179 protein-coding genes and 7 tRNA genes (1 of these 186 only partly in view) are annotated in these 200,132 nt (G+C 42.6%); 88 read left to right on the top strand and 98 right to left on the bottom strand.

Features of this window, described 5'->3' with window-relative positions:
* Nucleotides 1-405 precede the first annotated feature (405 nt).
* From FTU92_RS09295 to FTU92_RS09285, 3 genes are read right to left on the bottom strand one after another with little or no spacing between them, the layout of a single operon-like run.
* Nucleotides 406-1,488, bottom strand: coding sequence for a DUF6670 family protein (locus FTU92_RS09295; RefSeq protein ID WP_180096135.1), 1,083 nt, complete (start codon nucleotides 1,486-1,488; stop codon nucleotides 406-408).
* 40 nt (nucleotides 1,489-1,528) lie between these two features.
* Nucleotides 1,529-2,353 carry a CDP-diacylglycerol--serine O-phosphatidyltransferase gene (gene pssA / locus FTU92_RS09290; RefSeq protein WP_004976213.1) on the bottom strand — a complete coding sequence of 275 codons (825 nt, stop codon included), beginning with the start codon at nucleotides 2,351-2,353 and terminating at the stop codon, nucleotides 1,529-1,531.
* Between the two features lie 43 nt (nucleotides 2,354-2,396).
* Nucleotides 2,397-3,254: a 23S rRNA (adenine(2030)-N(6))-methyltransferase RlmJ gene (locus FTU92_RS09285; protein ID WP_026438537.1), complete on the bottom strand. Its 858-nt coding sequence runs from the start codon at nucleotides 3,252-3,254 to the stop codon at nucleotides 2,397-2,399.
* 116 nt (nucleotides 3,255-3,370) lie between these two features.
* Between FTU92_RS09285 and FTU92_RS09280 the strand changes: the two genes are divergently transcribed.
* A complete protein-coding gene (locus FTU92_RS09280; protein ID WP_104853047.1) occupies nucleotides 3,371-3,973 on the top strand; it encodes a 2OG-Fe(II) oxygenase in 603 nt (200 codons plus the stop codon).
* Nucleotides 3,974-4,058: 85 nt separating this feature from the next.
* A complete protein-coding gene (locus FTU92_RS09275; protein WP_019836939.1) occupies nucleotides 4,059-4,586 on the top strand; it encodes a hypothetical protein in 528 nt (175 codons plus the stop codon).
* Nucleotides 4,587-4,648: 62 nt separating this feature from the next.
* On the opposite strand, the gene FTU92_RS09270 is transcribed toward FTU92_RS09275, so the two are convergent.
* The 6 genes from FTU92_RS09270 to FTU92_RS09245 form a co-directional block, all read right to left on the bottom strand.
* A complete protein-coding gene (locus tag FTU92_RS09270; RefSeq protein ID WP_026438086.1) occupies nucleotides 4,649-4,906 on the bottom strand; it encodes a DUF2789 family protein in 258 nt (85 codons plus the stop codon).
* 179 nt (nucleotides 4,907-5,085) lie between these two features.
* Nucleotides 5,086-5,334, bottom strand: coding sequence for a DUF2789 family protein (locus FTU92_RS09265; protein ID WP_096901745.1), 249 nt, complete (start codon nucleotides 5,332-5,334; stop codon nucleotides 5,086-5,088).
* Between the two features lie 205 nt (nucleotides 5,335-5,539).
* The gene (locus FTU92_RS09260) at nucleotides 5,540-6,751 is read right to left on the bottom strand and encodes a YeeE/YedE family protein (RefSeq protein ID WP_131261021.1); all 1,212 of its coding nucleotides are present in this window, start codon (nucleotides 6,749-6,751) and stop codon (nucleotides 5,540-5,542) included.
* A 241-nt stretch (nucleotides 6,752-6,992) separates the two neighbouring features.
* Nucleotides 6,993-7,979, bottom strand: a complete 987-nt coding sequence (locus tag FTU92_RS09255; RefSeq protein ID WP_019836931.1) for a malate dehydrogenase — start codon at nucleotides 7,977-7,979, stop codon at nucleotides 6,993-6,995.
* Between the two features lie 204 nt (nucleotides 7,980-8,183).
* Nucleotides 8,184-8,831 carry a ribonuclease I gene (locus FTU92_RS09250; protein WP_179993550.1) on the bottom strand — a complete coding sequence of 216 codons (648 nt, stop codon included), beginning with the start codon at nucleotides 8,829-8,831 and terminating at the stop codon, nucleotides 8,184-8,186.
* Nucleotides 8,832-8,937: 106 nt separating this feature from the next.
* A complete protein-coding gene (locus FTU92_RS09245; RefSeq protein ID WP_179988513.1) occupies nucleotides 8,938-10,824 on the bottom strand; it encodes a lytic transglycosylase domain-containing protein in 1,887 nt (628 codons plus the stop codon).
* Nucleotides 10,825-11,182: 358 nt separating this feature from the next.
* Here FTU92_RS09245 and miaB point away from each other — a divergent pair, with 358 nt between their 5' ends.
* Genes miaB through ybeY form a run of 3 tightly spaced genes read left to right on the top strand, consistent with a single transcriptional unit; the run spans nucleotide 11,183 to nucleotide 14,276 of the window.
* Complete coding sequence (miaB, locus tag FTU92_RS09240) at nucleotides 11,183-12,637, top strand: tRNA (N6-isopentenyl adenosine(37)-C2)-methylthiotransferase MiaB (protein WP_179988454.1); 1,455 nt, start codon at nucleotides 11,183-11,185, stop codon at nucleotides 12,635-12,637.
* A gap of 39 nt (nucleotides 12,638-12,676) precedes the next feature.
* Entirely contained in the window at nucleotides 12,677-13,750 is a 1,074-nt protein-coding gene (locus FTU92_RS09235) for a PhoH family protein (protein WP_004976193.1), read from the top strand.
* 43 nt (nucleotides 13,751-13,793) lie between these two features.
* Nucleotides 13,794-14,276, top strand: a complete 483-nt coding sequence (gene ybeY / locus FTU92_RS09230; protein WP_004976192.1) for an rRNA maturation RNase YbeY — start codon at nucleotides 13,794-13,796, stop codon at nucleotides 14,274-14,276.
* A 212-nt stretch (nucleotides 14,277-14,488) separates the two neighbouring features.
* Here the strand turns inward: ybeY and FTU92_RS09225 are convergent, their stop codons facing one another.
* Entirely contained in the window at nucleotides 14,489-15,346 is an 858-nt protein-coding gene (locus tag FTU92_RS09225) for an energy transducer TonB (protein ID WP_171062604.1), read from the bottom strand.
* 275 nt (nucleotides 15,347-15,621) lie between these two features.
* Here FTU92_RS09225 and FTU92_RS09220 point away from each other — a divergent pair, with 275 nt between their 5' ends.
* The 4 genes from FTU92_RS09220 (at nucleotide 15,622) to FTU92_RS09205 (ending at nucleotide 18,523) form a co-directional block, all read left to right on the top strand.
* A complete protein-coding gene (locus FTU92_RS09220) occupies nucleotides 15,622-16,296 on the top strand; it encodes a hypothetical protein (RefSeq protein ID WP_004976182.1) in 675 nt (224 codons plus the stop codon).
* A 145-nt stretch (nucleotides 16,297-16,441) separates the two neighbouring features.
* Nucleotides 16,442-17,155: a DUF3108 domain-containing protein gene (locus tag FTU92_RS09215; protein WP_004976176.1), complete on the top strand. Its 714-nt coding sequence runs from the start codon at nucleotides 16,442-16,444 to the stop codon at nucleotides 17,153-17,155.
* Between the two features lie 128 nt (nucleotides 17,156-17,283).
* Complete coding sequence (locus tag FTU92_RS09210) at nucleotides 17,284-17,859, top strand: xanthine phosphoribosyltransferase (protein WP_004976172.1); 576 nt, start codon at nucleotides 17,284-17,286, stop codon at nucleotides 17,857-17,859.
* A 262-nt stretch (nucleotides 17,860-18,121) separates the two neighbouring features.
* Nucleotides 18,122-18,523 (top strand): hypothetical protein, encoded by a 402-nt coding sequence (locus FTU92_RS09205; RefSeq protein WP_179989430.1) that lies wholly within the window; start codon nucleotides 18,122-18,124, stop codon nucleotides 18,521-18,523.
* 58 nt (nucleotides 18,524-18,581) lie between these two features.
* Here the strand turns inward: FTU92_RS09205 and FTU92_RS09200 are convergent, their stop codons facing one another.
* Entirely contained in the window at nucleotides 18,582-18,773 is a 192-nt protein-coding gene (locus FTU92_RS09200) for a hypothetical protein (RefSeq protein WP_179989432.1), read from the bottom strand.
* A 568-nt stretch (nucleotides 18,774-19,341) separates the two neighbouring features.
* The gene (wrbA, locus tag FTU92_RS09195; protein ID WP_026438329.1) at nucleotides 19,342-19,938 is read right to left on the bottom strand and encodes an NAD(P)H:quinone oxidoreductase; all 597 of its coding nucleotides are present in this window, start codon (nucleotides 19,936-19,938) and stop codon (nucleotides 19,342-19,344) included.
* Nucleotides 19,939-20,052: 114 nt separating this feature from the next.
* Between wrbA and FTU92_RS09190 the strand changes: the two genes are divergently transcribed.
* Nucleotides 20,053-21,300: a YihY family inner membrane protein gene (locus FTU92_RS09190; RefSeq protein WP_179989434.1), complete on the top strand. Its 1,248-nt coding sequence runs from the start codon at nucleotides 20,053-20,055 to the stop codon at nucleotides 21,298-21,300.
* 146 nt (nucleotides 21,301-21,446) lie between these two features.
* Here the strand turns inward: FTU92_RS09190 and FTU92_RS09185 are convergent, their stop codons facing one another.
* From FTU92_RS09185 to FTU92_RS09160, 6 genes are all read right to left on the bottom strand, one after another.
* Nucleotides 21,447-22,385 (bottom strand): DMT family transporter, encoded by a 939-nt coding sequence (locus FTU92_RS09185; protein WP_136144062.1) that lies wholly within the window; start codon nucleotides 22,383-22,385, stop codon nucleotides 21,447-21,449.
* Nucleotides 22,386-22,551: 166 nt separating this feature from the next.
* Complete coding sequence (locus FTU92_RS09180) at nucleotides 22,552-22,956, bottom strand: biopolymer transporter ExbD (protein WP_004976158.1); 405 nt, start codon at nucleotides 22,954-22,956, stop codon at nucleotides 22,552-22,554.
* Entirely contained in the window at nucleotides 22,956-23,579 is a 624-nt protein-coding gene (locus FTU92_RS09175; RefSeq protein ID WP_096901723.1) for a MotA/TolQ/ExbB proton channel family protein, read from the bottom strand. Before FTU92_RS09175 ends, FTU92_RS09180 begins: the two co-directional genes overlap by 1 nt.
* Nucleotides 23,580-23,599: 20 nt before the next feature.
* Nucleotides 23,600-24,391 carry an energy transducer TonB gene (locus FTU92_RS09170; RefSeq protein ID WP_104853035.1) on the bottom strand — a complete coding sequence of 264 codons (792 nt, stop codon included), beginning with the start codon at nucleotides 24,389-24,391 and terminating at the stop codon, nucleotides 23,600-23,602.
* 261 nt (nucleotides 24,392-24,652) lie between these two features.
* Nucleotides 24,653-25,519: a formyltetrahydrofolate deformylase gene (gene purU / locus FTU92_RS09165; RefSeq protein ID WP_004976151.1), complete on the bottom strand. Its 867-nt coding sequence runs from the start codon at nucleotides 25,517-25,519 to the stop codon at nucleotides 24,653-24,655.
* Between the two features lie 91 nt (nucleotides 25,520-25,610).
* Nucleotides 25,611-26,312 carry a TetR/AcrR family transcriptional regulator gene (locus FTU92_RS09160; protein WP_004976150.1) on the bottom strand — a complete coding sequence of 234 codons (702 nt, stop codon included), beginning with the start codon at nucleotides 26,310-26,312 and terminating at the stop codon, nucleotides 25,611-25,613.
* A gap of 117 nt (nucleotides 26,313-26,429) precedes the next feature.
* Here FTU92_RS09160 and FTU92_RS09155 point away from each other — a divergent pair, with 117 nt between their 5' ends.
* From FTU92_RS09155 to FTU92_RS09140, 4 genes are all read left to right on the top strand, one after another.
* Nucleotides 26,430-27,878 carry a coniferyl aldehyde dehydrogenase gene (locus FTU92_RS09155; protein WP_180096132.1) on the top strand — a complete coding sequence of 483 codons (1,449 nt, stop codon included), beginning with the start codon at nucleotides 26,430-26,432 and terminating at the stop codon, nucleotides 27,876-27,878.
* Nucleotides 27,879-28,041: 163 nt separating this feature from the next.
* The gene (gene rpmB, locus FTU92_RS09150; protein ID WP_004976147.1) at nucleotides 28,042-28,278 is read left to right on the top strand and encodes a 50S ribosomal protein L28; all 237 of its coding nucleotides are present in this window, start codon (nucleotides 28,042-28,044) and stop codon (nucleotides 28,276-28,278) included.
* A gap of 16 nt (nucleotides 28,279-28,294) precedes the next feature.
* Nucleotides 28,295-28,450: a 50S ribosomal protein L33 gene (gene rpmG, locus FTU92_RS09145; protein ID WP_004976146.1), complete on the top strand. Its 156-nt coding sequence runs from the start codon at nucleotides 28,295-28,297 to the stop codon at nucleotides 28,448-28,450.
* Nucleotides 28,451-28,608: 158 nt separating this feature from the next.
* Nucleotides 28,609-30,324 carry a cation:proton antiporter gene (locus FTU92_RS09140; RefSeq protein ID WP_180096130.1) on the top strand — a complete coding sequence of 572 codons (1,716 nt, stop codon included), beginning with the start codon at nucleotides 28,609-28,611 and terminating at the stop codon, nucleotides 30,322-30,324.
* Nucleotides 30,325-30,515: 191 nt separating this feature from the next.
* Here the strand turns inward: FTU92_RS09140 and FTU92_RS09135 are convergent, their stop codons facing one another.
* The 10 genes from FTU92_RS09135 to FTU92_RS09090 form a co-directional block, all read right to left on the bottom strand.
* Nucleotides 30,516-30,794, bottom strand: a complete 279-nt coding sequence (locus tag FTU92_RS09135) for a hypothetical protein (protein ID WP_131261040.1) — start codon at nucleotides 30,792-30,794, stop codon at nucleotides 30,516-30,518.
* Between the two features lie 103 nt (nucleotides 30,795-30,897).
* A complete protein-coding gene (locus FTU92_RS09130) occupies nucleotides 30,898-31,401 on the bottom strand; it encodes a DUF6586 family protein (protein WP_004976141.1) in 504 nt (167 codons plus the stop codon).
* 175 nt (nucleotides 31,402-31,576) lie between these two features.
* The gene (locus tag FTU92_RS09125; RefSeq protein WP_004976139.1) at nucleotides 31,577-31,831 is read right to left on the bottom strand and encodes an RNA-binding protein; all 255 of its coding nucleotides are present in this window, start codon (nucleotides 31,829-31,831) and stop codon (nucleotides 31,577-31,579) included.
* A 78-nt stretch (nucleotides 31,832-31,909) separates the two neighbouring features.
* Nucleotides 31,910-33,898, bottom strand: a complete 1,989-nt coding sequence (locus FTU92_RS09120) for an ATP-dependent helicase (protein ID WP_180096128.1) — start codon at nucleotides 33,896-33,898, stop codon at nucleotides 31,910-31,912.
* A gap of 158 nt (nucleotides 33,899-34,056) precedes the next feature.
* Complete coding sequence (locus tag FTU92_RS09115) at nucleotides 34,057-34,812, bottom strand: hypothetical protein (RefSeq protein ID WP_180096126.1); 756 nt, start codon at nucleotides 34,810-34,812, stop codon at nucleotides 34,057-34,059.
* 14 nt (nucleotides 34,813-34,826) lie between these two features.
* Nucleotides 34,827-35,795: an NYN domain-containing protein gene (locus FTU92_RS09110; RefSeq protein WP_154321061.1), complete on the bottom strand. Its 969-nt coding sequence runs from the start codon at nucleotides 35,793-35,795 to the stop codon at nucleotides 34,827-34,829.
* An 11-nt stretch (nucleotides 35,796-35,806) separates the two neighbouring features.
* Nucleotides 35,807-38,446 carry a type I DNA topoisomerase gene (topA, locus tag FTU92_RS09105; protein WP_179991458.1) on the bottom strand — a complete coding sequence of 880 codons (2,640 nt, stop codon included), beginning with the start codon at nucleotides 38,444-38,446 and terminating at the stop codon, nucleotides 35,807-35,809.
* 34 nt (nucleotides 38,447-38,480) lie between these two features.
* Nucleotides 38,481-38,930, bottom strand: coding sequence for an ammonium transporter (locus FTU92_RS09100; RefSeq protein WP_004976129.1), 450 nt, complete (start codon nucleotides 38,928-38,930; stop codon nucleotides 38,481-38,483).
* 261 nt (nucleotides 38,931-39,191) lie between these two features.
* The gene (locus tag FTU92_RS09095; protein WP_180096124.1) at nucleotides 39,192-40,157 is read right to left on the bottom strand and encodes a hypothetical protein; all 966 of its coding nucleotides are present in this window, start codon (nucleotides 40,155-40,157) and stop codon (nucleotides 39,192-39,194) included.
* Between the two features lie 127 nt (nucleotides 40,158-40,284).
* The gene (locus tag FTU92_RS09090) at nucleotides 40,285-40,527 is read right to left on the bottom strand and encodes a SlyX family protein (RefSeq protein ID WP_004976120.1); all 243 of its coding nucleotides are present in this window, start codon (nucleotides 40,525-40,527) and stop codon (nucleotides 40,285-40,287) included.
* 35 nt (nucleotides 40,528-40,562) lie between these two features.
* Here FTU92_RS09090 and FTU92_RS09085 point away from each other — a divergent pair, with 35 nt between their 5' ends.
* The 3 genes from FTU92_RS09085 to FTU92_RS09075 all read left to right on the top strand — a co-directional run bounded on the left by FTU92_RS09085 (nucleotide 40,563) and on the right by FTU92_RS09075 (nucleotide 44,710).
* Nucleotides 40,563-42,470 (top strand): ATP-binding cassette domain-containing protein, encoded by a 1,908-nt coding sequence (locus FTU92_RS09085; RefSeq protein ID WP_179990480.1) that lies wholly within the window; start codon nucleotides 40,563-40,565, stop codon nucleotides 42,468-42,470.
* Nucleotides 42,471-42,637: 167 nt separating this feature from the next.
* Nucleotides 42,638-43,573, top strand: a complete 936-nt coding sequence (locus FTU92_RS09080; protein WP_180096122.1) for a lauroyl acyltransferase — start codon at nucleotides 42,638-42,640, stop codon at nucleotides 43,571-43,573.
* 24 nt (nucleotides 43,574-43,597) lie between these two features.
* Nucleotides 43,598-44,710, top strand: a complete 1,113-nt coding sequence (locus tag FTU92_RS09075; protein ID WP_180096120.1) for a glycosyltransferase family 4 protein — start codon at nucleotides 43,598-43,600, stop codon at nucleotides 44,708-44,710.
* A gap of 345 nt (nucleotides 44,711-45,055) precedes the next feature.
* On the opposite strand, the gene FTU92_RS09070 is transcribed toward FTU92_RS09075, so the two are convergent.
* Complete coding sequence (locus FTU92_RS09070) at nucleotides 45,056-46,183, bottom strand: endonuclease/exonuclease/phosphatase family protein (protein ID WP_096901696.1); 1,128 nt, start codon at nucleotides 46,181-46,183, stop codon at nucleotides 45,056-45,058.
* A 189-nt stretch (nucleotides 46,184-46,372) separates the two neighbouring features.
* Here FTU92_RS09070 and asd point away from each other — a divergent pair, with 189 nt between their 5' ends.
* The 5 genes from asd (at nucleotide 46,373) to truA (ending at nucleotide 52,332) form a co-directional block, all read left to right on the top strand.
* Nucleotides 46,373-47,491 carry an aspartate-semialdehyde dehydrogenase gene (gene asd, locus FTU92_RS09065; protein WP_004976115.1) on the top strand — a complete coding sequence of 373 codons (1,119 nt, stop codon included), beginning with the start codon at nucleotides 46,373-46,375 and terminating at the stop codon, nucleotides 47,489-47,491.
* A gap of 169 nt (nucleotides 47,492-47,660) precedes the next feature.
* Nucleotides 47,661-49,079: a FimV family protein gene (locus FTU92_RS09060; RefSeq protein ID WP_228153767.1), complete on the top strand. Its 1,419-nt coding sequence runs from the start codon at nucleotides 47,661-47,663 to the stop codon at nucleotides 49,077-49,079.
* A gap of 66 nt (nucleotides 49,080-49,145) precedes the next feature.
* The gene (locus FTU92_RS09055; RefSeq protein WP_180096118.1) at nucleotides 49,146-50,495 is read left to right on the top strand and encodes a fimbrial protein FimV; all 1,350 of its coding nucleotides are present in this window, start codon (nucleotides 49,146-49,148) and stop codon (nucleotides 50,493-50,495) included.
* Between the two features lie 46 nt (nucleotides 50,496-50,541).
* Entirely contained in the window at nucleotides 50,542-51,522 is a 981-nt protein-coding gene (locus FTU92_RS09050; RefSeq protein ID WP_180096116.1) for an asparaginase, read from the top strand.
* Between the two features lie 12 nt (nucleotides 51,523-51,534).
* Nucleotides 51,535-52,332 (top strand): tRNA pseudouridine(38-40) synthase TruA, encoded by a 798-nt coding sequence (gene truA, locus FTU92_RS09045; RefSeq protein ID WP_004976106.1) that lies wholly within the window; start codon nucleotides 51,535-51,537, stop codon nucleotides 52,330-52,332.
* Nucleotides 52,333-52,460: 128 nt separating this feature from the next.
* Here the strand turns inward: truA and FTU92_RS09040 are convergent, their stop codons facing one another.
* Nucleotides 52,461-53,468 carry an AraC family transcriptional regulator gene (locus FTU92_RS09040; protein WP_004976104.1) on the bottom strand — a complete coding sequence of 336 codons (1,008 nt, stop codon included), beginning with the start codon at nucleotides 53,466-53,468 and terminating at the stop codon, nucleotides 52,461-52,463.
* Nucleotides 53,469-53,698: 230 nt separating this feature from the next.
* On the opposite strand from FTU92_RS09040, the gene infA reads away from it, so the two are divergent.
* Together infA and FTU92_RS09030 are read left to right on the top strand one after the other, a co-directional pair.
* Nucleotides 53,699-53,920: a translation initiation factor IF-1 gene (infA, locus tag FTU92_RS09035; RefSeq protein WP_001284370.1), complete on the top strand. Its 222-nt coding sequence runs from the start codon at nucleotides 53,699-53,701 to the stop codon at nucleotides 53,918-53,920.
* A gap of 158 nt (nucleotides 53,921-54,078) precedes the next feature.
* Nucleotides 54,079-54,486 carry a hypothetical protein gene (locus tag FTU92_RS09030; protein WP_004976100.1) on the top strand — a complete coding sequence of 136 codons (408 nt, stop codon included), beginning with the start codon at nucleotides 54,079-54,081 and terminating at the stop codon, nucleotides 54,484-54,486.
* Nucleotides 54,487-54,600: 114 nt separating this feature from the next.
* On the opposite strand, the gene leuB is transcribed toward FTU92_RS09030, so the two are convergent.
* From leuB to leuC, 4 genes are all read right to left on the bottom strand, one after another.
* On the bottom strand, nucleotides 54,601-55,680 hold the full coding sequence (leuB, locus tag FTU92_RS09025) for a 3-isopropylmalate dehydrogenase (protein WP_004976098.1): 1,080 nt from the start codon (nucleotides 55,678-55,680) through the stop codon (nucleotides 54,601-54,603).
* Nucleotides 55,681-55,719: 39 nt separating this feature from the next.
* Nucleotides 55,720-56,283 (bottom strand): hypothetical protein, encoded by a 564-nt coding sequence (locus FTU92_RS09020; RefSeq protein WP_179993537.1) that lies wholly within the window; start codon nucleotides 56,281-56,283, stop codon nucleotides 55,720-55,722.
* A gap of 102 nt (nucleotides 56,284-56,385) precedes the next feature.
* On the bottom strand, nucleotides 56,386-57,036 hold the full coding sequence (gene leuD, locus FTU92_RS09015) for a 3-isopropylmalate dehydratase small subunit (RefSeq protein ID WP_004976094.1): 651 nt from the start codon (nucleotides 57,034-57,036) through the stop codon (nucleotides 56,386-56,388).
* A gap of 97 nt (nucleotides 57,037-57,133) precedes the next feature.
* Nucleotides 57,134-58,582 carry a 3-isopropylmalate dehydratase large subunit gene (gene leuC, locus FTU92_RS09010; protein ID WP_004976092.1) on the bottom strand — a complete coding sequence of 483 codons (1,449 nt, stop codon included), beginning with the start codon at nucleotides 58,580-58,582 and terminating at the stop codon, nucleotides 57,134-57,136.
* Nucleotides 58,583-58,901: 319 nt separating this feature from the next.
* On the opposite strand from leuC, the gene FTU92_RS09005 reads away from it, so the two are divergent.
* Both FTU92_RS09005 and FTU92_RS09000 read left to right on the top strand, forming a co-directional pair.
* Complete coding sequence (locus FTU92_RS09005) at nucleotides 58,902-59,138, top strand: DUF2061 domain-containing protein (RefSeq protein ID WP_004976091.1); 237 nt, start codon at nucleotides 58,902-58,904, stop codon at nucleotides 59,136-59,138.
* 208 nt (nucleotides 59,139-59,346) lie between these two features.
* Nucleotides 59,347-60,207 carry a LysR family transcriptional regulator gene (locus tag FTU92_RS09000; RefSeq protein ID WP_136144730.1) on the top strand — a complete coding sequence of 287 codons (861 nt, stop codon included), beginning with the start codon at nucleotides 59,347-59,349 and terminating at the stop codon, nucleotides 60,205-60,207.
* 94 nt (nucleotides 60,208-60,301) lie between these two features.
* On the opposite strand, the gene FTU92_RS08995 is transcribed toward FTU92_RS09000, so the two are convergent.
* Both FTU92_RS08995 and FTU92_RS08990 read right to left on the bottom strand, forming a co-directional pair.
* On the bottom strand, nucleotides 60,302-60,547 hold the full coding sequence (locus tag FTU92_RS08995; RefSeq protein WP_004976087.1) for a DUF2789 family protein: 246 nt from the start codon (nucleotides 60,545-60,547) through the stop codon (nucleotides 60,302-60,304).
* A gap of 153 nt (nucleotides 60,548-60,700) precedes the next feature.
* Complete coding sequence (locus FTU92_RS08990) at nucleotides 60,701-61,351, bottom strand: HAD family phosphatase (RefSeq protein WP_070155338.1); 651 nt, start codon at nucleotides 61,349-61,351, stop codon at nucleotides 60,701-60,703.
* Nucleotides 61,352-61,534: 183 nt separating this feature from the next.
* On the opposite strand from FTU92_RS08990, the gene FTU92_RS08985 reads away from it, so the two are divergent.
* Both FTU92_RS08985 and ptsP read left to right on the top strand, forming a co-directional pair.
* Nucleotides 61,535-62,017, top strand: coding sequence for an RNA pyrophosphohydrolase (locus FTU92_RS08985; protein ID WP_004976084.1), 483 nt, complete (start codon nucleotides 61,535-61,537; stop codon nucleotides 62,015-62,017).
* Nucleotides 62,018-62,116: 99 nt separating this feature from the next.
* Nucleotides 62,117-64,414 carry a phosphoenolpyruvate--protein phosphotransferase gene (gene ptsP, locus FTU92_RS08980; RefSeq protein WP_167845752.1) on the top strand — a complete coding sequence of 766 codons (2,298 nt, stop codon included), beginning with the start codon at nucleotides 62,117-62,119 and terminating at the stop codon, nucleotides 64,412-64,414.
* Nucleotides 64,415-64,429: 15 nt separating this feature from the next.
* Here the strand turns inward: ptsP and FTU92_RS08975 are convergent, their stop codons facing one another.
* Nucleotides 64,430-64,621: a hypothetical protein gene (locus tag FTU92_RS08975; protein WP_004976081.1), complete on the bottom strand. Its 192-nt coding sequence runs from the start codon at nucleotides 64,619-64,621 to the stop codon at nucleotides 64,430-64,432.
* 442 nt (nucleotides 64,622-65,063) lie between these two features.
* Between FTU92_RS08975 and FTU92_RS08970 the strand changes: the two genes are divergently transcribed.
* Entirely contained in the window at nucleotides 65,064-65,555 is a 492-nt protein-coding gene (locus FTU92_RS08970) for a macro domain-containing protein (RefSeq protein ID WP_004976080.1), read from the top strand.
* Nucleotides 65,556-65,690: 135 nt separating this feature from the next.
* Here FTU92_RS08970 and FTU92_RS08965 read toward each other — a convergent pair whose 3' ends face one another.
* A complete protein-coding gene (locus tag FTU92_RS08965) occupies nucleotides 65,691-67,343 on the bottom strand; it encodes an acyl-CoA dehydrogenase family protein (protein WP_131261059.1) in 1,653 nt (550 codons plus the stop codon).
* Between the two features lie 81 nt (nucleotides 67,344-67,424).
* Here FTU92_RS08965 and FTU92_RS08960 point away from each other — a divergent pair, with 81 nt between their 5' ends.
* Entirely contained in the window at nucleotides 67,425-68,057 is a 633-nt protein-coding gene (locus FTU92_RS08960; protein ID WP_180051342.1) for a TetR/AcrR family transcriptional regulator, read from the top strand.
* 537 nt (nucleotides 68,058-68,594) lie between these two features.
* Nucleotides 68,595-70,115, top strand: a complete 1,521-nt coding sequence (locus FTU92_RS08955; RefSeq protein WP_096902685.1) for a catalase — start codon at nucleotides 68,595-68,597, stop codon at nucleotides 70,113-70,115.
* Nucleotides 70,116-70,278: 163 nt separating this feature from the next.
* Here FTU92_RS08955 and FTU92_RS08950 read toward each other — a convergent pair whose 3' ends face one another.
* The 8 genes from FTU92_RS08950 to hcaE all read right to left on the bottom strand — a co-directional run bounded on the left by FTU92_RS08950 (nucleotide 70,279) and on the right by hcaE (nucleotide 77,870).
* On the bottom strand, nucleotides 70,279-71,331 hold the full coding sequence (locus FTU92_RS08950; RefSeq protein WP_180096114.1) for an MBL fold metallo-hydrolase: 1,053 nt from the start codon (nucleotides 71,329-71,331) through the stop codon (nucleotides 70,279-70,281).
* A 247-nt stretch (nucleotides 71,332-71,578) separates the two neighbouring features.
* A complete protein-coding gene (locus FTU92_RS08945) occupies nucleotides 71,579-72,487 on the bottom strand; it encodes a DMT family transporter (protein ID WP_004976074.1) in 909 nt (302 codons plus the stop codon).
* An 88-nt stretch (nucleotides 72,488-72,575) separates the two neighbouring features.
* On the bottom strand, nucleotides 72,576-73,802 hold the full coding sequence (hcaD, locus tag FTU92_RS08940; protein WP_180096112.1) for a 3-phenylpropionate/cinnamic acid dioxygenase ferredoxin--NAD(+) reductase subunit: 1,227 nt from the start codon (nucleotides 73,800-73,802) through the stop codon (nucleotides 72,576-72,578).
* A 4-nt stretch (nucleotides 73,803-73,806) separates the two neighbouring features.
* On the bottom strand, nucleotides 73,807-74,772 hold the full coding sequence (locus tag FTU92_RS08935; RefSeq protein ID WP_167845747.1) for a 3-carboxyethylcatechol 2,3-dioxygenase: 966 nt from the start codon (nucleotides 74,770-74,772) through the stop codon (nucleotides 73,807-73,809).
* A 71-nt stretch (nucleotides 74,773-74,843) separates the two neighbouring features.
* Complete coding sequence (gene hcaB / locus FTU92_RS08930; protein ID WP_004976058.1) at nucleotides 74,844-75,659, bottom strand: 3-phenylpropionate-dihydrodiol/cinnamic acid-dihydrodiol dehydrogenase; 816 nt, start codon at nucleotides 75,657-75,659, stop codon at nucleotides 74,844-74,846.
* 2 nt (nucleotides 75,660-75,661) lie between these two features.
* Complete coding sequence (hcaC, locus tag FTU92_RS08925; RefSeq protein ID WP_004976057.1) at nucleotides 75,662-75,988, bottom strand: 3-phenylpropionate/cinnamic acid dioxygenase ferredoxin subunit; 327 nt, start codon at nucleotides 75,986-75,988, stop codon at nucleotides 75,662-75,664.
* Nucleotides 75,988-76,506: a 3-phenylpropionate/cinnamic acid dioxygenase subunit beta gene (gene hcaF / locus FTU92_RS08920; RefSeq protein ID WP_104853007.1), complete on the bottom strand. Its 519-nt coding sequence runs from the start codon at nucleotides 76,504-76,506 to the stop codon at nucleotides 75,988-75,990. The genes hcaC and hcaF overlap by 1 nt, the downstream gene beginning before the upstream one ends.
* Nucleotides 76,503-77,870 carry a 3-phenylpropionate/cinnamic acid dioxygenase subunit alpha gene (gene hcaE / locus FTU92_RS08915; protein ID WP_004976053.1) on the bottom strand — a complete coding sequence of 456 codons (1,368 nt, stop codon included), beginning with the start codon at nucleotides 77,868-77,870 and terminating at the stop codon, nucleotides 76,503-76,505. Before hcaE ends, hcaF begins: the two co-directional genes overlap by 4 nt.
* 281 nt (nucleotides 77,871-78,151) lie before the next feature.
* On the opposite strand from hcaE, the gene hcaR reads away from it, so the two are divergent.
* Together hcaR and FTU92_RS08905 are read left to right on the top strand one after the other, a co-directional pair.
* Nucleotides 78,152-79,054 (top strand): DNA-binding transcriptional regulator HcaR, encoded by a 903-nt coding sequence (gene hcaR / locus FTU92_RS08910; RefSeq protein WP_004976051.1) that lies wholly within the window; start codon nucleotides 78,152-78,154, stop codon nucleotides 79,052-79,054.
* 330 nt (nucleotides 79,055-79,384) lie between these two features.
* Nucleotides 79,385-80,062: a DUF1345 domain-containing protein gene (locus FTU92_RS08905; protein WP_180096110.1), complete on the top strand. Its 678-nt coding sequence runs from the start codon at nucleotides 79,385-79,387 to the stop codon at nucleotides 80,060-80,062.
* A 65-nt stretch (nucleotides 80,063-80,127) separates the two neighbouring features.
* Here FTU92_RS08905 and FTU92_RS08900 read toward each other — a convergent pair whose 3' ends face one another.
* The 7 genes from FTU92_RS08900 to FTU92_RS08870 form a co-directional block, all read right to left on the bottom strand.
* Entirely contained in the window at nucleotides 80,128-80,988 is an 861-nt protein-coding gene (locus FTU92_RS08900) for an alpha/beta fold hydrolase (protein ID WP_004976044.1), read from the bottom strand.
* Nucleotides 80,989-81,266: 278 nt separating this feature from the next.
* The gene (locus tag FTU92_RS08895; protein WP_154321082.1) at nucleotides 81,267-82,538 is read right to left on the bottom strand and encodes an OprD family outer membrane porin; all 1,272 of its coding nucleotides are present in this window, start codon (nucleotides 82,536-82,538) and stop codon (nucleotides 81,267-81,269) included.
* 426 nt (nucleotides 82,539-82,964) lie between these two features.
* Complete coding sequence (gene dmpG, locus FTU92_RS08890) at nucleotides 82,965-83,984, bottom strand: 4-hydroxy-2-oxovalerate aldolase (RefSeq protein ID WP_131261066.1); 1,020 nt, start codon at nucleotides 83,982-83,984, stop codon at nucleotides 82,965-82,967.
* An 11-nt stretch (nucleotides 83,985-83,995) separates the two neighbouring features.
* Nucleotides 83,996-84,892 carry an acetaldehyde dehydrogenase (acetylating) gene (locus FTU92_RS08885; RefSeq protein WP_004976037.1) on the bottom strand — a complete coding sequence of 299 codons (897 nt, stop codon included), beginning with the start codon at nucleotides 84,890-84,892 and terminating at the stop codon, nucleotides 83,996-83,998.
* A 25-nt stretch (nucleotides 84,893-84,917) separates the two neighbouring features.
* Nucleotides 84,918-85,715: a 2-keto-4-pentenoate hydratase gene (locus FTU92_RS08880; protein ID WP_004976036.1), complete on the bottom strand. Its 798-nt coding sequence runs from the start codon at nucleotides 85,713-85,715 to the stop codon at nucleotides 84,918-84,920.
* A 429-nt stretch (nucleotides 85,716-86,144) separates the two neighbouring features.
* Nucleotides 86,145-86,813 (bottom strand): HAD-IA family hydrolase, encoded by a 669-nt coding sequence (locus FTU92_RS08875; RefSeq protein WP_154321084.1) that lies wholly within the window; start codon nucleotides 86,811-86,813, stop codon nucleotides 86,145-86,147.
* A gap of 353 nt (nucleotides 86,814-87,166) precedes the next feature.
* Nucleotides 87,167-88,129, bottom strand: coding sequence for an RluA family pseudouridine synthase (locus FTU92_RS08870; protein ID WP_154321085.1), 963 nt, complete (start codon nucleotides 88,127-88,129; stop codon nucleotides 87,167-87,169).
* A gap of 762 nt (nucleotides 88,130-88,891) precedes the next feature.
* On the opposite strand from FTU92_RS08870, the gene FTU92_RS08865 reads away from it, so the two are divergent.
* From FTU92_RS08865 to FTU92_RS08845, 5 genes are all read left to right on the top strand, one after another.
* A complete protein-coding gene (locus tag FTU92_RS08865; protein ID WP_180096107.1) occupies nucleotides 88,892-92,320 on the top strand; it encodes an Rne/Rng family ribonuclease in 3,429 nt (1,142 codons plus the stop codon).
* A gap of 258 nt (nucleotides 92,321-92,578) precedes the next feature.
* Nucleotides 92,579-94,420 carry a long-chain-acyl-CoA synthetase gene (locus FTU92_RS08860; RefSeq protein ID WP_131261071.1) on the top strand — a complete coding sequence of 614 codons (1,842 nt, stop codon included), beginning with the start codon at nucleotides 92,579-92,581 and terminating at the stop codon, nucleotides 94,418-94,420.
* A 194-nt stretch (nucleotides 94,421-94,614) separates the two neighbouring features.
* A tRNA-Lys gene (locus tag FTU92_RS08855) sits at nucleotides 94,615-94,690 on the top strand.
* A gap of 52 nt (nucleotides 94,691-94,742) precedes the next feature.
* Nucleotides 94,743-94,818, top strand: a tRNA-Lys gene (locus tag FTU92_RS08850).
* A 21-nt stretch (nucleotides 94,819-94,839) separates the two neighbouring features.
* A tRNA-Lys gene (locus tag FTU92_RS08845) sits at nucleotides 94,840-94,915 on the top strand.
* A gap of 261 nt (nucleotides 94,916-95,176) precedes the next feature.
* Here the strand turns inward: FTU92_RS08845 and FTU92_RS08840 are convergent.
* Complete coding sequence (locus tag FTU92_RS08840) at nucleotides 95,177-95,749, bottom strand: hypothetical protein (protein ID WP_180096105.1); 573 nt, start codon at nucleotides 95,747-95,749, stop codon at nucleotides 95,177-95,179.
* Between the two features lie 318 nt (nucleotides 95,750-96,067).
* On the opposite strand from FTU92_RS08840, the gene FTU92_RS08835 reads away from it, so the two are divergent.
* Nucleotides 96,068-96,334: a PspC domain-containing protein gene (locus tag FTU92_RS08835; RefSeq protein ID WP_131261073.1), complete on the top strand. Its 267-nt coding sequence runs from the start codon at nucleotides 96,068-96,070 to the stop codon at nucleotides 96,332-96,334.
* Nucleotides 96,335-96,562: 228 nt separating this feature from the next.
* Here FTU92_RS08835 and FTU92_RS08830 read toward each other — a convergent pair whose 3' ends face one another.
* Complete coding sequence (locus FTU92_RS08830) at nucleotides 96,563-97,666, bottom strand: HPP family protein (protein WP_131261074.1); 1,104 nt, start codon at nucleotides 97,664-97,666, stop codon at nucleotides 96,563-96,565.
* Nucleotides 97,667-97,867: 201 nt separating this feature from the next.
* Between FTU92_RS08830 and glyQ the strand changes: the two genes are divergently transcribed.
* The 5 genes from glyQ to FTU92_RS08805 all read left to right on the top strand — a co-directional run bounded on the left by glyQ (nucleotide 97,868) and on the right by FTU92_RS08805 (nucleotide 103,436).
* Nucleotides 97,868-98,854 carry a glycine--tRNA ligase subunit alpha gene (glyQ, locus tag FTU92_RS08825; RefSeq protein ID WP_004976017.1) on the top strand — a complete coding sequence of 329 codons (987 nt, stop codon included), beginning with the start codon at nucleotides 97,868-97,870 and terminating at the stop codon, nucleotides 98,852-98,854.
* Complete coding sequence (gene glyS, locus FTU92_RS08820; protein WP_179996344.1) at nucleotides 98,854-100,923, top strand: glycine--tRNA ligase subunit beta; 2,070 nt, start codon at nucleotides 98,854-98,856, stop codon at nucleotides 100,921-100,923. Before glyQ ends, glyS begins: the two co-directional genes overlap by 1 nt.
* Nucleotides 100,924-100,993: 70 nt before the next feature.
* Nucleotides 100,994-102,079, top strand: coding sequence for a YaaC family protein (locus tag FTU92_RS08815; RefSeq protein WP_179997395.1), 1,086 nt, complete (start codon nucleotides 100,994-100,996; stop codon nucleotides 102,077-102,079).
* A 92-nt stretch (nucleotides 102,080-102,171) separates the two neighbouring features.
* Nucleotides 102,172-102,561, top strand: coding sequence for a hypothetical protein (locus FTU92_RS08810; protein WP_004976007.1), 390 nt, complete (start codon nucleotides 102,172-102,174; stop codon nucleotides 102,559-102,561).
* 359 nt (nucleotides 102,562-102,920) lie between these two features.
* Complete coding sequence (locus tag FTU92_RS08805; RefSeq protein ID WP_154321091.1) at nucleotides 102,921-103,436, top strand: hypothetical protein; 516 nt, start codon at nucleotides 102,921-102,923, stop codon at nucleotides 103,434-103,436.
* Nucleotides 103,437-103,502: 66 nt separating this feature from the next.
* On the opposite strand, the gene FTU92_RS08800 is transcribed toward FTU92_RS08805, so the two are convergent.
* Together FTU92_RS08800 and FTU92_RS08795 are read right to left on the bottom strand one after the other, a co-directional pair.
* A complete protein-coding gene (locus FTU92_RS08800; RefSeq protein WP_131261079.1) occupies nucleotides 103,503-103,703 on the bottom strand; it encodes a hypothetical protein in 201 nt (66 codons plus the stop codon).
* Between the two features lie 118 nt (nucleotides 103,704-103,821).
* A complete protein-coding gene (locus FTU92_RS08795; RefSeq protein WP_131261080.1) occupies nucleotides 103,822-105,090 on the bottom strand; it encodes a hypothetical protein in 1,269 nt (422 codons plus the stop codon).
* Nucleotides 105,091-105,210: 120 nt separating this feature from the next.
* On the opposite strand from FTU92_RS08795, the gene FTU92_RS08790 reads away from it, so the two are divergent.
* On the top strand, nucleotides 105,211-105,987 hold the full coding sequence (locus FTU92_RS08790) for a class I SAM-dependent methyltransferase (protein WP_167845740.1): 777 nt from the start codon (nucleotides 105,211-105,213) through the stop codon (nucleotides 105,985-105,987).
* Nucleotides 105,988-106,001: 14 nt separating this feature from the next.
* Nucleotides 106,002-106,556 (top strand): hypothetical protein, encoded by a 555-nt coding sequence (locus FTU92_RS08785; RefSeq protein WP_096901318.1) that lies wholly within the window; start codon nucleotides 106,002-106,004, stop codon nucleotides 106,554-106,556.
* A gap of 6 nt (nucleotides 106,557-106,562) precedes the next feature.
* Here FTU92_RS08785 and FTU92_RS08780 read toward each other — a convergent pair whose 3' ends face one another.
* Both FTU92_RS08780 and FTU92_RS08775 read right to left on the bottom strand, forming a co-directional pair.
* Nucleotides 106,563-107,765: a TIGR03862 family flavoprotein gene (locus tag FTU92_RS08780; protein ID WP_180096103.1), complete on the bottom strand. Its 1,203-nt coding sequence runs from the start codon at nucleotides 107,763-107,765 to the stop codon at nucleotides 106,563-106,565.
* 6 nt (nucleotides 107,766-107,771) lie between these two features.
* Nucleotides 107,772-108,464: a tRNA (guanine-N(7)-)-methyltransferase gene (locus FTU92_RS08775; RefSeq protein WP_225543524.1), complete on the bottom strand. Its 693-nt coding sequence runs from the start codon at nucleotides 108,462-108,464 to the stop codon at nucleotides 107,772-107,774.
* A gap of 86 nt (nucleotides 108,465-108,550) precedes the next feature.
* On the opposite strand from FTU92_RS08775, the gene FTU92_RS08770 reads away from it, so the two are divergent.
* Both FTU92_RS08770 and FTU92_RS08765 read left to right on the top strand, forming a co-directional pair.
* Entirely contained in the window at nucleotides 108,551-108,724 is a 174-nt protein-coding gene (locus tag FTU92_RS08770) for a DNA gyrase inhibitor YacG (RefSeq protein ID WP_154321096.1), read from the top strand.
* 204 nt (nucleotides 108,725-108,928) lie between these two features.
* Nucleotides 108,929-109,108, top strand: coding sequence for a hypothetical protein (locus FTU92_RS08765; RefSeq protein ID WP_004975984.1), 180 nt, complete (start codon nucleotides 108,929-108,931; stop codon nucleotides 109,106-109,108).
* A gap of 50 nt (nucleotides 109,109-109,158) precedes the next feature.
* On the opposite strand, the gene FTU92_RS08760 is transcribed toward FTU92_RS08765, so the two are convergent.
* From FTU92_RS08760 to FTU92_RS08740, 5 genes are all read right to left on the bottom strand, one after another.
* Nucleotides 109,159-109,803: an MBL fold metallo-hydrolase gene (locus FTU92_RS08760; protein ID WP_131261085.1), complete on the bottom strand. Its 645-nt coding sequence runs from the start codon at nucleotides 109,801-109,803 to the stop codon at nucleotides 109,159-109,161.
* Nucleotides 109,804-109,821: 18 nt separating this feature from the next.
* On the bottom strand, nucleotides 109,822-110,835 hold the full coding sequence (gene hemH, locus FTU92_RS08755) for a ferrochelatase (protein ID WP_104852985.1): 1,014 nt from the start codon (nucleotides 110,833-110,835) through the stop codon (nucleotides 109,822-109,824).
* 65 nt (nucleotides 110,836-110,900) lie between these two features.
* Nucleotides 110,901-111,929 carry a DUF4062 domain-containing protein gene (locus tag FTU92_RS08750; RefSeq protein ID WP_096901324.1) on the bottom strand — a complete coding sequence of 343 codons (1,029 nt, stop codon included), beginning with the start codon at nucleotides 111,927-111,929 and terminating at the stop codon, nucleotides 110,901-110,903.
* 86 nt (nucleotides 111,930-112,015) lie between these two features.
* Nucleotides 112,016-112,891, bottom strand: coding sequence for a glutamate racemase (gene murI, locus FTU92_RS08745; protein ID WP_004975969.1), 876 nt, complete (start codon nucleotides 112,889-112,891; stop codon nucleotides 112,016-112,018).
* Between the two features lie 46 nt (nucleotides 112,892-112,937).
* A complete protein-coding gene (locus FTU92_RS08740) occupies nucleotides 112,938-113,549 on the bottom strand; it encodes a DUF1285 domain-containing protein (protein WP_004975967.1) in 612 nt (203 codons plus the stop codon).
* 195 nt (nucleotides 113,550-113,744) lie between these two features.
* On the opposite strand from FTU92_RS08740, the gene FTU92_RS08735 reads away from it, so the two are divergent.
* Together FTU92_RS08735 and FTU92_RS08730 are read left to right on the top strand one after the other, a co-directional pair.
* Nucleotides 113,745-115,457, top strand: coding sequence for an electron transfer flavoprotein-ubiquinone oxidoreductase (locus FTU92_RS08735; protein ID WP_004975965.1), 1,713 nt, complete (start codon nucleotides 113,745-113,747; stop codon nucleotides 115,455-115,457).
* Between the two features lie 408 nt (nucleotides 115,458-115,865).
* Complete coding sequence (locus FTU92_RS08730; protein ID WP_104852982.1) at nucleotides 115,866-116,999, top strand: hypothetical protein; 1,134 nt, start codon at nucleotides 115,866-115,868, stop codon at nucleotides 116,997-116,999.
* 137 nt (nucleotides 117,000-117,136) lie between these two features.
* Here the strand turns inward: FTU92_RS08730 and FTU92_RS08725 are convergent, their stop codons facing one another.
* The 3 genes from FTU92_RS08725 to tusA all read right to left on the bottom strand — a co-directional run bounded on the left by FTU92_RS08725 (nucleotide 117,137) and on the right by tusA (nucleotide 120,258).
* Complete coding sequence (locus tag FTU92_RS08725) at nucleotides 117,137-118,597, bottom strand: autotransporter outer membrane beta-barrel domain-containing protein (protein ID WP_180096101.1); 1,461 nt, start codon at nucleotides 118,595-118,597, stop codon at nucleotides 117,137-117,139.
* Nucleotides 118,598-118,617: 20 nt separating this feature from the next.
* Entirely contained in the window at nucleotides 118,618-119,274 is a 657-nt protein-coding gene (locus FTU92_RS08720) for a hypothetical protein (protein ID WP_131261088.1), read from the bottom strand.
* Nucleotides 119,275-120,000: 726 nt separating this feature from the next.
* A complete protein-coding gene (gene tusA / locus FTU92_RS08715; RefSeq protein WP_004975955.1) occupies nucleotides 120,001-120,258 on the bottom strand; it encodes a sulfurtransferase TusA in 258 nt (85 codons plus the stop codon).
* A gap of 197 nt (nucleotides 120,259-120,455) precedes the next feature.
* Here tusA and FTU92_RS08710 point away from each other — a divergent pair, with 197 nt between their 5' ends.
* Both FTU92_RS08710 and lnt read left to right on the top strand, forming a co-directional pair.
* Nucleotides 120,456-121,295 carry a CBS domain-containing protein gene (locus tag FTU92_RS08710; protein ID WP_004975954.1) on the top strand — a complete coding sequence of 280 codons (840 nt, stop codon included), beginning with the start codon at nucleotides 120,456-120,458 and terminating at the stop codon, nucleotides 121,293-121,295.
* Entirely contained in the window at nucleotides 121,292-122,848 is a 1,557-nt protein-coding gene (lnt, locus tag FTU92_RS08705) for an apolipoprotein N-acyltransferase (protein ID WP_180096099.1), read from the top strand. The genes FTU92_RS08710 and lnt overlap by 4 nt, the downstream gene beginning before the upstream one ends.
* A 111-nt stretch (nucleotides 122,849-122,959) precedes the next feature.
* Here lnt and gspG read toward each other — a convergent pair whose 3' ends face one another.
* Nucleotides 122,960-123,394: a type II secretion system major pseudopilin GspG gene (gspG, locus tag FTU92_RS08700; RefSeq protein WP_004975950.1), complete on the bottom strand. Its 435-nt coding sequence runs from the start codon at nucleotides 123,392-123,394 to the stop codon at nucleotides 122,960-122,962.
* A gap of 76 nt (nucleotides 123,395-123,470) precedes the next feature.
* Nucleotides 123,471-124,676 carry a type II secretion system inner membrane protein GspF gene (gene gspF, locus FTU92_RS08695; RefSeq protein WP_004975948.1) on the bottom strand — a complete coding sequence of 402 codons (1,206 nt, stop codon included), beginning with the start codon at nucleotides 124,674-124,676 and terminating at the stop codon, nucleotides 123,471-123,473.
* Between the two features lie 152 nt (nucleotides 124,677-124,828).
* Between gspF and FTU92_RS08690 the strand changes: the two genes are divergently transcribed.
* The 7 genes from FTU92_RS08690 to FTU92_RS08660 all read left to right on the top strand — a co-directional run bounded on the left by FTU92_RS08690 (nucleotide 124,829) and on the right by FTU92_RS08660 (nucleotide 132,357).
* Nucleotides 124,829-127,051: a primosomal protein N' gene (locus tag FTU92_RS08690; protein ID WP_004975947.1), complete on the top strand. Its 2,223-nt coding sequence runs from the start codon at nucleotides 124,829-124,831 to the stop codon at nucleotides 127,049-127,051.
* A 72-nt stretch (nucleotides 127,052-127,123) separates the two neighbouring features.
* Nucleotides 127,124-128,965, top strand: coding sequence for a monovalent cation:proton antiporter-2 (CPA2) family protein (locus FTU92_RS08685; RefSeq protein ID WP_180096097.1), 1,842 nt, complete (start codon nucleotides 127,124-127,126; stop codon nucleotides 128,963-128,965).
* Between the two features lie 50 nt (nucleotides 128,966-129,015).
* Entirely contained in the window at nucleotides 129,016-129,891 is an 876-nt protein-coding gene (hslO, locus tag FTU92_RS08680) for an Hsp33 family molecular chaperone HslO (RefSeq protein WP_180043898.1), read from the top strand.
* A 258-nt stretch (nucleotides 129,892-130,149) separates the two neighbouring features.
* A complete protein-coding gene (locus FTU92_RS08675; protein ID WP_004975938.1) occupies nucleotides 130,150-130,614 on the top strand; it encodes a DUF2147 domain-containing protein in 465 nt (154 codons plus the stop codon).
* A 209-nt stretch (nucleotides 130,615-130,823) separates the two neighbouring features.
* On the top strand, nucleotides 130,824-131,285 hold the full coding sequence (locus FTU92_RS08670) for a DUF2147 domain-containing protein (protein ID WP_004975935.1): 462 nt from the start codon (nucleotides 130,824-130,826) through the stop codon (nucleotides 131,283-131,285).
* A gap of 382 nt (nucleotides 131,286-131,667) precedes the next feature.
* A complete protein-coding gene (locus FTU92_RS08665; protein ID WP_096901332.1) occupies nucleotides 131,668-132,003 on the top strand; it encodes a chaperone modulator CbpM in 336 nt (111 codons plus the stop codon).
* 90 nt (nucleotides 132,004-132,093) lie between these two features.
* Nucleotides 132,094-132,357, top strand: a complete 264-nt coding sequence (locus FTU92_RS08660) for a YdcH family protein (protein WP_131261090.1) — start codon at nucleotides 132,094-132,096, stop codon at nucleotides 132,355-132,357.
* A 289-nt stretch (nucleotides 132,358-132,646) separates the two neighbouring features.
* On the opposite strand, the gene FTU92_RS08655 is transcribed toward FTU92_RS08660, so the two are convergent.
* The 6 genes from FTU92_RS08655 to FTU92_RS08630 form a co-directional block, all read right to left on the bottom strand.
* Nucleotides 132,647-133,885: a magnesium transporter CorA family protein gene (locus FTU92_RS08655; RefSeq protein WP_180008399.1), complete on the bottom strand. Its 1,239-nt coding sequence runs from the start codon at nucleotides 133,883-133,885 to the stop codon at nucleotides 132,647-132,649.
* A 223-nt stretch (nucleotides 133,886-134,108) separates the two neighbouring features.
* Nucleotides 134,109-136,196, bottom strand: coding sequence for a polyribonucleotide nucleotidyltransferase (gene pnp, locus FTU92_RS08650; protein WP_171257431.1), 2,088 nt, complete (start codon nucleotides 136,194-136,196; stop codon nucleotides 134,109-134,111).
* A 261-nt stretch (nucleotides 136,197-136,457) separates the two neighbouring features.
* Nucleotides 136,458-136,727, bottom strand: a complete 270-nt coding sequence (gene rpsO, locus FTU92_RS08645) for a 30S ribosomal protein S15 (protein WP_004975922.1) — start codon at nucleotides 136,725-136,727, stop codon at nucleotides 136,458-136,460.
* An 820-nt stretch (nucleotides 136,728-137,547) separates the two neighbouring features.
* Nucleotides 137,548-139,290: an exodeoxyribonuclease V subunit alpha gene (recD, locus tag FTU92_RS08640; RefSeq protein WP_218944552.1), complete on the bottom strand. Its 1,743-nt coding sequence runs from the start codon at nucleotides 139,288-139,290 to the stop codon at nucleotides 137,548-137,550.
* A 109-nt stretch (nucleotides 139,291-139,399) separates the two neighbouring features.
* Entirely contained in the window at nucleotides 139,400-143,167 is a 3,768-nt protein-coding gene (locus FTU92_RS08635) for a UvrD-helicase domain-containing protein (protein WP_228258770.1), read from the bottom strand.
* Entirely contained in the window at nucleotides 143,164-146,904 is a 3,741-nt protein-coding gene (locus FTU92_RS08630) for an exodeoxyribonuclease V subunit gamma (protein WP_180096093.1), read from the bottom strand. Before FTU92_RS08630 ends, FTU92_RS08635 begins: the two co-directional genes overlap by 4 nt.
* Nucleotides 146,905-147,140: 236 nt before the next feature.
* Here FTU92_RS08630 and FTU92_RS08625 point away from each other — a divergent pair, with 236 nt between their 5' ends.
* Nucleotides 147,141-147,650: a hypothetical protein gene (locus FTU92_RS08625; protein ID WP_004975913.1), complete on the top strand. Its 510-nt coding sequence runs from the start codon at nucleotides 147,141-147,143 to the stop codon at nucleotides 147,648-147,650.
* Nucleotides 147,651-147,715: 65 nt separating this feature from the next.
* Here FTU92_RS08625 and FTU92_RS08620 read toward each other — a convergent pair whose 3' ends face one another.
* Nucleotides 147,716-149,134 carry a phosphate--AMP phosphotransferase gene (locus FTU92_RS08620; RefSeq protein ID WP_104852966.1) on the bottom strand — a complete coding sequence of 473 codons (1,419 nt, stop codon included), beginning with the start codon at nucleotides 149,132-149,134 and terminating at the stop codon, nucleotides 147,716-147,718.
* Between the two features lie 246 nt (nucleotides 149,135-149,380).
* Here FTU92_RS08620 and FTU92_RS08615 point away from each other — a divergent pair, with 246 nt between their 5' ends.
* The 14 genes from FTU92_RS08615 (at nucleotide 149,381) to FTU92_RS08550 (ending at nucleotide 165,490) form a co-directional block, all read left to right on the top strand.
* Nucleotides 149,381-150,085, top strand: a complete 705-nt coding sequence (locus FTU92_RS08615; protein ID WP_004975910.1) for a hypothetical protein — start codon at nucleotides 149,381-149,383, stop codon at nucleotides 150,083-150,085.
* Between the two features lie 168 nt (nucleotides 150,086-150,253).
* Complete coding sequence (gene ubiE, locus FTU92_RS08610; protein ID WP_004975907.1) at nucleotides 150,254-151,198, top strand: bifunctional demethylmenaquinone methyltransferase/2-methoxy-6-polyprenyl-1,4-benzoquinol methylase UbiE; 945 nt, start codon at nucleotides 150,254-150,256, stop codon at nucleotides 151,196-151,198.
* Between the two features lie 11 nt (nucleotides 151,199-151,209).
* Complete coding sequence (locus FTU92_RS08605) at nucleotides 151,210-151,905, top strand: SCP2 domain-containing protein (protein ID WP_004975904.1); 696 nt, start codon at nucleotides 151,210-151,212, stop codon at nucleotides 151,903-151,905.
* 13 nt (nucleotides 151,906-151,918) lie between these two features.
* Nucleotides 151,919-153,538: an AarF/ABC1/UbiB kinase family protein gene (locus FTU92_RS08600; protein WP_096901336.1), complete on the top strand. Its 1,620-nt coding sequence runs from the start codon at nucleotides 151,919-151,921 to the stop codon at nucleotides 153,536-153,538.
* A 207-nt stretch (nucleotides 153,539-153,745) separates the two neighbouring features.
* The gene (locus FTU92_RS08595; protein WP_131261096.1) at nucleotides 153,746-154,825 is read left to right on the top strand and encodes a patatin-like phospholipase family protein; all 1,080 of its coding nucleotides are present in this window, start codon (nucleotides 153,746-153,748) and stop codon (nucleotides 154,823-154,825) included.
* 126 nt (nucleotides 154,826-154,951) lie between these two features.
* Nucleotides 154,952-155,734, top strand: coding sequence for a bifunctional phosphoribosyl-AMP cyclohydrolase/phosphoribosyl-ATP diphosphatase HisIE (gene hisIE, locus FTU92_RS08590; RefSeq protein WP_180062012.1), 783 nt, complete (start codon nucleotides 154,952-154,954; stop codon nucleotides 155,732-155,734).
* Nucleotides 155,735-155,756: 22 nt separating this feature from the next.
* The gene (locus FTU92_RS08585) at nucleotides 155,757-157,259 is read left to right on the top strand and encodes a UvrD-helicase domain-containing protein (RefSeq protein ID WP_004975892.1); all 1,503 of its coding nucleotides are present in this window, start codon (nucleotides 155,757-155,759) and stop codon (nucleotides 157,257-157,259) included.
* A gap of 16 nt (nucleotides 157,260-157,275) precedes the next feature.
* The gene (locus FTU92_RS08580) at nucleotides 157,276-158,649 is read left to right on the top strand and encodes an AAA family ATPase (RefSeq protein ID WP_180096091.1); all 1,374 of its coding nucleotides are present in this window, start codon (nucleotides 157,276-157,278) and stop codon (nucleotides 158,647-158,649) included.
* Between the two features lie 607 nt (nucleotides 158,650-159,256).
* The gene (locus tag FTU92_RS08575) at nucleotides 159,257-162,094 is read left to right on the top strand and encodes a monovalent cation/H+ antiporter subunit A (RefSeq protein ID WP_180096089.1); all 2,838 of its coding nucleotides are present in this window, start codon (nucleotides 159,257-159,259) and stop codon (nucleotides 162,092-162,094) included.
* A gap of 4 nt (nucleotides 162,095-162,098) precedes the next feature.
* On the top strand, nucleotides 162,099-162,464 hold the full coding sequence (locus tag FTU92_RS08570; protein WP_004975886.1) for a Na+/H+ antiporter subunit C: 366 nt from the start codon (nucleotides 162,099-162,101) through the stop codon (nucleotides 162,462-162,464).
* Nucleotides 162,464-164,272 carry a monovalent cation/H+ antiporter subunit D gene (locus tag FTU92_RS08565; protein ID WP_180096087.1) on the top strand — a complete coding sequence of 603 codons (1,809 nt, stop codon included), beginning with the start codon at nucleotides 162,464-162,466 and terminating at the stop codon, nucleotides 164,270-164,272. The genes FTU92_RS08570 and FTU92_RS08565 overlap by 1 nt, the downstream gene beginning before the upstream one ends.
* Nucleotides 164,273-164,274: 2 nt before the next feature.
* Nucleotides 164,275-164,808 (top strand): Na+/H+ antiporter subunit E, encoded by a 534-nt coding sequence (locus tag FTU92_RS08560; RefSeq protein WP_004975882.1) that lies wholly within the window; start codon nucleotides 164,275-164,277, stop codon nucleotides 164,806-164,808.
* Nucleotides 164,805-165,080 carry a monovalent cation/H+ antiporter subunit F gene (locus tag FTU92_RS08555; RefSeq protein WP_004975880.1) on the top strand — a complete coding sequence of 92 codons (276 nt, stop codon included), beginning with the start codon at nucleotides 164,805-164,807 and terminating at the stop codon, nucleotides 165,078-165,080. Before FTU92_RS08560 ends, FTU92_RS08555 begins: the two co-directional genes overlap by 4 nt.
* Before the next feature lie 11 nt (nucleotides 165,081-165,091).
* Entirely contained in the window at nucleotides 165,092-165,490 is a 399-nt protein-coding gene (locus FTU92_RS08550; protein WP_004975877.1) for a Na+/H+ antiporter subunit G, read from the top strand.
* A gap of 121 nt (nucleotides 165,491-165,611) precedes the next feature.
* Here the strand turns inward: FTU92_RS08550 and FTU92_RS08545 are convergent, their stop codons facing one another.
* The 10 genes from FTU92_RS08545 to tpiA form a co-directional block, all read right to left on the bottom strand.
* Entirely contained in the window at nucleotides 165,612-166,016 is a 405-nt protein-coding gene (locus FTU92_RS08545; protein WP_004975876.1) for a ribosome-binding factor A, read from the bottom strand.
* Nucleotides 166,016-168,742 carry a translation initiation factor IF-2 gene (gene infB / locus FTU92_RS08540; protein WP_178866000.1) on the bottom strand — a complete coding sequence of 909 codons (2,727 nt, stop codon included), beginning with the start codon at nucleotides 168,740-168,742 and terminating at the stop codon, nucleotides 166,016-166,018. Before infB ends, FTU92_RS08545 begins: the two co-directional genes overlap by 1 nt.
* A gap of 10 nt (nucleotides 168,743-168,752) precedes the next feature.
* The gene (gene nusA, locus FTU92_RS08535) at nucleotides 168,753-170,237 is read right to left on the bottom strand and encodes a transcription termination factor NusA (protein ID WP_154321110.1); all 1,485 of its coding nucleotides are present in this window, start codon (nucleotides 170,235-170,237) and stop codon (nucleotides 168,753-168,755) included.
* A gap of 35 nt (nucleotides 170,238-170,272) precedes the next feature.
* A complete protein-coding gene (gene rimP, locus FTU92_RS08530; protein WP_004975871.1) occupies nucleotides 170,273-170,797 on the bottom strand; it encodes a ribosome maturation factor RimP in 525 nt (174 codons plus the stop codon).
* A 322-nt stretch (nucleotides 170,798-171,119) separates the two neighbouring features.
* Nucleotides 171,120-171,196 (bottom strand) — tRNA-Met (locus tag FTU92_RS08525).
* 134 nt (nucleotides 171,197-171,330) lie between these two features.
* Nucleotides 171,331-171,407: transfer RNA gene (locus FTU92_RS08520), tRNA-Met, on the bottom strand.
* A gap of 77 nt (nucleotides 171,408-171,484) precedes the next feature.
* Nucleotides 171,485-171,561, bottom strand: a tRNA-Met gene (locus FTU92_RS08515).
* Nucleotides 171,562-171,610: 49 nt separating this feature from the next.
* Nucleotides 171,611-171,695, bottom strand: a tRNA-Leu gene (locus tag FTU92_RS08510).
* A gap of 53 nt (nucleotides 171,696-171,748) precedes the next feature.
* The gene (gene secG / locus FTU92_RS08505; RefSeq protein ID WP_180096085.1) at nucleotides 171,749-172,078 is read right to left on the bottom strand and encodes a preprotein translocase subunit SecG; all 330 of its coding nucleotides are present in this window, start codon (nucleotides 172,076-172,078) and stop codon (nucleotides 171,749-171,751) included.
* Between the two features lie 13 nt (nucleotides 172,079-172,091).
* Nucleotides 172,092-172,883: a triose-phosphate isomerase gene (gene tpiA, locus FTU92_RS08500; RefSeq protein ID WP_019836081.1), complete on the bottom strand. Its 792-nt coding sequence runs from the start codon at nucleotides 172,881-172,883 to the stop codon at nucleotides 172,092-172,094.
* A gap of 277 nt (nucleotides 172,884-173,160) precedes the next feature.
* Here tpiA and pilB point away from each other — a divergent pair, with 277 nt between their 5' ends.
* The 4 genes from pilB to coaE are packed head-to-tail and all read left to right on the top strand — an operon-like array spanning nucleotide 173,161 to nucleotide 177,599.
* Nucleotides 173,161-174,873, top strand: a complete 1,713-nt coding sequence (gene pilB, locus FTU92_RS08495) for a type IV-A pilus assembly ATPase PilB (protein WP_179996326.1) — start codon at nucleotides 173,161-173,163, stop codon at nucleotides 174,871-174,873.
* 30 nt (nucleotides 174,874-174,903) lie between these two features.
* Nucleotides 174,904-176,130 (top strand): type II secretion system F family protein, encoded by a 1,227-nt coding sequence (locus tag FTU92_RS08490; protein WP_179997302.1) that lies wholly within the window; start codon nucleotides 174,904-174,906, stop codon nucleotides 176,128-176,130.
* Entirely contained in the window at nucleotides 176,130-176,990 is an 861-nt protein-coding gene (locus tag FTU92_RS08485; RefSeq protein WP_180043886.1) for an A24 family peptidase, read from the top strand. The genes FTU92_RS08490 and FTU92_RS08485 overlap by 1 nt, the downstream gene beginning before the upstream one ends.
* A 9-nt stretch (nucleotides 176,991-176,999) precedes the next feature.
* Entirely contained in the window at nucleotides 177,000-177,599 is a 600-nt protein-coding gene (gene coaE / locus FTU92_RS08480; protein WP_179997300.1) for a dephospho-CoA kinase, read from the top strand.
* Between the two features lie 5 nt (nucleotides 177,600-177,604).
* Here coaE and FTU92_RS08475 read toward each other — a convergent pair whose 3' ends face one another.
* From FTU92_RS08475 to FTU92_RS08465, 3 genes are all read right to left on the bottom strand, one after another.
* Nucleotides 177,605-178,534 (bottom strand): DMT family transporter, encoded by a 930-nt coding sequence (locus tag FTU92_RS08475; RefSeq protein WP_180096082.1) that lies wholly within the window; start codon nucleotides 178,532-178,534, stop codon nucleotides 177,605-177,607.
* 43 nt (nucleotides 178,535-178,577) lie between these two features.
* Complete coding sequence (gene rlmB / locus FTU92_RS08470) at nucleotides 178,578-179,327, bottom strand: 23S rRNA (guanosine(2251)-2'-O)-methyltransferase RlmB (protein ID WP_180060891.1); 750 nt, start codon at nucleotides 179,325-179,327, stop codon at nucleotides 178,578-178,580.
* A gap of 190 nt (nucleotides 179,328-179,517) precedes the next feature.
* Complete coding sequence (locus tag FTU92_RS08465; protein WP_019836086.1) at nucleotides 179,518-179,841, bottom strand: pyrimidine/purine nucleoside phosphorylase; 324 nt, start codon at nucleotides 179,839-179,841, stop codon at nucleotides 179,518-179,520.
* A 492-nt stretch (nucleotides 179,842-180,333) separates the two neighbouring features.
* Here FTU92_RS08465 and recN point away from each other — a divergent pair, with 492 nt between their 5' ends.
* The 4 genes from recN to FTU92_RS08445 all read left to right on the top strand — a co-directional run bounded on the left by recN (nucleotide 180,334) and on the right by FTU92_RS08445 (nucleotide 184,032).
* Complete coding sequence (gene recN / locus FTU92_RS08460; protein WP_180096081.1) at nucleotides 180,334-181,995, top strand: DNA repair protein RecN; 1,662 nt, start codon at nucleotides 180,334-180,336, stop codon at nucleotides 181,993-181,995.
* Between the two features lie 111 nt (nucleotides 181,996-182,106).
* A complete protein-coding gene (locus tag FTU92_RS08455) occupies nucleotides 182,107-182,661 on the top strand; it encodes a YqgE/AlgH family protein (RefSeq protein WP_004975844.1) in 555 nt (184 codons plus the stop codon).
* Complete coding sequence (gene ruvX / locus FTU92_RS08450; protein ID WP_096901348.1) at nucleotides 182,654-183,097, top strand: Holliday junction resolvase RuvX; 444 nt, start codon at nucleotides 182,654-182,656, stop codon at nucleotides 183,095-183,097. Before FTU92_RS08455 ends, ruvX begins: the two co-directional genes overlap by 8 nt.
* A 152-nt stretch (nucleotides 183,098-183,249) precedes the next feature.
* Nucleotides 183,250-184,032 (top strand): IclR family transcriptional regulator, encoded by a 783-nt coding sequence (locus FTU92_RS08445; RefSeq protein WP_004975841.1) that lies wholly within the window; start codon nucleotides 183,250-183,252, stop codon nucleotides 184,030-184,032.
* Nucleotides 184,033-184,121: 89 nt separating this feature from the next.
* On the opposite strand, the gene FTU92_RS08440 is transcribed toward FTU92_RS08445, so the two are convergent.
* The gene (locus FTU92_RS08440; RefSeq protein ID WP_179996325.1) at nucleotides 184,122-184,739 is read right to left on the bottom strand and encodes an alpha-ketoglutarate-dependent dioxygenase AlkB; all 618 of its coding nucleotides are present in this window, start codon (nucleotides 184,737-184,739) and stop codon (nucleotides 184,122-184,124) included.
* Between the two features lie 142 nt (nucleotides 184,740-184,881).
* Between FTU92_RS08440 and FTU92_RS08435 the strand changes: the two genes are divergently transcribed.
* Nucleotides 184,882-186,684 carry an ABC transporter ATP-binding protein gene (locus FTU92_RS08435; protein ID WP_154321120.1) on the top strand — a complete coding sequence of 601 codons (1,803 nt, stop codon included), beginning with the start codon at nucleotides 184,882-184,884 and terminating at the stop codon, nucleotides 186,682-186,684.
* 49 nt (nucleotides 186,685-186,733) lie between these two features.
* Here FTU92_RS08435 and pgsA read toward each other — a convergent pair whose 3' ends face one another.
* The 3 genes from pgsA to uvrC form a co-directional block, all read right to left on the bottom strand.
* Entirely contained in the window at nucleotides 186,734-187,321 is a 588-nt protein-coding gene (gene pgsA / locus FTU92_RS08430) for a CDP-diacylglycerol--glycerol-3-phosphate 3-phosphatidyltransferase (protein WP_004975835.1), read from the bottom strand.
* A gap of 105 nt (nucleotides 187,322-187,426) precedes the next feature.
* Nucleotides 187,427-188,221, bottom strand: a complete 795-nt coding sequence (locus FTU92_RS08425; protein ID WP_096901351.1) for a thioesterase family protein — start codon at nucleotides 188,219-188,221, stop codon at nucleotides 187,427-187,429.
* Nucleotides 188,222-188,445: 224 nt separating this feature from the next.
* Complete coding sequence (gene uvrC, locus FTU92_RS08420; RefSeq protein ID WP_004975832.1) at nucleotides 188,446-190,245, bottom strand: excinuclease ABC subunit UvrC; 1,800 nt, start codon at nucleotides 190,243-190,245, stop codon at nucleotides 188,446-188,448.
* 185 nt (nucleotides 190,246-190,430) lie between these two features.
* On the opposite strand from uvrC, the gene FTU92_RS08415 reads away from it, so the two are divergent.
* Nucleotides 190,431-191,495, top strand: coding sequence for an AAA family ATPase (locus FTU92_RS08415; RefSeq protein ID WP_178318335.1), 1,065 nt, complete (start codon nucleotides 190,431-190,433; stop codon nucleotides 191,493-191,495).
* A gap of 358 nt (nucleotides 191,496-191,853) precedes the next feature.
* Here the strand turns inward: FTU92_RS08415 and FTU92_RS08410 are convergent, their stop codons facing one another.
* Nucleotides 191,854-192,270, bottom strand: coding sequence for a PH domain-containing protein (locus tag FTU92_RS08410; protein WP_180096078.1), 417 nt, complete (start codon nucleotides 192,268-192,270; stop codon nucleotides 191,854-191,856).
* A 114-nt stretch (nucleotides 192,271-192,384) separates the two neighbouring features.
* Nucleotides 192,385-193,299 carry a lipid A hydroxylase LpxO gene (gene lpxO, locus FTU92_RS08405; protein WP_180096076.1) on the bottom strand — a complete coding sequence of 305 codons (915 nt, stop codon included), beginning with the start codon at nucleotides 193,297-193,299 and terminating at the stop codon, nucleotides 192,385-192,387.
* Between the two features lie 486 nt (nucleotides 193,300-193,785).
* Here lpxO and fadB point away from each other — a divergent pair, with 486 nt between their 5' ends.
* Both fadB and fadA read left to right on the top strand, forming a co-directional pair.
* Nucleotides 193,786-195,939, top strand: a complete 2,154-nt coding sequence (fadB, locus tag FTU92_RS08400) for a fatty acid oxidation complex subunit alpha FadB (protein WP_179993495.1) — start codon at nucleotides 193,786-193,788, stop codon at nucleotides 195,937-195,939.
* A 12-nt stretch (nucleotides 195,940-195,951) separates the two neighbouring features.
* On the top strand, nucleotides 195,952-197,124 hold the full coding sequence (fadA, locus tag FTU92_RS08395; protein ID WP_004975824.1) for an acetyl-CoA C-acyltransferase FadA: 1,173 nt from the start codon (nucleotides 195,952-195,954) through the stop codon (nucleotides 197,122-197,124).
* A 145-nt stretch (nucleotides 197,125-197,269) separates the two neighbouring features.
* Here the strand turns inward: fadA and FTU92_RS08390 are convergent, their stop codons facing one another.
* Both FTU92_RS08390 and FTU92_RS08385 read right to left on the bottom strand, forming a co-directional pair.
* Nucleotides 197,270-197,542: a hypothetical protein gene (locus tag FTU92_RS08390; protein WP_004975814.1), complete on the bottom strand. Its 273-nt coding sequence runs from the start codon at nucleotides 197,540-197,542 to the stop codon at nucleotides 197,270-197,272.
* Nucleotides 197,543-197,650: 108 nt separating this feature from the next.
* Nucleotides 197,651-198,400: a hypothetical protein gene (locus FTU92_RS08385; RefSeq protein ID WP_104852942.1), complete on the bottom strand. Its 750-nt coding sequence runs from the start codon at nucleotides 198,398-198,400 to the stop codon at nucleotides 197,651-197,653.
* A 253-nt stretch (nucleotides 198,401-198,653) separates the two neighbouring features.
* On the opposite strand from FTU92_RS08385, the gene FTU92_RS08380 reads away from it, so the two are divergent.
* Nucleotides 198,654-199,355, top strand: coding sequence for a DsbA family protein (locus tag FTU92_RS08380; RefSeq protein WP_004975810.1), 702 nt, complete (start codon nucleotides 198,654-198,656; stop codon nucleotides 199,353-199,355).
* Nucleotides 199,356-199,526: 171 nt separating this feature from the next.
* Here the strand turns inward: FTU92_RS08380 and FTU92_RS08375 are convergent, their stop codons facing one another.
* A complete protein-coding gene (locus FTU92_RS08375; RefSeq protein WP_180096074.1) occupies nucleotides 199,527-199,727 on the bottom strand; it encodes a dodecin family protein in 201 nt (66 codons plus the stop codon).
* Nucleotides 199,728-200,100: 373 nt separating this feature from the next.
* On the opposite strand from FTU92_RS08375, the gene FTU92_RS08370 reads away from it, so the two are divergent.
* Nucleotides 200,101-200,132, top strand: the 5' end (the start) of a protein-coding gene (locus tag FTU92_RS08370) for a hypothetical protein (protein ID WP_019836107.1). It continues 133 nt past the right edge of the window; the window shows 32 of its 165 coding nt (coding positions 1-32); its start codon is at nucleotides 200,101-200,103; its stop codon lies off the right edge, out of view.

Genomic DNA, 200,132 nt, shown 5'->3' with positions numbered 1-200,132 from the left:
GACTTAAATTTCGCTCAAATAAACTTCGAGTAATTTAAACCAATCAATCAATGAAATATCTTCGATCAATCAATCAGTAAAAATCCACACAAGTTGTTCTTCATAATCTCTTAATGATCTTCTCGATACTTCGTCAGCATCAAGCTAGGTCGGCTATATTACGCTTTATTTCTAAAGTGTCAACTGGTAATTTAAATTATTTTAAACTTCTTTTCTAAAACCCAACTCAATCGATTTCAATCAAGTCATTGTTTTACCAGAAGTTTTAATCTTCATCACCGCCGATGGATGTGCATTATAGGTGAAATATTTCGCCATGCAACCCCTCTTTTTAAGTTTTATAAGTTTTTTAGTCCGAACGGTTATTTATTCAACAAATTACTTTACTTTTCCACAAAATACTGTTTATTTCTTTTTCTTGATCATAAAAGGTTCAGGATTCATAACTACATCTGGCATTTTTTCTAGCTGATCATGTTCCTGCCATTTCAGTGCGCGGCAGTCGATATATTCACAATAGCCTCCTTCTCCTTGTTGTTGATCGCCATTTATAGCCAACTGATATTGAAAACTTCCGACATAACCTGCTGCAGCCCCAAATTTAAAATCACCACGACTCTGCGCCTGTAAATGAATTGAGGTGCCATCTTCATCTTGATAACGCCATTCAAACTCACGTGGCAAATACATACACTGACCTGTTGGCGTTTTTACTTTTGGATAAACCCGTTGAATATTAAATTGTACTTGCCCATCAAATACCCGAGTTTGCTCCGTGTTCGCATTTCGCAGATAGATTCGAGATTGCAAAATTCGATTCAACACATCACGACTTTGTAGCAATATCATTTGTTGCTGATGATTCAGATTAATCACTTGATAGCAAAAAAATGCCACAGCGAAATAAGGAAACTGGATTGAGCGGGCAAACTCAAAACTACCCAATTGCTCAATCTGAAAATGCTGATCTTTATAGCGTACACTTCCCTGACACTGACACAGCAAAGACCAATGTTCTGCCAAATTCATTCGCAATTTAGTGAAATATGAAATTGTAGAGCTTGTGGTGATCTTTAAATCAAAGCTAAGTTCGCTATCTTCACGTTGAATATGAAATTGCGGAAAGTGTCCAGTAATGCGCTCTTTATTGGCAAACTGAAAATACTCTGCAGTAAATACGCAATCATGTTGTATTGAATAATGATTGGACTGCCCCACCATGTGTGGGCTGCTACTACAAAGAATACTGGCTGTGTCTAAAGCTGAGGTTGTAATCACATTTTCAGGGCGCAGCATTGCGGTATTTAGGCTGCCCAATAAACCAATAAAGTTGAGATAATGTAAGGGTGCAGGCAAATTAGGAAGAATTAAGCCCTGATAGATAAATTTATAATGATGTTTTGGGGCGTGATAAGGCAGTTTGGCGGTTGCCGCAGGAGTTTGATTGAGTTGTTTGGAACGATCGAGAAAATCTTGAAACAGCTGCATATCAAACTCCTTGTGAGTTGATGCTTTTATGAAAGCTTAATTAACTCACTGCATTTTTTCTTGCCATAAAAGTGGTCACAAAACCTGAAAGTGCATAAATAATTGAAATCACTAAAATTCCAACAGGAATATTATAAGTCATGGCTGCAAGGATAAATACTGCGATTGGCAATACAAAAAACGGCACACGCTTACGATCAAAGGTTTTAAATGAATAATATTTAATATTGGAAATCATCAACAATCCTACTGCAATAATAATCACAGCATTGAGGATTTGTAGACCAATTTCACGAATATCATACAGTTCAGGAAAATCCCGTCCTACCCAAACCAGCGACACGATAATCAGCGCAGCCAAAGGACTTGCAACACCAATAAAGTAGCGTTTATCGACCACACCAATTTGCACATTAAAACGCGCCAAACGGAATGCGGCACAAGCCGTATAAACAAAGCAAGCCGCCAAGCCGATACGACCTAAATCATGCAAACTCCAGCTATACATCAAAATCGCAGGTGCAACACCAAAGGCGAGCATATCGGATAATGAATCAAACTGTTCGCCAAATGGACTTTGCGCACCAATCGCACGTGCCACACGACCATCTAAACCATCAAACAATGCTGCTAGAAAAATGGCATAAATCGCTTGGCTAAATTCGCCATTCATACTGGCAATAATGGAGTAAAAACCCGACAGCAAGGCTGCCGTGGTAATCAGGTTTGGCCACAGATAGATACCACGACGTTTCACCTTTTGCCCTTCACGGGTATGTTCTTCTTCCACCACTTCAAATGTAATTCCGTCATGCTCAAGATCACGGGAACTATATTCTCCTTCGGGTTTGGATGTGTTTGTCATTATTTTGTGTCCTAACTGTAACCTGAACGTCTATTTAAATTTTTTATTCGCCAACTAACCAACGCACTGCAGCATGTCCACCATGTTCTTGCATACGCAAGTGCGGGAACAACCATTGCAGGGCTTCATCTGCATCTTCAGAGAATTTCCATGGTGGATTAATCACCAATAAACCACAACCGTTTAAGCCCACAGGAGTATCGTCAGGCCACACACAAATTTCACAAATGAGTTGACGGCGAATACCTGTTTTAAACATTTTCTTTTCAAAACGTTCAATCATGGCGCGGTCTTTAATTGGATACCACACCGCAAATACGCCTGTTGGCCATTTTTTATGTGCAGCTGCCAATAATTCAACCAACTGAGGGAAATCTTTACGTTCCAATTCATACGGTGGATCAATCATCACCAAACCGCGTTTTTCTTTTGGTGGAATGACGCCCAATAAACCTTCGTAAGCATCACGCTCATGTAAACCTGCGCGTTTGTCACGAATGTTATGACGCAATTGCTGGAATACATCGCGCTGCATTTCAAAAATAGTTGCTTTGTCGATGTCACGCATACCTTGTAAAGCAAACCATGGCGAACCGGGATATGCACCTTGCCCATCCGTTTCACGCATTGCTTCAACCAGTTTTAAATACTGCTGTACGCCTTCTGGTGCCTGACGTTTGATTGAATCATCTAGTTTCACTAAACGATGAATACCATTTAAAAATTCGCCCGACTTTTGTGCAGGTGCTAAAGATAAGTCATATTTACCCGCACCGCCATGTGTATCGACATAGCGATAAGGTTTATCTTTGGCATTTAAACGTGTCAGAATTTGCAGCAATAAAACATGCTTCATGACATCGGCAAAGTTGCCCGCATGGAAATGGTGACGATAATTCATGTTTGGTTCATTCCTAAAATCAACCGACATTTTAGCATGAAAAAAAGTTTCATTCAGGAGCTTGTATTCCTCTAAAATAATCAGCTTGTCTTGCATTTTGTCTGAGTATCTATTTTATGGACGCCACACTGCTTCCAAAATCTTGGAATATTGATCAAATTCTTGAAGATTTAGATTTGCATGGTTTTGCCATGTTGGATGATGCCTATTCACCTGAATATCAACAACAAGTTCTCGCAGAGTGTAGTCAAAATTTAGATCAATTTCGTGAAGCAGCCATTCAAAATGGTGTGGTCAGCAAAATTCGCAGTGATCATATTTTATGGATTCACGAAAATTTAAGCATTGCACAACAACATACCCAAACCCTTTTGACTTTGGCCGAACAATTCAATCAGGCATTTTATTTAGGGATTCGTGAGGTCGAAGCGCATTTTGCCAGCTACCAAGCAGGTTCTTTTTATGCCTTGCACCGCGATAACCCACAACAAAAAAATGATCGGGTGATTTCTGCTGTCTATTATTTACACCCTGAATGGCAGACAGATTGGGGTGGACAACTACGTTTACAAGACAAACATGGAGCATGGCAAATTATAGAACCACGCCCAAATCGGATTGCAATTTTCCAAAGTGATTTATTGCATGAAGTTTTGCCTGCGACACAGCAACGACTTTCTATTACTGCATGGCTACGCAGCGGCAACCAACTTTGGTAAAGATAGACCGCTTTTTTAAATTATTGGCTTTAAAACTGTAAATTTGCCCCGATGTAGAGCAAATATTGCTATCAGGAATTCACCCATGCGCAACTCGACTCAACAGCTTATTCAACGTATTGGGGAAACCGACCAACTTTTTTTACAAGGTAATACGCCTGAATTGGCATTAGAACGTGCCGATTTACGCTTACAATTGGTGAGTTTGAGCGAGTTACGCCAAGAACAGATTTACTTTTTGCAAGAAGCCATTGTGCTGTTAGAACAAGGTCGGGTTGAATTTGAAGAAATGCCAGTGACGTTATATATCAATTTGTCTTTGCATTTGGCCAAAGCCTATATGATGTATTTTGAGCTGACCCGCGATGCAAAATACGCCTTAATTACCCAACAAATTTTAAAAGCCATGACTCATTATGCACATGGAGATATTTTCTTTTTCTTGGCTTATGCCAGCGCCAGTAAAAATGAAAGTGCACTGTGTCGCCACTGGTTAGGCAAGTACAGTAAAACTGCCGAATTTGATTTGGAACTCTTACAAATTCACCCTGCCTTTAACGCCTATCAAACCGAAGTCTGGTTTAAACAAATTCTCAAAAGCAGAATGCATTAAAAAAACGCCTCGTTCTGAGGCGTTTTTAATGAAAACATATTAAATATGACGATGACTTAAACCTAAACAGCTTGTAAACGATAAGCATCTAAATGCAATTGTTGATTGAGTTCATCAATCCAAATGGCCCAATCATCGTCTTGTACCAAATGACTGATTAAAAATTCACGTTGTGATTTATTCCAAAACGGCGCTTCATGTAAATTAATATGTGCAGGTAATTGATGCGTACGTACATACAGTTCAATGGCTGCAGGGCTGCTGGCTAAACCGAGTTGGCTGAATAACATGGCTAATGATGGAGTATTTTGCATGAGCACCTTGCCCCCTTTTATTAGTTTCGTTGTAATTCCTTATTCAACCAACTTATAACACTTTGTATAAAAAACCCAGTCTTCCGACTGGGTTTGTTGTATCTTTTTGTGAGCACGCAGTTTACTGGCGCTTTTTAGATGAAAAATATTTGATTTAACTTAAAAACTTTTAACTTAAATACCGATTAAACACTCGGGTGTTGATCACTATGCAATTGCTCATTTAAGGTTTCAATCACAATGGCCCAATCATCATCTTTTTTCCAGTGACTTTGCAAAAATTGGCGCTGCCCTTCCGTCCAAAACTCAGCACAGTGTAATTTGGTTTCTGCAGGTAATTGATGCTCACGAATAAATTGATCAATTGCTGCATCGTCAGCATCTAGACCCAATTGTTGAAATAACAGTTCTAAAGTCGGTTGTTGGTCAAACATGGCATCCTCCTTTGATTCGTCTTGTACTTTTAATGACCTTAACCTGCTTTGAGCCACAATTCAGCAGCAGCTGAGTTGCAGCATGTTATTTTTTGTACGATGCGATATACCTGAAGCATCCCACTCAATATTCTTAACACGATGACAGGCAACAAAAAAGCCAGTCAATGTAAACCGACTGGCTTTCATCTACTTAAATTAAAAGTTAGCAACCTGTTAGTTTTTCAGGCTGTGGCTTTTCATTTGGAAAGAAGATTGGGCGCAATTTCACACCAATGGCATTCCCCATAAATGCAAATACTAGCCATAACCAACCATGCACACTGCCCGAAGCAATTCCGCTAAAGTATGCGCCAATGTTACAACCGTAGGCCAAACGTGCACCATAACCAAGTAATAAGCCACCTATAACAGCCGCAACCAGTGAACGGCGTGGAATATTAAAGTTCGGGGCAAATTTTCCAGCCAAACTTGCAGCAAGCAATGCACCCAACATAATGCCAAAATTCATCATAGAGGTGATGTCATGCCACAATGAATTTGCCAATGCTTTAGCATTGCCTGACTGCTGCCAATAATCCCAAGCGCTTACATCTACACCCGCAAAAACAGCAACTTTTGCAGCCCAAACTGCAAGCGCAGAAGTCACGCCCCACGGACGACCAGCCAATACCAAGGTAGCAAAATTCAGCAGCGTTAAAATAAGCCCACCCCAAATTAACGGCCAAGGACCTTTGAGGAAACGCTTCCAACCATGGTACTGACTTTGCGGCTCGACTTCTAAACTGCCATGACGTTTCTTTTCAAAAAACACGGTTGCGGCAGCAATCACAGCAAAAATAACAAAGCTTAGAATAAGTGCAGGAATCACCCCAAAACTTTCGACAATCGAGATTGGCGCCAAATGCGGCAGATTAAACCACCAATCTAAATGCGAAGTGGCAATCAGTGAACCTAAGCAGAAGAAAAATAGCGTAACCAACATACGCGCACTGCCACCGCCTACCGTGTATAGCGTACCCGATGCACAGCCACCCCCCAACTGCATGCCAATACCAAAAATAAAAGCACCAATCATGACCGACATCGACACAGGATTGACATTGCCCTTGACGGGATTGCCAAACAACTCACCTGCACCTAAAGCAGGAAAGAACAACAACACCGCCAAGCCCAGCATAATCATTTGAGCCCGCAAACCACGACCACGACGTTCTTTAATAAACACACGCCAGCTAGAAGTAAAACCAAAAGAGGCGTGATACAACGTCATTCCCAAAGCACCACCAATTAAAAATAACAGTGCTTGATTTAGACCCACGATTTGATAGGCGCCGATAGTACCGACAACAAGTAAGATAAAAGCCACCCAAACCGAAACATTCGATCTATGGGCACTTGCAACAATAACTGACATGACAGAGAGAAGATTTGAAAAAGGAAACCCGCGTATTCTAAGCAATTTCCCCTACCGTGCAGGTCAATCGACCTATTTTATAGTCGCTTATCCATTCTGATATTTGATAAGCAATATGAGCTTAGCTGATGATAGGCTTTTAATTGCAAAGATAAAATCAAGCGCAAAAAAAATGCCAGTCAACTTTTAGGTTGACTGGCATCACTCCCGAAGGAGTTTTAACTTAATCTAGCAGATTAAATTATTTAATCATGTCAGCAATTGCTGCGCGTTCTTCTTCAAGTTCGTTTAACGTGAAGTTGATACGCTCACGGCTGAACTCGTCGATTTCAAGACCTTGAACGATTTTGTATTCGCCATTTTCGCAAGTTACAGGGAAACCGAACATTACGCCTTCAGGAATACCGTAAGAACCGTCAGAAGGAATACCCATAGTTACCCATTCGCCGTTTGTGCCAAGCGCCCAATCACGCATGTGGTCAATTGCAGCGTTTGCAGCAGATGCAGCAGAAGATAAACCACGTGCTTCGATGATCGCAGCGCCACGCTTACCAACTGTAGGAAGGAATACGTCTTTGTTCCATTCAGCATCGTTGATTTTGTCTTTTAAGCTTTCTCCATTTGCAGTTGCAAAACGGTAGTCAGCATACATTGTTGGAGAGTGGTTACCCCAAACTGTCATTGTTTTGATGTCAGAAACAGCAACGCCAGCTTTTTGAGCAAGTTGAGTTAACGCGCGGTTGTGGTCAAGACGTAACATTGCTGTGAAGTTTTTCGCTGGAAGATCTGGAGCAGATTTCATTGCGATGTAAGCATTCGTGTTCGCTGGGTTACCAACAACTAGAACTTTAACATCACGGCTAGCAACTTCGTTAAGTGCTTGACCTTGACCAATAAAGATTTCACCGTTTACTTTAAGAAGGTCAGCACGCTCCATACCAGGACCACGTGGACGAGAACCAACCAATAACGCGTAGTCAGCATCTTTAAATGCCACTTTAGGATCATCAGTACCGATCATGCCAGCCAATAATGGGAAAGCACAGTCGTCAAGTTCCATCATTACGCCTTTAAGCGCAGCTTGAGCTTTCTCAAAAGGAACTTCTAATAATTGAAGGATAACTGGTTGGTCTTTACCCAACATTTCACCGCTAGCGATACGGAATAATAGGCTGTAACCAATTTGACCAGCAGCGCCAGTAACGGCAACGCGAACAGGTTGCTTCATGTAATTATCTCCAATTGAGAGGATAGTCAATGCGATTAAATAGCTGTTCTATCTAATCTTAATAATCATAAACGCGAAAGATTGTACTCCAATCATTCAGCGGATGCATGCAAAAGCGCATCAAATTCCACAAAAGTCTGATAGAAAATATGAATAAAATTTCTCAAAAAGCTTAAAATTCAGAAATTACAGTCACCTAGCAAACTAGTAAGAACCTTTAATGACAAACTGATTCGGGCAATTTGATTCAATCGCTGCACCGCACTGCTTATAGCGTCCTTCGGTGTTATAACAAATTTTGATTTCAGTTAAATAACTTTTACCTTGATGGTTAGAGCACTGAAAATGCACGCTTTTTGATGACATACCTGAATTGGACTTGAGAAACAAACTCCGTAGTTGTGACAATTGCACCGTCTGCGTGTCTTGGCCTGTCAATACCGAAGGCACGTTCATCCGATCTGCATTATTAATAATCATGCGAAAATACTGACTGGCATTCATGGGCACACAGCCGCCAATACCTTGCCACAATTGTATCCGTGCAGCTTCATCAGGCATGACTCGCGCCACTACCTTCGCTTGTAGCGGCGGTAACTTTGCCGATGAATGGGTGCTACATTCACGCGTGGCTACTTCGGGATATAAACCCTCAATATTCAGTGAGTAACCTTCTAAACATTTACGCTTTTTGCTTTTGCTCGAATCGATTAAACACACGGCGGGCGTCATTTGCACGGACATCACATAGCCTTGCACGGGGGCAGAAAATGTATTTTGCGTACACAAAACCAAAGCTGTACCACTCAAACCGAGCAATGTAACTTGAATTGGCTGTAAAACTGTACTCATCCACATTTTCAATGCTTCAGCCCCCTAAATTCTTATACACCCAATGACTCACGCATCTATATATCAACACGCATGATCATCTAACTGTATCACTTGTAACATTTTCCTAAGGTGTATTCCGAGATGGAATATGTTGCATACGGCTACTCATTGATTGTCCACCCTGCCCCAACAGCACACCATAGTGCGTGGCATTGGTCATGACATGCTTGACATAGTCACGTGTTTCCAACAAAGGAATGCTTTCAGTATATTGGTCTGCCGCAATTTGCTGAAACTCTGGCTGCCAACGGCGTGCACGATTTGGCCCGGCGTTGTATCCTGCTGTGGCCAGCACAGGGCTATTGCTTAATTGTCGCTGAATGGTCGACAAATAAAATGTACCGTAGCGGATGTTGGTATTCATGTCACTGAGTGCAGCAGGATTATAAGTTTCACCCATTTGTCGTGCAACCAAACGTGCCGTGTCTGGCATAATTTGCATGAGTCCACCTGCACCTACATGCGAACGTGCAGTAGTATTAAAACGGCTTTCTTGACGCATCAAACCATAAGCCCAAGCAGGGTCAATACCTGCATTTTGACTGTGGCTCACAACATAATTACGATGTGGCATAGCATAACGGTAACTATAGTTGTGCTTATTCACAGTACGATCTGCTGCATAAATGGCACGATCATACCAACCCATATCGGTTGCACGCTTAGCCGCTGCTAAAATCAAACCATCATCCTGTCTTAAATACGCCTGACGTACCGCCCAGTTCCATTCACGGTTGACATAATTGGCAGGTGCATTAATTTCACGCAAAGTAAAGGCACGGTTAAAGTGAATATCTTGATTCAAACGCTGTAAGTCATTGGTACTTGGTTGCGTATTCGCAGGAATCGTGTTGTAGGTTTGCCCAAGACGATCTTTTGCCAACAAGTTGTGATAATCATCACCCTGCGCCAATTTTTTATAAATATTTTGTGCACTACGTTTCGACGCTGCATCATTGCGTTGTTCTGAAGCACGTGCCAACCAATATTGCCAACGATCTTCCTGTTTTTGAGTCACACTCATGCTGTCTACAGCACGAATCACACTTTCCCATGCGCCAAAACGAATCGCCTGACGGGCATAAATTTCTGCTTCTTCGGGACTAAAAGGTAAGCCATAACTGGCGTCTAAGGCACTTAACACTTCACGCTTAAAATTGTTTTTCATGACTGTAGTGCCGCCAATATATCCCACAGCACGATACAAGGCTTTTTGTACCGATTCTGGCGCACCTTCTGCACTGCGTTTTAGTGAAGAAAGTGCCGAGTCTAAATCGCTATCGGCTAAACGTCCGATCGCATAAATAAGATAGGCATGGTCTTCGTTGCTTGCTTTAGGCGCAGACCACAAATAATTCAGTGGATTGGCTTGAATGCTGTTCAATTGTGCCAAACTGATATTCATACCTAAACTTTGCGCAGTCGCTAAAGCGAGCCCTGACTGCCCTGCACGCAATTGTGCCCATAAGCGTTGCTGTTTATCTTGCTGAGTCATAATTGGACTAGAGAGCATCATTCGACCTAGACCTGTACAAGATTCAGGTTGTGAGTTCGTGGTCAACCAAACATCTTTAAATTCCGCGACCACCAAAGGATCACCCGAACGGGTACGAACTTGTGCCATGGCACAGCTTTCGGCCTGATCAGCATTACTCACATAGGCAAGCACAGGTTGTGCACTGCTAAAATCGGCCTGTTTCACTTTTTCTTCGATGTAATCGGCTGCGAGTTTTTCTGCCATCGCTGATTGTGGATGGCGCTGTGCAAACTGAACAATTGCACTGGCAGGTTGCATGCCCAAATTGGTGTTCAATGCCCAGTATTCAGGATAGTAGCCCAAAACATCATTTTGCATGGCATATTGATACTGCTGCAATAAATCGACATCACCTGAATTGGCTGCACGCAGTGCATCATTAAACTGTTCATTTGCGGCATGCGTACCCGTCATCACGGCAAGCGAAACCAGACTTAGCACAAGCTTTTTCGTTAATTTATTATTTTGTTTCATCATTTGCAGCATTCGCTTGCCTTCAGTCATTTACTTCTGCCTCGAGATCCGCATCCAATCATTCAGCTTAGTTTAATTAGTCTAGAACCCAAGTTGTGTTCTGTTATGTAACCTTATGATTAGACACTATTAATCTTGAAATCAATCTTCCAACAATTTTGCTTCACATTTCAAGTATGTGATGCACGGATTAAAGGCTGTCAGTTTATCTTGAATTCCTGCTAAAATACGCCCCTCTGTTTTATCTATTCCGTTTATTTTTATAAACGAACTCGTGAATTATCTCTTAGGAGCCTACATGACGGTTCAAACCTTCATCCCGAATGGTGCCCAAGCTGCCTCAGAAAACACTGTTACCCAGCCACAGCACACCCCAGCCGACGGTTCAGTTAAAAAACTGTATATCGAAACGCAAGGGTGTCAGATGAATGAGTATGACAGTCACCGTATGGCAGACCTTTTGGGCGACTCGCACGGCTATGTGCTGACCAGCAACCCTGCCGATGCCGATATTTTGCTCATGAACACCTGTTCAATTCGTGAAAAAGCCCAAGAAAAAGTATTTTCTGAATTAGGACGTTGGCGCAAGCTTAAAGAAAAAAATCCTGATTTGGTCATTGGTGTAGGCGGTTGCGTGGCTTCTCAAGAAGGCGACAACATTCAAAAACGCGCACCGTATGTGGATATGATTTTTGGCCCACAAACCTTGCACCGTTTGCCACAAATGCTTGATCAGCACCACGATCAAGTTGAAAAACCAAAGAAAGAAAAAATCAAACTGGTGGATATTTCTTTCCCAGACATCGAAAAATTCGACTTTTTACCTGAACCGCGTGTTGAAGGGTTTAAAGCTTTTGTGTCGATTATGGAAGGCTGTTCAAAATACTGTTCTTTCTGCGTAGTGCCTTACACGCGCGGTGAAGAAGTTTCACGTCCTTTAGATGATGTCTTAGCTGAAATTGCGACTTTGGCCGAAAAAGGCGTGCGTGAAATTAGCTTGCTCGGTCAAAACGTAAATGGCTATCGCGGTGAAACTTTTGACGGTAAAATTTGTACTTTTGCCGATTTACTGCGTTTGGTTGCCGAAGTACCTGGCATTGGACGAATTCGCTACACCACATCACACCCGCTTGAATTTAATGATGATTTGATTCAATGCTACCGTGATTTACCGCAAATGGTGTCGCATTTACACTTGCCTGTGCAAAGTGGTTCGAATGATGTGTTACAAGCCATGAAACGTAACCACACCATTGATGTGTATATCGACAAGATTGCCAAGTTACGTAAAGTACGCCCAGACATGCACTTATCTAGCGACTTTATTATTGGCTTCCCGGGTGAAACAGATCAAAACTTTGAAGAAACTTATCAGTTTATTCAAGATATGGATTTTGACCATTCTTATAGTTTTATCTACTCAAAACGTCCGGGAACACCTGCATCGGAACTCGAAGACACCACCCCTGAAGATGTTAAAAAAGAGCGTTTGTCCAAAGTTCAGCAATGGATCAAACAATCTAGTATTGATAAGACCGATGCCATGCTTGGGACGGTACAACGTGTCCTAATTGAAAATGTTTCCGACAAAGACCCGAACATTTTAGTGGGTACGGCCGACAATACACGTTTAGTAACATTTATTGGTGACCCTGCTTGGGTCGGACGCTTTGCGGAGATTGAGATTACCGAGATTAAAACTTTGAATTTAGTTTACGGTGAACTCTTGAATCTTGAGCCTGACGTGGCGTAATGTAGGAGCTAAAGTCCAATAACAGATTAAGGAATTCTCTTGACTGCAGCGATTCGACGTACAGTAACTTTTCCTGGCATTTCAATGGAACGTCTAAAAAGCATGCTCGGTGCTTATAACGGACATTTGAAACAAATCGAACAACGTCTAGACGTCCAAATTTCTCATCGTGGTGACGCCTTTTTTATAGATGGAGAAATTGATGCAGTTGAACGAGCCGAAACACTCTTGCAACGCCTGCATGAAGAAGCGGAAAGCTCTGCACAAATTAGTGCAGACACGCTCCACATGATGATTCAGGGCAGTCAGACTGACCGTGAATTACAATCGGATGATGGGCAAGAGCATACTGGATTGGATGCTGTTTGGTTGCAAACCCGCAAAGGGCGCATTAATCCACGCGGTGCCAACCAAAAGCGTTATGTGCAACGTATTTTGCAAAGTGATATTTCATTTGGTATTGGCCCTGCAGGTACGGGTAAAACCTATTTGGCTGTTGCCGCTGCCGTAGATATGTTGGAACGCAATGAAATCCAGCGGATTCTATTGGTGCGCCCTGCGGTTGAAGCGGGTGAAAAACTGGGCTTCTTACCGGGTGATTTAACCCAGAAAATTGACCCGTATTTGCGTCCCCTTTATGATGCCCTGTATGAAATGCTCGGCTTTGAAAAAGTTGCTAAGCTGATTGAACGTCAAGTGATTGAAGTTGCACCACTGGCGTATATGCGTGGTCGTACCCTCAACCACTCTTTTGTGATTTTGGATGAAGCCCAGAACACCACGCCTGAACAGATGAAGATGTTCCTGACCCGTTTAGGGTTTGGTTCACGTGCAGTGATTACCGGTGATGTGACTCAGGTGGATTTACCACGTGGTCAGCAGTCTGGTCTGGCACATGCCTTACGTGTGATTGATAAAATCCCTGAAATTCATATTACTCGTTTCCATTCTCGTGATGTCGTGCGTCACCAGCTGGTTCAGAAAATTGTTGAAGCCTATGAAGGCTGGGACAGTGAGCAACAGCGTTTAAGTGCCGAAGCGCGTGCAGAACGTAAAGCGCGCCAGGAAGCATTAATTGCGGAAAATGATGCCGCAGCAGATGCACAGCACTAATCGCTGTGCGCTCTGCAACCTACTGAAGTATTAAGGATTCATTTTGAAATTAAGTCTCAGCCTGCAACAGGACATTCAAGCGCCTGAGCTGGTGTTAAAACGTGCCTATCTGAAAAAAGTAGTCGAAACCACTTTAAGACATATAGACACCCAAAGTGATTGTGAAATTGGAATTGCCTGTGTCGATCATGCCGAAAGTCACAAGCTCAATCTGGAATATCGCAAAAAAGACAAATCTACCAACGTCTTGTCTTTCCCAAGCGATTTACCCGATGAAATGGCACAAGTTTTGCCGAGCTTCCCTATTGGGGATTTGGTAATTTGTATTCCTGTGGTTTTACAGGAAGCTGCAGAACAAGCCAAAACACCATTAGCGCATTTCACTCACATGCTAGTACATGGCACGCTGCACCTTATGGGCTATGATCATGAAACCTCAGATGAGGATGCCGAAGAAATGGAAGCTTTAGAAGTTGAGATTCTTGCCAAGTTGGGTTTGGATAATCCATACATGGAAAGAGATTGAATTTTAAGTTTTAGAAAATCATAAAAATAGCGGGCTAAGGCTCGCTTTTTTGTTTAAAACTACTCCCTCCCAATGGGAGGGAGAACATTCATTAGAGTCCCATGATTGCTAAATACCAGAAGAACATTGCTGCGTAAAGCAGAGAGTAGATTCTTGTTACTTGTCCACAAAGTCCTCTCTCCCTTTGGGAGAGAGCCAGAGAGAGGGAAAAACTAGCGCACCTCAAACTCAGCTTCAGCAGGGTCAAAACGCCACGTCCGTACAATCCGCAATTCAGAAATATCTTTCATTTTGGCATCAAATGCACCAAAAGGTGCGGCTTTACGCACCGAAGCTTTGGCTGCTTCATCTAGCATGGCATGTCCTGAACTTTCAATTAAACGAATGGCACGAATCCCACCATTGTTGTTCAAAATCACCATTAAACGTACTTCGCCTGCCAAATTCTGTGCTTTGGCTTGTTCTGGATAATAACGGTTACCATAAAATTCGACTTTTTGACGGAATTTTTCCATATAACCAGCGGTGTTGTCTTGCTTGGCCTGAATCCCATCGATGGTTTTAATTTTTTGCTGACGGCTAAAATTTTGTTGGCGTTGTAAATATTGCGCTTCAATACTAGCGACCATGGCAGCCTTAGCTTGGAATTGGCTATTCAACTCCTGCATGGCTTTTTTGCGCTGATTTTCTGCAGCCTGTTTTTGCCAACTGAGCGTGGTCATCAATACTTTTTCTTCAAAGTTTAATTCACGCTGTTGCTGCATACGCTCTAAACTTTCCAATTGCTGCTCCCCTGCACTTTGTTCAGTCATGGGTGCAGGCATATCACTCGACATGCGATGTTCTTCACGGAACGTACCTGAACCTTGCTGATCGGCTTGGGCTAAGAAATCTGCATCTTCAACTTTTGCATCGCTCATGCGTACCGATACCGCAATCTCTTTGACCGCAGCATCGCTTTGTTGCGGTGCAGCAAACTGCACGGCCAAAATTAATGCGTGCAATACAGCAGCCACCAGCAACGCTGCAGCAAAAATAGGATCTTTCCACCAATCTTGCGTAGAAGGCATCAATTGAATTTTTTTTAGCATCACATTAATCCGACAAAACGTCTGATTCCCCAAGCCGCCAAATGCGGTATAAACTAAAGAGCATATTACTTTGCTCAATTTTTGCTTTTCTGCAAAACTGCGAAGTTCATCAAAAAGCTGACTACTGAGCCTTAAAATCTTAAAAATGGTGCAACTTATTTTGCTAAACTGCAAGCTTCTATGCCTGTATTTTTAATACAATTCGACAAAATATTTGTATCTGTAAAGAATGAATGAACGACTTGGACGGCCGTATGCAAACCCTGATCACCAATATCTCTCAACGTATCCGTCAAGTGTACCAAAAAGCGGAAGGATTTATTGAGGATGAACGTGAATTTCCATTATCTCAGGTCTTCTTAAATGCGACTTTTCAGCGCTTTGTGACCGATAATGTGAAAATGTTGCAAGATCTGCACGCAGACTTACACGACGACTGGTTACGTCTTTATGCAACCCTAGATTACAACGGCTTGAACATCACTCTGTCTGTCGATTTAAAATTAGTACAGATGGAATTGAATAAAGATACTCAGCTGATTGTGTTTGAACAAATTAGTGACACGCAGGTGATTGAAGCAAGTTATCCAAGTTTTTTGCATAAAATCGCTGTGAAGTGCGCTTTATTTTACTATCAAAAAATACGCAATGATGACCCTTTAGGCATGATTTTAGAAAAACTCAAAGTCATTAAAGTCAAAGATGATTTGCTGCATTTAGATTTAAATCGCTGGTTGGGCAAAAGCCGCTCTATCATTGACACACTCAGCAAAGTTCATGTGAATCATGCGGTATTACGTGAAGCGGAATTGGTGCTCACTGGCAACGTCAATTTAACGGCGTTGTTCCGCAAAATGTCTGAAGAAAGACTAGAAGATGTGGAAGAATCTCTTGCAGATACGCAAGTCACACCGCTGAAACAAAAATAAAGCTAAGCTGAAACTTTAGAAGAGAATACATACAGGAAAACTACACAAGCCGCATAATTCCTAATTTTCTCTTCATATTCAACGCGTATAATGGCAACAAGCAAGCAAATTGCATCTCCCTACATACAGAGGAAATATCTCAGCAATGGCAAATCATGTATTGAAAAAAATGGGTATGGCAGCCGGTGTGTCTACAGCACTGTTTTTGGCTGGTTTCTCTAGCCAAACATTTGCCATGAGTCCTTTCCAAGCCAGTTATCAATTTAACTACAATGGTAAAAACTTAGGTTCTGCAACACGTACTTTAAGCCAAACAGGTAACCAATGGAGTTATGTGTTTGCTGCCAAAGCAGGCGTGATTGCCTCTGCTACAGAAACTAGCCGTTTTAGTTTTAATAATGGCAAAATTGGCTCATCTAGCTTTAGCCGCAGCAGTAAGATTTTGGTGCATAACAACACCATGAGTATTAACTTCAATCCTTCGGCGAAAACCATTAACACCAAAAAGGACAGCGACACCCGTTCTTTTGCGTGGAAAGCGGGCGTGTTGGATGAGTTGAATGCGGAACTGCAAATCCGTGAAGACTTAAAAAGTGGCGGTTTAAAATCGAGCTACTATATTGCCGATAATAAAGAGGTGGAATCACGTCGCTTTATTAAGCAAGGTTCAGAAAAAATCAAAACCAGTTATGGTACTTTTGATACCATTAAAGTGGTGCTGAAACACAACAAACCAAACCGTGATACGATTTTCTGGTTGGCACCAAAACTTGACTACTTGCCTGTCAAAGTTACCCACCAAGACAAAGACAAGTCTTATGGATTATTACTCACAGGCTATAAAGGCCCGACCAACTAATTTAGAATATAACTACTGAGCAAAGCTTGGCAGTTATTCACCATTTGGTAAATTGTTCTTGCATTTTTTCAGGTGCTTTTTAAAATACGCTTTTGCTTTGAAAAGCACCTGCTCTTGAGGATTCTCCCGTGCATGCACTAGAACAGAAAATTTTAGCCGAAGGTATCGTTCTATCTGAAGCGGTTCTAAAAGTCGACTCTTTCTTAAACCATCAAATTGACCCTGTGATGATGCAGCAAATTGGTCAAGAATTTGCGCGTTTGTTTAAAGATGCAGGCATCACCAAAATTATTACCATCGAAGCTTCTGGCATTGCACCAGCTGTGATGGCAGGTTTAGAGCTTGGTGTACCTGTAATTTTTGCACGTAAATATCAATCTTTAACCTTAAAAGATGATTTATACCGCTCTAAAGTATTTTCATTTACCAAGCAAACTGAAAGCACGATTGCCATTTCAAACAAACATATTAGCGCTAGCGACAAAGTCTTGGTGATTGATGACTTTTTGGCAAATGGTCAAGCTGCACTCGGTTTAGCAGATTTAATCCATCAAGCCAATGCAGAAGTCGTGGGTATTGGGATTGTGATTGAAAAGTCATTCCAGCCGGGTCGTGAATTATTGCTTGAAAAAGGCTATCGCGTTGAATCATTGGCACGAGTAAAGTCTTTGGCAAACGGTACAGTTGAATTTGTACGCGATTAAGGTCGATTAAAACTGATGTTGGTTCATCATTTAAACCCGATGATCAAAGAGTGCTTAGGCGCTCTTTTTTTTATGCTTTTTTTAAACTTAAACAACTCATTTACATATATTGAATTTACAAAATAGCCGCGCTACGCCATTCTGCACTTGAAATAACAGTGATTCAGCAGTCTAGTTTTTCTGATTGCAGCTCTAGACAGCACTTTTTAGATCGTCTGCGTGCATTGATGCATGCGGCATGAGCATAAGGCAATTTACAGTCATGACACAAGACAATCCGTTGATGCAACACAGTATCACCTGTCCGAAATGTGGTTCAACTCAAGTTGAAAAACGCAACCATCAACAAAACTTACAAAAAATTGGTGGCGTGTTATTAGGCTCTGCAGGTACAGCAGCAGGTACTGTGGGCGGCGCAGCTTCGGGAGCTTCTATTGGTGCGGCAATTGGTACAGCCGCAGGGCCATTGGGCGTGATTATGGGCGGCACCATTGGAACATTTGTCGGGGCAATTAGCGTGGGAATCACAGGTGGTTTTCTTGGGCATCGCTTTGGTAAAAAAGCAGGTGTAATTGTTGATCAGAATATTTTTCTAGATTTTCAATGCCTCAAATGTAAACACCGCTTTAAAGAAAAGTTGAAACAGCCAAGCAACTCTAAGTAACCCTAAATCAATTTCAAAAAAAGTGCTGCACATTGCAGCACTTTTTGATTGCATCTTTTTATTTTGCAGTGCTGCTTGCAGAAGTCATCACAGTTTTTTGTGCCGCTAAATACTGTGCTTCCGCAGGTTGTTTTTCAATACGTTGTTCTTCTGAAAAACTCAGACTATGCACAATTTCAGTCGCTGCAACACTCGACCATGAACACCCTAAACTCATTAGACCTAACCCAATCAGCATCCACTTATTCATTTTCACTTTCCTCAATCTCTCATTTTTACAGCAGTCCGTTGTGCTCAATACATTAGGGTCTGTTGACAATTCGTCTATGTTTGCGGCATGAGAGATATATCTCGCAAGGTTTTTTAGCTGATATAAGGCATGGGACAGGAAATTTAGTCATTCTAAATGACTGGCACATAACGCAATAGCAGCAAAAAATATGCTCGCCCCGAAAGGCTGTGGCTAAAACTTTCTCAGATTGCGTTATGAAACTTAGCAATAATCTCGCTATTCCTTGCGTTTCATGCCTGATCTGCTCAGTTTTAGCCTACAGCGCAAGCCATTTATGAAATGTCAACAGACCCTAGCCTGCAAAAAAATGCTGCGTGAACCGTGACAGAAAACTCTGCTTTTAAAGCGGTTATTAGACGTGAAAAGAGAAAAACTGAATATCACTGCAAATGGTGATTTTAGGTGAAAAGTGAACTTATTTTTTAGCACGCTCAATGCTACATAAGCCAATCGAATTCAAGTACAAAAGATAAAAGCGTAAAACGATATCCACATTTTACGCTTCATCTTAATTAAAGAAAGAATCTCACATGCCCTGTAATTTTTTTACCATTTCACCTAGGCGTTGTCCTTGCGCTTCACAAAGGATTTTTTCATCCTGACTCAAAGCCTGATCGTGGCGCGGGCCGCTCACATGCGTTGCACCATACGGCGTACCGCCCGTTTTGGTATTTGATAAAGCAGGATGCGCATTATGCAATCCCATAATCATCATTCCGTGGTGAAACAATGGCGGCAACATGGTCAATAAGGTACTTTCCTGTCCACCATGCATCGAACCCGATGAGGTAAAAACGCAGGCAGGTTTATTGTGCAATGCGCCATTCAGCCACAGACTAGTGGTTTGATCCCAGAAATATTTCATTTCAGATGCCATATTGCCAAAACGTGTAGGTGAACCTAAAGCCAAACCTGCACAATTGGCCAAGTCATCCAAAGTACAATAAATATCACCTTCGGCAGGAATACTTGGCTCGGCTTGTTGCACCACGGTCGAGATATTTGGCACAGTTCTAATTTTAACGGGCATGCCACTAGCCTCTACCCCGTTGGCAATTAAATGTGCCATTTCTTTGGTAGAACCATATTTACTAAAGTACAAAACCAGAATATATGCTTGCATCATGCTAAGAAATCAGACTAAAAATGAAAACTATACGGTATTTTGCTGCTTTTTTGGTTAAGCTTAACCATGAAAACAGATAAAGATGATTAAAAAAGTTGAGACAGCCACTGTATGATCGTTGAGTATTTAAAGAAACTGCCTTTTTATGACAAACAATGGTTTCAATTTGTCTTATTTGTGCTGCGTCGCTTTGAAGCAGATCGCTGCCGTGAACAAGCAGGCTCTTTAACCTACACTACCCTGTTTGCCGTTGTACCTATGCTCACCGTATTTTTGGTGATCATCTCATCCATTAAGGCACTCGAACCTGCACGGCAACAATTACAACAACTGATTTACAGCAACTTTTTACCTAAAACCACCATCGCCTTTGATAAAGCCTTAAATGCCTTTACCGACAAATCTAGCAACTTAACCGTCATCGGGATTTTGTTTTTATTCGTGACCACGGTGATGATGCTGACCAGTATTGAAACTGTGTTTAACCGAATTTGGCGGGTTAAGGAAACCCGTGGCGGCATTATGGGTTTTATGCGTTACTGGACCATTATCTCATTAGGCCCTATTTTACTGGGCAGTGCTTTTGTCATTTCCTCAACTTTGGCATCTATGAATGTGCTGAGTAATAACTTTGCAGGTTATGAACTCAATGGCGCATTTATTTTATGGCTGATTTCATTTGCCCTAACCATTTTAGGTTTTTTTATTCTGAATTGGACCATTCCCAACCGCAGTGTACCTATTAAAGCCGCATTAATTGCGGGGGTTTTCAGTGCTGTTGTATTTGAATTTTTGAAAAACCTGTTTGGTTTTATTATGTCCAACTTCACCAGTTATGAAATTATTTATGGTGCTTTTGCTGCCGTACCTATTTTCTTACTGTGGATTTTCCTGTCTTGGAATATTGTGCTGTTAGGTGTTGAAATTAGTTATGCCTTGACCGCTTTTGAAGCCAGTCGCGAAAAAAAATGCCATCCGCTGCTCATGCTATTGGACTTACTGGAATTGTTTTACAAAAAACAAATGCGCGGAGAAAGTGTCACTGAAACTGAAGCCTTAGATGTATTGGGACGTAATGAAATTGGGCGCTGGCCGTCTTATGTGCTGATGCTAGAACAACAAAATTTAATTAAACGTACTGAAAATGATGAATTTGTTTTGGTGCGCAATTTATCTCAGGTAGATTTTTGGAGTTTTTATTCACAGCTACCGTATTCATTGCCACGTCGTCAGGACTTGGCCAATGTCTATCCTGATGATGAATGGATGCAAAAACTTGGCCCCGTACTCAGTGAAACCGATGACTATTTGGCTGCCAAATTGTCGATTCCGCTCTCTAAGATTTTTGAAGAAAAATAATCTTGTACGCGCTCGCTAGATTTTAAATATCACCCATCTTCAAATTTAAACCCGTATTGAGCTACTAGGTTATTTGAAGATGATTTTTACATGACAACATTGCTGATGTTGAGTCTTGCTCAAGTTCATGGAAAAGCTGCAAATACTTATTTTCTTTTTAGTACTTGGGTTTTATGTTTAAACCAACATTGAGCATTCACCATCAACACCCCCAGCATGACCAAAACAGCCCCAATCATAAAACTTTGGCTCAAGCTTTCATTCAACAACCATACACCAAACAATACGCCAAATAATGGCGTTAAAAATGAAAACACGCCTAAACTGGATGCTAAATATTGTTTCAGCAACCAAAACCAAGCGAGATAGCTAATAAACGAAATCAATACCGCATGAAAAATCAAACTGCCTATGGCTAAGGCTGTCCAATGAATTTCAGCCTGTCCCATCCACCATGCCATCGGCAGTAAAATCAAAAAACCACCCATCAATTGGTAAAACAAAGTTTGTGTTGCAGGGGCTTCCGATAAACGACTTAGACGTACCGCAACAGTTGTGGCTGCCCAAAGTATGCCTGCACTCAGCGCAAGTAAATCGCCAAAAAGCATCTGGCTGAAGTTTTGGTGGCTCTCTTGTTGCACAGTATCACGCCATAAAAAAGTCACCGCTATGCCAGCAAAAGACAACAGAATCCCGCCCCATTGCAAGCGAGATAAACGCTCTGCAGGTAGTTTCCAATGCAACGCTAAAGCCACAAAAATAGGCGCGGTATATAGTAAAACCACCACATGCGACGCAGAAGTATATTGAATCGCCTGCCCTAACATAAAAAATTCTGCGGCAAATAAAATACCCACCAATATGCCTGCAGGCAGATATTCAGTCGAAGCCCATTGTGTATTTCTTGCAAGCAATAACAAAGGCAACACCATCACAGCAGACAAGCCTGAACGCAGTGCCAATTGCATCAAGGGTGAAATATCTGCCGCAGCAACTTTTAGCACCACTTGTTGCAAACCCCAAAAAACACACAAAATTAGCATCATACTGCTGGCTTTTGCATCAAGTGCTTGGCGTGAACTCATGGCTGAACCTGATCTGAGATAAAAAATAGACTTTAAAGTAAGCAGCGGACTCAACCTAAATCTTTTGGATATTCAACATCATTGAGTACTTGAGGAGTTTTGGCATTATGCGCGACTTTGCATAAAAAAAGCGACCTAAATAGATCGCTAATTTTTAAGGATTAACTTAATCATCTGTTGCGAAAGCAATATCACTGAGTCCGGCTTCACTCGCACGTGACATCACTTGCGCCACAGTATCATAACGCGCATCTTTATCTGCTCTTAACACCACGGTTGGCTGTTGAGCTTGCTGACTAGCATCATTAAAGCGGGTTTGCAACTCATCTAAACTAATGATTTGATCATCCCACGCCACTTCACCATTGGCATTGATACTGACCTGAATTTGCTCAGGCGGTAAATCAACAATTTCTGCGCTGGTTTGCGGTAAGGTTAATGGTATAGATGGGTTGGCAACGGTCGCTGTCACCAAAAAGATGATCATCAATACCAACATAATGTCGATCAGGGGAATAAGGTTCATCTCATTCATGCCTGAATCGTTGTCTTCACCCAATTGAAAAGCCATTAAACCTGACCTCCCACTAAACTTTGTTGTGTTGCATTCACTTCAGTTCTTTGAACAGAAGAATCTTGTTGCAACATGGTGTCAATCAACAAACTATGTGCATGATCTTGCAAATTTGTAGATAAGGTACGGTTCACACGCGAACAAATGTTGTAAGCAATCACGGCAGGAATCGCCACCGCCAAACCGAAGCCCGTCATAATCAACGCTTCACCAACAGGCGTTGCCACTTGAGCCAATCCCGCCTGACCGCTTTTTCCAACCGCAACGAGTGCATGGAAAATACCCCAAACTGTACCAAACAAACCCACAAACGGTGCTAATGACGCAATTGTACCCAGTACCGATACGCCTTTTTCTGCCGATGCTTTTTCTACCGAAATTTGACGCAATAAGGCTTGCTCAGCAACCGCTTTACGCTGCTCAAAATTTAAGGGCACCAGTTTTGCTTTAAGCTGATTTAAAGCCTGTGACAGTTGAGCATAAGCTTGTTGCTTCAATTGGCGCGTGCCTATCAAACGTAATGCGAAGATGGTCCATGTCGCAATCGACATCGCCAATAACACGAAATACAGCGTTTTGCTGACTGCATCTGCGTGTTGCCAATAGACGGAAAAGTTCATACTCGAACTCCTGTTGAAGGTTAGCCGTTAGGGTTCAATGTCAATTCAAAAGGCTGCTCAGCACGAATTGGATAAGCCACGCCATTTTCTTTGTACGGTTTGAATTTTGCACTACGCACTGCGCGTAAAATCTTTTGATCTAAAGCAGGTACACCACTAGAACGCGTAATTTGAGCATCGGTGATCACGCCTTTTTCATTGGCTTCAATCCGAACCACCACGTTACGGGTTTCTCCCTGTAAATCACGATTGGTATAAGAAGGTTTTGGAGAACGACTCCATTGCACGCCTGAGCCGCCAATCGACACTGTTTTTGGAGCAGAAGGTGCGACAGGAGCAGGTGCTGGCGCAACAGGTGCAACTGTCGGTTTCGGTGCAGGCTGTACCACTTTAGTTTCAGTCACCGTTGCTACAGGTGCAGGTTGCACCACACGTTCGACTGGTTTTTCTACGGGCTTCGCCACGGGTTTAGGGGCTTCTGCTTTTTTAACTTGCTGTACTTTTTCTACTTTTTTCGGTGGCGGTGGCAACGGTTTTTCTACCACAGGCACTTCTTTTACAGGCTGAGGCTTGGGTTTTTCAGGCTGTGGTTCAGCCTTAGGTTGCGGTGGCAACGGTTTAGGCTGTTCTTGAATTTTTACAAAGCGTACTTTTAAAGGTTCTTTTTCTATGGGCTTTAAGGTCGGAGTTTGCATTTGCCCCAATGCCCACAACACACCGACATGACCTAATGCAACCACAGCTAAAGCCGTCACAACTTTCTTTTTCATGGCATTGGGCATTTGTAGCATAGCGTTGGGAGATTGGTTCATTAAAGTCAGCGACCTTCAAAAGCAATTGCCAAACCATCACAGTTCCGAACGATCAAACTGATCGGTTAGCACAATTAAAGTAACGCAATAATAAATGAGAAGTGTTTTCATTTGCAACTATTTTTTAATAACAAACGTGAATCATCCAATAAATTTGCTATTTTAAAAACAGTTTAAATAAATGTTATAACATTACAATTTTAGCATAAAAAAACATGCCATGTCGGCATGTTTTAATTCGATTTTTAGATAGCTTTTACCCTATTGAAATACAACAGTTTTGTTGCCATCTACAATAATACGGTCTTCCAAATGCCATTTAACTGCACGTGCCAGTACATTACGTTCCACATCCTGACCCAATTCACGCAGTTGATCTACCGTAAAGTCGTGGTTTACACGCTCTACATCTTGCTCAATGATCGGACCTTGATCTAGGTCTGCTGTTACATAGTGTGCAGTTGCACCAATCAGTTTTACGCCTTTTTCATAAGCTTGTTTATATGGATTTGCGCCCACGAAAGCAGGCAGGAATGAATGGTGAATATTGATCACTTTCATTTCCCACTTAGAGACAAACTCTTCATCCAAAATTTGCATATAACGCGCCAATACCAACAAATCATTGCCTTGCATCAATTCATCAATTTTAGCGTAAGCTTCACGTTTATTTTCTTTATTAACAGGCACTACTTCAAACGGAATACCAAAGTTTTCTACCGCTTCACGCAAGGTGTCATGGTTCGACACCACTTTGGTAATTTCACATGGTAAACCACCACGTGAATGACGCCATAATAGTTCGAGCAAAGCATGATCAACTTTAGACACCAAAATGCCGACTTTTTTCACATCGCTGACCAAAGCCAAACGCCATTGCATTTCATAACGCTCTGCCACGTTAGAAGCAAAGGTTTGCAATAAGCTTTCTTTACGGCTTTGCAAGTGATCCAGTTCAAACTCAACCCGCATGAAATAACGCCCGCCCTGAGCTTCTGTTGCGTATTGATCAAGCGCGGTAATGTTGGCTCCTTGATGATACAAAAAGCTCGATACAGCCTGCACAATACCTGGCTTATCTTCACAGGTAATCAGTAAACGTGCAGTATTCGCAGTCGTCATATTCATGTTGTTTTTAGTCACTACTTGGTTAAATTGAAAAACAAGCCGAGTATTCTAGCGCGTTTCTCAGACATTCTAAATAGCCATTCTCAGTCTCTTAGTCGGCTTGAGTATTTTTACTGGATGATAAACTCTCAAACAGTTCAGATGTGCCTAGTGTTTCTAGTAAACGCTCATAGGTTGCACGACTTTCACCCCGTAAATATGCCCCTTCAAGGAACAGCATTTGACGTAAAGCCTGCCAAATCCATTTTTCTTCCAAATGGTTTGAATCGGTAATGTGACCCGACATATATAAGAAGTTCGTCCAGTTGGTCAGCACAATCCAAATATTGATAATCAAGGCTTCAATTTCTGACTCAGTCATTTGCATCAGACCCGCATCCACAAAGGCCTGATAAATTTTTTGTCCCTGCTGCATGACCTGTCCTGCAAAACGTGGATACATTTTGCGGAAATCTTCATTGGTTTCGACCAAATGATAGACATCACGATGCAAAAAACGATAAGCCCACAGCTGACTACTGAGAACCTGAAAATAACGAATTTTGTCATTGGCATCTAAGCCACGATTTTCAGGCAAAGCCAGCATTTCTAAAGTTTCTTGCTGATATTGTTCCATCAGCTCTTTAATAATTTCGTTCTTATTGCGGAAGTGGTAATACAAGTTTCCTGGGCTCATGCCCAGTTCTGCCGCAATATGATTGGTTGTTACCGAACGCTCACCACGCTCGTTAAACAATTGCAAACTCAATTGCAAAATACGTTCTTTGGTTTTCAACGTTTTGGTTTGAGACATCCTAAAAACAACCATTCTTTAAAATTTGGGGGGCATGAAAACATAAAGTCACTTGACTGATTAGAGTAAATACTCTAAAAATTAACTTATATTGCTTTTATTGAATGGTAACATGCCATGAACAGTCAAACAAAAACAACTTCAATGACCCCACATTCACCCGATTTACAACGTCTGGATGATATTTTGGCATTGCAGAAATATGCCTATCAGCGTCATCCTGTCCCAAGTGCCAAAGAACGCATTGAACGCTTAGCCCGCTTAAAACGTGTGATTGTGAAATATCAGGATCAATTTGCCGAAGCCATTAACCGTGACTATGGCAACCGCGCCATTGCAGAAACCAAAATTGGTGAATTACTTACCTGCTTGGAACATATCAAATATTACAGCAAAAACCTGACCGACTGGATGAAGCCATCTAAACGTCAGGTTGGTATTATCCACCAACCTGCAAAAGCATCGGTACAGTATCAACCTTTAGGGGTAATTGGCATTATTGCACCTTGGAACTATCCGCTGCTGTTGTCTTTAGGCCCACTGATCTGTGCTTTGGCTGCAGGCAACCATGCCATGATCAAAATTTCCAGTGCTTCTGCGCATTTTGGTAAAGTACTGGAAAACGCCATGAGCGAAGCATTTCCACAGGAATTGGTGGCAGTAATTAATGGCGGCGGTATTATTTCCGATGCGTTCTGTCATTTGCCTTTTGACAAAATTATTTTCACAGGCTCTACCGAAGTCGGCAAAACTGTAATGGCTGCCGCGTCACAAAACCTTGTGCCTGTCATTTTAGAACTAGGTGGAAAATCCCCTGTTTTGGTGCATCCATCTAGCGATATGGTCGATGTAGCGCAGCGTATTGCGGTAGGTAAACTCTGGAATGCTGGACAAACCTGTGTTGCACCCGACTATATGTTCTTGCCTAAAGGCAAAACTGCCGAATTTATGGAGCATTTCGAGCAATTTGTGACCGAAATGTATCCGCATATTCGTGATAACCAAGACTACACTTCTATTATTAATGACAAACAATATCGTCGCTTACAGGGCTATTTAGAAGATGCACGTGAGCGAGGTGCAAATATTATTGAAATTAATCCGCAAAGTGAAAATGTGGCTGCAACCCGTAAAATGGCACCAACGGTACTGACCAATGTCAGTCCAGACATGCAAATTATGCAAAATGAGATCTTTGGTCCAGTCCTGCCAATCTTAGAATATGAACAAATTGATGATGTAATCGAGTTTATTAATAGCCGACCGCGTCCTCTTGCTTTATACTATTTCGACTTTGATCAGGCGCGTGCCGACTATGTCGCACAGCGAACCCATTCAGGGCATTTCGGACTCAATACTGTATTGACCCACGTTGCACAAGATGACTTACCATTTGGTGGTGTTGGTGCATCGGGCATGGGGAAATATCACGGTCCAGAAGGTTTTTTCAGCTTGTCACATGAACGGTCGGTAATGTCTAATCCGAAGCTTTACAGCTTGAAGTTCATTCTCCCCCCATTTGATAAGCCGATTCATCGATTGATTTCGAAGACGCTTCTTCGTTAACTGATCAAGGCATGAGCTATCAAACACGCTCATGCTGTTTTTGAAGAAAATCGCTTGTCTTTTAAGCGTATTTTTGATATAAAACGCCCCTTGAATGAATTCATCCGTTTATTTTTGACTGGCCATACAGATTTGCTGTTGGCTAAATCAATGGAGTTACACCATGTCTAAGGTTTGCCAAGTTACCGGCAAGCGTCCAGTCGTTGGTAACAACGTCTCACACGCCAACAACAAAACTAAGCGCCGGTTCGAGCCGAACCTGCACAACCACCGTTTCTGGTTAGAAAGCGAAAAACGTTTCGTACGTCTTCGTTTAACCACTAAAGGTATGCGTATTATCGACAAATTGGGCATTGAAAAGGTTGTTGCTGACCTTCGTGCTCAAGGTCAAAAGATCTAAGTAAGGAGTCAGGACAATGCGTGATAAGATTCGCTTAGTTTCTACAGCTGGTACAGGTTATTTCTATACCACTACTAAAAACAAACGTACTATGCCGGAAAAAATGGAAATCAAAAAATTTGATCCAAAAATCCGTCAACACGTAGTTTTCAAAGAAGCTAAAATCAAATAATTTTAGCTTTTTTAAAAAACGACCTTATTCAGGTCGTTTTTTTTTGCACTTTTTTTGCCTCACTTGTTAAAATTTCCTCGTTTTCTTTTTTGGCACTATTTGTGCTTGTCTTATTTCAGTCTTTTGACCGCACCTTCACCATGGCTTAGGAGTTTCTCGTGCCTCATGATGTAGAACTCATCATCTTACTTGCCGTTGGTTTTAGCTTGGCACTGGTATTTGGCTATATCGCTGCGCGCTTACGCCTTCCACCGCTTATGGGCTATCTGATTGCAGGTGTCATCATTAGTCCCAACACACCGGGCATTGTGGCAGATATTCATCTTGCCAACCAATTGGCAGAACTTGGGGTCATGTTCCTCATGTTCGGTGTTGGCATGCATTTCTCGCTAAATGATTTAATGCAGGTACGACGCATTGCTTTGCCTGGTGCAGTATTGCAGATCGCCGTGGCGACCCTGCTCGGTGTAGGCGTGTCGATGATGTGGGGTTGGAGTTTTGGTTCTGCCTTAATTTTTGGCTTGAGTCTGTCTTGTGCCAGTACCGTTGTGCTCTTAAAAGCATTGGGTGATCGTGGCCTGCTCGACTCCGTGAACGGTAAAATTGCAGTTGGTTGGTTGCTAGTTGAAGACTTGGTGATGGTCTTGGCATTGGTGCTTTTGCCTGCCACAGCCGTATTACTGGGTGGACAAGCCTTAGAAAGTACCAATGATGAAAATATTTGGCTAACACTCGGACTGACTTTACTGAAAGTTTCAGGCTTTATTGCCTTTATGCTCATTGTTGGCAAACGCCTTGTGCCCTTCATTATGCAAATTGTGGCACGCTTAGGTTCACGGGAACTGTTTACTCTAACGGTAGTCGCTGCTGCGGTATCAATTGCCTTTGGTGCTTATAAAATCTTTGGCGTGTCGATGGCACTTGGGGCGTTCTTTGCGGGGATGGTGGTCAAAGAATCTGATTTTAGTCATCGCGCCGAAGAAGAAACTTTACCCTTACGTGAAATTTTCTCCATCCTGTTTTTCGTTGCTGTGGGCATGCTGTTTGACCCGCGTATTCTGATAGAAGAACCACTGCATGTTTTAGCGGTCGTCGGCATTATCATGGTGGGTAAAACCATTGCAGCCATGGCATTGGTCTTGTTCTTCCGCTATCCACTCAATACAGCCTTGACCGTAGGCGCGAGCTTGGCACAAATTGGTGAGTTTTCCTTTATTTTGGCAACGCTAGGTGTATCTTTACAACTGCTGTCACTAGAAGGACAAAACCTGATTTTAGCAGGCGCACTCATTTCAATTACCCTCAATTCCTTTGTTTTTTCTGCGATTGAGCCTGTGCAAAACTGGATTCGGGAACGCTCTTATTTGGCGCGTTTGCTTGAACGCAGCAATGACCCTTTAGCCATGCTGCCCGATGAAGTTTCTCAAGATTATTTACGTGATCAGGTGGTGATTGTTGGACATGGTGAAGTCGGACGCCGCATTACTCAAAATTTAATGGCTGAAAATATTAAGGTCGTGATTGCGGAAGAAAACCGTGAAATTGTCGAAGACTTACGCGAAAAAGGCATTGCTGCAGTCAGCGGCATTGCCACAGAAACGGGTGTACTGATTCAGGCACATATTCAACATGCACGACTACTCGTTCTCTCGCCTATGGACATTTTGGATATTCATAAAATTGTGGATATTGCCAAAACCCTAAACCCTGAAATTCAGGTTTTGGTGTGTGCAGAAAGCAAAGCCGAAGCGGAAGTAATTCGTAAAGACAACATTGGTGAAGTGTATTTTGCCAAAGAAGAAATGGCGAAAAATATGAGCAATTATATTTTAAATCAAATTGAAATTGCCCATCATCAGCCACCAACGCATTGAGCATCATTCATCTAAAACCCATAGCCAAAATCACAAAAAGCGCACCGTTTAAGCTGCGCTTTTTTTGTTGACGTATAGATTGGCTTTCATTGTGTTGATGAAAAACTATCTAATAATGTCCATGATTTTAACCAAAGCAGATAGACAATCTATTCATTAAAGATAGCTCATCACCGAAAGACCTTTTGGGATTAACTCATAAATTGCGGCTGTTCATCCACAATTTCGGCATGCCATTCATTGACCTGCTTTTCCAACAAGCCAAATAATGCCGCTTGAATCATGTGCTGTGCCACAACAGCCGTCTGATCGCCCAATATGGCTTTGACTTCGTCATTGAACTGGATTTTGACCAATGGCTCTTTCTCTGAGCCTGCATTACGCAATGCCAACTCGCCACCTTCAAGCTGAACCAGCTCTAAAATTGCTTCCTGATTACCAAATAATTCTTTCAATTGCTCTATAGACATATATCCTCCATGCTCGACATGGCGGCAAAGGCGCTTGCACTTTGCATCGTTTAGAATATTTATATCGGGCTGATCAGATTTTTTTCAAGGGCGTTTGGTCGGCTTAAAATTCCACCATTTCATTACGAAAACCATCAATCAACTGGGTTAAGTCACGATGCCATTCGCGCAAAATTTTCGTATCTGGTAGCCATGCTTGCGGAGATTGCGTGACTTTAATAATCAAATTGGATGACGTTTCCTGTTCAGGTTCTGGTGCACTTGGCTCGGGCGTGTACTGACATAAACGATAAGCGCGCTTTAACTCTGCAATAAAGCCCGATTTGCTCAGTTGCTGCAGAATTGCCACTTCAGGGGAAATCTGCCCTTTGGCTGCCATCAATTCTTCAATTGATTTAAGGGTTGGATTACTGTCATTTAAACGATAATACCGCACCAATTCCTGCAAAAAAGCCAGCACCGCGCCATTTAAATGAAACACCGCAGCTTCACGATGTGCCTGCGCTTGCTGAACATGCTCGGTTTGCTCGGCCTGCTGACATGAAAGACGGGCGAAATATAATTTCTGATTGGTACGATCTGCATGAAAACGAGCAACACGGGACATGAGCATTTCCTCAATTTAGCGTTCTAAGAAGCTTAGATTAAACCGATTTTCCTGCAACACCCAATAAAAAATACACTATTTTTACTGCGATAAAATCGCGCACCAATGCAGTGCCAATCTCGTATTTTTACTAAAAATCACGCATAAAAAAGGAGCATTTTTTGCTCCCTTTGAACTATTTTGATGCAGGTTTATCTTCTGCTGCTTTGACACGTATTCCATGACCATGCAGACGCAAAGTATTCAGCGCTTTAATGGCTTTTACTGCCTCACGTGCATGTGGCATTTCTACAAATGCAAAACCTTTAGATTTTCCTGTTGCAGCATCCAACACCAAATTACAAGATTCTACAGTGCCATATTCCTGAAAAAGCTTTAACAATTCTTCTTCAGTCACTGTACGCTCTAAACTACGAACTAAAATTTTCATCTTACAACCTTAAAATAGGCAAAAACATCAAAAAGCACTCGCCTACTCTACTTTTTGCAGGAAACCTTGTGGCATAGTTTAATCGAGATCAATGCCAAAATCTAAATTAATCGCTTGGCGTTCCACCAAGGCACTTTTCACAGTTTGCTGACGGGTACGGTGATGAGTTTCCATCGTACACAACTGCCGTGTCAGATCATTCAAAAAATAACTGTCCAGTTTGCGCCCTTGTTCATCTACCGTATCACGCGCCCATAAATTAAAATTTTGCTTGGTTAAAATCAGTTCATTTTGGGCACGGGTCAAAGCCACGTACAGCACTCGACGTTCTTCTTCAATATCATCAAAACTGCCCTGCGCCCGTGCATGCGGGTACTGCCCTGCAGTCACATTCGCCACATAACAGACTTTTTGCTCCGTACCTTTGGCAGAATGGATGGTGATTAAAGTGACCACATCGGTATCGGACTGGCGTTCAATTTCAGAAATAGACACAGGATCGAGCACATATTCTTCTAAAAACTCACTTAACTGCGCATGCTTACCCGCCAGTTGTTGCACCAACTGAAAATCACCCTGACGACGATTCCAGTCTTTTTTATAGTTATCAGCCAATTGTTCCTGAATCGCTTCAATGCCTAAACCGACGCAAGCTGCAACTTCATGGCGTAAGACATCCATTTGCTTCATGATCAATAAAGTTTTTTCTGGCAAGCGTCCAAATTTTTCCAGCTTTTCAATCACCTTATCCATTGTGGGTTCAAGTAACAATTGCTGCGCCAACTTACTCGCACCGACATCACCCACGCCATTCCATAAAGTGAGAAAACGCATCCATGCAATATCATCTAAAGGATTGGCAATAACGCGCAATAAACTAAGTAAGTCTTTCACATGCGCAGTTTCCAAGAGCTTCATGCCGCCAATAAAACGATACGGCACACTTGCCGCAATACAGGCGGCTTCAATATGTCGCGCTGCAAAACTCGAACGCACCAAGACCATGTGATCTGACCACGGCGCGCCTTGCAAGAAATGTCGCTCTTTAATATCAATCGCAATCCATTTGGCTTCATCAAATTCATTCGGGAAAATATGCATTTTGGGTTTGATGCCATCACCACGATGCGCCTGCAACCGTTTGTTATAGCGAATCTCACTTTGATCTAACAACCAATTGGACAGGTCTAAAATTTCCTGCGTAGAACGGTAATTTTGCTCTAATTTGAAAATTTGAGCATTGGGTACGCGCTCTGTGAAATGATGAATATTTTCAAAATCTGCACCACGGAAACCATAAATCGATTGTGCATCATCGCCCACACAAAACAAACTGACCAGATCTTTTAAAGGCTCAAGCAAAGCCCATTGCAAAGGATTGGTGTCCTGCATTTCATCAACCAGAAGATGCTGACAAATTGACGCGACATAATCGACCAGACCTTCCGACTGCGCCAATGCCGATGCCACCACAGCCAAAATATCGTCATAATCGAGAAAGCCACGTGCACGTTTACGGCTTTCGTATTCCTGCATAATTTCAGCAATTTGATCTTTTAATGCCAAATATTCAGGCTGTTGCTTTTCTAAAGCCACACTCAGTTTTTGACGGGTATTCCGCGCAAAAGAATACAAATCACATAATTCTTGAGGCTTGGGTAACTGACTTGGATTTTTCTTATCATCTTTTCCACGAATGAGGCGAAACATCATCAACTGATCATCACGATCAATAATTGAAAACTGCTCTAAGCCAAAGGCTTTAGGAGTACGGCGTAACAGATACATACAAAAAGTATGAAAGGTCGAAGCACGTAAGCCTTTGGCTTGCTCGCCCAGCGCTAGCTCCACCCGTGCGACAATTTCACTCGCCGCACGACGGGTAAAGGTCAAAATTTGAATTTGATTGGCTGGAATACCCTGATCAATCAAGTACGCTGCACGTGCCACAATGGTTTTGGTTTTGCCACAGCCTGCGCCAGCCAAGACCAGACTATGTTGATGTGCTGTCGTGGCTGCTTGTTTTTGCTGGGGATTCAATTCATCAATTAGGCTGGCTAAACTCATAGTGACTCATCGTAGTGGGTGGATGAATAGTTTAACAGATCGGTTTAGGAATAAACCCATGAATATAAATGGCTCAATTCATACTCAAGTCATGCTCAAGCACATACTTTTACACAGGTTATATTGTGGAGATGTGGATAAGTGCATGCTTATCCACATTATTTCCAACCCAATTCTATGGCAGTAATTTCGTTAATACGCGTCTGCTGTAACGATTCAGGCATCTTACTTTTGCTTTGCGAAAGTGGCACATAACCCGCCATCAGTTCAGCCTGTCGTTGTGGGTACAATGGTTGCTGATTTGGGTCTGCATAACCAATCGGATAAATCGGTTGACCTGTGCTCAAATCATATTTATCTGTGGCACCAAAGGTATGCAGTAATTCATGCACCATCACCATGGTATTGCGCTGACTGTGTGCAGCAGAAGCAAATAAATTCACCGAGCCAATTTTACCTTTTTGTAAAGCGGTGGAATGTTTCAAAATTTGAGTTTGACTCGGATCATAATAATTCAGGTACAGCGTCACGGTTGCCGTACCATCACTGCTTTGTCGTTGCTGCCAAGCGTAAAAACGGAACTTTAAACTCCAAAGTACAGTATTAAGTAGTGATGCCTGCTCAGGCACTTTTGGTGGCAACTCCTTTAATTCTCGCCCCTGTTTGAAATAAAGCGCAATGGGTTGCCCACGATACTGCAAAGAAGCTTGTTTTAGATAGTCTTGAGCAGAATTTAAATTATTGATATTTAATGTATTGATATAGTTTTGGGTATTTGATCGTCCATCGGCATTGATTGGGTGTAACAATACGATGATGGGCTTATTCCAGTCTTGGCTCTGATCACGCCAAGCATTGACTGCAACGACCAGCAAAACCAGCAATAAGCATAAAATTCGGATTTTTTTCCACATGAATTAGGACAACATTAAGACATCAGCTTGCCGACTTTAACACGATTGTGATCACTGGAAAATTCCAACCAACCACTGTGTATTGAAAGTATAGCTGACTGTGTATTTTCAAATCCCTGATTTTGAATATTAAAGTAGGGATCATTTTGTTCGATATGTTGAATAATCTCGGAAATTTTTGCCCAACCTGCCTGATCTGCAAGTTGCTGAATGGTTTTTTGGACAAGTTTGACAAACGTACTAAAACTACGCTTTCTCAAATACATCTGACTGCCCTGTAATTTGGTTTCAAATAAACCCAAGGCTTTAATTAAACCAGAGAGTTTATCGTAACCATAGTTTCGGGTGTCAAAGTCGGGCTTGACCGAGCTGATATACGTACCAATTGCCCCTAAATAAGCCCAACCACTATCATCGGCATTTTCTTTGACCGCTTTATAAATCAGGTTCAAGGTGTATTTATCTATGCTGAGTGCAACATCGGTAACTTTATTATTTTTCCCTTTCTGATCAGATTCTTCTGCTACCGCAGCTTTTTCAGCTTCGGACACCAAGTTTTCTACATAAATAAATTTATCGCAGGCTTTACGAAAAGCTTCAGGCGTATTACTACGCCCAAAACCATAAACGATTAAACCACTTTCACGAATGCGAGAGGCTAAAGGCGTGAAATCACTGTCGCTAGATACAATACAAAAACCATCTAAAGCACCGCTATACAACAAATCCATGGCATCGATAATTAAAATCATATCGGTGGCATCTTTGCTTTTGGTATAAGCAAATTGCTGTACAGGCGTAATGGCGTGCGGTAAAAGTACATCACGCCAATTTTTTAGACTTTCGCTGCTCCAGTCACCATACACGCGCTTTACACTGGCGATGCCATACTTCGCCACTTCTTCCAATACAGACTCAATCGAGTTGACCGATGAGTTATCTGCATCGATTAAAATGGCGAATTTTTTTGGCTTCAACTCCATAACAGATCGTGTTAAGCCTCAACCCACTTACCATCTTGGTAAACCAATGACCATTTGGTTTGTTTGCCTTCAGGCGTTTCCGAACCAATATATTGCGCTTGATTCTTACGGCTGAATTTCACCAAGGTTGGATTACCTTCTGGGTCTGCATCAGGTGCTTGCAAAATAAACTGATATTTCGGATCAAGCTGTTCTGCAACTGTGCGTAATTCCGCGACTTTCGGCGCACGGGTTTCACGTACTTTCGGGAACTTACTGGCTGCCAAAAACAAGCCTGCTGCACCATCACGCAACACAAAGAAATCATCGTGTTTGGTTGAGCGTAAATGTTCCATTTTAATTGGATCAACACGCGGTGGCGCAGGCTGACCATTCTTGAGTACTTTACGTGTGTTTTCACAACTGGTGCAGGCAAAATAAGGGCCAAAGCGACCTGTTTTCAACTGCATTTCGCCATCACACTTGTCGCACGGAATGGTTGGGCCATCATAGCCTTTAATTTTGAACTCGCCTTCTTCTAGCTCGAAACCTGCACAGTCTGGGTTATTCCCGCAAATATGCAGTTTACGACCACCATCAATCACGTAACTATCCATAGCCGTTTCGCAAATTGGGCAGCGTTTTTTAGACATCAAATCTGCAGTTTCAGCGGCATCATCATCCGACAATGCGGCAAGCGACTCGACAGGAGTCAGGTTCAAAGTTCCCTTGCAACGTTCTTTTGGTGGCAAGTTATAGCCTGAACATCCCAAGAAAACCCCTGTTGTACCTGTACGAATCTGCATTGGACGTGAACATTCTTTACAATGTACTGCATCAACCTCTACAGGTAGATTACGGCGCATGCCTTGTTCGCCCTGTGCATTGGTCAAACGCTGCTTGAAGTCACCATAAAAACTGTTGAGTAAGTCTTTCCAGTTACGTTCTCCATCTGCAACTTTATCCAGCTGACCTTCCAAGTCTGCTGTAAAATCGTAGTTCATCAGGTTATTAAAACTTTCATCCAGACGATCTGTAACAATCTCACCCATTTTTTCGGCAAACAGACGACGGTTTTCCAGTTTGACATAACCACGGTCTTGAATAGTTGAAATAATCGCAGCATAGGTCGATGGACGTCCAATACCTTTTTTCTCAAGCTCTTTCACCAAAGAGGCTTCGGTAAAACGCGCAGGCGGTTTGGTAAAGTGTTGTGATGGATCAAGCTTCTCTAATTTAAGAATTTCACCGACTTTAACTGCAGGCAGTAACACATCATCATCCGATTTGTTTTGCCCACGCACTTTGGTAAAGCCATCAAAAACTAGCGTACGACCTTTGGCTTTTAACTCGACACCATTGGCATCAACCAAAATGGTCGATGATAAATATTCGGCTGGTGTCATTTGGCAAGCGACGAACTGACGCCAAATCAGATCATATAAACGCTGTGCATCGCGCTCTACACCCACCAAACTGTCGCCTTTAAGCGCAACATTAGATGGACGAATCGCTTCGTGCGCTTCTTGTGCGCCTGCTTTATTGCCATAACGATTTGGTTTAGCAGGCAGATATTTTTGACCAAACTCCGCTTCAATATGCGTACGCACCATATTGACCGCGTCATCACTCAGGAAGGTCGAGTCTGTACGCATATAGGTGATAAAACCTGCCTCATACAAACGCTGTGCTAGCATCATGGTTTTCTTGACTGAAAAACCAAGACGGGTACTCGCAGCCTGTTGCAGCGTTGACGTGATATACGGCGCACTTGGGTTGACTTTGGTCGGCTTATCTTCACGTGCAGATACGGTGTATTGCGCATCTTTAATCAAGTTCAGTAAAGCATCGGTTTCAGCTTTGTTGCGTAACTTGAGGGTTTTACCCGCTTGCTTAACCGCTTCTAGACGAATGTCATCTTTTTCAGATTTAGTATCTGCAAAGACTTGCCAATATTCTTCGGGTACAAAGGCGCGAATTTCACGCTCGCGCTCCACAACCAGCTTCACCGCAACTGACTGCACTCGTCCTGCCGATAAACCACGGGCAATTTTTTCCCAGAGCAGTGGCGAAATCATAAAACCCACCACGCGATCTAAGAAACGACGTGCCTGTTGGGCATTGACTTTGTTGGTATCTAAACGCGCAGGATGCTTAAAGGCTTCTTGAATCGCATTTTTGGTAATTTCGTTAAACACGACACGTTGATAACGTGAGTCATCTCCACCAATGACTTCTTTTAAGTGCCACGCAATCGCTTCCCCTTCACGGTCCAAGTCCGTTGCGAGATAGACTTCATCGACCTGCGATGCCAGTTTTTTTAATTCAGCGACTACATTTTCTTTGCCTGGCAGCACTTCATAGTGTGCTTTCCAGTCATGTTCAGGATCAACCCCCATACGGTTGACTAATGCTTGTTGAGCTTTTTCAGCTTTCTGAGCCTCGGTCAGTTTGGTTCGGGTGGTGGTTTTCTTTTCTGTGGTTTTTGCGCCACCACTGGTTGGCAAATCACGCACGTGACCGACCGAAGACTTCACAATGTAGTCCGAACCAAGATATTTATTGATTGTTTTCGCTTTTGCAGGCGACTCCACAATCACTAAGGCACGTTTGTGACCAGCTTCAGATTTGGCTGCAGTGCTTTTGGATGTGGACCGAGGAGCGTTCGCCATAAGTAACCGTATTTCCTATTTAATGGTTTAAAAATTAACGTTCAGCCAAGCTATGTAAAAAGGCTTTCATCTCATCTAATTGAGTTGCGCGAAGATCGGCTTCTTCATCCCAATAGATTCCTACACAGTTTGCCTGCATATCAATAGCATAAATGCCCTTTAATGCAATGGGTAAGCCTTGGAATTTCTCATCGCCATGCAACAGTTCTAGCTTTTGGTCTGTCACTAAAGCACGCATTAACGGTAAACGTGCATCGGCAATGAGTACACTGTAATACGCCACCATACTGGCACGTGATTCCGTGGCTTTCGGGATTTTTGTCCAGTCAGGCGCAACCACCAAACGAGGGTGTAGTCCCATTTTTCGGGCTTTTTCACGCATCAATCCTAAAGCTTTTTCTCTTGGGCTGACACGCAGACCAAAAATAGAGCCCATCACAAATATAATGATGGCAACGGCAACCCAAATTCCAGTATTTTCCATAGTACAACCTTTCTATTCTTATATTAGAGTTGCATAAGCACAATATAAAACGCAAGATTAAAATAAGCTGTGATTTATTTATTTCAAGTGTTTTAGTCTATCTGCCTACAAACAGCTTAAAATCGTCTTACGTGAAAAGGCATCATTTTCAAAACTTTAAATGGTTGATAAATGATGACTTAAATCAGTCGTATCGATAAAAAACTATCTTGCAGATGGGTTTTAAATCGACTCATGCCATTAATCGAAAAATTCTAAAACTTAGCTTAAAAACATCTCATGACTATATAGCACTTCATGTCCATTCCAATAAATATAGCCTTTTTCAATCAGTTCTTTGAGCAATAAACGAATATCAGATTTTGGAAATAACCGTTCCAGCAAATCACGCAATTCATAAATATCTTTTGGTTTTTCACCTTTTAGCTCACGTAACTTTTTGGCAACTTCCCATTGCACAGGGTCAATTTGGCTAAAGTTTTTAAATAAACTGTGCTGAGGATGTGGCTCTACGGCTTCAGTTTGCGCCACGATTGTAGAAGTGACTGTCGCCTCTTGCGTAGATTCTTCCACGACATCTAAGTCAAGTTGTACCCACTGCTTCAGTACTTTTTTACGAAAGCTAATTTGCTCATCCACTCGCTTTACAATTTTCAGGTTCATCAACATGCCAACCACATGCTGCACTTTGTCTGCCTCAAGTTGCAAAATATTGGCAATCGAGTTTTTTAAAGCCTCTACGTTGGTTGGCTTGCCTGACATTTTTGCCAACGCATCACAATACTTTTTTACCAACAGCAATTCAGGTTTGTTGCGAATTGCCATTGGGCTTGGTAAACGATTTTTGCTTTTCCCAGACTGCGTTTCAGGCTGAATATGAATCAGGTGACAGGCAATTTCAGATGCTTGCAACATTTCCATTAAAATCTGAATACTATCAGCCGCAGAAATCACTTCAACTTGTGTTTCTGGCTCTAGCAGTGCCATCAGTTGCCCCACCACGACCGCATATTCAAACTCTTTAAACTCTGCGCGCGGGCTGTCTAAAATCATAAGCTGACCGGTACTGATCCAGCCAGCCAACTCAGTTAAATCCTGCAAGTTATATTCAAATTTTCCTGCACAATTAAACAGATACACACTCGGATGATGCTCAATAATTTCTCGCAACAAAGTCGCGGTAGGCTGGTTGTTTTCAAGGTCAAGTAACACAACTTTAAAGGACATAAACTTTAGCGGACACAATAGGGTTTAAAAGATTCAGGCACAGCAGCCGAGCATTACAGCGGGAAGTACAGCAAAGGTCAAATTAAAATCAGCACGGAAACCAATACCGTTGATTAAGTACGATTGATTAATAGTGTGGTGGGCGATTGGTCATCGGGTCAAATGGTGCAATCCCATCCGACAAATCTGCCGACTCTACCCGCTGATATAACAACTGCATTTGTTTCTTTAAATCAGCAATTTCCAGACTTTGATGAACCACTTGTTCATTCAATTGCTCAACTAAATCGTCCAAAAATGCAATTCGCACTTGCAAATCTTCAATGGGTGCGGAAAATGACGCCTGATCATCTATACTTTGTTTAGTCATTTCAAATCCTCATTTGAGATTTTTTAGGAAACACTATGGCCTATATTACTTTAAGGGATGTCCAACTCGCATTTGGTGGACCTGCCTTGCTCGACGGCGCGAATTTTAACCTAGAACGTGGCGAACGAGTGTGTTTGATTGGCCGTAATGGAGAAGGTAAGTCTACTCTACTTAAACTGATTGAAGGAAGTTTACTGCCCGATGCAGGTGAAGTGTCTATTCAAAATGGCATCACCATTGCCATGTTGGCGCAAGATGTGCCCATGGATTCAGGCAAAGTCGCCGATATTGTGGCCGATGGTGCAGGTGAAGCTGCTGCAGTATTAAAAGCCTATCACGAAGCCAGTGATGCCTGTGTATTGGGCGATATGGATGCCTGTGACCGTATGGGGAACTTGCAACACAAGCTAGATCAGCTTGATGGCTGGGCGCTAGAAAATAAGGTCAATGCCATTTTAAGTAAAATGGGACTTGATCCAAATGCCGACTTAGCCGATTTATCCGGGGGACGTAAACGTCGTGTATTGTTAGCACGTGCCCTGCTCACCCAACCTGACGTGTTGTTGCTAGATGAACCGACCAACCACTTAGATGTGGAAAGTATTGAATGGCTAGAAAAATTCCTACTCGATCAAAATAATTTAACTCTACTGTTTATTTCGCATGACCGTGCTTTTGTCGATAGTATCGCCACCCGCATTGTCGAGTTAGATCGTGGTGTATTACGCAGCTACGAAGGTAACTATTCACGTTATTTAGATTTAAAGGCGCAGCAACTAGAAGCCGAAGAAAAACAAAATGCGCTGTTTGATAAAAAACTGGCCGAAGAAGAAGCATGGATTCGTCAAGGCATTAAAGCACGTCGTACCCGCAACGAAGGACGTGTGCGTGCCTTAAAAGCCTTACGTGAAGAATCAAAAGCACGTCGCTTCCAACAAGGCAAAGTCAATATGGCAGCGCAGGAAGCCAATCGCTCAGGCAAACTGGTCTTTGATATTGAACATTTACAAGTGGCCTTTGGCAATCAAGCTCCGATTATCAAAGACTTTTCAACACTGGTATTACGTGGCGATCGTATTGGTTTAGTTGGCGATAACGGTGTCGGTAAAACCACCCTGATTAAAGCCATTTTAGGTGAAATTGAGCATGGTGGCTCTGTCAAAACAGGCACACAACTGGAAATTGCCTATTTCGACCAATTACGCAATGTCTTGGATTTGGAAAAGTCGGTCAAAGATAACGTGTCTGAAGGTTCAGACTTTGTTGATGTGAACGGACAACGTCGTCATATCTATAGTTATTTACAAGACTTTTTATTCTCACCAGAACGTGCACGCACGCCGGTTAAAGCTTTGTCTGGCGGTGAACGCAACCGTATTTTACTGGCAAAATTACTACTCAAACCATCTAACCTAATTGTGATGGATGAGCCGACCAACGACTTAGATATGGTCACTTTAGAGTTGCTTGAGGAAATGCTCAGCGACTATAAGGGTACTTTATTGCTGATTTCACACGACCGTGCTTTTATGGACAACGTGGTGACCTCGACTTGGGTATTTGATGGCAAAGGCAATATTGATGAATATATTGGCGGCTATCAGGACTACTTGCAGCAACGCCCAGACCAAACTGTAGTTGATCAAAAAAGTGATGTTAAAAAAGCCGTTGCCAAAGCCGAAGCAGCTGCAGCAGCGCCAACGGCCAAAAAAGTAAAATTGAGCTATAAAGATCAACGTGCTTTAGAGCAGTTGCCAGGTGAAATTGAAGCACTGGAACAGGAACAAACCGAATTGGCTGAAAAACTGGCGGATGGTTCTTGGTTTGTAACAGATGCCAATGCAGCCACCAAAGCCTCACAGCGTTTGGCTGAAATTGATGAAGAACTGCTGAAAAAACTAGAGCGTTGGGACGAACTGGAAAACTTAGCGAATGGTAACTAAGCATATTGGCTTAAGTGATTATTCCTAACTTTTTAAGCACAGGACTTGTCCCCAATACCAAAGCTTTGCAAAACCATTTTAAGCATCTTTCCCATTGGACGTATGCTTTTAAATTTTAAAATCGGTTCGTGCTAAACTGCAACGATACAACACTTTACACGGTCATTATGAGTCAACACACTGAATATCCACCAGGCGAATTTCAATGGTCTTTCCTGTTGCCAAAATATTGGGGCATCTGGATTGGCATTGTCTACCTGATGATTTTAGCCATTTTGCCGTGGGCGATTCAGTATCGTTTGGCGCAGCTTTTAGGCAATCTTGCCTTTAACAGCATGAAGTCACGTCGCGTAACTACGTTACGCAATTTGGAAGTGTGTTTTCCTGAATGGAGCGAGGCTGAAGTACATGAAAATGCTCGCCAAGTCTTTGTTGATCAAATGCTGGGCGTATTTGAAACCTTAAATGCGTGGTACTGTCCACAGTGGTTTAAAGGACGTACTCAGGTTGAAGGTTTAGAACATATTCAGCAAGCCCAAGCAGATGGTCGCGGGGTTTTATTGTTAGGTACACATTCTACTCTGCTAGATGCAGGCGGCTATGTCTGTGCGCAATATTTTGACCCCGATGTGGTCTATCGTCCACAAAACAATCCATTACTGGACATGCTGATTTACCGTTGTCGCGCCACCATTTACGGTCATCAAATTGACCACGATGACATGCGTGGTTTAATCCGTCACTTAAAAAATGGTCGTGCCATTTGGTATAGCCCAGATCAGGACTTTGGTTTAAAACAAGGTGTTATGGCACCGTTTTTTGGCGTACCTGCAGCGACAGTTACAGCGCATCGTCGTTTACTTAAAATGACCAAAGCCGCAGCAATTCCGTTATATTTTTACCGTACAGGCAAGCTTTCCAACCCGCAATATAAAGTCTTGATTGAGCCTGAACTGCTGGATTTTCCAAGCACAAATGAAGTAGCAGATGCAACGCGCACCAATTTCATTATCGAGCAGCAATTACGGATCGCTCCTACCCAATATATGTGGTTTCATCGTCGGTTTAAGAGCCGCCCCGAAGGTTATGACAGTATTTACTAATCTGTACGGCAGAAGGAAAGATTCATGAAAGTCATGCAGTTATTACCCGAATTAAACAGTGGCGGTGTAGAACGCGGTACGCTCGAAATCGCCCGAGCCTTGGTCGCTCAAGGACATACGTCATTGGTGGTGTCGAATGGCGGACGGATGGTCAACCAACTCGAAGCTGAAGGTTCCACTCATTTAAAGTTAGCCATCCACAAAAAATCATTATCAAGCTTGTGGCAAATCCATCCTTTACGCCAACTGATTATGCAACATCAACCTGATATTGTGCATGTACGTTCCCGCGTACCTGCATGGCTAACTCATTTTTCCCTAAAAGGTATTCCAGCCGAAAAACGTCCACACTTAATTTCAACTGTACATGGTTTTTATTCAGTTAACCGTTACAGCCAAATTATGACCCAAGCGGAAAAAGTGATCGCAGTTTCTGACAGTGTAGTCAAATACATTCGTGATCATTATCAAAACTGTCCACCTGAAGATATTGTCCGTATTTATCGTGGAATTGACCCTGCTGCATTTCCGCACGGGTATCAACCTTCGGCACAATGGATGCAACAAACCTATCAAGATTTCCCAGAACTTGAACATAAGTTTTTAATTTGTTTGCCGGGACGTATCACCCGCTTAAAAGGTCATGAAACATTGATTGATCTAATTGCGAAATTAAAAACCCAGTATCCACAGATTCATGCTGTTGTTGTAGGCGGTGCAGATGTTAAAAAAGCAGCTTATTTACAGGAACTGGAACGCAATATTCGGGATAAACATCTGACCGAAGCGATAACCTTTGTTGGACACCGTTCTGACATTCGCGAGTGGCTTGCGTTTAGCGATATTGTACTTTCACTTTCCAATCAGGCGGAAACCTTTGGACGCACTGCACTTGAGGCTTTATCTGTAGGAACACCTGTGATTGGCTGGAACCGTGGTGGTGTGGCTGAAATTTTGTCACAACTGTATCCGCAAGGGCTCATCGCAGCAGATGACCAAGTGGCTTTATTCAATGCAGTGCAATTGCATCTGGAAATACCGCAAAGTGTCACCCCTGTTGAATTGTTCAGCTTGGCAGATATGTGTCATCAAACCTTAGATTTATATCAGCAAGTTTTGCAGTCAAAATACGCCTAAAACCAAACCATAGAACTGAATCGAGCTGATTGAAGTTTAATTTTTTTTAAAAACTATGAGAGTGAAAAAAATAAGTCCCCCAAAAATCATCGCCCGAGTTCTACATCCTGTAAAACTCGGGCTCATGAGGTTGTGCTTTCAAAACTTATTGTTATTTTATTGTATGGCGTTCCTTACCTACATCATATCCTTGATGTTTATCCGTCAGCGTCGTCTTCCTTAATGGGATATTCCGTTCCCGAGTCCTTGTGCTGATGAATTAATCTTAACCAGATCAGTCAGAATAAACCATGCGTCATGTGCCTAAATCCGTGTAAGCCATTTCGTACACTTTTCGTTTAATTTCTAAACCGATTTATCCTGTGCTTTATACGGTTGTGCAATTTCATCGGTCACCAGTTTTTCTTCTCGCTCTGCTTTTTCAATCCCCTCCTGAATCGCCTGTTGTGCTTCCTGCTCATCGGCATCAGTTTGGGGCAGCTCTTCCTGAATTCGATCAAACACCCGCCCAGTTTGCAATACCACATACACAGGAAAATGGTCTGAACCGATATGCGCCAAACGCTGCATATCCACCAATGCAAAATCGGTACTATGAAATACATGGTCTAATGACCAACGCAGTAAAGGATAATCGGCATGAAAGGTATTGATATAGTGCCGCCCTACGCGCGGGTCGAGCAAGCCACTGATTCTTTGAAACAAGCGCGTAGTCCGCGACCACGCCACATCGTTTAAATCACCCATTACGATACAGCTTTCATCTAAATCTTTGATTTGATCGCCTACAATCAACAATTCGGCATCTCTTAAAACTGAATCTTTGGCTTCGGTAGGACTTGGTGGTTTAGGATGCAAACAATACAACTGTACAGGCTGCCCCGAAGGCAAAATCACACTGGTATGAATGGATGGAATTTCATCGCTGAGAATAAATTTGATCTCAGTGTCTTTTAATGGCAAACGGCTATACAAATGCATGCCATATAAATTATCTAAAGGCACAGCGACCCGATAAGGATAGTCGGCTTCAATCACAGACAAGGCTTGTTGCCATGCCAAATCAGTTTCTAAAGTCAATACCAAGTCTGGTTTTAAGGCTTGAATATGTTCAATCAACAGATGATATTTCTGATTTGGTGTCAGAACATTGGACACGATTAATGAAATTTGTTTTTCAGGATTTAGCTGTTCTGGACGAACTTGTTTGACCTGTTTTTTCCACAGCAAGGTGTAGGGCAAGACCATTTTGAGCTGATAAGCCAAAGCCGCAATCAGTCCAATTAAAATCACTTGGCTAGACACATCCCACGTCTGCTCCCAAATCAGTAGCAAAACAAAGGCAATGATGCCTAAAACCAAGATCTGTAAACGTGGAAAATCTGCGCCCCGAATCCACCATTCATCACGTGGAATCAGTGACCAAAAACTTAACCAAATGACTAATATTGCAAGCCCTTTTACCCAAATCATCTTGCTTTACTCTTTTGTATTTTTTGTCGTTTTTACATGAAAACCAAAGTTATCAATTTTGTATGTAACACAAACAAGAGATTTCACTCAATAATACTCATGTTTTGTTCATGTAATGCTTGCAGTTGCGCCCCCTTTTGATAGACTTATATTCCTTTATTGTTTTTTAACGCACCGAGGCAAAGTGGCATGAAAGTAGGTCTGGTCGGTTGGCGCGGGATGGTGGGTTCCGTCCTTATGCAACGTATGGTTGAAGAAAATGATTTTGCTCATTTTGAACCATTCTATTTCTCTACCAGTAATGCTGGTGGTGAAGCACCAGCATTTGGTGGTAAGACTGCCCCAGCACTTATGGATGCAACAGATATTGAAAGTCTGAAGCAAATGGATGTCATTATTACCTGTCAAGGTGGTGATTACACTTCTGCCGTTTTCCCGAAGCTTAAAGCTGAAGGATGGAATGGTTACTGGATTGATGCTGCATCTACCCTACGTATGGATGATGAAGCGATTATCGTACTTGATCCAGTCAACATGAATGTCATTAAAGATGGCTTGGTGAATGGCACCAAAACATTTGTGGGCGGTAACTGTACTGTTTCACTCATGTTGATGGGCTTGGGTTCATTATTCCAAAACAATTTGGTGGAATGGGCAACTTCAATGACCTATCAAGCAGCTTCTGGTGCAGGTGCGCAAAACATGCGTGAGCTGATCACAGGCATGGGCTACTTGTATAACAACACCAAAGACTTGTTGGATGACCCACGTTCACCAATTTTAGACATCGACTCTAAAATTGCCGAATTACAACGCGGCGAAGGTTTCCCATCGGCAAACTTTGGTGTGCCTTTAGCGGGTTCTCTCATTCCATATATCGACAAACAGCTTGAAAGCGGTCAGTCAAAAGAAGAATGGAAAGGTCAGGTTGAAACCAACAAAATTTTAGGCAATCAGCAGATTGTTCCTATTGATGGTCACTGTGTACGTATTGGTGCAATGCGTTGTCACTCTCAGGCAATCACATTGAAGCTGAAAAAAGACGTTCCATTGAACGAAATTGAAGATATGATTCGTCAATCAAGCCAATGGGCAAAAGTGGTACCAAATACACGCGAAGCATCAATGACCGATCTTACCCCAGTTGCAGTTACAGGGACTTTAACAGTACCTGTTGGTCGTTTACGCAAAATGAACATGGGTAAAGAGTACCTTGGTGCATTCACTGTAGGTGACCAATTACTTTGGGGTGCAGCAGAGCCATTACGTCGCATGTTACGCATCTTAATTGATTACAAAAATGCTTAAGCCTCGTCTTGAGCACTGAATCATTTTGGATTCTGTGATCAAACTCAACAAGCCAGTCAAATTTGACTGGCTTTTTTATGTAATCAACGTGTTAATATTTTACAATCGACATACAACTCGCTACTCTATCCTTTTCGCCTTGCGATAAATGACCGAGCTAACAATTAAGATGACTGTATATAACAAATTAAAGATCGCCATTTTATCTATTTTGGCTTCACAGCAAATGTATGCAATGAATGTTGACCCGATTCAAATTCAGTCAACAACTGGGGAATTGCTCTATGCCGAAATCAACTTTCGTCAATCGAATGTGAATGAAGCGATTGATGTTAGTTTAGCTACGGCCGAAGATCTGATGTCGATTGGTGCGAGTCACCGTCCGCCTGGTCATCTTAACTTTTTTACACGTCGTAACAGCAATGGTACAGGGGTTATCACCATTACCTCATCTCGACCTCTAACCGAGTCTGAGTTGAATATTGTGGTCAAAATTAAAGAAGGCAATGCAACCCGCCTGCAACATATTCGCACCCCATTAAAACGCAGTGCACCTGCGCCATTGGCCGCTATGCAACGTAGCAATGAACAAGCTTTAATGCCTGTTATGATTGTCAATGAGCAAGATATTGCTTTAAATTTACCTGTAAGTACGGCCTATCAGGTTGAAACACCCAAAGCAATTGAACAACAGGCTTTTGAAGCACCGCTAACCATTAAACGCAATACACCGCCTGCGTTAAACCATCAAGCAGTAACAGTGATTCAAACTGCGCCAAGCCGTAGCGCAGCGAGTGAAAATACGACTGTTGCTGCTCCAAAAGCAGCGCCAGCAAAAACAAATAACAACCCAACACCGACAGCATCTACAGCGACTACGTCAGTCACTGCACAACAATCGGCTGATCCATTGGTACAAAAATTTGCTGAACAGCAACGCACGAAGCAACTGGCACAAACTCAGCCTGCTGCTGCCGTGAAAAAGCCTGCACAAACAGCGGCTGCACAGGCTAAACCAAGCCCTGCCACAGCCATGCCTGCAGTCAATACCCAACACGTGGTGCAATCGAATGAATCATTATGGGCAATTGCCTCACGCATTGCGGGTGAAAATAACCGCCCTGTTGCTGAAGTGATGCAGCAAATTAAAGCCAATAATGAGCATGCTTTTATTCAAGGCGATGCCAATCGTTTGCGTCGTGGTGCGACCTTAAATTTACATGCACAAGCTAACTCTAAAACAGAGAAAAAAGCCGCAATTCCAAAACCAGAAACGGCCAGTACACCACAATCAGGCAAAGCCAAATATCGTTTAAATCAAGCAGAAATGAGCCTCGTGGCAGAGAATCAACAGGACTCCACCCACGGTTCTGCCAAGAAGAACACACAATCCACACAAACTTCGGGTGACTTGTCATTAAAAGTTATGACATCCCGTGAGAAAACCGTTAAATTACAGAGAAACGTAACAGAATTAGAATTGGCATTACGTCAGAAGGATCACAGAATTCAATTACTCAACGCGCGCCTTGCTGAACTGCAACAACAATTGCAAAAACAACAAGCCGCAAATAAGCCAAAACACTAAATGTTACACACAATGATTTTTTTGGGATAAGGTCAAACAGGGACCACATCCTCAAGGGGTATAAACATGCTGATTTATGTGATTCCGTTTATTTTATTACTGGTGATCGCAATTTTCTTGAAAAAGCGTGAAGCAAGTAAAGAAGCCGAACCAAGCAACAAGAAAACAGCAGCGCCAGCCAAAACCAGTGGCAAGAAAACCACAACTACCAAAAAAGTTGCCCAGAAATCGGTGGTGGTTGAAGAGGTTGTTCCAACTCCACAACACTCTACCCCTGTACCTGTTAAAATTCAGACAAATATTGAAAATCTGATTAAGGAACGCAATTTCTTTGCTGCGGAAGCACAGATCAACCAGGCCTTAAAACGTGATAATTCTTTACACGGTCTGTATTTATTCTTGCTCGACATTCATTTACAGCAAAAAGATGAGTTTGCGATTGATCAATTACTCAATCATATACGCGCTTTGGGCCTTGATGATATTTTGGTTCAAGCAGAAGCTCAAAAACAAGTATTTGATGAGCAAAACAACAAAGCAATTGATGGGATTGATTTTCAACCAACGACTCCAGCGGATTTAGAATCGGCTCCTGTTGAACAAAAATCAACTGCTGATTTTGATGCCCTCATACAATCAAAAGATGATATCTCTTCTGATAGCTCTTCTTTTGACCAGTTACAGCACGAACTAACTTCAAATAAAACAGCAGCACCTGAAGCAGCTTTAGAATTTGATACCTCATCGTTAAATTTCAGCCCTGCTGCTGCACCTGTAGAAAAAGCAGCTGAGCCTGAAGTAAAAGCAGAACCTGCTGCTTTAGACTTTAATTTTTCTGTAGATACTGCACCAGCAACAGAGAAAACTGAAACACCCGCAATTACTCCTGAGCCAAGTACAAGTGCTACAGAAGCAGCCCAACCGCTTGAGTTTTCTTTTGATTTAGAACCGAATAAAACTGAAATAGTAGCATCTGAAACACCAGCAAATGCACCTGCTACAACTAAAGCCCCAAGTCTAGACTCCAATTTTTCTACACCAGAAAGCGCATCTGCGGTTGAAGCAAAAGCTGAACCTGCAACGCCTGATTTTAATTTCACATTTGACAGTGCGCCTGCTGAGGAAACCAACCTTCAGCCTGCAATTGAACCTGAAGTCATTGCTGCACCAAGTATTGCACTTGAACCTGCTGCAACCGTTGTCAGCACAGATGTTGATCTAAATGATCCATTGGTGAAATCATTCCCAGACTTATCTCAAGTGGATGAAATTCAGTTGAACTTAGACTTAGCGAGCCAATATGTAGAGTTGGGCGCTTATGATGCTGCGAAAGCTTTACTTAGCGAACAAGGCGCAAATTATTCTGCTGAACAACGCCAACGTGCCGATCAGTTACTGAATCAAATCGCTTCTTAATTCAAATCAGATTAAGATAAAGCAGTCATTCTTGGCTGCTTTTTTTATGATAAAAAAAATTGCGTTAATCTATATGGGCGGCACTTTTGGCTGTGTCGGTGAACCACTAAGCCCAATGCCTGCGGAGCAATTTCTGCCACGCTTGGCACAGGTCTTACCCCTAAATTTAGAGATTGAATGCTTTGTTGCCCCTGTCATTAAAGACAGTAGTGCCTGCACAGCCGCAGACTGGTTACAGCTCATTCAATATATTCAAAAATTACAACACGATGATTTTCAACATTTCGTTATTTTACATGGCACCGACACCCTCAGCTATGCCAGCGCAGTCTTGGCACGTTTTTTAGCGCAAAGTACCCATGTCATTCTCACGGGTAGCCAATATCCCTTACTCAATGCACAAGGCACAGATACCCGTGAATTTAGTGATGCCTTGGACAACCTGAATTTTGCTTTACAACAGATTCATCAAGTGACTCAGGGCGTATATCTCGCCTTCCATAATCAACTGATTCATGCCGCAACGGCACTGAAACAACACACCACCGAGTTAAATGCATTTATAGGTCAGTCCGCTTTGGTTTGCACGGAGAGCAAATCGCAGAATGAGCCAGCATTCAACATTAGCTCTCAACATATTGAAAAAGCCCAGCACTTTAACTGCCTGAATTGGATGTTGCAGCCAATTGCCATTTCTGCTTTGGTCGATAATTTAAAAGCCTTACAGCAACATCCCCCACACTGCCTCATTTTACAGAGTTATGGTACAGGCAATATGGCCGTCAATGCCGAAGTGATTGAGTTAATTCAGGCCTTGCAAGCTCAACAATGTGCCGTCATTCTCACCACACAAGTCACTTTTGGTGGCATGCAACAACGCTATGCAATCAGCCAGTGGTTACAGGACAGCAAAATTTTAATCAGTGATTGCCAAAGTCACGCAGATCTTTATGCCAAAGCCTTAAAAATGTATTTACAATACGACAGCCTTGCACAGTGGTATGCGCATTGGCAGTCTTCAGTGTGATTTGAGGTGATTATGCAGCGTTTTGCAATCGGAATTGAGTTTTGTGGCATTCGGTATCGGGGTTGGCAGACCCAGCAAGCAGGCGTACCTAGTGTGCAGGAAACCATTGAAAAAGTTCTGAGCAAAATTGCCGATGAACCCATTATTTTACATGGTGCAGGACGTACCGATGCAGGCGTGCATGCAACCAATATGGTGGCACATTTTGATACGCATGCCATTCGCCCTGAACGCGGTTGGTTAATGGGTGCCAACAGCCAACTACCCAAAGACATTGCGATTCAATGGATTAAAACGATGGATATGGACTTCCATGCCCGTTTTAAGGCTCAGGCACGGCGTTATCGCTATGTGGTGTATAACAATCCACAACGCCCTGCCTTGCTGCACAAACAAGTCACCCACGCTTATTATCCTTTAGATGTCGATAAAATGATTGCAGCTGCGCAGAAATTTGAAGGGACACATAATTTTGAAAGCTTTCGTGCTGCAGCGTGTCAGTCCAATCAGCCTGTCCGTCATGTCAGTCATTGTCGCTTAATTCGTCACGGCAATTATTTGGTATTAGATATTCAAGCCGATGGTTTTTTACATCACATGGTTCGCAATATCATGGGTTGTCTATTGGAGATTGGACAAGGTTTATATGACATTGCGCATATTGACCAAATTTTTGCAGCTCAAGACCGTAAAGCAGCAGGAATTACCGCCCCACCCGATGGCTTGTATTTTATTCAGGCACACTATCCTGAACAGTTTGATTTACCGAAAGTTCCCTTAGGGCCACATTGGTTAAATATGCCGGAATAATTTAATCCCTTCCGACCTCCCTTTTCCAAAGAGAGGAGCTCCATTTCGAGGCTTTAAAACGAAAGTCCCCCTTTGAAAAAGGGGGATTTAGGGGGATTCTGTTTAGGAAAGGTTTTAAATTTTCAAACTTAACGCTGCTTGCGCTTTCTATATTCCACTGGGGTTTCATTGGTCCAGCGTTTAAAGGCACGATAGAACGTACTTGGCTCTGAAAAACCCGTTAAGTACACAATCCGCTCCACGCTTTCATTGGTATTCGATAATAATCGTTTAGCCAGACGACAGCGATAATCGGACAGAATTTGCTGAAAACTGGTATTGGCTTCGCTCAATTGGGTACGCAAACGGCGTGGCGTGATATTCAATTGCGCCGCTACTGTTTCCAATGTCGTTTCACCGCTTTCTAAAGTTGAACCAATGGCACGGCGTACTTCACCAACCAAGTCATAACGCGCCAGCTCCTGCAGCTTTTCCAATGCCAACTGTTCGTGTAATTGCAATAACTCAGGTTCTGCCTGCCACAGTGGATAATCCAAAATACTCGGATCAAAATACAAACGCGTTTCTTTCTGCCCCAAACTCACAGGACATTCAAAGACACGGAAATATTCATCATCTGCAGCACCATCACTAAAGTTAAAGTCAATATAAATAGGCTGAAAACGACCTTCGGTAATGAATTTAAAGAAGCGTAAAACACCCGACATGGCGCATTCAGAAAAATGACGATTGACGATATTTTCTGACCACGGCTGCACGCCATTGGTTAAATAGCAGCGTCCATCTTCCACCACCAATTTGGCATCAAAAGCATCACTAATCAGGCGTTGATAAGCCAAAGCACGTTTTAGGCCTTCACCAAAGTTTTCTGAAGAAATAAACAAATGTTCAATCACCTGCCCGCGATAAAGTGGCAAATGTTCCCCCAGATGTAAACCAATATCAGGGTCTTTACTGACTTCCTCAGCCGCAACCCAAAACGCATATTGTGCATTTAAAGGCGTACGCTCATTGGCTTCGACCTGATTTAAGGCCACACCTGCTTTTGTTAAAATATCTTCGGTTGGCAACCCCGCACGACGAATCGCTTGGTAGCCTAAACGCAATACAACCGATGCATCAGTTAGCTGACCCACGCAAAAACCTTCCTTGTATGTACTTCATTTATACTTAAAAAGATTGAAATTAGATTAACTGCGATTGACCGAACTGACAACCTACCCAAGCCCATTTTTACAGAAAAAGTATAAACCGATGATTCGCTTATTTTACTAACAGATGCGCTGTGTATAGGGTAAAGCATCTTGTTTTTTTCAGAAAAATTGCCTATAATTTGCGCCTTTCCAATTTGATACTCAGGTAGGCTATGGCCAATAAAGAGGAACTCATCGAGTTCGAAGGCGTTGTCACCGAAACGCTTCCTAATACTATGTTTCGTGTACGTTTAGAAAACGGTCATGAAGTGATTGCTCACATTTCTGGTAAAATGCGTAAACACTATATTCGTATTTTAACAGGCGACAGTGTGAAAGTTGAAATGACACCTTACGACTTAACCAAGGGTCGCATCACTTACCGCGCACGCTAAGTTTTAGAGTAAGCTAAAGCCACTTTCGGAGTGGCTTTTTTACGTTCACTTAAAAAAATTCTGTTTAGCTTTTCATTCGTCCCCGCCGCTTATCGAATCACCACATTCTTTTCTTGCATTGCCTTCTACAATAAAGTTTTGAGCAAGGGAGAAAAAGCATGTTATTTCGATCCTGCGTTGCTTGTATAACAGGTCTTTTTGCGCTCAGTTTAGTGGCGTGTAGTAGTAATCCACCGCATTCCACTTTAAACCGCGATGCGTATTTACAGCAATTTATTGGTCAATCTAGCCAATATATCCTGACCCATTTGCAATTAAGCCAAATTGGCTATCAACAGCTTGGTACAGCTCAAGCTACCCCTCAATTGCTACATTACCGTATCATTCGTCCTGTACGTGTTCCGATCCCTATGGCGCAGCATCCCACTACAGGTATTGGTGCTGTTCCGTTAAATATCGGTATCCCGAGTCATGAAAGTTACGATGTTGCACTGACTTGTGATTTGTATTTTCGCCTACAGCAGGGTATTGCTACCGCAGTGTATGTTTCGGGACAACGCTGTTAAGTCTCCTAGCTAAAACACTCTGAAAGTACAAAACCAATAAAAAAACGCAGCCCGAAGACTGCGTTTAATGATTTGATTTTGAGCTGTAAGCGATAGGTTAAATCGCTTAAATTTTTAGTTGAGTGCCGTAACGACTGCTTGACCCATTTCAACAGTACCAACTTTATTCATGCCTTCAGACATAATATCGGCAGTACGTAAACCTTGATCTAATACATTGCCTACTGCATCTTCAATGGCTTTTGCTGCCGCTTCTTCGCGGAAGGTGTAACGTAACATCATTGCCACAGAAAGAATGGTTGCCAATGGGTTTGCCAAGTTTTGACCTGCGATATCTGGCGCTGAACCATGGCAAGGCTCATACATACCTTTGCCATTTTCGTCTAAAGATGCAGATGGCAACATACCAATAGAACCTGTCAACATCGCCGCTTCATCAGACAAGATGTCACCAAACAAGTTACCTGTCACCAATACGTCAAATTGTTTTGGCGCGCGTACCAATTGCATCGCTGCGTTATCGACATACATGTGCGACAAGTTGATTTCTGGGTACTGCTCTGCATGTAACTGAGTCACAGTTTGCTTCCACAATTCAGTCACTTCCAGTACGTTGGCTTTATCTACCGAACATACTTTACCACCACGCAATTTCGCCATTTCAAACGCTACTTTTGCAATGCGTTTGATTTCTGACTCAGCATATACGTCGGTGTTAAAACCTTGTTTTTCACCGTTTTCTAATTCGCGAATACCACGTGGCTGACCGAAATAGATACCACCCGTCAATTCACGCACGATTAAGATATCTAAGCCCGATACAATTTCAGGTTTTAAGCTTGAAGCATCTGCCAATTGTGGATACAAAATTGCAGGACGTAAGTTCGCAAATAAATTGAGTTCTGAACGCAATTTTAACAAACCACGCTCTGGACGGATTGAGCGCTCAATGTTGTCCCATTTTGGACCACCAACTGCACCCAATAAAATTGCATCGGCTTTTTTCGCTTGCTCAGATGTTACTGCTGGGTACGGTTCACCATGTGCATCAATTGCAGAACCACCCAATAAACCTTGTTCCCAAGTCAAACCCAAATTGAATTTTTCATTGACACGTGTCAGCACTTGTTCAGCAGCTTTCACAATTTCTGGACCAATGCCGTCACCAGCTAAAATCAAAATATGTTTTGACATGAGAGTTTCCATTGTTCATGACAGTCAAAGACTGTGGGATTAAATTTTTTGTTCTACAAACTCACCCAAGCCATTTAAGACATTGTAGGGTTTGCAAAAACGTCGAATGGTTTTGTTGTTTTGCACCAAATCTACACATAAAGGATCTGGCGCAGACACATTTAATAAGCTGCCTTTAGTACGACTTCGATCACGATACATTCTAAAGGTATATTTTTGCCTGGCATTAAACTTATGAATTACATGCAGTTTTTCTGCACGATCTTTAGAAATGGGATAAAAGCGAATCACCAATTCATGTTGTTTAGGCGGTACAGACAAATACAAGGCATTGGATTTATTTAAGGATGATTCCTGTAAACGTACCAAACCCTCCTGAATGGCAGCACGTGTAACACGATGTTTTTCTGCATCGACAATTGTGACCGTATTTAAACGCTCAAACTCACAATCATCTGTACCCGCACAGTAAATCAGTGCATTGGATTTGCTTTGTTCAGTTTCTTTCACCTGTTTAATGCGTGCTGTATTCCACGTTTGGCATGCGCTTAGCATGGTGATACATAATCCAATGACAGCAAGCCGACCGAAAATTTTAGTCATTGTTCGCGCCCAACCTCACCTGTTAGATACAAAATATAAAAATTATTATGTGCCGATGTTAGCAAGAGTTAGGCAGCGATGCTATGACAAATTTCAGCGAATTTATGCCTGAATTTCGGCAAAAACCCATGGACGCGACTGCTTAGTTTTCTCTTCATAAGCACGAATGTCATCGGCTGCTTGTAATGTTAAGCCAATATCATCCAAACCATTCAATAAACAGTGTTTACGGAATGGATCTACTTCAAATTTAAATGCCGTACCGCTTGGTGTACGTACTTCTTGTGCGTCCAAGTCGATGGTTAATTGATAGCCTTCAGTCGCCGCACACTCTTTAAATAATTGCTCGACCTGCTCTTCAGACAAGATCACAGGCAACATGCCGTTTTTAAAGCAGTTATTGAAGAAAATATCGGCAAAGCTTGGTGCAATAACGGTACGGAAACCATATTCATTCAATGCCCAAGGTGCGTGCTCACGGCTTGAACCACAACCAAAGTTGGCACGTGAAATTAAGATTGAAGCACCCTGATAACGCGGCTGATTCAATACAAACTCAGTATTAATCGGACGTTTTGAGTTGTCCTGACCCGGATAACCTTCATCTAAATAACGCAATTCATCAAATAAGTTATCGCCAAAACCTGTACGTTTGATAGATTTCAAAAACTGTTTTGGAATGATTAAGTCTGTATCGACATTGGCACGGTCTAATGGTGCAACGATACCTTGTTCAACGGTATATTTTTTCATGTTTAATTCTCACTGAATCCGTAACCTCTCCCTTGCCCTCTGCTATAGCGAGAGGGAACGCCATCTCTCTGAGAGAAGGCTGGGATGAAGGCATAACTTAGAATGAACGTACGTCTACAAAATGACCTGCGATTGCTGCCGCAGCTGCCATTGCTGGACTCACCAAATGGGTACGACCACCGTTACCTTGACGACCTTCAAAGTTACGGTTTGAAGTCGATGCACAGTGTTCACCCGGTTGCAATTTGTCTGCGTTCATTGCCAAGCACATTGAACAACCTGGTTCACGCCATTCAAAGCCTGCTTCTACAAACACTTTGTCTAAGCCTTCTTGTTCCGCTTGTTGCTTAACTAAACCAGAACCCGGAACCACCATCGCCTGTTTAATGCTTGCTGCAACTTTACGACCTTTAATCACTTCAGCGGCTGCACGAATATCTTCAATACGCGAGTTGGTGCATGAGCCAATAAATACGCGGTCTAATTGAATATCTGCCAAAGACTGACCTGCAGTTAAGCCCATATATTGATAAGCACGCGTCCAGTCATTGCGCTGTACGTCATCTTTCGCCTGTTCTAAAGTTGGTACGGCTTGTGACACTGGAATCACCATTTCAGGTGAAGTTCCCCAAGACACTTGCGGCTCAATTTCTTCACCTTGTAATACCACTACGGTGTCAAAGTGTGCACCTTCGTCTGAGTGTAAAGTATTCCAGTAAGCAACTGCTGCATCCCATTGCTCGCCTTTTGGTGCATAGTTACGACCTTTCACGTATTCAATGGTTTTGTCATCCACAGCGACCATACCTACGCGCGCGCCTGCTTCAATCGCCATATTACATACTGTCATACGTCCTTCAATCGACATATCACGGAATACTTGACCACCAAACTCAATCGCGTGACCTGTACCGCCTGCAGTACCAATTTTACCAATGATCGCTAAAACGACATCTTTCGGTGTAACACCTTGACCTAATTTGCCATCTACACGCACTAGCATGTTTTTCATTTTCTTTTGAACTAAGCATTGGGTTGCTAATACGTGTTCAACTTCAGACGTCCCAATACCATGCGCTAAACACCCAAATGCACCGTGAGTCGCTGTATGTGAGTCACCACAAACTACGGTCATACCTGGCAAAGTTAAGCCCTGCTCAGGCCCAACCACGTGCGCAATCCCCTGACGGATGTCGTTGATGTCAAACTGCACCACGTTAAAGGTTTTACAGTTGTCATCTAAAGTTTGTACCTGAATACGTGAGGTATCATCTTCAATACCTGCAATACCGTCTGCACGTTCTTTCTTAGACGTTGGTACGTTATGGTCAGGCGTTGCCACGTTGGCACTTAAACGCCACGGCTTACGTCCTGCAAGTTGCAAACCTTCAAAGGCTTGTGGAGAAGTCACTTCATGCAATAAATGACGGTCGATATACAATAAAGCCGAGCCATCATCACGTTGAGTGACCAAGTGATCATCCCACAATTTGTCGTACAAAGTTTTTGCAGCTGGATTTTGTGCTTGTTGGTTTTCGCCTGCCATGTCAGATCTACTCCACTGGACTGGGTAATTTTTTCATTAATTTGATTATAACCGCGAATTTGTATAAATCTAATTTATCATTTTTATTAATTTAAAAACTTTTAGGAATTTCTAGCAAAATAATTTTTATTGATTCATCACGACCTGCCTATAAGCAAAAACAAATAGATGCTTAAAATTTTGACCTTATAATCTTTCTATTAAAATCTAATTTTCCAATCAAAATTACAAAATTATTCGTTTTTACAAATTAAATAAGAATAATTATCCTTTAGCTATCCACACAGAAAACGGTCAAAGCAGCAGAAGGAGTATTCACATGAGCCATATTCAAAAATTTGTCGCCAACAATCAACGCATGTTCAAAAAAACTTTAAGCTACTACATCATGCACATCACCGTGGCGATGGTGGTCGGTTATATAGTCACAGGCAATATTTGGATGGCCATTACCTTAAGTTTGGTCGAACCGACAGTACAAGCTGTTGCGTATTTCATTCACGAGCGGATTTGGGAAAAGAAAGCACAAACGCAAGATTCTAAAATTATCGCTTAATGGTTTTATAGATTCTGCTTGTGAATATTCCATTTCAGTTTGAGATCATCTTGGTTGCAGCCCACGATGATATTTTTTTTATCTCTACTGTATCTCCACAAGATCATCCCAAACGCATAGTTTAAAAATAAGTAGAATTTGTTTTGATTAATTCTAATTTTTTCTAAATAATAAGCACAGTAATAAAAAATCTTTATGGATGGTGCAAATGAATCTTGCAGCCTTTGAAGCCTTTGTTAAAGTCATGGAAACAGGTTCTATTTCTTTGGCAGCAGATCAGTTATTTATTACCCAACCTGCGGTGACCAAACGTATTCACAGCCTAGAAGACTATTTTGGCGTGAAACTGTTTGAATCAGCAGGTCGTGGAGTGCAAGCCACGCATGCAGCACATTCATTATTACCCAAAGTCAAAAACTGGCTGAATGAACTGGGCGATATTCACCACACCCTCAGTCATGAGCAAGGACAGGTTCAAGGCAAACTGAAAATTGGTACCAGTCATCATATTGGTTTACACCATTTACCCAATCATTTGCGTGAATATGTGCAAGAATTTCCCAACGTCACGCTAGATGTGCATTTTGTCGATTCTGAACAGGCACATGAACAAGTTTTGGCGGGCGATTTAGAACTGGCTTTTCTGACCTTACCGCCTAAATTAGATGAACGTCTGTCTTATGTCACCATTTGGAATGATCCATTGGTGTTTGTGGTTGCGCCTTTTCATCCTCTTGCACATCAGAAAAACCTGCAATTGACCGATTTACTCGCCTACCCAAGTTTGTTGCCTGCCGCGCAAACTTATACCAGTCAAATCACTTTGGCAGAATTTGAAAAGCAAGGCGTCAAACCCAAAGTTACCATGAGCAACAATCCGTTAGAATCAATTCGGATGTTAGTGTCAATTGGTTTGGGATGGTCTGTTTTACCTAAAACGTTGGTCAATCAGGACTTACAACAGTTAGATATTGACTTAGAAATGAACCGTCAATTGGGCATGGTATGGCATCCGGGACGGACGCAATCACGCGCTGTTTTAGAATTGATTGAGATGATGAAACACTAAAAGATTAATGGTTTCTTTTGAATGAAAAACACCCTCAGACACGATTGTACTGAGGGTGTTTTTTTATTGGCTCAACTTGGACACAAGTGAAGTCTTAACGACTCACCGAATCTTCATGCAAAGATTCATTCAATTGGTCTACCACAATTGCCCATGAACCATCCGATTTCATTTTTTCGACGATAAACTGACGCTGTGCTTCCGTCCAAAATTCTGCCTCGGCAATTGTTGTTTCTGCATTCAATTGATGCGTTTCAATAAATTGCTGAATCGCAGCTTCACTGGCATCCAAACCCAGTTGTTCAAATAAATGTGTCATTCTTGGGCGTACACCACTCATTTTTTCACTCCTGATCATTTTTAATTCTTGTCTTACCTTAGCATGCCTATTCTAAAAATGAATGACATAATCCAACATTGCAATAAATAAAAACAAAAATAAATCAATAAGCTAGTAAAAGCCAGAGTAGCAACACCTCAAAAAAATTCAGACTTAAATTGACCAGTCCTGCACATCCCAACCTTGCTCTTCAGCCAAAGCCTGTAAACGTGCATCAGGATTTACAGCAATGGCGTGATCTGCATATTCCAACAAGAAACGATCATTAATCGAGTCTGAATATGCCCAAGATTCTGTCACTTCACGCCCTGCAAGCCATTGCTCCAAACGCACCAACTTGCCTTGTTGATAACACGCAGTATTAATGACTTTGCCTGTATATTTACCATCGACCACTTCGGCATTGGTGGCAATAATTTCACTAATACCAAACTCACGGAAAATAGGTGCAGTAATAAAGTCAGATGTTGCTGTAATCCCCACCAATTCATGCCCTAATTCTTGATGACGCTGAATAGCTTTAAACCCTTCAGGGCGCATTTGTGGACGAATCACCTTTTGCATAAATAGTTCATGCAAATCTGTGAGGTACTGATTGTCGTGCTGGGTTAAAAACTCAAATACAAATTCGTTATATGCAATTGGGTCGAGTTGCCCTGCTTTGTAGTCTTCATAAAACTTGTCGTTCATGGCGCGATGGCGAACAGGATCAACCAAGCCTTCACTTACCAAAAACTCACCCCAAGAATGATCTGAATCAGTATTTAACAAGGTGTGATCGAGATCAAATAGCGCCAATTTCATGAAAATACTCGTAAAAACTGAAATTTAAGAAAAAAATTGTAAATCTATCTCCGCTAGTCGATAGAAATTCGTTAAGATCATAGCAATTTTAACATTATTTACACTTTGCGTTTTCGAGTTGGAGAAAAGAAATCATCATCCCCGAGTGCAAAGTCATAAATTAAACAATATTTAGGTAGCCAAATGATCGACTCAGAAGGTTTCCGACCCAATGTCGGGATCATTTTGGCAAACGAGTTTGGACAAGTTTTATGGGCAAAACGCATTGGTCACAATGCATGGCAATTTCCGCAAGGAGGTATCCAATATGGAGAAACCCCTGAACAGGCACTTTATCGTGAGCTGAGAGAAGAAGTTGGCTTACTGCCCGAACACGTCCAAGTTATCGCGCAAACTAAGGGTTGGCTGCGTTATCGTTTGCCACATCGGTATATACGCACGGATTCAGATCCCGTATGTATTGGTCAAAAACAGAAGTGGTTTTTATTGCAACTGACAGCGTCAGCGCATCATATTCGGCTGAATTTGTCAGACCCACCCGAATTTGATCAATGGCAATGGGTCAGTTACTGGTATCCGCTTGGTCAGGTCGTCAATTTTAAACGTGACGTCTACCGTAAAGCGATGGTGGAATTGTGCAATCAATTGCCCCTGAAAAAACCTTAAAATTTGCATGAAGATGTAGATTTTTTAGCTTATTGTTATAGGGTCATCTGTGGTGTAAAACTGACCTCAAATCATTGATTGGAATATGGAGTAGCGCGTATGTCGAACATGCAACTGGATACCCTTAGACGCATTGTACAAGAAATCAATGCGTCCACCAGTTTGCATGAATCACTCGATATTATGGTCAATCAGGTCGCAGAAGCCATGCATGTGGATGTCTGCTCTATTTACCTGCTCGATGAACGCAATCAACGCTATTTGCTCATGGCATCAAAGGGTTTAAATCCTGAGGCTGTGGGGCATGTGTCTCTACATACCAGTGAAGGTTTGGTCGGTTTAGTCGGACAACGTGAAGAAATTGTCAACCTAGACGACGCACCTAAACACGAACGCTTCATGTATTTGGCCGAAACAGGCGAGGAAATTTATAATTCTTTCCTTGGCGTGCCTGTCATGTATCGCCGTAAAGTTATGGGCGTTCTTGTGGTGCAAAACAAGGACAAACAAGACTTTTCTGAAGCGGCAGAATCCTTTTTAGTGACACTTTGTGCTCAGCTTTCAGGTGTCATTGCGCATGCGCATGCCGTGGGCAACATTGATGTGTTCCGCAAACCCAACAACCTGCCTGCCTACAAAACCTTTCAGGGCGTATCAGGTTCGGGCGGGATTGCACTGGGTCGTGCGGTAATTCTGTATCCACCTGCAGATTTGGCGGCTGTACCTGATCGTGAAGCTGAAGACATTAGTGAAGAGTTAGAATTACTAGACAACGCACTAGATGCAGTGCGTCAAGAAATTCAGGCACTAGATGACAAAATGCAGGATGCCTTAATGGCAGAAGAACGCGCTTTATTCAGTGTGTTCCTACGCATGTTGGATGAAAATGCCCTGCCTGCAGAAATTAAAGAACTGATTCGTGAAGGTAACTGGGCACAAGGTGCAGTGCGTATTGTAATTGACAATCACATTGCCCTATTTTCGCAAATGGAAGATGACTATTTACGCGAACGTGTTTCTGACCTGAAAGATTTAGGGCGTCGTATTCTCGCCTCTTTACAAGAAGCCGATGCCAGTCACCGTGAACTGACCGATGAAAGTATTTTAATTGGCGAAGAAATTTCCACAGCAGCTTTGGTAGAACTACCTGTCGATAAAATTGCAGCGATTGTTACCACCGAAGGCGCAATGAATTCTCACATGGTCATTGTGGCACGTGCTTTGGGTATTCCAACCGTAGTTGGCGTAACTGAGTTGCCGATCAACAGCCTAGACGATGTGGAAATGATTGTAGATGCGCACCAAGGTCGGGTGTTTATCAACCCGCCACGTCGCATGCGGACACGCTATAAAGAAATTCAAAAAGAAGAAGAACAGATTGCCAAAGACCTCAAGCAATATGAAACCAAAGATGCCATTACCCCTGACGGCGTAGCGGTAAAATTGTATGTCAATACAGGCTTGATGATTGACGTGGTGCGTGGCGTACAACGCGGTGCTAAAGGTGTTGGTTTATATCGTTCTGAAATTCCATTTATGCTGCGTGATCGCTTCCCAGGTGAAGAAGAACAGCGTGCTATTTACCGCCAACAGCTCAGTCACTTTGCCAACAAACCTGTGGTGATGCGTACGCTAGATATTGGCGCAGACAAGGACTTGCCGTACTTTTCGATTGAAGAAGAAAACTCAGCCTTGGGTTGGCGCGGGATTCGCTTCACGCTAGATCATCCTGAAATTTTTTCTTCGCAAATTCGTGCCATGCTCAAAGCCAGTATTGGTTTGAATAATCTGCATATTTTGCTGCCAATGATCACCAGTGTCAGCGAGGTTGAAGAAGCCTTGTATTTGCTAGATCGTGACTTGCAAGCAGTGCAGGAAGAAGAACAGGTTAAAATCACCAAACCGAAAATTGGCATTATGGTAGAAGTACCGAGTGTGCTGCTGCAAATTGATGAATTTGCCCCGTTGGTGGATTTTTTCTCGGTAGGATCAAACGATTTAACCCAGTATTTATTGGCAGTGGATCGTAACAATCCGCGTGTGGCCAACGTCTATTCACACTTTCATCCTGCAGTACTGCGCGCCTTAACCCGCTTGGTGAAAGAATGTCATAAATATGACAAGCCTGTGAGCGTTTGTGGCGAAATGGCAGGAGATCCGCTGTCTGCGGTAATTCTGATGGCAATGGGCTTTAATACCCTGTCGATGAGTTCAAGTAATATCTTGCGGGTGCGTAAAGCAATTTGTCATGTACCGATGACCGATGCGCAACATTTATTAGATCAGGCGTTAAAAATGAATAATCCGCTGATGGTGAAAAGTCTGATGGAATATTATTTTAAAACCCATGGCTTGGGCGATATGGTGAAACTAGCGACACGTATCGTATCTCCATAAAACTTAGTTTAAGCCTCAAGCAACACACCATTCACTCCAAAAACAACAAGGGCGATAATCATCGGAATATCGCCCTTGTTTGTGTTTACTATAGCCTCGTTTGGCATTTTTCTTACGGTCTACAAAAACCTGACTTTTGTTGACCTCGTGCATGTGCTTGGCCACAAAGTTATGCTGAATAAGCTCAGGCTGTTTTTTCTTTGCCATTACGCTGTTCCTTTCGGTTGATCATGGAAATGAGCAGTGTCGCTACTCTTTTAGATGGAGATGTTGAGGGAAAATTCAAGCCAATTGCTTCTGCATAACGTGACTATTCTCTCACCAATGTTCCATATTAAATTGGGAAGCCGATCATACGCTTTTTTGTACATTTTACAAGCGATTTTCACTCAATAGTGCTAAGATAAAAAGAAGGGGAAATAAATTATTGCCGCCACTTTATCAGATTTTTCTGACGGTTATTTTTGAAGGCTATTTTAAAGAACACTCAGCGGCTTTACCCATACAATTATAGCATAAAATTCTAAAAAATTTTATTACTTTTCAAAGACTTATTAGTTATAAAATCCACTAGAAAAACTGCAATGATTGGCTAATATGAATATAGAAGATCAGTTTAACAAGACCATTAAAAACAGGAGTCAAATTCATGATTTATGAAGTTTCTGGAGATATTTTACTGAGCGAAGCACGTGCGATTGCTCACGGTGTTGCCCCTAACGATAACTTTGCAACAGGTTTGGCTTTAAGTCTGCGTGAGCACTGGCCTGCGCTATATAAAGACTTCCGCAACTATTGTCATATTTACCATCCTAAAGCGGGTGAGCAATGGACTTGGGTCAATGCCGAAGGTCAACGCATCGTCAACCTGATGACTCAGGAAGCGGCTTATGACAACGGTTCAAAACCAGGTAAAGCATCGACAGAATACGTCAACCGCACTTTGAAAAACTTAAAACAGTTGATTGAAGAAGAGAAAATTGAAAGCTTGGCGTTACCGCGTCTTGCAACAGGTGTAGGCGGTTTAGATTGGGAAGATGTACGTCCACTCATCTACAAACACTTAGAAGATTTGGATATTCCAATTTACATCTACACTCTATATCAAAAAGGTGTAAAAGCTGAAGAGCCTGCGAAATAAGTTTCGCTGAAGCAATCAGCTTTGCTACAAGCGAGCGTGATTGATCACGACTCGACTGCAATATACGGTTCAATTCACCCGTTTGGTTTTACCAAGCGGGTGAATTTTTTGTGCAGAATCAAGTAGCAAGGGATGCTATGCTGAAAATGCACGCTGCAAGATGGATGCAACATCGACCTGTTTAGGTTTAAGCATACCCACCACTTGCCCATGCAATGCACTATAACGCGACTGAATAAAACCTTCTGCCACAAAACTTGGCGCATAACGCAACAACAAAACCGCTTGTGCCAAAATCACCAAACGGCTCACCAAAGCACGTGCCATAAATTGTAAATCGTTGCTGTTCGTGGTCTGCAATAACTGCTGCAAACCATCTAATTCACTGCCCAAAATAGGATGAGTAACGGCAGTGCGAGCAAAATCCTGCAATAACACCTGAATCAGCTCAGGTTCTCGCTGCATAGCGCGTAGTACATCCAGACACATGACATTGCCTGAACCTTCCCAAATGGTATTTACAGGTGCTTCTTTGAAAATACGTGCCATGATGCTGTTATCGACATAACCATTGCCACCAAAAACTTCCATCATCTCACCTGTAAGTTCCACCGCGCGTTTGCAAATCCAGAACTTTGCAGCAGGGGTCATTAAACGCTTCCATGCCAAAGACACAGCATCATCGCTTTCATAACAATGTGCCAAATGAAAACTGAGCTGTACCGCAGCTTCAGTTTCCAAAGCCAAATCTGCCAAGACTGCCTGCATTAATGGCTGATTCGCCAAAGTCTGTCCAAATGCTTGACGTTGTCGAGTATAGGCAAGGCATTGCACCAAGGCTTGACGCAGCATGGCACTACTGCCCACAGCACAGGTTAAACGAGTGTAGTTCGCCATTTCAATAATGGTGGGAATACCGCGCCCTGCTTCGCCAATCATGATGCCCCACGCCTGCTGAAATTCGACTTCAGAACTGGAGTTACTCCGATTTCCCACTTTGTCTTTTAAACGCTGTACCTGAATATTATTTTTTCTGCCATCTTCTAACCAACGCGGTACAAAGAAACAAGCCAAACCATCTTGTTCGGTATTGGCGACCACCAAATGTGCATCACACATTGGTGCAGAGAAAAACCATTTATGACCTGTGAGCAAATAGGCTTGCCCACGCCCTGTTGCTGCGACTGGAATGGCAAGCGTTTGGTTGGCACGTACATCTGAACCACCCTGCTTTTCGGTCATGCCCATGCCCAACCAAATAGATTTCTTTTGTGAAATCGGCACATCACGCGGGTCATATTCATGCGATAACAGTTTTTCGCCCATGCTTGCCCATAATTCAGGTTCACGCTGAATGAGCGGAATACTGCCTAAAGTCATGGAATTTGGACATAAATTGCCACACTCAACCTGTCCCGCCAAATAAAAGCGACTGGCCCAATCGACCCATTTTGCCGTAGATTGCGGTTGTTTAAATGGATGTGCATGCGTGTCAAACTTGCGATTCAGCGCCATCCAGTGATGCCATGCGGGATGAAACTCCACTACATCTTTACGGCGTCCACGTGCATCGAAGGCATGTAAAATAGGCGTATGCCGATTGGCTAAATCGGCATAGTGATAATATTCTGCCGATGCTGCAATATGTCCCAATTCGCTCAGTCGAGTCTGATCTTGACTGCCATAACGGGTTAAAATTTCTTGTAAAACCGTATCGGTTTCAAATAAGTTATAGTCTTGTAATTCATCAAACTGATTTTGAATTTGATGGGTCATCCATGTCTGCATTGTGTCACTCCTAGACAAACGCGATGCTATCATTGCATTTAGTATAGAGAAAAATATGTGCTCAGGTGTTCGGCTTTATTTATGAAAAATTCTGAGGTTCAAGTGCGCCGTAAGCCGCGCCAATCGCGGGCTAAACTGACTCAAGAGGCTTTACAGGAAAGTTTTGTTCGGCTTTTGCATGAACGCTCGGCAGCTGAAATTACCATTCGTGAAATTACTAATTTGGCAGGTGTCGGTTTAGGCACTTTTTATGAATACTTTGCCAAGAAAGAAGATTTACTGGCATTGACGATTCACCTGCAAGTCAAACAGCATGCAGAACACTTAAAAAGTTATGCCCAACAGCAACTTGAGTTATCCACAGTTGTTGAAATAAACCGCTATATTGCAACCATCATTCAGTTTCAGCTTCAGCAAATTCAGGCACAACAATGGCTTTGGGCGCAGACTTTTTTACTGGAACGGCAGGTATCACACATTGAAACTTACCAAAAAAGTTACAGCATGATGCTACAGATGTGGCAACAGATTTTCGCACCTGTCATACACAATGCCGAACAACAACTGCGCCTTGCTTTGAATCTGCATCGCATCAGTTATGGTTTTATTTCGCAAAGTTTATTAATCAATCCACATTATCAAGATTGGGATGCCTTGCACACCGATATTTCATTGGCGATTCAACCGTTTTTAGTCTCTGTTTCAGATATTTAATGCTGCAAAAACTATTAGGGTCTGTTGACACTTCGTCTATGTTTGCGACGACGCATATTTTTTTAGCTGATATAAGGCATGAGATAGGGAATTTAGTCATTCTAAGTGACTGACACATAACGTAATAGCAGCAAAAAATATGCTTGTCCTGAAAGGCTGTGACTAAAACTTTCTCAGATTGCGTTATGAAACTTGGCAATAGTCTCGCTATTCCCTGCGTTTCATGCCTGATCTGCTCAGTTTTAGCCTACAGCGCAAGCCATTTATGAAATGTCAACAGACCCTGATTTCCACACAAACAATAATCGAATACACCAATCATAAACAATAAATTTATCTATTTGTAAAATTATAAAAATCGTTTTACATTAAAATGGTGAGATTTGAAAAGCTTTCATCTACAAAGCCCGATCTGCATGGTATTGTGGTGTTGTAGTTGATTTTTTAAACAAACAAAACGGTTCATGGCCGCTTGTTTTAGAAGCTAAATTTCTAATACAGCCCACCACATGATGATCACAATAATGGAGAACAATGATGAGCCAAGAGATAAAAAAATGCCCTGTAACGCATTTAACCACCGATGCAGGCGCACCTGTTGTAGATAACCAAAATAGTATGACTGCGGGCGCACGTGGCCCACTCCTTACTCAAGATTTATGGCTCAATGAAAAGTTGGCAAACTTTGTACGTGAAGTAATTCCTGAGCGTCGTATGCATGCCAAAGGTTCAGGTGCGTTTGGTACGTTTACGGTCACGCACGACATCAGCCAATATACCCGTGCCAAAATTTTCTCTGAAGTTGGCAAAAAAACTGAAATGTTTGCTCGTTTCTCTACCGTTGCAGGTGAGCGTGGCGCTGCCGATGCAGAACGTGACATTCGTGGTTTTGCTTTAAAATTCTATACTGAAGAAGGCAACTGGGATTTAGTCGGTAACAACACACCAGTGTTCTTTTTCCGCGACCCACGTCAATTCCCTGACCTGAATAAAGCGGTAAAGCGTGACCCACGCACCAACCTGCGTAATGCGACCAATAACTGGGATTTCTGGACTTTGCTGCCAGAAGCACTGCACCAAGTCACCATTGTGATGTCGGATCGTGGTATTCCTGTGGGTTATCGTCACATGCATGGTTTTGGTAGCCACACCTATAGTTTTATTAATGCCAATAATGAGCGTTTCTGGGTGAAATTCCACTTCCGCACTCAACAAGGCATTCAAAACCTGACCGATGCAGAAGCAGCAGAATTGATTGGTCGTGACCGTGAAAGCAGCCAGACTGACCTTTACAATGCCATTGAACGCGGTGATTTCCCGAAATGGACGCTGTTCGTGCAAATCATGCCTGAACTGGATGCAGAAAAAGTCCCATATCACCCATTTGACCTCACCAAAGTTTGGCCGAAAGGTGATTATCCACTGATTGAAGTGGGTGAATTTGAACTGAACCGTAACCCTGAAAACTACTTCCAAGATGTTGAACAGGCTGCCTTTGCACCAAGCAACCTTGTACCAGGAATTAGCTACTCGCCAGATCGCATGTTACAAGCGCGTTTGGTCAACTATGCCGATGCTGCACGTTACCGTGTTGGTGTGAACCATTCACAAATTCCAGTGAATGCTGCACGCTGCCCTGTGCACTCAAACCGTCGTGATGGTCAGGGTCGTATGGATGGCAACTATGGCAGCTTGCCACACTATGAGCCAAACAGCTTCCATCAATGGCAAGAGCAACCACAATACCGCGAACCACCGCTAAAAATTCGTGGCGATGCAGATTTCTGGGATTATCGTGAAGATGATAGCAACTATTTTAGCCAGCCGCGTGCCTTGTTCAATTTAATGAACCCTGAGCAAAAACAAGCACTGTTTGATAACACGGCACGTGCTATGGGTGATGCTTTAGACTTTATTAAGTATCGTCATATTCGTAACTGTTATGCATGTGACCCTGCTTATGGCGAAGGCGTTGCAGCAGCTTTAGGCATGACCGTTGCCGATGCGCAAGCAGCACGTGCCAGTGACCCTGCACTTGGTCAGCCTGGCGTACTGTAATCTTTGTAGTTAAAGATCAAGTCAGTCTAAACAGCAAGACTTTAAACACCAAAACAAAGCCCCTATTTCGATAGGGGCTTTGTGTTCTATATCTATCATTGCCACTTTTCAGTAGCGTGAAAAGTAGCGTGTCACTTTTATTTAAGGTCAAGTTTTTAAAAGATTAAACAATTAATTTCTTACCCTCACGAATACAATAAAACGGATTCATCAGTTTAGAAGAACGCTTCATGGCTTGATGCAAATCTGCCTCAGGCTGATCACGTCCTTCATCAGTCAATTCAAAGGTTCGATAGTGAATTGCCAAAGAACATTTGGAATGCAAATCTTTATGCGCCTGAAAGGCATCTTCAGGGTTCATGTGCATATAACGCATCAGATTACGTGGCTCATAAGAACCAATAGGCAAAAGTGCCACACGTGGTGCGCCAATACGGGTTTGTATTTCCTTAAAATGTGGAGAATAGCCTGTATCCCCCGCAAAGAAACAATGGTCTTGCCCATGCAAAATGGAAAAACCTCCCCACAACGCCATGTTCTGATCACGTGCACCACGCCCCGAACCATGTTGTGCAGGGGTGTACACAATTTTAAGCTCTTTAAACAAAGCCGACTGCCACCAATCCATTTCAATCACATGCAAGTCTGGCGGTAAATACCAGCTATTGCCCAAACCTGTATAAATAGGCATGGCAAATTGATGGTTCAACCATTTTAAGGTGGCTAAATCCATGTGGTCATAGTGGTTGTGGCTAAGCAGCACGGCATGAATGGTGGGTAAATCTTCCAATGCAATGCCCGCAGGACAGGCACGTTTAGGCCCTCTGCCCTGTTTCGGGCTCACATGCTCAGCCCAGACTGGATCAGTCAATATGTTATAGGGGCCAATTTGAATCAATACAGTGGCATGCCCTACAAACCAGACTTGCCAATCATCCAAACTGGCCTGTGGGCGTAATTGTGGAACCGCACGCGGCGTTGCAAAGAACTGTTGTGCCTCTTGTTGGGCATTGACCTTCCAGCTGTTCGATTTACGTTTTAGCAACCATTTCAGCAAATCGGTTTGGCTGCGCCCCTCAGGACACGCCACAGGATTAAAAAACTGCGTGCCATCATAATGATTTGAAGGCAAAAACTGTAGCTTGGGTTTACGCCAAGTATGTGACCAACAGGCTTCCGTTGGCAGTTGAAAATGCTTTTGTTCCACGTTGTTCATGTAAGCCCAATAATATATAGCGCATCGGCCATGATGCTTTTAATCCTGATCTGTTCAGAAATAAACACAGCTTTGGTTCATGTGTTGACTCTATCACGCATAGTAGCGAAATCAAGCAGGCAATTTCCTTTATGTTTTTGTTGTTTTGAGAAAAAAGTCGTATCGACAGCGGGTTAATGATCGGAAATTTACACCTCAGATAAACGAGGCTTTAGAAAAACCTAAACACGGGTATAGCAATGCGGGCTTAGCGTTTAGCAAAATATTGTTCGCGCCATTCTTTCCAGAAATACATCACAATCCCGAACATCACCACGGCAATGCCAATAAACGCATTCATGCTGATGTGTTCATTATTTAAGGTCGCACCTAAAATTAACGCGATGATGGGAGTCATCACATTACTTAAAGATACGGTTGAGGCATTTAAACGACGAATCAGCCAGAAATAACACAGCATGGCGACAATAGACGACATGATCATGGTAAATACAAAACCAATCATGGCTTGGCTGCTTGGCATTTGAGTCGGGAAATGCGACCAAATAAAGGGAATTAATAACAATGACCCTGCCGATGATACCAATAAAGAACCTGTGGCTTGTGACATCGGCTTTAAAGGAGCATTGATTTGTTTGACCCAAAAAATTGAGCTGATATAGGACAACATGCTGATAAACATCAACACCACGCCCCATGGATTCACTTTGCTGTCGGCAGAGTCTGCAAAGACAAAGCTGAGTCCTGCAATCGCAATTGCCATCCCTGTCCACTGTAAGGCAATCAATTTTTGCGTGCGTAAAATCACATGACCAATCAAGCCTGCGATTAAAGGAGAAAAGCCAAAAATCAGCGCCATTAAGCCTGAAGTTAAATAATTGGCAGCCAAGTAAATAAATAGCTGTGCACCAATTAAATTCAGACTACCCGCCAAATAGCTTTTCACTGAGGTGTGATCAAAAGGCAGTGGATCGCGCATCAGTTTGAGCAAGCATAGCGCAATCACGGAAGCCCCAATGTAGCGGATAATCAAGACCCACATAGGGTGAATTTCCTGCACACTCCAGACAATCGCCAATGGCGTGGTCGCCCAGATGAGTACCAATAAGGCATAAATACTGGCAGTTACCACAACAGGAGATGTATTCGCATTCATCGTTTGCTCAACATAAAATGGACACTTTTCTTCGGCAGATAAAAAACAGACCTAAGTTGCCTCAGGTCTGTTTGATATCAGTTCAAGCTTACTTCACCAATTTACGAAGGTCTTGGCTCACATCTAAATATTTGTCTGCTTCAAAAGCAGCTTGTTTAGCAATCAGCTTTTTCAAGTGACGCATATCTTTGGCTGAGTTGACGGTAATTCCGCCCACAATCACGCCATCGGTCACACCAAACAATACGAATGAAGACTCACTGCGTTTGGAAGCATCCATCTCACCACGCACATGCCATTCTGCTGCTGACATATCTCCTACAAATTGGTAGTTAATGTCGAGTTGATCAGTCCAGAACCAAGCGGGATTGGCTACAGGATGTTCCACGCCCATCACATGACGCGCGAAGATACCTGCTTGCAGGTTGGCATTTTCCCAAGTTTCTACACGACGATGATTGCCACATTCACGCAGTTGTGATGCGACATCGCCCGCAGCATAAATGTCTGGGTTTGAGGTTTGACAGTTTTCATTCACATGCACGGCAAAGTCTGCATCTAAGCCTGCTTCAACTGCCAGTTGTGCGTTTGGAATAATCCCAATACCGTAAATCACCGCATCGGCACGTAGTTCTTCGCCACCTTCTAGGGTCACGACAATTTCTTCACCATCTAGCTTGCAATCTGCAATTTGCGTAGACAGACGTACATCAACTCCTGCCAATAACTGCTGTTGCAGTAAAAACTCACTCAAGATGAGTGGTGATGAACGTCCCATCACCATTGGTCCCATTTCAATGACAGTTACCTGACAGTCTTTAAAACGTGCTGAAGATGCCAACTCTAAACCAATCACACCACCACCAATTAAGATGATGCGACGACCCGCTTGCAATACAGGGACTAAGGCTTGCGAGTCTTCAAGATTACGCAACGTGTAAACGTGTTTACCTAAGGCATCAAAATTTGGCAAGCGACGTGCAGCACCGCCTGTGGCAAGTAACAACTTTTCGTAGGCAATAACCTCACCATTTTGCAATTCAACCGTATGTGCTTCGGCATTGATTTTGCTCACGCCATTGCCACGAATAGTGGTCACACCTAGTTCTGCCAATTTTTCTTCCGACAGAATCTCGATTTTGGTTTCTTCAGGACGCAAAATCACATCTTTAGACAACGGTGGACGCTCATAAGGCAAATGTATTTCATCGCCAATTAAGATGATGTTGCCTGCATATTGATTGCCGCGCAGCTCAAGAATGGCGCTCGCCCCTGCCTGACCTGCACCCACAATCACAATTGTTTCTACACTCATGGGCTTAACCTTTTAACTCGGCAGATACGATGCCAAAGCCCGCAATCCACTCACTAATATCTTCATAGCAATGCGTGGTCATTTCATACGCACCCAGTTCATCTAACGCAGCAAAAGCAGCCATCCACGAACGGACTTCCTGACCACCACGACCACCATCTCGACGAATTTCAGCTTCGGTCATGGCTTCCATAGCCACAAAGTCTGCCTGTTTGAATTTTTCAAGCAAGGCAATATCCCACTCAGGGCTGAGCGGCACAGCCACAGAGGTATCACCTGCTGCAAGTTTTTGACCGACTGCAATCACTTTAGCCTGACGTGCATGACGTGCTTCAGGACTCGGATTACGACCTGCAATTAAAAATTCTTCAACTTCAGGCGGTACTGAACCCATTTGCGGTGTTGGTGGATCGTGCGACAAACCACCTGTACCTAAAACAAGAACACGTTCATTTTCAAGATTCAACGACTTGATAAATTGACCCACAGCACGCCCCAAAGCAATGGTACGCTTGGTGGTTGGCATCGGCGCTGCAGCGCCATTAATAAACACGGGAATGGTTGGATAACGATCTAGCTGCCCTTCACACAAAAAGTGTAATGGCTGAGTCACCCCATGGTCGGCCTGCATACGATACGAATATGCAACATCTACACCTTCATCCAACACACGGCGCACCATCGCCAAGGCTTTGTCTTCAGGCACATCAATACGGTTGTTGTCTTTGCCGTAGTCCCAGTCACCCGCAGCCGTAGCACGAATACCGACACAGAAACTTGGCATCAAATCGTAAAAGAAACCGTTGAAATGGTCTGGACCAAAGGTAATGATCAGGGTTGGATCGTATGCTTTGACTTCGGCAGAAAGTTGCTCAAAGGCAGCACGAACTTTTTGTTCTTTAGATTGATCTTGCGGTGTTGCAAATTCCATTAAAGGACTGTGCGATGCACAAATGAGTTTAACGGCCATGAAAGACTCCTAAATAAGGAAGGCAGCCCAGAGAAAGGCTGCCGATTCGTCTATTGAATTTAGACTCAATTTTATTCGTCAAAAAAACCTGCACGTGGTTGACGCAAACCACGAATACCCAAACCACATTCTGCATTGATCAGAACGCCAGTCAGCGCACGGTTATTTTGACGCGATGCCAAGAGCACATACGAACCAGTCATGTCTTCTGGCTCAGGCAAGAAATTCAGCGGCATACCGCGTGCAATTTTTTCAGGATCACGTGCATCGAGTAAGCCTAGGTTTTCCTGACCTAAAGATGCTGCGCCCTTAATATTGACATTCATCGCTGAAGGCGCAACAGCATTGACACGTACTTTAGGTGCCAATTCATAAGCCAACTCTTTCATGATGCCAACACCTGCATGTTTAGATGCAGTGTAAACAGGACCACCGCCTGAAGAATACAGCGCAGAATTGGATAAGGTTAAGATGATAGAACCTTCAGATTTCACCAACTCATCCAGTGCTGCTTTTGCCCCCAAGATTAACGCCTTGGTATTGATGCCCATGATTTCATCAAAGGCTTTTTCAAGCTGCTCACCAGAAGTATTGACGATATCTGCGTAGTGATCCCAAATCCCTGCATTGCCAATAAAGCAATCCAGCTTTCCAAAACGCTCCACAGTGGCCTGCACAGCACGGACATTGTCTGCATAGTTGGCAACATCACCAGCGACTGCCACGATTTGATCACCAAAACGTTCTTTTAAGGCATCGACTTTAGATTGTGAGCGCTGTAACACGCCCACATGCGCACCTTCTTCAAGAAAGCGCTCGACCAAAGCCCAACCTAAACCAGAACCGCCACCTGTAATCAGTGCCACTTCGCCTTTTAGCCAACCCATGCTTACTCTCCTGCCATTTCTACATATAACGCGCCGTCTTCAACCACCACAGGGAAAGTTTGAATCGGGTCGGTGGCTGGCAAGCATAATGCTTGACCAGTCTTTAAACAGAAACGTGCAGAATGCAGTGGGCATTCAACTGTGCCATCATCTTCAAGATAACCTTCAGACATTGAGGCATTGCCGTGTGAACAACGGTCATTCATGGCAAAGAACTCACCACCGTTGTTGAATACTGCCAGTGCTTCAATACCGTTCACACCGCAATCCACTTTTAACGCTTCGCCTTCGTCTAATTCGTCAACTTGGCAAACAAAGATTTTATTCATTAGAAGAATACACTCAGGTTGTGTGAGTTATAGGTTACTTGGTCAAGTACAATCTTACGGTTGAAGATCTGGAAGCCTAAGCCACCTTCAACACGACGGATTTTGTCATGGCGCTTACCACAGTAAATAGTCACGTCTTTCTCTTTTTGAGTACGGTACAACAAGTAAGTTACGTGTACGTCGTATTCACCTTCGACCTCTGTCGCTTCAACAATCACGTTGCTGACCATATGCGTGGTACGTGACGGAGGTTCTTCAGCCCATGCCATACCTGTTTCCAGACGTGCAACACGGCGCTCAAGCAAGTGTTTGTTGTCGTTGAACACCCAAGTTGTAGGTGGTTCAACTGAACGACGACGGTCACGGGTTTGCGCATTTGGTGTGGTACGCAAGGTATAAGAAATGTCTTCTGCCATGAGGTCTAACCACTCACGGAATTTCCAGTCGTCCAGCAATTTTGCTTCGCGATACAAGAATTGGCTCACTTCATGTTGAAGTTCTAAACTGATTTGACTCATTTCATTAGCTCCTTCTCGTATTCGTCAGCTGCTTTTTCAACGTCTTCCCATTTTTCATGGATCAGCAAGTCTGCCCAACGGCGGTACATACCACGTGCTGCAGTTTCAGAGAAAATGTAGTTGGTGATTCCTGGAATACCATCTTCACGTACTTTTTCGTTGCCTTTACCCATTTCGACAATGAGCTTGTTTTGACGTGCTTTATAGCCGCGCAATACTTTTTGAATTTCAATCCAGTTTTCAGAGTCATCTTGCTCTAAGAAACCTGCAGGACCGAAAGCACGTGTTGCAGAACGCTCAAATGCTTCTTTCACGTCTTGAGGTGCTTCAGCATCGGCAATACAGAATGCCCATACTTCAGTTTTATTTGGACCACGTGGATGCCATACGCGCAGTGTTGCAGTACCGTTCAACCAAGACAGTGTTGGGAACATGGTGTTGTGACCTGCAAGACGTAAAGCACGTACTTCGCCTAAACGCTCTTTCACTTCTTCGTAAGTTTCGCGGAAGTAATTGGCAACTTCACCATCAACCCATACGTTTGCATCTGGTTTTTCTGTAAAGAAGAAACCTGAACCGTGACCACGTGAACCATACTGAATTGCATCTTTGGCAGTTTCCCAAACAGGACGAGCTGTTTGCGCTGCACCTAATTGTTTGCTGCTGTCATCATCTGGTTTTGCACCAAGTACCTGAATGGCAGAGGCGTGTGAGAACAAAGCGTGATATTGGTCAGAAGCAAACTGTTCTGCAGCAAATTTCCAGTTACAGTCAATTTCCCACTTGTGTACGCCACCAATAATTTCAGTACCACCCGGACGACGGTCAATCACGCCATCTAAGTACCAAGCGATGTCGCCCATATATTCTTCTAGGTCTGGAGTGGTTTCATCCCAGCAACCAAAGATCAAGCCTTTGTAAGACTTCACGCGGTTCACTTCCACCAAGCCCCATTGCTCTTTACAAGCACCTTGTGGATACGCACGTTCTTCTAAAGGAATATCTTTGAGTGAACCATCAATACCGTAAGACCAACCGTGATATGGGCAAGTAAATGCACGGGTATTACCACAGTCTGCAAAGCTCACACGCATAGAACGGTGACGGCACTGGTTTAAAAATGCTTTGATTGAACCGTCTTTTTGACGTGCCACAATAATTGGATCTTCACCCATGTAGGTGTTGAAGAAGTCGCCAGCTTTAGGAATTTGGCTTTCATGACACAGGAACAACCACGTACGGCCGAACACACGTTCAAGTTCTAATTCGTAGATATCTGGATCTGTATAAATAGATGGAGTGATACGTCCATTTTGTGCATCGACCAAAGCGTCGATTTCGCGCACATCAATTTTTCCACTCATGAAAAGCTCTCCTGTGACCAACAACGGCACAAAGTAAATAGACTCAACTTTTGATGGATAATGGTTTTTTAGGGACGTTTAGTGAAATATTTTTTTTGTTTCAATTAATAGTTTTTATAGATTAATCCAACATTATATTTTGCATTTAAATCGTTGCATAATGATGAAACCCTATTTACTTCGTGAATGACAAAATAATTCTCACCGAATAGTTGTTTATAGATCATTCTTTTATTAATCTATAATTAGACATATTTTGAATTAATCTTTGGAATGGTTGTATGGAATTACGTCACCTTCGCTACTTCATTACCGTTGCTGAAGAACTCAACTTCAGTAAAGCCGCACTTAAACTTTATACGGCTCAACCTTCGCTGAGTCAGCAAATTAAAGATTTAGAAGAAGATGTCGGCGTTAAGCTACTCAACCGTACCAAACGTAAAGTCGAGCTAACCGAAGAAGGTGCTGTATTTTTAGAACAGGCGCGTCTGACTTTGGCGCAAGCCGACAAAGCGGTTGCCATGGCACGTCAGGTGTCACAAGCCAAACAGAAAATGCTGCGTATTGGCTTTGTTCCTGTGGCAGAAATGAAAATTTTCCCTTTTGTACTGCCTAATTTACGGGTACAAAACCCAGAATTAAAAATTGAATTGCTAAGTTTGAACAACACTGAGCAAATGAAAATGATTAAAAAAGGTGAACTCGATATCACCTTTACCCGCCACAATATCAACAGTGATGAAATTGAGAGCCAGTTTGTACTGCGTGAACCGTTAATTTTTATTTTGCCCAAAGATCATCCGTTAGCAAAATACGAACGCATTCCTGTCAAAGCATTGAATGGTATTGATTTTATTATTCCTTCGGCAGAAGCTTCGTATAATCTGCATCACCTGATTGTCGATTTTGCCAAACAGCACAACATTGAACTAAACATTGTGCAAAAAGCTGACAACATTTTATTTAATATCAACTCGATTGGTATGGGCTTGGGTTGCACCATTTTACCGGGCTATGTTGCTCCGCTAACCATGGAAAATACCGTCATCCGTCCACTTGATGTAGAACTTCCACATTTAGATTTATACGTCAGCTATGGCAAAAACAGCCATTCCGCTGCGGTACAGAAATTTATGGAACTGCTCACACGTGTGTTCTATTTGGACATCAACCGCGAACAATAATTCTAAAACCACTCGCGTTTTTCAACCTTTCAAAAGTGCTTGCTGCTTGATGTAGTAAGCACTTTTTTGTGCATCCTAAATGCTAAAACAAAGCTTTAGACTTAAGTCTAAACTTATTTTTTTAATCTTTTTCTGAACTACTGCTCATTCTTACACTCAAACATTCGCATTTTTGCAGTCTGCTTTTTCCTCGCTTCGCTACCACATTTCCTGCAAATTACAACTTAAGTCTAATAAGTTAAAATAGGCACCCCATCGCTATTTTCTAAAATTAAGCCGATGATAACAGGCAGTAACACCTTTAGATTGCACATCCAGAAAGGATCAAGAATGATAAAAACACCCTTCAGCAGAATGAAAACAGGGATTCAATATCGTCCTTATTTTTTTATCAGTTTTGTGATTACCATTGTGCTGTATGTTATTTTTCAGACCCTCACTGCATGGTCATGGTCAAGCTGTTTATTGATTAGCTGGAATATCGCGATTTCCTGCTATTTGGTTTTAACCATGCGCAGTTTGTGGCACAGCGATCATGCACATATTTTACAACGTGCCCAACAACAAGATGCCAGCAAATGGCTGATTTTATTCTTGGTATTTCTAACCTTAGTGATGTGCTTTATTGCGATCATTGTCGAGGTGAATTTATTTGCACAAAGTGAGTTTGTGCGCATGGGACATTTTATTTTATCCATTACCACTATTTTATGTGCTTGGTTTTTTATGCACACCATTTTTGCGATTCACTATGCGCATGACTATTATTTGGCACTGCAACAGCAGCAAGAAGGTGGTTTGGATTTTCCCAAGACGTCGCATCCAACCTATCCTGACTTTTTATATTTCAGCTATGTGATTGGTACATCTGCACAAACCGCCGATGTCTCGATTAGCTCACAACCCATGCGGGTACTGAACACGCTACATATTATTTTGGCTTATAGCTTTAATACCACTATTTTGGCAATTTGCATTAACTTGGTCGCGAGCTTTATTCAGCACTAAATTGGGTACATAAAACATCCATAAAAAAGGATGGCAAATTGCCATCCTTTTTTACCTCACTGCGCTTAATTTACGCCACGTGCAGTTAAGTAGTTTTTAATCACAGTGTTAAATTCTTCCGCTTTTTCAACCTGTGACCAGTGACCACATTGGCTGAAAATGTGTGCATCGGCATGTGGCACAATATTTAAAATATCCCATGTACGCGATACTGGAATCACCACATCTTGCGTACCGTGAATCAGCAATACAGGCACAGTGATGTCTTTCATTTTGTCAAAGTCGAGTGGGAACTCGAAACGGTCACGGTCACGCGCGCCCACAACATCCATTAAACGGTCTGAAGCATAGTCATTTTTTGCAGAAGCAAAACGGACTTTGACCAACTCATCTGTAATCAAGTCTTTATTTACCACGAACATTGAAAGCGTCTTTTTAATGCCTTCTTCAGTCAATACAGGATTTGCATGCGCTTTGAGGGCTGCAGTCTGTTTTGCACCGCCTGTACCCATTGAGATAATACCAAGAACACGCTCTGGGTAATCCAATGCCAACTGGAATGCCAACCAGCCACCCAACGAGTTACCCACCAACCAAGTTTTTTCAATGCCCAATGCATCTAAAGTACGTACAGCATGATCTACCCATGCACGGATGCCATATTGTGTGCCCGGTGCAACCACAGTTTGACCATAGCCGATGGTATCAATGGCGATACAACGTGCTTGCTCACCAATTTGTGGCAAGTTTAACCACCAGTTTGCAGCAGCCGATACGCCTGTACCTGAACCGTGTAAAAATAGAATAGGTGTACCTTCACCCACTTCATGATAATGCGTTAATTCGCCTTCTGCTGTTTCAATCCATTTATCTTCTAAGCCAAAGAATGGATCTGTTGTATAGTCAGGGATTTGAACAGTGCTCATATATACTCCTCGTACAGTCTTTAGCTTGCGTTTGGCTCTAGGTATAGAATTTGACGTCAAGTGGACTCATTCAACATTACTTTTACAGGCTTATATTACCTGTTCACACGGCATCAACTGATACAAATTTACGATCACAACCTACAAAAAAACGATTAAACAACTCTTTGAATTTTATAAATTTAATAAAATAAAAGTCTTAATTTATATAAGGTATTTATTCAGTAAATATTAAAAAAAGAGCGACTATAAAAAGCCGCTCTAATTTTTATCTAGCTTTAGAATTTATAAGTGTAAGTCGTGGCGATACGGTGTTCTTCTAAGTCATTCGCAAAGTTAAAATTGGTATCAATGAACATATAATTAAAGCCTAAACCTTTAAGCTTACCTTCTGGCACAACATAGTTCACAATGACGTTATTTTCGTTTTCTTTACCTTCTGGCTTGCCTGCGCCCAGATCGATATTGTCACCGCGGAAATGACGTACTGTCGCTGTTAAACCAGGAACACCCACATCAGCAAAATTATAGGTATAACCCAAACTCCAAGAACGCTCATCTTTACGAATGAAGCTCGCCACAGACCAGTTGTCTAAGTAAGGCTGCGGCACCCACCCGCCCAAGGTCGGGAACATTGGGGCTTTTGTACCGTGCTCACCAAACATTTGTTGATAACCTAACTGTACAGTGTGCATCCCATTGTTGATTTTTGCACCCGCAGACACGGCCTGGCTGTCAATATTGCCATACAGCTTGTCACCCGATTCGCTGTTGTCAAAATAGCGTACATGGGTATCCAGCTTAGTTTTTTCAGCCAAAGTCGTTTTATAGTTTGCAGCGACATAATGTTGTTGATAGATGTTGGTTACATCCGCATACCAATAACTTCCACCTACTTTAGGGGTAAATTGATGATCTACTCCCACAAGATACATGCCATCGTCTGTGCTTAATTTATTCGCTTCAGCAGCAGAAAAATTATTTTGAGGGAACAACGTAAAATCTTGGTATTGGTTATCATAACGTGCATTAATACCGTCTAAATAAGCCAAAGTTAATTTAGTATCTTTTAAATCCTTTGATTCTAACCATGCACCGCTATAAGTCGTTAACAATTGACGCGATGGGTCAAAAAACACCACAGGTGACATTGGTAATAAGTCACCTACTTTTAATTCAGTTTCAGAAAATTTAACTTTTAGAGTTGCACCGACCTTACCAAAATGATCTTTTGACTCTTTACCATCATGCGGCAAAACCCAGTCTGCATTTTTATCACGACCATTGAGTTTTACTGCGTGTTGAACCAGAAGATCAGCACCCACCTGAATTACGCCTAAATCGTGATAACCCGATTTAGCATCCAAGGTGACTGCTTGTGACCATGAACCAAAGTTCCCCGCAGGGTTGTCTTTAATTTGACGATCTAAATAAAAATTCTTAAATTTAAGTTGAACATTGCTGTCGTCAATAAAATCTGCCTGAGTTGCAGTTGTCCCTAAAGTTGCTGTCGCAGCAAAAAGTGCTATCCATAAATTGTGACGATGCATGCGTTTTTCCTATTCATCCAATAAGCGAATCTGGGCATCATGCAAAACTCTTGTCATGAAAAAAATCCGACCACAGTATTAAGCTTTTCTACAAATTCAGCACTTTCTGTATCGAGCAGCTTTTTTCCAAGTTTTTTAATTCTTTTTAACGATAAAAAATTAAGCTCAAAATCCTCACTAAATGAATTTTTATTTGAATTCACTGCTTAATTTAGGTGAAAAACGCTGTTATTTTTTGCATCATGTGAAGGATTAATCTTTTTTAACTTTAAACCCATGTGTTAGCGTTATTTTCTATAAACCCAACTTATAAGAAAAACATTTTAATCAGCACAAAATTCAGCACATTTTACATCTTTCACAGCATAAAAAAGCACCCCAAACGCATTTGGAGTGCTTAATTCAAGTCTGCTTTATATTAAAAACTTAGGCTTGCATTTCACGTGCTTTAGACATAGTCAATGCCAAGTCTTCAATCATATCTTCCTGACCGCCCACCGTACCGCGACGACCAAGCTCAAGTAGAATTTCACGCGCAGATACTCCATATTTTGCTTCGGCACGTTTTGCGAACAATAGGAACGATGAGTAAACACCTGCATAACCTAAAGTTGCTGCATCACGGTCTGCACGAATTTGATGCGTCATCATTGGAATGATCAAGTCTTCAGCAATATCCTGCACTTTAAACAAGTCCACACCTGTTTCCATTTGCATACGGTTTGCGACCGCTACAAACAATTCAAGTGGTGTATTACCTGCGCCTGCACCTAAACCAGCCGAAGCCAAGTCAACACGGGTTGCACCTGCGGTCACAGCCGATACAGAGTTCGCAACGCCCATGCCCAAGTTATGGTGACCATGGAAACCAATTTCGATGTCTGAGGCGAGGTTGGCACGTAAAATACCTACGCGATCAGTCACATCTTGAGGCAACATATAGCCTGCAGAATCTGTTACATAGATACAGTTTGCACCGTAAGACACCATTTTTTGTGCTTCTTCGAGCAATTTTTCTGGAGAAGCCATGTGCGCCATCATCAAGAAGCCCACAGTGTCCATACCCAGTTTACGTGCTGCAGTAATGTGCTGTTCAGAAACGTCTGCTTCAGTCGAATGTGTCGCCACACGAATGGTTGCCACGCCTACATCATGCGCCATTCTCAAATGATCAACTGTTCCAATACCTGGCAGTAATAGTGCAGAAACTTTTGCCTGTTTCAGGTTTGGAATCACTGCTTTCAGATATTCTTCATCAGTAGCGGCTGCAAAACCATAGTTCACAGAGTTACCACCTAAGCCATCACCGTGTGTGACTTCAATTAAAGGCACACCTGCATCATCCAAAGCAGTGGCAATCGCAACCATTTGCTCTGGCGTGGTTTGATGGCGCATTGGGTGCATACCATCACGTAAAGTCATATCATTAATAATAATCTTAGACATTTTGGTATTCCTTAAGCTTCAGCAGTTTTGAAAACGTGTTCTGCAAACATTTCTGCAGTACGTGCAGCCGCTGCAGTCATAATGTCTAGGTTACCTGCATATTTAGGCAAGTAATCACCCAAACCTTCAACTTCCAAGAAAATTGAAACACGGTTGCCATCAAAAACAGGGCCGTTTACAAGTTTGTAACCCGGTACATATTTTTGCACTTCTTTGATCATGGCATGCACAGATGCTGTAATCGCTGCCTGATCTGGCTCACCTTCCACTAAGCAGTGAACGGTATCACGCATCATTAAAGGTGGCTCAGCTGGGTTAATGATGATGATGGCTTTACCTTGTTTTGCACCGCCAACTTCTTCAATCGCGCCTGCAGTGGTACGGGTAAATTCATCAATGTTTTTACGTGTACCCGGCCCCACAGATTTAGTTGATACCGTTGCAATAATTTCACCGTATTCCACAGGTTGAACGCGAGAAACTGCAGCCACCATAGGAATTGTTGCCTGACCACCACAAGTCACCATGTTGACGTTTGGCACTTCGCCCGCTTCAAGCAATGCTTCAAGGTTCACTGGCGGTACGCAGAATGGGCCAATTGCCGCAGGCGTTAAGTCAATCATCAACACGCCAAGCTCATTCAGTTTGCGGCTATTTTCTGCATGCACATAAGCAGAAGTTGCATCAAAAGCAATTTTAATATCATCTTCAAGTACGTGAGGAAGAAGACCATCTACACCGTCACTTGTGGTTTTTAAACCCATTTTTGCCGCACGAGCTAGACCTTCAGAGGTTGGGTCAATTCCCACCATCCACACAGGCTCTAACCATTCACTGCGTTGTAATTTATAAAGCAAATCTGTACCAATATTACCTGGACCGATCATTGCACATTTAATCTTTTTCATGCATGTACTCTCTTAGAATCTCGATTTATTCCGCAGCAAACGCAGCTGTCACTGAACCAAAGCCTTCAATTTCGACTTTAAATTCTTCACCTGGCTGTGCAACAACCATAGGACCTAAAGCACCAGTTAAGATGATGTCGCCTTTTAACAATGGACGACCACGGCGCACCATTTCATCGGCTAACCACACGGCAGCGTTTAATGGATTTGCTAAACAAGCTTTACCCACGCCTTGAGAAACTACTTCTTCACCACGGGTCATCACCATTTTGCAGTTCACCAAATCCAGATTTTCTAGCTTGACTGGTTTTGAACCTAGAACGAATGCAGCAGAAGATGCGTTATCGGCCACGGTATCAATCAAACTAATTTTCCAGTTTTCAATACGGCTATCGACCACTTCAATGGCAGGCAAGGCATATTCAGTCGCGCTGATAATATCCGCATACGTGTGTTTTTCTTTGGTTAGATCTTGGTTAATCACCAATGCAATTTCTGCTTCTACTTTTGGCTGAATCAGCAAACCTGCAGGAATCGCTTCACCATCACCATAAGCCATATCGGCAAACAACATGCCAAAGTCAGGCTGATCTACACCCAGTTGTGCTTGAACCACTTTAGAGGTCAAACCAATTTTACGCCCCACCAAACGACGACCTTCTTTTAAGGCACGTTCGGTATTCACTTCTTGAACGGCATAGGCAATATCTACGTCAGCACTTTCACCACCAAGTTCTGGGCGGATTGGCGCAATCGCAGTTTGAGAGAGTTCGGCAGTACGTAATGCTTGCGCAACTGATTCAACAACAGCAGAATTCGACATCAATGTTTCCTTAAACTGCAAAAATTGGGCATATACCCCGAGATGTTGGAAAGGTAATAATAGAAAATAGGGATGATGACCCCGATCTTGTCCATTCTCAGGACAAGCTATCCAGCTCAGAGGTATGTAAACTGATTAAGAATCGGAAAAATGGCGGGTTTATGCCAATACTTATTTTCTTTTTTTCAATAGCTATTAGCTATTAATCTATTTTTATAAAAAGCAAGCAAAACAGTTGTCTGTAGGCTATGACATTATTTTCCGAGTCATTGACTCGGCAATTCGCAGCAATCTTAAAATGTCTTAATCCTAACTTTAGACTAAAAGCTAAGCCTTTTTATGACGCTCCCAAAAGTACATAAAAAAAGAGCAACCTGAAATTTTTCAAGTTACTCTAATTTCAAATTCATCTAAATTGTTTTACTGGGTTTAACTCGCCTGACGTAAACGATATTGCTGCACTAAAAAATCATGCAAACTCGGCACATCATCTGCAATGGTTAAAGGCTGATAACGCTGCAACACCTCTACACTATGCACGCCATAACTCACGCCTACACGCGGCATAGCAATATTTTGTGCCATTTCTAAATCGTAAGAAGTGTCACCCACCATAATCGCTTGCCCGACCTGCACATCGGTACTGCTCAAAATTTCCTGCAGCATTAAAGGATCAGGTTTAGATTTGGTTTCACTTGCAGCACGTGTCGCCACAAACAAATCCTGACTTTGGGTTTGCGCCAACACTCGGTCTAAACCTTTACGGCTTTTGCCTGTTGCCACTGCCAATTTCAGTCCCAAACCTGACAACTCATCGAGCATATCTGCCACACCCTCAAACCAAGCATCGGTTTTTGAGTGTTCGACATAGTGTTCTGAATAGCACTGCAAAATCGCTTGATGCAGCTCTGGCACTTCAGGAAATAAACGCTGTGCCACTTCAGGCAAACCCAAACCAATAATACTTTTAGCCGCAGCATCGGTCAGGGGTTGCTGAAATTGTTGTGCTGCGAACTGCAAACTCGCCACAATTTGACCGACGGAATTAAATAAGGTGCCATCCCAATCAAAAATGATGAGTTCTACAGGTTTGTTCATATTAGATTCCTAGATTTGATTCGGCTTTTAAATTCCCTCGCTTTACCTTAACTCAAAAGGATAAACGACCAAGAATCAGCACATATATCACAACAAATATTCGATACGCGAAGGGCGACATGGATGTCGCCGTTTCGCTGTGGCACAGAGATGTTCCATCAGCGAAACAAAAGTTTTTTGTTACTTTTCATCTTTGAAAAGTAAGGCATAGCCTATACACCAAAAATTTAAATTAAAAACTTTAAAATGTGGCAGTGAATTACCCCTGAAAACCTCATCTCCTTTTTGCGAAACAATGTTCCTCATCTTTAAAAAGAAGCAAGCTGCTATCGCACAACAGAGAGTTACAAAAATTAAAACTCAGGTGGCGCCGTCGGCTTATCCGCCTTTTGCGCTCTCAACTGCGCCACCAAACTCTGCATATCTTCAGGTAAAGGCGCTTCAATCACAGGATAGCCTGGAATTTCCAAACGCATGGCATGTAAGCACAAACGACGTGGCGCAGGACCCCGATATTCAGTTTGATGACCATATTTATCATCACCCACCAACGGATGCCCAATGCTTAAACCATGCACACGAATTTGATGGGTACGTCCTGACAACGGCGAAGCATATACCAAGCTTGCATGCATAAAACGCTCAGCCACATTCCACTGGGTTTTAGACTCTTTACCTTCTTTAGATACACGTACACGACGTTCGCCATTCGCCAATTCATAACGATGCAACGGCGCATCAATCAATTGTTGATCCAAACTCACCTGCCCTTTGACAATCGCAGCATAAGTTTTTTGGATTTTATGTTCGCGCAATAAATCTTGCAGGGTTTTTAAGGTACTGCGTTTTTTGGAAATCATCACCAAGCCTGAAGTATCACGGTCAATACGGTGAATCAATTCCAAATATTTTTTACCTGTCGCAGCACGTAAGCCTTCAATCAACCCGTAGGCAACGCCACTGCCGCCATGGACTGCAATGCCCGAAGGTTTATTCACCACCATCAAGCCTTCATCTTCATAAACCACACGGCTCAATAAACCCTGTGCCACCTTGTCTGAAATTGGAGCAGCACTGTCGTCTTTTTGTTCATAGCGAATCGGCGCCACACGAATTTGATCGCCAATATTCAGTTTGGTTTCTGCTTTAATGCGCTTTTTATTGACCCGCACCTGCCCTTCACGAATCAAACGATAGATGCGACTTTTAGGCACCCCTTTTAAACGACTAAACAAAAAATTATCGATGCGTTGACCCGCTTGATGCTCATCCACTTCAAACCAAGTGACACTTTGCCATTGTTGGGTAGAATTCATACAGTTAAGAGACCTAATAAAATACTAAAATTGATTAAAAACTGATCATTTAGGCTATGCTTTACACAAGAAACATAAGCTTAGCCCATAGGCAGATGATGCAAGGTTTGATATAGTCAGCGCACGGAAACCATCGTCAGTGGGTTCACGTTGAATCTTTTCAGGTTTTTCTGAAATAGAGCAATCAACCAACATCCCACTACATACGAGCAGGTCCCAAAAGAATTATGCCGACGCCGAAGGCTTATTATATCGGCAAAAAAGCAAACTGTTGCGTTTAATTGTACCTCAGGTACATAAATCAGTTTGCCTGAAAAAATATGTCGCCAACTCTAGTTGGTTTTTAAACGTAAACTGATACACATCAGATTAGTCGCACCCTGAAAACCACTTCAGGCTAAAGCGTTTGATGTATTGGATCTGCACAATTTGTAAAGATACGACGATAATTCCGTATCAAGACACTCTATCTATGAAAGAAGAGATGATCTTCGAGCAATGTGACAGTGAAAGTTACACACATCCAATACACCGCTCGTCCGCCAGTGAAGCGATCAGGTGACTTTATCCGTTTAAAGGTTAAAGCCGTATTGCCATCATCAATACGTGAATCATACACCGCAGCCCCACACAAAAAGGCCGGTAAAAAAAACTCAGACCACAATTGGTTTTTTTGAGATCTGAGCAGTTGATCCGTGATGCTTGATGTTCGCTACGTGTCTAGCGATTTTTTGCTGTGTATCACTATTAGGTGTTACACCCATGAAACGTATGTTGATTAATGCAACACATGCCGAAGAAATTCGCGTTGCACTTGTCACTGGTCAGCGTCTTTACGATTTCGATTTAGAAAATCGTACCCGTGAACAAAAAAAATCGAATATCTACAAAGGTCATGTGACCCGTGTAGAACCTTCTTTAGAAGCCGTATTTGTTGAATACGGTGCAGGTCGCCAAGGCTTCCTGTCGATGCGTGAAATCGCAAACTCTTATTACAAAGCCGACCCTCGCCAAACTTCTAATATTCGTGAACTGATCACTGAAGGCACTGAGCTTTTGGTACAGGTAGAAAAAGAAGAACGTGGCAACAAAGGTGCTGCGCTCTCTACCTTCATTTCTTTGGCTGGTCGTTATTTAGTGCTTATGCCAAATAACCCGAAAGGTGGCGGTATCAGTCGTCAAATTTCAGGTTCTGTGCGTGAAGAACTCAAAGAAATGTTGGCATCTTTAAACGTGCCACGCGGCATGAGCGTGATTGTACGTACTGCGGGCATTGGTCGTTCACAAGAAGAATTACAGCTTGATTTACAACACTTGCTTGACCTTTGGGCGCAAATTCAAAACACCGCAAGCTCTGGCCCATCGCCAATGTTGGTACACCAAGAAGCAGGTGTGGTGACACGTGCGATTCGTGACTACTTACGTGATGATGTTGCCGAAATTTTAATTGACTCAGAACAAGCTTATAACGAAGCCTATAACTTCGTAAAAGCCGTGATGCCACGTCAGTTAGACAAGCTAAAAACCTATACTTTAAATGAGCCGCTATTCGCGCATTTTGGTATCGAAAGCCAAATTCAAACAGCTTATGAGCGTGAAGTTAAATTGCCTTCAGGCGGCTCAATTGTCATTGACCAAACTGAAGCATTAGTTTCAATTGACATCAACTCGGCTAAGTCTACCCGTGGTCAAGATGTTGAAGATACTGCGCTTAATACCAACCTTGAAGCTGCCGAAGAAATTGCGCGTCAATTGCGTTTACGCGACATCGGTGGTTTGGTGGTCATCGACTTTATCGACATGACCAAAGACCGCAACCAACGTATGGTTGAAGCCAAACTTCGTGAAGCAACACAAAGTGACCGCGCACGTATTCAATTTGGTCAATTATCACGTTTTGGTTTAATGGAAATGAGCCGTCAGCGCTTACGTCCATCACTTGAAGAAGCGACTGGTTACGTTTGCCCACGCTGTCACGGTACAGGCATGGTACGTGACCTACGCTCTCTTTCACTTTCAATTATGCGTAAAGTGGAAGAAATTGCCCTGCGTGAACGTCATGGTGAAGTTCAAGTCGAAGTACCTGTTGAAATTGCAGCATTCTTACTGAATGAAAAACGTCACAGTCTGGTTTACCTTGAGCAAACTTCAAATGTGCGTGTGACTGTATTACCTCACCCACACTTAGAAACCCCGCATTACGAAATTTCGTATAATCCTGAAGGCTTTGCACCAACCAGCTATGAACGTACTGAAGCAACTCGTTCAAGCGAAAAAGAGTTGGGTTATGAATCTTCTGAATGGCATTTAGAAGAAGCAGATCAATCGCACAGCCACGCTGCTGCACCTGCGGCTGAAAAAACCTCTGCAAGAAAACCACAAGCAGCACAGCAAAATAAAGCATCTGCACAACAGCAGCCTGCACCTGCGGCAGCAACAACTACTGCAAGCCCATGTGCCTGGTTAGAAAACCTGTTTGTTCAAAAGCAAGCCAGCACCATTGATCAAGCACGTAGTGCCAACAATGCAGCAGCAGCCATCGAGCAAATGGTGAATAGCGGTGCTGTGAGCCGTGGTCAGTTTGGTCAAATTGCAACTGCATCTGCTGCCCCTGCTGCAAGCAGTCAAAATGTGTACCTTGCACCATCGACAGTGGCACAAAAAACTGAACGTGACTCTGCAGATAAATCTGCTGAACGTGAAGACAAACCTGCTCCGCGTCACAACAACAAAAAGCCGCGTCACAGCAACAACAATAACAAGCACAAAGAGCAACGTGAGCCGCAAACTCAGCACGACAATCAACAACATCAAGTGCATGAAGAAGTGGTTCAAATGTCGCGTCAGGAGCAACGTCAAGAAGCGCGTGAAAACAAACGCAACTCTCGTCGTCAGCACAACAATGACCAAGCACCGCAGCAGCAAGAAGCTCAAAACAACAATGAGCAGCAAAATGCCGTGCCACGTCGTGACCGTCGTAACCAGCCTCGTCCAGAACGCCCAAATCGTCACCGCGACCCAAGCGTATTGAATGAGCAAGCACCTACCGCAGTGGCTTCTAATCAGCCGAAAGTGGACTTAATTGATGCACCGCGTCAAGAGTTCAACACGACGGCTTTGGTGGTGAATGTCGATCAGGCTCAAACTGAAATTGTGGCATTGAATGCTGCGCCATTAGCGGCTGAACCAGTCACAGCAGTAGAAGCAACTGTGCCTGAAACGGTTGCTGAACCAACTCAAGCTGTTGCTGCGGTAGAAGCTGCTCCAGTTGTTGCAGAAGAAACAGCTGCACCTGCGGAAGTACAAGCACAACCGACTGCGCCTGCAAAACGTGCCAGCAATGACCCGCGTCAGCGTCGTCGTCAGCAACGTGAAGTTCAAGCACAGCAAGCAGCTGCACCAAAGTTAACGCCTTCACAGGTGCCAACTTTAGCGCAATACAGCATTGGTAGTCTGATTCGCCACGTCTATGGTGAAGATTGCTCAGTCCTGATTGAACAGTTTGGTTTAATTCCAACGTTCAATCGTGCTTTGCAAAAGTTCACCGATGAATATGCGGCAACGCTTGCAACAGCTGCGCCTGTGGCAGAGAAAAAACCTGTCACACGTGATGTGGAAGTTGCCAAAGCTGCTCCTGAAGCAGAACCTGCACCTGTGTTAGATCTGACTCCACCAAAACCTGTGTCAGATAAGCGTGTTGCCAACGATCCGCGTGAGCGTCGTCGTTTAGCCAAACAAGCTGCTGAGCAAGCCTTGGAACAAGCCAAGCAAGCACAGGCAGTAGAAAAAGCTGAAGCAGAAAGCACACCTGCAGCAGAGCCAACGACTGACGTTGTGGCAACTACCGACGCATCTGTAGAAGCAAACTCTACTGCAGAAACGTCTGTAGCGCTAAGCACAGAAGTCGAAGCAACTACAGAAGTAAACCCTGAAGTAGAGGCTACAACTGAAGCTACTCAGCCAGAGTTGAACGCGCAAGACGACCTTGCACAAACTGTCACTGAAACTGCAGCAGCGCAAGAAGAAACTGCCGTTGAAGTGGTCGCACCTGTACAAGTGGAATTAGCAGTAGATGACCCAGTCGAAACTGCTGAATCTGAACAGGACAAAGCAGAAAAAGAGAAAACTGCACGTCCGCGTCGCCCACGTGGTCGTCCACCTAAAAAAGTAACTCCGCCAACTGAGTCTTAATTCGCACTTTTGCAGCGGAATAAAAAAATCCAGTCATTTTAATGACTGGATTTTTTTTGCTACTTTAGAGCAAATGCAGTGGTGACTTAAATTTAAGCAAGTTAATTTGGTGTTAGGTGTTTTTGATTTTTAACAGCTTTTATAAAAACATCAGTCAAAGCTAAAAATTAGGTTGATTGCACTAGGACTAAGGGATTACAAAACAATAAGACGCGATGCTTTGCAGATGCAACGGATGATGACAAAAACAGGATTCTTATGTACCAGATGACAAAAAGCGATTTAATTGGCTTAACGGATGTTGCGGCAAAAATTCCGCAGTTTATGACTAAAGTGCCCCACCTGATCACAGGGTTAAAGCAAGCCTATTTACGCACACCCAATACGCCTGCAGGCTTAGGTCTTGCGTTTGAAAAAGCCGTGCATCGTAACCCGCATGGTTGTGCCTTGATGTTTGAAGATCAGCAGTACAGCTATTTGCAGCTCAACGCATGGGCTAACCAAATTGCACATTACTATTTAAGCATTGGCGCACGCAAAGGTGATGTCATTGCGGTGATGTTGGAAAATCGCCCTGAATTAATTGCCAGTGTCATTGGCTTGGCAAAAATTGGCGTTATCGCGGCTTTGGTCAATACCGCACAAGTCGCCAAAGTTTTGGCGCACAGCATCAATTTAGTCAAACCAATTGCCGTGATTGTGGGGGAAGAATGTCGCCAAGCCATTGCCGATATTCGCCAAGAACTTGAGCTTGCAGAAAATCGTCTGTATTGGTTTGCAGATCAAAATACCCGTACCGATGCCGGCACTGCGCCTGAAGGTTTTCAAAATTTAGCGCAATGCATTGCATCATTCCCAAGCTTTAATCCTGCCACCACACAGTCGGTACAGGGCAAAGATGGGCTGTTTTATATCTATACCTCAGGTACAACAGGCTTGCCTAAAGCGGTGATTTTCACCAATAGCCGTTGGACGTTGGCTTATGGTACCTATGGTCATGTCTTGGGTTTAAATCAGGATGATGTGATGTACTGCACTCTGCCGCTGTACCATGCCACAGGTATTGTGGTGTGCTGGTGTGGCGTAATTGCAGGCAGTGCCACCTTTGCCATCCGTAGAAAATACTCCACTTCATGCTTCTGGCAAGATGTACACAAATTCAATGCCTCTGCGATTGGCTATGTGGGCGAATTGTGCCGTTATTTAATGGATGCGCCTGCTTCTGATTTAGAGCGTGGGCATCGTGTGACCAAAATGATTGGCAATGGCATGCGTCCTAATATTTGGAGCAAATTCAAAACACGCTTTGGCGTTCAGGAAATTCTGGAACTGTATGCGTCTAGCGAAGGCAACGTCGGCTTTAGCAATGTGTTTAACTTTGACAACACGGTTGGTTTTTCACCGACACCTTATGCGGTCATTCAGTTTGATAAAGAAAAAAATGAACCCGTACGCGATGCCAAAGGCAAATGCATGAAAGTCAAAAAAGGCGAAGTCGGCTTATTGATTGGAAAAATCACCCGTCGCTCACCGTTTGATGGCTACACCGACCCTGAAAAAAACAAGGCGGTGATGATGCAAAACGTGTTTAAACAAGGCGATGCCTATTTTAACACGGGCGATTTAGTCCGCGACATTGGCTTCCGTCACGCCCAGTTTGTTGATCGTTTAGGTGATACCTTCCGCTGGAAAGGTGAGAACGTATCCACCACAGAAGTAGAAAACATTGTCAGTGACTATGAAAAAATTGCTGAAGCTGTCGTGTATGGCGTTGAAATCCCACATACCAATGGTCGTGCAGGTATGGCTGCGATTACCTTAAACGAAGGCTGCCAGTTAGATGAACAAGACTTGCGTCAAATGCTGGTGGAGTTTAAAAAAGCAATGCCCGCTTATGCAGTACCCGTTTTTTTACGCATTCAAAAGCAAATGCAAACCACAGGTACATTTAAATATCAGAAGAACACCCTGAAAACTCAAGGTTTTGATTTAAAACAGTGTGATGAAAAAATTCTGGTGTTATTGCCAAACCAATCTGCTTATTGCGAACTGACCCAAGAAATTTACGACAATATTCAACAGTATCAATATCGCTTCTAAGCCACCAGGTTGCCTATTTTTTGATTAGATACGACAAATTTGTTGCATTTATAATCAAACATAGGCAACTTTTTTATTTTTTACTTGCGCTCGCTTCATATCTTGCTACAATACGCTCCATCAAACGAAGTGGTGCTTAAAACCCTCTGGTTTTTCTTGCACTTCACAATCAAGCCTGCTTGATTGCTGGTTCAGGGTCGTTAGCTCAGTCGGTAGAGCAGCGGACTTTTAATCCGTTGGTCCCGCGTTCGAATCGCGGACGACCCACCATCTTCTTCAAGGTTGATACTTTAAAAATGATCATCGTCATTTTTACTCCTCTGGGTCGTTAGCTCAGTCGGTAGAGCAGCGGACTTTTAATCCGTTGGTCCCGCGTTCGAATCGCGGACGACCCACCATTTCCTTGATCAACCTTAGATGGGTCGTTAGCTCAGTCGGTAGAGCAGCGGACTTTTAATCCGTTGGTCCCGCGTTCGAATCGCGGACGACCCACCATTCCTTCTAAAAAATCTTTAAATTACCAGTCATCACAGCACTGTTCTGTGGATCGTGCAGTTTCGTAATTTACTATAGAATTCCCGTATTCTGCCCTGTTTGACTAACACTTTTATCCACTACACCTTGCTCAATTCAGTTGTAGACGATGTGCCATCATTGATAAATCATACTTTACACATCCCAAATAAAAACTTGATGTAAAAAAACAAAAGCCCAAAAGTTTTTCACGAATGGGCTAAGAATTGAATGAGCGAATAATTAACTTGCTCTGATTAAATGATAGTTTTGCGAAGGTAAGGGATTGCTTTTAAAGTATTCACGATTATTTTCTGTTGCAATCGCAATTTTGTTTTTATCCATAATTAAATTATGGTCTTGATCAACATTATAGTAAAAGTTCACCCCAGAGGCGCGTGCCACCACAATTTGATGCGCGTCTTCATCATAGAACCATAAATCTTTGCGGTATTTTTTTTTATTGTCGTAACTGATTTGCCCCGCATTGACAAAAATACGATGCGCTGTCCCATCAGGCAATAAGGTCAAAATATAATCGACTTTTCCGCTTTCGCACATAACAAACTTATCTTCACAGCTAATCTGAATAGTATAGCGTCCCACATAAGTCAGATGATTTTCGGGAATATGATGTTCTGTTGCAGCCGTTTGTATGGGTGCGGTTGCCTGCCCTGCCACTTCAGTCAGTCTTTTGGTTTCTACCTGTTCTGTATATTTTTGCACTGCAGCTTGCTCAAGTTGTGAATCATCGCATCCAAGCAATGCCACTGCACTCCATATAGAAACTGCGCAAATATTTAATTTAGCCGACACACTATCCCTCATATAGAGTGACCAGACCGAGTATTCAGTCCTATTCAAACCACCGAATAGACAGCTCAATGTAAGGCATGCTTTTCCTCAATCCTTTGTGGTCAAGCGCTTACTCTGCCCATCGCTTCTCTCTGATATTTTAGGTGGATGCTGGTTTAAGCAACACCAAAAGTTACATAACTTTACTAATTGCCTTGCTCACCGCCCTTTAAAAACCCAAGTGCATCACCATTTTTATTCTATATACAGATGATGTGCTGTGAAGCTAAACATCGGCATGTATTTATTTTGAATTTTAGATCTCTTAAGGAGAATTAGATGGCCAATGTTGGTTTATATCGCTCTAACCGCTCAAATATGATTGCTGGGGTCATGGGTGGTATTGCTGAACGTTTTGGTTGGAACGCAAATTTACTGCGCTTAATTTTTGTGATTGTTTCCGTGATGAGCGCTGCCTTTCCTGGCATTTTGGTGTATTTGGTGTTGTGGTTGGTGATCCCTAAACAAAACCAGTCGAATACAACAAACTATACTCAGGGCTACACAAGACCTGTGCGCACGGTCAATCCTGATCAAGACCGATAAACGGTATTGAAATTTTAAAGACTGACCATATTTAAAGATTCATAGGCTTGAATCATTTACCGATTCACTTGTAGACACCACCCTATTCACACAACTTTCTTCTTTTTCGCTACGATTGCTCCCCCAAGCATCGTAGCTTTTTTTTGCCTTTCAACCTGCAATATATTTTAAAAGTCACAGCATTTCAGGATTGAGTCGTGTTGAATACACATCGACAATGCGAGTCTATTAATTGGTCTTTACAGCAAGCTGTTGATTCAAGACGGCAATCATATCGGCACGGCTAATGATCCCCACCAAACGCTGCTGCTCTACCACAGGAATGTAGTTAAAAGAGCGCTCGACAAAGTACGGCACAAGGTCTTGAATACTCTGTTGCGGTTGCACCGTGACCACTTGGCGTAACATGATATGTTTCACTTGATGTTTCCAGCTATACGGCAAATCTGTTGCGTGTTTAAACCATTCCACTACTTCATACAGCGCCAAAGTTCCAACCAAATGTTGCTCTGTATCAATGACAGGTAAACTCATTAAATTCATGTGTTTGAATTTTTCTAAAGCACTGTGAATATCCTCATCTTGCTGCAAACTGACCACATCTTTACTCATAATATCGGCACAAGTCAGTGCTTGAGTTTGTCGTTCACTGGCTTTGTGTTGCGCTTCTAAAATGATTTTTTGTAAGTCGTATTCACTAATATCTAGCAACTGGGTTTGTGCATCTAAAACATCTTGAATATCTTGCGGCTGAATAGTGGCTTTTTGAGTAGGCGTTGGGTCTTGGGTACGTTGATTCAACTGTGGCGTTTGAGGATAAGGCTTGCCAATCATGCGGTTAAATACAATTGCAATCACCATCAGCAAAACTGAATTAAGCAGCACAGGATAAAAGATGAAGTGATAACCCAGCTCACGCACGGCATCTCCGCCAAGCACTGCGGTAATGGCCACTGCTCCACTCGGTGGATGCAGCGAATCGGTGGTCATCATCAAGAAAATAGATAAAGCCACAGCCACACTAAAGGCTTCGGTTAAATTTGGAATATATAAAGCACAGCTCACGCCCATAATTGCTGCAATACTGTTCCCAACTACAATATTCCACGGCTGCGCCAAAGGACTGGCAGGCACAGCAAACAACAATACCGAAGATGCACCCATTGGCGCGATATACCATGCGTTAATATCGCCCAACACCCACCAACTGATCAGGGAAGATAATGCCAAACCCAATAATGCGCCCAAACCACAAAGTAGGCGTTCTTTTAACGGCAATACTTTAAAATTGGGTTTCAGCGTATTCAGCCAATCAAGTTGTGAATGAAACACGGGCAGGCAATCCAGTGGTGACAATTGGACAAGATTATAAGGCAATCATTCAGTAAGATGTATTTGTTTTATATCTTTCATTTATCAGTGAATTTGTAAAACCCCAAACAACCAACCGCTAGTTGTGCTTTAACCTTTGCCAGCACCCCGCAAAATCCTTATAATTGAGCACAATTTTTCTCTAATTTTAAGTGGATGACCATGAGTCGCGCCATATCGCATATTGATACCTTTCAAGGCTTAATTCTTGCCTTACAAAACTACTGGGCGGAGCAGGGCTGCGTCGTTTTACAACCTTACGATATGGAAATGGGTGCAGGGACATTCCACACTGCCACTTTCCTACGTGCTTTAGGTCCAGAAACATGGAACGCGGCGTATGTACAACCATCTCGTCGTCCTAAAGATGGTCGTTATGGCGAAAACCCGAACCGCTTACAACACTACTATCAATTTCAGGTGGTGCTGAAACCAAACCCAGACAACATTCAACAGTTGTATTTAGATTCTTTAAAAGCAATTGGAATTGACCCATTGGTGCATGACATTCGCTTTGTAGAAGATAACTGGGAATCTCCAACTCTTGGCGCTTGGGGCTTGGGTTGGGAAGTATGGCTAAACGGCATGGAAGTGACTCAGTTTACTTACTTCCAGCAAGTCGGTGGTGTTGAGTGCTACCCTGTAACAGGCGAAATCACCTACGGTCTTGAACGTCTGGCAATGTACTTGCAAGGTGTAGACTCAGTTTACGACTTGGTTTGGACTAAAGGACAGTTTGGTACTGTAACGTATGGCGATGTGTTCCATCAAAACGAAGTTGAACAATCGACCTATAACTTTGAATACGCACCTGTAGAAAAAATGTTTGAACTGTTTGACTTCTATGAAGTAGAAGCGAGCCGTTTAATTGCAGCAGAATTACCGCTACCTGCTTATGAGCAAGTGATTAAAGCATCTCACTGCTTTAACCTCTTGGATGCGCGCGGTGCAATTTCTGTGACTGAGCGTCAGCGTTATATTTTACGTGTCCGTACTTTGGCACGTTCTATTGCACAAAGTTATGTGGCTGCACGTGCAAAATTAGGCTTCCCAATGGCTGAACCACATTTACGTGATGAAGTCTTGGCACAATTAAAAGCACAGGTTGAAGCGGAAGCCAAAGCGCAAAATACTGAGGAAAGCAAATAATGTCTAAACATACAGTTTTATTTGAACTCGGTTGCGAAGAACTCCCACCGAAAAGCTTAAAAACCTTACGTGATGCACTACTTGCAGAAACTGAAAAAGGTTTAAAAGATGCAGGCTTGGCTTTTGATGCAATTGAAGCCTATGCAGCACCACGTCGCTTGGCACTTAAAATTGCTAATGTTGATGCCGCACAAGCAGACACACAAAAACGCTTTGACGGCCCTGCTGTTCAAGCTGCTTACGATGCCGAAGGCAAACCAACCAAAGCCCTTGAAGGCTTTATGCGCGGTCAAGGCATTACTGTAGATCAAGTATCTACATTCCAAGCAGGTAAAGTTGAAAAAGTGTGCTACTTAAAAGACGTGAAAGGTCAAAGCCTTGATGCGTTATTGCCACACATTTTACAAACAGCATTGGACAACCTGCCAATTGCAAAACGTATGCGTTCTGCTGCAAGCCGTACTGAATTTGTGCGCCCAGTAAAATGGGTCGTTTTACTTAAAGATCATCAAGTAATTGAAGCAACGATTCAAGACCATCAGGCAGGTAATGTCACTTATGGACATCGTTTCCATGCACCTGAAGCAATCACCCTTGCACATGCAGATGAATACCTTGAGAAGTTAAAAGCAGCGCACGTTGTCGCTTCTTTTGAAGAGCGTCAAGCGATCATTGATCAGCAAGTAAAAGCATTAGCGGATGAAGTGAATGCGATTGCAATTGTTCCTGCGGATCTACGTGACGAAGTCACTGCACTGGTTGAATGGCCGGTAGCTTTACGTGCCAGCTTTGAAGAACGCTTCCTTGCCGTTCCTCAAGAAGCCCTGATCACTACCATGCAGGATAACCAGAAGTATTTCTGTCTGGTGAATGCTGAAAACAAATTACAGCCTTACTTCATTACCGTTTCAAACATTGAGTCTAAAGACCCGACTCAAATTATTGAAGGTAATGAAAAAGTGGTGCGCCCACGTTTGTCTGATGCTGAATTCTTCTTCTTGCAAGACCAAAAACAACCACTTGCATCACGCAAAGAAAAATTGGCCAACATGGTTTTCCAAGCGCAATTGGGCACACTTTGGAACAAGTCTGAACGCATTGCCAAACTGGCTGTTGCTTTGGCGCCAATTACGGGTGCAAATCCGCAAGATGCAGAAAAAGCTGCTTTACTTGCAAAATGCGACTTAACCTCTGAATTGGTGGGTGAATTCCCAGAACTTCAAGGGATTGCGGGAACTTACTACGCACGTCTTGAAGGTGAAAATGACGAAGTTGCAGAAGCACTGGGTGAACAATACTTACCTAAATTTGCGGGTGATGTGCTTCCTAAAACCAAAACAGGCACGACGATTGCCCTTGCAGACCGTTTAGACACGCTCACAGGTATTTTTGGTATTGGTCAAGCACCGACAGGTTCTAAAGACCCATTTGCATTGCGTCGTTCTGCGATTGGTATTTTGCGCCTTGTAACAGAAAACGGTTTAGATGTTTCAATTGAAGACTTAATTAAACTAGCCTTGGCTGCTTATGGTGATGTCTTGAAAGACCACGACAAGACTTTGGCAGATGCAGTCGCATTCCTTGAAGGTCGTTACCGTGCGAAATACGAAGATCAAGGTGTTGCGGTAGATGTGATTCAAGCCGTTCAAGCTTTATCACCAAAATCTCCACTAGATTTTGATAAGCGTGTGAATGCAGTAAATCACTTCCGTGCCTTGCCTGAAGCGGCTGCATTGGCTGCTGCAAACAAGCGTGTTGCCAACATTTTAGCCAAAGAAACCGCGCCTGAAGGTACTGTCGTTGAAGTAAACTTGGTAGAAGATGCAGAAAAAGCATTATTCGCTGAACTTGCAAAAATCACACCTGTGGTTGAGCCATTATTGGCAGCAAAAGACTACACCACTGCACTTTCTCAATTGGCTGCATTACGTGCGCCTATTGATGCCTTCTTTGACAGTGTCATGGTGATGGCAGATGATGCTGAGTTGAAAGCCAACCGCTTACGTTTACTCGCGCAGTTACGTGATTTATTTACACGTGTTGCAGATGTAAGTGTGTTGCAGCACTAAAGTCTTAATTACTTGTAAATTAAAAGAAACCCCGCTATAAATTAGTGGGGTTTTATTTATGTGGGTAAAAATGAGTAAGTTAGAAAAGGGTGAAATAGCTCTATTTAAATATAATAAATTAAGATTTTCTTTTGCAAATTTAAACGCTGGTGATCAACAAATATTAACTAGTGATCCATGGTCGTTAATTAACTCACATCTCCAACAAAAAATATCAAAAAGCCGTGGTGAAAATAAAGTTTTTCTCGAACGTGCATTATATTTTTCTTCTCTTGCAGAGTCCTTTTACAAAGCAGCTAATAGTGTCTTACTGCCTACAAGAGCCACTCTTTTATACTATGGAATGCTCAACTTAGTTAAATGCTTCCTTTCTTATAACAAAATTGAGCTTGAAACAGTTCATGAGCATCATGGCTTAAACTTACCTCTTGGCACTGAAGGAGTAATTCAGGTAAAACCTAAAACCAATGAAGGCGTGAACATATTTGCTATATTTTCAGAAATACTTGGTAAAAAAATTAATCACCCATTAAACATAAACTTTCGTCAAGCTGTAACAAATATTCCTGAAATTCACAGCCTCTGTCATAGCTTAAACTTAATAAATAAAAGAAAACTTTTACCCATTAATGTAGAGATTCTAACCAATTCAGAACACAATAAATTATTTACTGAAGTGATAATTGATAATGAACAAAAAACAAAAGTGGATATAACTAAGTTTCTCAAGGAGAAACGACTTAATTATTTTAAAGATGGATTCCCTCGTGAAGGAAAAATTGTATATAGATCTAAATACAGAAAATCATATACAAGAGAAAATACAAATACAATCTATCAAAATATCTTAAAAGAGTATTGTCAATTTGACATTACGCCAATCCTAACCAACACAGGCTACCGCTATTATGTTGATTTAAAAGCAGCTGATTTACCTCATCTATCCTACACGTTGTTATCCATGTTTTATCTTGGCACGGTAGCACGTTACAGACCTAGTGAAGCCAATGAACTATTGCAGGGTACGTTAAGACCTGTAGTAAGTGAGTTTGTAAATATTTCACCCAATCAATTCCTTTATCAATTATGTTCTATCTTATTAGAAAAAGAATGCGTAATGCCTTTTTCATCTATTACCCCTATGAGTACTATATAAATCAGGAATAAACACCTCCAAAGAATACTATAGGCATTTCACTTCAGATTCCCTATACTCAACCTAACAACACTCAACAAGAAAACGAGCTTATGAAACTTAAAACACTCATTTTATCGGGTTTAACTTGCCTTTCTCTTAGTGCGTGTACTTCTGCACCTGTTATTCCGCAGCTTACTGCAGGTGTTTTACAAGAAGTGAAAAATATTGAAGTTTACCCAGACACTGTCAATAACAGCGCCAAACTCACAAAATTTATTGATAAATGCGTGATCGAATTTACAGGCACACTGCAAGCAGGTCGTTCTATTGAACAATGGGCATTTAAAGGCAATGCATTAATTTCAGCTGGTTCTGCAACATTTGCACAAGATGGGACTAGCATAGCAACTCACTTTGACTTGCATGATGCAACTGTGCAAAAGAACTTCATCACCTTACGCAACCATTTTCATAAAGATGCGCTTGCACAATGCAACTAAGCTAAAAACAGCTTTGAATGTATCTTGATGTAGCAAGATTGTTGGACTTTCAATATAAATACAGCATCGCTTGATATTTCAAACTAAGATGATAAAAGCAGTGTAGCCATTGCTGCCCTGCTTTAACAACTCTCCAGAGTAACAAGACCCACAATTTTATGTGGGTCTTCTTCTTTAAGTCTGAAACTCTGCCATAGTTTCAAGCACTTTAAAGTCTCAAACACTGTAAATTTCACCTAAAAACACATCATACTTGCGAAAAATAAACACTGCAGATCATCTAGGCTTTATACAATGCAGTACATTCCATTCAAAACCTTTCAACGACCAGTATTCGGCATCCTAAGAGGCACAGCACAATGAAAAAGATCAATATCAGCATTTGTATTGGACTATTGTTCAGTAGTGCTTCGGTGTGGGCACAAAGTAGTGCTGCACAAACTCAAAGTAATAAACCAATTCAGCCTTATGCAGACAATCCAAACCTCTTACATGTTTGGGCATATAAAACTCAGGAAGGTGTGATTCAGGCAGCACAAAAAGTCGGTGAAGTAACCGAAAAAGGTATTGAAAAAATTCGCCCATCGGCACATCAAGCTTTAGACAACGCCAAACAATTGGGCAGTCAGGGTGCGGCTCAAGCCAAACATACTGGGCAGCAACTTGCCAACAATGTAAATACTAAAATTCAGGAAACCAAAGAAGTGATTACAGGACAAAGTGATCATGCCGTGCCTATCTATCAAGCACCATTAAGCGCGCCTTCGCAGAATATCGCCCCTGCAGCCACCATTGCCGCACCTACTCAAGAAGCACAGACTCAGACTCCACCAAGTACAGATACTGAAGAAGAAATTAAAGTGATTAAGCTATAATTTTTTTGATTTATTGGTTTGCTCAAAATTATAAAAACAACTCAGTGCAAATAAAAAAGCCTGCATTTAATCTGCAGGCTTATTCATGTGATAGCGTATCGATTTTTGAATTTGTCGGAATACATAAGCGCCTAATCCCAACAATACCAACAAACCTAAAGCAAAAAATAGATAAGCCTTCGGCTCAGGCGCATCTGCAAACAAAGTCGCAGATAAAATGAAACTGGACAGCAAAACAAGCACAGCAGGCATCAACAACTTGGTCATACATACTACCCTTGGAATGATCAACAAAACCATGTTTTAAGATCATCTTAGCCCAATGGCAAAACAATACAAGTGTCTAAAATTTAAACCTTCTAAATAATGGATCAAACTTTGCAGCTTACTGTTCCAGTTCTAGGGTAAATTTGGCAGTATCTGGCAAATCTTCCACAAAGTCGTTGCCGCCAAACTCATCACTGCTCAGGTTCAAATCTTTATAGCTCAACACAAAATAGTCGCTATATTTTTTCAATATTAATGGGTGCATGCCTGCAGCAAGTGCATCTTGTTCTTTGCATAGTTTCATGACATGACGATCATTCATACTAATTAAATAGCGTTCATCATTCAGATAAATTTGCACCAAACCACTGCCCTTTGCATAAATCGGAATCAGGAATTTATGGTTTAAGGCAATTGCATGTGCGGCATAGCTCTCAATTTTTTGGCTGATGATGTTAAACACCAAACCATGACCAAAATGGTCGAGCAAGACATTACGATTTTCATACGGTAACTGAATTTGTAAGCCAAGTTTGTTTAAATCGTGCTGATCGACCTGTTTATTGCTAAGCAAGGAGCGAATCAGGTTTTGTTTCAACTTGGCATCAAAAAAGTTACTGTCTAGCTGTAAGTTATTGTATTTTAAAATACGACCTAAAGACCAGCGATGGTTCGGCAAGACATTTTCAATCACTTTACGATAGTAAAACTTGCTGTTTTTTTTCACCTTGCGAATTTTTTGGTAAAAGAACGGCGCATCAAAAGGATGGGTTAAAAAGTCATTCAGTAATTCAGAGTTGGCTAAAATCGCAATTGCATCATGCCCTGTAAATGGCAAATGTAAGGTATGTAAATGCGGAATTAAAGGCTGAATTTTTAAATAATGCCCACGATCTTCAGCATAATATTGGTCATAGACCACAATATATTCACGCTGTGCCGATACATCTTGCGCTTGAATGCGCATATTGGCATTTAAGTCTGCATGATAAAACATGTTATAGCGTGGGTCATGAATATCTTCAGGGTCAATTGAATATTGCGGCACCAAAGCCACAATGCGGTTTAAATCCAGCAAATTGGAATATTTAATTGCCGCATAGCCACCCATTGAGCCGCCATAGCCCACGCGAATTTTAAACGGAGCAATCAGGTCTTGAATGGCTGCCAACATGGCACGCATAGAAGCTTCAGGAAACCATGATTTTTCCTTAGGCATGACCCCAATCACATTAAAATGAAACTTTTCCAGTGATTTTTCGGCATTAATAGACGTTCCTTTGGCCCGTGTAATTAAATCGCCAAAAGAAAAAATCAGCTCCTGAGATGAGCCTTTCATGAAAATAGCGCGGATATGTCCGTCTTCAAAAATTATGTGTTTGTCCATTCCCACACCGGCGCCAAGGCGCTGAATTAAACCGTTACTTTAAACTTGAATACCCTGTACGCAAGTCCAAAAGTGAATATGTTATTTTATAGATGCACAGCAGATTAAAAATCGCAAAATATGACACAATCTCTACATCCTGCCGCACAACAAGGTTTTGCTTTAGGGGCAAACCTATATCAACAAGTTCGTCCCAGTTACCCGCAAGAAGTCGATGTTTTCCTGCAAGATCAGCTCCAAGTTCCACTTAATAGCAATATTGTAGACTTGGGTTCTGGCACAGGAAAGTTCCTGCCACATTTGCTCAAACTGACAACTCAGCTTATAGCGGTAGATCCGATTGCCAGCATGTTAGCCGAATTAGAACAACTTTACCCACAAGTTAAGACAATTCAAGCACGAAGTGAGCAATTACCACTGCACGATCAATGTGCAGATTTGGTGAGCTGTGCGCAATCTTTTCATTGGTTTGCCAATCTGCAAAGTTTAAAGGAAATTCACCGAATCTTAAAACCGCAAGGTCATTTGCTGTTAATTTGGAATCAACGTGATATTTCAGTCAATTGGGTCAATGCACTGGCAAAGATGATTTTGCCTTTTGAGGGCGATACACCGCGTTTTCACAATCAGGACTGGCGTCAGGTATTTGCCGATACAGATTTATTCCAACTTACTCACGAGCAGAAATTTCATCACACGCATGTTGGTACAGTTGAACAAGTCGTGTCTAAGCGTTTGCTTTCGACCAGTTTCATTGCTGCAATGCCAACTGAACAGCAACAACAACTCAAAACACAATTTGAACAATTAGTATTAGAATATACGAATAAGCATGTGCAAGATGAAATTGAATTTCCCTATTGCACACATTTGTATGTCTATCAAAAAGTTGAATGAGAGGGAGCAAATAAATGCAAATAACCTTTAAACACGCGATTGCTCCCTTAACAATTTTTTTGGCGTTCTCCCTCAGCGCTTGCGAGCGCAGCAAAGTAGAACATGCAGACAAACTCAGCCCTGAAGATCAAATCATGCAAACTCAGGTCGAGCAAGCCGCGATTCAGCCCTTTGAAATGACTGCGGATGACCCGCATGATATTCAATTGCTGATGGATTATGAACAACGCCATGACCAAATGAGCAATGATTTGGAAGATGAGTTAGAACGCTTGCATGAAAGCCAACAACTCGATGCTGCATTTGCACAAAATCGCCTGCAGGACAACATTCAATCTGCCTTGAGTATGCTCAAAGAACTGGATTTAAAGACACCGCAAGGGCGTTATATTCAAGGCCTAATGAGTCATTATTGGGAACAGCAAGCGCAATATCTAGCAACTCAAAATACAACTTCTGCACCTTATCCTGTCAGTAAAGAACAACGTCAGCAAGGCTTAGCAGACTTGCTACAGGCGCAGCAACAACTAGAACATTGGCGTGGGCAATATCCACAACTTGATGAATAACGTGTTTTACGGACGCTGCTGTAAATACTGATGCACTCCTTCAGCGGCAGCGCGTCCTGTAGCAAAACAGGCTGTCAGCAAATAGCCGCCCGTTGGCGCATCCCAATCCAGCATTTCACCACAGAGAAAAACGTGTGGATTGGAATTTAACTGCAATTGTGCAGATAAAACCTCACGTTTGACTCCGCCCGCACAGCTAATTGCTTCTTCAATAGGACGAAAACCCTTTAAAGGCACCGTTAAATTTTTAATCTGCTGCGCCAATTGCATAGGTTGCTGCCAAAGGGCTTTATCCACCAACTCACGCACGACTGCAGACTTCACGGCATCCAAACCTGCCTTACGCCAAATATTGCTTACAGACTGTTTTTTGGAAGGTTGCAACTTTTGGTAGAGTTGCTCAACGGTTAAATCGGGTAGCAAATCGAGTTGTAACTGCAGCGGTTGTTGAGCGTGCTGCAACTGTCGCAATGCTCGCCCTTGCTTATAAATTAAGCCACTTTCCAAACCATAATGGCTAATCACAATATCGCCCATGCTCGCTTCAGCGCCTTTCACCCATGCTTGCACACGTTTTAAAGGTTGTCCAAAAACTGGCTGCATATAGTTAGACCAGTGACATTCCACCCCTGCATTACTGGCTTGAAAAGGCTGAATTTCATTGGCAGATAACCAACGCTGCCATGCACCATCACTACCTAATTTTGACCACGACACTGCTCCACATGCCATCACAATAGCGGCAAACTGCTGTTGTTCAACTTGCGCTGTACTTAGATTTTGAATACTGAGTTGATTGTTCTTTAAATCACATACCTGATGCCGATAATGAAACTGCACGCCTGCATCAACCAAGCGTTTTAACCATGCGCGTAGCAAAGGTGCGGCTTTCATTTCTTGTGGAAAAATTCGCCCCGATGAACCTACATAAGACTGAATACCTAAACCCTGCATCCAGTTTTGAATCCAAGCCGCATCCCATTGTTGAATCCACGGCGCCAACCATTCCGCCCGATCATAACGCTGAATAAATTGTGCAATCGGTTCGGCATGTGAAATATTCAGCCCCGTTTTACCTGCCATCAAAAACTTACGTGCCGCTGAAGGTTTCTGCTCATAGACATGCACATCATAGGCATACTGACTCAGCACTTCGGCAGCCATTAGCCCTGCTGGCCCTGCTCCTATAATTACAATGCGCTGTTTCATGCCTGTTTACTCAGTTGTTGCACTTGAGTCTGCAGAAACTTTCGCCTCAACTGCAGCAGGTGTTAAAGTCAGCTGCTGTCCTTGCAAAGGCTGAAAATCATCAAAACGGGTTGTATAAGCTACTGGTTTGGTGATCAACAGTTCCTGACAACGCTCGCCACGTGCTAAATATTTGATTTCAAAGTGAGTGCGTGCTGAATCTACTGGAACATCCTGCTGAATAAATGGCAACTTCCACACTTCAATCAGCTGTTGCTGTGCTTCTGCAATATATTCAGGAATATTACTCACCAAAGTAATGCTGCCACCTGCTTTTAAGCGTGACAATAAAAACTCAAAAAACGGCATATTCAACCAACGCTGGGTGGCATTATGCGGTTCTGGATTCGGATATAAAATAAAGAATTGCTCGACTTGAGCAGGAAATAAAGCATGCACAATCCATGGAATCGCATCGGCATGAACAATCTGTAAGTTCTGCTGACCTTCAAGCTGATGCTGTTTTTGCATCGCCAAAAATTTTTCACGGGTGCGCTCAATTGCAATCAACTTGTGCTCAGGATGCTGCCCGCTAAACAATAGGGCGTGTTTACCTTTTCCGGCCCCAATTTCCACACAAACCGATTCATTGGCAATGGCTTGAAAATCACGAGGGGCATGCATACGCTGTGCTTGAAATTGACGAATTGGCATAATCAGATCAAACTTACAAAATTCGGCACAAGTCTATCAAGTCAGGTGCTATTTGCCTAATCCAATCCTGCATTTTTCATTTGGAGTTGATCATGCCACGTACTTTCCCTTGCCCACGTTGTGGCGAAGCTACACAATGGGAAGACAATCCTTTTCGTCCATTTTGTTCTGAGCGTTGCAAGCTCATTGATTTAGGCGCATGGGCAAATGACGAGTATCGTTTACCCACCCAAGATGCTCCGCAAGCAGAAAACTCTGAGGAATAAGCAATAAATTTCCACGCCAAATATTGCCTAAAACTACACATAGTTTCATGGAATTTTTCACATTTTTAGAAAAATTATTCAAAATTTAGTTGTTCTATAATTGCTTTCAGCAGAATTAGCACAGGTTATACTTTGCACTATTCGTGACTCCGTCACTGCACATAACAATAAAGAAAGCAAAAAATAACCTAGGAACATTTCACCATGGAAATCATGTTAAAAGGAATTGTAATGCTGTGTATTTTACTCTCTACCAGCAGTTTAGGCTTTGGACTGTACGCGCATGATTTACTCATGCTGTGCATAGGCATCTTACTGACAATTTTCACAATGCTGTTTGCAATTGAAAGCAAACAAATGCTGAATAATCCCTTTCGCAAATAAAAAAGTCAGCGACTGCTGACTTTTTCTTAAAGCATAAATACACACTGCTTTTAACCTGCTTGCCCCGCCACAAAAGGGTTGTTCTGTTTTTCAAATCCAATGGTACTGATGGGACCATGCCCCGAAATAAACTGAGTGTCATCGGGCAAACTAAAACACTCGCGCTGAATTGAATCTAATAATTGTTGATGATTCCCACGTGGAAAATCGGTGCGTCCAATCGAGCCTTTAAATAGCACATCGCCTGTCCACAAGACGCCATATTTTGCATTATAAAACATCACATGGCCTGGGGTATGCCCTGGTGCATAACGCACTTCAAAGCTTTCTTGACCCAATTGCAGCACTTCACCACCCTCTAACCACTGTGTAACCGTGACTTGTTCAGGGATAGGAAAACCATAACGTGCAGACACTTCTTGCAGTTGATCTAACCAAAAAGCATCTTCTTTCTGTGGACCAATCACAGGAACATTCCAGTAATGTTGCAACGCACCAACAGCCCCCGCATGGTCTAAATGTCCATGAGTGAGCCACAAAGCTTTCACCGTTAAACCCAACGCTTCAACTTCGGCTTTCAGCTTTTCAGGCTCACCGCCTGCATCAATCAAAATTGCTTCTTTGCTTTCTGCATCCCACACAATCGAGCAGTTTTGCTGAAAAGCGGTGACGGGAACAATTTTGACTTGCAACATGGTGGCGAACCTCAAAAATTAATGGCTTAGGTTAAGCTTTACAGCATCAAGATTAGCTTGAAGTAAATGTTTGAGCAAATCCAAATGATCGGCACGGGTATTCAGTGCAGGAATATAGGCATATTCTTTGCCACCTGCTTGTAAAAACAATTCTGCGTTTTGAATTGCCAATTCTTCTAGCGTTTCCAAACAATCTGCAGAAAAAGCAGGACTCATAATTTGCACCGACTTCACGCCCTGCTGTCCCCATTCTTCAAGTAAGACATCGGTATAGGGTTTGACCCATTCTTGTTTGCCAAAACGTGACTGGAAGCTAATTGCCCACTGATCATCATTTAAATTTAAAGCATCGGCAAGCAATTTGGCCGTGATCCGACAACGCTCTGCATACGGATCACCCTTATCGGCATACGGCTGTGGAATGCCATGAAACGACATCAATAATTTTTCTGCCACACCATGCTCGGCTTGAAATTCACGCACACTTTGCGCCAACGCCTGAATGTATAAAGGATGCTGATAATAATCACGAATGATGGATAAGCCCGGCAAATTACGCTGCTGTGGCACCCATTTGGCAACGGCATCATATAAAGGTGCAGTCGAAGTTGCCGAATATTGTGGAAATAAAGGGAACAAAATCACGTGATCTTGAGGATTTTGACTCAAAGCTGCCAAAGCCTGTTGAATACCCGGATTGCCATAGGTCATTACCGGTAGAATATTCAATTCAAACTCAGGATATAGCGGCAATAACTGCTGTTTTAAAGCATCAACCTGTTGCAACAAAATTTCCCGCATCGGTGAATCTTGCTGCCAGACCATGGCATAAGCATGTGCAACACGCTTAGGACGAAATGGCAAAATGAATAAGTTCAAAATGATTTGCCAAATCGGTTTTGGAATTTCAATCACGCGCTGATCAGACAAAAACTGCTTTAAAAAACGGCGAACCGCTGCTGCAGTCGGTTCATCAGGCGTACCTAAATTGGCTAAAAGAACGGTTACTTTGGGTTTTGCTGTAGACAACATCCAGCCCTCGTGTCTGATGATTGAGCCCGACTACTTTAACAGTTTTTTCACTCTGTATTGAGAGATTAATACGGTGTTTTAAATGAATAAACCCGATCGGTATCTAGCAAATTGCTCTCTAAAAGTTTTTGCGCTTTTGCCGTGGTTTGCCACAACATCCGCTGACGATCATCACGCCCCGCCTGCACAATCCAGTCATTTTGACGCATTTGCATTTTAATCTGATGCAAGGCCCGAATATTGATTTGGGCACGTGCAACTGCATGCGCACGTGGCATGATCCGACGTGCATCCTCCAAACCAGTTTCATTCAAATATTCATTCATGCGTTTCGAAAAATATTCTTCAGGGGTTGGATGAATAAAAGTATTGCCTAAAATTGCCAACAACTGCGCCCAACTTAAACTTCGCTCAACTTTCAGCTCTCTAAAGTTACCATCCTGATAGGCATGCATGCGATATTCAAAACGATATGATTCATTCATCGACACTTTAGATACGCTTAGAAACGGGTCTGCTTCGCGCTGTCCCACATCGGTTTCCAGCTGACGTAACTTACTTTTTAAACGTTCAATTTCATCATGCAAAGCTTGTGTATTTTGCGGGCGCACCCAACCAGAAGTCGGATAACGCTCTAGCATTTGCGACATATTAAAGCGGACAGCAAGCTCTAAATCACGCAGAGTGCGGTAGCTAAACACCTGATCGACTTCTTGTTGTAATAATTTACGGAACTCTTTGAATTTTTCACGCAATTCAGGTTTTTCATCATGTAAAGATGAATCACGTGAATCTGGGTCTTCGTGCATAAATACAATGATCGGCTTTTGCTTGGTGACTGCATAAATATACTCTAAATGCATATACCCCACGCCCGACACCGATTGCTCACCGTACTGGCTGCCCAATAGAATCACCACATAATCACAATCATCAATTTGACGGCGTGCAAATGCAGTGCTGAGTGGGGTACGTTGTTCTAAACCCCACGAAAAAAAACCCATTCCCACCAATGTTTGTGCCAAGATCACTCGTTCTGGCTGCATATCTGCCCCAGACGTCGAGATAAAGACCTGATAGCGCTTATCGAGCATTGGTTTCCCCTCTCCTATTGCCATTACAAGTCGGTCACCGTCTACTTGTAATGCCTTTCCCCAATCATAAAAAAATTATCTTAAAGTCAGTCCACAGTACTCACATTTGCGATACTCCAAGAAATATTGCCTGGAATAAGATGCTGCAACACGGGCTTTAATTGTTCTGCATTGTTCCCGCTGACATAACACGCAATTTGTAAAGTATCTGCCAAACTTTGTTCAAATAATAACTCATTTTTAATTAAAATGCGGGAAGTTTGACGCGCAACGGCAATTCCTGAGTCAATTAATGTCAGTTTCTGACCAAAAATGGACTCAATCGCAGGTTTTAGGAAAGGATAATGGGTACAACCGAGCACCAAATAGTCCGCGCCCTGATCGACCACAGGTTGCAAACTCTGCTGTAAGGAACTTAAACATGCCTCACTCATTTGCGCCCCTTGCTCAACAAAAGGCACTAAATCTAGATTGGTGACATTCAAGACTTGCACTTGAGCAGGAATCGCAAAACGCTGCATCACATCTTTAATAAGTTGTCCGCGAAAAGTCGCAGGCGTCGCAAGTACAGCCACAGTTTTGCTTTGGCTATTTAATACGGCAGGCTTTAAAGCAGGCACTAAACCAATAATGGGAAAATCTTCGCCGTAATGATCGCGCAGATAATCTAGACTAAAAGCAGAAGCAGTATTACACGCCACGACCGCAACTTTACAACCTTGTCGATATAACCATTCGATTGCAGCTGCAGTGAGTTCTCGAATATTTTGATCATCACGTGGGCCATACGGCACATGTGCAGTATCGGCATAATAAAGGATGCGCTCATTGGGCAAATATTCTGCAATTTCAATGGCAACTGACAAGCCTCCTATGCCCGAATCAAAAATACCAATTGGCGCACTGGCTTGTGCTTTTGGCATGGCTTGATTTAAGGGAGAAACAGGATGAATGGCTGTCATAGCAAGAGATTCAGCAATACAAAATGGGATGAATAAAGCTTAAACCTCAGCTGCTTAAATGCAAGTGCAAATCACCACTTTTCAACGATAAAATCGTTTCGCCCTGCGCATTTTCACTCAGCTCGCCCAATTCCACCAAATGTAAAAAAGCCGCACGCTGAATCAGGGCATTAATACCAAAACGCACATGCACATAAGGACGCAGCTCACCTGCATATTCACGCATAAAAATAGGATGCTCGGCATCAACAATCACAATATCCTGATGTGTAGTGATAAGTTGAATATAATTTTGCTGTCCGATTTCGACCACATCAACCTGATTGATGAACAAAGGCTCATCTTCTACCTGGATTTCAATTTGTTCCACTGGGGTTTTTAAATAAAACTTGCCCTGCTCTTTCCATAACACACTAGAAAACAGATCAACCAATGCCTGACGTTTGATCAATTGACCTTCGTGCCACCATTCTCCATTGGCTTTGACCAGCAAATCCATTGCTCCACAATGCTTTGGATGCCATTGCTCCAAAGGAGGGATTGATCTTTTGTGACCTGACTGTCCAGTTTTTATATATTGTGCAATGTGCATTAAATTTTTATTATCAGCCGTAGCTACATTTTCTGTCGGTTTGATTGAATTATCGTCATGCTTCATGCTGCAGTACCTTACTGACGGAAAAATAATACGATTCAGCCAATTGGCTAAGACTCGGTTTAAAACTATACTAGCTCACAATACTTACCCATACTGTAAAAGACACGATTAAATTTGTGTCTGGCAACTAAAAATACTCATGGCAGCACCGTTGCTTGATGCGGTTGCCACCTTCAATTATATGAGGAGTCCTACATGGAACACATCGAACGTGAATCGATGGAGTTTGACGTAGTCATCGTAGGCGCAGGCCCTGCGGGTCTTTCTGCTGCGATCAAAATTCGTCAACTTGCAATTGAAAACAATTTAAATGATCTGTCCGTTTGTGTGGTCGAAAAAGGCTCTGAAGTTGGTGCGCATATCCTTTCGGGTGCAATTCTTGAGCCTCGCGCCATCAACGAGTTATTTCCTAACTGGAAAGAAGAAGGTGCGCCTTTAAATGTGCCTGTGACTGAAGATAAAACTTTCTTCTTGATGTCACCTGAAAAAGCTCAGCAAGCACCGCATTGGATGGTGCCTAAAACCATGCATAACGATGGTAACTACGTGATCTCGTTAGGCAACGTGGTGCGTTGGTTAGGTCAAAAAGCCGAAGAATTAGAAGTTTCTATTTTCCCTGGCTTTGCGGCATCTGAAATTCTTTACCATGCCGATGGTACGGTTAAAGGCATCCAAACTGGTGACATGGGCATTGGTAAAGATGGCGAGCCAACGCATAACTTCACACCGGGTTATGAACTACATGCCAAATACACCATTTTCGCAGAAGGCTGTCGTGGTCATTTAGGTAAGCGTTTAATCCAGCAATTCAATTTGGATAAAGATGCCGATCCGCAACACTACGGGATTGGTATTAAAGAACTTTGGGAAATTGACCCTGCAAAACACAAACCAGGTTTAGTCATGCACGGTGCAGGCTGGCCATTAAGTGAAACAGGTTCTTCAGGCGGTTGGTGGTTATACCACGCAGAAAACAACCAAGTGACTTTGGGTATGATTGTGGACTTGTCGTATACCAACCCACACATGTATCCATTTATGGAAATGCAGCGCTGGAAAACTCACCCTCTAATTAAACAGTATCTAGAAGGCGGCAAGCGTATTTCTTATGGTGCACGTGCTGTGACCAAAGGTGGCTTTAACTCATTGCCAAAATTCACCTTCCCAGGTGGTTCTTTAATTGGTGATGATGCAGGCTTCTTAAACTTTGCCAAAATCAAAGGCTCTCATACCGCCATGAAGTCTGGCATGCTTTGCGGTGAAGCAGTATTTGAAGCGATTGCTGCAGGTGTCGCAAAAGGCGGTGACTTGGCGATTGCTCGCGTAACTGAAGGCGAAGATTTCTTTGTGAAAGAGCTAACGGCTTACACTGAAAAATTCAACAACAGCTGGCTGAAAGAAGAACTTTATAGCGCACGTAACTTTGGCCCTGCAATGCATAAGTTTGGTCAATGGATGGGTGGTGCGTTTAACTTTATCGACCAGAACGTGTTTAAAGTACCATTTACTTTGCATGATTTAGTGCCTGATTTCAGCGCACTCAAAACTGTAGATGCAACCAGCTTTAAACCGAACTATCCAAAACCAGATGGCAAGCTGACTTTTGACCGTTTATCTTCAGTGTTTGTATCGAATACCGTACATGAAGAAAATCAGCCAGCACACTTAAAGTTGACAGATACCTCTATTCCAGTGAACGTAAACTTACCTAAATGGGATGAGCCTGCACAGCGCTACTGCCCTGCGGGTGTTTATGAAATCATGGAAAATGATGATGGTTCAAAACGCTTCCAGATTAACGCAGCCAACTGTGTTCACTGTAAGACTTGTGACATTAAAGACCCATCACAGAACATCACTTGGGTAACACCTGAAGGTGGCGGTGGTCCGAATTACCCGAATATGTAATTGCGAATCGCAATTGAGAAACCCAAAAGCAGTGCCTCGGCACTGCTTTTTTATACACAGTTTACAAAATTACCAAGGTCTCATAATCCCTTACATTTTTCAGGTATTTCTCTATTCAAAAGCAGGCGATTGAATAACTTTCCTTGTTATGCTGTTTTTGCTTATTTTTTATCTTTTCTATTTTTAGTTTTTTATTTCGTTTTTTTCAGACTTGAACAACCGAAAATGTTGTTTTGTCAGCTTTTATACAATGCTATTCGGCATTTTATGCAGCACTTAGCACGGTAGCAAAATGTTGTAGATGCTGACTAAAACTGACTTGAGTGGAGTATAAAGCAGTACTTTGAGTTTTATCTTGCTCAAGCATTTGGTTGTTCTTCTTATTTTCATTAGAAGAGGAATTCCAACATGCTTAATTTAACAGACACCCTCAACCAACTTAAAAATGTGCAGGCACAACCTGCAGTCAGCTTATTTCTACCCACACATCGTACCTTTCCAGACAATCAGCAAGATGTGATTGCTCTTAAAAACCAACTTAAACAACTCGAAGAACGCCTGTTGGCAGACTATGACAAACGTCTGGTGGCACAAATTTTAGAACAGATTCATCATCAAACCAAAGATTTGAATCCCAACTACCATTTAGACAGTCTGGCTATTTTTGCCACAGCCGACAGTGCACAAGTACTGCGTCTGCCATTCCCTACCCAAGAACGTATTGTGATTGATCAACAATTTTCAGTGCGTGATTTTATTCGTGAGCTATCTTATGCAGTGCAATACTATGTGGTAGTGATCAGTCGTGAAGTTGGACGTCTGATTAAGGCCTCCAATGATCGTGTAATCCATGAGTTTTCTGTAGATGACAGCGACTTGAATGAACGACTGCCACATGGTGCATTTCCTGTTCAAAATGATAACTTATATAGCACCAGCGGTGCAGAACGTGCCACAGCCGCCAATGAAGACCGTTTACTCAAAGAGTTTTTAAACCGTGTCGATAAAAATGTGCAAACTGTACGTGCCAGTGAGCCATTGGGCTTGGTCATTGTGGGTGATCGACGCAATATCAGTTTTTATGAATCTATTTGCGACCAACCCAATGCCATTATTTTCAGTGTAGATAACGTCACTCAGCTAGAACAAGGCAGCGCACAACACATTATTGACAGTATTCAGACCGAGCTAAAAAGCCATCAACAACAATTGCATCAGCAACATGCGCAGCAACTGGATGAACTCTATGCCAGTGACCGTGTTGTGACCGATCTGCAGCAAATTTATCAGGCAGTGTTGCAAAATAATGTCGATACTTTATATGTTCAACAAGGCTACATGCAGACAGGTTGGGTCGATACCGACCAGCAACGAATTTATCTAGATCAAGCGCACGCACCTGACAGCGCACAAGCCACAGACGATGTGATCAACCATATTATTGATGCAGCACAGCAACACGCTGCCAATATCGTATTTATTCCTGCCGATTATTTACAGTCCAAAGCACCACTGACTTTAATGAGTCGCTATGCGGTCTAAAACTCAGTCCATTTGACTGTGATCTAAAAAACAGCCATGCAGATTTATCTACATGGCTGTTTCAATCAAGATTCAAACTTCTCATTCATACGCAAATCTACGCTTTTTCATGACTTTCTCATGAATAAAACGATCAATTAGAATCGAGTCGTTACCGCCAACTGTACCCGATGACTGTCGCTATGTGATCGCCCGCTATATTCATAATTCAAATTGAGAAAACTATGTTGTCCAAAGTGAAGTTGTGAACCTAAGGCAGCATGATATTGACCTTGATCGGCATGCCATGCATCAAACTTCAGTTTCTCCGCTGTGCCTACATAATGGGTATCTAAATATGCTTTTTCCTGAATCGGTTGGCTGTAATACAAGCTGCCTTGCAATTGCCATGCTGGATTCAACTGGTAATTGGCTTGCAAACCTGCACCAAAATTCCAGCGCTGCATCACCAAATCATCTAAGCTGTTGACACCATCCTGCTGAGTTTGTTTGGCATGAACATAATGTTGGAACGAAGCGTCTAAATACGGTTGAATCTGCATTTTTTGACTGAGTGGATAGCTATAATCTAGACGCAAACCTGCGGCATACATTTGTCCATCAAACTGTATTTTTTGTGCTTGAGCATGACCACGCTGCGCGTCAACATCCACCTGCATGCCTTTTAACCATGCCGCGACACTTAAATCACGATTAAGCTGCTGTGCTGTCCCCATAGTTAGTGCATAGGCTTTGCTCTGACTGCTATTTTTTGAGCCTGTTTGTACGGCATCATCTAAGTTCAGTTGACTGAAATCGGCCTGCGCTGCCAAGGTCATCCCTGCCAGTTTTGTTGCCACACCAACACCTTGATGATGACTACGGCGCTCACTATTTAAGCCGACATAATCCATATCATAACTTTGGTAATCACCCGAAAACCAAAGCTGTTTGGGTTGTGCGGTTGCCAAACGCTGTGCAAACTGACGTTCTTGCTTGCTGCTTTCTTCTGCGACATTTAAAACGGTATTGGCATAAAAACTTGGATCAAGTTGATGAAACAGTTGATTCAATGCCTGCGTAGAAACTGTACTTTCAGCAGCATTGCTATAACGTATAGTTTGAGCAAAATTGTTAAATAAGCGATTGGCAAAAACTTTTTCAGCATCTTCCAGCGTTTCTAACTGTTGTTTCTGATCAAGACTTGCTAAAACTACATCTAAATTACGGGCAACCTGAGTACGTCCTTCAAGTTCAGCAGCAAGAGCCGCCACCGTTTCAGTCGATTTACGCTTTGCCGTAATCACCACATCGGTATTGATTGTATCTGCCGCACGTACAGGCTCGCCCGTTGCATTCAGTTCAGGACGATAACTAACTTGTGTCAACTCAAATAATGGATTGCTTGAGCGATAAGCATCGAACTCACGCTGTACGCCTTGTTGCGCACGTAATACGGTAGTTTGTGAACCTTGTGCAGTAATAAGTGGCTGATCAAGTGGCACTTCATCAAACAGGTTCAAAGTCCCTGCCAAATTGGCGGTTCCCGTTACCGTCAGCAAATTGCCAAAACATGCTTTAAAACCCGCATGTTGCTGCTGATCTGCAGCAATCTGCATCGAATAGTTGCCTGTGATGGTTAAATTGCCTTCCTTTCAAGAAATGCACTGCCTGTTTCGACTTCTAAAGTGTTTTGTGAGGGTTCAAGTTCTTGAATCGTACTACCCATCTCAACTTCAGATGTATCTTGTGGTACTTCAATATCTTGAATTGCACTATCGACCAAAACGGTGTCGGTTAAAGCAGGCTCTACTGCAGGTGGAGCTACCACATCGACAGGTTGCTCTGCTTCTGACGGAGGTGATTCAAGTGTAGGTATCGTATCAGGCTGATTGACATCATTATTTTCTAAAACGGTAGCATCATCGCTAGGTACAGCATCATTGCTGTCTAAAAGTGAATCTTCAGTTGGTGATGTATTGCCATGATCTGTACTGCCACCACTCAAACCACCACCATTGGATGATACATCGCCATGATCTAGCTCTAAATTCACAGGAGGTTGATCGGTAATGGGTGCAGATGGTGCGACAGGTTGCTCTACTCCGCTGCCAATGCCTTCATTTGTAGTCGGTTGATCTTCTTGGCTGACATTTTCTGCCCCCAACACATCAGTGACTTGAACCGTGCTTGACTGAGAGCCTGAACCCGATGAACAGCCTGAGATACTCATGGTCAATAAACACGCCACACTCAGTGGCTTTAAAGAAAAGTTTTGCTTTTTATCTAAAATCATACCGTACTCAATCAAAATGATGATAACGCAAGATTTATTGATGATTGATCACGTAAAAAATTAAGCAGATTTTGCTCAGTCTAAATGGCATATTTTTTTAAGATAAAGACAATCAGTTAAGCCCCCCAAAATTATTTTTCTTAACTTGACTACTTTAATGCGACAGCTTAATCAGCTTTTTCAGCCTTATAAAACATAAACACTGCCATATAACATTCAAACCAAGCAAAACCCCAAATCTGCTTAATTTTATCCCCGAATGTTCTGCAATCGAACTCAATAAACTGATCGCATTATAGGCTAATTTTTCCATATATTAAAAAATATTTAAAATAATTTTGTTAAAAATCAATAACTAAACAATAGACTAAACTCACACTCTAAAAATTATTTCTTATACAACACACAGAGCTTTGTTAGATTTTGCACAAGCACACAACTTGCCCTATCAATGCAGAAAAGTTGAAAAGTTCCTTAAAAAATGTGTAGCAGATAACGCAACTCGTGGATCGTTTCGCCATTTTTTAACTCAAACTGTGAAGCAGGTTGGATTGATGCAAAATTGATGAAAAATTAAAAATAAAGTTGAACGTCATGGCTAAAAACACAAAAGGCATATTTCAACTTGCATGAATTGCAAATGAAATATGCCTATATGGATCACATGACTATTTTATCGTGTTTAAATTATAGTGTTCTAAAAGTGCTGAGGCTAATTTTTGCCTATTAGCCTTTTTTCACCAAATAATGAAATTCTTTATTGCCTTGCTCATCTAAGCGTTCTTCTTGCAATAACAACTCATGCCCCAAATGCATGCAAAATTTTGGAATATCCCAAGACGTCGAATTGTCAGTTGCAAACACTTCAACCACATCGCCAGACTTAGATTTGCGAATGGCTTGATGCAGCATCATCACAGGTTCAGGGCAACGCAAACCGCGGGTATTCAGTTGAATACTAGGTGTGACAGGAAGTTCAGACATGCACAGACTCGATATTAAAACATCGGGCTAGTTTAGCATAAAGCGCAGCCTTGTTTTATGTGTTCCCGCTACGCACAGCAACACATCTCGTGACGTAATTGCCGTCATTTTCTCCCAAGATTAGCAATAGACAACTGTATTTTCTAAGGTATGATTAAGCTAAGTTTTTTAGATATAAAGAGTCTTTAGGAAAGATCATGCACGAGGAATCAGGCCCATCGTGGGGTATGCGTGGCCTAAGAAAATGGTTAGGCACTGCACCAGAAACCCGCGATGAATTGCTAAAATTAGTACAAGATTCACGTCGTTTTTTAGAACCCGATACGGTGGCAATGCTCGAAGGTGTTCTGGATTTACCTGCCACCAAAATCCGTGAAGTCATGACCCCACGTACCGCCATGATTAGCTTACAAGAAGATGATGAGCTACTCGACATTTTGCATGTACTGGTCGAATCGGCACATTCACGTTTTCCTGTGTTCTCATCTGACCAACCCGACAACGTGGTGGGGATTTTATTGGCAAAAGATTTATTGCCTTTACTGACCGAACAAAGAACCAAAGTCGATATTCGCGCCTTAATGCGTCAGCCGTTATTTGTGCCTGAAAGTGCTCGTTCAGACCAAGTATTGCGTATGCTCAAAAACACCCAAACCCATATTGCAGTGGTGATTGATGAGTATGGCACCACTTCGGGCTTGGTTACTTTAGAAGATATTTTAGAAGAAATTGTCGGTGAAATTGAAGATGAACACGACAATATTGACGAAGAAGCAGAATACATCATCCCCGATCACGACCCAAAAACGGCAAATACTTGGTTAGTACAAGCACTTACACCAATCGAACATTTTAATAATGTTTTAGATGCAGATTTTTCTGACGATGAAGTAGAAACTGTGGGCGGTTTATTGCTTCAGGAAATTGGTTTGGTGAGTGATTTGCAAGGACAAGTGATTGTGATTGGCAACTGGGAGTTTACCATTCTTGAAGCAGATGCCCGCACTATTCATCTGATTCGAGCCGTACGTCAATGAGGACTTTTTTTTCCAAGCTGTCTAATCCTGCAGAACATCAACAACTGCCCTTAATTTATCCATTAATCATTGCCCTATTGGCAGGTGCAGTGTTTAGTTTGGCACTTGCTCCCTATCATTACTGGTGGATTGCCTTACTTTCACCTGCTTTGCTGTATGCGACTTTAAGCAAACGCACCCCGAAACAGGCCTTTTTGATTGGTTGGTCTTACGGGATTGGGTTGTGGTTTGTCGGAGCATTTTGGCTCTATACATCCATTCACGTCTATGGCGACACCAATGCCTTTTTAAGCGTGCTGATGATTGTCATTATGGCGCTGTTGATGGGTTTGTTTACTGCCGTACAAACGTGGTTATATCGTCGGTTTTTCCCTGAAACACCACTGACTTTTGCACCGCTATGGGTATTTTTTGAATGGGCGAAAACTTGGGTCTTTACAGGTTTTCCATGGCTGTTTGCAGGTTATGCCTTCACCGAACGCTTTTTGGATAGCTATGCACCGTTGTTTGGTATTTTCGGGGTGTCTTTTGTGGTCATCTTGCTGGCCTGTGCGTTGGTTGAAGTCCTTAAAAAGCGTATCTTCTGGCTGATTCCATCGGCAATTTTACTTTTGGGTGCATGGGGTGCAGCACAACTCAGTTTTGTAACTGCAAAATCTGAAAAGCCACTCTCGGCTTCTCTGATTCAAGGCAACATTCCTCAAGACTTAAAGTGGCTAACCGAATACCAAATTAAGACCTTGGAAATTTATACCCGCTTGACCCGAACTGAATGGGGACGCGACATTATTGTTTGGCCTGAATCATCCATTCCAATGTTCCAGACCGATATTGAACCGTTTTTGGATGCCATGAAAACACAGGCTGAAAAAACGGGCAGTTCGTGGGTGACAGGTATTCCGTATTGGGACTTGCCTGAATCACAAGTGCAGCAACATCCAATGTATTACAACAGCATTATGGCAACGGGAGATGCGGCTGAAGGCTTGTATAAAAAGCAGCGTCTGGTGCCTTTTGGTGAATATATTCCGCTTTCAGGCTTACTGAGTTGGGTACTACCTGCGATGCAAAATGACCCATCCATGAGTGGTTTTTCACGTGGAGCGTCTGAGCAAAAACCGCTTGCAATTAAACAGCATCATTTGGGGGCAGCCATTTGTTATGAGGTGGCTTATCCGAACCTGACCCGCCGCAATGCTAGCCAAAGTGACTTTTTGGTAACAGTATCCAATGATGCTTGGTTTACGGGTACTGCAGGGCCATTGCAACATTTACAAATGGTACAAATGCGCGCCAAAGAAAATGGACGCTGGTTTGTTCGTGCCACCAATACAGGTGTGACCGCATTTATTGACCATCATGGGCATATTGTCAAACAAGCGCCAATGGATCAGGAATTTGTGCTGCGTGGTGATCTGCCTGCCATGCAAGGTCAAACACTGTATACCCAACTCAGCGATTGGCCTGTGCTGATTTTCTCATTGCTGTTGTTAATTATGGGGTGGATTTATCGACCACGTCAGGTGGATGTGTCGTTTAAATCACGTCGTTAATAGTACTGTTCAATAGCGGCTAGAAATAACCATTCATAAAAAAACCGAGCATTAAGCGCTCGGTTTTTTTGGAGTTCACTGAATCAATATATAGACTCAACTCATCTTCTATTAAGGCTGATAATAAATGTCGGCATCGGTACCTTCACCACCCTGCTGACCATCTGCACCAAAAGAATATAAATCAAATGGACGACCTTCTGAACCCGGAATCACATATTGGATGTCATTATCCCAACTGTCTTTCGGATAGCCCCCTTTCACATAACCGCCTGGCAACCAGTTTTTAGCCGAAGCAGGCTGATTCACCAAGGCATCTAAACCACCGTCTTGCATTGAAGGATATTTTTGATTATCGAGTTTGTATTGATCGAGTGCGCCAGCCACACCTTTTAAAGTAATAACCGTAGTATCTACTTTGGCTTTTTCACCACGTCCCATTACGTTCGGTACGATTAAAGCCGCCAACACACCTAAAATTACAATCACCACCATGACTTCAATCAGGGTAAAACCAGACTGTTTACTCGGTTGCTTCTGTTTCATTCAATCTCTCTCATTTATTTATATCAATTCGACATTTATTTTAGATTCTGTTTGAAGAACGATGCTTCAAAACGATTTAAATCATATTGTTCATATTCACAATTGGCAGCATTACCGCAATCACAATCACCAGTACAATACTCGCCATCAGTACCAACATCAACGGTTCTAATAATGCCAACAGGGTAGAAATCAGTGTGGTCACTTCACGGTCTTGCATGTCTGAAGCACGTGACAGCATACGGTCTAACTCGCCCGAGGCTTCACCACTTTTGATCATTTGTACCATCATCGGTGGGAAATAACCACTGCGCTCTAATTGCGTCGCCAAGTTACCACCTTCAGTGACTTTTTCTGCCGCCAAATTGACCGCATCACGAATGACCCAGTTGTTACTGACCGCAGCACCAATATTTAGCGCATCCACCAAAGGCACACCCGACTGAGTCAAAATAGACAAGGTACTGGCAAAACGCGCGGCATTAATCCCACGTGATAATTTTGCAAATAACGGCAACTTTAAGGTTAAACGGTCAAAGGCATAATGCCCTGCGGTGGTGCGTAAAAAACGCACCAACAACAATACCCCCACCACAGAAGCCACCAGTAAAAACGGCCATGCAACACGAATAAAATCACTGGCTTTCATTAATGCCACGGTGATCCACGGCAAGGCATCTTTGCTCTGATCAAAGGTTTTAACAATATCGGGTACGACATAAGTCATTAAACCCATCACAATCGCAAAAGACATCAGCATTAAAATGATGGGATAAATCATCGCCCCTTGAATTTTTTTCTGCATGGCAAAGCGGTTTTCGGTGTAATCTGCCAATTGTTCCAGAATTAAATCCAAATGCCCCGAACGCTCGCCTGCGGCAATGGTGGCAATATATAAGTCTGGAAAACGCCCCGATTGTTGTAAAGCATTGGCCAGTGAATAACCTTCCAAAACTTTGGAACGCACCGACATCAGCAAATTTTGCACATGGGCTTTTTCACTTTGTTTACCCACAGCGCGAACGGCTTCTTCCAAAGGAATCGCAGCAGCCACCAAAACCGATAACTGACGGGTCAGCAAAGCCAAATCATAGGCGGTGATTTTTTTCTGAAACCATTGTTTGCCACTGTGTTTATCTTTTTGTTCAACGGTATCGACACTGACAGGAATCCATTCTTTGTCACGTAATTGCTGACGGATTTGTCGTGCAGAATCACCCTCTAAAACACCTTTTTGCTGCTTCCCTGAAGCGTCAATGGCAGTAAATTGATATGCTGGCATTGTAATGCTCTAATTTTCCAAAATTTCTTGCAACGCAGTTGCGTCTGACCACTAAAATCATTCATATTCTTAGATATAAATTCTGTGCTCACTCTAACACATGCCAAAGTCGAGCACGAAGCCATTTTTCACAGGACGATACGACTTTTTCTATGCCAGATTCCACTTTAGACCCACAGCCTGTTTATCGTATTCGAGTGGCTGTACCCGTATATCTTTACGACTGCTTCGATTATATGCTCAGTGCAGCACAATATCAGCAAGCAGAAGTGGGCGCGCGGGTCTTGGTTTCTTTTGGTCGGCAAAACTTGGTCGGAATTATTGTCGAAAAACTGGCACTCGACACCCCAATTGATCCACGTTTTAAACTCAAAGCCATTAGCGAACTGTTAGATGAGCAAGCGATTTTAGACCCTAAAGTTTTAACTTTGTTGACATGGTCGGCACAATATTATCAATTCCCGATTGGTGAAGTGATGCAAAGTGCCTTACCTAGCTTATTGCGCCAAGCCAAACCCTATAATTTATTGGCACGTACTTGGAAATTGTTGGATGCACATGCTGAAGCTAAAATTACACGCTCAGAAAAACAACAAGAAGCCTATAAAATTTTAAAGCTGCATCCTTCGGGAACTTCTGAAAATATTTTAAATTTGGCAGGCATTGAAACAGCAACCCTAAAAGCCTTGGCGAATAAAGAAATTTGCGCATGTGTTTTGGAAGCCCAAGATTTTAGCCCAATGCCAGTGACTTTGGCGCAAATGCCTTTAACCCCTAATCCAGATCAGAAAAAAGCCATCGACAGCGTACTTAAAGTACGGCAGCAATATAAGGCATTTTTACTGGATGGTTTAACGGGTAGCGGTAAAACTGAAGTGTACTTACACATCATGCATGAGGTACTAAAACAGGGCAAACAAGTGTTGGTGTTAGTACCTGAAATTGGTCTAACGCCACAAACCATTAGCCGTTTCCAATCGCGTTTTCACTGCCACATCGCCCTCTTACATTCAGGTTTAAATGATTCCAAGCGTTTGCAGGCGTGGCAAGCCGCACAAACGGGCAAAGCCTCGATTATTTTAGGTACACGTTCTGCGATTTATACCCCATTGCCAAATTTAGGCTTGATTATTTTAGATGAAGAACACGACCTGTCTTTTAAACAGCAGGAAGGTTTTCGCTACCATGCCCGTGATGTTGCGCTCTATCGTGCCCATCTGGAAAATTGCCCTGTTATTTTAGGTTCGGCAACTCCAAGCATTGACAGCTATGCACTAGTCGATCAAGGCAAAATGCAATGTCTGGAATTAAATCAACGCGCGGGCACGGCACTCATGCCCAAAATCCACCTGATTGATTTAAAAATTGCCAAAAAACAGCACGGTATTAGCCAACAATTGATTGATGAAATCAAAAAACGCTTGGCTAAAAAAGAACAAGTTTTGGTGTTTTTAAACCGACGCGGCTATGCACCCGTATTGATTTGTGAGAGCTGTGCATGGCAAGCCAAATGCCCGAATTGTGATGCCAACTTTACCTTGCATCATCAACCTTATACACATTTGCATTGCCACCACTGCGGTACGATTCATCGTAAACCTGAGCAATGCCCTGCCTGCAACCATGCAGAACTCAAACCAATTGGCATGGGCACTGCCAAAGTCGAAGACAGTTTAAACGAGCTGTTTCCCAATGTAGATGTGATTCGGGTAGATCGTGACTCAACCAGTCGTGTTGGCAGTTGGCAAAAAATTTATGACCGTATTCAACGCAGCGAACCACTGATTTTATTGGGCACGCAAATGCTGGCCAAAGGGCATCATTTTCCGTATGTGACATTGGTGGCAATTTTAGATATTGATTCAGGCTTACTTAGTGTGGATATTCGCGCACCTGAACGCACGGCTCAACTGATTGTGCAAGTGGCGGGACGTGCAGGGCGTGGTGAGCATAAAGGTGATGTTTATTTGCAAAGTGTGCGTCCTGATCATCCACTTCTCACCACATTGGTCGAGGGAGATTACCGCAAGTTCGCCAAACAAAGTTTAAAAGAACGCAAAGCTGCACAATTACCGCCTTATCGTTACAGTGCTTTGATTCGCTGTGAATCTAAAAGTCAGGAATTAAACCAGCAATTTTTACAACAACATGCACAATGGCTTAGAGAACATTCAGAACAATTAATTGAAATTTGGGGGCCGATTCCTGCGCCAATGGAACGTAAAGCAGGACGTTTCCATGCACACATGGTGTTGTTGTCTAAAGATCGGGCACGCTTACATTTTTATATCAGGAACTGGTGGCAAAATATGTTGCATGAAAAGCCATCCAGCATGAAACTAAGTTTAGATATAGATCCGCAAGAATTTAGCTAATACTGTAAATTGAAACTTAGCTGTATCAGCACTTATTTCAATAATCCACCGCTTTAAACTTTGGATGACCACATGTCCTTATTGTTACAAATAACCATTTTTCTAGGCGCTTCATTGGTTTTGGTTCCCTTACTAAAACGCTTTGGTATTGCGACCGTATTGGGCTATTTGTTTACAGGCATTTTGCTAGGGCCTAGCGTATTCAATATTGCCAGCGACCCCGATGATATTCAGGAACTGGCAGAATATGGTGTGGTGTTCCTGATGTTTATTATTGGCTTAGAACTGCGTCCGCAACGGCTGTGGAAAATGCGCAAGCCCATTTTTGTTTTGGGTAGTTTACAGGTCGGCATCACGGGTATTCTACTTGCAATCTTGGCTTTTTTTGCCTTACAGCAAGGCATTGCCTCAAGTGTGGTGATAGGTTTTGCACTGGCACTTTCCTCTACAGCCTTTGTGCTACAAATGTTGCAAGAAAAGCAGCAACTCAACAGCAGTTATGGACAACAATCCTTTTCCATTCTGCTGTTTCAAGATATTGCCGCCATTCCTTTAATTGCCATCATTCCCATGTTAGCAGGTGCAGAATCGACTCATCATGGCATTGCTTATTTTGCTGCAATCATGGCGACCTTTAGCGGTTTGTTCTTATTTAGCCGTTATCTCATGCGTCCATTTTTTCGTTTTGTGGCTAAAAGTGGCGCACATGAACTGATCACTGCTGTCGGTTTATTCATTGTACTTGGCGTGGTCAGCATTATGGATGTGCTGGGCATTAGCACCACCTTAGGTGCATTTTTAACAGGCGTATTGTTGGCAGATTCCGAATTTAGACATGAGTTAGAAGCCAGTATTGCCCCATTCAAAGGCTTATTGCTAGGCTTATTTTTTATGACCGTCGGGATGAGCACCGAACTGGCAATCTTAATGAATACCCCTTGGCTGATTGTAGGCGGTGCATTGCTGCTCCTGCTCATCAAACTGATTAGCCTCACGGCCATTGCCCGTTATTTCCAATATTCTTGGCGCAATAGTTTGTTGTTGGCGACTTGCTTGGCACAAGGCGGTGAGTTTGCCTTTGTGGTGCTCAGTGTCGCACAAAGTGAAAGTGTGCTCAGCCAGTCCATGCTGCAACCACTGACCTTAATTGTGACTTTGTCGATGGTGTTGACCCCAATTTTATATTGGTTGATGAGCAGTCAAATTATTCCTCGCTTAGAACGTGAAAAATCGCCTGAATATGACGAAATTCCCGATACACATCACCCCATGATTATTGCGGGTTTTGGTCGTTTTGGACAAATTATTGCCCGTGTGGCGTACTTGCAGCATCTGCACTTTACTGCCATCGACAGCAATATGGATAAAATTGATTTTGTGCGGAATTACGGCGGTAAAGTCTATTATGGCGATGCCACTCAACCTGAAATTTTACGTGCCGCAGGCATCGAGCATGCCAAAATCTTTATTCTAGCCATTGATGATATTGAAGACTCAATGAACGTGGCACGGCATATTCGCCTGAATTATCCAGCGCTAAAATTACTGGTACGCGCTCGTGATCGTCATCATGTGCACTTATTGCGCGATTTAGGCGTTACCTATATTTGGCGTGAAACGTATTTATCCTCTTTAGGCATGGCCTATCAGGCTTTGCGCGATTTGGGCATTAATGAAAAAGATGCCTATAAAAGCATTGAGTTGTTCCGTGATTATGATGAACAACTCTTGGCACAACAGCAGCACATTTATACCGATGAACAAAAAGTATATGAAACCCATCGTAACGCTTTGGCAGAACTGGAACACCTGTTTGAAAGTGATGCACAAAACCGTGAAATGCCCTTGGGTGTCGATTTAAAACGCGGCTTGCATAGCAGTCATATTGATGTAACACGTGATGCAGCAAACTGACTTGTGTTTTACAATATTGCCACCATTAAAACAGGGTTATGGAGAATTTTATGTCTGATTTACGCCAACGCTTTTTTATTGAAGATAGCCCTGTTCGTGGTGAAGTAGTTCATCTCGAAGAAGCTTTGCAAACCATTTTGAAACAACGTGATTATGTGCCTGCGGTACAAGTGTTGTTGGGAGAAATGCTTTGCGCCACTGCCCTACTGGCCAGTACCCTAAAAATTAAAGGGCGTATTAGCTTACAAATTCAGGCATCTGGCACATTTAAATGGGCCATGGCGGAATGTAACCACTTGGGTGAAGTGCGTGCGTTGGCAGACTACGAACAAGACCCGCGCTTTTTAAGCGCTGAAGACAGCAGTACCGTCCTGAAAAGTTTGGTCAGTCCTGTACTGTTTATTAATATCGAGCCTGAATTTGGTGAGCGTTATCAAGGTATTGTGCCTTTGGACAAAGCCAATTTAGCTGAATGTTTAATGCAGTATTACGACTTATCGGCACAAATTCCAACTCGTATTGTGTTGGCAAGCAATGCCGAACGTGCGGGCGGTTTGCTGATTCAATTGTTGCCGCGTAACAGTGAAGAAGAACAACAACGGGTCGATGAAGATTTATGGCCGCGTGTGACCATGCTGACTGAAACCTTAAAAGCGGAAGAATTGACTGATTTAGACGTCAATGAAATTTTGTACCGTTTATACAATGAAGAACAAGTGCGTTTGCCTGAAGTGGAAGCCTTACGTTTTGGTTGCACTTGCTCCAAAGAGCGCTGTGCCAATGCCTTAATGCAAATTGGTGTTGCTGCGGTACGTGAAACTTTGGAACATAAGAACCCTATTACTATGGATTGTCAATTCTGCAGCACACAATATAGCTTTAGTGCCGAAGAAGCCTTAGGTTTATTTGGAGAACATCTCAGTTAAATGGCATGGTGAATACCATGATTAATATGTGATGCAATGCTGAAAATTCATCAAAAATGAGCAGTACATTCTGCTCATTTTTTATTTACGTGATGACCATCGTCAAAACCTATTATTTTATTACTTTTCATGTGATTAATTTCACAAAACTTTCATGCAATTACTAGAAAATACCGCGTAAATTGGGTATAAATAATCCCATATTTTTTTTATGCCTTTATATATTTTAGGCTGCTTCTTCTCTGGGATATTGATTTTATGAACACCCTGTTCTTTTCTCGTTTAGCATTCATCAGCGCGATTTGCTGTTCAAGTTTAGCTTATGCAGCCAATGCAGACCCACTTTTGGGCAAATGGAAAACATTAGACTACCGCACAGGTTTTTCATTGTCTGACGTAGTCATGAGTAAAGATAAACAAGGTGCGTATGCCGCTACGATTATAGAACTACGTGCGGTTCCTGGTGCACCGCGTTTGGAAAATTGCACACTCTGTACGGGTAAAAATAAAGATAAGCCACTGTTAGGTTTTGTGCCATTAAGTCACTTAAAAGCTACGCCAAGCAATCAAATTGAATTTTATGAAGGTGACTATTTAGACCCGCGCACAGGTAAACAATATAAAACTCGTGCACGTTTAAGCAGCAATGGCAAACATTTAACCCTTTATAATGTAGACCTTGCCACCAATGCCAGCCGCAAAATGACGTGGGTGAAATACTGATTTTATTCCTCACCAATGCGATAAAAGCTGTGTTCTGCACACTTTTATCGGAATGATTAGATTTAAATTACCAACTCCATAACACTTATATCTTTTCCTGCCTGACATCTCACACTGCTCAATTTGCTTGTTTATTACATTCTTGCTATAAAACCCGAAATAGAATTTTTACTCTATTTTTTAAAATAACAATTTTGGGGATGCTGTTCATGAAAATAAATTTCAGAGGGATTTTTGCGGGTTTCGTTTTAACAACCCTCTCAAGTGTTGGCTTTGCAGAAAGCGATCTACTGGTCGGTAAATGGAAAACCATTGATGATCGCACAGGTTATTCACGTGCCGATGTCGAAATTCGCAAAAAGCCAGATGGCACTTATGAAGGCATTATCGTGGAAACCCGTAATATTCCGGGTGCAGAAAAAATGGTGATTTGTAGCAATTGTCCAGGTAACTTAAAGAATAAACCTTTTATTGGCTTGCCATTTATTTGGGGCTTTAAACAAGATGCTAAAAACCCACGTGAATTTAACCAAGGTCATGTTTTAGACCCAATTGGCGGTAAAGTTTATAAAGGCAAAGCTCGTTTAAGCGCTAACGGTAAGCGCCTCACCTTACGTGGCTATGTAGGTGTTTCAGTGATTGGTCGCAGCGTGACTTGGGTAAAATACTAATTCCAAAAACTAAGATATTGATTTACAGGGTTCTTTTTAAAGAGCCCTTTTTATTACCAAATTTTGAAACAATCCTTTTAAATACCGTACGACCGTTCAATCCAAAATATTGAAATAAAGGATGGCATTGAATAAAAAATAGACTAATATCTATAAGACATCTATACGCACAAGCCAAATTGACACATCAATATAACAGGCGTGAGCACAGCAAAGGGTTGGCTGAATTTCACCAAAGGAATACAAATAAAAGATTCTATTACAGCGTACACAGGCTAAATTAAAGAGAATCACTTATTGGATATCCACCAATTATTGATGTAAAGCAATCCCTCATTTCAGGCGAGCCAACTCGTTTGAATTCGATCAGAAGGAGTATGCCATGACCACTATTTTATATCGTGAAATCACTTCAGACGGACAGCACACAGAAATTATTGAAGAATTTACCCAGTTAGATTTAAAAAAATTTGCCGAAGCGTGTGGGCAAAGCCCTGAATGGGTCTTACAACTTTTAGAATATGACATCCTGCCTTCCCGCCCTGCCGAACGTATCCACCAATTTTTTGGTGAAGATATCAACCGTGCACGCCAAGCCTATCGGCTGCAACGTGATTTTGATGCCAGTTTTTCAGCTGTCGCCATGATGCTTGACCTGATTGATGAAGTGCAAAAATTACGTAAAGAAGTTAAACATCTGAATTTTCAACATAGTTAATCCTCACGCTCTAGTTGTGTGATTCATCACCTTGCTAGAGCGTTTTTCTTTCTATGCCCGTAAATTTTTTTGATGAGAATGATCTACACAATGAAAACTAAAGACTGCAACAAGAAGATTAAAAATATGTTTCCTGAGTTTCGTGATTTAATTCAGGGATTACGCGACAGCAATCCACATTTTTCAAAAATTTTTGAAGATCACGAACAGCTAGACCGTGAAATTAGCCAGTTAGAGCTTGATCCTGTGCATCAGATTAATGATGACATTGAAGCGCTGAAACGCAAAAAATTAAGACTGAAAGATGAAATGTATCACTTGCTGCTTAAAGCGCAAAATGATCAATTAGCTTAAAAGCTCATACAAGTCTAAACCGTACATCTAAATGCAATGATATGCAGGACACAGCAAGAAAAGGCAAAAAGCAAAAAAGATGGCATATTCAAATCTGAAGCTAGTGTTCAAAAATCTGCCATCTTGAGCTAAATGTCTGACTATCCTGCTCAATCTGTGGATAAGCTTATCAGTCCTATGGATAACTTTTGAGGTCTGTGGACAACTTTTAAATCAATACATTATCTTGTGAATCCGCATTGGATGCAGGACTCAATCCATCACCACATCCGTAAGTTTATCTTCTAGATCATTTAAGTTTAGTCAGTTTTTCAACTTCTTTAATGGTGCCTTTCACGGTTTGCTTAATGGGTTCATAGTCTAAAAACCAAAATAAATTCATGGGTTGGTCATTATGTTGCTGTGCCAACATATCAATCACACTTTTTTCACCCAGACCGACAAGGTGCCTACGATAAAAATAATACAGCAACAACAAAGTAGTCATCACCATTACCCCAAGCATGATCCAAAAGGCCTGTGCGTGTTTCAGCCCCGGCATAAACTCAAAGTTCATACCATACACCCCTGTAAATAAAGTCAAAGGTGCAAAAACTGCGGTAATGATGGCTAAAATCCGCATGTTTTCATTGGTCTGGTTGGCAATAGCAGAAAAATGCAGATCAATTGCGGTTTGCACTGCAGAGCGTAAGCGAATGGTATGCTTTTGAATTCGTTCAATGTGACTGGTCAAATCATCCAAACGTACCAAAATAATATCCTGCCGTTCACTACGTTTTTTGCCACGTAAATGTGGGTAGTTATCGACAATTTCATCACGCAATTCCTGCAAGGCTTCTATTTGCTCTTCACATAAATTTTCAACTTGCTGAAACGCCATATTTTCTTGCAGCAATTGATGCCAACGGGTAAAACGACGATGTCCCTGCAACAACTCTTGTTGCCAATATTCCACACGGCGGGTTAGCGGCATGCGAATATCCAAGTAATCATCCGCTACCAAATTCAGTAAACGCAACGTTAAATCTAATGGTGTTGCTGCCAGTTTGCGTGCTTTATTCTGTTCTTCAATCGGGCGTTGTACCGCTGCTTCCACACGTGACAAATAGCTTTCCATGACTTTATTGCCCTGTTCCCGCACACTAATCAAAATCTGCGGTGTCATAATAAAGCTCATCGGCGTAGTGGCCAGTCCAAAAATCCGTTCATGTTTCTCCCCGACTTGTTGCCCTGTTGCAATACGGTCTTCGGGTGTGATCAGTTTACGGAAAATCAATAAGTCATAATCATCTAAAGTATCAAACGCACATGGATGCTCTATATTTAAAATATCGCGCACATGATATTCATTGAGCGATAATTGACTGTACTGAAAAATCTCTTGTTGCCACTGTTCTGCACGGTTAAGCACATCATCACGGGTGCAATCAATCCAGATAAATTCAGGCTCAAGCCCTTCAATTGCCTGTTTTTGCACATAAATATTGGTTTTATGATTGGTATGCAGATAAAAATAATAACTTTGCATAGAACGGGCACTCTATTTCAGTTTTTTTGTACGGTTTTTTGAGATTTTAAGATGTACTCAGTTTAAGCATGGATCAGGCTTCTTTTCAAATACATGCTGTAATTTATGCCGCTTTTCATACAACAAAGATGGTTTGTACGATGCAACAAAATTTTTAGCATAAAAAAACCCGCATTCAGATTGAATACGGGTTTTTTGACCATTTCAGATCATCAACACAGCATTACGCTTGTTCGATATCTTTCATAGTTAATTTGATACGACCACGGTTGTCTACATCAGCAACCTGTACTTTCACTTCCTGACCTTCTTTCAACACGTCTGCAACGTTGGCAATACGCTCATTTGAAATTTGAGAAATGTGAAGTAAACCGTCAGTACCCGGAAGGATATTTACGAACGCACCGAATTCAACAATACGGATTACTTTACCTGTGTAAATTGTACCCGGCTCGATTTCAGCAGTTAAAGCCTGAATTTTTGCAACAGCAGCTTGTGCAGCAGCTTTGGTTTCACCAAATACGCGCACTGTACCGTTGTCTTCAATATCAATTGCCGCTTTAGTTTCTTCAGTAATTTGACGGATGGTTGCACCACCTTTACCAATTACATCACGAATTTTGTCTGGGTTGATGTTAATCACTTGGAAAGTTGGCGCATGCATTGAAATTTCTGGACGCGCACGTGAAATCACTTGGTTCATTGCATTTAAGATATGCATACGACCCGCATAAGCTTGGTTTAATGCAACTTCCATAATTTCTTCGGTGATGCCTTCAATCTTGATGTCCATTTGCAGTGCAGTAATACCGTTGGCAGAACCTGCAACTTTAAAGTCCATGTCGCCAAGGTGGTCTTCATCACCCAAAATGTCAGAAAGTACCGCGAAACGCTCGCCTTCTTTCACTAAGCCCATTGCGATACCCGCAACTGGTGCTTTCAATGGAACACCTGCATCCATAAGTGATAACGATGCACCACAAACAGACGCCATAGAAGATGAACCGTTTGATTCAGTAATGTCAGATACGATACGAATTACATACGGGAAGCGATCTGCTGCAGGAAGAACAGCTTGCACACCACGACGTGCCAAACGACCATGGCCAATTTCACGACGTTTAGGGCCAGACTCACGACCTGTTTCACCTACAGAGTATGCAGGGAAGTTGTAGTGCAACATGAAGTTGTCAGTTTTAGTACCCGATAAGGTATCAACCATTAAGGCATCACGTGTATTACCTAAAGTGGTGGTAACCAAAGCCTGAGTTTCACCACGGGTAAACAATGCAGAACCGTGCGCACGGTCTAGAACGCCAACCTGTACGTCAAGCGCACGAACGGTTTTGGTGTCACGACCATCAATACGTGGTTTACCAGACAAGATGTTGTCACGTACGGTACGGTATTTAAGATCTTCAAAGAGTTCGTTCAAGTCATCTGCAATGCCAGTTTCGTCATTTTCAGGAACGAATTGCGCAACGGCTTCTGCTTGAAGTGCATCTAATGCAGCATAACGGTCTTGTTTGATCGCAATGGTGTACGCTTCAGAAATTTTTGCTTCAAACGCTTCTTTTAGTTTTGCACGAAGGTCTTCGTTTTTCTCTGGAGCAGTCCAAGTTGACTCAGTTGCACCTGCAGCCGCAGCAAATTCTTTGATCGCTTGAATCGCGATTTGCATTTCGTCATGACCGTAAAGCACTGCGCCTAACATTTGGTCTTCTGAAAGTTCTTTTGCTTCAGATTCAACCATCAATACAGCAGATTCTGTACCTGCAACCACAAGGTCAAGGTCAGATTGCGCCATTTGTTCAAAGTTCGGGTTAAGCACGTATTCGCCGTTGATTAAACCCACACGCGCCGCACCAATTGGGCCACGGAACGGTGTACCTGCAATTGCAAGTGCAGCAGACGTACCTAACATTGCAGCAATGTCAGCTTCCATGGTTTTGTCAGAAGATACAACAGTCGCAGTAACTTGAATTTCGTTGTAGTAACCTTCTGGGAACAACGGACGAATTGGACGGTCAATTAAACGTGAAATTAAAGTTTCTGCTTCAGAAGCACGGCCTTCACGCTTACCATAACCACCTGGGATACGACCTGCAGCATATTGTTTTTCTTGATAGTTAACAGTCAGTGGGAAGAAATCTTGACCCGCTTTTGCTGTTGGTTGAGCAACCACTGCAACCAATACAGTCACGCCACCCATAGTAATCATTACCGTGTTGGCTTGACGCGCTACACGACCAGTTTCAAGTACAACTTGGTGCTGACCAAATTGGAATTCTTTACGAATAATATTAAACATCGACATGTTTTATTTTTTCCTAGTTCTTGTGAACAATTATTCTCGTGGAGACCCCTAAGGTTTGGCATTCACAATACAATTGTTTAGGTAAATGACAAAGCTTAGAAGCCGACCTCACTCGAATGAAACACGATTTTTAAACACAAAGAAGGAGCGAATCATTCGCCCCTTCCACTGATCTAGCCAAGGCTAGATATACTTTAGTTTTCAGTAATACAGCATTCAACATGCAATAGTCCGAAAATAAAAGCTTAAATCGAATTAACGACGTAAACCTAAAGCAGCAATCAATGCGCTGTAACGAGTCACATCTTTGCCTTTAAGGTAGTCAAGTAACTTACGACGTTGGTTAACCATACGGATTAGACCGCGACGGCTATGGTGGTCGTGTTTGTGCTCTTTGAAGTGACCTTGTAAGTCATTGATTTGAGCAGTTAAAAGTGCTACTTGAACTTCTGGTGAACCAGTGTCGTTTTCAGCACGAGCAAATTTAGCAATGATCTCTGCGCGATCTGCGTTTGTTAAAGCCATTCGATTTCTCCGAGATGCTTAATAAAAAGATTTGATACCGATCAATTGATTACTCAATTGACTGCCGTGCATCACTACAGCAAGGGCATTATTTTAAGGCAAAAACGTGCCGATTGCAAAACAGAACGACAAACAAGCGCTTTTAATTTTGAGATGTCCCAATAAAAGTATGATTTATGCTGAGGGTGTACACATCATGTTAGGTATAAAGTACCTACGGAAAATAAATATACAATTGTATATGATTGATAATATGTAATATTTTGCCAACCACTTTTCATCTACTGGAATATTTTGCCGTTAAAATAAAACAGCCCGAGCATAGCTCGGGCTGTTTTTGCGCTGTAGTTTCTTGTCTTATTATTCTTATTGTTTTGTTTATTGTGGTTATTTGCGCGTTTTCGCGTCTTATTCTCTGAACATTCCTGTTCTTGCTTTCACGTCCTTGTGTGGTAGATTTTGCCACAATAGTAAAGTGAAAGAAGTCGTATTTCTCGTATCTATTTGTAAGCTTTTTCTTACAACAGGTAAGCATTGTCAGCATTTTGCAAATCACCCAAACTTACAGGCATAAAAAAGCCCTGTAGTCTCTCCCAAAACTACAAGGCTTAGCGGCTGTAAGTTTCCTCTTCTCACTCACGTCCTGTCAGTTCGCTGTCATTCGACATTTATCGTTATTATTCTGCGATTATGCTCAACTATCCCTATTGAGCTTTTTATGTGAAGTCATCTTCTCAAAAAGATCTTGAAATCTCTATGCGCAAATTTCTCGAATCAATGTAAGCCATTTCGTACAAAGCCGCCACTTATTCAGTTTTTCTTAACAATCTAAAACGTCATTAATTCTGGCTAATAAACCACTGCTGCGGCGGGTACGAATCGTCAAGGCTTGCTGCAAAGCTTGCGTATCCACCAACAAACTTACAACTTTTTTAGCACGAGTAATGGCAGTGTAAATTAGCTCCTTGCTCAGCAAGTTTTTTGCCGAAGCATCTAACACCACAGCTGTATGCGTAAATTCAGAACCTTGCGATTTATGAATAGTAAGTGCAAATGCGGTTTCAATATTTTTAGGTAAGCGTGTTGCAGGCACCCACTTATTTAAACTTGGAAAATATACTTCAAACTGACGCTGATCATGTTGCTCTCGCATAAAACAGATGCCAATATCACCATTCGACAATCCCAGTTGATAATCGTTATAGGTCATCATGACGGGGCGTCCTGCATACCAATCGCCATGTTTGGTTTGTTTTAACTGTTGCAACAAGCGTTTTTCAATCTGCAAATTCAGTTGTTGTAAACCCAAATGACCATGACGAATTGCGGTTAAAATACGGTAATCATCAAATACATTCACCACATTCTCAACATGCGCTTGAAATGCTGTACTTGATTGTTCCAAGCCCAAAGTATGTGCTTTTAATACCGCTACATAAGCCTGATAACCATACATCAGCTGATCATAATAATGCGCTAAATTTTCCGCTGAAATTTGCCCATTTTGCTGAGGTAAATATTGCAGTTGTAGGGCATCTATTTCGACTTGCTTAAATTGAATTGGCTTTAATTCACCTGCTGCCACGACTTGCTGTTCAAACTCAGCCAAAACCTGTGCAGGAGAATGTTCTTGCTGAATAAACTTCGCCATTGCGCCAATTTTTGCACCTTCAGCAAAACGACGTGTGGTCACTAAATTGACACGGTTATTTGCGAGTTCAGGCACTTGCTGTAAATCGGCCAATACTGTACCGACATCGACTGAAGCCAATTGATTGGCATCGCCCAACAGAATTAAACGTGCCTGCGCAGGAATGGCAGCCAATAACATCTGTGACAGGCTTAAATCCAGCATCGACGCTTCATCGACCACAATCACGTCATAAGGTAGAGGTTGTTTAGCGTGAAAACGTGGCTTGCCTGTATTGCCTAAGCCCAATAAACGATGCAAAGTCACGGGTCGTAATTGACGTAAAGCATCGACATTAAACATTTGTAAAGCTTGACTATTCAAGGCATTTTGCAAAGCTTCATCCATCCGCTGTGCCGCTTTGCCTGTTGGTGCAGCCATCGCAATCCGAATATTTGGCAAAGCTTGATTAAGCACCGCAACAATATGCGCCAAAGTATAGGTTTTTCCTGTACCTGGCCCACCAGTGATAATACTTAAACTTTGAGTTGCCGCAGTCTGTAACGCTTTTTGCTGCTGTGGATCTTGCAATAAATTAAGCTGTTCGGCTTGTAATTCAAAGGACAAAGGCGGCTGCGCCTGAATCCGTAAAATATCGCTAGCAACCTGATGTTCCAGTTTCCAGTAGCGATACAAATACAAACGCTGCCCATCAAATACAAACGGTGCAATTTGTGGATCAGGATTTAAAGCGCTACGCTGCAAGTTCATGTGCAAATGTTGCAATGCCGCCACTTGTTCTGCGGTTGCAGGAATACAGCTATCCCCTTGCTGAATAGCATCGAGTACCTGTTGCATCAAAATTTGCGCTGAAGCATCAAAAGTGACATTGCTAAATGGCGGCTGACATAGGTAATCCATCCACGCCTGCATTGGCGTTTGAGCTGAATTTAAGTGAATATGCTTGTTTTCCACACAGTTATCCTCAAAGTTATCCACAGGATAAGCAATTGTTTTATTAAGTCGATAAGCTGACTTAGCGTTATTTTTTAAGTTCAAAGTAACCCAATATTTGATCTAGTTGCAGAATAAATTCCGCATCTGGCCGCCAATGACAAACCCCTTGCCCTGCTTGCCCCTGCATACCACGCAAATACAAATAACTGGCTCCACCCAAATGTTGCCGAATATCATAATCTTGCAAACGACTGCCCAAATAACGGTGCAACGCCACCAAATACAAGGCCGCTTGTAACCAATAACTCGATTGGGTCATGTTGTGTTCAAGGTTGGTTTTTTCATAATCGCGCTGATCGGCACCCAAATAATTACTCTTATAGTCGGCAATGTGATAACACTGCCCATCAAAATAAACCAAGTCAATTGAGCCTGTCAGATAACGCGCAGTAGCGGCTTCATTTAAATCTTGAATAGGATGTCCCGCATCTTCAAACAATTGCTGAATTGCTTGAATAAATAAGCGCTGATCTGCCAACGCCAAATAGAATGGAAACTCTGATAAATAATGTGCAGTAGATAAGGCGGAAAGCTGGAAAGTATCGTGCAAAGGAGTATTCAACACATCCTTCAGCCACTCGGTCATGTGCGCAAAAATATCTGCTTCCTGCACAGTCGCGCTGCCTTTGGCAGTGTCGAGTTTTGCCATCAAGTCTGCCAATAACACATCGGAATTAAACTCTTTGTCGTTATGAAAACGACGTTTGACTTCTTCTAAAATGTCGTTATAACTGGCTTTAAAGTCGATGTATTCAAAGAGTTTATGTAAAAAACTCCCCGCTTGAGTACCACGCTGAAAATTAGCTTTGATCCATGCAATCGGTTGAGCCACCTGTACAATTTCCTGTTCCGCTTCGACAGGTTCCTGATTGATTTCATCGGCAGCGGCAGCCTGCTCCTCGCTTGCCAATGCCAAAGTATCGCTACGCATGGCGGCAGGTAAATGTTGTGCCAAGCCACTAAAACTGGTTTTGGTCCGTGGATAAAAACGACGCTGCGGAAAATCTGCGGCTTCAATCTTAATTTCTTGCACTTGTTCGAGTTGTAATGCTGCCGCCAATTGTGTCAGAGGTGCTTCATCACAGCTCCACGCTGCTGCAATTTCTGCTGAACTTGGCGCTTGTAAACGCCAAACATTTAAACCAGCAGATTTTGGTGCAGCCTCTTTTTTACCTTCTTTTGCAGGCGTAGGCTGTTTTAGCATCGCATAGACCCGATAACTGGCGCGGGTGAGTGCCACATACCAAAGCCGATTCAACTCTGCCAAACGGCGCTCACTGTGCTGCTGCGTTGCTGTGGCATCTATGTCTTTATGTTTAATAGCAATGACACGTTGCTCAATGCCTTGCGCTTCCTGCGTTGCAAACACCAAAGCAGACTTGTCAGATTTGGGCGGCTGATCTGCCGACATCAAAAAGACCACTTTAAACTCTAAGCCTTTGGACTGGTGAATGGTCATCAGTTTCACCCCTGCCGCATTAGAAAGTTTCCTCTCAATTTCCCAATCGCGTTTGGCAGGTGATTCAACTTGCTGTAAATACCAGTAATACAGCATGTAAGCCCCTTGATGGCGTTCACTTTGACGACTCAGCAATTCAGTCAAATGACGTAAATTCACCACATGCCGTTCATTGTCAAAACTGCGTTTCGCCACCAAATTTTCCCAAACTTTAAATAAGTTTAGGCAGTAATTCCATGCGGTTAAAAAGCCTTTATTGACCCACATTTCACGAATGCAGTCGAAGTCATAAATAAACTGACCTAAACCTTGTTGCTCAAGTTCAATCAACTGTTGCAGGTTATAACCCAATAAACGTGTCAGTAAGGCGCGCTTGACCTTGGCTTCATCATAAGGATGTAAAATTGCAGTTAAAATTGCTGCCACATCTTTGGCCAAAAAGCCTGTAAAAACACTGCGCTGGCTACTTCTATTGACCTGAATTCCAATCCGTTCAAGCTCGTATTGGGCTTGATCAAGCTTTTGATGACTGGTCGATAAAATGGCAATATCATCGGCTTGTAAAGCGACTTTGCCTGAAGAGTGATCAAAATATAAATCGCCTGCAATGCCTTGATTTAATAACTCGCGAATTTTTCGTGCAATTTGAATGGACTCATCCTGATCATGTTCCACCGTTACCCAACGCAGCGGTGCGGGATTGACCTGTTGCCGATCCATTAAGGCAGGATGAGGACGTGAACCTGCAATGACAGGATCATAAATCACTTTTTCACCAAAAGCGGGTTGGCGTTGAAATAACTCATCCACCACACTGACCAGCTCTTTCACTGAACGATGATTTTGTCTGAGCGAGTAAATGCGACCTTGTTTTTTCAGCACATCATCGCGGGCATTGTTATAGGTCAGCATATCACCACCGCGGAAACCATAAATCGCCTGCTTAGGATCGCCCACCATAATCATACAACCACGCGCATACCACTTTGGATTGCGCCAAATTTGTGCCAGCATGTCATCTTGATCTTGGTTGGTATCCTGAAATTCATCCACCAAAATCAGTGGATAACGCGTATGCACAAACTGTGCAAAACGCTGCCCACGTTCGCCCTGCAAAGCTTCAGCTAAACTGCGAATTTGTTGGGAAAAAGTGGTTTCCCCTTTTTGCTGTAAAAGTTGCGGTAAACGCTGTTTGACGTGTTGTACCAAATAGAATTTTAAATTGGTCTCCACCAATTCAATTTGACGCTCAAAATTAAGTTTGGCATCCACAACTGCTTTAATTTTTCGGATTACAGGATGATCAAAAAAAGCATCTTGCACCTCTTGCGTACATGGCGCTTTCGCTTTGTTAAAAATAGATTTTCTGAGCTTACCGTCTTGATTCAAATATAGTGCAAAGACCGCATTAAACAATTCAGCAAGGTGTGAATTAAAATAATGTTCTAAAGGATTATGCTTAATTTTTTCAATCAGTTTTGGCAAAGCTTCTGTAAATAGTGGCTGCAACCCCTTCTTGTCACTCCCCGCGACATAATGGGAAAAATTAAAACTATATTCACCATCATAATATTCTTTTAATTCTTCAATTTGCGGGATGGTGATACTGGCTAAATTCTGCAACGCCTCTGCTAAATCTTGTACATCCAATTGTCCCTGATCTATGCCCTGAATCTCTGCCGATGCAAAATTCAAACTGGTATTGACCAACCCCTCATAGTCTGCTGCAGATTTCAACCGCCCACATAACAGCATATAGTCCACAACATGCTGAGGCTGTGCTTGAATCCATTCACGCAGCACATCATGCAGCAATTGTTCAGTATAGACCGATGCTTGGTCGGTAATATTGGCGCGCTCAATTTTGCCGCTTTCAAAGGAAAATTCACGCAATAATTTTTGGCTAAAGCTATCCAGCGTTCCGACAAATAATTCATCGAGTTGTGCAATCACCAAGTTCAAACGTGAACTGGCATAGTCCAGTTTTAAGCGATATTCCTGCAGAACATTTTTGAGTAAAGGATCTTGTAGTTGTGCAATTTTCTCTGCAAGGGCGCGTTGATCTAAAGACTGATTTAAACACTGGTCGATATATTGTTGGGTTTCAAGCAAGCGTGCACGAATACGACTTTTTAGCTCGGCTGCGGCGGCACGGGTAAATGTGGTCGCAATCACTTGATTAGGCAAATAATCTTTCAGGAAAATCCGCACCATCAAACTAGATAAAGTATAGGTTTTTCCTGTACCTGCCGATGCTTCAATCCAATGCAAGCCTTTAAATTGCATCTCATGAATTGGGTCATAACAAATTGGGAATGGGCTAGATGAGTTCACGCAGATTCCCCTTGTTTTTGAAGATTTTTCGCAGATTCATAATTTTCAATGATGGGCTGATACAGTCGATGGCTATATTGCTGAAATGCCTCAATCAACAACGGTTCAGTTTCACTGTCTTGAAAAATAAATGACCAGTCTGGGTGATTTTTCTCACTTTCATCAATAAAGCTCCTCCTAGCACCGTCATGCCAATGTTTTACGAAGCTTTCCATGTTCAAAACCTGATCGGACTGAGCTTCATCCCATTGGATTTCAAATTCTTTTTTATCTTTCATTTTTAAAACTAAAGCCGCAGGCAATAACACAGGATATTGCTGTGCGTGTTTCCAGAACTCAAACCACTGGGCTAAATACTCGTGTGCTTGCTGTGCATTGATATTGGCAAAATGAATCACCGCATCTTTACACACCACAATCCGCTCTAAATCTTGATGTTCTGTGTTCTGATAGGCCACCCAAAACAAATATTCCAACCACACTTCGGCATATTTTCTTGGTCTGGCACTCGCTGCCACCACGCTACACCAAAGCTTTGTCGGCTGTTCAGGCACTTGAATACGGATATGCAGATGCGGATTCATTTTCCAAAGCTGTTGCGTTGTTGTGGTTGCCTCGTCTGCAAATTGCTGGAGTGTGTCACGTAAATATTGCTGTTCTTGCAGTCCCGTTTGAAACGTGGCATTTAAGGTTTTACCCACAGGCAAGGTATCTTGCAACAAGCTTTCTGCATCTTGCTCGCCATGTTGCAGTAAAAAATCACGCACACTATATTTTTCCAAGCCATTTAAAATCAGCGGCTCGTGGTTCATTGCAGCAGTGTCGGATTGTAAATTTTCGACTCCAATCGCTTTTAAATAGGCACGTGCAGGGAAACATACATCTCGAATCCATTGCATACTGTCGAGTACCACCACGTCTTGTGGCAATAATGGATATTCACCAAACCATGCTTCGCGTGGTGTGGTTTCTTGCTGCATTTGTTTGGCAACCCGATACCATTGATCTTTAAAGCGAACTTCACGGCTTTCGGCAAAACGCAGTTGATCAAAAGGTTGCAAACTATGTAAGTGATAAAGAGATTTCAATTGTGCGGGAATCTCGACACCATTCAAATTTAAGCGTGAATCGCTAGCTTCATCGGGATGTTTCACAATCAATTCCAAATGCTGCACAAATTCCTGCACCAGCACGGATGGATCACGTACCTCACCATCGCTGACATCAAAACCGTTATAAAATAACCAAACACTGTCTTGCGCCAACAATAAACTATCTAAAAATGCCCCTTGATCATCCTCAATGCGTGAACGATCTCCCAGTTGTGGTTTTAATAATTGCATCAAATCAAAAGCCAATTGCTGGTCACGACTTGGGAACACGCCATTGTCCAAATTCAGCATCACAATCAGCTTATACGGCAGTGGACGAATTGCACCAATTTGGCTAAAGGTAATGGCGCCCGATGGACTGGCTTGTTCGAGTTGGGTTTCGAGCTGGGCTGAAATTTCTTGCAGAATATAATCCAGCGGTAAGCTTAAATGACGCAAATCTTGACCCGACTGCACATCAAAATAACTGGCTAAGGTCAGCATACGGTCATGTTTTTGCACCAAACTAAACACCGATGCCAACACATCTACTCCTGCATCCTGAAACTCACTCAGGTCTTGCATCAGTTGTTTAAGCCAATATTCCACCGTTTTGGCTTGCCCCAATTCATGCTGAATTAGCCAATCACGGCGCTGTGCAAAATCCTGATAAATTTGAACCAGTTTAAAAATCAATTCAAAATCGCTACTTTGCACATCGGCATAACTTAAAGTGTGCTGAACCACGCAATGCTCTGGCACTGCAACGCCCAAAGCCAAACGATCTAAAGCAAACTTTAAGCTGAACCGATAATCTTGATCATCTGCACTCAGGCTGCGTTTTAAATGCTCGGCATCTAAACCACGTTTAAAACCTGCATTGGCCAACAACTCATTCATGCGCTCAATATTGTTTAAATTCAAGGCATAACGCTGTTGTGTGGCAGCTAAACTCAACCAGTCGCCAAACTCCTCAAAGCTAAAACGTCCTTGTACTAGCGCTATACGCCCAACCACCGCACGCCAAGCATTATGAATGTCTAAAGAGCTGATGCCTGCAATTTGAATAGGCAAATACACACTATCTTGACTGAGTTGATGCCCTAAAGCGGCTTGATTCTGCTGTGATTTTTGTTGTCCTTTCTGATAGAGATCACGTTCACTTGGCGGTGCAGCAAATACGCTGCGAATTAAAGATTCTTGTTCTTTGAGTTTCGGACTCAACACCAAAATATCACTGGCTTGGCGGCTGTCATCTTGTCCTAGCCATGCAATTAAACGATCTTTAAGTACCTCAAGCTGACGTAAACTTGAATGACACACATGAATTTGCAATGACTCATCGGCAGGGTCTAAGTCATACGCCTGCGCGACTGGCTCAACCAAATTCAATACATCCGATTGAATTTTGCCAAGTAAATGTTGCGGCTCTTCTTCAGGGAAAAGATCATACCACTCGCCTTCATCACCACTCGACAACGCCGCCAATAAAGAAAAGTGATCGCGTGCCTGCTTACCAAAGCGTGTCAGCAAGGGATGATGTGACTCGCGCATATCGGCATTAAATTCACCATTATATTTTTTGATATACGCAGCAATATCATCATCGCTTACAGTTTTATTTTGACTTTCCATCTCGCGAATAAAGCGACTTTTGATTCGCGCATCCATGTTTAATTTCCACTTAGGATCGACCATGTCTGCCCAATATTCTTGCGATGGGTTGTAATGCAGAATAAAAATATCCATATACTGCGCCAAACGGCGGATAAACAGCAACTGACTTGGCGGCAAATCCAATAAGGTAAAAATCACCAACTGTTTGGGTAATTTGTTAATACACGAATTTGGATTTTCAGGCTCGCCCAAAGCTTGCCAAAATTGCAGATCAATCTCCTGCATTTTTTCAAAATCTGCATGAAAAATATGCAACCACAACCAACTTTGCCATTGCTCTAATTCTTCGGCTTGCTCTTGAGTAAATGCGGCTATTTCCAATGCCGCTTGTTTTTCTTCTTCGCTCTCAAAGTTTTTAGGGATATAAATTTGCTGCTTTAAGTTCAGGCGTTTCTGCTGTCCCCAAACCGCTAACCAATTGCTTTGACATTGGCAGACACCCTCGCAGCCTTTTTGGCAAAAACCACGATAAACCATGTAATTGCTAAATAAACGTGAAACTTTATCTGCTACCCAATACAGCATGTTTTGCTTTTTGAGCTGCTTTTCTAAACCCTGTGACAATTGCTCTGCGCTGTCATAAATTCGCTGAATCAAACGATGTAAAGCATGCTCGGCAGGAAGTGGGTTTTGTTCGTGTTGTATCCACGGTTGTAAGTCATAAAACACACGCCATTGCATCACAATACGCGGAATATTTGCCTGACGCACCCGATCTTTATCGTCTAAAACTGCCTGATAAGCGGCCCATTGAAAGGCACGAATACGATGATGAAATTCAGTATTGGCACTAATGCCTTTTTGCTCGGCTATTTTTTCCGTCAGCCACTTTTCTACTGCCACTGAAGGCACAATAAAATGCTGGGTTTGTAGCACCTGAAGCGGATTCGATGTCGGTTGACGTATGGTTTTCAGCATTTCATTGACTAAAACTTCTATACGTTGGCTTTGTATGACATGAATCGCCATAAGGTATCCTTTAATTTATTTTGAATAAGAATGTATTAAATGTACTAGAAGGCCGTTGATCTATCATTTGCCTCAAGCACAACAAAAGAATAAAGATTATTGGCTATACACTTACAACGGTGTATGCCACTTTACAAGCATACTTTTATTGCCTACTTTATTCAAAAAGTGCTTTGAATAAAGTGGTTTAATTTACCAAACAGCATACGATTATCCGCCATTTTAAGGTTGTACTTATGATAAAAAGAGAGACAATTCCAGACAGTATTGATCCAAGCCTAGACTTGGAAATGATTCGTGCAGAATGCCTAGAACTGGTCAAAAAACGTGCCTATTTTTCTGCAGGTGCAGCCGTCATTCCTGTGCCGTTCTTAGACGTTGTCATTGATGTGGGCATCTTGTCGCAACTGATTCCAGAAATTAATGCACGTTTTGGCTTATCTCCTGAGCAAGTCAGCGTGTATGATCCTGAAACCCGAAAAGTCCACTGGAGCGAATTGCGTAAACGCGGTGTGGAATTTTCAGGCTTAGTCGTGGCGCGTACTGCAGTAAAAAAATCCCTGAATAATGTCGCAGCCAAGTACATCACCAAACAAGTCACCAAGTTTATTCCATTGGGTGGACAAATGGTGGCAGCAGGTTTGGGTTATTTTATTATGAAAAAAATTGCCGAAACGCATGTTGAAGAAAGCTATAAACTGGCAAAAAGCATTCAGCTTAAACAAGCCAAAGTTGTGAATGCTTAATTTTTAAACTAAACAGACTCAAATTCAGCTAACTTAACACGCAGTCTTTGCATCCTCGAGGCAGATTATTCTGCCTTGAGTTGTTTCAAGATGGTTCTTAAAATTTCCAAACGTGCTGCATTTTTGTCATTACTCGGAATGATGTGCCACGGTGCATATTCGGTACTGGTACGTTGCAGCATATCTGCCGCTGCCACCAAATAATCATCCCAACGGCTACGGTTGCGCCAGTCTTCATCTGTAATTTTAAAACGCTTATGTGCGGTTTCCTGACGTGCTTTAAAACGCAGCTCCTGCTCATCTTTACTAATGGCTAACCAAAATTTGATGACGACAGTTTGATGATCATTTAAGTCTTTTTCAAAACGGTTGATTTCGTCATAAGAACGCTGCCATTCCAGTGGGCTAATCAAACCTTCTACACGTTCTACCAATACCCGACCATACCAAGAACGGTCAAAAATATTGATTTTTTCTTCAGGCAGAATTTTCGTCCAAAAACGCCACAAATAAGGACGACTGATTTCAAAGGCTTCAGGTGCACTAATAGTGTAAATTTCGTATTCACGCGGATCCAGTTTTTTTACAATCCGTTTAATCGCGCCGCCTTTGCCTGCTGCGTCCATTCCTTCAAAAACAATGCTGACATTACGGTTATCTAAACGCAGTGCATCTGCCACTTTTTTCGTGAGTTTCTTTAACTCTGCTTTATAGTCATCCTCATTGACCGATTCAGATACAGGATTAAGCAAAACTTCTGGAATTTCTGCAGCTTGCCAAGTGATGCCCGAACTGGTCGGATGCACAGGACAATGCTCTAAAGCACGTAAAATATGCTGTGCAAATTGTTGATCGCGGATGGTTTCATCTTCGCAATCAATCATAATCCAGTCATCGGTAAAGCGTTGGCGCAGCTTTTGCAAGCTGTCATATTGCTTTTTATTGCGCCAATCCAAGCCGTGCAATTTATGCCAATGCACTTCGCTCGGTTCCATATCATCTAGTCGTTTTTGTAGTGATTTCCACGATAAATCGAACCAGATTTTAATGACATCCACATGGTTATTTTTTAAGTCTTCTTCATAGGCACGCATTTTTTCGACATAGTTATCAAACATGGTGTCATCAATTTGTTTAGACACATGCATGGCTGTGCTTAATAAGTCACTATACCAATTGCCAAACATCACCATAATTTGACCTTCGGCAGGAATAAAACGTGCATAAGGCTGCCAAAGTGTCTGTTTGGGATTAAACGGGTGCGGCGCATCGGCTTTTACCCTTAAATAACGCGGATCGACCCATTCTCTTAATTGTTTAACCGATTCACCCTTACCCGCCAATTCAATGCCGCTCACTAAAATCAGCAAACTTTTGGCATTTTTTTCACCTTTGGTGTTTTTTAAAGCATATTGGGCTTCAATTAGCTCGACTGAAAGTTGTTCTTCTTCCATGAGTTTAAATTCAGTATGTGCTTGTGACATCATCTACCCTATTGTTGTGTTATTTAAGCTCTGCTGATCATTCATCTATATTTACGATATTAGAATGAGCGACAGACTTTGATCAGTATACGAATATCGACCCATTTTTTAACAACTTTTCGCTTATTTTTGTAGATTAATCTCACACACTGACCTTTGCCGTTTGGAATTCTGTGTAATTTGTCATAGCGACGAGATCAAACTCACATTAAGATTTGCCCATTCAACTCAATAATGAGACACCCTATGTCTAAACTTGCTGCTTTAGATGAGCTGTTAGAACTGTATTATCAATTTAAATATCATAAAAATCCTATGCTTTTTCAACGCTTACAAGATGTTCAAGCATGGCAAAAACAGCGTATGCAACGCACCCATGCCACACAGTTTGCCGAAAAGCACAATGTCTTGATGGCCGAATATTTTTTAAACCGCTTATATGGCGGTCCAGATTTTGACGCTTTAGCAGGTCAAATTGCTCGCCTACTGAAATATGCACACAAAGCTGAAAAAATCATCCCTGAAAATGCAATAAAAACAGGAACTTCTGGGGTAAGTCTGGCGATTTTGGCAGTGCAGTTAGATGAACAAGTCGCGATACAATTGCTACAGGACTATCCTGAAAATATGCCTTTAAATGATGAGATGATGCGTCTGACTTATTTAAAGCTCGATCAGGGCGAAGCACGCTTAAAACAATTAAATATGTTGGATGAACTGGGTAAAAACCTAGATAAATATATGCGCTCTTTTGTGGTCTATACCGCTTTTAAAATGTGTAAAGGCGCGGCGCAAAAATACAGTTTTCAAATTATGTATGAGTTTATGCAAGATGGCTTTTTAGCCATGAAACCATTAAAGTCCGCAGAGAAATTTGTGAAGCAATTTACTACCACAGAACGGGAAATTATTGCCAAAGTACATGCAGGTGATTTACATCCATTTTCATAATCCCAATGTGTGAAATAACCAACACTTATTCAGCACACTTACGCTATCTTTGGTTTTTTCTGTATATTATTCATAACAATTGCATGATGATTACTGTACAAGTGCTTAGAATCTGTCATCATGCATACACTGCAGCCTTAAGCCTTTTTATCCTGAGGAGTGACTCCAATGTCGAATGAAAATCAAACGCCTACCGCTACTCCCGAGTCGGCACAACCAACAGACAAAGTGAGTCCATTCTTAACCGAACCTCTACCGCAAGGCGCTCCACAAGGTCAGCAACAATCTTTAGAACAAAAATTAACGGATACACCTGTTACGGGTTCAGTGCCAAAATATAATTTGCCGCGCGGTGCCAACACAGGCAATGTCGGTGCAACCACACACTTCGGCTACCAAACCGTCAGCAGTGAAGATAAAGCCCAGAAAGTCGCAGAAGTCTTCCACTCGGTTGCAAGCAAATACGACATTATGAACGACTTAATGTCATTTGGTATTCACCGCTTATGGAAACGCTTTGCGATTAATATGTCAGGTGTACGTCGTGGTCAACGCGTACTGGACATTGCAGGCGGTACGGGTGACTTAGCCAAAGTCTTTAGCCGTGAAGTTGGCCCTACAGGTCATGTGGTACTGTCAGATATTAACGAATCTATGCTGAATGTTGGCCGTGACCGTCTAATTGATGCAGGCTGTACCAATGTCGATTTCGTGTTGGCGAATGCCGAAACTTTAGAACCATTTGAAGACAACAGCTTTGACTTACTGACTATTTCATTTGGTTTACGTAACGTGACCGATAAAGATGCAGCTTTGGCAGCGATGTACCGCGTACTCAAGCCGGGTGGTCGTTTATTGATTTTAGAATTTTCAAAACCAGTATTTGAACCGTTCTCAAAACTCTACGATTTATATTCATTCACAGCATTGCCATTGATGGGTAAAATTGTCGCAAACGACTCAGAAAGCTACAAATACTTGGCTGAATCTATTCGTATGCACCCAGATCAACGCACTTTAAAAGGCATGATGGAACAGGCAGGCTTCCAAAACTGTGATTACCACAACCTGACTGGTGGTATTGTTGCCGTTCACCGTGGTTTTAAACTCTAAGGCGTACCGCAATGTGGTCAATTCTCGCCCTTGGTGCAGTTGAGAAACTGATTCATCATGTTATTGATTTGGATGCGATTACTCGCATCCAGCTCAACCAACTACACGGCAAAATGTTGCGTGTGGTGCTCGATTCGCCACAGCTTTCTGTAGATGTCTTTTTTGATGACAACAAAGTTCGTTTAGAACCTACTGCAACAGGTCACAGCGAGCAGCCTTCTATTTTTGAGCAACGCCCGTTTGATCAAGCGCAAAATATCAGCCCCGCAACGACCACTTTGCATGTTAAAAATGTGGTGCAATTGCTCAAACTGTTGCTATCCGATGAAGTGGGCAATATTCCCCTACAAGGTGACTATCATCTTTTACAAGATATTCAGCGCATTATGCAGCAGGCTGAACTAGACTTGGCCGCACATTTAAGCCCTTGGATTGGTCCTGCTTTGGCTCATGAAGTTGGCAAAATTCAGCTTGCACCCAAGCATTTAAAACGCAGTCTACACAGCCATTTGTTCTTTGCTGAAGATGCCCTAAAAGAAGACAGTGGTCTATTTGCCCCACGCTGGCAAATGGATGACTTACAACAAGACACGCGCATTTTTCAACAAAATTTAGACCGCGCCGAAGCCAAAATTCAACAGCTACAAGCGCAGCTTGATGCACAGCCAGATACCGCTTCTGACACCTTAAACTCCACTCAACCCTAGGGAATAAGTCTTTATGATTCCGCACGTTTCACGTTTACTCGAACTTTGGCGCATTGCCGCGCACTATAGACTCGACACGTTGTTTCCTGCGGAAGAACTACCAGAAAAGGCACGTCATGCGCTCAGTTTTATTCGCATGCACCCTGCGGCTTGGTCAAGTAAAGAACGTAAAAACCCGCTGAAGCTCAAAGAAGCTTTAGAAGAAATGGGACCATTGGCAATTAAACTTGGGCAATTGCTGTCTACGCGTCGTGACCTGATTCCGCCTGAAGTTTTACAGCAATTGGTGTTGCTACAAGACCGTGTCAAACCATTCGGTTCTGACGTGGCACAAATGCGAATTCAGCAATCGCTCAAGGCAGACATCAACACCCTGTTTGCCCGTTTTGATGAGCAACCTTTAGCAGCAGCCTCCATTGCGCAAGTCCATACCGCTGCCTTGCATGATGGTCGTGAAGTCGTCGTTAAAGTCACCCGTCCCGATATTCGCCAGCAAATTCTACAAGATTTTGAAATTCTGGAATGGCTCGGTGCAGCACTGGAAAAACGTCTGGAAGCGGCACGCGCTCTACATTTATCTGAAATTATTCAGGACTATCGTCAAATTATTCTCAACGAACTGGATTTGACCTTAGAAGCGGATAACACCCGCCGCATGCGTCACTACTTTACAGGCTCAAGCATGATGTACGTGCCTGAAGTCTATATGGACAGTAAAGATGTGATGGTGGCAGAGCGCATTACAGGTGTGCCAATTTCCGACACGGCAACCTTTGATCGTTTGGGGATGAATCGTGCCGATTTGGCAGAAAAAGGCCTCACGATTTTCTTTACCCAAGTGTTCCGTGACAACTTTTTCCATGCCGATATGCATCCTGGCAACGTCTTTGTGGAAACCATCAATCCGAATAATCCGCGTTTTATTGCGCTAGATTGTGCGATTATGGGCGAGCTGTCCAAGCATGACCAAATGACCGTAGCACGTATGTTGCTGGCGGTGATGAACAGCAACTTTATGCAGCTGATTCAAGTGGTACACCAAGCTGGCTGGATTCCACCGGGCACAGATCAAGATGCTCTCGCCCGTGAAATGCGCCGTACTGTCGGGCCAATGGTGTCTAAACCGATGCACGAATTGGACTTTGCAGGCATTCTGATTCAGGTCATGGATATTGCACGTCGTTTCCATTTGGAAATTCCACCGCAATTGATGCTACTCCTGAAAACATTGGTGCATGTTGAAGGCTTGGGCACAGACTTATATCCAGAACTGGATATCTGGAAACTGGCAAAACCAATTTTAACGGATTGGATTAAAGCCAATATGAATCCAGTCAAAAATGTCAAAGAAATTGGGCAGCAAATTCCCGACCTGTTACTGGGTGCGCAAGACTTACCAAGTTTAATGATTGACAGTTTAAATGGTTTAAAAAACCAATCGGCTTGGCATTCCAAACAATTGCATGAATTACAAAGCATGCGTCTACAAATGGAACATCAGCAAAAACGCAGCTGGATTTTTGGCAGCATTATGGCCATTTTCCTCTCCATTGCGATTATTGCACCGTGGTATGTCTCTATTGTTTTAATCGCGTTGGCAAGTTTCTTGGCGATTTGGCGTATAGCTAAATAAAGCCACATTGCTTGATAACAAACTGATTAGACGATAAAAAAATTAGAAAGCCTGTTTTAAAGCAGGCTTTTTTATCACGCTGATTTTCTCTAACTCATCCTAAAAACTACCGCATGACTCATCAGTCACCAAATGATGCCTCTCGCCATTGTTGCAAAAATCACCACGCCTACAATTAATGCACATTTGTAGCGTTATAGATCAAGCATGACTCAGCTTTTGCATAAACGTGCCCCTGCACTCAGTATTCGCGCAGGACATCTGGCACGCCAACTGATTGAACAAGAAGGCTTACATGCCCAACACGTCGATATTATTCCAGGTGCAGCAGGCGGCCCCAAAGGTATTGGCATTCAAGGCTTAGACCAAGCTATTTTTGGCGAGTTTTTTGCCCAAGCCCCAAAGCGTCGTACTGTGGTCGGTTCTTCAATTGGCAGTTGGCGCTTTGCCAGTATTTTGGCGTGGGGCGCAAAACAAGGCACTGAACGCCTGTCCGATTTATATACCAACTTGTATTTTCATAAAAAAATGTCGCGCCAAGAAGTCGCTGAGATTTGTCAAAATATGCTGTTTGAACTGATTCAGGGACAGCAACAACAACTGATTCAGCATCCTGACTATCACCTCACGGTCATTTCCGTCAAAGCTCAACATATTTTCCAAAGTGACCAAGCCTTGCCTTTGCTAGCATCTGTGGCTGGAATTATTGGTAGCAATGCCATTGCGCGCAAACATAACCGCTTATTTATGCAACGCGTCATCAGCCAACCTGCGCAAGGTCAGCAGTTTATGGTAGAGGATGATTTTGTCACCCATTACCAAGCCCTGAATGAGCAGAATGTCGCACCGTGGCTGCTCGCCTCAGCGTCTATTCCCGGGGTGATGTCTGCTATTCGTGACATTCCTGATGCGCCCGTGGGCAGTTATCGGGATGGTGGCTTAATTGACTACCATCTAGATTTACCTTACCAAAGTCAGGGCATTGTGCTGTACCCACACTTTACCGACAGCATTACCCCTGGCTGGTTTGATAAAATGTTGAAGCATCGTAAAGCCAATCCTGAAAATCAGGCCCGGACACTCTTGCTATCACCTTCGGCAGAATATTTAAGCAGCTTGCCTTTAGGCCGTTTGCCCGATCGTAAAGACTTCACCTTAAAAGGTTTAGATCAGGCACAGCGCATTCGCTTATGGAAACAATCGGTGGCAGAAAGTCAGCGTTTGGGCGATGAATTTCTGGAAATGGTGGAAAAACAAAACTTCCCTCAATTTATGCAAACGCTTTGACAGTACAAATCTGGCAAGATAATTTAGGTAAATTGTCCTGAATCACGTACACTATAGGGACGATGCAAAATCGTGCGCTCTGAAAATAGCGTCCATACAATTTAAATTAATTTTGGTGAACAACTCATGAATAAGTTGCAATGGCTCGATGAAGTAAAATTTAACGAACAAGGATTAGTGCCTGCCATTGCACAGCATCATCAAACAGGACGTGTGTTGATGGTGGCGTGGATGAATCGTGAAGCCTTGGCACTAACTGCCGAAAAAAATCAGGCGGTGTATTTTTCACGTTCGCGCAATAAATTGTGGCACAAGGGTGAAGAATCTGGACACTTTCAAACTGTGCACGAGATTCGTCTGGACTGCGATGCCGATGTGATTATCCTGCAAATTGAACAACATGGTGGAATTGCTTGCCACACAGGGCGTGAATCTTGTTTCTATCGCAAACTCACCGCCAATGGTTGGGAAATTGTAGATGCACAGCTGAAAGACCCGAATCAAATTTATGGTGAACAAGCCGCCAATGCTCACACCTTAGCCATGAGCCAATCAAAAGCACAAGCTGAACAAGTTGAAGTTTTGGCTTATTTAGGGCAAATGATGAGCGAGCGCAAAACCGCTAATCCTGACTCATCTTATGTAGCCAAGCTATACCATAAAGGCTTGAATAAAATTTTGGAAAAAGTAGGTGAAGAAACCGTGGAAGCAATTATTGCCGCCAAAGATTTCAACACCGAAGCCAATGCCAACAACAAAAATGACCTGATTTATGAAGTGGCCGATTTATGGTTCCACAGCATTGTCATGTTGGGTTATTTCGATATTGAACCGCAAGTGGTACTGAATGAATTGGCTCGTCGTCAAGGTTTATCAGGCTTGGTTGAAAAAGCCAACCGTAGCCATTAACGTGAAAAGCTAACTCTGATCTGTGTCTGTAATCACCAAGCCTCGCCCGACCTATGAGCAAGCCACTGCTATAGATAATGCACGTCTGGGCAAATCTTTTAAAGTGATTGCCTATGCAGGTACAGGTAAAACCACGACCTTACAAATGATCAGTGATGCCATGCCAGAACGGCGTGGCATGTACTTGGCATTTAACAAAGCCATTGCCGCAGAAGCACAAAGTAAATTTCATCGTCAGGTCGATTGTCGTACATTTCACTCGCTTGCATATCGCAGCGTTCCACGTGGAGTCACCGACAAATTACGCCTACCCCGTTTAAGTCCAAGTTTTATTGCCAAAGAGTATCGTTTAGAACCGATTACCCTTAGACGTATGATGGGCGGACGCTATGAAAAATATGTGTTGATGCCAAGTCGTTTAGCCAGTTTGGTGGCCAATGCCGTGAGTCATTTCTGCTCGACCAGTTCGCAATACCCTGCCCCACGACATTTACAAGCACCCAGTTGGTTGCATCCAGATGACATCGACACCTTACAAAAGCATCTTTATCCTGCGGTAGAACGACGCTGGTTGGAGTCAATTGACCCGAATCATCAGGCAGGCATTGGACACGATATTTATCTGAAACTTTGGGCCTTGTCTGAACCCAACATTCCTGCCGATTATGTGCTGTTTGACGAAGCTCAAGATGCCGACCCGCTCATGCTGGGCATTTTACTCAAGCAACGTAATACTCAAGTGATTTATGTGGGCGATGCGCATCAGCAAATCTATGCTTGGCGTGGTGCAATCAATGCCATGCAGCAATTACCTTTGCCTGAATCACGACTGACCACATCGTTCCGTTTTGGTGAAGAAATTGCCCTGACCGCCAATGCCATTTTAGGTGGGCTGAATGAAACCGTGCCACTCTTGGGCAATCCAGAATTACATTCCAAAGTGGTCAACAAACCGCATACCAAAATGCGTGATGCGATTTTATGCCGTACCAACGCCCGTGCCATGGAACTGCTACTGGCAGGTTTAGTGCATGGCGATAAAGTCAGTCTGCAAGCCGACCATGTGCGCTTAAACCGTTTTGTGGATGCTGCCGCGATGCTCAAACAAGGCAAACGTGTGACCGACGTTCCGGAACTGGCATGGTTTAACTCTTGGCATGATGTACATGAATATTGTGAAACCAACGATGGCAGCGACATTAAACCTTTGGTCAAACTGGTGGATGATCATGGTACTAATCCACTCAAACGGGCGTTGGCAAAAATCACCCCAATTGACCAAGCCGACTATATTATTTCGACAGCGCATAAAGCCAAAGGTTTAGAATGGAATCGGGTACATATTGAAGACGACTACCAATTTAAACTGAACGACAAAGAGCATAAAATTAGCGATGAAGAATTAAGATTACTGTACGTGGCATGCACACGTGCTAAAGTCAGTTTAAATATTCATCATATTTACGATTTGGTACAACAACTGAAAATAAAAATGCCGACATCGTTACGCAAAGCGGTGGGGTAATTGCAGCAGGTGCGCTATGAAAATTACATCGGTTCATTTCAGACACATCACCCATTTTGCAGACCTAAAACTCGAACTCAATTATCACGACCTGCCCATTACGCTTATTTTGGCAGACCAAAGCGCGGGTAAAACCTCGCTGTTACGATTTAGTTATCAAGCACTGACTTGGTTTGCCGCTCGCTATAAAGACTTACGCACTGCGGGTTTGGTCATGCAAGATCAAGATATTTTATTCAACCGCTTGCAAGCTAAAATTGATGTTTGTGTGGAAATTCCAGCAGACATAGGCAGTTTGGCAGAATCAAGTAACACGCAAATTGAAAGCATCCAACATTGTGACTGGCAACTATATAAAACCCTAAATAGTAGTGGTGTGGGAGTAAGCAAAGCAGAAACGGCCAAGCTTGAAAAAATGGTGCAGCTTTATCAACACGCCATTAAACACGACCCGATGCAGGGACTACCGCTGATTGCCTACTACCCTGCAGAACGCTTCGTGAATGAAGTCAATTTACTCAATAAAAATAATCCGCTGATTTTACAACCTGGACATGCCTACGAAATTGCCGCGATTCCATTCACGACATTCACTCGTTTTTTTGAATGGCTGCGGGAAATTTCCGATATTGAAAATGCCCAAAGTGCGCAGCTTTTACACAAGCTATATCAGCAACAACAAAGCGAACTCGCACAAACCCTGAATCAGTCCTTATTGCATGCCTATACCCAAATGCATGCACCGAGTTTACAAGCACTGAAAGATGCCTTACAAATCGTGCTGCCTGAAATTGAAGACCTATATCTACAACATCTGCCTAAATTACAACTCATGGTGCGCTGTCAGGGCAAAGATATGCTGTATCAGCAATTGTCGAACAGTCAGCGCAACTGGATTGCTCTGGTAGGCGATATTGTACGTCGCCTCTGTTTGCTAAACCCAAACAGTTTGTATCCGTGTCGCGAGGGAGATGGTATTTTGTTGATTGACCAGATTGATCATCAGCTCGATCAACAACAGGCCGCACAAATACTGACCCGTTTACATCAAGCTTTTCCGCGCTTACAAATTATTGCCACAGGCAACCGCAGCGAACTTTTGGAACAAGCGGAACGCTTTCAATGTTTAAAACTGGAACATCAACAGCTGCATCCCATCGCATGGCAAAGTTTACAACCGCAGTTTGCAGAAATTTATGCTGATGTGCTAGAAACCACTCACACGACAGAAGACGTCAGCCTACAAGAACAAAACCCAACACAATTAGGCACGGCTGAAATTTTGCAGCAGATTCAAAACCATTTAACTGCCGAACAAAAACAGGAGTTGCTGCAACGCTTACAGCAATTGGATAGTGAGCCAACACCTGATCAATTGCCTGAATCTTAATTGCCGAAGTCTTTCAAGGCATACTTGGCCAAAAAGCAAGGAAATACTTTATCCCGCATATAACAGACGGTATATAATGACTTTGCTGTATGCAAAAAAAATTGATGTTGTTTTATTCATGTAATAAAATCAGATTAATTTTGAACTTTTATAGTAAAATCCGATTTTGCTGTAGTTTTTAAAGTTGCGCAATACAACTTTTTTTATACCTTGAATAGTGTCTATTGACCTTTCAAACACGGTGAATGCTGTAAAAATGCAGCAGATGCAGATCAACTTCATCCATAGTTCAACTAGGTTGTAGATTGACGCATCTAAATATTTTTAACACAGCTTTAACCAAACCAAGCACAACCTTATTCGCTGCATCGTCAGCGAAAGATCAGCATATTTTTTGCTGCTTGAGCCGCCTAGCCATGTAAAATTATTTTTGCATGATCTTGTTTTGAGTTTAAGTTGCGACAATACGCTCATCAAAACAATAGACTACGTGTTTACTGACACGACTGATTGGCTTTCAAGATTGAATCTTTTGGATGGTGTGTTGCTGTCCTGTAATCCTTGGAAGATAAGATTCATCCTTTAGGTTTTCAACCTATTCACGACAATGGATATGAGTGTGCTACCGATTATTATATTGTTACCGTTAGTACTGGGCACAACCCTTGTCTCGTGGCTGAAACAATTTTCACGCGGGGTAACGGCTTTAGGGGCGATTGGCGTCAGTCTGAGCAGTCTTATTCTGCTCCTGACTCAAGCAAAAGCAGTCTTTAATGGCGAAACGATCATTCAAACATGGTCTTGGCTGCCACAGTTGGGGATTGATTTAAGCTTTCGTCTAGATGCGCTTGGTTTATTATTCTCCTTGCTGATCACGGGGATCGGCACACTCATTTTTATTTATGCCTATTATTATTTAAGTCCACAAAACTCGCTCAGTAAACTCTATGTTCTCCTCATGCTGTTTATGGCTGCCATGTTGGGAATTTCGCTCTCCAATAACCTGATTTTGTTGCTGACTTTTTGGGAACTGACCAGTATTTCCTCTTTCTTATTGGTGGGTTATTGGAGCAATTACGAGGCAGCACAACGCGGCTCACGTATGGCACTGACCATTACAGGCATGGGCGGACTCGCCATGCTCGGTGGTTTTGTGTTATTGGCGCAAATCACAGGCACCTATCAAATTGACCAAATCTTAATGATGACTGAACAAATTCAAAGTCATCATTTATTTGTACCAACTTTATTGCTGATTTTATTGGGTGCATTTACCAAAAGTGCGCAATTTCCGTTTCACTTCTGGCTACCCAATGCCATGGCTGCACCCACGCCTGTTTCTGCCTATCTACATTCGGCAACGATGGTCAAAGCAGGGATTTTCTTGCTGGCGCGCTTATTGCCAATTTTTGCAGGCGCAGCGTTATATCACAACCTAGTCACCTTTATTGGTCTATTTACCCTGTGTATGGCAGCATTCTTTGCCATTTTCAAAGAAGATTTAAAAGGCTTATTGGCGTATTCCACCATCAGTCATTTAGGTCTGATCATGTGCTTACTCGGCATTGGTTCACCGTTAGCAGTAGCTGCTGCAATTTTCCACATCATCAACCACGCCACCTTTAAAGCGGCCCTGTTTATGATTGCAGGAATTATCGACCACGAATCAGGCACACGTGATTTACGCAAACTTAGTGGCTTATGGCAACTATTACCCTTTACCGCCACCCTCACTATGATTACCGCGGCCTCTATGGCTGGCGTACCGTTGACCAACGGCTTTTTGTCCAAAGAAATGTTCTTCACTGAACTGGTAGCAAACTTATCTGGCCCTGTACTGTTGGTTTCTGCAATTGTTGCGACACTGGCGGGTATTTTTGCAGTGGCCTATTCAATACGTTTGGTACACGGCGTTTTCTTTGATGGTCCAATTGGTAAAGATGTCCCAAACAAAGAAGCTCACGAACCTCCGTTTGGCATGCGTGCACCCGCAACTTTATTGGCTGTTTTATGTATTTTAGTCGGCTTGATGCCTGCCTTATTGGTCGAGCATATTGTCAATAGCACGACTCATGCCAGTACCCAACTGTCGCAGTTTGAAGGCACACATCTGGCAATTTGGCATGGCTTTAATCTTCCCCTGCTGATGAGTGTTATTGCACTGCTTGGCGGGATCATTTTCTATTTCTCGCTCGCCAAAGGTGGAAAAATCCGTGAAATTGACCTCGACCCACATTTAGGTCAATTCCAAGGCAAACTGCTGTTTGAATTATTCTTAAAACATTTGCTACAAGTTTCACGCAAAATCAAACGTAAAACCGAAAATGGTTCACTGCAAAGCTATTTGGTGTGGATCATTGCTTTTACGGTATTCATGGTCGCGCTACCATTATTCAATCAGGGATTAACAACTGGCACACGTGAACTCACACATGCGCCTATGATTGCCATTGTTTTATGGTTATTGCTGTTCTCTGCCTGCTGGATGATGCTGTGGTTCCACCATGAGCGCATCAAAGCTGTCTTAATCAGCGGTGCAGTTGGCTTGGTCGTCACCATGATGTTTGTCGGACTGTCTGCTCCCGACTTGGCACAAACTCAAATCACGGTTGATGTCGTCACCACTGTTTTATTGCTGATGAGTCTATCGCTGCTCCCACAATTGACCCCGTATGAATCTAGCCGTTCACGTCGTTGGCGAGATGCCTTCATTGCGATTGGTGGCGGCATTGGTATCGGCTGGATTGCGTGGCTGGTTATGACTCGCGACCACAATTCAATTTCATGGTTCTTTAATCAGCAATCCATTCCACTCGGTGGCGGAACCAACGTGGTCAACGTCATTTTGGTGGACTTCCGTGGTTTCGATACCTTTGGTGAAATTACCGTCTTGGGCATTGCTGCGATTGGTACGCTGTGTTTAATGGATGGTATGCGTGCGCACGGCACTATCATGACCCAAGGTTTAACCTATCGCTTTAATCCTTCACCGTTGATGCTGCGGATTACCGCCTCATGGATTTTACCTATCGCCCTTGTGGTCAGCCTGTATATTTTCTTGCGCGGTCATAACTTACCAGGCGGTGGCTTTATTGCGGGCTTAATTACCGCAATGGCGTTGATCATCCAATACATTGCGCTTGGTCAAGACCACACCGAACAAATGCTCAAAGCTAAATCTGGACGTTTATACGAAATCTGGATTGGCGTGGGTTTAAGTATTGCAGGTCTGACAGGACTTGCCGCATGGTTCTGGGGACGTCCATTCCTCACCAGCGCACATATTTATGTCAATCCTCCGATTATTGGTGAAATGCACCTCGCTTCGGCTGCCTTATTTGATGTAGGCGTGTATGTCACGGTGGTTGGTGCGGTAATGTTGATGATTTCTGTCTTGGGCGACTCACGTCACTCAGGCATGTCTGGCCCACTTCCAAAGGAGTAATGCAATGATTAGTATTGAGTTTTTAATTGCGTCTGCCATTGGAATGTTAGTCGCGACAGGAATCTATTTAATTTTACGTGCCCGTACCTTTCCTGTGGTTTTGGGCTTGGCGATGATTGGTTATGCCGTCAATATTTTCTTATTCAGCATGGGGCGTATTCAGCTCAATGCACCTGCAATTTTGACTGAAGCTTCAAAAGTCACCGACCCATTACCACAAGCCTTGGTATTAACCGCAATTGTGATTGGTTTTGCCACCACCGCATTTATTGTGCAATTGGCGCTGCGTAGCCGTTATGAAACAGGGACAGACCACGTCGATGCCAAAGAAGAACATCCACTGCTTGACCCACGTGAGGATGAGCCATAATGACTGATTTCCTCCAATTTTGGCTACAGCATTCACCTATTTTTAGCATCCTGATTCCAACCTTTACCGCATTTATTTTAGTGCTATTAGGCAATCCGGGCTTTGGTTCACTCTCACATGACTGGCGTCAGCCATGGCGTCGTGGCATTAGCTATCTTTCTGCCACACTCGGTTTAGTCACTGCAATTAGCTATTTAATTCAAGTCAGCAGTGGGCAAATTATTATTTATAATTTGAGCGAATGGGCCGCCCCGTTTGGCATTATTTTAGTGCTAGATCAACTGTCTGCCCTCATGTTGGTACTGACTTATTCACTTGCCTTGCCATTACTGTGGTTTTCCAGCAAAAAATGGGATGAACGTGGTCGCTATTTTCATACCATGGTGCATTTCCTACTCATGGGACTTTGCGGTGCATTCCTCACAGGCGACTTATTTAACCTGTTCGTATTTTTTGAAATCTTGTTGCTCGCCTCGTATGTGTTGTTATTGCACGGTCAAGGCAAAGCACGTTTTCAACTCGGGATTCATTACGTCACCATCAACCTGTTGGCCTCTGCCCTGTTCTTAATTGGTTTGGGGATGATTTACGGCAGTGTCGGCAGTTTAAACATGACCGATGTGGCACGTCTTATTCCGCTACTCGATGCTGATGCACATAAAATTGCGGTGGCAGGTGGCTTACTGCTATTTGTGGTATTTGGTATTAAAGCCGCTATGCTTCCTGTCGGTTTCTGGCTTCCTAAAACCTATGCCGTGGCGACAACCCCTGTGGCAGCCTTATTCACCATCATGACCAAAGTGGGTGTGTATGCCATTTTGCGGGTTAATGGAACCGTATTTGATGATGCACTGAGCCATAAAATCCTACAAGACTGGTTGCTGCCGATTGGTCTAATTACCTCACTGTATGGGGTCATTGGCGCAATTGGTGCAGAGCGCTTACGTCGTTTTGTCGGTTTTATGGTGCTGTCTTCGATTGGTACGATCCTGATCGCCATTTCGATGCTGAACACACAGGCATGGTCAGCCGCACTGTATTACTTAGTACACAGTACCTTAATTGCAGCGGCTTTCTATTTGCTGTGTGGCTGGATTACCTCACAACGTGGCGCATTTAAAGATCACTTCAATATTGCCCCGCAAATGAAGCAACACAAAGTACTGGCAATCACATACTTCATGATTGCCTTAATGATGGCAGGTTTGCCACCGTTTAGTGGCTTTTTGGGCAAGGTCTTTATTTTGCAAGCCACCGCCAATATGGCACATCAAGGCTGGATTATTGGCATTATTCTCTTGATCAGCTTGCTGAGTATTATTGCATTCACCCGTGTCGGCTTTATTTTATTTTGGCGCGCGACCAAACCTGAAGATGATGCGCAAACTGAAGCCTATTATGAATATCAGGCACTACCTGCGATTGCACCGCCCCGTAATGACCGTGTCATTTATTTTCTCCTAACGGGTTTAGTGCTGTACGTGGTATTTGCCAATCCAATTCAACAATATATGCTGAATACTGCACAGCAGATTCAACATAATGCGGCCTATGAAGCACTGATTCTGAAAAAAGACCGTGCTGCAAATGTGATTAGCGTACAACCTTATGATCCATTGTACTTACCTCAAACCAAGTACGGTGGCGAAGCAATTGACACCAATGCACATTTAATTCCCTATGTGATTGATCCAAACACCTTGGAAGGCGAGCATATTTCTGACTATAAACAACGTCAGATTCAACAGCAAAATCGTGAGGAAGCACAGCAACCTAGCGATACTCAACTCAAACCTGCGGAGCCCTAAACATGCAAAAAACGAGACCAAAAACTTCGTTTTGGGATAACCTGCTGCCACACCCGTTTGTATCTGTCTTGGTGGCACTGAGTTGGCTGATGTTGGCGCATAGTGTTTCTGCAGGGAATCTGTTGATGGCACTGGTCTTGGCGCTCTTGATTCCCAAACTGATCCAGCCCTTTATTGCGCGTACACCAGACATCAACTGGACTGCAGCCATTCGCTTATTCTTCGTGGTGGTCTGGGATATTATGATTTGTAATATTCGTGTCGCAAAACTGGTACTTGGCCCAACAGACCGTATGCAGCCAAAATGGTTCCGTGTCCCTCTCGAAACACAACACGAACAGGTCAACAGTATTTTGGCGATGATCATTACCACCACACCAGGCACGGTTACAGCAGGTATTGACCAAGACCGTGGCGATATTTTGGTGCATGCCTTAAACACTGCAGATGAAAGTGTAGATATTCAAGACATCAAAAATCGTTATGAAAAACCGCTGATTGAAATTTTTGGTGCACAGTCAGGAGAAAAGCAATGATGATTCTGCCTTATGCACTTGGAATCTGCATGGTTGCGATTACGCTGTCCATGTTTATGTGCCTATATCGCCTGATTATTGGCCCTTCAATTGTAGACCGCCTGTTGGCCTTGGATACCTTGTTTTTAAATGCGACCTGCTTGGTGGTGGTTCTGGGTATCTATTGGACCAGTACCTCATTATTTGAAGGTGCGTTATTGGTGGCGATGCTAGGCTTTGTGTCTACTGCAGCACTGGCGCGTTACTTCACCAGTGGTCATGTGATTGATTAAGGAGAATGAACATGCAATTACTCATGGAAATTTTAGTGTCATTCTTTTTAATTATTGGCGCATTTTTCATGTTGGTGGGCGGCATTGGCATGGTTCGCCTACCCGACTTATTTATGCGACTGCATGCCCCTACAAAATCCAGCACTTTAGGACTAGGCAGTTTCTTAATTGCAGCCATTATTTATGCGGCATTTGAAGGACGATTTGGCTTTGCAGAAGTATTAATCACCCTATTTGCGTTTATTACCGCGCCTGTTTCTGCCAATTTAATGGCACAGGCAGCACTGCATTTACGTTTACGTTCGATGAGTGGCAATGTGCCTGAAACCTTAGACCGTCCATTACCGTGGCAACGCCAACGTCGTAATTTACGTCGTTATGAAAAAAAGTCCCATGATGATTTGGTCTAGAATATTAGTCAGGCATTAAAAAAAGCATCGTATCCGATATAACCTTGCTTACATTGCAAAAGCTCAAACATGATAGACAAAAAAATGCCACCCGAAGGTGGCATTTTTTATCATCACTGATTTATTCTTCATCTTGCTTAGGTGCTGCAGGAGGTAAATCTTTTACCGCTTCTGCAATCAAACCAAACATATAGTTACCATAGGCATTGGTTTTATCGTAGTGAAAACGCAAACGCGGGGTAATACGTGTCTTAATACGACGGCTTAACTCATGGCGCAAGAAGCCTGATGCTTTATTCAACACATCCAAGGTTTCTTTATTTGCCGTTTCGCTTTGCTCATCGCCTAATTCACGTCCCATGACGGTCACGTACACTTCCGCATATCCTAAGTCTGGGCTCACCTTCACTGCAGAGATGGTCACAAGACCACCTAAGCGTGGATCTTTCAGCTCTTGGCGAATCAGTTCTGACAGCTCACGCTGTACTGTATCCGCCATACGCTTCAGACGTTGACTACCCGCCATTAAAGACTCCGTTTAATCAATTGAACATCGTACACTTCAATCTTATCAAGTGGTTTGATGTCTTTATAGCCTTTTACTGCAAGACCACATTCCATACCTGCGCGAACTTCTTCCACCACGTCTTTATAACGACGAAGTGACTCAAGCTCACCTTGGAATACCACCACATCATCACGTAATACGCGAATTGGTTTGTTACGGTGAAGTACGCCTTCAAGTACCATACAACCTGCAGCTGCACCGAACTTACTTGAGTGGAACACTTCACGCACTTCTGCAACACCCAAAATAGTTTCACGGTGTTCAGGTGCAAGCTTACCGCTCATCGCATCTTTCACATCATCAATTAATTGATAGATGATGCTGTAGTAACGAATGTCAATACCATCGGCATCGGCTTTTTGACGCGCAGTATTGTCAGCACGTACGTTAAAGCCCAGTAATACAGCTTCTGAAGATTCTGCAAGCGTAACGTCAGACTCAGTGATCGCACCTACGCCTGAACCAATCACACGTACACGTACTTCATCGGTAGACAACTCGCCCAATGCAACAATCAAGGCTTCCAAAGTACCTCGTACATCGGTCTTCAATACCACATTGACAAATGGAACGTCTTTTTTGCCCATTGATGCCATGATGTTTTCAAGACGCATTGCGCTTTGACGCTCAAGACGTTTTTGACGCTCACGATCCATACGCGCATCGGCAACTTCACGTGCTTTCTTCTCGTCATTTACAACAAGAACTTCGTCACCTGCCATTGGCGCTTCAGGTAAACCTAAAATTTCAACTGGAATTGAAGGACCTGCAGATTTAATACGCTTACCGTTTTCATCAGTCATGGCACGTACGCGACCATAAGATGAACCTGCAAGTACCAAGTCACCTACATTCAAAGTACCGTTTTGTACCAGAATTGACGTCACTGCACCGCGACCTTTATCTACACGCGCTTCAATCACCACACCTTGCGCTGCACCTTCTTCAGATGCTTTCAATTCCATCATTTCTGCTTGAATTGAAATTAAGTCAAGAAGTTCATCAATACCTTGACCTGAATGCGCCGAAACCATTGCAACAGGTACGTCACCGCCCCATTGTTCAGGTACGATTTCTTTGGTGGTCAATTCATTCAATACGCGGTCTGGATCAGCCGATTCTTTGTCCATTTTGTTAATGGCAACAATAATTGGCGTACCCGCTGCACGCGCATGGTCAATGGCTTCTGCAGTTTGTGGCATCACACCATCATCTGCCGCAACGACCAATACCACGATATCTGTCGCTTTCGCACCACGTGAACGCATTGCAGTAAACGCTGCGTGTCCCGGTGTATCTAAGAAGGTGATAATGCCTTTATCGGTTTGTACGTGGTATGCACCAATGTGCTGGGTAATACCACCCGCTTCGCCTGCAGCCACTTTGGCACGACGAATACGGTCAAGTAATGATGTCTTACCATGGTCAACGTGACCCATGATGGTCACCACTGGTGGACGTGTCGTTTGAACACCACGTGCCTCTTCAGCAGCTTCAAGTAAGTTATCTTCAGCTTGCGTATCAGATACTAGAACTGGGTTGTGGCCCATTTCCTCAACTACAAGTGCTGCAACTTCTTGCTCAATCGCTTGGTTTTGCGTAACTAACTCACCCATTTTCATGAGTGATTTAATAACTTCGCGTACTTTAACTGCCATTTTTGCAGCCAAGTCCGCAACCACAATCGTTGCACCAATTTCAACATCATAAACTTGTTTTTTAACTGGTTTTTCAAAGCCGTGCTTGTTGGCTTGGCTCGTTTTCAAACCGCGTTTATGTGAGTTTTGGCTGAAAGACTGTTCTTCCTGACCACGACGACCACCTTTTTTCGGTGAACGTGTATTGGTGGTGCTGGTACCACGCTTGATTTCACGGTCTTCTTTGGCAAATGAATCTTCATAAGCCTGACCCACAAGACCAGCCGCCAATGGAGAATCATCTACCACACGAATGGTAGCGGTTGCATCTTCATTTGAGTATTTAGATGCCATCTGACGCATTTGCTCAAGCGTACGTTGCTGCGCTTCTTCAGCAGCTTTACGACGTGCTGCTTCTTCAGTCGCTTTCAACTGAGCTGCTTGCGCTTCACGCGCTTTCTTTTGCTCAGGTGTTTCAGTGACTTTCACTGCTTGCTTCACAATTGGCTTGTTGGTTGACTTACGTTTCACCACAACCGCAGCTTTTGCAACTTCTTGCTTGGCTGTTTCTTGCTTGGCTGCTGCACGCATTGCATCTAAAGCTTGTTTCGCTTTTGCGGCACCTGCTTGAGGCGCGTCTGCTTTCGCTTTGCTCTTTTCTGCCACGTCACGTGCTTGCTGTTCTGCTTGCGCTTTTTCAGCTGCTTCCGCCTGTGCTTTTGCCAGTGCTTCCGCTTTAATCTGTTCAGGATCTGGCTTTACAAATGTATGCTTCTTGCGAACTTCTACATTAATCGTTTTCGCTTTGCCCGAAGTACTTGCCACTTTAGCGGTACTGGTGGTTTTACGTTTCAACGTGATTTGTCCTGCTTTACCCTCTTGACCGTGAACCTTTTTTAAATGGTTCACTAGGGTACTTTGTTGTTCCGTGGAAATAATATCGTCAGCGTTACGCTGTGGTAAACCTGCGTCACGAACCTGTTCCAGGAGTTTCTCAACTGGACGACCTACACTGAGCGCTAACTCTTTAATCGACTTGTCCGTCATATATTACCTCCTAGTTAAACCATGATTCGCGCGCTTTCATAATCAATTGACCCGCTTTTTCTGTACCTAAACCTTCTATATCTTCGATATCGTCAGTCGCTTGGTCAGCTAAATCATCAACTGTAATGACACCACGAGCGGCAAGCGCATAAGCGATCTCTTGTGTCATGCCTTCCATTGCTAGAAGTTCTTCACTCGGATCTTGGATATTTTCTTGCTGTTGCAATGCTTCTGCCAAAGCCACTTCTTTGGCACGGCCTTGTAACATTTCAACAAGTTCTTCATCTAAATCAATTTCGTCAAATGTTTCCGCAGGAACATACGCAATTTCTTCTAATGAAGTGAAGCCCATTTCTACCAATGCCATCGCCAAATCTTCAGCAATGTCTAGACGTGAAACAAACAAGTCCAAGTATTGTTGCGCTTCATTTTGCTGACGTGCGTGATACTCTTCTTCAAGCATCATGTTCAGCTTGTAACCTGTGAGTTCAGAGGCTAAACGTACGTTTTGACCTTGTGAACCAATTGCACGTGCCAACTGATCGCTGGTTGCGAAAATAATGTCGGCAGTACGTTCTTCTTCATCAATCACAATTCCCGATACATCGGCTGGCTCTAAAGCACTGGCGATATATTGTGCTGGATCATCAGACCACACCACAACATCAATACGCTCACCATTTAACTCTTGCTGTACCGCTTGGATACGTGTACCACGCATACCAATACATGCACCTACAGGGTCAATACGATGGTCGTTGGTTTTTACTGCAATTTTTGCACGTACACCTGGCTGACGCGCTGCTGCTTTAATTTCGATGATTTCTTCAGAAATTTCTGGAATTTCTTTTTTCATCAATGCAATCAGCATTTCAGGCTTGGCACGTGACAACAACAATTGTGCACCACGACCTTCACGGTTCACGCTGTACAAAATTGCATTCACACGCTGCTTAGGACGCAAAATTTCTTTGGCGATCATTTCTTCACGCGCCAAATATGCTTCTGCATTGTCGCCCAAATCAATAATAAAGCCATCTTTGGTTTGCTTTTTCACTTCACCGTAAATCAGCTCGCCTACTTTGGCTTCATAAGCATCTGCAACCAATGCGCGTTCTGCTTCACGAATTTTTTGCACAATCACTTGCTTGGCAATTTGCGCAGCAATACGACCGAAGTCAATTGACTCAACTTCAAGTTCGCGAATATCGCCAATTGACCACTTTGCAGGGTCTACATCAGAAATTGCATCTTGGCATGCAGGCATTTCATGATCTTCATCTGCCACCACTTCCCACTGACGGAAAGTGCTGTAGTCACCTGTTTTACGATCAATTTCCACACGTAAACGTGCTTCTTCTGAGTTTGTGCCTTCGTAGAATTTCTTTTTCGTCGCAGCAACAAGAGCCTGTTCAAGCGCCTCAAAAATTGCCTCACGACTTACACCTTTTTCGTTACTAACCGTTTCAACGACGGTAAGAATTTCACGTGCCATAAGTCACCTATTCGTTCAGATTCTTATTAATTTGATTAATCTTGGTAAATCAGGTTTGCTTTATCAATATTGTGACTGTCAATCTCCAATACCTGCTGTTTTTCCACTTCGACCTGAATGGTTTCATTTTCCAGATCTACAGCAACCAATTTCGCTTGAAATTTACGACGGTTTTCTACAGCACTGATTAAACGTAACGCAATGGTTTGCCCAATATATGCAGGCAATTGCTCTAATTGGAAAAATGGACGATCCCAACCCGGAGAGGATACTTCAAGTGCATATTCACCTGAAATTGGATCATGCACATCAAGCATTGCACCAACTTGCTGGGTTACACGTACACAATCTTGCACACCAATACCACGACCTTGCTCTAATTCGCCATCTTCATTTAAGACAGGTTCTGCATTTTCATCGACAGCTTTGTCGATATAAATACGTAACAAAGAACGCTTACCTTGTGGAATAAACTCGATTCCCCAAAGATCCACATCACATGCTTGCACTGCTGGCGCAATTAAGTCCTGAAGTGCTTGAGTTTTATTTGATAGCTTCATTTACTCTCGTCATTCTGCTGCGGTTCAATGGTCTTATTTGACCACTACACATTCATACAAACTATAGTAGTAGTGAAACATGACACTTTGACTTTAGGCCGCGCACGGCTTGTATCGACACTACACGATAGCCAATAAAAAAGGGCGTAATCGCCCCTATTCTTGCACAGTAAAACCAATATCCACTGTGCAAAAAGGCCCACCTAGTTGTGAGCCTCTTTAGAAACTTGGTTGCGGGGATTAGACTAAATCTAACCATCTTTGCTAGTTTATTATGCTGAATTCAATCAACTAAAACTAACGTACCACACCATTAGAAACTTGGTAGCGGGAGCTGGATTTGAACCAACGACCTTCGGGTTATGAGCCCGACGAGCTACCAGACTGCTCCATCCCGCATCAACGTGCAAAAATTATATACAAATATGAATAAGTTTTCAATCAAACTTAGCATTTTTGCCTGACTTAAGTTGCACCTTAGTCAGTATAAAGCGTAAAACTCATATTAGAGCATAATCACACTTTTAAAATATTGGTAGCGGGAGCTGGATTTGAACCAACGACCTTCGGGTTATGAGCCCGACGAGCTACCAGACTGCTCCATCCCGCAACAACATGTAAATACTTATCTCAACCTAAAATAATTTAAGTTGCCTACGCTTAATTCACGATAAGCTTAGGATTGATTGGTAGCGGGAGCTGGATTTGAACCAACGACCTTCGGGTTATGAGCCCGACGAGCTACCAGACTGCTCCATCCCGCATCAACAGATTTGCTGCTTAACACCAACTTATGTTTTCTGGATTATAAGTTGGTGCGGAAGGGGGGACTTGAACCCCCACGCCCGAAAGCACTACCACCTCAAGGTAGCGTGTCTACCAATTCCACCACCACCGCAGCTGTGACGCATTCTAGTCGCATCATGCGAAAAAAGAAAGTGCTAAATAAAATTATTCAGCGCTTTTAGGCGCAGTTGGTGAAGTTTCAGGCGATACTGGCTGTGCAGGTGCAGTCGTTTGTACAGTCTGCAAACTATATGCACCTGTGGTTTGTTTCTTGGCAAACACCGCTAAAGTTAAACTGGTTGCAAAAAACAATGCTGTTAAAATTGCCGTTAAACGGGTTAAAAAGTTACCTGAGCCTGCCGCACCAAATACGGTTGCCGCACCACCGCCACCAAAAGAAGCGCCTGCATCTGCACCTTTACCATGCTGAACCAAAATTAGTCCAATCATTAAAATGGCTAAGATAATATGTACTACCAGCACAAATGTTTGCATGCTGAACTCCTCATTATTGTGTATTTGCAAAGGCTTGCGCAATTTGATGGAACGATGCCGCATTTAAGGATGCACCACCGACCAAAGCACCATTAATGTCTGGGCAGGCTGCTAACTCTACGGCATTTTCTGGTTTTACACTACCACCATATAAAATCGGTAGAGTCACCGCATAAGCGGTGATTTGGCTTAAACCTTCACGGATTTTTGCATGCATGGTTTGCGCATCTTCAGGTGATGCGGTCTTGCCTGTACCAATTGCCCAAATAGGTTCATACGCAATCACTATCTGTTGCCATTGCTCAGCGTCAACCACAGCAGCAATATCACAAATTTGTTGCAAAACAACTTGCTCTGCCTGACCGCTTTCACGTTGTTGCAGACTTTCACCCACACAATAAATAACTGTCAAACCTGCCTGCAAGGCATTTTTAACTTTTTCATTCAAAATGCTTGGTGTGTCTGCAAAAAGTTCACGACGTTCTGAATGCCCAACCAATACATAATCAATTTGACTGTCTTTTAGCAATTCTGCACTGACTTCGCCTGTATATGCACCCAAACCCGCAATACGGGAAAGGTCTTGTGCAACGGTATAGACAGGACGTACTGCTTCGCTCAATGCAGCTTGAATTTGAGTTAAAGCCAAAGTGACAGGTGCAATCCCCAAATGACACTTTTCAGCCTCTACAGGGCTGTCTTGTAATAATGTTTTAAATTCAGAAATAAGTTGCTGAGCATCGGCATGTATCGGATTCATCTTCCAATTGCCAACCACCCAAGGCTTAATCGTCGTAGCCGACATAGAATAACCTGCAAAAACAATTCATTTAATCGCGCACATTCTACACGCAAATCACATTTCTGCTGAGTTTTTTGTACAAGCTTTGCATCAAACTGCTGCATGAAGTATCTTTTCATGGCAGGACTTACAATTTTTTTAGCAGATTAATGTAACTGGTTCATGCTTTTAGGCGATACTTAGGTGGTGACAGCACTTTCAGATATGGTATTTTTGTGCAACAAAAGTATAATTTTAAGATACCAATTATAAACAATCTTGATTTTGAGGACGTTGGGGAATGTCAGTACAACAAGCTACACCTAGATTTACAGGTTTTATTCGACGTTTGGTCGAAGATGGGCTCGTTTCTGCTGAAAATATGCAAACTGCCATTAAAGCCGCACAAAAAGATAATGTTGATATTGTTCCCTATCTCATTCAAAACCTAAATATCGCGCCTTTAATCATTGCTGAAAAAATTTCTAATGAGTTTGGCGAACCTATTTTTGATTTAAGCGTGTATGACTCTGCGCTCATCGTGCGTGAAGGCATTGATGAAAAGCTTTTCAGCAAATATAACCTTTTACCTATTTTTAAGCGCAATCACCTGCTTTACGTTGCGACCAGTAACCCGACCAATATCGAAGCAATGGATGCCATTCGTTTCAACAGTAAAATGAATATTGAAGCCATTGTGGTCGAACACGATAAATTGGTAAAACTGATTGAACAAAACTTTGCGAGTGAGTCTGCTTTTGAATTTGAAGATGATGACTTCGATCTCAACTTTGAAGATGGTAACAGCGAACCAGAACAAGCTGCAGAAGATGAACCGCAGGGTGATGAATCCCCAATTGTTAAATACATCAACAAATTACTGATTGATGCAATTCGCATGGGTGCTTCGGACTTACACTTTGAACCGTATGAAAAAACCTATCGAGTGCGTTACCGTGTCGATGGTGTATTACGTCAAATTGCCACCCCACCCTTACAGTTAGCTAACCGCTTGGCATCACGTTTAAAAGTGATGTCCCAAATGGACATTTCTGAAAAGCGTGTCCCGCAAGATGGTCGTATTAAATTAAAACTATCTAAAAACAAGTCCATCGACTTCCGTGTGAACTCGTTGCCAACATTGTTCGGTGAAAAAATCGTACTGCGTATTCTTGACCCATCTAGCGCGATGCTTGGGATTGACGCTTTGGGCTATGAACCAGAACAAAAAGAATTGTTCATGGAAGCCTTAGAAAAACCGCAAGGCATGTTACTGATTACAGGCCCAACGGGTTCGGGTAAAACGGTATCGCTATATACAGGCTTAAATATCTTAAACAGAGAAGATACCAACATTTCCACCGCCGAAGACCCTGTGGAAATTAACTTAGAAGGCATCAATCAGGTTAACGTCAACAATAAAGTAGGCTTAACCTTCGCTGCCGCCCTGAAATCTTTCTTACGTCAAGACCCTGATATTGTCATGGTGGGTGAGATTCGTGATCTTGAAACTGCAGAAATTGCAATTAAAGCTGCCCAAACAGGTCACATGGTTTTATCTACCCTACACACCAACAGTGCGCCAGAAACTTTAACGCGTTTACGCAACATGGGCGTTCCTTCCTTTAACATCGCAACTTCGGTAAACCTCGTCATTGCACAGCGTTTGGCACGACGCCTATGCCCGCATTGCAAAGCTCCTTCCGATATTCCAAAACAAAGCTTATTGGAAATGGGCTTTACTGAAGCCGATTTGAGCAATCCAGAATTTCAGGTCTATCAACCTGTAGGCTGTTCTGAATGCCGTGAAGGTTATAAAGGACGTGTTGGTGTTTATGAAGTGATGAAAGTCACACCAGAAATTTCTAGAATTATTATGGAGGATGGTAATGCCATCCAAATTGCTGATGCGTCAGCAAAATCGGGGTTTAACAATCTGCGTCGTTCGGGGTTACTTAAGGTCATGCAGGGGGTGACTTCATTGCAAGAAGTCAATCGTGTGACCAGTGAATAGTTGTAAAATTTAAAATAAGGATAAATACGCATGGCTGTCAAAAAAGCACAGATGATGCCCACCTTCGTTTATGAAGGGATTGACCGCAAAGGGGCTAAGTTAAAAGGGGAAATTCCAGCGCGTAATATGGCCTTGGCAAAGGTCACATTGCGTAAACAAGGGATTACCATCAAGACGATTCGCCAAAAGAAAAAGAATATTCTTGAAGGCTTAATGAAAAAACGGGTGTCGACATTAGACATCACTATTTTCACGCGTCAGCTTGCCACTATGATGAAAGCAGGTGTGCCTTTGGTACAAAGCTTTGAGATTGTTGCCGAAGGTCTTGAAAACCCCGCCATGCGTGAAGTGGTTTTAGGCATTAAAGGTGAAGTGGAAGGCGGGAATACCTTTGCTGGCGCATTGCGTAAATATCCTCAATATTTTGACAATCTGTTCTGCTCTTTGGTTGAATCTGGTGAACAATCGGGTGCACTAGAAACCATGCTGGATCGTGTTGCGATCTATAAAGAAAAGAGTGAGTTACTCAAACAAAAAATTAAAAAAGCCATGAAATACCCTGCAACGGTCATCGTGGTGGCTGTGATTGTGACCATTATTTTGATGGTAAAAGTTGTACCTGTATTTGAAGAGTTGTTTAGCTCTTTTGGTGCAGACTTGCCTGCCTTCACTAAAATGGTGGTCAACATGTCACAATGGATGCAGAAATACTGGTTTATTCTGATTATTGTGATTGGGGTCATGATTGCAGGTTTCTTGGAAACTAAAAAACGCAGTAAAAAATTCCGTGACTTCTTAGACAAAGCGGCACTGAAAGCGCCTATTTTTGGTGACTTGGTCTATAAAGCCATTATCGCGCGTTATAGCCGTACTTTAGCCACTACTTTTGCTGCTGGTGTACCCTTAATTGATGCTTTGGAATCGACCGCTGGGGCAACCAATAACGTGGTCTATGAAGAAGCGGTGATGAAAATACGTGATGATGTCGCGACAGGACAGCAGCTACAATTCGCCATGCGTGTCACCAATAAATTCCCTTCTATGGCGGTGCAAATGGTCGCCATTGGTGAAGAATCAGGTGCGCTAGATGCCATGCTGGATAAAGTCGCAACCCACTATGAAAACGAAGTCGACAACGCAGTAGATGGCTTAACCTCAATGATGGAGCCGTTGATTATGTCTGTCTTGGGTATTTTAGTGGGTGGTTTAGTTGTCGCCATGTACCTTCCAATCTTCCAAATGGGTTCTGTGGTTTAATGCAAGAATTAATCGCGTACTTGATCCAAAATCCAACTGCGCTCTATATCGCAGTTGGACTTTTTAGTTTATGTATTGGCAGTTTTTTGAATGTGGTGATTTATCGCACCCCAAAAATGATGGAACAGGAGTGGCGTAACGACTGCCAAATGTTGTTACATCCTGAACAAGCCATTATTGATGAAAGTAAAATCACCCTCAGCAAACCTGCATCGACCTGTCCCAAATGTCACAACCCAATTCGTTGGTATCAAAATATTCCTGTGCTGAGTTGGTTGGTATTACGCGGTAAATGTGGCAACTGCCAAAACCCGATCAGTATACGTTATCCACTGATTGAGGTATTAACTGCTATTTGCGCTCTGATTGTGCTTGCGGTATTTGGCCCAACCGTACAAATGCTATTTGGCTTGCTACTCACTTATACCTTGATTGCGCTCACCTTCATTGATTTCGATACACAACTCTTGCCAGACCGTTATACCCTGCCTTTGGCTGCACTGGGTTTGGCCGTCAACAGCTATGCCATCTATACCTCACCAACCTCGGCAATTTGGGGCTATGTGATTGGCTTCCTATGTCTATGGGTGGTGTATTACCTATTTAAAATCGTCACAGGCAAAGAAGGCATGGGCTATGGCGACTTCAAGCTCCTTGCCGCTTTAGGTGCATGGATGGGGCCGATGATGTTACCCCTGATTGTGCTGCTATCGTCCTTAGTTGGGGCGATTATTGGCATTATTCTGTTAAAAGTACGTAAAGAAAATCAACCCTTTGCGTTTGGTCCGTATATCGCCATTGCGGGCTGGATTGCCTTTTTATGGGGCGAGCCAATCATGAAAGTATATTTGGGACAATAAGGACAGCACATGCGTTTTGTTTTGGGTCTAACAGGAGGAATTGGCAGTGGCAAGTCTGCAGCCAGTGCGTGGTTTGAGACCCAAGGCATTGTTGTGGTCGATGCAGATGTGGTTGCACGTGAAGTAGTCGAAAAAGGACAGCCTGCCTTAAAGCAAATTCGACAACACTTTGGCGATTGGGTTTTACTTGAGAATGGTGAGCTTGATCGTCGTGCCTTACGTGAACACATTTTCAAAGAACCAAGTGCACGACAAGCACTTGAAAAAATCACCCACCCTGCAATTCGTGAATCGATTATTCAACAATTAAATGCTGCCAATAGCCCCTACGTGGTTTTGGTTTCACCACTCTTGTTTGAAACCAATCAACATCAATTGACCCAACATACATTATTGATTGATGCTACTGAAGCACTACAAATTCACCGTGCCTCACAACGTGATGGTCAAACGGTTGAGCAAATTCATAAAATTATTCAAGCACAAATGCCACGTGCTGAAAAACAACGCCTAGCCGATGACATTGTGCTGAACGATGGGCATTTAGATCATTTGTATAGCAAACTTGAAGTATTGCATCAGCAGTATTTAAAGCGAGCGATGCAGTAAGCAAATTAATCTGACTGTTTTTTTTGCTGTTCAAGTTGGGCTTTTAAGCTGTCAGGTCGTGCCCACCAACGCCAAGGTTGCAAAGCGCCAATCCCCATACCCATCAAGCCACATAAAATTGCCAGACTCAACGGCTCGCCCAATAAAGGGACAGCAAGAATCGCAGCAATAAACGGCGCCAAGGTCACAATACTACCAGTTTTGAATGCCCCCAAACGCTTAATTGCCTCGACATAGCTAAGTGTTGCGATGATTACCACAAATACCCCATGAAAAACAGTTTGCAGCAATAAATGAATCGGTTCGGGTGCGGTGAGTTGTTTCGGGAAAAACAGTACGTAAATCGGGACATAGACGATTGCCGACCAAATTGCGACACCTGCCATAGCATGCCAAGCGGAGAGCTTCCATTGTCTTAATAAAACCGTAAACACACCCCACCAAATAGCGCTGATAAAAAACAGTCCATCCCCAAGTCCAAAGGCAACACCTGTTTCTTGATACATCAGCGCACTCATACCCGCAATGGCGGTCAGCATAATTACAATACTGATCCATGTATGGCGGTCAAAAGGCACTCGAAATAACATCCAAGCAGCAATGGCGGTACAAACAGGAATACAGCCATTCAAAAAAATGGCAGCATGCGCAGCAGGTACATAATGAAAAGCACTATACGCAGTCAGGCAATAGCCCACTCCACCAATCATTGCCAAAATAAAAGGCTCTTTTTTCCATAAAAATGCCGTATCTTTTTTCCAGATAAGAATCGGCATTAAAATACAAAAAGCCAAAGCAAAGCGTAAGGCGGTAATATCCCAAGCACTGATCTGCCATTGTGCATTCAGCCGAGCAGTTAGGGTAAAACCACCCCAAATGCACATGGTAACAAACACCAAAGCATAACCTTGCTTTTGGGGAGATAGACGAATCACGGTGTTGAAGACATCAATAGAATAGCAAATACAAAATCAGCAATTAAGCCTGACGCTGACGACAAGCTTCATACAAGGCCATACCTGTTGCAACACTGACATTCAGACTTTGCAGATTTCCTGCCATTGGAATAAATACGGTTTGATCACATTGTGACTGGGTAATTGGGCGTAAACCTGTATCTTCTGCGCCCATCACCACGCATACTGCTGTACCTGTAAAGTCAAATTGCTGAATTGGCAAAGCTTTTTCATCCAGCATCGTACCCACCACACGCACATTAAACTCTTGTTTCAAATGCGCCAAAGTACGTGCCAAATTGGTCACTTGGATAAATTTGACTTTTTCTGCACCACCTGCAGCTACTTTGCGTGCAGTTGGGGTCAAACTTGCTGAACGATCACGCGGCACAATCACGGCAGTAACCCCCATCGCAGCGGCAGTACGGATACACGCACCCAAGTTATGCGGGTCGGTGACTTGGTCTAGCGCCAAAAGTAAAGGCTTACTATCGGCCTGCAACAAGGTGTCCAAGTCTTTTTCATTCAGGGTTGGATGGGGGCGCACTGCAGCCACCACTCCTTGGTGAAAAGGCAAACCTGCCAATTTTTCCAAGCTGTCACGACTGGCTTTTTGCACACTAATACCAAATGGTTCAGCAAGTTCTAAAATTTTTTGTAAACGCTGATCATCACGTCCTTTTAAAGTAAAAAGAGTTAAGACGCGCTCTGGCTCAAGCTCCAATAATGACTCCACCGAGTGAACGCCATAATAATATTCAGGTTTTGCCATGAACGACCTCTAATTAATTACACCTATAAACCAGCGAAAACGAAAAATCCTGCAAAGCTGACTTCACAGGATTTCAATCAGATCTAGTTTAACCGATTCAGGTGAAAATTTCTTGATTCAATTCCGCTTGATTGGGTGCTCAAGCAGGAGAAAAATGAAATCTTAATTCAATACCCTATTGATCGCTTGATTAACCTTCTAAGTGACACACGTAATCAAGCACTTCGTCGGTTTCAATGCTGAAACGGCTATTGCCAGGCACATAGAATGACTGACCCGCGCGGAATAATTCACTTTCTTCGCTATCGGCAATTTTGACACGACACTCACCTGAAATAATTTCCATACGTTCAGGCACATGCGTTTCGAAAATCAAGGCTTGTTCGGTCGGTAAAATTACCCCTAAGGTTTTTTTGGTACCGTCTTCAAATTGCACCGTGTGACTGATGCATTGCCCACCAAAATAGACATTCGACTTTTTCACAACTGATACATGATCAAACTGAGCTGACATGCGTATTCTCCAGGTAACGCGTTTTTATATTTTTGACTGATGTAGTTTAATTCTGTCCTCAGAACTAATCAATCTGTGTTTACAGTGGGCTTTGCGTAAATTGAACAATGTTTCAATACGCAGCATGCAACACGCTGACAGCACAGTCTAAGCCAATGCCAGAGGCATGCAAAGTACTCTGCTCTAGATTCTTCCCCACTAAAGTGCTAAATCTGAATGTGAAACAGATCACGAATAGTATCTATATCGTTTAAGTTCCACCATATCAAGCAGCACCGAAAACTCCCCAAGTGAATATACTGCAATTTAATGACCATCCAATGAAATGATCAAATGATCATGTGTTTTATATATGATGCTTATCGGGTACATTTTTTGTTGTTTGCGCTGCAATTTAAGCTAGAATTAAATAGAAGAAAATAACAGCCTTGTTATGGCATTTCCAAAACTTGACTCTCTTTCACTGACACTTTTCGCAGCTTGGATGCGTTTATGCTGACTCATTTAACACTGATTAACTTTGCCCTTGCCGACCACTTAGCACTGGATATTGAAACAGGTTTTAACGTTCTGACAGGGGAAACAGGTGCAGGTAAATCCTTACTTTTAGATGCGCTCTCTGCCTGTTTAGGTGAACGTACCGATACCAATTATGTACGTTTTGGCTCAGATAAAGCCGATGTGACCGCGAGTTTCAGTTATCAGGACAATAGCCCTGAAGCACAATGGCTAAAAGAACATGAATTAGATGATGAGTCTGGTGAAATCCATTTACGTCGGGTAATTTTTGCCACAGGGCGCAGCAAAGCATGGATTAATGGTCGTCCAAGCAGTTTGGCAGAGCTGAAAGAAATTGGACGCTTACTGGTACAGTTATACAGTCAGCACAGTCAGCAACAATTGCTCGAACCGCCTTATCCAAAACACTGGCTTGATCGTTATTATAATTTTTATGCCCCTGCCCAAGCAGTACGTGATGCTTACAGTACATGGCAAAAAAATATCCGACAGCATCAGGCAGCGCTGGATGCACAGGCAACCCGCAAGCAACGCATCGAAACCCTGAACTTACAGCTCGAAGAACTCGATGAACTGGTACAAATCGATTATAAGGAGATTGAACAAGAGTTTGATCGCCTAAGCCATCATGAACATATCATGCAGGATTGCAGTTATAGCTTAAATGCCTTGGATGAAGCCGAGCAAAACATCACTCAGGAAATTGCTTCAATTATTCGCCGCTTGGAATCGCATGCGGGGCGCAGTGAGCAATTATCGGAAATTTATAATTCATTGTTAAATGCGCAAAGTGAATTAGATGATGCGACAGCCAATTTACGTCAGTTTATTGATCGTCAAAGCTTTGATCCAGAGCGCATGGAAGAACTGAATCAAAAATTAGAAGTCTTTCATCGTTTAGCGCGTAAATACCGCACACAACCTGAATTATTAAAACAAGAATTTGATACTTGGCAAACTGAGCTCACTGCTTTACATGAACTTGAAGACCCTGAAACTTTGGCAGAACAAGTAGAAGTGGCACATCAGGACTTCTTAGCCAAAGCACAACATTTAGATGATATCCGTCGTGAAGCAGCTGCACCGCTCGCTAAACAACTAACCGAGCAAGTTAAACAATTGGCACTGCCTGAGGCACATTTTGAATTTAAATTTGAACCTTTAGAACAAGTTTCTGCGGAAGGGTTAAGTTTTATTCAATTATTGTTTACCGCCAACAAAGGTATTCCTGCACAGCCATTGGCACGCGTGGCTTCTGGTGGTGAATTATCGCGGATTGCCTTGGTTATGCAAGTCATGAATGCCGAAAAAACCGAAGCCGAAGTCTTGGTTTTTGATGAAATTGATGTCGGGATTAGTGGTGGTACCGCAGAAATTGTGGGGCGCTTACTCGCAGGTTTGGCGCAACACGTTCAAATTTTATGTATTACCCACCAAGCACAAGTGGCGGCACAGTCTGATCAACATTTACTGGTAAAAAAACGTCAGACCGACCCTGCCAGCAGCACCATTGTTGAATTAGAAGAAGATGCGCGTATTTTAGAATTGGCACGCATGACAGGCGGCGTTGAAATTAATGACACCACCCTGCAACACGCCAAACAATTACGCCAATTGAAGTTTCAACAGGCTTAAAAACCAACGCTGTCACAAAAAGAGCTTGGTGAAATCACAAAGCTCAAGTAACGTGTATCCTAAAGGAATAGGTTTTTCTAGAAGCAACTGTTTTTAAGGAGAATTGCTTAGGTGACTAAACAATATCTGACGCATCGCTGTCTCATAGCCCCGCCCGATATGAATGATGAGTTTTTTGCAAACACCGTCATCTATTTGGCACGTCATGATGAAGACGGTGCGCAAGGCATTATTATCAACCGTCCATCGGGTATCCAAATCAAAGAATTACTCAATGATTTAGATATAGACGCAGATAATGTGCATCCTCACGAAGTTCTACAAGGTGGTCCATTACGACCTGAGGCAGGTTTTGTTTTACACACAGGGCAGCCAACTTGGCATTCATCTATCGCTGTTGGTGAAAATGTCTGTATCACCACCTCTAAAGATATTTTAGATGCAATTGCCCACAATGAAGGCGTTGGACGCTACCAAATTGCCTTAGGCTATGCCAGCTGGGGCAAACAACAACTCGAACAGGAAATTGCTCGGGGCGATTGGCTGATTTGCGAATCCGACATGGACTTAATTTTTAATTTACCTTATGACGATCGTTGGGATGCCGCTTATCGTAAAATGGGCGTAGATCCAACATGGTTATCTTCAGAGATTGGTCATGCCTGAAACAACACAAGCCCAAACCATTATGGCATTTGACTTCGGTACGCAAAAAATGGGCATGGCTGTGGGGCAGGCACTGATTGAAAGTGCGACCCCTCTCGCCCTCTTTCCCATGAAAGATGGCATTCCGCAATGGGAAAACTTGCTAAAAATTATCAAGCAACATCAGCCACAATTATTTCTAGTGGGCTTACCTTTAAATATGGATGATAGCGAGTCAGAACTGTCTACCCGTGCGCGTAAGTTTGCTAGACGCTTACGCCATCAAAGCAATATCAACACCCTAATGGTCGATGAACGCCTAACCACACGTGAAGCACGTGATGAGCTTGATCATTATCAAGCCCAAGGGCGTGGTAAAAAACTCGCTGCCGATAGTCTTGCCGCAGCACTATTGATTGAAAGCTGGTATCGTGACCCTCACGGCGTTCAGCCTTAAATCCTATTTCTGAATAGATAACATCGACAAATGCAAAAGAATTGGGACATTGATCGTTAGAATGCCTAAGACCATCTGTAAAAAGTCTATTGGTCTGGCGATTTTTTGATATAAAGTGACACCATCCTTTTGGTGTGAATGGGTAAATCCGCATGGCACTGTCTAGCTTTGGCAAGATTCTCACAGTCTTAGACTTATTTTCAACCGCACGTCCTGTCATTAATGTAGATACCATTAGTGAGGAACTCGGTTTATCTAAGCCCACCAGTTACCGCTATTTAAAAGAGTTGGTTTCGGCAGAGTTGTTGCAGCGCATGAGTGGCACATCGGGAGATTACACCCTAGGGCCAAAAATTGCGGTATTGGATTTTATCTCTCGCACGACCGATCCATTGGTCACCATCAGTATTCCGTTTATGAAAAAAATTGCGGAACGTACTGAATTTTGCTGTTTGCTGACCCAACTCAATCAAGATTCCTGCATTGATGTGCATCACGAAATCTTTAAAGATACGCCTTTGCTGTCTTATGGTCGCGGCTGCCCACGTCCTGTTTATGTCGGCTCATCGCCAAAAATTATTATGGCACATCTGCCTAAAGCTAAAATTTTAGACTATTACCAACGTTTTTCTAACGAATTGGCACAAGTCAATTTTGCACAAGATGAAGATGACTTTTTGCAGCAAATGCGCAAAATCAAAAAACAAGGCTATTATTTTTCTAACGGCGAACTCGATGCAGAAATTGCAGGCTTATCTGTACCGATTCGTTTTTCATCTAAAGATGCACCTTATGCATTGACGCTGCTGGCATCTAAAAACCGTTTTGAATTTGTCAATTTGCAAAAACTGATTGAAATTTTGCAGGATAATGCAGAACAAATTGAAAAACAGGTGGAAGTACTGAATACCAGTTTTAGTATAGAACTCACTTAAAGATTTAGGTTATTGATACCTTAAAGCACTGAATTTAAATACAATTAAAATTTATTCCTGAATAAGAATTTAGAGTGCTAAATCAAGTTTTATTCAATAGCCGTGTGAAAATAGCGAAAGGTCAGATTAATTCTGGGTTGTATAATTCTATTGGACTTCATTAAGGCATGTTTCCAATAGTGTTGTGTCGTGCCACGCATGACCAACAACTGACCGCTGTGCAACAGTAGCTCAACCTTGTTGGCGCGGTGTTTATGCTGAAAACAAAATTTACGGGTTGCCCCCAAACTCAAAGATGCAATGACAGCGTGTCTGCCTAAATTCGGCTCATCATCACTGTGCCAACCCAAGCCCTGCGTACCATCTTGATATAAATTGGCCAAACATGAATTAAAGGGATGCCCGACCCATTGTTCAATTTGCTGTTTCAATCGCCACAAAGCAGGCTGCCATAGCAGTGCCTGCTTAACTGCTCCCGAATAACGATATTGATACTGCTCATCGCCATACCATACCACTTGGCGCTGTGTCCGATAATACTGACCAAAGAGCAGACCTTCATCAGGCTGCCATGCCAAATGTTGCAGAAAATACTGCAAATAACGCTCACTATGCTCCGCACTCAGCACCAAACCATAGTCCTGCACAATGCCGTCATAAGGCAGTACGTTGTCACAACGCTCAGGTGCAAACAATTCTAGATTCATGGTCATTCCTATGCTGAATAGCTTATTGTTTAATCTAAAACAAGGATCAGGACTGCTCACAAAATGACACAGCTTTTTGGCTTGTGAGTCGTGAAGTTCATCCTTAGACTTAAAATCATCGTTCTTATAACAATAATAGCTTATGAATTTATGGCATTTATTTCAAAAATTGCGTCCCTTCGTTCGACCTTATCAGCTCTTGGTGATTGCTACCTTAGTTTTAACGCTCATCGGCTCATTAACAGCTCAAGTCAATGCACTAACTTTACAATACGCTGTTGACCGTATTAACGCCTTAATTGAGGCAGGACAAGGTCTGTCTGCAGGCTGGCACATTTTAATCACCATTTCAGCCATTTTGCTGGGTAAAGAAATCATCAATGCCTTTGTGCAGTTTGGACAGAAGTTTTATGGTGAAAAACTACGCATTTTTGTGTCACAAGATTTGGCACAGGGCATTATTGAGAAATTTTTGCGTTATCGACTGGCCTTTTTTAATCAGGACAACAACCAAGCAGGTAAATTACAAACACGTATAGATCGTGGCATTGGTTCGCTCACCCGCTTAGTGCAAATTTTCTTTATTGATATTTTGCCACTCTTTACCAGTGCAATTGTGGCTTTGGGCTTAATGTATTATGCCAATTTTTATGTGGGCTTGGTCGCGACACTCATTGTGCCTATTTATTTTTGGCTGACCTATCAGCAGGCACAAAAACTAGGAAGCTGGCGACGTAATTTACGTGATGGACGTGAGAAAAAAAGCCAAGGGATTCTCAGCATCATCAACTCAATTACCGTGATTAAATCATTTAACAGAGAAAGCATCGAAGCAGAAAAACAACTCACCCTGCAGAAAAAACTGACCCACAATCAAATGCAGACCCGCCAAACCAGTTTTTTATTTGATGGTTTAAAAAGCTTTATTGAACAAATTGGCGTGGTGCTGATTATTATTTTAACTGCTTATTTTGTGTTAGATAGACAAATGAGCATCGGCATGATCATGTATCACGTGTTGCTGTTTGGCAATGTTTCTGCCCCAATTCGCTCATTGCATCGTATTTATGATGAAGTCAATGATGCAATGATCTATTCAGAAAGCTTCTTTCAAATTTTGGAAGCCGAGCATGAAATTGAGCCAAGTGGTACGCTTAAACCAGTTATTCGAGGGCAGTTTGATCTGCAACAGGTAAACTTTTTTTATCCGAATGGACATCATGCACTCAAAGACATTCAAATGCAGATTCAGCCCAATAAAATTACCGCATTGGTGGGATTGTCGGGAGCAGGAAAATCTACCCTGATCAGTTTATTAGATAAATTCTATGAACCACAACAGGGAACAATTCAGCTCGATGGGATTGATATTAACCACATCGACACTCAATATTTGCGTGACCATATCGGCTTGGTTTTGCAAAAAAATCATATTTTCCAAGGCTCTATTTTTGAAAATATTCGTTATGGCAAAACTGATGCAAGCTTGGAAGATGTGATTCTGGCAGCCCAAAAAGCCTCTATTCACGAACAAATTTTGCAATTGCCTCAGGCTTATGACGCAGATGCCCTCATGCTTTCAGGCGGTCAACAACAACGGATTGCCCTTGCACGTATGTTCCTGAAAAATCCACCTATTATTTTTTTAGATGAACCGACTGCTAGTCTGGATGCCATTGCAACCGAACAAATCAAACAAAGCCTCGATGAAATTAAACAAGGGCGTACGGTCATCATCATTTCACATAGCTTATCGCAAATTATTGATGCCGATTACACCTATGTCATGAAAGATGGCAGGATTGCGGAACATGGCGAACATGATGCGCTTTATCATCAAAATGGTGTTTATAAAGAAATTTTTGATGCGATGGCAAAAAGTTTAAATATTGAAAAAATTGCCAAAACTTATGAGGATGATGCCGAGGAAGAAACCCATAGTTAATCAAAAAGTGCTTCAATCAGAAGCACTTTTTAATGAAGAATCACGATATTTAAGGTTGTTTCAAATATGGCCATGCCGCTTTTAAATAAATAAACATCGACCAAAGCGTTAGAATTACAGCAGTATAGAGCAACAAATAAGCCACCATTTCCAATGGTTGCCAGTTCAATAAGAACACTGAAATCGCAATCATTTGGAATGCTGTTTTATATTTCCCCACTGTAGACACCGCCACACTGGTACGTGCGCCGAGTTCAGCCATCCACTCTCGTAAGGCAGATACGGTAATTTCACGGGAAATAATTACAATCGCGGCAAAAGCCATAGAAATAGTCGGTTGCCATTGCACTAAAACAATCAATGCCGCAGCGACCATAAGTTTATCGGCCACAGGGTCTAAAAAGCGCCCAAATGCAGAGGTCTGATTCAAAGTACGTGCCAAATAGCCATCAAACCAGTCGGTCACAGCAGCAATCACAAAAATAGACGTCAAAATAATATGACGCGTCATGCCACCATCATAACCATTTACGCCCATTGCAGGCGGCCAATACGCCACCAACAAAAAAACAGGAATCAAGGCGATTCGAGCCAAAGTTAATATATTTGGAATGTTCAGGATACGACCTGTTGTCATAGACACCGCCAATGTTTCCCCTCTTTACGCTGCATATTCACAAGTTTTTTGAGGATTTGTCATCGTGAATAGGCTTCACTTTATACGAAATGCTAGTAGGTGTCACTAGGCAAACACGGTGATGGTCTGTCGGGCAATCGCTATTAGCCGATCCTGATCATCCCATAAGTGCGCATATTCTGTGGCATAACCACCGCTAGCATGATCGGTAAAAACTTTATATTTCATCCAATCTTGCAGCTGATTTTGCAAAGGATTGACATAGGTCACATGCCAAGTCAGTGAACTGGCAGGAGCGAGCTGCTCAAACATCGGCAGTACTCCAGGCGGCCACATATCAAAAGCCACCATCAAATCGGCAATGGTCATGGCACGATTCGTATGCTGTTTTGGGTTAAAACGCATCCAGCCTGCAAAATCAGGTTTATGACTAGCAGTAAACGGATATTGTCCTTCAGACCAAACCAAATCCATCTGCTGAAAACATTCAGGTGCTAAAGGATGATGCTGTGTAACAGGCAATTCCGTTGCAGGTGGAAAATTGGGCGCAGTACGTTCTTGTTGCACCACAATGCTGGATTCACGTGCCGCACCAAAACTGGCAATTAAAATGCTTTGTACTGCATCATCCTGCCATAAACGAACTTCGACACTGGTCACAGATTTGCCTTCACGCAGAATTTCCGCCGTGAGCCGTGCCCGACCTTGTTGCACAGGTCCGACAAACGTGACACTGCTGCTTAGCAAGCGCTTTTTCGGATCGGCAATACAAAGCTGGGCTTTTTGCATCATCAAACCTGCCACCAATCCACCATAAATAGTGCGCCCCTGTAACCACCCAAGCGGGATGTCTATCCATTCTTGCTCGGCAATGGCTTGATAGGTCTGTAGCAACGACATAGCTTTTCCTTAAACAATGTTGTGGTTGATATTACAGGGTTTCGATCTGATGTGAATGTTCAATGACGACAGAGTCAATGCACTTTTTTGCTATTTACCTTTGTAGAAAATACTGCTTTTTATGCAGTAAATAGGGTCTGTTGACAATTCGTCTATGTTTGCGACGTGAGAGATATATCTCGCAAGATTTTTAGCTAATATAAGGCATGAGGCAGGAAATTTAGTCATTCATGCAGCACTTTATAAATCGTACGCGCCATTACTTCACCCAGTCCGGGTACTAAAGTCAACTCTTTTTCAGAAGCTTTCAGGACACCTTGTATGCCACCAAAATGGGTGAGTAAATCACGACGACGTTTTGGCCCTAAGCCCGGAATCACTTCAAGTATTGATGAGCCACGTTTTTTATCGCGCTTGGCACGGTGCTTGGTAATTGCAAATCGGTGTGCTTCATCACGTACCTGCTGAATCAAATGCAGCGCCTTATGATCTTCAGGCAGCTGAATTTTGCTGCCATCGGTAAAATGTAGCGTTTCTAGACCAGGTTTGCGTCCTTCGCCTTTGGACACCCCAATCATAAAGGCATCCAATCCTAACTCCTGCATGACCTCCATCGCCATATTCAACTGCCCTTTACCGCCATCAATCAGCAATAAATCGGGCAGCATGGCTTTTTTATAACGGCGCGTTAAAGCTTGGCGCATGGCAGCATAGTCATCTCCAGCCTGAATATCCTGAATTGAAAATTGTCGATAATCACGTTTGCGAATACCACCACTGTCAAATACCACGCAAGATGCCACAGTGTCTTCGCCCATAGTGTGCGAAATATCAAAACATTCAATCCGATCAATCGGGCGTCCAACCACTTGCTCTAACTGATGAAAACGCTCATTTAATTCAAAGTGATTGGCGAGTTTACCTTTAATGGCATGCTGCACATTCATTTGTGCCAATTCTTGCCACTCGGCACGGGTTTCACGCACTTTATGTTTAATTTGAATTTTTTTATCGAAGTGTTGCTGTAAGGCTTGTTCCAACTCTTTGCAATCTGCCACTTCCACATTAACAATCAATTCCGCTGGAATTTCATCGGCCACCTGAAAGTAAAAGTTGGCAATAAAATCGGCCAACATTTGCCCCAAATCATCGCCCAACATATCAGGAAAATAGCTTTTACCGCCCAGCATTTTGCCATTGCGCACATGCATAATTTGCACACAGGTCACACCTGCCTGATAAGCAATTGCGATAATATCGGCTTCGCCTTTGAGTTTATAAATGGCTTGCTGTGCCTGCACATCACGCAACAAAGCCATACGGTCACGGTAAAAGACTGCTTTTTCAAATTCCAACGCTTCGGCTGCAGCTTCCATTTTAGCAATCAATTGCTGATTCAGTTCTTTACTATCGCCCTGTAAAAATCGAATCGAATTATTAACATCTTCTTTATATTCTTCGGGCGAAATCAATCCTACACACGGTGCCGAACAGCGTTTGATCTGATATTGCAAACACGGACGCTGCCGTTGAGCAAAATAACTGTTTTCACATTGCCGCACATTAAACAGTTTTTGTAACACCACCAAAGTATCGCGGGCATTGTACGCACTCGGATAAGGCCCAAAAAACTTGCCTATCTGATGCTTGCCTTTGCCGCGTCCACTGGCAATACGCGGATAAGGCTGATCTGCCGACACAAAAATATAAACATAGGACTTATCATCGCGCAGCATAATATTGTACGGTGGACGATGCAGCTTAATCAGATTTTGTTCAAGCAATAACGCTTCAGTTTCGGAACGCACCACCAAAGTTTCAATATCATAAATACGCGCCACTAAAGCCTGCGTTTTAGGATGCTCGATGGTTTTGACAAAATAACTCGACACTCGGTTTTTTAAATTTTTGGCTTTGCCGACATATAACAACTCCCCGTCTTTACCCAACATACGGTAAACCCCTGGCAATTGGGTCATATTTGCCAAAATTTTCTCGATATGCTCACCTGCGTTTGGGTTCACGAGTCATCCTATTCTTGCTACATTCTTTACATGATGTGCTGCTTTATCTGATTTTTTCAAGCTTTATCCTGTGGCATAGCGCATGATCTATCCACTAAAACGATCAGCTCAGTGCTAAAAACGATCAGTCGGCAACACAAGATTTGCTATGCTCAGGCATCTTGTCAGCAGAAGGAAAGTGCAGGATGACGACCGCACCACACGGCATACCGACCATTCAATCCGCAACGTCCCAGCCGATCAGTACACATCAGTATGTATCCGCCAAAGACCGTTTGATTGGCAAGCCGCGCTTTCATTTTGAACCTACACAAGTCATGCAATTGTTACGTCAACGGATTATTGGACAAGATGCAGCGCTGAATGAAATCGAAAAAATGCTGTATGTGGTCAAGGCCGATTTCTCCAGCACAGAGCGACCACTTTCAGTGACTTTAATGCTTGGCCCGACAGGTGTTGGCAAGACCGAAACGGTGCGCCTGATTGCCGAAGCCATTTATGGTCGCCCCGATGCCTTCTGCCGCATTGATATGAATACCTTGGCGCAGGAACACTATGCGGCTGCACTCACAGGCGCGCCTCCTGGCTATGTCGGCTCTAAAGAAGGCCATAGTTTATTTGATGAAACTGCGATTGCAGGTTCGCACACCCGCCCAGGCATTATGTTATTTGATGAACTGGAAAAAGCCTCAAGCGAAGTGATACGTGGCTTAATGAATGTGCTAGATACAGGCAAACTGACCCTGACTGCAGGCACCAAAACCATCGACTTTCGCAATTGCATGATTTTTATGACCAGCAATGTGGGTGCTCAAGCCGCACAACAATACTTAGATAAATTGAATCTGTTGCCGCAAAAAGTACAACAACTGTGCTTAAAACGCATGCCCACACAACGGATCATTGAAAAAGTCATGCAGCGTAAATTTGACCCTGAATTTTTAAATCGGATTGACCGTAGTTTGCATTATCAAGCGGTATCTGCTGATGCCCTGCCGCAATTGGTTGAAATTGAATTGGAAAAGTTAAACCATCGCCTGCAGCATCAACAGCGCCAAGTCGAACTGACTGCAGCAGCTAAAGCCTATTTTTATCAGGGGCATGATATTCGTTACGGCGCACGGCATTTGGGGCGCAAAATTCGTACCGAACTTGAGCCTATTTTAGCTTTGTATTTTTTAAGTCATCCTGAAAAATCGGAAATATGGGTAGATTGCAGTGCAAATCAATTGCACCTCAAAATAGAATAAACCCGCGACTTATACTGCGTGAATCTTGAGAATGCCACTCTGCTCATCCTCAAAGTTTTGATGCTTATTTTTGCTTAAAAAGCCTAGGGTCTGTTGACAATTCGTCTATGTTTGCGACGATGCATATTTTTTAGCTGATATAAGGCATGAGGCAGGAAATTTAGTCATTCTAAATGACTGACTCATAACGCAATAGCAGCAAAAAATATGCTCGTCCTGAAAGGCTGTGGCTAAAACTTTCTCAGATTGCGTTATGAAACTTGGCAATAGTCTCGCTATTCCCTGCGTTTCATGCCTGATCTGCTCAGTTTTAGCCTACAGCGCAAGCCATTTATGAAATGTCAACAGACCCTAGGGATTAGTCGGTAATTTCCATTCCCAAGGCTTGACTAAATTTGGTCTGATCTTTAGGTGAAACCAATACAAATTTTGGCTGCCCCGCTTGAAGATAATCAATTTTTAAACGCTTCAGCGACAAAGCAGGTGACGCTACAGAATTATTGGTTTTAGATATTTTTTGAATACTGTCGCGCGGAATATCCCATTTTAAAAACATGCAACGGATCTGCAAGCGTTCTGCATCAACCTGATAACGCGTATTGAACACAGGCCACCACAACACAAAAATGGTAATGAAATACACCCCAGTGTGCACAGGAAATGCTGACATCGTGCCTTTGGCGTACATGGTCAGCAATAACTGAATCAATAGACCAGACATACAAATTACAAAAGCCAAAACCCACCAATCTTTTTTAGAACGAAACGTTTGCATAAAAATTCCCCTATTTACTTCATTCTATACATAAAAGTAGGTCTGGATTAAAGCTCGTTGCTGAAATTGCTCAAAAATGTCATAAAAAAACGCCCCGAAAGGCGTTGTGATACTCTAAAACACATAAGGGCGAATAAAAATTAAGAAGAAAATCCCGAGCATTAAAAACCATTTTAAGAAATAGTACACACGACTATTTTTAGCTTTTAAAGCCTTGGCTTTTAAACGCACTTGATAGACATAGCCAAAGACTTTATTTAAGCCACCCGTCTGATCGCCTGCTTCATTCGGAGAGCTTGCTGCGGTCATCACATTTTTGCCAAACCAGTGATTAAACTTTTGCATCCAGAGTGATTTTAACGGACGCTCGACATCGGCAAAGAAAATAATACGGTTTTGAGAAGTGCCATTTTCAGCATAGTGAATATAGGTTTCATCAAACACCACACTTTCACCATCACGCCATGAATAACGCTCCCCATCGACATCAATAAAACAACGGTCATCATTTGGTGTCATCAATCCCAAGTGGTAACGCAATGAACCTGCATACGGGTCACGATGACGCACTAAACGACTGTCGGGCGCTAGTTCAGTAAACATCGCCGCCTTAATGCTAGGCAAAGTTTTTAATAATGCTGTGGTTTTTGGACATAATTCTGCGGCAGATGGATGCGCGGAGTCATACCATTTTAAATAAAAACGCTTCCAGCCTGTTTTAAAGAATGAGTTAAATCCCAAATCATCGTAGCTACTTGAAGCTTTAATACCACCCTGTTCATACAAAGCTTTGGCTTCATCACGAATCATTTCCCAATTGTCATCCAAAACCTTTAAATCTTGAAAGTGCTGGGTGTCGATATAAGGTTGATTCGGCACTTTAGAAAATAAGTACATTAAATAGTTGATCGGTGCGAGAATGGTAGAATGGTCAAAAAACTGACGATAAAAACTATGACGCACCTTGCCGCGCTGTTGAATATACAACGCTGAAGCGATAAAAATCGCCAGAATAATCCACTTCAACATAGAACAACCCAAATTGCTGAAAACAGCTGAATTTCAAAAATGGCGCATATTCTACTCAATTTCAGCGCATGAGGTCATAGCAGAAAATAGAACACAGCATTGCAAATCGCTATCCCCCCTATCCAGCTTCACGCTTTAAAACATCACCATCCAAACGATGGATTTACTTTTCTGTCCAAAACAACCCACTGATAACATCTATTTATCAAGCTTTTCTAAATCGAAAATGCAATACAACCTGATTAAAAATAAAAGAGAAAACAATCACTTTCATCTTTCTTTAAACATAGGATTTTAAAATCGGGTCAAAAAGCAATTCCGAGCTATGAGAAAAATCATGACCCTTGCGTCACGGCTTGATACAACTTGCTATATTTTTTTTCGATATAGTTATCGTAAGATTAGCGAGGCATATATGTGTGCAGGACTATCGCACACGCTTCATAACATCAACTTAGAAGTCCTCCAAAATAAAGGAGATCAGGCATGATCCACGCTGGCAATGCCATTACCGTCCAAATGCTTTCGGACGGAATTGCAGAATTCCGCTTTGACTTACAAGGTGAGTCGGTCAACAAATTTAACCGTGCAACGATTGAAGACTTTAAAGCTGCGATTGAGGCTGTTAAAGCAAACAATGAAGTGAAAGGTTTAATCGTCACTTCTGCAAAATCAACCTTTATCGTGGGTGCAGACATCACCGAATTTGGCGCAAACTTCGCTCAAGGCGAACAAGCTATTGTGGATTGGGCATTGCCTGTTCACGACATCTTCAATGCTTTTGAAGATTTAGAAATTCCTAAAGTTGCTGCAATCAATGGTATGGCATTGGGCGGTGGCTTTGAAATGTGTTTGGTATGTGACTACCGTGTCATGTCAGACCAAGCACAGGTAGGCTTACCAGAAATCAAACTCGGTATTTTCCCGGGCTTTGGTGGTACGGTTCGTTTAAGCCGCGTTATTGGTATCGACAATGCGGTTGAATGGATGGCAATGGCCAACCCTAAACGTCCTGATGCTGCACTTAAAGACGGTGCTGTAGATGCTGTAGTTGCTGCAGATCAATTACAAGCGGCTGCGCTTGATTTGGTTAAACAAGCCATTGCAGGTCGTTTGGACTGGAAAGCAAAACGCCAAGAAAAATTAGACCCAGTGAAATTGAACCCACTTGAACAAATGATGGCGTTCAACACTGCAAAAGGTGCGGTATTAGCCAAAGCGAATCCTGCACAATACCCTGCACCAAAACTCATGCTTGATTCTTTACAAGCAGGTGCAAGCTTGCCACGTAATGACGCACTCAAAGCGGAAGCGGAAGGCTTTGCTAAAGCTGCGGTAACGCCACAAGCAGGCGCGTTGATTGGCTTGTTCATCAACGACCAAGTGGTGAAGAAGACCTCGAAAAAATATGAAAAAGGTGCGCATCCTGTTAACCAAGCGGCTGTACTCGGCGCGGGTATCATGGGTGGCGGTATTGCTTACCAAGCGGCAAGCAAAGGCACACCAATTATCATGAAAGACATTGGCAACCCACAATTGGCATTGGGGATGTCTGAAGCAAACAAATTGCTGACCAAGCAAGTTGAACGTAAAAAAATGACACCTGCCAAAATGGGTGAAACTTTGGCACGTATCCGCCCAACTTTAAGCTATGACGAGTTTAAAGAAGTAGATATCGTGATTGAAGCCGTGACTGAAAATCCGAAAGTCAAAGGTATTGTGTTGGCTGAAACTGAAAAATCAGTACGTGAAAACACCATTATCGCGTCAAACACATCAACCATTTCGATTACACGTTTGGCAGAAAACCTACAACGTCCAGAAAACTTTGTCGGCATGCACTTCTTTAACCCAGTGCACATGATGCCATTGGTAGAAGTGATTCGTGGTGAAAAAACTTCACCTGAAGCGATTGCGACTACTGTGGTGCTTGCTCAGAAAATGGGTAAAACACCAATCGTAGTGAATGACTGCCCAGGCTTCTTGGTGAACCGCGTATTGTTCCCTTACTTTGGTGCATTCGACTTGTTACTTAAAGATGGCGCAGACTTCCAGCAAGTTGACAAAGTCATGGAAAAATTCGGCTGGCCAATGGGCCCTGCTTACCTGATGGACGTTGTCGGTATCGACACGGGCGTTCACGGTGCAGAAGTCATGGCAGAAGGTTTCCCAGACCGTATGAAGCCAGACTATAAAGGCTCAATCCAAGTCATGTACGAAAACAAACGTCTAGGTCAAAAAAATGACGTTGGTTTCTACAAATATGAATTGGATCGTAAAGGCAAAAAAGCCAAAGTGGTCGACCCAACTGCGTATGAGCTTGTAGCATCTGTCGCAACATCTGAAAAACGCGAATTTGATGCACAAGAAATCATTGACCGTATGATGCTTGCGTTCTGTAACGAAACTGTACGTTGCTTAGAAGACAACATCGTGGCGACACCATCTGAAGCAGATATGGCGATGATTATGGGCGTAGGTTTCCCTCCATTCCGTGGTGGTCCATGCCGTTACATCGACCAAACAGGTGTTGCTGAATATGTTGCGCTTTGCGACAAGTATGCACACTTAGGAAAAGCTTATGAAGCGCCACAAATGTTGCGTGACATGGCTGCTAACAACAAAAAATTCTACGGTTAAGGAGCAACGTGAATGGCTACTTTAAATCCACGTGACGTTGTCATCGTTGATGGCGTACGTTCTGCAATGGGTAAAACCAAAAACGGTATGTTCCGCAATGTACGTGCTGACAGTCTATCGGCAGAATTGGTTCGTGCTTTAGTTGCTCGTAACCAGTTTGATGTCAACGAAGTTGAAGATGTGATCTGGGGCTGTGTTAACCAAACCCTAGAACAAGGTATGAACATTGGTCGTAATATTGCTTTATTGGCTGATCTTCCAAAAACAGTAGCAGGTCAAACTGTGAACCGTCTGTGTGGTTCTTCAATGCAAGCGATCCACACCGCTGCGGCACAAATTGCAACCAATCAGGGTGATATTTTCATCATTGGTGGTGTAGAGCACATGGGCCATGTGGGCATGATGCACGGTATCGACATCAACCCTGCTGCATCGAAGCACTATGCCAAAGCCTCAAACATGATGGGCTTAACTGCTGAAATGTTGGGTCGCATGAACGGTATTTCTCGTGAAGAGCAAGATGCCTTTGGTGTGGAATCACACCGTCGTGCATGGGCTGCAACGCAAGAAGGCCGTTTTAAAAACGAAATCATTGGCATTGAAGGTCATGATGCAAACGGCTTTAAACAACTATGCGACATCGACGAAGTGATTCGTCCAGATGCTAACCTTGAAGCATTCCAAGCTTTACGTCCTGTATTTGATCCGAAAGGCGGTACCGTAACTGCGGCGACATCTTCAGCATTGTCTGATGGTGCTTCTGCTATGTTGCTTATGTCTGCTGAACGTGCACAAGCATTAGGTTTGAAACCACGCGCGGTGATTCGCTCTATGGCCGTTGCAGGCTGTGATGCAGCAATCATGGGTTATGGCCCAGTACCTGCAACGCAAAAAGCACTTAAACGTGCGGGCTTGTCAATTGCAGACATTCAAACCTTTGAATTAAACGAAGCGTTTGCTGCACAAGGTCTATCTGTTCTAAAAGGCTTAGGCATTTATGATCAGCAAGATCGTGTGAACTTGAACGGTGGTGCAATTGCACTCGGTCACCCATTGGGTTGTTCAGGTGCGCGTATCACCACCACGTTGTTGAACGTGATGGAACAACAAGACACGCAAATTGGTCTTGCGACCATGTGTATCGGTCTTGGTCAAGGTATCGCGACAATTATTGAGCGTGTGTAAAAAGTCTTCGTAATAAAAAAATCCTCGCATCATGCGGGGATTTTTTATTTTGTTGTTTTGAGCTGTTCTAATTTTTAAATTTTATTCTTTTGCATTGTTATCTTGAAGACTAGATGGCTGATCAGTTGTGATTTACCTGCACGGCTTAAACCAACAACTCCCCCATCAACCATGTCATATAGCGTTCTTTATCCATAAAGTCTGGGGCGCTGCCTGTATCCAAGCAATAATATTGTTGATTAAATTCAATCACAATTTGTTCAGTCTGATGCCAATCTTCAACCAAACGAAAGTGCTGATTAAAGAAGTAACGGTTCTTGCCCCAATTATTTAAATTTTCGAGTTTCGGGTAGTTTTTATTTTCTAAGAATTGCAAATACAGTTGTTGAATATCATCAAAGACTTGAATGCTGTTCATATTGGACCTGCCTAGCTGAGCAATTAAATCAACAGGCACAGTTTAGGCAAGAGATTTGAACGGCAGATGACATTCTTTTGACAATTTGATGTAAGGATTTGCCAGACCTTACAACTTGCTTTCCAGTGCCCGCTGATGCTGCTGAGTGATCTCTTGCATTTGCGTATTGAGCTGCACCATCTCTTGATATACCGCATTAAATTCTTTCAAGGCTGCATCTTCATAGAACATGAAGGTATTGTTTTTGAGCTCCCATTTATTGTTTTTTAAAATTGCAAACAACACATACGCCTTACCCAAATTTTTCTTTTCCAATTCAAATAATGCGTGTCCTTGGTCATTATGGCGGCTTTCTAGCAAAGATTCTGCTAAATGACGGCGCAAATTATGATTGATTTCAAGATTCTCAATCTGCTCCAAAGCCATCGCTTCATGCTGTTCTAAATGTTCCTGATACAGCTCTACCATGGCACGTACTTGCACCAACATGGCTTCGGTATCGGCATAGTCTTGTTTTTTATCTGCAGCAAGTCGTTGAGGATCTAAAAACTGATCCCAATTCAAGGCTTTTAATTCACGTAAATAGCTATTGCGCGCTTCGGCACTTTGCACCATGTGACTCAAGACAAAACTCGCCATAATTTGATAGTCTCCATCTAAACGATTATCTTTTAAGTCAATTTGAATCGGCTTAGACCAATCCTGTGCCTGTACAAAAATTTGTTCGGCTTTTTCATAAATCACATTTTGATAAGCATGCAATTGAGTGACTTGTTTTTGCTGCTGTTGATATTGATAAAACATCCCGCCAAAAATCAGCAGCGTTGCACATCCTATAATTAGCACTATACGTCGCATGCGTGCCCTCTTATTTTTTAGTATTTGCAATATCTTAGCGTGAAGCCTGTCACATTTGTATAGCATTTTATGCTTATTTTCTAATGCAGCCATTAGAATATAGTGAAATAAATCAATTCATTTATACCTTTATATGATTCTGTATCCATGACGCTATTTGACCAGATGCTCAAAAATAAGTTTAGCATCGCTTTATGCTTTAAATTTTATGTAACATCCCCATCTTAGTAAAAAACAGAATTTGAGATTGTTCATGCGCGTTGATATTTGGTCAGATATTGTTTGCCCGTTTTGCTATATCGGCAAAAAACGTTTAGAGGCTGCTGCTGAAGAAGCAGGTGTAGAATTAGAAGTGCATTGGCACAGTTTTGAACTCGATCCAGATGCGCCACCGCGTCAGGAAGTGTCCAATTCAGAGCGTTTGGCACAAAAATATGGGCGCAGCCTTGCCGAAGTAGAAGACATGCAGCGTAATATTGCCGAAATGGCAAAAGCTGAAGGCATTGACTTTCAATGGGAAAATGCCAACTCTGGCAATACCTTTAATGCCCATCGCTTGGTGCATTTAGCGCAAAGCAAAGGCTTGGGCAGCGAAGCCAAAGAGGCTTTTTTCTATAGCTATATGACTCAAGGTTTGGCAATTGGCGAGCGTGAAACACTGGAAGATGTTGCATCACGTATTGGGCTGAATCCTGTAGAAGTGGATGATGTTCTAGATTCTGACGAATATGCCGACTTTGTAAAATTTGACCAAGAAGTTGCACGTGAACAATTAAACGTCACTGGCGTACCGTTCTTCGTATTTGATCAGCGTATTGCTTTAGCAGGTGCGCAGCCACGTGAAGTCTTTGTGCAAGTTCTGCAAAAAGCCCTTGAAACAGCAAGCGAGCTAGAGCTTGAAGATGCAGCAAGCTGCGATGCAGAACAATGCGATGTGTCTGAACCCAAAGCTTAAGATTGAAATACAGACAAGGCTGAATAGTGTTCTTCCGGCTGATTAGACGCACAAAAAAATCCCATTACTGGATTTTTTGTGCTTTTAAAATGGGTCAAAGTTCCAGCTTTGGCCCGCAACCATGCTTCGGTTAGTTGTCATCTTACTATGCTTCGTTAACGAAGCGAGGTGTTATTCAACCAAGAAACTGATTTTTAAATTGACCCGATACTCCGTGATTTGATTGTCTTTAACCACCACTTTTTGTTCGTTAATCCACGCCCCTTGGACATTTTTAACCGTTTCTGTCACTTTGGCGATTCCAGTCTGAATCGCGTCTTCAAAACTTTTTGTACTGCTTGAATTAACTTCAACTACTTTTGCAATTGCCATGATTTTCTCACTGTCCTTTATCGTTATTGGAATTCCATCATAGATTAAAAAAACCGCATTTTTAGACTGTTTAACCAATCACAGCCAAAACATTACATGATTTCACACTGTCAAAAACTGTCACCATTCACCCGCATTTCAGACTTATCTAAATACAAATTTTGCAGACATCTCAACCATTTAAGCCTACAAAAAAACTAGAGCTAAAACTCTAATATATTGTTTTATATTGCTATTTTTAAAATAATTGCCGAAATGATCATTTTGTAAATTTTAAACTTTGTTATGATTCATGTGAATTTTTTATTTCGTTTGATCTCCCTACGATGTCTATTCTTCTGCCTAGACATTAACACTTTGGATGGATATTCCCATGAATATGTTTAAATCTGTTTTGATGGTTTC

Source organism: Acinetobacter sp. YH12205 (assembly GCF_013418125.1).
Taxonomy (GTDB): domain Bacteria; phylum Pseudomonadota; class Gammaproteobacteria; order Pseudomonadales; family Moraxellaceae; genus Acinetobacter; species Acinetobacter towneri.
Note: the sequence above shows the minus strand (reverse complement) of the source record. Positions and strands in the feature narration are given on the sequence as shown.

Excerpts from the sequence above, each read along its gene's own strand:
- FTU92_RS08995 (WP_004976087.1), bottom strand. The coding sequence starts at position 60,547 with ATGAGTGGTGTACGCCCAAGAATGACACATTTATTTGAACAACTGGGT.
- FTU92_RS09250 (WP_179993550.1), bottom strand. The coding sequence starts at position 8,831 with ATGAGTACAGTTTTACAGCCAATTCAAGTTACATTGCTCGGTTTGAGT.
- hcaR (WP_004976051.1), top strand. The coding sequence starts at position 78,152 with ATGGAATTACGTCACCTTCGCTACTTCATTACCGTTGCTGAAGAACTC.
- FTU92_RS08970 (WP_004976080.1), top strand. The coding sequence starts at position 65,064 with ATGATTTATGAAGTTTCTGGAGATATTTTACTGAGCGAAGCACGTGCG.
- FTU92_RS09200 (WP_179989432.1), bottom strand. The coding sequence starts at position 18,773 with ATGAATAAGTGGATGCTGATTGGGTTAGGTCTAATGAGTTTAGGGTGT.
- FTU92_RS08785 (WP_096901318.1), top strand. The coding sequence starts at position 106,002 with ATGCAAATAACCTTTAAACACGCGATTGCTCCCTTAACAATTTTTTTG.
- pssA (WP_004976213.1), bottom strand. The coding sequence starts at position 2,353 with ATGACAAACACATCCAAACCCGAAGGAGAATATAGTTCCCGTGATCTT.
- FTU92_RS09130 (WP_004976141.1), bottom strand. The coding sequence starts at position 31,401 with ATGTCCCGTGTTGCTCGTTTTCATGCAGATCGTACCAATCAGAAATTA.
- pnp (WP_171257431.1), bottom strand. The coding sequence starts at position 136,196 with ATGTTTAATATTATTCGTAAAGAATTCCAATTTGGTCAGCACCAAGTT.
- fadA (WP_004975824.1), top strand. The coding sequence starts at position 195,952 with ATGGCTACTTTAAATCCACGTGACGTTGTCATCGTTGATGGCGTACGT.
- leuD (WP_004976094.1), bottom strand. The coding sequence starts at position 57,036 with ATGAAAAAATATACCGTTGAACAAGGTATCGTTGCACCATTAGACCGT.
- leuC (WP_004976092.1), bottom strand. The coding sequence starts at position 58,582 with ATGGCAGGCGAAAACCAACAAGCACAAAATCCAGCTGCAAAAACTTTG.
- FTU92_RS09155 (WP_180096132.1), top strand. The coding sequence starts at position 26,430 with ATGAACAGTCAAACAAAAACAACTTCAATGACCCCACATTCACCCGAT.
- FTU92_RS08860 (WP_131261071.1), top strand. The coding sequence starts at position 92,579 with ATGTACCAGATGACAAAAAGCGATTTAATTGGCTTAACGGATGTTGCG.
- FTU92_RS08630 (WP_180096093.1), bottom strand. The coding sequence starts at position 146,904 with ATGGCGATTCATGTCATACAAAGCCAACGTATAGAAGTTTTAGTCAAT.
- FTU92_RS08485 (WP_180043886.1), top strand. The coding sequence starts at position 176,130 with ATGCAAGAATTAATCGCGTACTTGATCCAAAATCCAACTGCGCTCTAT.
- FTU92_RS09285 (WP_026438537.1), bottom strand. The coding sequence starts at position 3,254 with ATGAATTATCGTCACCATTTCCATGCGGGCAACTTTGCCGATGTCATG.
- lnt (WP_180096099.1), top strand. The coding sequence starts at position 121,292 with ATGAGGACTTTTTTTTCCAAGCTGTCTAATCCTGCAGAACATCAACAA.
- FTU92_RS09295 (WP_180096135.1), bottom strand. The coding sequence starts at position 1,488 with ATGCAGCTGTTTCAAGATTTTCTCGATCGTTCCAAACAACTCAATCAA.
- FTU92_RS08900 (WP_004976044.1), bottom strand. The coding sequence starts at position 80,988 with ATGAGCACTGTTCAAATCCCTGACTATACAACAGATCCATTCTTTGGC.
- FTU92_RS08905 (WP_180096110.1), top strand. The coding sequence starts at position 79,385 with ATGATAAAAACACCCTTCAGCAGAATGAAAACAGGGATTCAATATCGT.
- hcaD (WP_180096112.1), bottom strand. The coding sequence starts at position 73,802 with ATGAGTGTAGAAACAATTGTGATTGTGGGTGCAGGTCAGGCAGGGGCG.
- truA (WP_004976106.1), top strand. The coding sequence starts at position 51,535 with ATGCAGCGTTTTGCAATCGGAATTGAGTTTTGTGGCATTCGGTATCGG.
- asd (WP_004976115.1), top strand. The coding sequence starts at position 46,373 with ATGAAAGTAGGTCTGGTCGGTTGGCGCGGGATGGTGGGTTCCGTCCTT.
- FTU92_RS08750 (WP_096901324.1), bottom strand. The coding sequence starts at position 111,929 with ATGCTCGATAAGCGCTATCAGGTCTTTATCTCGACGTCTGGGGCAGAT.
- FTU92_RS09170 (WP_104853035.1), bottom strand. The coding sequence starts at position 24,391 with ATGAACCAATCTCCCAACGCTATGCTACAAATGCCCAATGCCATGAAA.
- FTU92_RS09180 (WP_004976158.1), bottom strand. The coding sequence starts at position 22,956 with ATGGCTTTTCAATTGGGTGAAGACAACGATTCAGGCATGAATGAGATG.
- hcaF (WP_104853007.1), bottom strand. The coding sequence starts at position 76,506 with ATGAGTCAAATCAGTTTAGAACTTCAACATGAAGTGAGCCAATTCTTG.
- FTU92_RS09280 (WP_104853047.1), top strand. The coding sequence starts at position 3,371 with ATGGACGCCACACTGCTTCCAAAATCTTGGAATATTGATCAAATTCTT.
- FTU92_RS08565 (WP_180096087.1), top strand. The coding sequence starts at position 162,464 with ATGACTGATTTCCTCCAATTTTGGCTACAGCATTCACCTATTTTTAGC.
- rpsO (WP_004975922.1), bottom strand. The coding sequence starts at position 136,727 with ATGGCTTTAACAAACGCAGATCGCGCAGAGATCATTGCTAAATTTGCT.
- FTU92_RS08815 (WP_179997395.1), top strand. The coding sequence starts at position 100,994 with ATGAGTAAGTTAGAAAAGGGTGAAATAGCTCTATTTAAATATAATAAA.
- FTU92_RS09215 (WP_004976176.1), top strand. The coding sequence starts at position 16,442 with ATGGCAAATCATGTATTGAAAAAAATGGGTATGGCAGCCGGTGTGTCT.
- FTU92_RS09075 (WP_180096120.1), top strand. The coding sequence starts at position 43,598 with ATGAAAGTCATGCAGTTATTACCCGAATTAAACAGTGGCGGTGTAGAA.
- gspG (WP_004975950.1), bottom strand. The coding sequence starts at position 123,394 with ATGAAACAGAAGCAACCGAGTAAACAGTCTGGTTTTACCCTGATTGAA.
- FTU92_RS09060 (WP_228153767.1), top strand. The coding sequence starts at position 47,661 with ATGACTGTATATAACAAATTAAAGATCGCCATTTTATCTATTTTGGCT.
- lpxO (WP_180096076.1), bottom strand. The coding sequence starts at position 193,299 with ATGTTGAAGTGGATTATTCTGGCGATTTTTATCGCTTCAGCGTTGTAT.
- rimP (WP_004975871.1), bottom strand. The coding sequence starts at position 170,797 with ATGAAGCTATCAAATAAAACTCAAGCACTTCAGGACTTAATTGCGCCA.
- FTU92_RS08795 (WP_131261080.1), bottom strand. The coding sequence starts at position 105,090 with ATGGACAAACACATAATTTTTGAAGACGGACATATCCGCGCTATTTTC.
- FTU92_RS08600 (WP_096901336.1), top strand. The coding sequence starts at position 151,919 with ATGATTCCGCACGTTTCACGTTTACTCGAACTTTGGCGCATTGCCGCG.
- dmpG (WP_131261066.1), bottom strand. The coding sequence starts at position 83,984 with ATGTCTAAGATTATTATTAATGATATGACTTTACGTGATGGTATGCAC.
- FTU92_RS08790 (WP_167845740.1), top strand. The coding sequence starts at position 105,211 with ATGACACAATCTCTACATCCTGCCGCACAACAAGGTTTTGCTTTAGGG.
- FTU92_RS08835 (WP_131261073.1), top strand. The coding sequence starts at position 96,068 with ATGGCCAATGTTGGTTTATATCGCTCTAACCGCTCAAATATGATTGCT.
- FTU92_RS08725 (WP_180096101.1), bottom strand. The coding sequence starts at position 118,597 with ATGCAGATTGCTGCAGATCAGCAGCAACATGCGGGTTTTAAAGCATGT.
- FTU92_RS09225 (WP_171062604.1), bottom strand. The coding sequence starts at position 15,346 with ATGCCTTCTACGCAAGATTGGTGGAAAGATCCTATTTTTGCTGCAGCG.
- FTU92_RS08765 (WP_004975984.1), top strand. The coding sequence starts at position 108,929 with ATGGAAATCATGTTAAAAGGAATTGTAATGCTGTGTATTTTACTCTCT.
- FTU92_RS09255 (WP_019836931.1), bottom strand. The coding sequence starts at position 7,979 with ATGAAGCAACCTGTTCGCGTTGCCGTTACTGGCGCTGCTGGTCAAATT.
- FTU92_RS08965 (WP_131261059.1), bottom strand. The coding sequence starts at position 67,343 with ATGCAGACATGGATGACCCATCAAATTCAAAATCAGTTTGATGAATTA.
- FTU92_RS08595 (WP_131261096.1), top strand. The coding sequence starts at position 153,746 with ATGACTCAGCTTTTGCATAAACGTGCCCCTGCACTCAGTATTCGCGCA.
- fadB (WP_179993495.1), top strand. The coding sequence starts at position 193,786 with ATGATCCACGCTGGCAATGCCATTACCGTCCAAATGCTTTCGGACGGA.
- secG (WP_180096085.1), bottom strand. The coding sequence starts at position 172,078 with ATGCAAACATTTGTGCTGGTAGTACATATTATCTTAGCCATTTTAATG.
- FTU92_RS09100 (WP_004976129.1), bottom strand. The coding sequence starts at position 38,930 with ATGGAAAATACTGGAATTTGGGTTGCCGTTGCCATCATTATATTTGTG.
- FTU92_RS08380 (WP_004975810.1), top strand. The coding sequence starts at position 198,654 with ATGCGCGTTGATATTTGGTCAGATATTGTTTGCCCGTTTTGCTATATC.
- coaE (WP_179997300.1), top strand. The coding sequence starts at position 177,000 with ATGCGTTTTGTTTTGGGTCTAACAGGAGGAATTGGCAGTGGCAAGTCT.
- FTU92_RS09090 (WP_004976120.1), bottom strand. The coding sequence starts at position 40,527 with ATGACTAAACAAAGTATAGATGATCAGGCGTCATTTTCCGCACCCATT.
- FTU92_RS08440 (WP_179996325.1), bottom strand. The coding sequence starts at position 184,739 with ATGAATCTAGAATTGTTTGCACCTGAGCGTTGTGACAACGTACTGCCT.
- FTU92_RS08960 (WP_180051342.1), top strand. The coding sequence starts at position 67,425 with ATGAAAAATTCTGAGGTTCAAGTGCGCCGTAAGCCGCGCCAATCGCGG.
- FTU92_RS09260 (WP_131261021.1), bottom strand. The coding sequence starts at position 6,751 with ATGTCAGTTATTGTTGCAAGTGCCCATAGATCGAATGTTTCGGTTTGG.
- FTU92_RS08435 (WP_154321120.1), top strand. The coding sequence starts at position 184,882 with ATGAATTTATGGCATTTATTTCAAAAATTGCGTCCCTTCGTTCGACCT.
- FTU92_RS08410 (WP_180096078.1), bottom strand. The coding sequence starts at position 192,270 with ATGCAAACGTTTCGTTCTAAAAAAGATTGGTGGGTTTTGGCTTTTGTA.
- glyQ (WP_004976017.1), top strand. The coding sequence starts at position 97,868 with ATGAGTCGCGCCATATCGCATATTGATACCTTTCAAGGCTTAATTCTT.
- miaB (WP_179988454.1), top strand. The coding sequence starts at position 11,183 with ATGACGGTTCAAACCTTCATCCCGAATGGTGCCCAAGCTGCCTCAGAA.
- hcaE (WP_004976053.1), bottom strand. The coding sequence starts at position 77,870 with ATGAGTGGAAAAATTGATGTGCGCGAAATCGACGCTTTGGTCGATGCA.
- wrbA (WP_026438329.1), bottom strand. The coding sequence starts at position 19,938 with ATGCAAGCATATATTCTGGTTTTGTACTTTAGTAAATATGGTTCTACC.
- FTU92_RS09135 (WP_131261040.1), bottom strand. The coding sequence starts at position 30,794 with ATGTCTATAGAGCAATTGAAAGAATTATTTGGTAATCAGGAAGCAATT.
- infA (WP_001284370.1), top strand. The coding sequence starts at position 53,699 with ATGGCCAATAAAGAGGAACTCATCGAGTTCGAAGGCGTTGTCACCGAA.
- purU (WP_004976151.1), bottom strand. The coding sequence starts at position 25,519 with ATGAATATGACGACTGCGAATACTGCACGTTTACTGATTACCTGTGAA.
- leuB (WP_004976098.1), bottom strand. The coding sequence starts at position 55,680 with ATGTCAAAACATATTTTGATTTTAGCTGGTGACGGCATTGGTCCAGAA.
- FTU92_RS09000 (WP_136144730.1), top strand. The coding sequence starts at position 59,347 with ATGAATCTTGCAGCCTTTGAAGCCTTTGTTAAAGTCATGGAAACAGGT.
- FTU92_RS09070 (WP_096901696.1), bottom strand. The coding sequence starts at position 46,183 with ATGATTTGGGTAAAAGGGCTTGCAATATTAGTCATTTGGTTAAGTTTT.
- FTU92_RS08465 (WP_019836086.1), bottom strand. The coding sequence starts at position 179,841 with ATGTCAGCTCAGTTTGATCATGTATCAGTTGTGAAAAAGTCGAATGTC.
- rpmB (WP_004976147.1), top strand. The coding sequence starts at position 28,042 with ATGTCTAAGGTTTGCCAAGTTACCGGCAAGCGTCCAGTCGTTGGTAAC.
- FTU92_RS08945 (WP_004976074.1), bottom strand. The coding sequence starts at position 72,487 with ATGAATGCGAATACATCTCCTGTTGTGGTAACTGCCAGTATTTATGCC.
- FTU92_RS08935 (WP_167845747.1), bottom strand. The coding sequence starts at position 74,772 with ATGGCCGTTAAACTCATTTGTGCATCGCACAGTCCTTTAATGGAATTT.
- glyS (WP_179996344.1), top strand. The coding sequence starts at position 98,854 with ATGTCTAAACATACAGTTTTATTTGAACTCGGTTGCGAAGAACTCCCA.
- FTU92_RS08670 (WP_004975935.1), top strand. The coding sequence starts at position 130,824 with ATGAAAATAAATTTCAGAGGGATTTTTGCGGGTTTCGTTTTAACAACC.
- nusA (WP_154321110.1), bottom strand. The coding sequence starts at position 170,237 with ATGGCACGTGAAATTCTTACCGTCGTTGAAACGGTTAGTAACGAAAAA.
- hslO (WP_180043898.1), top strand. The coding sequence starts at position 129,016 with ATGTCTGATTTACGCCAACGCTTTTTTATTGAAGATAGCCCTGTTCGT.
- murI (WP_004975969.1), bottom strand. The coding sequence starts at position 112,891 with ATGACAGCCATTCATCCTGTTTCTCCCTTAAATCAAGCCATGCCAAAA.
- FTU92_RS09265 (WP_096901745.1), bottom strand. The coding sequence starts at position 5,334 with ATGTTTGACCAACAACCGACTTTAGAACTGTTATTTCAACAATTGGGT.
- FTU92_RS08690 (WP_004975947.1), top strand. The coding sequence starts at position 124,829 with ATGCCAGATTCCACTTTAGACCCACAGCCTGTTTATCGTATTCGAGTG.
- FTU92_RS08675 (WP_004975938.1), top strand. The coding sequence starts at position 130,150 with ATGAACACCCTGTTCTTTTCTCGTTTAGCATTCATCAGCGCGATTTGC.
- FTU92_RS08735 (WP_004975965.1), top strand. The coding sequence starts at position 113,745 with ATGGAACACATCGAACGTGAATCGATGGAGTTTGACGTAGTCATCGTA.
- FTU92_RS08870 (WP_154321085.1), bottom strand. The coding sequence starts at position 88,129 with ATGAATTCTACCCAACAATGGCAAAGTGTCACTTGGTTTGAAGTGGAT.
- FTU92_RS09120 (WP_180096128.1), bottom strand. The coding sequence starts at position 33,898 with ATGAGTTTAGCCAGCCTAATTGATGAATTGAATCCCCAGCAAAAACAA.
- FTU92_RS09020 (WP_179993537.1), bottom strand. The coding sequence starts at position 56,283 with ATGACTAAAATTTTCGGTCGGCTTGCTGTCATTGGATTATGTATCACC.
- FTU92_RS08975 (WP_004976081.1), bottom strand. The coding sequence starts at position 64,621 with ATGGCAAAGAAAAAACAGCCTGAGCTTATTCAGCATAACTTTGTGGCC.
- infB (WP_178866000.1), bottom strand. The coding sequence starts at position 168,742 with ATGACGGACAAGTCGATTAAAGAGTTAGCGCTCAGTGTAGGTCGTCCA.
- FTU92_RS09080 (WP_180096122.1), top strand. The coding sequence starts at position 42,638 with ATGAGTCAACACACTGAATATCCACCAGGCGAATTTCAATGGTCTTTC.
- FTU92_RS08875 (WP_154321084.1), bottom strand. The coding sequence starts at position 86,813 with ATGAACAAACCTGTAGAACTCATCATTTTTGATTGGGATGGCACCTTA.
- hcaC (WP_004976057.1), bottom strand. The coding sequence starts at position 75,988 with ATGAATAAAATCTTTGTTTGCCAAGTTGACGAATTAGACGAAGGCGAA.
- FTU92_RS08800 (WP_131261079.1), bottom strand. The coding sequence starts at position 103,703 with ATGACCAAGTTGTTGATGCCTGCTGTGCTTGTTTTGCTGTCCAGTTTC.
- ubiE (WP_004975907.1), top strand. The coding sequence starts at position 150,254 with ATGTCGAATGAAAATCAAACGCCTACCGCTACTCCCGAGTCGGCACAA.
- FTU92_RS08730 (WP_104852982.1), top strand. The coding sequence starts at position 115,866 with ATGCTTAATTTAACAGACACCCTCAACCAACTTAAAAATGTGCAGGCA.
- FTU92_RS08950 (WP_180096114.1), bottom strand. The coding sequence starts at position 71,331 with ATGAACAACGTGGAACAAAAGCATTTTCAACTGCCAACGGAAGCCTGT.
- FTU92_RS08895 (WP_154321082.1), bottom strand. The coding sequence starts at position 82,538 with ATGCATCGTCACAATTTATGGATAGCACTTTTTGCTGCGACAGCAACT.
- FTU92_RS08990 (WP_070155338.1), bottom strand. The coding sequence starts at position 61,351 with ATGAAATTGGCGCTATTTGATCTCGATCACACCTTGTTAAATACTGAT.
- FTU92_RS08445 (WP_004975841.1), top strand. The coding sequence starts at position 183,250 with ATGGCACTGTCTAGCTTTGGCAAGATTCTCACAGTCTTAGACTTATTT.
- FTU92_RS08660 (WP_131261090.1), top strand. The coding sequence starts at position 132,094 with ATGAAAACTAAAGACTGCAACAAGAAGATTAAAAATATGTTTCCTGAG.
- FTU92_RS08545 (WP_004975876.1), bottom strand. The coding sequence starts at position 166,016 with ATGGCGGGTAGTCAACGTCTGAAGCGTATGGCGGATACAGTACAGCGT.
- pilB (WP_179996326.1), top strand. The coding sequence starts at position 173,161 with ATGTCAGTACAACAAGCTACACCTAGATTTACAGGTTTTATTCGACGT.
- FTU92_RS08880 (WP_004976036.1), bottom strand. The coding sequence starts at position 85,715 with ATGTCGAATTCTGCTGTTGTTGAATCAGTTGCGCAAGCATTACGTACT.
- FTU92_RS08415 (WP_178318335.1), top strand. The coding sequence starts at position 190,431 with ATGACGACCGCACCACACGGCATACCGACCATTCAATCCGCAACGTCC.
- FTU92_RS08665 (WP_096901332.1), top strand. The coding sequence starts at position 131,668 with ATGACCACTATTTTATATCGTGAAATCACTTCAGACGGACAGCACACA.
- FTU92_RS08575 (WP_180096089.1), top strand. The coding sequence starts at position 159,257 with ATGGATATGAGTGTGCTACCGATTATTATATTGTTACCGTTAGTACTG.
- hemH (WP_104852985.1), bottom strand. The coding sequence starts at position 110,835 with ATGTTGTCTACAGCAAAACCCAAAGTAACCGTTCTTTTAGCCAATTTA.
- FTU92_RS09005 (WP_004976091.1), top strand. The coding sequence starts at position 58,902 with ATGAGCCATATTCAAAAATTTGTCGCCAACAATCAACGCATGTTCAAA.
- FTU92_RS08985 (WP_004976084.1), top strand. The coding sequence starts at position 61,535 with ATGATCGACTCAGAAGGTTTCCGACCCAATGTCGGGATCATTTTGGCA.
- FTU92_RS08885 (WP_004976037.1), bottom strand. The coding sequence starts at position 84,892 with ATGAAAAAGATTAAATGTGCAATGATCGGTCCAGGTAATATTGGTACA.
- gspF (WP_004975948.1), bottom strand. The coding sequence starts at position 124,676 with ATGCCAGCATATCAATTTACTGCCATTGACGCTTCAGGGAAGCAGCAA.
- FTU92_RS08375 (WP_180096074.1), bottom strand. The coding sequence starts at position 199,727 with ATGGCAATTGCAAAAGTAGTTGAAGTTAATTCAAGCAGTACAAAAAGT.
- FTU92_RS08605 (WP_004975904.1), top strand. The coding sequence starts at position 151,210 with ATGTGGTCAATTCTCGCCCTTGGTGCAGTTGAGAAACTGATTCATCAT.
- FTU92_RS09125 (WP_004976139.1), bottom strand. The coding sequence starts at position 31,831 with ATGAAAATTTTAGTTCGTAGTTTAGAGCGTACAGTGACTGAAGAAGAA.
- FTU92_RS09245 (WP_179988513.1), bottom strand. The coding sequence starts at position 10,824 with ATGACGGGTACGCATGCCGCAAATGAACAGTTTAATGATGCACTGCGT.
- FTU92_RS08620 (WP_104852966.1), bottom strand. The coding sequence starts at position 149,134 with ATGTCACAAGCACATACTGAATTTAAACTCATGGAAGAAGAACAACTT.
- FTU92_RS08770 (WP_154321096.1), top strand. The coding sequence starts at position 108,551 with ATGCCACGTACTTTCCCTTGCCCACGTTGTGGCGAAGCTACACAATGG.
- pgsA (WP_004975835.1), bottom strand. The coding sequence starts at position 187,321 with ATGACAACAGGTCGTATCCTGAACATTCCAAATATATTAACTTTGGCT.
- recD (WP_218944552.1), bottom strand. The coding sequence starts at position 139,290 with ATGCAGGCGTGGATGGATTACCTATGTCAGCCGCCATTTAGCAATGTC.
- ptsP (WP_167845752.1), top strand. The coding sequence starts at position 62,117 with ATGTCGAACATGCAACTGGATACCCTTAGACGCATTGTACAAGAAATC.
- FTU92_RS08865 (WP_180096107.1), top strand. The coding sequence starts at position 88,892 with ATGAAACGTATGTTGATTAATGCAACACATGCCGAAGAAATTCGCGTT.
- FTU92_RS08560 (WP_004975882.1), top strand. The coding sequence starts at position 164,275 with ATGCAAAAAACGAGACCAAAAACTTCGTTTTGGGATAACCTGCTGCCA.
- FTU92_RS09110 (WP_154321061.1), bottom strand. The coding sequence starts at position 35,795 with ATGGAGTTGAAGCCAAAAAAATTCGCCATTTTAATCGATGCAGATAAC.
- FTU92_RS08615 (WP_004975910.1), top strand. The coding sequence starts at position 149,381 with ATGTCTAAACTTGCTGCTTTAGATGAGCTGTTAGAACTGTATTATCAA.
- ruvX (WP_096901348.1), top strand. The coding sequence starts at position 182,654 with ATGCCTGAAACAACACAAGCCCAAACCATTATGGCATTTGACTTCGGT.
- FTU92_RS08385 (WP_104852942.1), bottom strand. The coding sequence starts at position 198,400 with ATGCGACGTATAGTGCTAATTATAGGATGTGCAACGCTGCTGATTTTT.
- FTU92_RS09160 (WP_004976150.1), bottom strand. The coding sequence starts at position 26,312 with ATGTCTCAAACCAAAACGTTGAAAACCAAAGAACGTATTTTGCAATTG.
- FTU92_RS08580 (WP_180096091.1), top strand. The coding sequence starts at position 157,276 with ATGAAAATTACATCGGTTCATTTCAGACACATCACCCATTTTGCAGAC.
- FTU92_RS09085 (WP_179990480.1), top strand. The coding sequence starts at position 40,563 with ATGGCCTATATTACTTTAAGGGATGTCCAACTCGCATTTGGTGGACCT.
- FTU92_RS08780 (WP_180096103.1), bottom strand. The coding sequence starts at position 107,765 with ATGAAACAGCGCATTGTAATTATAGGAGCAGGGCCAGCAGGGCTAATG.
- FTU92_RS09175 (WP_096901723.1), bottom strand. The coding sequence starts at position 23,579 with ATGAACTTTTCCGTCTATTGGCAACACGCAGATGCAGTCAGCAAAACG.
- FTU92_RS09050 (WP_180096116.1), top strand. The coding sequence starts at position 50,542 with ATGATAAAAAAAATTGCGTTAATCTATATGGGCGGCACTTTTGGCTGT.
- FTU92_RS08740 (WP_004975967.1), bottom strand. The coding sequence starts at position 113,549 with ATGAAGCATGACGATAATTCAATCAAACCGACAGAAAATGTAGCTACG.
- FTU92_RS08490 (WP_179997302.1), top strand. The coding sequence starts at position 174,904 with ATGGCTGTCAAAAAAGCACAGATGATGCCCACCTTCGTTTATGAAGGG.
- rlmB (WP_180060891.1), bottom strand. The coding sequence starts at position 179,327 with ATGGCAAAACCTGAATATTATTATGGCGTTCACTCGGTGGAGTCATTA.
- topA (WP_179991458.1), bottom strand. The coding sequence starts at position 38,446 with ATGGCGAACGCTCCTCGGTCCACATCCAAAAGCACTGCAGCCAAATCT.
- FTU92_RS09190 (WP_179989434.1), top strand. The coding sequence starts at position 20,053 with ATGATCGTTGAGTATTTAAAGAAACTGCCTTTTTATGACAAACAATGG.
- FTU92_RS08570 (WP_004975886.1), top strand. The coding sequence starts at position 162,099 with ATGATTAGTATTGAGTTTTTAATTGCGTCTGCCATTGGAATGTTAGTC.
- FTU92_RS09095 (WP_180096124.1), bottom strand. The coding sequence starts at position 40,157 with ATGTCCTTTAAAGTTGTGTTACTTGACCTTGAAAACAACCAGCCTACC.
- FTU92_RS08685 (WP_180096097.1), top strand. The coding sequence starts at position 127,124 with ATGTCCTTATTGTTACAAATAACCATTTTTCTAGGCGCTTCATTGGTT.
- rpmG (WP_004976146.1), top strand. The coding sequence starts at position 28,295 with ATGCGTGATAAGATTCGCTTAGTTTCTACAGCTGGTACAGGTTATTTC.
- FTU92_RS09115 (WP_180096126.1), bottom strand. The coding sequence starts at position 34,812 with ATGTGGAAAAAAATCCGAATTTTATGCTTATTGCTGGTTTTGCTGGTC.
- FTU92_RS09220 (WP_004976182.1), top strand. The coding sequence starts at position 15,622 with ATGCAAACCCTGATCACCAATATCTCTCAACGTATCCGTCAAGTGTAC.
- FTU92_RS08625 (WP_004975913.1), top strand. The coding sequence starts at position 147,141 with ATGATAAAAAGAGAGACAATTCCAGACAGTATTGATCCAAGCCTAGAC.
- FTU92_RS08550 (WP_004975877.1), top strand. The coding sequence starts at position 165,092 with ATGCAATTACTCATGGAAATTTTAGTGTCATTCTTTTTAATTATTGGC.
- FTU92_RS08655 (WP_180008399.1), bottom strand. The coding sequence starts at position 133,885 with ATGCAAAGTTATTATTTTTATCTGCATACCAATCATAAAACCAATATT.
- FTU92_RS09055 (WP_180096118.1), top strand. The coding sequence starts at position 49,146 with ATGCTGATTTATGTGATTCCGTTTATTTTATTACTGGTGATCGCAATT.
- FTU92_RS08390 (WP_004975814.1), bottom strand. The coding sequence starts at position 197,542 with ATGAACAGCATTCAAGTCTTTGATGATATTCAACAACTGTATTTGCAA.
- FTU92_RS08720 (WP_131261088.1), bottom strand. The coding sequence starts at position 119,274 with ATGATTTTAGATAAAAAGCAAAACTTTTCTTTAAAGCCACTGAGTGTG.
- FTU92_RS08760 (WP_131261085.1), bottom strand. The coding sequence starts at position 109,803 with ATGTTGCAAGTCAAAATTGTTCCCGTCACCGCTTTTCAGCAAAACTGC.
- recN (WP_180096081.1), top strand. The coding sequence starts at position 180,334 with ATGCTGACTCATTTAACACTGATTAACTTTGCCCTTGCCGACCACTTA.
- FTU92_RS08710 (WP_004975954.1), top strand. The coding sequence starts at position 120,456 with ATGCACGAGGAATCAGGCCCATCGTGGGGTATGCGTGGCCTAAGAAAA.
- FTU92_RS08805 (WP_154321091.1), top strand. The coding sequence starts at position 102,921 with ATGAAAAAGATCAATATCAGCATTTGTATTGGACTATTGTTCAGTAGT.
- FTU92_RS08955 (WP_096902685.1), top strand. The coding sequence starts at position 68,595 with ATGAGCCAAGAGATAAAAAAATGCCCTGTAACGCATTTAACCACCGAT.
- FTU92_RS08555 (WP_004975880.1), top strand. The coding sequence starts at position 164,805 with ATGATGATTCTGCCTTATGCACTTGGAATCTGCATGGTTGCGATTACG.
- FTU92_RS09205 (WP_179989430.1), top strand. The coding sequence starts at position 18,122 with ATGACACAAGACAATCCGTTGATGCAACACAGTATCACCTGTCCGAAA.
- tusA (WP_004975955.1), bottom strand. The coding sequence starts at position 120,258 with ATGTCTGAACTTCCTGTCACACCTAGTATTCAACTGAATACCCGCGGT.
- hcaB (WP_004976058.1), bottom strand. The coding sequence starts at position 75,659 with ATGGGTTGGCTAAAAGGCGAAGTGGCACTGATTACAGGTGGCGGTTCT.
- hisIE (WP_180062012.1), top strand. The coding sequence starts at position 154,952 with ATGAATAAGTTGCAATGGCTCGATGAAGTAAAATTTAACGAACAAGGA.
- FTU92_RS09030 (WP_004976100.1), top strand. The coding sequence starts at position 54,079 with ATGTTATTTCGATCCTGCGTTGCTTGTATAACAGGTCTTTTTGCGCTC.
- tpiA (WP_019836081.1), bottom strand. The coding sequence starts at position 172,883 with ATGTCGGCTACGACGATTAAGCCTTGGGTGGTTGGCAATTGGAAGATG.
- FTU92_RS08810 (WP_004976007.1), top strand. The coding sequence starts at position 102,172 with ATGAAACTTAAAACACTCATTTTATCGGGTTTAACTTGCCTTTCTCTT.
- FTU92_RS09185 (WP_136144062.1), bottom strand. The coding sequence starts at position 22,385 with ATGAGTTCACGCCAAGCACTTGATGCAAAAGCCAGCAGTATGATGCTA.
- FTU92_RS08425 (WP_096901351.1), bottom strand. The coding sequence starts at position 188,221 with ATGTCGTTGCTACAGACCTATCAAGCCATTGCCGAGCAAGAATGGATA.
- FTU92_RS09275 (WP_019836939.1), top strand. The coding sequence starts at position 4,059 with ATGCGCAACTCGACTCAACAGCTTATTCAACGTATTGGGGAAACCGAC.